The 166,068-nt window shown below is 72.1% G+C and carries 133 protein-coding genes, 4 pseudogenes and 1 riboswitch; of the genes and pseudogenes, 79 read left to right on the top strand and 58 right to left on the bottom strand.

The annotated features are described in order from the left end of the window. From AB0B01_RS01145 to AB0B01_RS01095, 11 genes and pseudogenes are all read right to left on the bottom strand, one after another. A pseudogene (locus AB0B01_RS01145) lies at window positions 1-185 on the bottom strand (sulfate ABC transporter substrate-binding protein); the annotation flags it as partial. A 210-nt stretch (window positions 186-395) separates the two neighbouring features. Beyond that, a complete protein-coding gene (locus tag AB0B01_RS01140; RefSeq protein WP_361711721.1) occupies window positions 396-1,745 on the bottom strand; it encodes a GTP-binding protein in 1,350 nt (449 codons plus the stop codon). A gap of 2 nt (window positions 1,746-1,747) precedes the next feature. After that, window positions 1,748-2,689, bottom strand: coding sequence for a sulfate adenylyltransferase subunit CysD (gene cysD, locus AB0B01_RS01135; RefSeq protein WP_361711719.1), 942 nt, complete (start codon window positions 2,687-2,689; stop codon window positions 1,748-1,750). Continuing rightward, window positions 2,686-3,231, bottom strand: coding sequence for an adenylyl-sulfate kinase (cysC, locus tag AB0B01_RS01130; protein ID WP_361711717.1), 546 nt, complete (start codon window positions 3,229-3,231; stop codon window positions 2,686-2,688). The genes cysD and cysC overlap by 4 nt, the downstream gene beginning before the upstream one ends. A 44-nt stretch (window positions 3,232-3,275) precedes the next feature. After that, the gene (locus AB0B01_RS01125; RefSeq protein WP_361711716.1) at window positions 3,276-3,983 is read right to left on the bottom strand and encodes a phosphoadenylyl-sulfate reductase; all 708 of its coding nucleotides are present in this window, start codon (window positions 3,981-3,983) and stop codon (window positions 3,276-3,278) included. Further along, window positions 3,980-4,159, bottom strand: a complete 180-nt coding sequence (locus AB0B01_RS01120; protein WP_361711715.1) for a hypothetical protein — start codon at window positions 4,157-4,159, stop codon at window positions 3,980-3,982. Before AB0B01_RS01120 ends, AB0B01_RS01125 begins: the two co-directional genes overlap by 4 nt. Further along, window positions 4,156-5,847 (bottom strand): nitrite/sulfite reductase, encoded by a 1,692-nt coding sequence (locus AB0B01_RS01115; RefSeq protein WP_361711714.1) that lies wholly within the window; start codon window positions 5,845-5,847, stop codon window positions 4,156-4,158. The genes AB0B01_RS01120 and AB0B01_RS01115 overlap by 4 nt, the downstream gene beginning before the upstream one ends. Window positions 5,848-6,073: 226 nt before the next feature. Continuing rightward, on the bottom strand, window positions 6,074-6,157 hold the full coding sequence (locus tag AB0B01_RS01110; protein ID WP_351782709.1) for a putative leader peptide: 84 nt from the start codon (window positions 6,155-6,157) through the stop codon (window positions 6,074-6,076). 221 nt (window positions 6,158-6,378) lie between these two features. Further along, window positions 6,379-6,942 (bottom strand): GNAT family N-acetyltransferase, encoded by a 564-nt coding sequence (locus tag AB0B01_RS01105; RefSeq protein WP_361711712.1) that lies wholly within the window; start codon window positions 6,940-6,942, stop codon window positions 6,379-6,381. Window positions 6,943-6,947: 5 nt separating this feature from the next. Continuing rightward, entirely contained in the window at window positions 6,948-8,213 is a 1,266-nt protein-coding gene (locus AB0B01_RS01100) for a GAF domain-containing protein (RefSeq protein WP_361711747.1), read from the bottom strand. A 276-nt stretch (window positions 8,214-8,489) separates the two neighbouring features. Further along, window positions 8,490-10,157, bottom strand: a complete 1,668-nt coding sequence (locus AB0B01_RS01095; protein WP_361711710.1) for an acyl-CoA dehydrogenase family protein — start codon at window positions 10,155-10,157, stop codon at window positions 8,490-8,492. A gap of 17 nt (window positions 10,158-10,174) precedes the next feature. Between AB0B01_RS01095 and AB0B01_RS01090 the strand changes: the two genes are divergently transcribed. Further along, window positions 10,175-11,296, top strand: a complete 1,122-nt coding sequence (locus tag AB0B01_RS01090; RefSeq protein ID WP_361711708.1) for a YihY/virulence factor BrkB family protein — start codon at window positions 10,175-10,177, stop codon at window positions 11,294-11,296. Between the two features lie 124 nt (window positions 11,297-11,420). Beyond that, window positions 11,421-12,154 (top strand): annotated as a pseudogene (locus AB0B01_RS01085) (helix-turn-helix transcriptional regulator). Here the strand turns inward: AB0B01_RS01085 and AB0B01_RS01080 are convergent. Then, on the bottom strand, window positions 12,085-12,486 hold the full coding sequence (locus tag AB0B01_RS01080) for a VOC family protein (RefSeq protein ID WP_361711706.1): 402 nt from the start codon (window positions 12,484-12,486) through the stop codon (window positions 12,085-12,087). The pseudogene AB0B01_RS01085 and the gene AB0B01_RS01080 overlap by 70 nt on opposite strands. Window positions 12,487-12,785: 299 nt before the next feature. Between AB0B01_RS01080 and rsgA the strand changes: the two genes are divergently transcribed. Next, on the top strand, window positions 12,786-13,898 hold the full coding sequence (rsgA, locus tag AB0B01_RS01075) for a ribosome small subunit-dependent GTPase A (RefSeq protein ID WP_361711704.1): 1,113 nt from the start codon (window positions 12,786-12,788) through the stop codon (window positions 13,896-13,898). A 96-nt stretch (window positions 13,899-13,994) separates the two neighbouring features. On the opposite strand, the gene AB0B01_RS01070 is transcribed toward rsgA, so the two are convergent. The 3 genes from AB0B01_RS01070 to AB0B01_RS01060 form a co-directional block, all read right to left on the bottom strand. Continuing rightward, window positions 13,995-14,375 (bottom strand): PPOX class F420-dependent oxidoreductase, encoded by a 381-nt coding sequence (locus AB0B01_RS01070; RefSeq protein WP_361711702.1) that lies wholly within the window; start codon window positions 14,373-14,375, stop codon window positions 13,995-13,997. A gap of 116 nt (window positions 14,376-14,491) precedes the next feature. Then, on the bottom strand, window positions 14,492-14,974 hold the full coding sequence (locus tag AB0B01_RS01065) for a DUF456 domain-containing protein (RefSeq protein WP_361711700.1): 483 nt from the start codon (window positions 14,972-14,974) through the stop codon (window positions 14,492-14,494). A gap of 24 nt (window positions 14,975-14,998) precedes the next feature. Continuing rightward, window positions 14,999-15,976, bottom strand: a complete 978-nt coding sequence (locus tag AB0B01_RS01060) for a helix-turn-helix domain-containing protein (RefSeq protein WP_361711745.1) — start codon at window positions 15,974-15,976, stop codon at window positions 14,999-15,001. Window positions 15,977-16,275: 299 nt separating this feature from the next. Here AB0B01_RS01060 and AB0B01_RS01055 point away from each other — a divergent pair, with 299 nt between their 5' ends. The 3 genes from AB0B01_RS01055 to AB0B01_RS01045 all read left to right on the top strand — a co-directional run bounded on the left by AB0B01_RS01055 (window position 16,276) and on the right by AB0B01_RS01045 (window position 20,336). Beyond that, window positions 16,276-17,934, top strand: a complete 1,659-nt coding sequence (locus AB0B01_RS01055) for a protein phosphatase 2C domain-containing protein (RefSeq protein ID WP_361711699.1) — start codon at window positions 16,276-16,278, stop codon at window positions 17,932-17,934. 77 nt (window positions 17,935-18,011) lie between these two features. Then, window positions 18,012-19,754, top strand: coding sequence for a pyruvate dehydrogenase (locus AB0B01_RS01050; protein ID WP_361711697.1), 1,743 nt, complete (start codon window positions 18,012-18,014; stop codon window positions 19,752-19,754). 168 nt (window positions 19,755-19,922) lie between these two features. Beyond that, entirely contained in the window at window positions 19,923-20,336 is a 414-nt protein-coding gene (locus AB0B01_RS01045) for an ATP-binding protein (protein ID WP_361711695.1), read from the top strand. A 75-nt stretch (window positions 20,337-20,411) separates the two neighbouring features. Here the strand turns inward: AB0B01_RS01045 and AB0B01_RS01040 are convergent, their stop codons facing one another. After that, on the bottom strand, window positions 20,412-21,473 hold the full coding sequence (locus AB0B01_RS01040) for a DUF2637 domain-containing protein (RefSeq protein ID WP_361711694.1): 1,062 nt from the start codon (window positions 21,471-21,473) through the stop codon (window positions 20,412-20,414). Between the two features lie 470 nt (window positions 21,474-21,943). On the opposite strand from AB0B01_RS01040, the gene AB0B01_RS01035 reads away from it, so the two are divergent. Further along, the gene (locus AB0B01_RS01035) at window positions 21,944-22,615 is read left to right on the top strand and encodes a GntR family transcriptional regulator (protein ID WP_361711692.1); all 672 of its coding nucleotides are present in this window, start codon (window positions 21,944-21,946) and stop codon (window positions 22,613-22,615) included. A gap of 95 nt (window positions 22,616-22,710) precedes the next feature. Here AB0B01_RS01035 and AB0B01_RS01030 read toward each other — a convergent pair whose 3' ends face one another. Both AB0B01_RS01030 and AB0B01_RS01025 read right to left on the bottom strand, forming a co-directional pair. Next, window positions 22,711-23,472, bottom strand: a complete 762-nt coding sequence (locus AB0B01_RS01030) for a hypothetical protein (RefSeq protein WP_361711743.1) — start codon at window positions 23,470-23,472, stop codon at window positions 22,711-22,713. A gap of 180 nt (window positions 23,473-23,652) precedes the next feature. Next, complete coding sequence (locus AB0B01_RS01025) at window positions 23,653-25,332, bottom strand: PucR family transcriptional regulator ligand-binding domain-containing protein (protein ID WP_361711690.1); 1,680 nt, start codon at window positions 25,330-25,332, stop codon at window positions 23,653-23,655. Between the two features lie 255 nt (window positions 25,333-25,587). On the opposite strand from AB0B01_RS01025, the gene AB0B01_RS01020 reads away from it, so the two are divergent. The 7 genes from AB0B01_RS01020 (at window position 25,588) to AB0B01_RS00990 (ending at window position 35,225) form a co-directional block, all read left to right on the top strand. Next, window positions 25,588-26,481, top strand: coding sequence for an FAD binding domain-containing protein (locus AB0B01_RS01020; protein WP_361711688.1), 894 nt, complete (start codon window positions 25,588-25,590; stop codon window positions 26,479-26,481). Between the two features lie 2 nt (window positions 26,482-26,483). Then, complete coding sequence (locus AB0B01_RS01015) at window positions 26,484-27,083, top strand: (2Fe-2S)-binding protein (protein ID WP_361711686.1); 600 nt, start codon at window positions 26,484-26,486, stop codon at window positions 27,081-27,083. A 2-nt stretch (window positions 27,084-27,085) separates the two neighbouring features. Next, on the top strand, window positions 27,086-29,488 hold the full coding sequence (pucD, locus tag AB0B01_RS01010; protein ID WP_361711684.1) for a xanthine dehydrogenase subunit D: 2,403 nt from the start codon (window positions 27,086-27,088) through the stop codon (window positions 29,486-29,488). Between the two features lie 289 nt (window positions 29,489-29,777). Next, on the top strand, window positions 29,778-31,241 hold the full coding sequence (locus tag AB0B01_RS01005) for an NCS2 family permease (protein ID WP_361711682.1): 1,464 nt from the start codon (window positions 29,778-29,780) through the stop codon (window positions 31,239-31,241). 69 nt (window positions 31,242-31,310) lie between these two features. Next, window positions 31,311-32,474 carry an XdhC/CoxI family protein gene (locus AB0B01_RS01000; protein WP_361711680.1) on the top strand — a complete coding sequence of 388 codons (1,164 nt, stop codon included), beginning with the start codon at window positions 31,311-31,313 and terminating at the stop codon, window positions 32,472-32,474. A 101-nt stretch (window positions 32,475-32,575) separates the two neighbouring features. Beyond that, window positions 32,576-33,892: a YncE family protein gene (locus AB0B01_RS00995; protein ID WP_361711678.1), complete on the top strand. Its 1,317-nt coding sequence runs from the start codon at window positions 32,576-32,578 to the stop codon at window positions 33,890-33,892. Window positions 33,893-33,992: 100 nt separating this feature from the next. Next, window positions 33,993-35,225 carry a GNAT family N-acetyltransferase gene (locus AB0B01_RS00990; RefSeq protein WP_361711676.1) on the top strand — a complete coding sequence of 411 codons (1,233 nt, stop codon included), beginning with the start codon at window positions 33,993-33,995 and terminating at the stop codon, window positions 35,223-35,225. 94 nt (window positions 35,226-35,319) lie between these two features. On the opposite strand, the gene AB0B01_RS00985 is transcribed toward AB0B01_RS00990, so the two are convergent. Together AB0B01_RS00985 and AB0B01_RS00980 are read right to left on the bottom strand one after the other, a co-directional pair. Continuing rightward, entirely contained in the window at window positions 35,320-37,536 is a 2,217-nt protein-coding gene (locus AB0B01_RS00985) for a germacradienol/geosmin synthase (protein WP_361711674.1), read from the bottom strand. A 297-nt stretch (window positions 37,537-37,833) separates the two neighbouring features. After that, complete coding sequence (locus AB0B01_RS00980; RefSeq protein ID WP_361711672.1) at window positions 37,834-41,859, bottom strand: FG-GAP-like repeat-containing protein; 4,026 nt, start codon at window positions 41,857-41,859, stop codon at window positions 37,834-37,836. 372 nt (window positions 41,860-42,231) lie between these two features. Between AB0B01_RS00980 and AB0B01_RS00975 the strand changes: the two genes are divergently transcribed. Together AB0B01_RS00975 and AB0B01_RS00970 are read left to right on the top strand one after the other, a co-directional pair. After that, entirely contained in the window at window positions 42,232-48,528 is a 6,297-nt protein-coding gene (locus AB0B01_RS00975; RefSeq protein WP_361711670.1) for an RHS repeat-associated core domain-containing protein, read from the top strand. After that, window positions 48,525-48,770, top strand: coding sequence for a hypothetical protein (locus AB0B01_RS00970; protein WP_361711668.1), 246 nt, complete (start codon window positions 48,525-48,527; stop codon window positions 48,768-48,770). Before AB0B01_RS00975 ends, AB0B01_RS00970 begins: the two co-directional genes overlap by 4 nt. Before the next feature lie 123 nt (window positions 48,771-48,893). On the opposite strand, the gene cobN is transcribed toward AB0B01_RS00970, so the two are convergent. Then, window positions 48,894-52,505: a cobaltochelatase subunit CobN gene (gene cobN / locus AB0B01_RS00965; RefSeq protein WP_361711666.1), complete on the bottom strand. Its 3,612-nt coding sequence runs from the start codon at window positions 52,503-52,505 to the stop codon at window positions 48,894-48,896. Between the two features lie 53 nt (window positions 52,506-52,558). Continuing rightward, window positions 52,559-52,637, bottom strand: a riboswitch (cobalamin riboswitch). Between the two features lie 231 nt (window positions 52,638-52,868). Here cobN and AB0B01_RS00960 point away from each other — a divergent pair. From AB0B01_RS00960 to AB0B01_RS00950, 3 genes are read left to right on the top strand one after another with little or no spacing between them, the layout of a single operon-like run. Continuing rightward, the gene (locus tag AB0B01_RS00960; protein ID WP_361711664.1) at window positions 52,869-54,230 is read left to right on the top strand and encodes a cobalamin biosynthesis protein CobG; all 1,362 of its coding nucleotides are present in this window, start codon (window positions 52,869-52,871) and stop codon (window positions 54,228-54,230) included. Then, window positions 54,227-54,874 carry a precorrin-8X methylmutase gene (locus tag AB0B01_RS00955; RefSeq protein WP_361711662.1) on the top strand — a complete coding sequence of 216 codons (648 nt, stop codon included), beginning with the start codon at window positions 54,227-54,229 and terminating at the stop codon, window positions 54,872-54,874. Before AB0B01_RS00960 ends, AB0B01_RS00955 begins: the two co-directional genes overlap by 4 nt. Beyond that, the gene (locus AB0B01_RS00950; protein WP_361711660.1) at window positions 54,871-56,367 is read left to right on the top strand and encodes a precorrin-2 C(20)-methyltransferase; all 1,497 of its coding nucleotides are present in this window, start codon (window positions 54,871-54,873) and stop codon (window positions 56,365-56,367) included. Before AB0B01_RS00955 ends, AB0B01_RS00950 begins: the two co-directional genes overlap by 4 nt. Window positions 56,368-56,458: 91 nt before the next feature. Here AB0B01_RS00950 and AB0B01_RS00945 read toward each other — a convergent pair whose 3' ends face one another. From AB0B01_RS00945 to cbiE, 3 genes are read right to left on the bottom strand one after another with little or no spacing between them, the layout of a single operon-like run. Further along, a complete protein-coding gene (locus AB0B01_RS00945; RefSeq protein WP_361711658.1) occupies window positions 56,459-57,262 on the bottom strand; it encodes a cobalt-precorrin-6A reductase in 804 nt (267 codons plus the stop codon). After that, the gene (cobM, locus tag AB0B01_RS00940; protein ID WP_361711656.1) at window positions 57,252-58,001 is read right to left on the bottom strand and encodes a precorrin-4 C(11)-methyltransferase; all 750 of its coding nucleotides are present in this window, start codon (window positions 57,999-58,001) and stop codon (window positions 57,252-57,254) included. Before cobM ends, AB0B01_RS00945 begins: the two co-directional genes overlap by 11 nt. Then, window positions 57,998-59,293, bottom strand: a complete 1,296-nt coding sequence (cbiE, locus tag AB0B01_RS00935) for a precorrin-6y C5,15-methyltransferase (decarboxylating) subunit CbiE (protein WP_361711654.1) — start codon at window positions 59,291-59,293, stop codon at window positions 57,998-58,000. Before cbiE ends, cobM begins: the two co-directional genes overlap by 4 nt. Window positions 59,294-59,432: 139 nt before the next feature. Here cbiE and AB0B01_RS00930 point away from each other — a divergent pair. Both AB0B01_RS00930 and AB0B01_RS00925 read left to right on the top strand, forming a co-directional pair. After that, window positions 59,433-59,591 (top strand): annotated as a pseudogene (locus tag AB0B01_RS00930) (SDR family NAD(P)-dependent oxidoreductase); the annotation flags it as partial. A gap of 299 nt (window positions 59,592-59,890) precedes the next feature. Continuing rightward, window positions 59,891-61,288: an FAD-dependent monooxygenase gene (locus tag AB0B01_RS00925; protein WP_361711652.1), complete on the top strand. Its 1,398-nt coding sequence runs from the start codon at window positions 59,891-59,893 to the stop codon at window positions 61,286-61,288. Window positions 61,289-61,303: 15 nt separating this feature from the next. On the opposite strand, the gene AB0B01_RS00920 is transcribed toward AB0B01_RS00925, so the two are convergent. Then, the gene (locus tag AB0B01_RS00920; RefSeq protein ID WP_361711650.1) at window positions 61,304-62,254 is read right to left on the bottom strand and encodes a trypsin-like peptidase domain-containing protein; all 951 of its coding nucleotides are present in this window, start codon (window positions 62,252-62,254) and stop codon (window positions 61,304-61,306) included. 296 nt (window positions 62,255-62,550) lie between these two features. On the opposite strand from AB0B01_RS00920, the gene AB0B01_RS00915 reads away from it, so the two are divergent. After that, window positions 62,551-63,390, top strand: a complete 840-nt coding sequence (locus AB0B01_RS00915; protein WP_361711648.1) for a serine protease — start codon at window positions 62,551-62,553, stop codon at window positions 63,388-63,390. A gap of 531 nt (window positions 63,391-63,921) precedes the next feature. On the opposite strand, the gene AB0B01_RS00910 is transcribed toward AB0B01_RS00915, so the two are convergent. Continuing rightward, window positions 63,922-64,812 (bottom strand): (2Fe-2S)-binding protein, encoded by an 891-nt coding sequence (locus AB0B01_RS00910; protein WP_361711647.1) that lies wholly within the window; start codon window positions 64,810-64,812, stop codon window positions 63,922-63,924. 141 nt (window positions 64,813-64,953) lie between these two features. Here AB0B01_RS00910 and AB0B01_RS00905 point away from each other — a divergent pair, with 141 nt between their 5' ends. The 10 genes from AB0B01_RS00905 (at window position 64,954) to AB0B01_RS00860 (ending at window position 78,226) form a co-directional block, all read left to right on the top strand. After that, entirely contained in the window at window positions 64,954-65,988 is a 1,035-nt protein-coding gene (locus tag AB0B01_RS00905; RefSeq protein WP_361711646.1) for an iron ABC transporter permease, read from the top strand. Next, entirely contained in the window at window positions 65,985-67,049 is a 1,065-nt protein-coding gene (locus tag AB0B01_RS00900) for an iron ABC transporter permease (protein WP_361711645.1), read from the top strand. The genes AB0B01_RS00905 and AB0B01_RS00900 overlap by 4 nt, the downstream gene beginning before the upstream one ends. Beyond that, window positions 67,046-67,870, top strand: a complete 825-nt coding sequence (locus AB0B01_RS00895) for an ABC transporter ATP-binding protein (protein ID WP_361711643.1) — start codon at window positions 67,046-67,048, stop codon at window positions 67,868-67,870. Before AB0B01_RS00900 ends, AB0B01_RS00895 begins: the two co-directional genes overlap by 4 nt. A gap of 92 nt (window positions 67,871-67,962) precedes the next feature. Then, window positions 67,963-68,970 carry an iron-siderophore ABC transporter substrate-binding protein gene (locus AB0B01_RS00890; protein WP_361711642.1) on the top strand — a complete coding sequence of 336 codons (1,008 nt, stop codon included), beginning with the start codon at window positions 67,963-67,965 and terminating at the stop codon, window positions 68,968-68,970. Between the two features lie 75 nt (window positions 68,971-69,045). Then, entirely contained in the window at window positions 69,046-70,251 is a 1,206-nt protein-coding gene (locus AB0B01_RS00885; protein ID WP_361711640.1) for an ATP-grasp domain-containing protein, read from the top strand. Then, window positions 70,248-71,975 (top strand): IucA/IucC family protein, encoded by a 1,728-nt coding sequence (locus AB0B01_RS00880; RefSeq protein ID WP_361711638.1) that lies wholly within the window; start codon window positions 70,248-70,250, stop codon window positions 71,973-71,975. Before AB0B01_RS00885 ends, AB0B01_RS00880 begins: the two co-directional genes overlap by 4 nt. After that, window positions 71,972-73,186 carry an MFS transporter gene (locus AB0B01_RS00875; protein WP_361711636.1) on the top strand — a complete coding sequence of 405 codons (1,215 nt, stop codon included), beginning with the start codon at window positions 71,972-71,974 and terminating at the stop codon, window positions 73,184-73,186. The genes AB0B01_RS00880 and AB0B01_RS00875 overlap by 4 nt, the downstream gene beginning before the upstream one ends. Then, entirely contained in the window at window positions 73,186-74,907 is a 1,722-nt protein-coding gene (locus AB0B01_RS00870) for an IucA/IucC family protein (RefSeq protein WP_361711635.1), read from the top strand. The genes AB0B01_RS00875 and AB0B01_RS00870 overlap by 1 nt, the downstream gene beginning before the upstream one ends. Then, window positions 74,904-76,112: a type III PLP-dependent enzyme gene (locus AB0B01_RS00865; protein ID WP_361711633.1), complete on the top strand. Its 1,209-nt coding sequence runs from the start codon at window positions 74,904-74,906 to the stop codon at window positions 76,110-76,112. The genes AB0B01_RS00870 and AB0B01_RS00865 overlap by 4 nt, the downstream gene beginning before the upstream one ends. 698 nt (window positions 76,113-76,810) lie before the next feature. Then, entirely contained in the window at window positions 76,811-78,226 is a 1,416-nt protein-coding gene (locus AB0B01_RS00860; RefSeq protein ID WP_361711631.1) for a family 1 glycosylhydrolase, read from the top strand. Window positions 78,227-78,270: 44 nt separating this feature from the next. Here AB0B01_RS00860 and AB0B01_RS00855 read toward each other — a convergent pair whose 3' ends face one another. Genes AB0B01_RS00855 through AB0B01_RS00820 form a run of 8 tightly spaced genes read right to left on the bottom strand, consistent with a single transcriptional unit; the run spans window position 78,271 to window position 86,832 of the window. Next, window positions 78,271-80,487 (bottom strand): FAD/NAD(P)-binding protein, encoded by a 2,217-nt coding sequence (locus tag AB0B01_RS00855; RefSeq protein WP_361711629.1) that lies wholly within the window; start codon window positions 80,485-80,487, stop codon window positions 78,271-78,273. Further along, window positions 80,484-81,659, bottom strand: a complete 1,176-nt coding sequence (locus tag AB0B01_RS00850; protein ID WP_361711627.1) for a 2-aminoethylphosphonate aminotransferase — start codon at window positions 81,657-81,659, stop codon at window positions 80,484-80,486. The genes AB0B01_RS00855 and AB0B01_RS00850 overlap by 4 nt, the downstream gene beginning before the upstream one ends. Further along, on the bottom strand, window positions 81,649-82,842 hold the full coding sequence (aepY, locus tag AB0B01_RS00845) for a phosphonopyruvate decarboxylase (RefSeq protein ID WP_361711625.1): 1,194 nt from the start codon (window positions 82,840-82,842) through the stop codon (window positions 81,649-81,651). The genes AB0B01_RS00850 and aepY overlap by 11 nt, the downstream gene beginning before the upstream one ends. Continuing rightward, complete coding sequence (gene aepX / locus AB0B01_RS00840) at window positions 82,839-83,807, bottom strand: phosphoenolpyruvate mutase (protein WP_361711623.1); 969 nt, start codon at window positions 83,805-83,807, stop codon at window positions 82,839-82,841. Before aepX ends, aepY begins: the two co-directional genes overlap by 4 nt. Window positions 83,808-83,822: 15 nt before the next feature. Beyond that, the gene (locus AB0B01_RS00835) at window positions 83,823-84,743 is read right to left on the bottom strand and encodes a sterol desaturase family protein (protein ID WP_361711621.1); all 921 of its coding nucleotides are present in this window, start codon (window positions 84,741-84,743) and stop codon (window positions 83,823-83,825) included. A gap of 17 nt (window positions 84,744-84,760) precedes the next feature. Beyond that, window positions 84,761-85,444 (bottom strand): lysophospholipid acyltransferase family protein, encoded by a 684-nt coding sequence (locus AB0B01_RS00830; protein ID WP_361711619.1) that lies wholly within the window; start codon window positions 85,442-85,444, stop codon window positions 84,761-84,763. 54 nt (window positions 85,445-85,498) lie between these two features. Next, the gene (locus tag AB0B01_RS00825; protein ID WP_361711617.1) at window positions 85,499-86,263 is read right to left on the bottom strand and encodes an SDR family oxidoreductase; all 765 of its coding nucleotides are present in this window, start codon (window positions 86,261-86,263) and stop codon (window positions 85,499-85,501) included. Beyond that, entirely contained in the window at window positions 86,260-86,832 is a 573-nt protein-coding gene (locus tag AB0B01_RS00820) for a nuclear transport factor 2 family protein (RefSeq protein WP_361711615.1), read from the bottom strand. Before AB0B01_RS00820 ends, AB0B01_RS00825 begins: the two co-directional genes overlap by 4 nt. A 90-nt stretch (window positions 86,833-86,922) precedes the next feature. Between AB0B01_RS00820 and AB0B01_RS00815 the strand changes: the two genes are divergently transcribed. Next, window positions 86,923-88,227 carry a phenylacetate--CoA ligase family protein gene (locus AB0B01_RS00815; RefSeq protein ID WP_361711613.1) on the top strand — a complete coding sequence of 435 codons (1,305 nt, stop codon included), beginning with the start codon at window positions 86,923-86,925 and terminating at the stop codon, window positions 88,225-88,227. Next, window positions 88,224-88,940, top strand: coding sequence for a hypothetical protein (locus tag AB0B01_RS00810; protein ID WP_361711611.1), 717 nt, complete (start codon window positions 88,224-88,226; stop codon window positions 88,938-88,940). The genes AB0B01_RS00815 and AB0B01_RS00810 overlap by 4 nt, the downstream gene beginning before the upstream one ends. Before the next feature lie 152 nt (window positions 88,941-89,092). On the opposite strand, the gene AB0B01_RS00805 is transcribed toward AB0B01_RS00810, so the two are convergent. The 8 genes from AB0B01_RS00805 to AB0B01_RS00770 form a co-directional block, all read right to left on the bottom strand. Next, on the bottom strand, window positions 89,093-89,491 hold the full coding sequence (locus tag AB0B01_RS00805) for an OB-fold domain-containing protein (RefSeq protein WP_361711610.1): 399 nt from the start codon (window positions 89,489-89,491) through the stop codon (window positions 89,093-89,095). Continuing rightward, complete coding sequence (locus tag AB0B01_RS00800; RefSeq protein ID WP_361711608.1) at window positions 89,491-90,648, bottom strand: thiolase family protein; 1,158 nt, start codon at window positions 90,646-90,648, stop codon at window positions 89,491-89,493. The genes AB0B01_RS00805 and AB0B01_RS00800 overlap by 1 nt, the downstream gene beginning before the upstream one ends. A 1-nt stretch (window position 90,649) precedes the next feature. Continuing rightward, entirely contained in the window at window positions 90,650-92,218 is a 1,569-nt protein-coding gene (locus tag AB0B01_RS00795) for an AMP-binding protein (protein WP_361711606.1), read from the bottom strand. A 30-nt stretch (window positions 92,219-92,248) separates the two neighbouring features. After that, window positions 92,249-93,319, bottom strand: a complete 1,071-nt coding sequence (locus AB0B01_RS00790; RefSeq protein WP_361711604.1) for an amidohydrolase family protein — start codon at window positions 93,317-93,319, stop codon at window positions 92,249-92,251. Window positions 93,320-93,387: 68 nt separating this feature from the next. Continuing rightward, complete coding sequence (locus AB0B01_RS00785) at window positions 93,388-94,239, bottom strand: MaoC/PaaZ C-terminal domain-containing protein (RefSeq protein WP_361711603.1); 852 nt, start codon at window positions 94,237-94,239, stop codon at window positions 93,388-93,390. A 25-nt stretch (window positions 94,240-94,264) separates the two neighbouring features. After that, the gene (locus AB0B01_RS00780; protein WP_361711601.1) at window positions 94,265-95,191 is read right to left on the bottom strand and encodes a UbiA family prenyltransferase; all 927 of its coding nucleotides are present in this window, start codon (window positions 95,189-95,191) and stop codon (window positions 94,265-94,267) included. Next, window positions 95,188-96,480, bottom strand: coding sequence for a cytochrome P450 (locus AB0B01_RS00775; protein WP_361711600.1), 1,293 nt, complete (start codon window positions 96,478-96,480; stop codon window positions 95,188-95,190). The genes AB0B01_RS00780 and AB0B01_RS00775 overlap by 4 nt, the downstream gene beginning before the upstream one ends. Next, complete coding sequence (locus tag AB0B01_RS00770) at window positions 96,477-98,057, bottom strand: prenyltransferase/squalene oxidase repeat-containing protein (RefSeq protein WP_361711598.1); 1,581 nt, start codon at window positions 98,055-98,057, stop codon at window positions 96,477-96,479. Before AB0B01_RS00770 ends, AB0B01_RS00775 begins: the two co-directional genes overlap by 4 nt. 122 nt (window positions 98,058-98,179) lie before the next feature. On the opposite strand from AB0B01_RS00770, the gene AB0B01_RS00765 reads away from it, so the two are divergent. The 11 genes from AB0B01_RS00765 (at window position 98,180) to AB0B01_RS00715 (ending at window position 110,687) form a co-directional block, all read left to right on the top strand. Further along, window positions 98,180-99,049 (top strand): TauD/TfdA family dioxygenase, encoded by an 870-nt coding sequence (locus AB0B01_RS00765; protein ID WP_361711596.1) that lies wholly within the window; start codon window positions 98,180-98,182, stop codon window positions 99,047-99,049. Then, window positions 99,046-100,185: an acyl-CoA dehydrogenase family protein gene (locus AB0B01_RS00760; RefSeq protein ID WP_361711594.1), complete on the top strand. Its 1,140-nt coding sequence runs from the start codon at window positions 99,046-99,048 to the stop codon at window positions 100,183-100,185. Before AB0B01_RS00765 ends, AB0B01_RS00760 begins: the two co-directional genes overlap by 4 nt. A 111-nt stretch (window positions 100,186-100,296) precedes the next feature. Further along, a complete protein-coding gene (locus AB0B01_RS00755; protein ID WP_361711592.1) occupies window positions 100,297-101,145 on the top strand; it encodes a TauD/TfdA family dioxygenase in 849 nt (282 codons plus the stop codon). A 74-nt stretch (window positions 101,146-101,219) separates the two neighbouring features. After that, window positions 101,220-102,266 carry a polyprenyl synthetase family protein gene (locus tag AB0B01_RS00750; protein WP_361711590.1) on the top strand — a complete coding sequence of 349 codons (1,047 nt, stop codon included), beginning with the start codon at window positions 101,220-101,222 and terminating at the stop codon, window positions 102,264-102,266. Continuing rightward, complete coding sequence (gene ispH, locus AB0B01_RS00745; protein ID WP_361711588.1) at window positions 102,266-103,603, top strand: 4-hydroxy-3-methylbut-2-enyl diphosphate reductase; 1,338 nt, start codon at window positions 102,266-102,268, stop codon at window positions 103,601-103,603. Before AB0B01_RS00750 ends, ispH begins: the two co-directional genes overlap by 1 nt. Next, window positions 103,590-104,711, top strand: a complete 1,122-nt coding sequence (gene ispG / locus AB0B01_RS00740) for a flavodoxin-dependent (E)-4-hydroxy-3-methylbut-2-enyl-diphosphate synthase (protein ID WP_361711586.1) — start codon at window positions 103,590-103,592, stop codon at window positions 104,709-104,711. Before ispH ends, ispG begins: the two co-directional genes overlap by 14 nt. Then, a complete protein-coding gene (locus AB0B01_RS00735) occupies window positions 104,698-106,485 on the top strand; it encodes a 1-deoxy-D-xylulose-5-phosphate synthase (protein WP_361711584.1) in 1,788 nt (595 codons plus the stop codon). Before ispG ends, AB0B01_RS00735 begins: the two co-directional genes overlap by 14 nt. A gap of 74 nt (window positions 106,486-106,559) precedes the next feature. After that, window positions 106,560-107,396 carry a 2-amino-3,7-dideoxy-D-threo-hept-6-ulosonate synthase gene (locus AB0B01_RS00730; protein ID WP_361711582.1) on the top strand — a complete coding sequence of 279 codons (837 nt, stop codon included), beginning with the start codon at window positions 106,560-106,562 and terminating at the stop codon, window positions 107,394-107,396. Between the two features lie 74 nt (window positions 107,397-107,470). Next, window positions 107,471-108,577, top strand: coding sequence for a 3-dehydroquinate synthase II (locus AB0B01_RS00725; RefSeq protein WP_361711580.1), 1,107 nt, complete (start codon window positions 107,471-107,473; stop codon window positions 108,575-108,577). A 6-nt stretch (window positions 108,578-108,583) separates the two neighbouring features. After that, window positions 108,584-109,834 carry an FAD-dependent monooxygenase gene (locus AB0B01_RS00720; RefSeq protein ID WP_361711578.1) on the top strand — a complete coding sequence of 417 codons (1,251 nt, stop codon included), beginning with the start codon at window positions 108,584-108,586 and terminating at the stop codon, window positions 109,832-109,834. Then, window positions 109,815-110,687 (top strand): arylamine N-acetyltransferase, encoded by an 873-nt coding sequence (locus AB0B01_RS00715; protein WP_361711576.1) that lies wholly within the window; start codon window positions 109,815-109,817, stop codon window positions 110,685-110,687. Before AB0B01_RS00720 ends, AB0B01_RS00715 begins: the two co-directional genes overlap by 20 nt. A 101-nt stretch (window positions 110,688-110,788) precedes the next feature. Here AB0B01_RS00715 and AB0B01_RS00710 read toward each other — a convergent pair whose 3' ends face one another. Then, the gene (locus AB0B01_RS00710) at window positions 110,789-112,213 is read right to left on the bottom strand and encodes an OB-fold domain-containing protein (RefSeq protein ID WP_361711574.1); all 1,425 of its coding nucleotides are present in this window, start codon (window positions 112,211-112,213) and stop codon (window positions 110,789-110,791) included. A gap of 62 nt (window positions 112,214-112,275) precedes the next feature. Between AB0B01_RS00710 and AB0B01_RS00705 the strand changes: the two genes are divergently transcribed. Further along, window positions 112,276-113,478, top strand: a complete 1,203-nt coding sequence (locus AB0B01_RS00705) for an acetyl-CoA acetyltransferase (RefSeq protein WP_361711573.1) — start codon at window positions 112,276-112,278, stop codon at window positions 113,476-113,478. A gap of 38 nt (window positions 113,479-113,516) precedes the next feature. After that, a complete protein-coding gene (locus AB0B01_RS00700) occupies window positions 113,517-114,422 on the top strand; it encodes an SDR family oxidoreductase (protein ID WP_361711571.1) in 906 nt (301 codons plus the stop codon). Between the two features lie 28 nt (window positions 114,423-114,450). Here the strand turns inward: AB0B01_RS00700 and AB0B01_RS00695 are convergent, their stop codons facing one another. Further along, on the bottom strand, window positions 114,451-114,957 hold the full coding sequence (locus AB0B01_RS00695) for an FCD domain-containing protein (protein ID WP_361711741.1): 507 nt from the start codon (window positions 114,955-114,957) through the stop codon (window positions 114,451-114,453). A 27-nt stretch (window positions 114,958-114,984) separates the two neighbouring features. After that, window positions 114,985-115,212: pseudogene (locus AB0B01_RS00690) on the bottom strand (GntR family transcriptional regulator); the annotation flags it as partial. A gap of 270 nt (window positions 115,213-115,482) precedes the next feature. On the opposite strand from AB0B01_RS00690, the gene AB0B01_RS00685 reads away from it, so the two are divergent. The 18 genes from AB0B01_RS00685 to AB0B01_RS00600 all read left to right on the top strand — a co-directional run bounded on the left by AB0B01_RS00685 (window position 115,483) and on the right by AB0B01_RS00600 (window position 136,232). Next, the gene (locus AB0B01_RS00685) at window positions 115,483-116,277 is read left to right on the top strand and encodes a glucose 1-dehydrogenase (RefSeq protein WP_361711569.1); all 795 of its coding nucleotides are present in this window, start codon (window positions 115,483-115,485) and stop codon (window positions 116,275-116,277) included. Then, entirely contained in the window at window positions 116,271-118,046 is a 1,776-nt protein-coding gene (locus AB0B01_RS00680; RefSeq protein WP_361711567.1) for a CoA transferase, read from the top strand. Before AB0B01_RS00685 ends, AB0B01_RS00680 begins: the two co-directional genes overlap by 7 nt. Next, window positions 118,043-119,671, top strand: a complete 1,629-nt coding sequence (locus tag AB0B01_RS00675; RefSeq protein ID WP_361711565.1) for a class I adenylate-forming enzyme family protein — start codon at window positions 118,043-118,045, stop codon at window positions 119,669-119,671. The genes AB0B01_RS00680 and AB0B01_RS00675 overlap by 4 nt, the downstream gene beginning before the upstream one ends. A 164-nt stretch (window positions 119,672-119,835) precedes the next feature. Then, window positions 119,836-121,050, top strand: coding sequence for a beta-ketoacyl-[acyl-carrier-protein] synthase family protein (locus AB0B01_RS00670; protein WP_361711563.1), 1,215 nt, complete (start codon window positions 119,836-119,838; stop codon window positions 121,048-121,050). A gap of 67 nt (window positions 121,051-121,117) precedes the next feature. Beyond that, window positions 121,118-122,680 carry a DHA2 family efflux MFS transporter permease subunit gene (locus AB0B01_RS00665; protein WP_361711561.1) on the top strand — a complete coding sequence of 521 codons (1,563 nt, stop codon included), beginning with the start codon at window positions 121,118-121,120 and terminating at the stop codon, window positions 122,678-122,680. A 543-nt stretch (window positions 122,681-123,223) separates the two neighbouring features. After that, on the top strand, window positions 123,224-124,267 hold the full coding sequence (locus AB0B01_RS00660; protein ID WP_361711559.1) for a lytic transglycosylase domain-containing protein: 1,044 nt from the start codon (window positions 123,224-123,226) through the stop codon (window positions 124,265-124,267). Between the two features lie 60 nt (window positions 124,268-124,327). Further along, on the top strand, window positions 124,328-125,374 hold the full coding sequence (locus tag AB0B01_RS00655) for a sigma-70 family RNA polymerase sigma factor (protein ID WP_361711558.1): 1,047 nt from the start codon (window positions 124,328-124,330) through the stop codon (window positions 125,372-125,374). An 85-nt stretch (window positions 125,375-125,459) separates the two neighbouring features. Further along, the gene (locus tag AB0B01_RS00650; protein WP_361711556.1) at window positions 125,460-126,500 is read left to right on the top strand and encodes an ABC transporter ATP-binding protein; all 1,041 of its coding nucleotides are present in this window, start codon (window positions 125,460-125,462) and stop codon (window positions 126,498-126,500) included. Continuing rightward, a complete protein-coding gene (locus tag AB0B01_RS00645) occupies window positions 126,497-127,267 on the top strand; it encodes an ABC transporter permease (RefSeq protein WP_361711554.1) in 771 nt (256 codons plus the stop codon). Before AB0B01_RS00650 ends, AB0B01_RS00645 begins: the two co-directional genes overlap by 4 nt. A 2-nt stretch (window positions 127,268-127,269) precedes the next feature. After that, window positions 127,270-128,103 carry an ABC transporter permease gene (locus AB0B01_RS00640; RefSeq protein WP_361711552.1) on the top strand — a complete coding sequence of 278 codons (834 nt, stop codon included), beginning with the start codon at window positions 127,270-127,272 and terminating at the stop codon, window positions 128,101-128,103. A gap of 4 nt (window positions 128,104-128,107) precedes the next feature. Then, the gene (locus tag AB0B01_RS00635; protein WP_361711551.1) at window positions 128,108-129,367 is read left to right on the top strand and encodes an MCE family protein; all 1,260 of its coding nucleotides are present in this window, start codon (window positions 128,108-128,110) and stop codon (window positions 129,365-129,367) included. A 32-nt stretch (window positions 129,368-129,399) separates the two neighbouring features. Beyond that, complete coding sequence (locus AB0B01_RS00630; protein ID WP_361711550.1) at window positions 129,400-130,419, top strand: MlaD family protein; 1,020 nt, start codon at window positions 129,400-129,402, stop codon at window positions 130,417-130,419. Continuing rightward, window positions 130,416-131,399, top strand: coding sequence for an MCE family protein (locus AB0B01_RS00625; RefSeq protein ID WP_361711549.1), 984 nt, complete (start codon window positions 130,416-130,418; stop codon window positions 131,397-131,399). The genes AB0B01_RS00630 and AB0B01_RS00625 overlap by 4 nt, the downstream gene beginning before the upstream one ends. A gap of 8 nt (window positions 131,400-131,407) precedes the next feature. Further along, complete coding sequence (locus AB0B01_RS00620; RefSeq protein WP_361711547.1) at window positions 131,408-132,595, top strand: MCE family protein; 1,188 nt, start codon at window positions 131,408-131,410, stop codon at window positions 132,593-132,595. A 5-nt stretch (window positions 132,596-132,600) separates the two neighbouring features. After that, window positions 132,601-133,920, top strand: a complete 1,320-nt coding sequence (locus AB0B01_RS00615) for an MCE family protein (protein ID WP_361711739.1) — start codon at window positions 132,601-132,603, stop codon at window positions 133,918-133,920. After that, window positions 133,917-135,104, top strand: coding sequence for an MlaD family protein (locus AB0B01_RS00610; protein WP_361711545.1), 1,188 nt, complete (start codon window positions 133,917-133,919; stop codon window positions 135,102-135,104). The genes AB0B01_RS00615 and AB0B01_RS00610 overlap by 4 nt, the downstream gene beginning before the upstream one ends. After that, window positions 135,101-135,565, top strand: coding sequence for a hypothetical protein (locus AB0B01_RS00605; RefSeq protein ID WP_361711543.1), 465 nt, complete (start codon window positions 135,101-135,103; stop codon window positions 135,563-135,565). The genes AB0B01_RS00610 and AB0B01_RS00605 overlap by 4 nt, the downstream gene beginning before the upstream one ends. A gap of 13 nt (window positions 135,566-135,578) precedes the next feature. Beyond that, window positions 135,579-136,232 (top strand): hypothetical protein, encoded by a 654-nt coding sequence (locus tag AB0B01_RS00600; RefSeq protein WP_361711541.1) that lies wholly within the window; start codon window positions 135,579-135,581, stop codon window positions 136,230-136,232. Window positions 136,233-136,380: 148 nt separating this feature from the next. Here the strand turns inward: AB0B01_RS00600 and AB0B01_RS00595 are convergent, their stop codons facing one another. After that, window positions 136,381-137,547, bottom strand: coding sequence for a magnesium and cobalt transport protein CorA (locus AB0B01_RS00595; protein WP_361711540.1), 1,167 nt, complete (start codon window positions 137,545-137,547; stop codon window positions 136,381-136,383). Window positions 137,548-137,691: 144 nt separating this feature from the next. Between AB0B01_RS00595 and AB0B01_RS00590 the strand changes: the two genes are divergently transcribed. From AB0B01_RS00590 to AB0B01_RS00575, 4 genes are read left to right on the top strand one after another with little or no spacing between them, the layout of a single operon-like run. Further along, on the top strand, window positions 137,692-138,843 hold the full coding sequence (locus AB0B01_RS00590) for a winged helix DNA-binding domain-containing protein (protein ID WP_361711538.1): 1,152 nt from the start codon (window positions 137,692-137,694) through the stop codon (window positions 138,841-138,843). A gap of 36 nt (window positions 138,844-138,879) precedes the next feature. Next, on the top strand, window positions 138,880-140,610 hold the full coding sequence (locus AB0B01_RS00585) for an AMP-binding protein (RefSeq protein ID WP_361711537.1): 1,731 nt from the start codon (window positions 138,880-138,882) through the stop codon (window positions 140,608-140,610). A gap of 22 nt (window positions 140,611-140,632) precedes the next feature. Then, complete coding sequence (locus tag AB0B01_RS00580; protein ID WP_361711535.1) at window positions 140,633-141,379, top strand: hypothetical protein; 747 nt, start codon at window positions 140,633-140,635, stop codon at window positions 141,377-141,379. After that, window positions 141,322-143,343 (top strand): tetratricopeptide repeat protein, encoded by a 2,022-nt coding sequence (locus AB0B01_RS00575; RefSeq protein ID WP_361711737.1) that lies wholly within the window; start codon window positions 141,322-141,324, stop codon window positions 143,341-143,343. Before AB0B01_RS00580 ends, AB0B01_RS00575 begins: the two co-directional genes overlap by 58 nt. A 39-nt stretch (window positions 143,344-143,382) precedes the next feature. On the opposite strand, the gene AB0B01_RS00570 is transcribed toward AB0B01_RS00575, so the two are convergent. Both AB0B01_RS00570 and AB0B01_RS00565 read right to left on the bottom strand, forming a co-directional pair. Beyond that, complete coding sequence (locus AB0B01_RS00570; RefSeq protein WP_361711533.1) at window positions 143,383-143,871, bottom strand: glutathione peroxidase; 489 nt, start codon at window positions 143,869-143,871, stop codon at window positions 143,383-143,385. A gap of 83 nt (window positions 143,872-143,954) precedes the next feature. Then, window positions 143,955-144,767, bottom strand: a complete 813-nt coding sequence (locus AB0B01_RS00565) for a hypothetical protein (RefSeq protein ID WP_361711532.1) — start codon at window positions 144,765-144,767, stop codon at window positions 143,955-143,957. 278 nt (window positions 144,768-145,045) lie between these two features. Between AB0B01_RS00565 and gcl the strand changes: the two genes are divergently transcribed. Continuing rightward, a complete protein-coding gene (gene gcl, locus AB0B01_RS00560; protein ID WP_361711530.1) occupies window positions 145,046-146,833 on the top strand; it encodes a glyoxylate carboligase in 1,788 nt (595 codons plus the stop codon). A 110-nt stretch (window positions 146,834-146,943) separates the two neighbouring features. Here gcl and AB0B01_RS00555 read toward each other — a convergent pair whose 3' ends face one another. Beyond that, on the bottom strand, window positions 146,944-147,657 hold the full coding sequence (locus AB0B01_RS00555; RefSeq protein ID WP_361711528.1) for a TetR/AcrR family transcriptional regulator: 714 nt from the start codon (window positions 147,655-147,657) through the stop codon (window positions 146,944-146,946). Between the two features lie 130 nt (window positions 147,658-147,787). On the opposite strand from AB0B01_RS00555, the gene AB0B01_RS00550 reads away from it, so the two are divergent. Then, the gene (locus tag AB0B01_RS00550; RefSeq protein WP_361711527.1) at window positions 147,788-149,233 is read left to right on the top strand and encodes an MFS transporter; all 1,446 of its coding nucleotides are present in this window, start codon (window positions 147,788-147,790) and stop codon (window positions 149,231-149,233) included. Window positions 149,234-149,602: 369 nt separating this feature from the next. Here AB0B01_RS00550 and AB0B01_RS00545 read toward each other — a convergent pair whose 3' ends face one another. The 3 genes from AB0B01_RS00545 to AB0B01_RS00535 all read right to left on the bottom strand — a co-directional run bounded on the left by AB0B01_RS00545 (window position 149,603) and on the right by AB0B01_RS00535 (window position 153,119). Next, a complete protein-coding gene (locus AB0B01_RS00545) occupies window positions 149,603-151,060 on the bottom strand; it encodes a catalase (protein WP_361711735.1) in 1,458 nt (485 codons plus the stop codon). 259 nt (window positions 151,061-151,319) lie between these two features. After that, window positions 151,320-152,210, bottom strand: a complete 891-nt coding sequence (locus tag AB0B01_RS00540; RefSeq protein WP_361711525.1) for a 2-hydroxy-3-oxopropionate reductase — start codon at window positions 152,208-152,210, stop codon at window positions 151,320-151,322. Between the two features lie 75 nt (window positions 152,211-152,285). Then, window positions 152,286-153,119 carry a TIM barrel protein gene (locus tag AB0B01_RS00535; protein ID WP_361711523.1) on the bottom strand — a complete coding sequence of 278 codons (834 nt, stop codon included), beginning with the start codon at window positions 153,117-153,119 and terminating at the stop codon, window positions 152,286-152,288. A gap of 126 nt (window positions 153,120-153,245) precedes the next feature. Between AB0B01_RS00535 and AB0B01_RS00530 the strand changes: the two genes are divergently transcribed. The 7 genes from AB0B01_RS00530 (at window position 153,246) to AB0B01_RS00500 (ending at window position 159,205) form a co-directional block, all read left to right on the top strand. Beyond that, window positions 153,246-153,497, top strand: coding sequence for a hypothetical protein (locus AB0B01_RS00530; protein WP_361711522.1), 252 nt, complete (start codon window positions 153,246-153,248; stop codon window positions 153,495-153,497). Further along, window positions 153,494-153,892 carry a helix-turn-helix domain-containing protein gene (locus tag AB0B01_RS00525; protein ID WP_361711520.1) on the top strand — a complete coding sequence of 133 codons (399 nt, stop codon included), beginning with the start codon at window positions 153,494-153,496 and terminating at the stop codon, window positions 153,890-153,892. The genes AB0B01_RS00530 and AB0B01_RS00525 overlap by 4 nt, the downstream gene beginning before the upstream one ends. A 151-nt stretch (window positions 153,893-154,043) precedes the next feature. After that, window positions 154,044-154,550, top strand: coding sequence for a 2-oxo-4-hydroxy-4-carboxy-5-ureidoimidazoline decarboxylase (gene uraD, locus AB0B01_RS00520; protein ID WP_361711518.1), 507 nt, complete (start codon window positions 154,044-154,046; stop codon window positions 154,548-154,550). Between the two features lie 6 nt (window positions 154,551-154,556). After that, the gene (uraH, locus tag AB0B01_RS00515) at window positions 154,557-154,949 is read left to right on the top strand and encodes a hydroxyisourate hydrolase (protein WP_361711517.1); all 393 of its coding nucleotides are present in this window, start codon (window positions 154,557-154,559) and stop codon (window positions 154,947-154,949) included. Between the two features lie 5 nt (window positions 154,950-154,954). Further along, the gene (gene pucL / locus AB0B01_RS00510; protein ID WP_356850729.1) at window positions 154,955-155,878 is read left to right on the top strand and encodes a factor-independent urate hydroxylase; all 924 of its coding nucleotides are present in this window, start codon (window positions 154,955-154,957) and stop codon (window positions 155,876-155,878) included. A gap of 204 nt (window positions 155,879-156,082) precedes the next feature. Then, entirely contained in the window at window positions 156,083-157,486 is a 1,404-nt protein-coding gene (locus tag AB0B01_RS00505; RefSeq protein ID WP_361711515.1) for an 8-oxoguanine deaminase, read from the top strand. Window positions 157,487-157,765: 279 nt separating this feature from the next. Beyond that, on the top strand, window positions 157,766-159,205 hold the full coding sequence (locus tag AB0B01_RS00500) for a nucleobase:cation symporter-2 family protein (RefSeq protein ID WP_361711513.1): 1,440 nt from the start codon (window positions 157,766-157,768) through the stop codon (window positions 159,203-159,205). A 99-nt stretch (window positions 159,206-159,304) separates the two neighbouring features. Here the strand turns inward: AB0B01_RS00500 and AB0B01_RS00495 are convergent, their stop codons facing one another. The 6 genes from AB0B01_RS00495 to AB0B01_RS00470 form a co-directional block, all read right to left on the bottom strand. Next, complete coding sequence (locus AB0B01_RS00495; protein ID WP_361711512.1) at window positions 159,305-159,838, bottom strand: hypothetical protein; 534 nt, start codon at window positions 159,836-159,838, stop codon at window positions 159,305-159,307. Window positions 159,839-159,870: 32 nt separating this feature from the next. Next, complete coding sequence (locus AB0B01_RS00490) at window positions 159,871-160,074, bottom strand: hypothetical protein (protein WP_361711511.1); 204 nt, start codon at window positions 160,072-160,074, stop codon at window positions 159,871-159,873. Window positions 160,075-160,286: 212 nt separating this feature from the next. Then, on the bottom strand, window positions 160,287-161,564 hold the full coding sequence (locus tag AB0B01_RS00485; RefSeq protein WP_361711733.1) for a GDSL-type esterase/lipase family protein: 1,278 nt from the start codon (window positions 161,562-161,564) through the stop codon (window positions 160,287-160,289). 190 nt (window positions 161,565-161,754) lie between these two features. Then, window positions 161,755-163,374, bottom strand: coding sequence for a malate synthase A (gene aceB, locus AB0B01_RS00480; protein WP_361711509.1), 1,620 nt, complete (start codon window positions 163,372-163,374; stop codon window positions 161,755-161,757). Between the two features lie 274 nt (window positions 163,375-163,648). Continuing rightward, on the bottom strand, window positions 163,649-164,227 hold the full coding sequence (locus AB0B01_RS00475) for a nucleotidyltransferase family protein (protein ID WP_361711731.1): 579 nt from the start codon (window positions 164,225-164,227) through the stop codon (window positions 163,649-163,651). Beyond that, a complete protein-coding gene (locus tag AB0B01_RS00470) occupies window positions 164,227-164,457 on the bottom strand; it encodes a hypothetical protein (RefSeq protein ID WP_361711507.1) in 231 nt (76 codons plus the stop codon). The genes AB0B01_RS00475 and AB0B01_RS00470 overlap by 1 nt, the downstream gene beginning before the upstream one ends. 87 nt (window positions 164,458-164,544) lie before the next feature. Between AB0B01_RS00470 and AB0B01_RS00465 the strand changes: the two genes are divergently transcribed. Further along, on the top strand, window positions 164,545-166,032 hold the full coding sequence (locus AB0B01_RS00465) for a PLP-dependent aminotransferase family protein (RefSeq protein ID WP_361711506.1): 1,488 nt from the start codon (window positions 164,545-164,547) through the stop codon (window positions 166,030-166,032). Window positions 166,033-166,068 lie beyond the last annotated feature (36 nt).

The following is a 166,068-nucleotide window of genomic DNA, read 5'->3' as shown; positions in this document are numbered from 1 at the left end:
ATACGGACCTCGGAGGCGGAGAGCTTCCTGCCCTCGGCGGCGGGAACGGCGGACGCCTTCGAGTCGTCCTTCACGGCCTCGGAACCGTAGCCGCACGAGGCGAGCGCACCGATCAGGAGCGGCAGGGCGGCAGCGGCGGAGACACCGCGGCGCAGGGTCTTGCGGGTGTGGCGGGTGGCAGGCACGAGGGCTTCCTCTCGTGGCGTCAACTCATGACGCACGTCTTCGTTTACGGAGCAACTGCGGGTACGGCTCGTGGGGGGTGAGGGCGCGCGAGCGGTGCGCGTACGTCATCGCGCACATCGCGCCACCCCTCCCTGGCCGCTGCCGAGGCGGCCGCTGCCCACGCGCCCGCCCTCCTTGGCGAAGGTGGCGTAGAGGTCGGCATGCATGATCTAGAAGTCCCAGCCTTCCTCGTCCGCCTGAACGGTGGTCGCGGCCTGGGAGGCGAAGGACTCGCCGGCCATGCCCGCCGCCAGGGTGGTGCCGTCGGCCGGGTCGATCAGCAGGAAGGACCCGGTGCGGCGCGAGTCGGCGTACGCGTCGAGCGCGAGCGGCTCGGCGGTGCGCACGACGACCCGGCCGATGTCATTGGCCACCAGCTGCCCCGGGTTCGGGTGCTGGGACAGGTCGTCCAGGGTCAGCCGCGAGGGGATCTCCTTGACGATCGCCTTGACCGTGCGCGTGGTGTGCTTGAGCAGCACCCGTGCGCCGACGGCCAGCGGCTGGTCCGCCACGTGGCAGACCGTCGCGACGACGTCCTGCGTGGTGGCGGGGGCGCTCGCGGTGGGCGCGATCAGGTCACCCCGCGAGATGTCGATGTCGTCCGTCAGCCGCAGCGTCACCGACTGCGGCGCCCAGGCGATGTCCACGCTCTGCCCGAGCGCGTCGATGCCCTCGATGACCGAGGTGCGGCCCGACGGCAGGACGGTGACCGGCTCGCCGACCCGCAGCACGCCGGAGGCGATCTGGCCCGCGTAGCCCCGGTAGTCCGGGTGCTCCACGCTCTGCGGACGGATCACGTACTGCACCGGGAAACGCGCCGGGCAGGCCGTCAGGTCGTGGCTGACCGGGACGGTCTCCAGGTGCTCCAGCACCGTCGGGCCGCCGTACCAGTCCATGTGCGCGGAGGGCTCCACCACGTTGTCACCGGCCAGCGCGGAGATCGGTATCGCGGTGATCTCCGGGACGCCCAGGTCCGAGGCGTACGCGGTGAACTCCTCGGCGATCTTCGCGAAGACCGCCTCCTCGTAGCCCACCAGGTCCATCTTGTTCACGGCGAGGACCACGTGCGGCACCCGCAGCAGGGCGGCGACGGCCGCGTGCCGGCGGGTCTGCTCGATCACGCCGTTGCGGGCGTCGACGAGGACCACGGCCAGGTCGGCGGTGGAGGCGCCGGTGACCATGTTCCGGGTGTACTGCACGTGCCCCGGGGTGTCCGCGAGGATGAACCGGCGGCGCGCGGTCGCGAAGTAGCGGTACGCCACGTCGATGGTGATGCCCTGCTCCCGCTCGGCCCGCAGGCCGTCGGTCAGCAGCGCGAGGTCGGGGGCGTCCTGCCCGCGCTGCGCGGAGACGGCCTCGACGGCCTCCAGCTGGTCGGTCAGGACCGACTTGGAGTCGTGCAGCAGGCGCCCGACCAGGGTGGACTTGCCGTCGTCGACGGAGCCGGCGGTCGCGAAGCGCAGCAGCGTGGTCGCCGCGACGTCAGCGAAGTCGGCGAACTGCTCGGTGGTGGAGGTCATGGCTAGAAGTACCCTTCGCGCTTGCGGTCTTCCATCGCCGCCTCGGACATCTTGTCGTCGGCGCGGGTCGCCCCCCGCTCGGTGAGACGGGAAGCGGCGATCTCGGTGATCACGGCGTCCAGCGTGGTGGCGTCGGAGTCGACGGCACCGGTGCAGGACATGTCACCGACGGTGCGGTAGCGGATGAGACGCTTCTCGGGCGTCTCGCCCTCCTTCGGGCCGCCCCACTCGCCGGCCGTCAGCCACATGCCGTTCCGCTTGAACACCTCGCGCTCGTGGGCGAAGTAGATCTCCGGGAGCTCGATGCCCTCGCGGGCGATGTACTGCCACACGTCCAGCTCGGTCCAGTTGGACAGCGGGAACACGCGCACGTGCTCGCCGGGCGCGTGGCGGCCGTTGTAAAGCTGCCACAGCTCGGGGCGCTGGCGGCGGGGATCCCACTGGGAGAACTCGTCGCGCAGCGAGAACACCCGCTCCTTGGCGCGGGCCTTCTCCTCGTCGCGGCGGCCGCCGCCGAAGACGGCGTCGAACTTCAGCTGCTGGATCGCCTCGGTCAGCGGGACGGTCTGCAGCGGGTTGCGGGTGCCGTCGGGGCGCTCGCGCAGCTTTCCGGCGTCGATGTATTCCTGCACGGACGCGACGTGCAGGCGCAGTCCGTGCCGGGCCACCGTGCGGTCGCGGTACTCAAGGACCTCGGGGAAGTTGTGCCCCGTGTCCACGTGCAGCAGCGTGAACGGCACCGGGGCCGGCGCGAACGCCTTCAGCGCCAGGTGCAGCATGACGATGGAGTCCTTGCCGCCGGAGAAGAGGATCACCGGCTTCTCGAACTCGCCCGCCACCTCGCGGAAGATGTGCACGGCCTCCGATTCGAGGGCGTCCAGGTGCGTCAGCGCGTACGGCGCGTCCGCATCCGGCTCGGCGTGCAGGTGCGCGGCGGTGGTCATGCCAGACCCCTCTCGGTGAGCAGCGCGTACAGGGCCGAAGCCGACTCCTGCACGCTCTGGGTGTGCGACTCGATACGGAGGTCCGGGGACTCCGGCGCCTCGTACGGGTCGTCGACCCCGGTCAGACCGGAGATCTCGCCCGCGGCCTGCTTGGCGTACAGGCCCTTCACGTCCCGCTCCGAGCAGACCTCGACCGGGGTGGCCACGTGGACCTCCAGGTACGCGGTGCCCTCGGCGGAGTGCCGCTTGCGGACGGCCTCACGGCTGTCCGCGAACGGCGCGATCACCGGTACGAGCGCCTTGACGCCGTTGCTCGCGAGGAGTTCGGCGACGAAGCCGATCCGCTGCACGTTGGTGTGGCGGTCCTCCCGGGTGAAGCCCAGACCGGCGGAGAGGAACTCGCGGATCTCGTCTCCGTCGAGGACCTCCACGCGGTGGCCCTCGGCACGCAGCCGCTCGGCCAGCGCGTAGGCGATGGTGGTCTTGCCCGCGCTCGGCAGCCCGGTCAGCCACACGGTGGCGCCCTGGTCGCTCACGCTCATCGTTTTCGTCTCCGTCGGTTCGTTCACTGCTTCGGGATCGGTCATCAGCCGTGCAGTCCGCACTCGGTCTTCGCCCGGCCGGCCCAGCGGCCGGCCCGCGCGTCCTCGCCCTCCGCCACGCGGCGGGTGCAGGGGGCGCAGCCGACGGAGGCGTAACCGTCCATCAGCAGCGGGTTGGTGAGCACGCCGTGCTCCGCGACGTACGCGTCCACGTCGTCCTGCGTCCAGCGGGCGATCGGCGAGACCTTGACCTTCTGCCGCTTCGCGTCCCAGCCGACCACCGGGGTGTTCGCCCGGGTCGGGGACTCGTCGCGGCGCAGGCCCGTCGCCCAGGCCTCGTACGCGGTCAGGCCCTCTTCCAGCGGCTTGACCTTGCGCAGCGCGCAGCACAGGTCCGGGTCGCGGTCGTGGAGCTTGGGGCCGTACTCGGCGTCCTGCTCGGCGACCGTCTGGCGCGGGGTGAGGGTGATGACGTTGACGTCCATCACGGCCTCGACCGCGTCCCGGGTGCCGATGGTCTCCTCGAAGTGGTAGCCCGTGTCGAGGAAGACCACGTCCACGCCGGGGAAGGCGCGGGACGCCAGGTGCGCGACCACCGCGTCCTCCATGGAGGAGGTCACGGCGAACTTCCCGCCGAAGGTCTCGGCGGCCCAGGTCAGGATCTCCAGTGCGGAGGCGTCCTCCAGGTCCCGGCCCGCCTGCTCGGCCAGCGCCTTGAGTTCGTCCGCGCGCGTCTCGTGAGCGGTGGTCATCCCTCTTCCCCTCCAGTGGTGTCGCTGCGAAGTCCGCGGGCCAGCAGCCCGAGGTACTTCAGCTGGAAGGCTCGGTTGCAGGCCCTGCATTCCCAGGCGCCGTGGCCCTGTTCATGGGGGAACAGGTCCTCGTCGCCGCAGTACGGGCAGTAGAACGGTGCGGCGCGCTCGCTCACGAGAGGTCCTCGTCCTTGGCCCGGGTGACCCAGGCGGCGAAGCGCTCGCCGTCCTCGCGCTGCTCCTGGAAGCGGGTGACGACCCGCTCGACGTAGTCTGGCAGACCCGCCGAAGTGACCTTGAGGCCGCGGACCTTGCGGCCGAAGCCGGCCTCCAGGCCGAGCGCGCCGCCCAGGTGCACCTGGTAGCCCTCGACCTGCTCGCCGTTCTCGTCCAGGACCAGCTGGCCCTTGAGGCCGATGTCCGCCACCTGGATACGGGCGCACGCGTTGGGGCAGCCGTTGATGTTGATGGTGAGGGGCTCGGCGAAGTCCGGCAGGCGCCGCTCCAGCTCGTCGATCAGCGAGGCGCCGCGCGCCTTCGTCTCGACGATGGCGAGCTTGCAGAACTCGATGCCGGTGCAGGCCATGGTGCCGCGGCGGAACGGGGAGGGCTTGACCTGCAGGTCCAGCGCCTCCAGGGCCGCCACGACCGAGTCGACCTGCGCCTCCTCGACGTCGAGCACGATCATCTTCTGCTCGGCGGTGGTGCGCAGGCGGCCGGAGCCGTGCGTCTCGGCCACCTCCGCGATCTTGGTCAGGGTGGCGCCGTCGACGCGGCCGACCCGGGGCGCGAAGCCGACGTAGAAGCGGCCGTCCTGCTGCCGGTGGACGCCCACGTGGTCGCGCCACTGGCCGGTCGGCTGCGCGGGCGCCGGCCCGTCGGTCAGCTTCCGCTTCAGGTACTCGTCCTCCAGGACCTGGCGGAACTTCTCGGCGCCCCAGTCGGCGACGAGGAACTTCAGCCGGGCGCGGGTGCGCAGGCGGCGGTAGCCGTAGTCACGGAAGATCGAGATGACGCCCTCGTACACGTCCGGGACCTCGTCGAGCGAGACCCAGGTGCCCAGGCGCACGCCGAGCTTCGGGTTGGTCGAGAGGCCGCCGCCGACCCAGACGTCGAAACCGGGGCCGTGCTCGGGGTGGTCCACGCCGACGAAGGCGACGTCGTTGATCTCGTGGGCCACGTCGAGCAGCGGCGAGCCGGAGACCGCGGACTTGAACTTGCGGGGCAGGTTGGAGAAGGCCGGGTTGCCGACGATGCGGCGCTGGATCTCCTCGATGGCGGGCGTGCCGTCGATGATCTCGTCCTCGGCGATGCCGGCGACGGGCGAGCCGAGGATGACGCGGGGCGTGTCACCGCACGCCTCGGTGGTCGAGAGGCCGACGGCCTCCAGACGGCGCCAGATCTCCGGGACGTCCTCGATGCGGATCCAGTGGTACTGCACGTTCTGGCGGTCGGTGAGGTCGGCCGTCCCGCGGGCGAACTCCTCGGAGATCTCGCCGATCACGCGGAGCTGCTCGGTGGTCAGCCGGCCGCCGTCGATGCGGACGCGCAACATGAAGTACTTGTCGTCCAGCTCCTCCGGCTCCAGGATCGCGGTCTTGCCGCCGTCGATCCCGGGCTTGCGCTGGGTGTAGAGGCCCCACCAGCGCATGCGGCCGCGCAGGTCGTTGGGGTCGATCGAGTCGAAGCCGGTCTTCGAGTAGATCGTCTCAATGCGCGTCCGCACATTGAGACCGTCATCGTCCTTCTTGAACTGCTCGTTGCCGTTGAGAGGGGTGTGGTGTCCAACGGCCCACTGACCCTCACCGCGGTGACGGCCGGACTTGCGGCGCGCGGCGGCGGGCGTTTCGGGGGTGGAGGCCATGACGGTACGTCCTTCTTCGGCGGCTCAAGGCAAGGGCAGGGGAGAGTGGTGGCGTGACCCCTGTGGCACGGGTGCCGCTGAGCAGGTGTGGCTGATTGCCGCCGTTTTCCGGTTGTGCCGGTGGTCAGGGCGGTCTTCGGCCGTCAGGGGACTGGCTGGTTCCGGCGCGCGCCGCGACGACGCTGGGCGGGCGCTGTGCCGGTGCTGTGCGGCGGGGCTGGTTCCGTCAGCGCGCCGAACAGATGGCGCTGGACATGCGGCCGAGATCGACGTGCCGTCGACTCACCAAGGCAATTCCAGCTCCATTCATGGCGGAAGCGTGTCATGTGCCGATTGGAGGAGTCCACTACTGTCCACGATGCGGACGATGTCGTCCCGCATCGTGGTACGACGTGACGGCGGTCACCCTGGGGGACGCCGGATGGCGGGATCCGTGCGGTCCGGCGGAGACCGGCCCCGCGCGCCCGCGGGGGAGCGGCCCGGGCCGAGCCGCGGGCCCGGGCGGGAGCCGCTCCTGCACCGCTCGGAGGGTTACGCGCCGGGCCAGGGGCCCGGGGTGGGGGTGTCCTGCTTCTCTTCCGTTTCCGTCTTGAAGAGCTTGAAGCCGCGCCGCAGGTAGTTGTCCAGCGCCGTCGGGCCGTCCTGGCTGCACGTGTGGACCCAGACCCGCCGGGTGGGCTCCCGCTGCGGCCACCGGTCGGCCAGGGACCACGCGGCGGCCACCCCCACCGACAGCAGGTGCCCGCCGATGCGCCGGCCCCGGAAGTCCGGCAGCAGGCCGAAGTACATGATCTCCACCACACCCTCGGGCTGCGGATCCAGTTCCACGTATCCGGCCGGGGTCCCGCGGTCGTACGCCACCCACGTCTCCACCCCGGGCCGCGCCAGGTACTCCACCCACTGCGCACGGGTCAGCGACAACCGGTCCGTCCAGTGGATGTCGCCGCCCACCGAGGCGTACAGGAAGCGGCTGAACTCCGGCGAGGGGACCTCCGCCCTGCGGACGGTGATCTCAGGACCCGGGACGGCCGACGGGACCAGATCGTCCGGGGAGGTCATTTCCAGGGACCACGTGGTCAGGGTGATGCTGCTCATGCAGGTCAGGGAATCATGCCCGGCCCCGGATGGCCCAGGCGGGCCCTGACCACCGCCGGGGCCGTGGAGTGCGGCAGCAGCGCCGACGGCTCCTCCGGGCGGATCAGCTCGACCTCCACGTCGTCCGCGAAGCGGTACGGCCGGTGGGTGAGCACCCCCGCCAGGCGCCGGCGCACCCGGGAGAGCTCCGCGCGGACCGTCACCGTACGGGTCGGGTCCCCGAACAGCTCCTGCGACAGCTCCGCCGCCGACCGCCCCCGCGGGCTGTCCGCCAGCAGGAACAGCAGCTCCGCGTGGCGCGGGCTGAGCTCCTGCGACCAGCTCCCGGCCGCCCCGTACACCGTCGCCGACCAGGTGCGGGGACGGCTCAGGTCCAGGACGACCCGGCTCGCCGCCGCCCCCGCGCTCCGGGTCTCCTCGACGCGCAGCAGCCAGCCGCCCGGCAGCGGCTCCACCACGCAGTCCCCGAGCTGCGGTACCCATACCGGGCCCGGCCCGAAGCCCTTCGGCAGCGCGATGCGGTCCGCCGGGGCCAGGCCGGTCACCGCCGCCGTCCAGCCTTGTGGGTCGACGGCGAGGGCCCGGCCGGGCAGCCGGGCCAGCAGGGGCGCCGCCACGGCACGCAGCCGCTCCAGCGACTCCAGGTGCCGCACGCGCAGCTCCCGCTCGGCGAGCCGGGCCACCGAGCTCACCCAGGCCAGGGTCGCCGGGTGCATGGTGGCCAGCGGCCCGCTGACGTCCACCACGCCCAGCAGCCGCCCGTCCCGCGGATCCCGTACCGGGGCCCCCGCACAGGTCCAGTCGTGATGGCTGGAGACGAAGTGCTCGGCCGAGAACACCTGCACCGGCCGGCGGGCCACCAGCGCGGTCCCCACGCCGTTGGTGCCGACCACCGCCTCGTCCCAGTCGGCGCCGACCCCGAAGCCGAGCCGGTCCGCCTTGCGCAGGATCGAGGAGGCGCCCTCCCGCCACAGCAGCCGCCCGTCCGCGTCGGCGACGACCATGATGTGCAAGGCCGTGTCCAGCGTCGGCAGCAGCCCCTCGCGCAGGACCGGAAGGATCTCCCGCAGCGGCGAGACCTGCCGCCGCTCCTCCGTCTCGGCGGCCGACAGCATCCGCGAGCGCGCGTCCCGGTCCGGATGCACCCCGCCCGCCAGCATCCGCCGCCAGGACTCGGCGATCTCCGGGCGCGGCGCCGCCGGCAGTCGGTCCCCGGCCAGCACGGCCGCGCGCACCCCCTTCAGCAGACGCGCCGCCTCCCGCGCGTCCATGGCCGAGATGCGCGCCACATCGACCGTGCTGCCTGCGGTGTCGGCCAACGGAACCTCCCCGTGTGGAACAGGACGTACGAGACTCAGAGGGTTGCAACGGTATGCAACTCTCGCCAACTCCCGGTCGCCCGACCGAAACTGTCCGGACGTCGCCCAGCGGCGTGACAGCTCCTCCTCGGGGCTCTCGGATCAGGGGTGGTGCCGAGTCGGCGCGGCGCCACTCCTGATCCCGGTCAACGGGCCCGGATCCCGGCTCGGAACGGTTTGGGGACCTCCCTAGCCCGCGATCCGCGCCCGTTCCACGACCGCGGCGAGATCCAGGCTGTGCGGCAGCGTGCCGAAGGCCGCGCCCCCGTCCCCGCCGAGCCGCGAGGCGCAGAACGCGTCCGCCACCGCGGGCGGAGCCCAGCGCACCAGCAGCGACCCCTGCAACACCAGGGCCATGCGCTCCACGACGCGTCGGGCCCGCGCCTCGATGCCCTCCAGATCGGCGAGCTCCGTCAGCAGGCCCTTGATGGCCGAATCCAGCCGGTGGTCGGCGCCGCGGGCCTGCCCGACCTCCCGCAGGAAGGCGTTCAGCGCCTGCGGCTCCCGCTGGAGGGCGCGCAGCACGTCCAGGGCCTGGACGTTGCCGGAGCCCTCCCAGATGGAGTTCAGGGGGGACTCGCGCAGCAGCCGCGGCAGCCCGGAGTCCTCCACGTAGCCGTTGCCGCCCAGGCACTCCAGCGCCTCGGCCACCATCGGGGTGCAGCGCTTGGTCACCCAGTACTTCGCCGTGGGCACCGCGATGCGCAGGAAGGCCCGCTCCTCCTGCGCACCCGAATCCTGGACCGCGTCGTACGCCGCGGCGAGCCGCAGCGCCAAGGTGGTGGCGGCCTCCGACTCCAGGGCGAGATCGGCCAGCACGTTGCGCATCAGCGGCTGCTCGATGAGCCGTGCTCCGAAAGCAGAGCGGTGCTCCGCATGGTGCACCGCCTGCGTGAGTGCCTGCCGCATCTGCGCGGCCGCGCCGACGACGCAGTCCAGCCGGGTCGCCGCGACCATCTCGATGATGGTCCGCACCCCCCGCCCCTCCTCACCGACCCGCCGCGCCCACGTCCCGTCGAACTCCACCTCCGCCGACGCGTTCGACCGGTTGCCCAGCTTGTCCTTCAGCCGCTGCAGCGCGAACACGTTGCGCGTGCCGTCCGGCAGCACCCGCGGCACCAGGAAACAGGTCAGACCGTCCCTCCCCACGGGACCCGCCTGCGCCAGCACCAGGAAGCCGTCCGACATCGGCGCCGAGCAGAACCACTTGTGCCCGGTCAGCAGGTACTCGCCCGGCGCGTCCAGCGGCGCGGCCGCCGTCGTGTTCGCCCGTACGTCGCTGCCGCCCTGCTTCTCCGTCATCGCCATGCCGAACAGCGCACCGGCCTTCTGACCGGCCGGCCGCAGCCCCTCCTCGTACACGTGCGAGGTCAGCCGCGGCTCCCACTCGGCGGCCAGTTCCGGATCCGCCCGCAGCGCCGGCACCGCCGCATGGGTCATCGACACCGGGCAGCCGTGCCCCGCCTCCGCCTGCGACGACACGAAGAACCCCGCCGCGCGGCGCAGGTGCCCCGCCGGCCGCCCCCAGGCGTCGGTGAGCCCCGCACCCACCGCGCTCCCGAGCAGCCGGTGCCAGGCCGGGTGGAACTCCACCTCGTCGATCCGGTTTCCGTACCGGTCGTGCGTGCGCAGCCTCGGCGGGTTCTCGTTCGCCTGCCGGCCCCACTCCTGGGCCTGCGCGGAGCCCGCTGCGCGGCCGAGTCCGCCGAGCTCCTCCCGTACCTCGTCGCGCAGTTCGGCGTCCGCCCCGGCGAGGTGCCGCTCCACGCCCTCCGTGAGGGCCCGGTCGCTTCCGTAGACGTCGTAGCCCACCAGGGGCGGAGCCTGGTTCGTGACGGTGTGGGTGGTGGCTGCCATGCGGATACCGTAAGGACGTGCAGCCAGCAAAAGAAACACCCGAGTGGGTCCCAGGGCGGCTCCACCGGGCCCGTGCCCTCTACCGCAACGTGTCCAAGCGCAAGATGGCGTGGCTGCTGCTGAAGGACACCGTCAATTCGTGCATCGAGTACCGGATCCTCGGTCTGGCGGCCGAGGCGGCGTTCTTCACGCTGTTGTCGCTGCCCCCGCTGTTCCTGGGCCTGCTGGGCGTACTCGGGTACGTGGACGGCTGGACGGGCGGCACCTTCGTCGCGAGCATCGAGGAGAACATCCTGCGGGCGGTCGGCACCGTGCTGTCCGACCGTGGCGTCAACGAGATCGCGAAACCGATGCTGGACGACGTCACGAGCCGCGGCCGCCCCGACCTGATCTCGCTCGGCTTCGCCTTCGCCCTGTGGTCGGGGTCGCGGGCCGTCAACGTCTTCATCGACACCATCACCGTCATGTACGGCCTCGACGGCCAGCGCGGCATCGTCAAGACCCGGCTGCTGGCCTTCCTGCTGTACGTGATCGCCCTGGTGATCGGCGCGGTCGTACTGCCGCTGATGGTGGCCGGACCGGATGCCGTGGTGCAGTGGCTGCCGTGGAGCACCGAGGTGATCGCGGTGCTCTACTGGCCGACGGTCACCCTGCTGTCCATCGCCTTCCTGACCACCCTGTACCACGTGTCCGTGCCGGTGCGCTCGCCGTGGATCGAGGACGTGCCGGGCGCGCTGGTGGCCCTGGCCATGTGGGTGCTGGGCTCGTTCCTGCTGCGGATCTACCTCACGAACACCGTGGAGGGCCCGACGATCTACGGCTCGCTGGCCGCGCCCGTCGCGGTGCTGCTGTGGATCGGCGTCTCGGCCTTCGCGGTCCTGGTCGGCGCAGCCGTCAACGCCGCCATCGACCGGGTCTGGCCCTCCCTGGCGACGGCCGCCGCCCGGGAGGCCAACGAGCGGGTCCGGGAGGCGGAGGCCGCCCAGCTCATCGCGCGGGCCGCCGCCTGGCGGGCCCTGGCCGAGGGCGAGTCGGAGGACGACGAGGACGGCGACGCCGTGATGCCCTCGGAGTTCCCGGAGCGGTGGTCGAAATTCCTCCCCCCGGAGGACTACTCCTCCCGCCTGCGCAAGCACTGACGGGAAGGACGGGTGGCTGCTGGCCGCGCCCGCTGGCGGTGCCCGCCACCCGCCCACCCGCCCGCGCCGGAGAGCCCGCGCCGAGACCGGGCGGGACGGTGCGGACACGCCCCAGCCTGGGACCGTGTATGAGGAACGGCGGTCCCCGGCGGTCCCCGGGGCGGTCCTCTGGCGGGCCTCCGGACCGGGCCGCGTCGTCCTGCCCGACGGGTGCATGGACCTGCTGTGGGTCGACGGGAACCTGCTGGTGGCCGGCCCCGACACCGGGCCGCACCCCGCCGGAGAAGTGCCGGGCGGGGCGTTCGTCGGGCTGCGCTTCGCCCCGGGCACCGCGCCCGCCCTGCTCGGCGTACCGGCGTACGAGCTGCGCGACCGGCGCGTCGAACTGGCCGACCTGTGGTCCGGGCCGCAGGTACGCCGCCTCACGGAGCGCATCGGTGCCGCCCCGACCCCGGTGAGGGCCTGGAGTGGCTGGCCCGCACCCGCGCGGCCGGGGCCGGACCGCCCGACCCCCTCGCCGAACGGGTGGCTGCCGGGCTCCGGGCCGGGGAACCGGTGGCCGCCGTCGCCGAGGCCGTCGGCCTCGGGCCGCGCCAGCTGCACCGGCGTTCGCTCGACGCGTTCGGTTACGGGCCCCGCACCCTGGCGCGGGTGCTGCGGCTCCAGCGGGCGCTGGCCCTGGCCCGGCGCGGGCTGCCCCTGGCCGAGGTGGCCCAGCGGGCCGGCTACGCGGACCAGCCGCACCTGGCCCGCGAGGTGCGGGCGCTGGCGGGGACGACCCCGAAGGCCTACGCGGCGGGCGCCGCGGCGGCGAACAGGGACACGCCGCAGCCGTCCGGATCCAGTACGACGGCGTAGCGCTGGCCCCAGAAGGCGTCCCAGGGCTTCAGATGGCCCGTGTGCCCGGCCTCCGTCAGCTCCGCGTACGAGGCGTCCACTTCGCCGGGGGAGTCGCACAGGAACGCCAGGTCGCGCCGGCTGTCCCCGGAGGGGCGGGACCAGGACGGGTCGAAGGAGCGGACGACGTCCTCCGTGTCGAAGCCGATCCGGATCCCGCCGGGGAGGACGGCCTCCACGTGCGGTTCGCCGTCCGCCTCGGCCGGGATGTCCAGCCCCAGGCGGCGGTAGAAGGCGAGCGAGGCGGCCATGTCGGAGACGACCAGGCCGATCATGTCGAGTCGGGGAGTCATACGGCCAGGCTAGGAGCGCCCGCGCCCGCCGTCTTGAACGAATCGGTCATCAGCCACCGGAAAAAGAAATGGCGCCGGGCCACGGCTGGTTGCTACGGTGGGCCCGTTCCCGCCGATCGGCGCGGAACGTCGGCAAGTGGCATGACCCGGAGGTGAGTTCATTGATGACTGTCGTTGCGCAGGGCGCTGCCCGCACTCAGAAGACCATCAATGTCACTTCTGTGGCCACCGGCTGATCCCACACCTCTTCGCGCACCACCGGGCGCGCGCTGCCGGGGCCACCCTGTGAAGGGTTCCCCTTGTCTTTCTCTTCTGCTTCGCTCTCCTCCTCGTCGCTCCCGCACGCCCTCAGCCCCCTCGGCTGGGACGAGGCGTGGGAGGCCGAGTTCGCCCCGTACGCCGAACAGGGCCTGCTCCCCGGCCGCGTGGTACGGGTGGACCGGGGCCAGTGCGACGTCATGACCGCGGACGGGATCGTCCGCGCCGACACCGCCTTCGTCACCCCGCACGACCCGCTCCACGTCATCTGCACGGGTGACTGGGCAGCGGTCGAGGCCGCCGGCAACCCGCGCTACGTGAAGGCGTACCTGCCGCGCCGGACCGCCTTCGTCCGGTCCACTTCCTCACAGCGCTCCGAGGGCCAGATCCTCGCCGCCAACGTCGACCACGCCATCATCGCCGTCTCCCTGGCCGTGGAGCTCGACCTGGGGCGCATCGAGCGCTTCCTGGCCCTGGCGTGGGAGTCGGGCGCACAGCCGCTGGTCGTCCTGACCAAGGCCGACCTGGTACCGGACCCGGTGACGCTGTCCCACCTCGTCCAGGACGTGGAGACCTCGGCGCCGGGCGTCCAGGTGCTCACCGTCTCCTCCCTCACCGGGGAGGGCACGGACATCCTGGCGGCCGTCGTCGCGGGCGGTACGAGCGTGCTGCTCGGCATCTCCGGCGCCGGGAAGTCCACCCTCGCCAACGCGCTGCTCGGGGCCGAGGTGATGAAGGTCCAGGCCAGCCGCGAGGTGGACGGCAAGGGCCGCCACACCACCACGACCCGCAACCTCCTGGCGCTGCCGGGCGGGGGCGTGCTCATCGACACCCCGGGACTGCGCGGGGTCGGCCTGTGGGACGCCGAGGCAGGCGTCGGGCAGGTCTTCTCGGAGATCGAGGAGTACGCGGCCCGGTGCCGGTTCCACGACTGCGCGCACCAGACGGAGCCGGGGTGCGCCGTGCTGGAGGCGGTCGCGTCCGGGGCCCTGCCGGAGCGCCGGCTGGAGAGCTACCGCAAGCTGCTGCGGGAGAACCAGCGGATCGTGGCCAAGACGGACGCCCGGCTGCGCGCCGACATCCGCCGGGACTGGCGGATGAAGTCGGCGGTGGGCCGGGCCAATTACGCGGCCAAGCACAACGGCCGCTTCTGACCGGCGGACTGCGGGGGCGGGGCGCGGCGGGCGCGGGGGTACGGAGCCGCCCGCGCCCCCGCGCCCCGTGTCCGCGCCACCACCACTCCGGGCGCCTCAGTCCTCCAGGCGCCCCCAGGTGAACACCCGCTCCGGGTGGATCCGGATCACCTCCGGGCTGAAATGCGGGCCCAGGTCGTGCTCCCCCACCTCCAGCGTGGCGCGTCCGCGGATCTCGATGCCGCGCACGCGCCACGGGCGGGTGCTCACCAGGTCGTCGACCACCAGGGCGAGCCTCGGATTCGCCTGCAGGTTGCGCCATTTCTTCGTCGTGCCCATGGCCGCCCCGCCCACCAGGATCGTGCCGTCCGGCTGCGGGAAGAACCCCACCGGGTTGGCCTGCGGCTGCCCCTGCGCGTCCACCGTCGCCAGCCTGCCCAGCCGCTGCGACCGCAGGTATGCCAGTTCCGCCTCGCTGAAACCCTCGAACCGCGTCATACGGCCCAGCCTCTCAGCCTCCCCCGGCCCCCGCATCGGACCCGAGACCGAACGGACGCCCGCCCGGACCCGGGTCTCCGGTCCTCGGTCCCCGGGCCTCGTTCCCGGACCACACGTCAACTCACCAGCACCGCGCCGACCCATGCGCCCATCACCATCAGGCAGGCCAGCAGCTCCACGAGCACGCTCGTGCCCACCGCCCGCATCACCGCCCGCACCGATGCCAAGGCCTCGCCGTGCGTGCCGAGCCGCAGCCGCTCGCACAGGTAGACGCCGCCCACGAACCCCGGTACGGCCCCCAGCACCGGCACGAGGACGAAACCCAGGACGGCACCGCACCCCGCGTACACCGCCATCCGGCGGGTGACCCCCACGCCCCGCAGCCGCCGAGGCGGCAGCTGCCACTCGATCACCTGCACCACCAGCAGCAGCGCCGTCACCGACACCAGCAGGGACCAGGCCAGCGCCGACCGCTCGTGCAGCGCCCACCACAGCACCCCGGCCCAGACCAGCCAGGACCCCGGGACACCGGGAACCAGCACCCCGAGCACCCCGAGCAGGAGCACCAGCCCCACCAGGAGCAGCTGAGGCACGTCCATCTGCTCAGCGTGCCCGACCAGGGGCTACCGAGCCACCCAGCCCCGTTCGCACGCGTACCAGCCGAGCTGGAGCCGGGTCGTGACCCCGGCGACGTCCATCAGGTTCTTGACCCGCCGCTGCACCGTCCGCAGGCCCAGCTCCAGGTGTTTGGCCACGCTGGAGTCCGTCATCCCCGCGAGCAGCAGCGTCAGGATCTCGATGTCGGTGGAATCCGGCACGCCACCCGACTCCTGCGGTGCCCCCGAGGCGCCCAGCCGCAGCGGCAGCGCCTCCCGCCACACCGCCTCGAACAGCCCCGTCAGGGACTCCATCAGGCCCGACGCGTGCACCACCAGCGCCGCCGGCTCCGCCCCGGGCCCGGTCAGCGGCACCAGCGCCAGCGACCGGTCCGCGATCACCAGCCGCGTCGGGACCTGCCCCGTGACCCGGACCTGCTCGCCCCGGGCCAGCGCCGTCGACGCCTCGCGGATCCCGGTCGGCAGGGACAACACCTCCCGTTCGATCACCACCCGGTACGCCACGCCCCGTACGGCGGCCTGCTCCTCCGCCTCGTTCTCCATCCCCGTCACCACCTGCGGCCGGCTGCTGACCAGCGCACACACCTCCTCGGCCGCGCCCAACTGGAGCTGGTGGAAGCGGTGCGCGACCGCGCTCGCGCCCGTCACCACCTCCACCAGGTCGTGCACCGCCGGCTCGGTGACCTCCGCCCGGTACTCCTGGGCCAGCAGTGCCGCAGCCAGCTCCGCCTGCTCCAGCTCGTGCCGCTGCTGCGTCAGCAGGGCGCCCAGCGCCACCGTCGGCGGGGCCGCCACCCAGCGCCCAGGCCGGGCCGTGGACTGGGCCGCCAGGCCGTGGCGCTCCAGGTGCCGCAGGGCCCGCTCCGTCTGCGGTACCGGCAGCGCCAGCCGGTGTGCGAGATCCGGCACCTCCGCCGCCCCCATCGCCACCAGCGCGCGGTACGCCGCCTCCTGGCCCTCGTCCAGGCCTATCGCACCCAGCAACCCGTCCACCCGTCCTCTCCGACCGGCCCTGGCGGGAAGCGGCCACGGCGCAAACCCGCCGCGCACATCATCGCCGCACCCCCCGGCCCTCTGACAAGGTGTGACCGGCCGGCCGCCCTCGCGCGGGCCGGGCCGGCCGGCGCGAACGGCGCCGCCGTCACCCGGACGGCCCGTGCGGACGTACGGCAGCCGTCAGGTCGTACGAGAGATACGGAAGGGGTCCACCGGGCGGCGGCCCGGTGGGCTCCTTTTCGCGCATTCGGCGTTTTCTGCCGCTCCGGGGGGCCGAGAATGGGCGCATGAGTCAGCAGGGCGCGGACGACTGGTGGCAGAAGCTGTACGAGGACCCCGACGCGGGGCCGGGGCCGGACCCGGGGGACACGCTGGAGAGCCGGTTCCACTCGGCGTCGGTCCTCACGACCCCACCGGGCGCCCCGTCGCCCCCCACGGCCCCACCGGGCGCCCCGTCGCCCCCCACGGCCCCACCGGGCCTCCCGCCGTCCGCCGCGGCCCCGCCCGGGCGGCCGGAGCAGGCCCCGCCGCCGCACGCCGTACTCCCGGGCCCCCGCCGCGAGCCGGAGCCTCCCGCCCCCGGCCTCCCGCCCACGGCTGCGCCGCCCGGTGCCGAGGGGGCCCGCCCGGGCCCCGCCGCGCCGCCACCAGTCGACGTGCCGGGCCCCGCCGCGCCGCCACCGGCCGACCGACCGGGTGCGGTCGCGCCGTCTCCGGTCGGGCTCCCGCCCGCCGCCGCGCCGCCCGGGCCCGCCGCCGCGCCGCCCGGGCCCGCCGCCGCGCCGCCCGCGCCCACGGCGCGGCCCGGCGCGGCGCCTCCGGCCGACGTGCCGGGTCCCGCGGCTCCGCCCCAGGGTGCGCCACCCCCGGTGGTTCCGCCGCCGCCGGCCGGGCCGCCGCCGGCGCTGTCCGCCGACCCGCGGGAGGCCGGCAGCACCGGGTACGGGCTGGGGCATGTGACCGTGCCGCCCGCGGCGGACGGGCGGCGGACCGCCGGCCCGCCGCCGTCGGCCGCACCGGTGCAGGACCCCGCCGCCGGAGCCCCGGCCGGGCCCGCCGCGGCGGAGGTCCGCCGGGAGCCGGCCGCGCCCCGCGGCGAGGCGCGGCCCGAGGTCCACCACCTCGGGGACCGGGCGCCCACCTACGCTGCCGAGCCCGGCGCGCTGCCCCTCGCCGACCCCGGCGGGCTCGACGCCCTGGTCCCGGACACCGTCCTGGAGGGGGCCCGCCACGGCTCGTACACCCTGCGGGCCGCCTCCGTACGCGGGGACTCCGCCCGGTTCCGCGGCGAGACCCGCCGGGACTTCCTCCTGACCGCCCGCTTCGGCACCGGCGACGACGCCCTGGTCGTGGTGGCCCTCGCGGGCGGCGACCGGGCCGCCGCCGGGGCCGCGGAGGCCGCCGCCGACGTGTGCCGCTGGATCGCGGCGGCGATCGGGCGCAGCCAGGAGCGGCTGGCCGGGGACATCCGCGCCGGACGGCGCGACGCCCTGCGCTCGGGGCTCCAGCGCCTCACCGACCGCGGTTACGGCCGGCTGCGGGCCCGCGCCGCGGAGCTCGGCCTTGAGGAGGAGGCGTACACCGCCGGGCTGCGCGGAGTGCTGCTGCCCGTCGACCCCGAGTGCCGGACCCGGGTCTGCTTCGGAGCGGGCGCGGGCGGGCTGTTCCGCCTGAGGGCGGGCCGGTGGGAGGACCTGGAGGCCGGCGAGTCGCCGCACGAGGGCTTCCGCTTCCGCGCGGCCGTGGCCCGCCCCGGCGACACCCTGCTGCTCTGCTCCCGCGGCCTCGCCGACCCGCTGCGCGAGGAGGAACTGCTTCCGGCCGAACTCGCGGCCCGCTGGTCGGACGCGGAACCGCCCGGCCTGGCGGCCTTCCTCGCCGACACCCAGCTCCGCCTCAAGGGCTACGCCGACGACCGGACGGCCGCCGCGGTCTGGGAGGCGTAACCGCGCGGAACGTGCATGGATGGAAGGCGCACACCCCAAGGCAAGCAGAGCCGACCCACGGGAAGGGGCGCCCCTCCATGGCCAAGCAGAACGTGGCGGAGCAGTTCGTCGACATCCTCGTCCGGGCAGGCGTACGCCGCATGTACGGAGTCGTCGGCGACAGCCTGAACCCCATCGTCGACGCCATCCGCCGAACGGGTGCGATCGAGTGGATCCAGGTCCGGCACGAGGAGACGGCCGCCTTCGCGGCCGGGGCCGAGGCCCAGATCACCGGCCGGCTCGCCGCCTGCGCGGGCTCCTGCGGCCCCGGCAACCTGCACCTGATCAACGGCCTGTACGACGCCCACCGCTCGATGGCCCCGGTCCTCGCCCTCGCCTCGCACATCCCCTCCAGCGAGATCGGGCTCGCCTACTTCCAGGAGACCCACCCCGACCAGCTGTTCCGCGAGTGCAGCCATTACAGCGAGCTGATCTCCAATCCGAAGCAGATGCCCAGACTGCTCCAGACCGCCGTCCAGCACGCCGTCGGCCGCAGCGGGGTCAGCGTCGTCGCGCTGCCCGGGGACATCGCCTCCCAGCCCGCCCCCGAGAAGGCGGTGGAGCACGCCCTGGTCACCTCCCGGCCGACGGTACGGCCCGGCGACACGGAGATCGAGAAACTGGTCCGGCTCGTCGACGAGGCGGACCGGGTCACGCTGTTCTGCGGCAGTGGCACCGCCGGGGCGCACGCCGAGGTCATGGAGTTCGCGGAACGGGTCAAGGCGCCGGTCGGGCACGCCCTGCGCGGCAAGGAATGGATCCAGTACGACAATCCGTACGACGTCGGGATGAGCGGGCTGCTCGGCTACGGCGCCGCCTACGAGGCCACCCACGAGTGCGACCTGCTGATCCTGCTCGGCACCGACTTCCCGTACAACGCCTTCCTGCCCGACGACGTGAAGATCGTCCAGGTGGACATCCGGCCCGAACACCTGGGCCGTCGCTCACAGTTGGACCTCGCCGTCTGGGGGGACGTACGGGAGACCCTGCGCGCCCTGAACAGCCGGGTGCGCACCAAGACGGACCGGCGCTTCCTGGACCGGATGCTCAAGAAGCACGCCGACGCGCTGGAGGGGGTGGTGAAGGCCTACACCCGCAAGGTGGAGAAGCACACGCCGATCCACCCCGAGTACGTGGCCTCCGTCCTCGACGAACTCGCCGACGAGGACGCCGTGTTCACTGTGGACACCGGCATGTGCAACGTGTGGGCGGCGCGCTATCTTTCGCCGAACGGCAAACGGCGCATCATCGGCTCCTTCAGCCACGGCTCCATGGCCAACGCCCTGCCGCAGGCCATCGGCGCACAGTTCACCGACCGGCGCCGTCAAGTGGTGTCCATGTCGGGTGATGGCGGTTTCTCCATGCTGATGGGAGATTTCCTCACCCTGGTGCAGTACGACCTCCCCGTCAAAGTGGTCCTGTTCAACAACTCGTCCTTGGGAATGGTCGAGTTGGAAATGCTGGTTTCCGGCCTGCCCTCGTACGGAACCACGAACCGGAACCCGGATTTCTCGGCCATCGCCCGCGCGGCGGGGGCGTACGGAGTCAGGGTGGAGAAGCCCAAGCAGCTCACGGGGGCTTTGAAGGACGCATTCCGGCACAAGGGGCCTGCTTTGGTCGATGTGGTGACCGACCCCAATGCGTTGTCGATTCCGCCCAGGATCAGGGCCGAGATGGTGACCGGTTTCGCACTGTCCGCCAGCAAGATCGTGCTGGACGGCGGGGTGGGCCGCATGATCCAGATGGCTCGATCCAATCTCCGCAACGTGCCCCGCCCCTGAGTCCGCAGGAGTGCGGATTCCCTCGGCGGGCATGCATCCCGTAGACCAGTTCGAGATCAGGCAACACGGGGGAGGTACGTCGCCGTGCCGGTGGGGGCGAGGACCGGGAAGCAGTGGAGGCGAGGACGGCCCGTAGCGCGTGAACCGTCCGTCGAGGACGGGGGAGCGGTGGACGCGCTGGAGATCACCCGCAGCCTGCGCCGGGCGGATCTGAAGGGAGTGGGCGAGGTCCGCCGGGCGCTGAGGGAGTTGATGCGCCACCGTTGCAGGGCCGATACCGCCGAGGTGGCGGAGTTGCTGACCACCGAGCTCGTCACCAACGCGCTCGTCCACACCGACCAGGGTGCGGAGGTGTCCGCGCGGCTCGAACCGACCCGCCTGCGGGTGGAGGTCCGGGACCACGCATCGCGCCGGCCCCGCCCGTACGTACCGACCGCCGACGACGGTACGCACGGCCGGGGGCTGGTGCTGGTGCAGGCGCTGGCCGACGCCTGGGGGGTGGACGCGGCCGCCCAGGCCGGGGGCAAGGTGGTGTGGTTCGAACTGGGCGGTGCCTTCGACCCGTTCCACGACGAGGCGTAGGGAAACACCGCCCCGTACTGCCGGAGGGGCCCGCCCGGCCCGGGCGGGCCCCTCCACCCGGGGCGTCAGCAGCGATCAGCCGAACTGTTGCTCAAGATCCTTGAGTTTGCGCTCCAGGGAGTCGAGCCGGGGGATCGTCTGGGTGTCGTCCTCGGCGGTGAGGTCCACCGTCCGGGGGCCGGTCCCCTCGGCGGCCTCCGCCGTGGCCACGGCCTGCAGGGAGGGCCGGCGGCGCGGTGCGGGCAGCTGTTCCGGCTCCGCTATGGCCGGCTCCGCGCCGACCGGCGCGGAGCCCGTCCCGGGGGCGAGGCCCGGCATGTCGACCTGGCGGGCGCGGGGACGGCCGAAGGCCCGGTGCTGCCGGCCCAGCGCCTTGATGTGGGCGCGGTCCAGGCGGTGCTGCTCGCGCCGGCGGTGGCGGTCCTGCTCCTTCTCCCTCTTGTCCTCCCGTACCTCGTCGACGGCCTCGTCGAGGGTGCGGACCCCCTCCAGCAGCATGAGCGACCATGCGCCGAAGGTCTCCCGGGGCGCCCGCAGCCAGCGGACCATCCGGATCTGTGGCAGCGGCCTGGGGATCAGACCCTGTTCGCGCAGGGCGGCCCGGCGGGTCTGCTTGAGGGCCCGGTCGAAGAGGACCGCCGCAGACAGCGACATCCCGGCGAAGAACTGGGGGGCGCCGTCGTGGCCCATGCCGCGCGGGGCGTGCACCCAGTTGAACCAGGCGGCCGCACCGGCGAACAGCCAGACCAGCATGCGGGAGCCGAGGGCCGCGTCACCGTGGCTGGCCTCGCGGACGGCGAGTACGGAGCAGAACATCGCGGCGCCGTCGAGGCCGAAGGGAACCAGGTACTCCCAGCCGCCGGAGAGGTTCAGGTTCTGCCGGCCGAAGCCGACCAGTCCGTGGAAGGAGAGCGCGGCGGCCACCGCCGCGCAGCAGAACAGCAGGACGTAGGAGGCGGTTCCGTACACGGCTTCCTTGCGCCGCCGCCGCTCCTCGCTGCGCTCCCAGGTGTCGTCCGCGGCCGCCTTGTCGCCCTCGCGCTTGCCCCGGGCCAGTACCGCAACTGCCGCAAGTACGCCCAGGATCAACAGGCTGCCGGGCAGCAGCCAGTCCAGCGATATGTCGGTCAGTCTCATGCGGATGTCCCTTGCCTCTGCCTCGCGTATGCGGCCTTCCGGGTGCCATGGTGGCGCAGTGGATCGGCCCGGCACGCGGGTTTCGGGGCAAGTGGACGCCTTCGAGGGGTCCGGCCCGCCGGATAGGGTGTTGTGCCTCGAACTACCGTGCGCACGGCTGGAGTTGCGTTCGATTACGGTCAGCCTGAAGGGTGGGTTCAGATGACCGCGGCCGTGAGACGGGCGAGGTGGTCCGCACGGCGGGTGTGCGGGACGGGTGACACCGGTGCTCCCGGGACGGAGGGCGCGGAAGGGGCGGCAGGCGGCGGGCGTCGCGGTCCCGGGTGGCGTGGCCGCAGGCCGTCGGGCAGGGCGGGACGGCCACGGCGGCCCCTACCCCAAGGCGCCGTGCGACGAGACACAGGCCACGGCCCCGGGTGGGTGGGGGGCGGCTATCCTCGGCAGGTCGAACCCACCCACAGGAGGACCGAGTGCGCGAAGCGGCCCCAGCCGGGGTGCCGGCGCTGATCCCGACCCAGAAAGTGCTGCGCCATTCGGTGCGCCGGCAGGTCCTCGACGCGCTGCGCGCCGCTCTCGTCGACGGGGAGCTCGTCCCGGGCGAGATCTACTCCGGCCCTGCGCTGGGCGAGCGCTTCGGGGTCTCCGCGACGCCCGTGCGCGAGGCCATGCAGCAGCTGGCGCTGGAGGGGGCGGTGGAATGCCTCCCGAACCGGGGCTTCCGCGTCCTGGCCCGGACCCCGCGGTCCCTGGCGGAGCTGGCCGAGGTACGGGCGCTGCTGGAGGTCCCCGTGATGCTGCGGCTGGCCCGTACGCTCCCGCCGCAGGCCTGGTCGGCGCTGCGCCCGGCGGCCGCGGCCACGGCCGAGGCGGCGGCAGCCGGGGACGTCCCCGGCTATGCGGACGCTGACCGCGCCTTCCACCGTGAGGTGCTGGCCCTGGCCGGGAACGAGCAGCTGGTCCAGGTGGCCGAGGAACTCCACCGTCGCGCCCAGTGGCCCCTGCCGGGGGCGCCCCGGGTCCGCCGGGCCGATCTGGTCGCCGACGCGGCGGAGCACTCGGCGCTGCTGGAGGCGCTGATCGCCGGTGACCTGCCGGTGGTCGAGTCCCTGGTCCGCGAACACTTCACCGGCGCCACGGCCTGACCCGGGACACCCCCGGCGAGGCCCCGGGAGGTCCCGGGACCGGGTGCGGCCCGCCCGGGCACCGCACCCGTGGCCCGGCCGGAGCCGGCTCCCGGTCAGGTGGCCGGGGCGGGGTGGAGCTGGTCGGCCAGCCAGGTGGGGATGCCGCCCAGGAGGTGGAACAGGCGTCGGGCCTCGGCGCGCAGGCGAGAGGCCTCCGGCTCCGGTTCCGTCTCGGCCAGGGCCGCCAGCGCCGGCGCCGTCCCGATGAGGAAGCCCAGCTCCTCCCGGATGCGCAGGGACTCCGCGAAGCCCTTGCGGGCCTCCGCCACCTCGCCGTCGCGCAGGGCCAGCGCCGCCAGGTGCCGCCAGGTGGAGGACAGCAGCAGGGTGTCCCCGTGGGCCGCGGCTCCGGCGTGGGCGCGCCGGTAGGCCGGGCGGGCCGACTGCGGCGCGTCCGCCAGGTGCTCCGCCACCAGGCCCCGGCGGAAGTCCAGCAGGGGGCGGGTGGGCGAGCCGGGGGAGAGCAGGGCGGCCGCCCGGCCGAGCGCCGAGCGGGCCTCGTCCGCGCGGTCCCGTACGCCGAGCACGGTGGCGGCGTAGGCCAGCTGGCCCCGCTCGCAGGCGGCGGCTCCCCGCTCGTCGTCCTCGACGGCCACCGCCTCCGCGATCCGCAGGGCGTCCTCCGCCTCCGCCCAGCCCTGGCCGGTGAACAAGCAGCGCTCGACCAGGAGGGCGGTCCGCTGCACGGCCGCGCCGGCCTCGTCCGCGTGCGGCGTCAGCAGGGCCGCCGCGTCGGTCCAACAGCCGCGCGAGCGCAGCCGCCATATCGCCCGCTGGAGGGGGTCGTCTCCCCCGCTCGTTCCGGCACCGGACATGGCGGTGTCCGCCACATTGCCCTCCCCAAAGCAGCCAAGCAGCACGTCGTCGAGCCCTGGGGCGAAATGAGAGCACGGATCGGATGCTCCGGCCAAGGGGTCGGGTGAACTCTTTCACAAAGTCCGGATGCCGCGTCAGGCGACCCTGGGCCGCCCCCGCTGCCCTCTGGCCGGATCTGCTCAGCTCATGCGCAGTGCCAGGAAGAAGTCCAGCTTGTCCTCCAGCCGGGACAGGTCACGCCCCGTCAACTGCTCGATTCGCCCGACCCGGTAGCGCAGCGTGTTGACGTGCAGGTGCAGCCGGGTGGCGCACCGCGTCCACGAGCCGTCGCAGTCCAGGAACGCTTCGAGGGTGGGGATCAGTTCCGCCCGGTGGCGCCGGTCGTAGTCCCGCAGCGGGTCCAGCAGCCGCGCCGTGAAGGCCCGGCGCACGTCGTCGGGCACGAACGGCAGCAGCAGCACGTGCGAGGCCAGCTCGTGGTGGCCGGCGGCGCAGACCCGGCCCGGGCGGGCCGCGGCGACCCGGCGGGCGTGCCGGGCCTCCTCCAGCGCCCCGCGCAGCCCCTCGGCGGAGTGCACGGCCGCGCTGACCCCCAGGGTGAGCCGGCCGTCGCCGTCCAGGCCCGCCTGGAGCGGGTCCCGTACGGAGGTGAGCAGCTCGTCGGCGTGCAGGGCGGACTCCGGCCCCTTCTCGTCCCCGGCGTCCGAGGGGGCCACGGGCAGCGGCACCAGTGCGATGGCCTCGTCACCCGCATGGGCCACCGCGATCCGGTCGGAGGGCTCGGGGCCCGAGACCGACGGGTCGACCAGGATCTCCTCCAGCAGCGACTGGGCCACCGGGCCGCCCGGGATGTCCCCGCCTTCCCAGTCCACCCGCGCCACGACGACCTGCCAGTGCGGGGCGGTGCCCAGCCCGGGCACCAGCACCGGGGCGGCCACCCGCAGGCGGGCGGCGATCTCGGCCGGGGCCGCGCCCGTCTGGACCAGCTCCAGCACCTCCTGGGCCAGGCGGCGGCGCACCGTGCGGGCCGCGTCGCGCCGGTCCCGCTCGACCGCGATCAGCTGGGTCACGCCCTGCAGCAGGTCGAGCCGCTCGGCGGGCCAGTCCCCGGCGTCCGCTTCCACGGCGAGCAGCCAGTCGGAGAGCACGCTCTCGCGCACGTCACGGGTCCCCGGAGCGCCCGGGCCACGCCCCGCGGCCCTGATCGGGAACAGGGAGTAGGTAATACCCTGGATGGAGATCCGGTGCGGGCCCCTGCGCCCGGTGCGGACCGCCGCCAGGTGTTCCCCGGCCAGGGCCGCGCAGACGCCCGGCGCCAGCGGTTCGCCCGCCCCGGCGATCTGCCGCCCCGTGGGGGACAGCACCCAAGCGCGCAGATCGAGGTCGGTGGTGAGGAGATCGAGCACCACGTCCGGCCCACCGCCCGCGGGACCCGAGGTCATCAGCCGGCGGTGGCGGTCCACGACGGCGGCGAGATCGCCCGCGCGCTCGCCGGAAACCTGCCGCACCACGTACTCCGTGATCGTGGCGAATGCAACGTCTTCGTTCACGGCGAACAGCGGCAGCCGGTTGCGCCGACAGGCCGAGACCAGATCGTCGGGGATGTCCCCCAGCTCGGCCTCGCCCGCCGCGAGCCCCGCCACGCCCGCGCTCGCGAGGATTCGTACGAACGGCTCGGAGTCGGCTGAATTTCTTCGCCAGGCCAGGCCGGTAAGGACGAGTTCACCTCCGGTGAGGTATCGGCTGGGATCCCTCAGGTCGGTCGTCATGACGCCGCGGACCGTCCGGTCGAGTTCTTCCTCGCCGCCCAGCAGCCGCAGCCCCAGCGCCTCGGTTTCCAGCAGTGCGCGCAGCCGCATGGTGTCGCCGCCGATCTGTCTCGAATGTTGCCGTTGGAAATCGGGCAGGTCGTCGCATCCTGCCTTTCATACGAATCTACAAGACGAGGGAGGCCGTCAGCCAACTCCTTCATGGTTTCGGTGACTGCACCGCGGGGACGCGCGGCTTGTGTACTGACTCCACACCGCGTTAACAGCACGTGAACGACCAGTCGAGGGCCCCCGAGGCCTCCTGGCTTGAAGTGAACGACACGATGAAGAAGAAGAGAGCCGCAGATGGACTTCCTTCGCCCCGCCAGCTGGGAGGAGGCGCTCGCCGCTAAGGCCGAGTACCCCACAGCTGTGCCGATTGCGGGTGGCACCGACATCATGGTCGAGATCAACTTCGACCACCGCCGTCCGGAGTACCTCCTCGACCTCAACCGCATCGAGCTGCTGCGGGAGTGGGAGGTAGGCGAGGAGGTCACCAAGCTCGGCGCCTCCGTCCCGTACACCCAGATCATGGAGAACCTGCGCGGTACGCTGCCGGGTCTCGCGCTCGCCTCGCACACGGTCGCGTCCCCGCAGATCCGCAACCGCGGCGGTGTCGGCGGCAACCTCGGTTGCGCCTCGCCCGCCGGTGACTCCCACCCCGCCCTCCTCGCCGCCGGCTGCGAGGTCGAGGTCGAGTCCGTACGCGGCTCCCGGCTCATCCCGATCGACGAGTTCTACACCGGCGTGAAGCGCAACGCGCTCGCCGCCGACGAGCTCATCAAGACGGTCCACATCAAGAACGCCACGGGCCCTCAGCAGTACTCGAAGGTCGGCACCCGCAACGCGATGGTCATCGCCGTCTGCGGCTTCGGTCTCGCCCTGCACCCCGACACCCGCACCGTGCGTACGGGTATCGCCTCGGCCGCCCCGACCCCGATCCGGGCGAAGGCCGCCGAGGAGTTCCTGAACGCCGCGCTCGAAGAGGGCGGCTTCTGGGACAACGGCAAGGTCATCACCCCGTCGATCGCCAAGCAGTTCGGTGAGCTCGCCTCCGGCGCGTGCAACCCGATCGACGACGTCCGTGGCACGGCGAAGTACCGCCGTCACGCGGTTGGCATCTTGGCTCGCCGCCAGCTCGTCTGGACGTGGGAGCAGTACCGCGGCACCAACGGCCGCTCGCTTGAAGGGGCTGCGTAACCATGCGCGTCAATTTCACTGTCAACGGTCGTCCGCAGGAAGCCGATGACGTCTGGGAGGGCGAGTCCCTTCTCTACGTCCTGCGTGAGCGCCTGGGCCTGCCGGGTTCGAAGAACGCCTGTGAGCAGGGGGAGTGCGGTTCCTGCACCGTCCGCCTCGACGGCGTGCCCGTCTGTTCCTGCCTGGTCGCGGCCGGTCAGGTCGAGGGCCGCGACGTCGTGACCGTCGAGGGCCTGGCCGACTTCGCCAAGCAGCGCGAGGAGCACGGCCACTCCTGCGGCACCGGCGCGTGCGGCGGCGGCAAGGGCGTGTCCACCGACGAGGCCAAGCAGTGGTCCGCCAAGGGCACCGACTCCCAGACCGGTGAGGGCGTCGAGCTCTCCAACATCCAGCAGGCGTTCATCGACGCCGGCGCCGTCCAGTGCGGTTTCTGCACCCCGGGTCTGCTGGTCCAGGCCGACGCCCTGCTGGAGCGCAACGCCGACCCGTCCGACCAGGACATCCGTGAGGCCCTGTCCGGCAACCTGTGCCGCTGCACGGGCTACGAGAAGATCCTCGACGCGGTCCGCCTGGCGGCCGCCCGTCAGGGAGAGGCGGTCTGATCATGGCTCAGAACACCCGCACCGTGCCCGCCGGTACGCCGACCAACGTCACCCAGAAGCACAACAAGGGCGGCATCGGCGAGTCCACGCTCCGCCCGGACGGCACCCTCAAGGTCACCGGTGAGTTCGCGTACTCCTCGGACATGTGGCACGAGGACATGCTGTGGGGCCAGACCCTGCGCAGCACCGTCGCCCACGCCGAGATCGCCTCCATCGACATCTCCGAGGCCCTGGCCATGCCGGGCGTCTACTCGGTGCTGACGTACGACGACCTGCCGGCCGAGATGAAGAACTACGGCCTGGAGATCCAGGACACCCCGGTTCTCGCCAACGGCCGGGTACGCCACCACGGTGAGCCGGTCGCCCTCGTGGCCGCCGACCACCCGGAGACCGCCCGCCGCGCGGCCGCCAAGATCAAGATCGACTACCGGGAGCTGCCGCTCGTCACGGACGAGGCCTCCGCCCTCGCCGCCGACGCGCCGCTGATCCACGAGGGCCGTGACGACCACCACGCCGGTCACGTCCCGCACCCGAACATCGTGCACCGCCAGCCGATCATCCGCGGCAACGTGGAGGAGGCCCGCAAGCGCGCCGACGTGATCGTCGAGGGCGAGTACACCTTCGGCATGCAGGACCAGGCCTTCCTCGGCCCGGAGTCCGGCCTCGCCGTACCCTCCGAGGACGGCGGCGTCGACCTCTACGTCGCCACCCAGTGGCTGCACTCGGACCTCAAGCAGATCGCCCCCGTCCTCGGCCTGCCCGAGGAGAAGGTGCGCATGACGCTCTCCGGCGTCGGCGGTGCCTTCGGCGGTCGCGAGGACATCTCGATGCAGATCCACGCCTGCCTCCTGGCCCTGGCCACGAACAAGCCGGTCAAGATCGTCTACAACCGGTTCGAGTCCTTCTTCGGCCACGTGCACCGCCACCCGGCGAAGCTCTACTACGAGCACGGCGCCACCAAGGACGGCAAGATCACGCACATGAAGTGCAAGATCGTCCTGGACGGCGGCGCCTACGCCTCGGCCTCCCCGGCCGTCGTGGGCAACGCGTCCTCCCTCTCCGTCGGCCCGTACGTCATCGACGACGTCGACATCGAGGCGATCGCGCTCTACACGAACAACCCGCCCTGCGGCGCCATGCGCGGTTTCGGCGCCGTCCAGGCCTGCTTCGCCTACGAGGCCCAGATGGACAAGCTCGCGGCGAAGCTGGGCATGGACCCGGTCGAGTTCCGCCAGCTGAACGCCATGGAGCAGGGCACGATCATGCCCACCGGCCAGGTCGTGGACTCCCCGGCCCCGGTCGCCGAGCTGCTGCGCCGGGTCAAGGCCCGCCCGCTGCCGCCGGAGCGCCAGTGGGAGACCGCCGGCGAGGGCGCGGACGTCCGCGCGCTGCCGGGCGGCCTCTCCAACACCACCCACGGCGAGGGCGTCGTCCGCGGTGTCGGCTACGCCGTCGGCATCAAGAACGTCGGCTTCTCCGAGGGCTTCGACGACTACTCCACCGCCCGCGTGCGCCTGGAGGTCATCAACGGCGAGCCCGTCGCGATGGTGCACACGGCCATGGCGGAGGTCGGCCAGGGCGGTGTCACCGTCCACGCGCAGATCGCCCGTACCGAGCTGGGCGTCACGCAGGTGACCATCCACCCGGCCGACACCCAGGTCGGCTCCGCCGGTTCCACGTCCGCCTCGCGGCAGACGTACATGACCGGTGGCGCGGTGAAGAACACCTGTGAGCACGTCCGTGAGGCGCTGCTGGAGATGGGCCGCCGCAAGAACGGCTCGTACCACCCGGCGTGGGCCAACGCGGAGCTGCTCCTGGAGGGCGGCAAGGTCGTCACCGACGGCGGCGAGGTCCTCGCGGACATCGCCGACATCCTTGAGGGCGAGGCCATCGACCTCGAACTTGAGTTCCGCCACCGGCCGACCGTCCCGTTCGACCTGGTCACGGGCCAGGGCGACGGCCACGTGCAGTACACCTTCGCCGCGCACCGCGCGGTCGTGGAGGTGGACACCGAGCTCGGCCTGGTCAAGGTCGTCGAGCTGGCGACCGCCCAGGACGTCGGCAAGGCCCTGAACATGCTCTCCGTGGTCGGCCAGATCCAGGGTGGTACCACCCAGGGTCTCGGCGTGGCGGTCATGGAGGAGATCATCGTGGACCCGAACACCGCGAAGGTGCGCAACCCCTCCTTCACGGACTACCTGATCCCCACCATCCTCGACACCCCGACCATCCCGGTCGACGTCCTGGAGCTCGCCGACCCGAACGCGCCGTACGGCCTGCGCGGTCTCGGCGAGGCCCCGACCCTGTCGTCCACCCCGGCCGTCCTCGCGGCGATCCGGCAGGCGACCGGTCTGGAGCTCAACAAGACGCCGATCCGTCCGGAAGCCCTCACCGGCACCCTCTAGGACGGCGCGGTCCGGGGGCCGCGAGGCCCCCGGACCCCCCTGAGACTCTCCGGGCGGTGTGACACGGGAACGTCACACTTCCAGTCCCACCGCCCGGAGTACGAAGTACCGCACCGCTCGCGGTCCGCTTCAACTGCAGTACACCCCCCCCGCAGTACCCGTACACGCAGTAACCATTCGCGTCGCCTCGGGCCGTCACCCCGGGTCGTGCAGCCAAACGCACCATCCCAAATCCCGCGATCTCCAATCCCCATGCGGGTGCCCCTTTGAACCTTGGGAGTTAGGCACCATGACCCAGTCGTCTGTGGAGCCCAAGACCACCGCGGAAGAGGCCGGCGACGGCTCTCGCAACCCCGCCGGACGGTCTTGGCTCGACCGGTACTTTCACATCACCCACAGAGGATCCAACCTCGGCAATGAGATTCGTGGCGGCGTCACGACCTTCATGGCGATGGCGTACATCCTCCTGCTCAACCCGCTGATCCTCTCCGGCAAGGACGTCGCCGGGGACACCATGAGCCAGAAGGCCCTCATCACGGCCACCGCCTTCGCCGCCGCCCTGACCACCCTGCTCATGGGCTTCGTCGGCAAGGTCCCGCTCGCGCTGGCCGCCGGCCTCTCCGTCTCCGGCGTGCTCTCCTCGCAGGTCGCCCCGCAGATGACCTGGCCGCAGGCCATGGGCATGTGCGTGATGTACGGCGTCGTGATCTGTCTCCTGGTCGTCACCGGCCTCCGCGAGATGATCATGAATGCGATCCCCCTCGCACTCAAGCACGCGATCACCATGGGCATCGGCATGTTCGTCGCCCTGATCGGTCTCGTGAAGGCCGGCTTCGTCGGCAAGGGCTCCGAGTTCGGTCCGCCGGTCCAGCTCGGTTCCGTCGGCGAGCTCGCCGGCTGGCCCGTCCTCATCTTCTGCGTCACCCTGCTCACCATCTTCATGCTGCAGGCCCGCAAGGTTCCCGGCGCGATCCTGATCGGCATCGTCGGCGGAACCGTCCTCGCGGCCATCCTCAACGCCGTGGCCGACATCGACCCGAAGGCCTGGAAGAACGGCGCGCCGGTGCTTGAGGGCTCCGCCCTCTCGATGCCCGACTTCTCGCTGTTCGGCAAGGTCGAGTTCGGCGGCTGGGGTGACGTCGGTGTCATGACGGTCGGCATGATCGTCTTCACCCTCGTCCTCGCCGGCTTCTTCGACGCGATGGCCACCATCATCGGCGTCGGCACGGAGGCCAAGCTCGCCGACGACAAGGGCCGCATGCCGGGCCTGTCCAAGGCGCTGTTCATCGACGGTGCCGGTGGCGCCATCGGTGGCCTGACGGGCGGCTCCGGCCAGACCGTGTTCGTCGAGTCCGCCACCGGCGTCGGCGAGGGAGCCCGCACAGGCCTCGCCTCCGTCGTCACCGGCCTCTTCTTCGCCCTCTGCCTCTTCTTCACCCCGATCACGCAGATCGTCCCGGGTGAGGTGGCCTCCGCGGCCCTGGTCGTCATCGGCGCGATGATGATGCAGAACGCCCGCCACGTGGACTGGGCCGACAGCGCGACCGCCATCCCGGTCTTCCTGACCGTGGTGATCATGCCCTTCACCTACTCGATCACGCCCGGTGTCGCCGCCGGTGTGCTCTCCTACGTGGCCATCAAGGTCGCGCAGGGCAAGGCCCGCGAGATCGGCGCCTTCATGTGGGTCCTGACGGGCGTCTTCCTGGTCTTCTTCGCCCTCCACCCCATCGAGGCGTGGCTCGGCGTCAAGTAAGTCAGGTCCGCCCCACCCGACCCTCCACGCATCCGATACTGGAAACCGACCCTCTCCGAGGAGGCCGCAATGCTGGACATCGCCGAAGAACTGAACCGGTGGGTCGAGCAGGGACGTGACTTCGCCGTCGCCACCGTGGTGGCGGTCGGCGGGAGCGCACCGCGGCAGCCCGGGGCCGCACTCGCCGTGGACGGCGAGGGCACGGCCATCGGCTCGGTCTCCGGCGGATGCGTGGAGGGCGCGGTGTACGAGCTGTGCCGGCAGGCGCTGGAGGACGGCGAGCCCGTCCTGGAGCGCTTCGGCTACAGCGACGAAGACGCCTTCGCCGTGGGCCTGACCTGCGGCGGGATCATCGACATCCTCGTCACCCCGGTCCCCGTGGGCGCTCCCGTCAGGGAGGTGTTCGCGGCCGCGCTGGCCGCCGCCGCCCGCGGGGAGGCGGCGGCGGTCGCCCGGATCGCCGAGGGCCCGGCCGAGCTCAAGGGCCGCGCCGTGCTCGTACGGGGCGAAGGCGGCCACGAGGGCGGCTTCGGCGGCCACCCCGAGCTGGACCGCACCATCGCCGAGGAGGCGCGCGCCCTGCTGGACGCGGGCCGGACCGGCGTACTGGAGATCGGTGCCGACGGGCGGCTCTGCGGAGAGCCGCTCAAGGTCCTGGTCGAGTCCAGCGTCCCGCCGCCGCGGATGCTGGTCTTCGGGGCCATCGACTTCGCCTCCGCCCTGGTGCGGATCGGCAAGTTCCTCGGGTACCACGTCACGCTGTGTGACGCGCGGCCCGTTTTCGCGACGAAGAACCGTTTCCCCGAGGCGGACGAGATCGTCGTCGACTGGCCCCACCGCTACCTGGAGGCGCAGTCGCATCAGGGCCTCCTGGACGGCCGGACCGTCCTGTGCGTGCTCACCCACGACGCCAAGTTCGACGTCCCGCTGCTCGAACTGGCCCTTCGGCTCCCCGTCGCGTACGTCGGCGCCATGGGCTCCCGCCGCACGCACGAGGACCGCAACAAGCGACTGCGCGAGGTCGGCGTGACCGAGCTGGAGCTGGCCCGGCTGCGCTCCCCGATCGGCCTGGACCTCGGCGCCCGCTCCCCGGAGGAGACCGCCCTGTCCATCGCCGCCGAGATCGTGGCGAACCGGCGCGGCGGCTCCGGTGCGGCGCTGACCGGGGCGCACATCCCGATCCACCCGGACACCTCGAAGTCGGTGATCGACAGGATCGGCTCCGTCGCCTGAGGCGCGGGAAGAGGGCGCGACCCCGCGGGGGTTGCGCCCTCTTCCCATTGCCTCTATTTTACCCGCCGGTAACAGCGCTTTCCTATGAGGGAGTTGAGCGGATGTCCCGGCCCGAACGCACCGCCCGCAGGTCCGTACGCACGCTCCTGGCCGGCGCTCTCCTGGCCGCCGCCTCCCTCGCGGCCGCCCCGGCCGCCGTGTCCGCCGCCCCGGCCGCAGGGCCCGCGACCCCCGCGGCGCCCGCCGCCCCCGCGGCCCCGCCTGCCACAGGGCTGCGCGAGGTGCTGTTCGTCGGGAACAACTGGGAGGGCACCGCCGATGTGCTCGCCTCCACCGGGGACCTCGCCAGGATCGGCCGGATCAACGTGATCCCCGACAAGGAGGAGCGGCTGCGGGAGATCTACCTCAACCCCGTGAAGCTCGGCTTCTTCCTCGGGATCCGCAACACCGCCGGCGAGGGCCACGACCAGTTCGTCGACGACATGTACACCACCCCGGACGGTTCCGCCGTCGTCGTCTCCCGACCCAGCTTCGCCGATGTCGTCTCCGTCGACCTGGGCACCGGACGGATCAACTGGCGCTTCCCGGTGGCCGGTTTCCGCTCCGACCACATGGCCGTGTCCCCCGACGGCACCCGCGTGGCCGTCTCCGCCTCCACCGCCAACACCGTGCACGTCCTCGACATCGCCACGGGCCGGCAGATCGGCTCCTTCTCCACCGGCGACAAACCGCACGAGAACACCTTCACCCGCGACGGCCGCTACCTGTGGAACAGCTCCATCGGCGACGTGACTTCCGCGCTCGACGCCCCCTGGCTCGACTGGACGAAGGGCGACCGGAAGATCACCGTCGTCGACACGCAGACCTTTCGCACGGTCCGCGTGATCGACATGCGGGAGCGGCTGGACGCCTTCGGGCGCAGGGACCTCTCCGACGCGGTCCGGCCGATGTCCTTCAGCCCCGACGAGTCGAAGCTGTACTTCCAGGTGTCCTTCTTCAGCGGCGTGGTGGAGTACGACATCGCCACCGACCGGATCACCCGCGTCAAGGAACTCCCGCCGAACCCCGCCACCAGCACCGACCGCACCACCTGGGTCAACGACTCCCGCCACCACGGCATGTCCATGAGCCCGGACGGCGCCCGGCTCTGCATTGCGGGCACCATGGACGACTACGCCACCGTCCTGGACCGCGCCACGCTCACCCCGGGGCCCCTGGTGCCCGCCGCCAAACCGTACTGGGCCACCGTCGACGGCGACGGCACCGCCTGCGTGATCTCCGAGAGCGGGGCCGACCGCGTCACCGCCATCGACTTCGCCACCGGCGCCAAGCGGGTCTCCGTACCCGTCGGCGACCACCCCCAGCGCGTCCGCCTCGCCCACGTGCCGAACGGCTGGACCGGACCCGGGCCGCAGTAGGGGGCCCGGTCGCACCCCCGGGCAGGTGGGAACCGGCCAGACTCGCAGATCCGGCCTTTATGGGGTGACCGGTCCGCGATGACCGATTAGTCTCCGGATCATGGTGGACATCCGCGAGGTAACCGAGTCCGACATCGACCGCGCGCTGGAACTCGCCTACCTGGTCTTCCACGACCGCCCCGCGAAGGAGGGGCGCGCACGCCACCACGCCCTCCTGCGCCAGTGCGCCCGGCTCGGCGCCTACGAAGGGAACACCCTGGTCGGATTCATGGCCGCGCACGACTTCCGGCTCTCGGTGCCCGGCGCCGATCTGCCCTGCCCCGGGCTCACCTTCGTCTCCGTCGCCCCCACCCACCGCCGCCGCGGCGTCCTCACCGCTCTGATGGGGGAGCAGCTGCGGCGCACCCGGACCGCGGGATGCCCGATCGCCGCCCTGTGGGCCTCCGAATCCGCCATCTACGGACGCTTCGGCTACGGCGCGGCCACCCAGGGGGCCACCGTCGAGATCGACTCCACCCGGCCGCTGGCCCTGCGCATCGAACCCGACCGGCGTCCGCTGCGGCTGGTCGACCCCGCGGACGCCCTGCAGGTGATCGGGCCGTACCACGAAGCGGCCCGCGCGGTCCGGGCCGGACGCCCGACCAGCAGCCCGCAGCGCTGGAACGAGGGCCGGCTGTGCGAACAGGACGAGGAGGACGAGGAGTTGAGCCCGCCCCGGATCATCGTCCTCGGCGAGCCGGGCGAACCGATCGCCGGGTACGTCCTGTTCCGCACCAAGCCGGAGGGCGACGGCGGGGCCGTGCGCAGCCCGGGCCTGGTCCGCGTGGACGAGCTGGAGGCCGACACCCCGGCCGTCGCCGCCGCCCTGTGGGAGTGCCTGGCAGCCCTCGACCTCACCGGCCGGGTCCGGGCGTGGGGCCGGCCGCCCGACGACCCGCTGCTGCACTTCGCCTCCGACCGGGACCAGGTCCGGGTCACCGCCCAGTTCCCGGCGCTGTGGCTGCGCCTGGTCGACGTACGGGCGGCGCTGACGGCGCGGTCCTGGGCCGCCCCGGTGGAACTGGTGCTGGACGTGGCCGACGCACGGCTGCCCGCGAACGCCGGGCGGTTCCGGCTGAAGGCTGCCCCGGGCGGGGCGGCGTACGAGAGCACCGACGCGGCCCCGGACCTGGAACTGGAGGTACGGGACCTGGCGGCGTGCTACCTGAGCGGGACACGGATCACCGAACTGGTGGCCGCCGGGCTGGTGGTGGAGCACACGCCCGGCGCGGCGGCGGCACTGGACACGGCCCTGCGCACGGAGCTGCTGCCGCACACCGCCGACGCGTTCTGACCCGGGCCCGGCGGGCCGCCTGCCGGCCGGCCGGGGAACCGGGTACGGCGGCGGGGGCGGGCGAGCGGACCGTCCCCGCCGCCGGGCTCATCGGTCAGGCGGGCAGCGAGACCCGGGCCGCCGCCATGCCGAAGGAGGAACTCCGGATCGCGGAGGACAGCCCGTCGGGTGCCCGGCTCAGGTCCTCCTCACGATAACGCCGCACCTGGACATGCCAGTTGAGGACACCCGCGATCCAGTCCCGGAGCTCCCCGACGTAGGCCTCCATCCCCGCCCTGGCCGCGGGGTCCAGCTCCCAGTCGTCGTAGAGCAGCGGCAGCTGGTTCACGACGATGTGCTCGAACTCCTCGATGCGCTGCGTCATCAGCGCATGGCAGATGTGCAGGGCCTGCGGATAGCCGATGTCGAAGAAGTTCCGTGTGACCACGAGGTGGTTGTGCACCTCGCCCTCGAACTCCACCTCCTTCTGGTAGGAGAAGACGTCGTTGATCAGGCAGGCCGTGTCGGCGGCGGCGTTCTCCAGGGACCGGATGGTCCCCGAGGCGTAGACCCCGTCGGGGATGCCCCGGCCCGCTTGGCCCAGCCGGCACAGGTACATCGTCAAGGACGAGCCGAAGGTGCGGCGGCGCATCTCGGCGTAGTCCACGGGGTCCGGGATGCGGTGGTGGACCTGGTTCTCCACTTCCCACAGCCAGCTCTCCAGCATGTCGACCAGCGTGCCCCGGAACTCGGCCCGGTTCCGGGGGGCCATGCCCCGGCTGGTGCGCACCCACAGGTCCGCGAGCGCGCGCTCCATCGCGGTCACCGGCTGCGCCTGCTCGGCGTGGTCGACCGGGACCAGGGCGATCAGTCGGGCCGTGGCCGCCTTGGCGGCGGCCAGGTCCCTCGACCGGGCGAAGACCACCGGGTAGTAGTCGTCGGCGTACGTGCCCCAGGTCAGCCAGCATGCGTTGAGGAGCAGCTCCTGGGGCGTGGCGTCGGGGTCCAGGCCCGCCGAACACAGCGCGAAGTCGAAGCCTCGCAGCTTCTCCTCGGACCAGATGACGGAGCCGGGGTCGCCGGGCTGGGGATGGAGCAGCCCCATCTCCCGGGCCCAGGCGACCGAGCCCTCCCGGGCGTACGCGTGGTGCGGGCTGAGGGAGAGCGCGAACGGCAGGCGGATGTCCGGGATCACGGACGGCCCGGTGCGCTCGAAGGGGATGTGCGTGAAGGACCGGCGGCGCAGGTCCGTCGCGCGGGGCGCCAGGATCGAGCGGAGGTCGAGGGCGGCGGTGCCGAGGCCCTTGGGAAGGAACGGCAGGGACAGCGGGGCGGTGGTCCGGGCCTCCTCGTTCATGTAGCGGCTGGAGACCATGTGCCACTCGTGGCCGCCGGACTGCCAGTCCTGCAGTCCCTTGGCGTAGGCGAGGACGGCGGCGATCTCGGCCGGGGTCATCGCGTGGTCGGCGAACAGGTGGGGCAGTTCGACGAGCGCGGTCTGCTCGAACTGCTGGAGGCGGGAGGTCAGCAGGTCGTTGGAGGCCTCGGCGGCCTCCTGGGTGGTGCAGCCGAGGAAGGTCTCCAGTACCAGGACGGCATTGGACAGTTCACCCTCGTCGGCGACCTCCCGCTGGTAGGAGAAGAGGTCGTTCCTGATGTGCACGGCGTCGGAGAAGGCGTCGCGCAGCACACCGAGCGGCCGTGTGTGCGCGACCCGGGCCGGGACCTCGGCGGAGACGTACTCGACCAGTCCGGCCGACCAGGGGGCGCCGCCCACCTTGCGGCGCATCTCGATGTATTCGAGCGGGTTGGGGACCCGTCCGATGTCGATGTTGGCGAGCTCCCACATCGACTCGTTGAGCAGGTTCGCGGTGCTGGCGGAGAATCGTTCCCGCCAGTCCGCCGACATGGCAGGGACGGTCCGCAGCCAGAGGTCCCTCAGCCCGGCCTCCACCGGGTTCGTCGGCTCGGGGAAGCCGTCGGCCAGGTCCATCGGCATGAAGGCGGCGAGCCGGTCGAGATAGGCCTTGGCGCCGGCGCGGTCCTGGGAGCGCTTGTACGTCTCCAGGAAGTGGTCGTCGAAGAAGAACACCCACACGTACCAGTCGGTGACCAGGTTCAGCGCGTCGCCGTCGCAGTCGGGGTGGGTGTAGGCGCACAGCAGGGCGTAGTCGTGCGCGTCGAGGTCCTCCTCCTCCCAGACACCGGACCCCTCCAGCATCCCGAAGTCGCGGGCCCACTGCCTGCTGTGCGTTCTCGCGGCCTCCAGGTGGGGGTTCCGTCGCGCCGGATAGGGCAGATAGAAATCCGGCAGGTGGAACGGCTGCGTCACGGCGGAGAAACCTTTCGGTCCGAGAGTGCGGCGCCCCGGCATCGCGGCCCCGCACGAGTTCAGCCGTGCCCTACCCCTGCTCGCGCCGGGCCAAGGGCGATTTCACCGCTTCAGGTGACGCAGCCGCCGTTCCCACGCCGCCGCGGCCTGCCGGGGGATAGGGGCGCTCCTTGCCCGAGAGCCGGAGCGGGGGGCCGGGGCCCGGGCCCGCGGGACTTCCTGCGACTTCATGTGACTGAGGGGCGGGGCCCCGTACGGGACCCCACCCCTCATCGGACAGGTCGATCAGGCGTCAGGTCAGAGGATGACGTCGAAGCCGTTCCAGCCGGTGCCGATCAGCGTGCGGCCCGTGCTCTGGAAGTCGAACAGCTCACCGTTGTTGGTCGTGCCGACGATTTCTGCCGAGCCGTCGCTGTTGAGGTCGCTGGCGTAGGGATTCCAGCCCCCGTCCCAGAAGCCGTTCCCGAGGAAGCCGGGGGTGCCGAAGGTGATGGGTCCGCCGTCGGCGAGGGTCTTGCCGGTGGTGTTCGGGTAGAGGTAGACCTCGCCGCCGTTGTGGTTGCGGCCCAGGATGTCGGTCTTGTGGTCGCCGTTGAGGTCCGCGAACCGGATGGTGGTCCAGCCGTCGGGCCACCAGCCGTTGCCGATGAAGACCCGGCCGCCGAGCGTGCCGGTGCCGGTGCCGCCGGTGTGCGGATAGACCCACAGGTCGCCGCCGCCGTCCCGGGCGATGAGGTCGGTACGGCCGTCACCGTCGATGTCGCCGAAGCCCAGGTCGAGCGAGTTCCAGCCGATGCCGATCAGGTACCGGCCGCTGAACGAGTCGGTTCCGGTCCTGCCCGTGCCCGGGAAGAGGTAGAGGTCGCCCTCCTTGGTACGCGCGACGATGTCCGTGTGGCCGTCGTTGTTGAGGTCGGCGGTGTAGACGTGCGTCCAGTAGTCCCGCCAGAACCCGTTGCCGACGAAGTAGCGGGCGCCGAGCATGCCGGTACCCGCACCGCCGGTGCCCTGGTACACCCACATGTCGCCGTTGGTGTCGCGGGCGAGGACGTCGGTGTATCCGTCGGCGTTGTAGTCGGGCCGGCTCTGCGAACCGCTGCTCCACTGGCTCTGGCCGGAGGCGTTGTAGACGACCAGGACGCCGCGGCTGTGGAGCACGGCGTACGAGTACGGAGTGCTGGTCTTGGTGCTCCACAGCGCGGTGGTGCCGTTCGCTTCGTAGACGACGAGGTTGCCGTCGTTCTGCATCCGGGCCAGGGCGCCCTTGTGGCCGTTGGTGTTGGTGGCCCAGACGGGCTTGTTGTCCTTGGTGTACAGGACGAGGTTGCCGTCGGTCTGCATGACGAGCTTGGAGTTGCCGGAGGCGAACTCCTCGCCGGAGGCGAGGGTGGTGCCCGCGGGGATCTTGGCGCCGGGCACGCCGTCGATCTGGTAGCTCGCGGAGAAGCCGGTGACGGTGCCGCCGGAGGCGGTTCCGTTCCAGCCGAGGACCGTGTTGTCCGCCTGGCGCGCCCACAGGTCGCTCACGCCGTCACCGGAGACGTCGCCCGACGAGCCGATCTGCGGGAAGGCGGCCTGGGTGACACCGCTGCCGATCTTGGTGCGGGTCTGGGTGCCCCAGGTGGCGAGGTCGACGCCCGGCCCGTCCTTGGCCTTCTTGCCGTAGGTGCGCAGGACGTCGCCGGTGGCGTTGTCGCGGAGCCAGAGATCGGGGACCTTGTCCCCGTTGAGGTCGCCGGGGAGGACGACGGTGTACTTGTCCCAGTCGGTGTTGCCGACGAGTACGGGCTCACCGTTGGAGTCGAGGGTGCCGAAGCTGCTGCCGTAGTAGGCCCAGAGCTGCTTGCCCTGCTTGACCAGCAGGTCGGGGGAGCCGTCGCCGTTGAGGTCGCCGGCAGCGATGACCTGCTCCGCGTTGTACCAGTGGTCGTCGCCGTTCCAGTCGGGACCGTAGTCACATCCGGCGCCGGGATTCTTGACGGGGCACGCCACCGTCATCTCGACGGGGTTGTCGGTGGCGCCTTGGCCGTTGTTGGAGTAGGCGAAGAGCTTCTTGCCGGTCGCCCCGGCCGGCTGTTCGAGGGAGACGAGGTCGTTGTACCCGTCGTCGTTCCAGTCGCCGAGGGTGGCGATCTGGGCGCCGTTGAAGTTCTTGCCCGCGCGGGTGGCGGCGGTGAACTTGGCGTTGCCCTGGCCGGCGTAGGTCAGGAGGTTGCCGAAGGAGTCGTTGCTCCAGATGTCGCGGTTGCCGTCGCCGTTGAGGTCTCCGGGGATGTCCCTGGTGGCGGAGCGGGAGGCGTAGAAGAGGTAGGCGGTGGTGTCGGAGCGGTTGCCCGCCGCGTCCTGGCTCAGGGCGTACACGAAGTGCGGTCCGGCGCCGGGCGGGGTGAGCGTGACGTCGATCTGACCGCCGGGGGCCACGGTGGCGCTCTTCACCTCGGGGTCCCAGTCGGTGTAGTAGCCGAGCCAGGTCACGTCCGTCACGCCGTTGGCGCTGATGGTGAACGGGCCGGGGGTACGGGCCTTGCCGGTGCCCGTCGCGGGCCAGCCGTTCTTGCCGTCGGGGAAGACGGTCGAGCTGATCTTCGGGGCCTTCGTCGGCCGCTTGCGGTCCACGGAGAACTTGCACGTCTGGGACCAGCCGGAGGTGGCCTTGTCCTGGTCGGTGGCGCGGACCTTCCAGGTGTAGCTGCCGTCGGGCAGGCTGGTGTCAGGGACGTTCCAGGTGGCGACCTTGCCGTTGTTGGCGGGGATCGTCTGCGTGGCGACCGGCGTGCTCTGGCCGGCCTTGAAGACCTGGTACTCGGCGCTCAGGTTCCCGGCGTCGGGGTCGGAGATCGTCGCGTAGAGGCCGACCGTGGCGTTGCCGATCGTGCCGCCCTGTTCACAGGGGACCCAGGGCGAGGTTCCCGGGTCGGACGGGGTACGGGGCGGGTTGTTGTACTCCGTCTCCAGGGTGATGGTCTTGGGGTCGAAGCGCTTCCACTGGTAGACGTCGCCCTCGTTGGAGGCGTACAGGCCCAGGGTCAGGCTGGACCAGCCCTTGGTGGCGGATTCCCTGGCGGCGGCGGTGGCGTCGAACTCCAGGTTGCCGGCGCCGCAGTCGGGGCGGCCCTTGGCGGCGGAGACGGTCGCGAGCTTGGTGCCCTTGCCGGGCTGGTTGTTCCAGGTGGTGGCGGGTGAGATGGGGGTGGTGGTCCACAGCTCGACGGGTGTGGGGGTGCAGGACCAGGCCCACGTCTCCTTGACGCGGAAGGTCGACTTGCTGACCTGGGCGCCCTTGATGTTGGACGTGTCGAGCTGGAAGAAGGAGCGCGAAAGGCCGCCCGTCTCGCTCTCGTAGCCGACGCGGACGTCCTGCTTGGTGTTCCAGTACGAGTTGTTCGGCCAGCTCCGGTAGGCCCAGGCCCAGTTCTGGCGCTCGCCCCAGGCCACGGACGGGTCGATGAAGACAGGGTACTTGGTGGCTGCACCGGTCAGGAGGGCCTGGTCGGGCTTGATCTCCAGGGTGCCGGCCGTGATGGTCGTCGGCATCTGGGCGTCCTTGGCGCCGGAGGGCGCAACGAACGCGTCGGCGGGCGCGGCGGGCTCGGCCCCGTCGGCAGCGGCGGCGAGGGTCCGGGCCGCGGTCTTGGCCTGGGGGGCCGCGGTGGCGCCGGTGGTCGTGGAGTCCCACATCATGGGCGCGGAGGCCGTGAAGACGTCCTGACCGGCGGGGTTGGCCGCGCGCAGCAGGCCGGTCGTGGCATCGCGGGAGACGTTCAGGCCGACGGTGTCGAGCTTGAACTTCAGCGTGGCCAGGTCGGGGTGCTGGGCGGCTGCCGGCGTCTTGACTACGAGCAGCTCGGAGAAGCCCTCGACGTCGGCCTTGAGCTGGAGGTCCACGTCGGGCAGTACGTTCGCGTACGTGGCCACGTTCGCGGCGAGCGTCGGCTTGGGCAGCGCCTTGGGCCAGGTCATCGACAGCGTCCGGCCGTCCTTGACCCCGGTCAGCAGCGGCCCGGTGCCGCCGCCGGAGAAGGCGATCGACACGGCCGACGCCTTCGGGGCCACCGTGCCGTCCGTGGCGAACTGCAGCGTCGGGTCGGTCGCGACCCATGCGCCGGCCCGCCGCACCCGCACGGTGGTCCCGTAGCGCTTGACCTGCCACTTGCCCGTCGGGAGCGCCCAGGTGTCCGAGGTCTCGGTCCGTGCAGTGGTCAACTCGTAGGGCTGGCCGGTTTCCTTGGCCTTGGCGAGCGCGAAGTCCGCCGCGCTCATCGAACCCTCGGCGACCGGGTCGGTGGCGGCGGCAGCAGTCGCCGACGGCTGTATTACCGTCAAACCGGTAGCAGTAATTCCGGTTATGAGGGCCAAGGAAATGACCCGCAAAACCCCCCGCCCACCCGGCGCACCGGAGAGGGCCTCATTTCTTCTCACACAAACTCCCACTGTCGGATATGCGTGGTGACTCTACTGTGCGCGCGCCCCTGCAGGCACGCTGACCTGTGCTTTTTATAACCACTTTACGCGCGCTGCCCTATTTGGTCCGCTAGATCCGCTTGGTCGCATCCGCGTAGGTGACGGTGTGTGAGATCGGTGAATTCGCCCTGTTAGTCTGCGCCGGTAATTCTGCTGAGAAACATGGGGTGGGGTGTGAGAAGATTTCGCATACGAGGGCTTTCTGCGGCATTGGCCGCAGCGGTCCTCGCAGGCATGCTGCCCGGCGCAGTCGCCGTAGCGGACAGCAAACCACGGGCTTCGCTGCCGGAGCTCAAGCAGCCGAAGGCGGTACCGGTCAAGCCGGTCCGTGCGGGTGGCGCGAAGAAGGCCGACGACGCGGCGACGCCGTGGAAGGCCCCGAAGGTCTCCTGGCCCCCAGCCGGTTCGGCGGAGGTGAACCTCTCCTCGTCCGGCCCGGTATCGAAGTCGTTCCTCTCCGGCTCGGCGCAGGCACCGGCCACCGGCATCGGCTCGCAGCAGGCGGGCAAGCTCCCGGTCGCGGTGTACGTGGCTCCGGGCAAGGCGGCCGAGGCGCCGTCCAAGGTGAAGGTCTCCCTCGCAGCCAAGGACGCGGCCCGCAAGGCCGGCGTCGACGGCGTCCTGCTGACGGTGGGCCGCTCCGACGGCTCCGCGCAGGCCGGCGCAGCCAAGGTCGAGGTGGACTACAACGCGTTCCGCGGCGCCTACGGCGGTGACTACGCCTCCCGCCTGCACCTGGTGGAACTCCCGGCCTGCGCACTGACGACCCCGCAACGCGCCGAATGCCGCACGCAGAAGCCGCTGCAGACCCACAACGACACACGCGCGGGCAAACTGACCGCCCAGGTCACCACGCCGGGCGCCGCGCCGTCTTCGGCGAAGTCGGGCCAGTCGGCGATGTCGGCCGCCTCCGCGGCCTCCGGCGCGACGATCCTCGCCGCCACGGCGGGCGACGCGGGCCCGACCGGCGACTACAAGGCCACGTCGTTGCAGCCCTCGGGTTCGTGGAGTGCCGGCGGTTCGACCGGTGCCTTCTCCTGGTCGTACGGCATCACTGTGCCCGCCGTCCCCGGTGGGCAGGCGCCGCAGATCGGGCTGGGCTACAGCTCGCAGTCGGTCGACGGCCGGATGGGTGCCTCGAACAGCCAGGCCTCGTGGATCGGTGACGGCTGGAACTGGGAGCCCGGCTTCATCGAGCGCAGGTACAAGGCCTGCAACGACGACAAGACCGGCGGCACCAACACCACCAAGGTGGGTGACCAGTGCTGGTTCAACGACAACGCCACCCTCTCCCTGGGCGGCAAGAACACCGAACTCGTCTACGAGGCCGGCAAGGGCTGGCATCCGGCGTCCGACTCGGGTGAGAAGGTCGAGAAGCTCACCGGTGCCTCCAACGGGGACAACGACGGTGAGCACTGGAAGATCACCACGACCGACGGCATGCAGTACTTCTTCGGTCTGAACCGGCTGCCGGGCTGGAAGGACGCGTCCACGCCGACGACGAACTCCGCCTGGACCGTCCCCGTCTTCGGAAACCAGGCCGGCGAGCCCTGCTACAACGCCTCGTTCGCGAGCGCCTGGTGCCAGCAGGCCTGGCGCTGGCAGCTCGACTACGTCGTCGCCCCCGGCGGCAGCGCCATCGCGTACTACTGGAAGACCGAGACCAACAACTACGGCCGCAACGTCTCGGAGACCACCGGCAAGGCCACGGTCACCCCGTACATCCGCGGCGGCTGGCTCGACCACATCGACTACGGCCTGCGCTCCGACAGCGTCTACACCGCGAAGGCGATGGGCCAGGTCACCTTCGACGTCTCCGAACGCTGCCTGAGCACCTGCGGCACCTTCGACGAGACCAACGCCAAGAACTGGCCCGACTCCCCCTACGACCTGTTCTGCAAGGACGGGTCCACCGAATGCAAGGACCAGTACTCGCCTACGTTCTGGTCGCGCAAACGCCTGACCGGCATCAACACCAAGATCCTCACCGGTGGCACCTACCAGGACGTCGACTCCTGGATCCTCGACCAGAACTTCCCGCCGGCAGGCGACGGCATTTCCACCCCGCTGTGGCTGAAGTCCATCGTCCACACCGCGAAGTCGGGTGCCGCCGCCGACATCACGCTTCCGCCGGTCACCTTCACCGGCGAGCAGCGGCCGAACCGCGTCGACGCGCTCGGTGACGGCCTCGCGCCGTACATCCGGCTGCGCATGTCCCAGGTGAACACGGAGACCGGCGGCACCATCGGTGTCACCTACTCCCAGCCCGACTGCACCGCCACCACGCTCCCCAAACCGGACGAGACGAACACGACGCGCTGCTACCCGGTCAAGTGGGCCTGGGAAGGCGACACATCGAAGGTCGACTGGTTCAACAGCTACGTCGCCACCCAGATCGTCGAGGGCGACAACCTCGCCTCCACCCCGGACAAGGTGACCTCGTACACGTACCTGGGCGGAGCGGCCTGGGCCAAGGACACGAGCGAGTTCACCAAGGCCGAAGACCGCGTCCACTCCGTGGGGCGCGGCTACGAACTCGTCCAGACCCGCACCGGCGCCGCGTCCGACCCGAAGACGCTCTCCGAGACCCGCTACTTCCGCGGTCTGGACGGTAAGGACGTCAAGGACTCCACCGGCGCTGCCGTCACCGACCGCGAGCAGTTCGCCGGCGTCCCGCGCGAGACAGCTCTGTACAACGGCGATGACACCTCCAAACTGGTATCCGCCACTTCTTACACCCCTTGGCGCTCGGATGCGCTCGCCACGCGAACCCGCTCCGGCCTTCCGGACCTGGTCTCGTACAAGACGGGAACGGAGAAGGAGTCCACCCGTACGACGGTCACCGGTGGCACCCGCACGGTCGAGTCGACCAGTCACTTCGACGACTACGGCATGGTCGACTGGGAGTCCTCGACGGGCGACACCTCCAAGACGGGTGACGAGACCTGCACCACGACCACGTACGCGCGTAACACGGACAGCTGGATCCTGGACAAGCACAGCCGGGTCGAGACCGTCGCCGTTCCGTGCGGTTCGCCCGCCAGCCGTCCGTCCGACGTCATCAGCGACATCCGTACCTACTTCGACAACGGCGCCCTCGGCACCGTGCCGGGTGCGGGCCTGGTGACCAAGACCGAGAAGATCAACGGCAAGGGTGACGGTTACGACCTGGAAAGCTCTGTGCCGTCCACGTGCGGAGCGGCGAAGAACCAGCTCTGCTACGACATCCACGGCCGGGCCCTGGCCGGCACGGATGCGTACAACAAGGTCAGCACGACCGCCTACACGCCTGCCACGGGCGAGGCACCGACCTCGACCACGGTGACCAACTCGTTGGGCCACGTCATCACCACGGAACTCGATCCGCTGCGTGGGCAGCCGACGAAGACCACCGACGCGAACGGCAAGGTCACCACCACGGCGTACGACGCCCTCGGCCGCACGACCAAGGTCTGGGCCCCGAACTGGACGGCCGTCGACAACCCGAACACCCCGAGCCGTGTCTTCGACTACACGGTCCGCAACGACGGCCCGAACGTCGTCACCTCGAAGTCGCTGACACACGACTACAAGTACTCCACCGTCTACTCCATCCAGGACGGTCTGCTGCGCGAACGCCAGACGCAGACGCAGTCGCCCGACCTGGCGGGACGTCTCATCACCGAGACGTTCTACGACACCCGAGGCCTGGCCTGGCGCAACTCCGGCACCTACTACGCCGACGGTGCGCCCTCGCCGGACCTGGTGACCGGTCAGGAGCTCAACTACCCGGCCTCCACCGACACCGTCTTCGACGGTGCCGGACGGCCGACCGCAGTGATCTCCAAGAAGTTCGGCACCGAGACCAAGCGCGCCACCACCAGCTACACCGGTGACACCACGACGGTGATCCCGCCCCAGGGCGGAACGGTGACCACCACGGTCGTCGACGCTCAGGGCCGCACCACCGAACTCAAGCAGTACACCAACGCCGACCGCACGAGCTCGCAGTCGACGCTGTACGGCTACGACAAGCTGGGCCGGCTGGCTCAGGTCACCGACCCGGGCAACGCGAAGTGGACGTACGCCTACGACGTCCGCGGCCGTCAGGTCGAGGTGAACGACCCGGACAAGGGCATCACCAAGACCGTCTACGACGCCGGCGACCGGACGACCGACGTCACCGACGCCCGTGGCATCACCCTGCACACCGACTACGACGACCTCGGCCGTCCGGTCGCGACCAAGCAGGGCACAACCGTGCTGACCGCTGTGGTCTACGACACGGTTGCCAAGGGCCAGCCGACGAAGACGGTCCGCTACGTCGACGGCCAGGGCTACGAGTCCGAGATTCTCGCCTACAACAACCTCTACCAGCCGCTCGCCACGAAGGTGACCATCCCGTCCGCCCCGGACACGGGGGCGTTGGCCGGCACCTACCAGTGGACGAACACCTACAACATCACCGGCCAGCTCCTGACCACCAAGCACCCGGCCATGGGCGACCTGCCCGCGGAAACGGTCGGCAGCACCTACAAGTCGGTCTCCGGCCTGCTCAACAGCATGGCCGCCGGCAGCAGCCGCCTCGTCTCGGCGATGACCTACGACCACTACGGCCGTAGCACCCGCCAGGAGCTCGGAGCCCTCGGCCAGCGCCTCTACGGATCCACCGAGTACGACGAGCACACCGGCGCCGTGAGCCGCGCCTACATCGACCGTGATCTCGCTCCCCAGCGGATCGAGGACACCAAGTACACCAACGACCCTGCCGGCAACCTGACCTCCATCGCCACGGCTTACGGCCAGGACGCCGCCCGCACCACGGACACCCAGTGCGTCAACCTCGACGCGCTGCGCCGCATCACCGAGGCCTGGACCAACAAGGGCGAGACCTGCGCCGCCTCCCCGTCGACCACGGTCATCGGCGGCGAGGACCCGTACTGGACTACCTACACCTACGACGCGGTCGGCAACCGCAAGACCGAGACCAAGCACAAGACGGCCTCGGGCCCGACCGCGGACACCATCCGCACCTACACTCCGCCGACCTCAGGGAAGCACGACCTCACCAAGGTCACCCAGACCGGCACCGACCCCCACGACGAATCCTTCACCTACGACGAGATTGGCAGCACCAAGACCCGCAAGAGCGGCACTGGTGAAACCCAGTACCTCGACTGGGACGTCGAAGGGCATCTGAAAACCCTCAACCAGGGCACAACGAGCAACTCCTTCCTCTACGACACCGCCGGCCAGCGACTGCTCCGTAAGGACACCAAGAGCACCACGCTCTACCTCCCCGGCGGCAACGAACTGCACCTGAACAAAGCCGGGGCGGTCACGGGGACCCGCTACTACGCGGGTGTGGCGATGCGCGAAGGCGGCAAGCTCACCTTCACCCTCGCCGACCACCACGGCACCGGCACCACCCAGGTCACGGCGGATGCCACGCAGGCGGTGACCCGCCGAAAGACCGGCCTGTTCGGCGAGACCCGCGGCACCCAGCCGTCCGGCTGGGCGGGCGACAAGACCTTCGTCGGCGGGACCAAGGACACCGACAGCGGACTCACCCACATCGGCGCACGCGAATACGACCCCCTGACCGGGCGGTTCATATCCGTCGATCCCGTGATGGACCTCATGGACTCGCAGCAGCTCCATGGCTACGCCTACTCGAACCAGAACCCGTTCACGTTCTGGGACCCCACGGGCCTGGCTCTCGAAGAGTGCGCCAGCGGCATGTACAAGTGCCACAACGGCAACGACCCGTACGACTACGGCAACCGCTACGAGACCATCGTGAACTCCGTCGGGGGCACCCTCGCCCCCGAATACGTCGAGCGCAAGCGCCGGCAGCAGCAGGCCTACCAGCGTGCCTGCAGCCACGACCCCGATTGCCGCGGGACTCAAGGCCGCCAGGGCGGCGGCACGGGTGGCCAGGCCCCTCCGAAGCCGAAGGTGGTCTATGTGCAGACGGCCTCCGGCTACCCTGCCCAGGGCGTTCCGCAGGGCAGTGTCCAGGACCCCAACCGCAACCAAGTGCAGAAGCCGAGCATCGAAGAGATGAAGCGGATGTACTGCTCGGCGGACGAAAGCGAAAGCAAGTGCAACTTCCGGGTCAGCTACATGCTGAGCGGCCCGCTGATCGAATCGATTTCCGGTTCGTTCGCCGCCGCCGCGATGGGCAAGGGCGCGGGCGGTAGCTCCAGTGCGGCCGAATCGGATGGCGCCGTCGTCCCCTACAATCGCGGATTTGCCAACCGTCAAGACCTTGGGATGCACATACCCACACTCGTTACACCTGGCGGGCGTACTCTGAGTATGCATGCTGCTGAACGAGTTGCGGGTAGTGGGCCGGGCCGCCCCCCGACGACCTTGAACGTGATCGATCACATCCTGGAAACCGGAACGAAGGTGAAGTATGACCCGGCCAGGGACACCATTCGTATTCAGGCGCCACAGCTTCCCGGAAAACCCTTTGTTGTCGTGAGTGGCAGCAATCCGAACTATGTCGTGACAGTCATGATCCCGAAGGAGGTCAAGTTGCCGTGACGCGCGAAAGGTTCATCGAACTGGCGGAGTCCTTCATCTCCGGCGAGGATCGCTCAATGGAGGCAGTTCGGAAGATGGAAGACATTCTTGTCCGCGACTTCATGGACACGGATCTGTTTGAATCAACCATCGAGTCCATCTCGCTTTATCGCCCCTGGGAGGGTTCTCCATATGTCGGAGAAGAGGAGATGGCAGACGTTCTGAGGGACGCCCTGGCTGGTATGGCTTCGCAGGAAACGTGAGCCCGCGACACGCGCGCGCCCGCTCTGCACGGTGCAGAGCGGGCGCGTACTCCTGACGGTCGAAACGGCGCTTGGCTCACCGAGAGGGTGGGCCGGGCGCCGTTCTGTGTGCTGGGGCGGGGACTACTCCGCCTCGCCCTCCAGGTTGCCCTCCGTGTCCAGGTAGACCTGGCGGAGGGCTTCGAGGGTCTGGGGGTCCGGCTTTTCCCACATGCCGCGGGACTCGGCCTCCAGGAGGCGTTCCGCGATGCCGTGCAGGGCCCAGGGGTTCGCCTCCTCCAGGAAGGCTCGGTTCTCCGGGTCCAGGACGTACGTCTGCGTCAGCTTGTCGTACATCCAGTCCGCGACCACGCCCGTCGTGGCGTCGTAGCCGAAGAGGTAGTCCACCGTCGCCGCCAGTTCGAAGGCGCCCTTGTAGCCGTGGCGGCGCATCGCCTCGATCCACTTGGGGTTGACCACCCGGGCGCGGAAGACGCGCGAGGTCTCCTCGACCAGGGTGCGGGTCTTGACCGTCTCCGGGCGGGTGGAGTCGCCGATGTACGCCTCCGGGGCCGTGCCGCGCAGGGCGCGGACCGTGGCCACCATGCCGCCGTGGTACTGGAAGTAGTCGTCCGAGTCGGCGATGTCGTGCTCGCGGGTGTCCGTGTTCTTCGCGGCCACCGTGATCCGCTTGTACGCCGATTCCATCTCGGCGCGGGCCGGGCGGCCCTCCAGGCCGCGGCCGTACGCGTAGCCGCCCCACACCGTGTAGACCTCCGCGAGGTCGGCGTCCGTACGCCAGTCGCGGGAGTCGATCAGCTGGAGGATGCCGGCGCCGTACGTGCCCGGGCGGGAGCCGAAGATGCGGGTGGTGGCCCGGCGCTCGTCGCCGTGCTCGGCCAGGTCGGCCTGGGCGTGGGCCCGGACGAAGTTCTGGTCCGCGGGCTCGTCGAGCGAGGCTGCCAGCCGTACCGCGTCGTCCAGCAGGCCGATCACGTGCGGGAACGCGTCGCGGAAGAAGCCCGAGATGCGCAGGGTGACGTCGATCCGGGGGCGGGCCAGCTCGTCGAGCGGGATCGCTTCGAGGCCCGTCACCCGGCGCGAGGCCTCGTCCCAGACCGGGCGGATGCCCAGCAGGGCGAGGGCTTCGGCCACGTCGTCGCCCGCCGTGCGCATCGCGCTCGTGCCCCACAGGGACAGGCCGACGGAGGCCGGCCACTCGCCGTTGTCCGTGCGGTAGCGGGTCAGGAGGGACTCGGCGAGCGCCTGGCCCGTCTCCCACGCGAGACGCGACGGGACCGCCTTCGGGTCCACCGAGTAGAAGTTGCGGCCCGTCGGCAGGACGTTGACCAGGCCGCGCAGCGGGGAGCCGGAGGGGCCGGCCGGGATGAACCGGCCGTCCAGGGCGGCCACCACGTGCGCGATCTCGTCCGTCGTGCCCGCCAGGCGGGGAACCACCTCGCGCGCCGCGAAGTCCAGTACGGCCGCCACGTCCTCCCCGTGACCCGCCGCGACCGAAGCCACTGCCTGCGGGGCCCAGTCCGCGTCCTCCATCGCCTGGACCAGGGCCCGGGCCTGCTCCTCCACCGCATCGGCCGAGGTGCGGGTGGCCGCGGACTCGTCCAGGCCCAGCGCCTCGCGCAGGCCGGGCAGGGCCGTCGTACCGCCCCAGATCTGGCGGGCGCGCAGGATCGCGAGGACCAGGTTCACCCGGGCCTCGCCCGTCGGGGCGCCGCCCAGGACGTGCAGGCCGTCGCGGATCTGGGCGTCCTTGACCTCGCACAGCCAGCCGTCGACGTGCAGCAGGAAGTCGTCGAAGCCGTCGTCGTCCGGGCGCTCTTCGAGGCCCAGGTCGTGGTCGAGCTTCGCGGCCTGGATCAGGGTCCAGATCTGCGCGCGGATCGCCGGGAGCTTCGCCGGGTCCATGGCGCTGATCTGCGCGTACTCGTCCAGGTGCTGTTCGAGGCGGGCGATGTCGCCGTACGACTCCGCGCGCGCCATCGGCGGGACCAGGTGGTCGACGAGGGTCGCGTGCACACGGCGCTTGGCCTGGGTGCCCTCGCCCGGGTCGTTGACGAGGAAGGGGTAGACCAGGGGCAGGTCGCCGAGCGCGGCGTCCGGGGCGCAGGCCGCGGACAGGCCGGCGTTCTTGCCCGGCAGCCACTCCAGGTTGCCGTGCTTGCCCAGGTGGATCATCGCGTCGGCGCCGAAACCGCCGTCCTCCGCGCGCGCCTGGATCCAGCGGTACGCGGCCAGGTAGTGGTGCGAGGGCGGCAGGTCCGGGTCGTGGTAGATCGCGATCGGGTTCTCGCCGAAACCGCGCGGCGGCTGGATCAGGATGAGGAGGTTCCCGCGGCGCAGGGCCGCGAGGACGATGTCCCCCTCGGGGTTGGCGGAGCGGTCGACGAACATGTTGCCCGGGGCCTCGCCCCAGTGCCGCTCGACGCTCTCGCGCAGCTCGGCCGGGAGTTCGGCGAACCACCGCTTGTAGTCGGCGGCCGGGATCCGGACCGGGTTGCGGGCCAGCTGCTCCTCGGTCAGCCAGTCCTGGTCGTGGCCGCCGGCCTCGATCAGGGCGCGGATCAGCTCGTCGCCGTCGCCGGAGACCACGCCCGGGATGTCCTCGACGGGGCCGAAGTCGTAACCGCCCGCGATGAGCGTGCGCAGCAGCTCCACCGCGCTGGCCGGGGTGTCGAGGCCGACCGCGTTGCCGATGCGGGAGTGCTTGGTCGGGTACGCCGACAGCACGAGCGCGATCTTCTTGTCACGGCGCTCGATGTGCCGCAGCCGGGCGTGCCGTACGGCGATCCCCGCGACCCGGGCGGCCCGCTCGGGGTCGGCCACGTACGCGGGCAGGCCGTCCTCGTCGAACTCCTTGAAGGAGAACGGGACGGTGATGAGCCGGCCGTCGAACTCGGGCACGGCGACCTGGGTCGCGGCGTCGAGCGGCGACAGGCCCTCGTCGTTCTCCTCCCAGGCGCTGCGCGAACCGGTCAGGCACAGGGCCTGGAGGATCGGCACGCCGAGCGCGGCGAGCGCGCCCGCGTCCCAGGACTCGTCGTCGCCGCCCGCGGAGGCGGTCGCCGGGCGGGTGCCGCCGGCCGCGAGCACGGTGGTGATGATCGCGTCCGCGGACTCCAGCTCGGCCAGCAGCTCCGGTTCCGGGGTGCGCAGGGAGGAGACGTACAGGGGCGCGGGCGTGCCGCCGCTCTCGACGATCGCGTCGCACAGGGCGTGCACGAAGGCGGTGTTGCCGCTCATCTGGTGGGCGCGGTAGTAGAGGACGGCGATGCGCGGGCCGTACGGGCGTACGGGCGTGCGCTCCAGGTGTCCCCAGGTGGGCGCCGCGGCGGGCGGCTCGAAGCCATGGCCGGTGAGCAGCACGGTGTCGGAGAGGAACCGGGCCAGCTGGTCGAGGTTGGCCGGACCGCCGTGCGCGAGGTAGGCGTGGGCCTCGGCCGCGATGCCGATCGGGACCGTGGAGGCCTCCATCAGCTGTGCGTCCGGGGCCTGTTCGCCGGTCAGGACCACGACGGGGCGGTGCTGGCCCGGGGCGAGGAGCAAGTCGAGCCCGTCCTGCCAGGCGCGCAGGCCGCCGAGGAGGCGGACGACGACCAGGTCGACGCCGTCGAGCAGGCCGGGCAGGTCGTCGAGGGGAAGGCGGGAGGGGTTCGCGAAGCGGTACGGGACGGGGCCGTCCGCGGCGGCGCGGGCGCTGAGCAGATCGGTGTCGGACGTCGACAGCAGCAGGATCATGCGGCGGCAGGCCTTCCTCGGGGTTTCCGCGCCCCGGGCAGTGAGGACAGCGGGAGTTCCTGACTCACCCGGCGGATGGCTCTGCCGGGTTCACAGTGGCGGGACCGCGCCGGATTCGCACCGGGCTTCCTCCCATGTCGCCGTCCTCGGCGATGACGGGCCAGGTGGCTCCGCCGGTGGTCATCTTAGGTGGCCGGGCCACCGGCCGGGAGCGGGGGTCACCGGGGCGCACCCGGGGCGCCCGGAAGCGCAGGCGTGCGCCCGGGGTGGGACCCGGGGTGGGATTCGGGCAGGTGGGGGCGGAAGGGGTGGGTGGCGACGGCCACAGGTCGGGGTGCGGCAATCGTGGGTATGCTCGCCGCCATGCCGCCCCAGCCCCCCTCCGCCGCATCGCGGGACGAACCCGTCATACGCGACCGCGGCGACGCCTGCCCCGGCGCGCTGCGGCTGCACGCCGCGGACGACGGGTTCCTGGCCCGCATCCGGATACCGGCCGGCCTGCTCACCGCCGACCAGGCGTCCCGGCTCGCCCTCGCCGCCGACCGGTTCGGCGACGGGCACCTGGAGCTCACCTCCCGCGGCAACGTCCAGCTGCGCGGGCTGGCCGACCAATGCGGCGCCGGGCTGGCGGCGTTGCTGGACGCCGCCGGTCTGCTGCCCGCACCCGGCCACGAGCGGATCCGCAACATCGTGGCCACCCCCCTGTCCGGACTGGACGGATCCGGCCGGCCCGACGTACTGCCCTGGGCCGGGGAACTGGACCGGCTGCTGTGCGCGAGCGCACGGGCCACCGCCCTGTCCGGGCGGTTCCTGTTCGCCTTCGACGACGGCCGCGGGGACGTCGCCGCGCTGGGCCCCGACATCACCGTGCTCGCCCGGCCCGGCGGCCGGGCCCTGCTCCGCCTCGGCCGCGCCGCTGACGCGGTGGAACTGGCCGCGGCCGACGCACCCCGGGCGGCGCTGCTCGCCGCCCTCCACTTCCTCGACACCGCCGAAGCGGCCGGCAACCGCGCCTGGCGGGTCTCCGAGCTGCCCCCCGAACACGCCCTGCGTGCTGACGCGTTCGTACTGCGGCTCGCCGCCGCCGGTATCGGGGCGAGCCGTACGGCCGACCCCGTCTGGCCGTACGCCGCCCCGCCCCGCCCCGGGCGGACCGGCGCCGGCGACCGGGCCGCGCTGTGCGTTCTGCCCCCGCTCGGGCGTCTGACCACCGCTCAGTGGCGGGAGCTGGTCCAGGTCGCCGACCGGGGCGGACGCAGCCTGCGGATCACCCCCTGGCGCAGCATCGTCCTGCCCGACGCCCTGCCCGGCGCCTCGCCCGACGTCCTCCCCGGCGCCCCGCTCGAAGGGCCCCCGGACGGGCCCGGCTCCGCCCGGTCGCTGCTGGAGAGCGCCGGCCTGGTGGTGAGCCCCGGCAGCCCCTGGGAGACCGTCACCGCCTGTACCGGAAGGCCCGGTTGCGCCAAGTCCCTCGCCGACGTCCGCGCCGACGCGCGGAGCGTGGTGGAGCAGACCCGCGGTACCCGCCCCGTCCACTGGTCCGGCTGCGAACGGCGCTGCGGACATCCCCGCGGGACCGCCTGGGTCGACGTGGTCGCCACCCCCTCCGGGTACGACGTGGCCACCGAGGACAGCGCCCCGCAGCACGGCGTCCACCTCTCCGCACTTCCCGCGGCCCTCGCGGCCGCACGCCGCACCACCTCCCACGACGCAGCGAAGAAATGAGCGAGTACACAGTGTTCGAGTACGAGAAGGACGGCGCGGCCATCTACCGCCAGTCCTTTGCCACGATCCGCGCCGAGGCGGACCTCTCCGGGCTGCCCGCCTCCGTCGCCCAGGTCGCGGTGCGCATGATTCACGCCTGCGGAATGACCGACCTGCCCCAGGACCTCGGCTACACCCCGGACGTCGTGCTGCGGGCACGCGCCGCGCTGCACGCCGGCGCACCGATCCTCTGCGACGTGCAGATGGTCGCCAGCGGGGTGACCCGCAAGCGGCTGCCCGCCGACAACGAGGTGATCTGCACCCTCTCCGACCCGGCCGTCCCCGCGCTCGCCGCCAAGATGGGCACCACGCGCAGCGCCGCCGCCCTCGAAGTGTGGCGTGACCGGGGCCTGCTGGAGGGCTCCGTGATCGCCGTCGGCAATGCGCCGACCGCGCTGTTCCGGCTGCTGGAGATGATCGAGGAGGGCGCCCCGCGCCCGGCCGCCGTCATCGGCGTGCCCGTCGGCTTCATCGGCGCCGCCGAGTCCAAGGACGCGCTCGCCGAACACCCCTCCGCCCTCGACCACTTGATCGTACGGGGCCGGCGCGGCGGCAGCGCCATCGCGGCCGCCGCCGTCAACGCGATTGCGAGCGAGGAAGAATGAGCTACACCACCCCGGGCCGCCTGTACGGGGTCGGGCTCGGTCCCGGCGACCCGAACCTGATGACGCTGCGCGCGGTCCAGGTGATCGCCGAGGCGGACGTCATCGCCTACCACAGTGCCCGCCACGGCCGTTCGATCGCCCGTTCCATCGCCGCCCGGCACCTGCGCGCCGACCACGTCGAGGAACCGCTGGTCTACCCGGTCACCACCGAGACCACCGACCACCCCGGCGGCTACCAGGGCGCGATGGAGGAGTTCTACGAGGCCTCCGCGGCCCGTCTCGCCGCGCACCTGGACGCCGGGCGCACCGTCGCGGTGCTCGCCGAGGGCGACCCCCTCTTCTACGGCTCGTACATGCACATGCACAAGCGGCTCGCCGACCGGTACGAGGCCGAGGTGATCCCCGGCGTGACCTCGGTCAGCGCCGCCGCGGCCCGGCTCGGCACCCCTCTCGTGGAGGGCGAGGAGGTGCTGACGATCCTGCCCGGCACCCTGCCGGAAGAGGAGCTCACCGCCCGGCTCGCCGCCACCGACTCGGCGGTCGTGATGAAGCTCGGCCGCACCTTCCCCGCGGTGCGGCGGGCGATGGAGGGCAGCGGCCGGCTCGCCGAGGCCCGCTACGTCGAGCGCGCGACCATGGAGGGGGAGCGGACCGGCGTCCTCGCGGACACCGACCCGGACACCGTTCCGTACTTCGCCGTCGCCGTCGTGCCCAGCCGGATCGGCAACCCCGGCAGCGTGCCGTCCGGGCCCGGCGAGGTCGCCGTGGTCGGCACCGGACCGGCCGGGCCGCTGTGGCTCACCCCCGAGACCCGGCGGGCCCTCGCCGACGCGGAGGTCCTCGTCGGCTACACCACCTACCTCGACCGCGTCCCCGCGAAGCCGGGCCAGATCCGGCACGGCTCCGACAACAAGGTGGAGTCGGAGCGCGCCGAGTTCGCCCTCGACCTCGCCCGCCGCGGCAAGCGGGTGGCCGTGGTCTCCGGCGGCGACCCGGGCGTCTTCGCCATGGCCACCGCCGTCCTGGAGGTCGCCGGGCAGCCCGAGTACAAGGACGTGCCCGTACGGGTCCTGCCGGGCGTGACCGCCGCCAACGCGGCGGCCGCCGCAGCCGGAGCCCCCCTCGGCCACGACTACGCCACCATCTCCCTGTCGGACCGGCTCAAGCCGTGGGAGGTCATCGCGCAGCGGCTGCGCGCCGCGGCGGCGGCGGACCTGGTCCTCGCCCTCTACAACCCCGGCTCGCGCAGCCGGACCTGGCAGGTCGCCCAGGCCCGCGAACTCCTGCTGGAGCTGCGCGCCCCGCACACCCCGGTGGTCGTCGCACGGGACGTGGGCGGGCCGGAACAGTCGGTGCGCATCGTCACGCTCGCCGAACTGGAGCCGTCCGAGGTGGACATGCGCACGATCCTGCTGATCGGGTCCTCGCAGACCCAGGTCACGCAGCGGCCCGACGGGTCGAGGGTGACCTGGACCCCGCGCCGTTACCCCTGACCGGCCGGTGTGGACGTGGGGGCCCGGGGCGGTGATCCGCCCCGGGCCCTTGCCGTACCGCCCAGGGACCCGTTGCCGTACCGCCCCGGCCTCAGTGCCGGGCCGGGCCGCCCAGCCACCGGAGCACGGCCGACGGCGTTGCCGCCTCGGGTACGCCCTGCGGTACCGCCGGACGGCGTACGACGAGCACCGGGATCCCGGCCTCGCGGGCGGCGGTGAGCTTCGGCGCGGTCGCCGAGCCGCCGCTGTCCTTGGTGACCAGCACGTCGATCCGGTGGCGTGCGAGCAGCGCCCGCTCGTCCTCCAGGGTGAACGGGCCTCGGGCGAGCAGGACTTCCAGGCGCGGCGGCACCTGCCCGTCCGGCGGGTCCACCGAACGCACCAGGAACCAGGTGTCGGTGAGGTGCGCGAAGGTGTGCAGCCCCATCCGGCCGGTGGTCAGGAAAGCCCGGCCGCCGAGGCCGGGCAGCAGCTCGGCGGCCTGCGCGAGGGAGTCCGCGAAGGTCCAGGAGTCGCCCGGGCCCGGCGTCCAGCCGGGGCGGCGCAGCGCGAGCAGCGGGACTCCCGAAAGGGCCGCCGCCTCGGCCGCGTTGAAACTCATCCGCTCCGCGAACGGGTGCGTGGCGTCGACGACGTGCGTGACGCCGTGGGCGAGGAGCCAGCCGGCCAGCCCGGCCGGCCCGCCGAAGCCGCCGATGCGGGTCTCGCCCGGCGGGAGCACGGGCGCGCTGACCCGTCCCGCGAGCGAGGTCGTCACCCGGTACGAGGAGTCCTGCGCCAGCGCCTCCGCCAGGCGCCGGGCCTCCGTCGTACCGCCCAGGATCAGGACGTGCGGCCCCGATCCCGGTTCAGCGGACGTGCCCGGTTCGGCGGACCTGCCCGGTTCAGCAGACATGCCGGTCGCGCTCGGGCGAGTACAGGTGGCTGTCGCGGAACTGCTCGGCGCCGAGGGTGCGGCCCACCACGATCACCGCCGTGCGCACCAGGCCCGCCGCCTTCACCTGGGCGGCGATGTCCGCCAGCGTGCCGCGCAGGATCAGCTCGTCGGGGCGGCTGGCCATCGCCACCACCGCCACCGGGCACTCGGCCCCGTAGCGCGGCAGCAGTTCGTCGACGACCCGGTCCACGTACCGGGTGGCCAGGTGCAGCACGAGCAGCGCGCCGCTGCGGCCCAGGGTGGCCAGGTCCTCGCCGGGCGGCATGGGGGTGGCCTGCTGGGCGATCCGGGTCAGGATCACGGTCTGGCCGACGGTGGGGACCGTGAGTTCCCGCTTCAGCGCGGCCGCCGCCGCCGCGAACGCCGGGACGCCGGGCACCACCTCGTACGGGATGCCGGCCGCGTCGAGCCGCCGCATCTGCTCCGCGACCGCGCTGAAGATCGACGGGTCGCCCGAGTGGAGGCGCGCCACGTCCTCGCCCGCCGCGTGGGCCCGTACGCACTCGGCGATGATCTCGTCGAGGTTGAGCTGCGAGGTGTCGACCAGGCGGGCGTCCGGCGGGCACTCGGCCAGCAGTTCGCGCGGGACCAGGCTGCCCGCGTACAGGCAGACCGGGGCGGCGGCCAGCGTCCGGGCACCGCGCACCGTGATCAGGTCGGCGGCGCCGGGGCCCGCACCGATGAAGTACACGGTCATGTCGTCTGGTCCTTTTCGTTCTCTGCGGTCGCTTCGGTGAAGTCCTGTGTCCGCGGCCCGGGCTTGGTCACGGACCACTGCGTGACGGGCATCGCCTGCCGCCAGCCCGTGAAGCCGCCGACCGGCACCGCGTGCGCGACGGCGAGCTTGACCAGTTCACCGCCGTGGCGCCGGTAGCGGTCGGCGAGGACGGCCTCCGACTCCAGGGTCACGGTGTTGACCACCAGCCGCCCGCCCGGGGCCAGGGCCGCCCATGCCGCGTCCAGCAGGCCCGGGGCGGTCAGTCCGCCGCCGATGAACACGGCGTCGGGGGCGGGGAGTCCGGCGAGGGCCTCGGGTGCTGCGCCGGTGACCACCGTGAGGCCGGGTACGCCGAGCGCGGCCGCGTTACGGGCGATGCGCGCCGCCCGCCCCGGGACGCGCTCCACCGCCACCGCCCGGCAGGTGGGGTGGGTGCGCATCCACTCGATGCCGATGGAGCCGGAGCCGCCGCCGATGTCCCACAGGAGTTCCCCGGGGGCGGGGGCCAGGGCGCACAGGGTCGTGGCGCGGACATGACGCTTGGTGAGCTGGCCGTCGTGCTCGTAGGCGGTGTCGGGCAGGCCGGGCGTCGCGCCGAGCCGCGGCAGGGGGGTGGCGGGGTCGCGGCGGCAGTCCACGGCCACCACGTTGAGGGGGTCGCCGGGGGCGTGGTCCCAGCGGTCGGCCCGGCCCTCGTACGCGTCCTCGCGCTCGGAGCCGAGCTGTTCGAGCACCCGCATCCGGCTCGGCCCGAAGCCCCGCTCTCGGAGCAGAGCAGCGATCTCGTTCGGGGTCGCTGCTCCAGCACTGAGCACCAGCACCCGGCGCCCCTCGTACAGCGCGGCCACGAGCCGGGCCACCGGGCGCCCGACCACCGTGACCACCTCGGTCTCCTCCACCGGCCAGCCCAGCCGGGCGCAGGCGTACGACACCGACGAGGGGTGCGGGAGGACCAGCAGGGCGTCCGGGCCGAGCTCCTGCGCGAGGGCGCGCCCGATCCCGTAGAACATGGGGTCGCCGCTGGCCAGGACCGCGATCCGGCGCCCCGCATGCTCCGCCATCAGCTTGGGTACGGCCGGCCGCAGCGGGCTCGGCCACGCCACCCGCTCACCGGCGCAGTCCCCGGCGGGCAGCAGGTCCAGCTGCCGGGGCCCGCCGATCAGCACCTCGGCCGAGGCCAGCGCGGTCCGCGCGGCGGTGGTGAGCCCGGCCCAGCCGTCAGCGCCGAGGCCGACGACCGTCACAGGCGGGGAGGGCGGTGCGGAGCTCACTGGGCGGTACCTCGGGAACGGGGAAGGGGCGGCTGAAGCGGGCGGACCCGCAGCCTACTGGCCGGTGAACCAGACCGCGGCTCCACCCCCGGACAGCGGTGGCCTACCCTCGGTAACCCGCCGACGCGAGGGAGCTGTCATGCCGGGCTGGAACGCCGGGAACATCCCCGATCTGAGCGGCCGCGCCGTCGTCGTCACCGGCGCCAACAGCGGCATCGGCTTCGTGACCGCCCGGGAGCTCGCCCGGCACGGGGCGGACGTGGTGCCGGCCTGCCGCAGCGCCGCCCGCGGCCGGGCCACCGCGCCCGGGGTCCGGCCCGACGCGTTCTTCGGTCCGCGGCTCGGCTGGCGCGGCGCACCCGCCCGCTCGTGGCGGGCGAAGTGGACCCTGGACGACGTGTCCGGCGAACGCCTCTGGGGGCCTCCGAGAAGCTCACCTCCGTCCCGTACCCACTGCTTTCGCGCTGATCGGCGAAGAACCGCCGCTTCGCCGGCCGCGCCGGGCGCCCTGCCGTGAACCCGTCCGCCCCCGGGTGCCCCAAGGCGCCCCGGCGGGCACCTGAACTGCGCCGCGGCGGCCCCGGGACACTCGCTGCCATGGACGACGACATGGACAACCACCCAGCAGGCCACGATCACGCGGTGGTCCTCGGCGCCGGCCTGGCCGGGCTGCTGGCCGCCCGGGTGCTCGCGCAGCGGTTCGCCCGCGTGACCGTGGTGGAACGGGACGAACTCCCCGCCGCCGGGCCCGCCTTCCGGCCCGGTGTTCCGCAGTCGCGGCACGCCCACGTGCTGTGGTCGCGCGGCCTGGACGTGATGGAGGCGCTGCTGCCCGGCATCACCCGCGCGTTACTGGCGGGCGGTGCCGCCCTGCTCGAATCCCCGCGGGACTTCCTCTGGCTGAGCACGGCGGACTGGTTCGGGCCGGTGCCGGGGGCGCGCATCCTGCTGGCCGGCCGCGAGCTGCTCGACTGGACGGTACGCCAGGAAGTGCTGCGCGACGGCCGCATCGAGGTCCGCTCCGGCTGCGCGGCCACCGGACTGCGCGCCGGACCGGACGGCCGTACGGTGACCGGCGTGGAGCTGCGCGACGGCGGCCCGCTGGCCGCGAGCCTCGTGGTCGACGCGACGGGGCGCACCTCCCGGGCCCCGGCCTGGCTCGCGGCCCTCGGCCACCCGGCCCCCGCGGTCACGCGCTACGACTCCCACCTCGGCTACTCCAGCCGCTTCTACGAGATCCCGCCGGACCCCGCCCGCCGCTGGCAGGGGATGTACGTACAGGGCCGGCCGGACAGCCCCCGCGGGGGAGTGCTGGTCCCCCTGGAGGGCGGCCGCTGGCTGGTCACCCTCATCGGCAACGGGGAGCACGCCCCGCCCACCGGGGACGAGGATTTCCTCGACTTCGCGCGCAGCCTGCGCAGCCCCGCCCTGTACGACGCCATCCGCGACGCCAAGCCGCTGTCCGCGCCCACCGGCTTCCGCAGCACCGCCAACGAATGGCGCCACTACGAGCGGCTGGAACGCTGGCCGACCGGATTCGTCGTCCTCGGTGACGCCGCATGCCGCTTCAACCCGGTGTACGGGCACGGGATGACGGTGGCCGCCCTCGCGGCGGACGCCCTCGACCGGGCGATGGGTACGCTCTCCGCCCGGGACCTCCCCGGGGCCGCGCGCCGGATCCAGCGCAGTACCGCCGCCGTGGCCGCCGTGCCCTGGCAGATCGCCACCAGCGAGGACATGCGGTACCCGGAGACGGAGGGGCCGCCGCCCGACCGGGTGGCCAGGGCGCTGCAGGCCTACATGTCCCGGGTGATCGTGGGTGCCAATGCAGATCCGGCGATCTCCCGCCGGTTCTTCGGGGTGCTGTCGCTGTCGACGTCCCCGAACACCCTGCTGAGTCCGGGCACGGTGGTCCGGGTCCTGTCCAAGTGGCGGCTCCCGACCAGCCCGGCGACCACCGACTACCCCGCCCACCACGTGCCGCCCGCGGGCTAGCGCACCGCCGGCAGGTCAGGGGGCCGTCGGCGGGCCGTCCGCGGCCCGTTCGTACAGGCCGCGGACGGCGTCACCGAAGCGGCTGCTGTACGAGGTCCGTTCGTCACCGCCGCCGTCGCGACCGCCGATCACCCCGATCAGGGTGTGCCCGCCGGTCAGCACAGGACCACCGCTCGTGCCGTCGGGTACGTCCGCGCAATCCAGCCGCAGCTGCGTGGGCCCCGCGGCGCGGGCGGTGTTGGAGCAGTCCACCGGATACTCGGCGGTGTTCGGGTAGCCCACGACCCGCGCGGGCGCCGGGAGCCCGGTCCCGAAGCGGATCGTCTGCGCCCCGGTGGTGTCCTCCAGGCGCTCGCCGGGGTGGCCGGGACGGCGCATCCGGAGGAAGGCCACGTCCAGGTCCGGGTCCTGGTCCTCGCTCCACCGGGGGTGCACGTCGATCCGGGTGGGCACCCAGATGCCGTACGGGGCCGTACCGTCCCGGTAGCCCGGCGCGAAGGCCAGGTTGGTGCGGAACCCGAGCCCGCGCCGGTACACGCAGTGGGCGGCGGTGGCGATGAGGTCGCCGCCGGGGGAGTGGACCACGCTCGCCGAGCAGTGGTGGTCGGGGTCCCCGTCGTCGCCGGGGGAGAACAGCGCCCCGATCGCGGGCTCGGCGGGCGCGGGCCGGGCCACCAGCGGCTCGGAGGGCCGCCAGGGGGTGCCGTCCGGCGCCGCGGGCGCCGTGCGCACCGCCCCTTCGCCTGCCGCCCCTTCGGGTACCGCCGCGTCCAGGACGGCCGAGGCGGTACGGTCGGCGAGGCCCGGGTCCTGGACGTAGCTCCCCTCCGCCCGGTTCCCGCCGTCCGTGTACGCCGCGAGGGCGCGCAGCTCCCACAGGCATGCGGAGCCCCCGATCAGCAGGGCGCAGCCGAGGGCGGCGAGTACGGCGATGCGTACGGTCCGCCGGTGGACCTTGGTGACCATGTGCCGCTCCTGCCTGTGTGCTGCCCGTTCGACAACGGGGCGGGCGGGGCCGCCGGTTCCGGAGTCGGAATGTGTCCGTGCTCACAGCCGGTCCGCCGGTCATCCGCCGCCCTTCCGGCGACCGGCGCCGACCGGCGCCGGCCGCGCCGGCCGGGGTCCGTGTGGAGCGGACGATGGCCGGATTGCGCCGTACATCAACTTACTTGTCACCCTTGCCAGTTGAGGCCGGGATCCCAACAATGCGCATGACAACCGGAGGATCTTCGGTTGCATCGTCATCAGAGGGGAACCCCCACATGAAGAAGCCTCTCGTCGGCGCCTTGCTGTCGCTGTTCCTGATGGGAGCGGCGGCGGCCCCGGCCGTGGCCTCGGCGCCGCCCTCGGACAAGGCTGCGGCAGCCGTCACCGTCAACTTCGCCGGGACGGTCGCGCTGAGCAACTGCTCCGGCTCCGTCGTCCGCACCCCCACCTCCCAGCCGAGCGACCCGGCGCTCGTCCTCTCCAACGGGCACTGCCTGGAGACGGGCTTCCCGGGACCCGGCGAGGTGGTCAAGGACCGGGCGTCCTCGCGCTCCTTCACGCTGCTGAACGCGGCGGGCTCGCGGGTCGCCACGCTGCGGGCGAGCAAGATCGCGTACGCGACGATGACGGACACGGACATCTCCGTCTACCAGCTGACCAAGACGTACGCTCAGATCCAGAGCCAGTACGGCATCGGCGCGCTCACCCTGAACGACGCCCACCCCGTACAGGGCACCGCCATCAAGGTCGTGTCCGGATACTGGAAGCGGATCTACAGCTGCAACATCGACGGCTTCGCCTACCGCCTCAAGGAGGGCGACTGGACCTGGAAGGACTCGGTCCGCTACACCTCCTCCTGCAACACCATCGGCGGTACCTCGGGCTCGCCGGTGATCGACACCACGACCGGCAAGGTCGTCGCCGTGAACAACACGGGAAATGAGGACGGCCAGCGCTGCACGGAGAACAACCCGTGCGAGGTGGACGCGAACGGCAACGTGACCGTCCGCCAGGGCATCAACTACGCCCAGGAGACGTACACCATCGTGGCCTGCATCGGCGCCGGCAACGTCTTCGACCTGAACCGCCCCGGCTGCACCCTCCCCAAGCCGTAACCCGTCCGCCGCCCGCGGGCGCACCGTACGGGGCGGGCAACCCGCCCGCCCCGGCCGGTGCACGGCGGCGGCGCCCCGTACGGCCGTCCGGGTGGTGGCAGGAGCCCGACCCGGCGGGGCCGGGCCGCGCCGCAGCACGCCTGCCGGCGGCACGGCCGGGGCCCGGGGCGCCGGGTACCTCCTTCGGCCGTCATCCGGCCGGGCGCGCCGGGGATGTCTTCCGGGGCGCGGCTCGCCAGTCTGCGAGTGACGACCCGGTCGAGGTCACGTACTCGAACACGCCCGTCCAGGGCTGCCACAGGATCGGACTGCCGCGGGGTGCGGCCCACGTGGAGAACCACACGCTGGTGGACGTCACCTGTACCGGACGCCGGACTGCAGGAAGTTCGACCGGGCCGACGGGGTGTACATCCCCACCAACTCCTCGAACGCGACGGCTCCGGACAGCCTGCCCCGGCGCAGTTTCAGCGTCGTCCACTGAACCGCCCCGGGACCGGTCCGGGAGCCGGCCGGGTACGGGCGGGGCGGCGGTCAGGCGGCAGCCGAGGGGGCGGCCGGCGCCTGCTGCTCCTCCAGCCGCCGGACGCGTTCGGCGTCCGAGGTGCGGGGGCAGGTGAGGCAGGCGTTGCCGGGGCGGACGGTGTAGTACAGGCAGCATCCGAGCCGGGTGCGGGTCGGGTGGCTGCGGCCATCGGTGCCCGGCAGGCTGCGGAAGGCGGCGGCGCCGGGGAACGGCGGGGTGTCGCCGGGCAGCACCCGGTCGGCCGCCCGGACGGCGCGCTCCTCCTCGCCGAGCATGCGGCCCAGGTACCAGAGGCCGGAGGCCAGTTCGTCGGTGACCATGCCCCACAAGGCGCGCGGGCCGCGCCGCAGCGCGCTCCCGAGGGCATCGAGGACCGGGGTGGCGTGTGCGGCGACGACGGCCCGCAGCTCGGCCCGCAGCTCGTCCTCCCCGGCGAGGACCCGGGCGCCGGGCAGGCCGGCCGTCGGGTCGCCGGGCAGGCCGGCCGCCGGGTCGCCGGGCAGGCAGGCGAAGTCGCCGGGGTGCAGGGCCAGGTCGCCCGTCCGCGCGTCCATCCAGATGTCCTCGGGCCGGATCCGGGGCACTCTGCGGTCCAGGTACCAGGGTCCGCTGACCAGGAGGCAGACCGACCACAGGTAGTGGTGCAGCAGTCGGGCGGCCGCCACGTGTCCGCGGGGGACGCAGTCGTACCCGGCCTGAATGCGGGCCGACTCTCCGGCGATCAGCTGCTCCTGGTGGCGGTCGAAGGCGGCCGCACTGATCCAGTCACGCCCGTCCGCCGGTGGCCGTGCCGAGGGGGTCAGCTCGAAGCGCAGGCTCGGGGACCCGCTTGCGAGACGCCGGTAGGTCCAGCCCAGCACATCGACGGTGCGGGGCCGGACCGGCTGCGTCTCGGACATGGAGGCTCCCCACTTCGGCAGACAACATCGACTAAGGTGAGGCTCACCTTATAACCACTGTAGGGTGATCCTGCACGCCGACTTGCCGATGTGGCGTGGGACTTGACGAATTTAGGTAAGCCTACCCTAATATTGCGTCTTGTGTTGAAACTCGATCTGCCGGCTTCCGCAGCCCCTGGGGCGCAGCGGTCCCCGGCGGTACGGCGGCTGCTGCTGCTGGCCGCGGGGACGGGTGCGCTGGTGCTGTGCGCAGCCATGAGCCTCGCCCTCGGAACGCGTCCGATCCCGCTGCCCACGGTGCTCGACGCACTGCTCGGCGACGGGCACGGCGGCGACGCCGACGTGGTGACGGGGCTTCGGGTTCCGCGCACGCTCATCGGCCTGGTGGTCGGCGGGGCCCTCGGGGTGGCCGGAGCCGTCGCCCAGGGCGTCACCCGCAACCCCCTCGCCTCGCCCGTCACGCTCGGCATCAATGCCGGAGCCGGCTTCGCCGTGGTCACCGCCATCTTCACGCTGGGGCTCGACCGGCCGATCGAGTACCTCTGGTTCGCCTTCGCCGGAGCGGCGGCCGCCGCCGTCGCCGCGTTCGCGATGTCCCGCCGGGGCGGTGATCTCGACCCGGTCCGCCTCGCCCTGAGCGGCACCGTCCTGACCGTGGTGCTGACCTCCTGGACCTCGGCGCTGATGCTCGCCAGCCACCGCACGCTGGACGAGGCGCGGTTCTGGCTGGCCGGTTCGATCGGCGGGCGGAACCTGGAGGTCCTCACTCCGGTACTGCCCTTCGTGGCGCTGGGCCTGCTGGCCTCCTTCGCCATCTCCCCGGCTCTCAACACGCTTGCCCTCGGCGACGAGACGGCCCAGTCGCTCGGTGTGCCGGTGTCCCGGATCCGGCTGACCGGCACCGTCGCCGTGGTGCTGCTGGCCGGCTGCGCCGTGGCGGTTGCCGGTCCGGTCGCCTTCATCGGCCTGGCCGCCCCGCACCTGGTCCGCCCCCTGCTCGGCGGCGACCACCGCTGGCTGGTTCCCGGCTGCCTGATCGCCGGTCCCGTCCTGCTGCTCGCCGCCGATGTGCTCGGGCGGGTGGCCGCCCGCCCCTCCGAGATCGAGGTCGGCATCGTGACGGCCTTCCTCGGCGCGCCGCTGCTCGCCGTACTGGCCCGGAAGGTCGCCCGATGACCGTCGCCCTCACCGCCCCCGAGGCGGCGCCGGCCCCCGCCCGCCGCAGTGCCCGGACCCGGGCCCGGGTCCGTACGCTGGCCTGGTGCGCGGTCTCGGCCGCACTGCTGCTGTGGCTGACCGGCATCGCGCTGGGAACCGGCCAGGTGAAGATGTCCGTCGGGGAGGCGCTGCGTGCGCTGGCCGGCCTGGGGGACTCCGGCAACGTGCTGGTCGTACGCCAGTTCCGCGCGCCCCGGGTGGTCTCCGCACTGATCGCCGGCGCCGGTCTCGCCGTGGCGGGCTCGATGCTGCAGCGGCTGTTCCGCAACCCGCTGGCCTCCCCGGACACCATCGGCGTCACCGGCGGCGCCTCCTTCGGCGCGACCCTGATGCTGGCCACCGGGGCCTCGCAGACGATGATCCCCCTCGCCGCGCTGGGCGGCGGGCTGCTCGCCGCGATCCTGCTCGGCGGCTTCGCCTGGCGCTCCCGGATGGCAGTGACCCGGCTGGTCCTGGTCGGCCTGGCGGTGCAGCAGGGCCTGGCCGCGGCGGTCAACCTGATGATCGTGCGCTTCCCCGCCGAACTCGCCACCTCCGCGATGCAGTGGACCACCGGCTCGCTGTACGGACGCAGCTGGCCCGAGGTCTGGGCGGCCGGCGGCGCGATCGCGCTGACCGCAACGGGCGCCTTCCTGATGAACCGCCGGGTCTCCGTACTCGACCTCGGCGACGACTCCGCCGGAGGTCTCGGCCTGCGCCCGAACCGGGACAGGCTCTGGCTGCTCCTGCTCACCATCGCCCTCGCCTCGCTGGCCGCCGCGCTCACCGGCCCGGTCGCCTTCGTCGCACTCGCCGTACCGCACCTGGTACGCCTGCTGGCCGGCCCGCCCACCGTGGCGACCCTGGCGCTGACCGCGCTGGTCGGCTCCGTCCTGCTGCTCTCCTCCGACCTCCTCGTCCTGCACGTACTGCCCGTCCACGGCCTGCCGGTCGGCTCCGTCACCGCGACCCTCGGCGCGCCGTGGCTGCTGTGGCTGATGATCCGACAGGGCCGGCTTCCCCAGAGGAACGACTCATGACCGCCAACCAGCTGGCCACCCAGAACCTGACCTTGCGTTACGGCAGCCGGGAGATCATCGGCGGCCTCGACCTGACCCTCCCCGCCAACGCGGTGACGGCGATCGTCGGCCCGAACGCGTGCGGCAAGTCCACCCTGCTGCGCGGCCTGGTCCGGCTCCTCGACCCCGCCTCCGGTACGGTCACCCTGGACGGGGCCGACGTCCACCGCATGCCCGCCCGGGCCCTGGCCCGCCGGATGGGACTGCTGCCCCAGCAGCCCGTCACCCCCGAGGCCATCACCGTCGAATCGCTGGTCAGACTCGGCCGCTTTCCCCACCAGCGGATGCTGACCCCCTGGTCGAAGGCCGACCAGGCTGCGGTCGAGGAGGCGTTGGAGCGCACCGGCACCGCCGCACTGCGCGACCAGCCGGTCGACCAGCTGTCCGGCGGCCAGCGCCAACGCGCCTGGATCGCCCTCGCGCTGGCCCAGGACACCGAACTGCTGCTGCTCGACGAGCCGACCACCTTCCTGGACCTGCGCCACCAACTCGACGTCCTGAACCTGGTCTCCGACCTGCACGCCGAAGCCGGCCGCACGGTGGTGATGGTGCTGCACGACCTGGGCCAGGCCGCCCGGTACGCCGACCACGTCGTGGTGCTGCACGCGGGCAGACTCGCCGCCGCCGGCCCGCCGACGGAGGTGCTGACCGCGGAACTGGTCGAATCCGTGTTCCAGGTGCCCTGCCAGGTGGTGCCCGATCCCGAGACCGGCACCCCGCTGGTCATCCCGCGCGCCCGCATCCCGGCCGAAGCCCGCAGCGCGCGGACCGCCACCGTCTGACCCGCCGCTTCCCGCTCCCACACCCTCCGGGCCCCACTCGACATCGGGGTCCCGGTGCCCCGCCCTGCCCGGAAACACAGAAAAGGAACCCCATGGCCCGCACCGCTCGTCCCCGCAGACTGCCCGTCGCCGTCCTCTCCCTCGCGCTCTCCAGCGCCCTGCTCACCGCCTGCGGCGGCAAGGACGGCGGCGACGGCGCGGAGCCCGCCGCCGGACAGAGCGCCGCCCCGGCGGCCGCCGGCTTCCCGCGCAGCGTCAAGCACGCTGCCGGCACGGCCGAGATCAAGACCCAGCCCAAGCGCGTGGTGGTCCTCGACAGCGGCGAGCTGGACGACGTCACCCTGCTCGGCATCACCCCGGTCGGCGCGGTCTCCCCGCACATGAAGACCGAGGGCGGCTTCCCGAACTACCTCAAGGACAAGATCAAGGACACCAAGGACGTCGGCCCGATGACGGAGCCGAACCTGGAGCTGATCGCCTCCCTGAAGCCGGACGTCATCCTCTCCTCGAAGGTCCGCCACGGGAAGGTCTTCGACAAGCTCAACGCCATCGCCCCGACCGTCCTCGCCGAGACCACCGGCCTGCCCTGGAAGGAGAACCTGGCCCTGTACGCCCAGGCCCTGGGCAAGGAGACCGAGGCGAAGAAGGCCCTGGACGACTACCAGGCCCGCGCCGCCAAGCTCGGCCAGGCCATCAAGGAGAAGAACTCCGGCACCGTCCCGACCGCTTCGGTCGTGCGCTTCGTGGCCGGTCCGACCCGCCTGTACCAGAAGGCCTCCTTCAGCGGCACCGTGCTCAAGGACGTCGGCCTCGCCCGTCCCGCCTCGCAGGACGTCGACGCGGCGATGCTCGACGTCAGCGCCGAGGAGATCAACAAGGCCGACGCCGACCTGGTCTTCGTGACCGTCGCCGACGACCCGACCAAGACCAAGCAGAGCGAGGTCCAGAGCACCGCGGTGTGGCAGGGCCTGAACGCCGTCAAGAACGGCAAGGTCTTCAACGTCCCGGACGAGACCTGGATGTCCGGCATCGGGGTCCAGGCCGCCGACCAGATGCTGATCGACATCGCCAAGGCCGCCGGCGTCGACGCCCCCAAGTAGCCCGACAGGGGGGCGGGCCGACGGAGCCCGCCCCCGCCGCACCACCGCCACCACCACAGGAGAGGACCGTCCCCCATGCGGCTGTACCTGCTCGCCCTCAACCCCACGGACTCCGTCACGGAGGGCTTCCTGCCGGCCGCCGCACAATTGGGCCTCGACGTCACCGTCCTCTCCGACGCGGCCGAACCCCACCGCCTCGCCTACGCCGGACTGCCCTGCGCGCCCGAGGTGCTGGAGTGCGACGTGCGGGACTTCCGCGAGGTCATCGGCCTCATCTCCCGCCACCACGCACCGGACGCCGTCTTCACCAACAGCGACCACCTCCAGACCCAGGCCGCCCTGGCCGCCGGGTACTTCGGGCTGCCCGCCAAGGACTGGAAGGCCGCGCTGCGTACCAAGAACAAGGCCGAGCTGCGCCGCCACCTGGCGGCCGCCGGGCTGGACGCGGTCTGGTCGGCCGAACTGGCCCCCGGCCAGGACCCGGCCGAGCTGGACGGGGCGGCCCTCCCCTTCCCCTGCATCGTCAAGCCCCGGGAGGGCGTGGCCAGCGAGGACGTGGCGCTGGCCGAGGACATGGGCGAACTGGTGCAGCTGTGCAAGGAGATCCGGCACCGCCGCGCCGACGCGGCCCTGGTGGTCGAGGAATACCTGGCCGGCGAGCTGTGCACGCTGGAAACCCTCGGCGACGGCAGCCGGCGCCACGTGCTCGGCGGCTTCCGGACCCGGCTCTCCGCCCCGCCCGGCTTCATCGAGGAGGTGATGGAATTCGCCCACGCGCACCCCCGGCCCGTGGTCGACCAGGTGCTCGCCCAGCTGGACGCACTCGGGGTCGGCTTCGGAGCCTGCCACACCGAGTTCACCGTCCAGGCCGACGGCCGGGCCCGCATCATCGAGGTGAACTACCGTGCCATAGGCGACCGGACCGACCTGGCGATGGCCCGGATCCTGGACATCCCCTACTTCGAGCACGTCCTGCGCACCCACCTCGGCGAGCCGCTCCCCGCCGACCTCGGCTCCCGGACCGACGTCCAGGCCCACAACCTGGCCGTCTGCGCCGACCGGGCCGGCACCCTGAGCGCCGCCCCCGAGGCGTGCGACCTGGTGATCGACGGCGTCGAACTCTCCTACCGCCCCCTGCGGGCCCTCGGCGAGCACCACCCGCACTACCGCACCAACCGCGACTACCTCGGCATGATCTGGGCCCTCGGACCCGACCTCGACGAACTGCGCCGCGTCACCGCCGAGTTCGCCGCCGGCCACCAGTGGGTGATCACCCCGTGAGCGCCGAACAGCAGCTGACCCTGAGGGTGCTGTCCGCGCTGCTGCGCGAGGACGTGCTCGGGCTGCGCACCCGCAGCGTCCCCGTACACCGGCCGGACGGTCTGTGGCTGCGCCTCGGTCCGGACGGCAGCGCGCTGCTGCTGCCCGTCGCCGAGGAGGGCTTCCAGTGCGAGTACGCCGCGCGGCTGCCGCTGCTGGACGTGGACGGCGCCGTAATCAACACGCTGGACGGGGTCCTGGCCGCCGTGCGCGAGCGGGCCGAACCCCAGGACCGGGGCGGCCACGACGCCTTCGCCGAGGAATGCCGGCAGACCCTGGCCACCATGGAGCTGCACGACACGGCGCAGCCCGGGGTGCTGGCCGGCCTCGCGGCCCGCTACGGCAGCGACCCCGCCCACTGGGCCGGCCCGGGCGCCTCGCTCGCCCAGGACACCCTGGCCGCGTACCTGGACCACCCGGTGTACCCGACCGCGCGCGGTCGCTCGGGGCTCACGGCCGACGAACTCGCCCGCTACGCACCGGAGTTCCACCCGTCGTTCCGGCTCCACTGGTTCGCCGTCCCCCAGGGCGTACTGGACCTGCACGCCCTGGAGCCGCTGCCCGACTGGTGGCCCGGCCCCGAACTGATCGGCCTGCGCGAGCTGGCCGACAGCCATGTCACCGTACCCGTCCACCCGCTCACTGCCGAGGGTCCGCTGCGGGAGGTCCTGCGCGAAGCCGGCCTGGAGGGCACGGCCGTACCGGGCCCCACGCCCTACCTGGACGTCGTGCCCACGCTGTCGATGCGGACCGTGGCCGTCGCCCGGGACCCGCGCTGCCACCTGAAGCTGCCGCTGGCCACCGCCACCCTCGGCCTGCGCAACCGCCGCACCATCAAGGCGGGCGTCCTCCCCGACGGCGCCGCCGGCCAGCGCCTGCTGGAAACGGTCATCGGCCTGGAGCCGCGGTTCGCAGAGACGATTCTGCACGCTGACGAGCAGAGCTACGCCGAAGGCGGCCACGAACTGCTGGCCGTCCTGCTGCGCCGCTACCCCGAGGGCCTGGAGCATGCGGTGACCGTGCCACTGGCCTCGCTCGCGGCCGTCGCGCCCGGCGGGCGACTGGTCGTGGACCACCTCGCCGAGCGCTTCTACGACGGTGACCCGCTCGCCCTCTACGACGCGTTCCTGAGTCTGCTCCTCGACTGGCAGACCACCCTCTTCCGCTACGGCATCGCCCTGGAGTCGCACCAGCAGAACACCTCCCTGGTGCTCGACCGGGCCGGCGGCGCCACCCGGCTCCGGCTCCTCTACAAGGACAACGACGGCCTGCGGATCAACGGATCCCGCCTGGACGCCGCCCTGGGCGAGCTCGCTCCGCCGCCCAAGGAGTTCGACGACGCCCGGATCTTCTGCGACGGCGACCGCCCGCTCACCGACCTGTTCACCACCATCACCGGCCACCTGTGCGCGGCCTCGCTCGCCTTCGCCCTGTCCGACCGGGGCCGGATCCGGCTGGAGAGCTCCCTCGGCCTGCTGCGCGAGCGGCTGACCCGGGCCGTCGACGGCCTGGGCCCGGACGGCGCCGCGCTGCGCACCGACCTGCTGGACGCCGAGCGGCTCCCCGTCAAGGCCATGGTCACCGCGGGCACCCTGCTCAGCAAGGAGAGGTCCGGCGCGGCCGACATCAACAAGCACTACACCAGCGGTCCCAACTACCTGAAGAGGACGGGGGTTCCGGAATGACCACCGACACCCTGGCAGGCCCCGCGGTAACCCCGCGGCGCTCGGACGGCCTGGACCGCAGACAGGTGCACGCCATCGCCGCGTGCTACTTCGTCGCCTCCTTCGCCGCCCTCGGCCTGCCGCCCTACCTCACCGCGATCCTGCCCGCCCTCGGCGACCCGACGGGCAGCTGGGCCGGCGTGCTCTACATCGTGCCCACGGTGTTCAGCGCGCTGGGCGCACCGCTGTGGGGCCGGCTGGCCGACCGGTTCGGCCGCAAGCGGCTGCTGCTCCGCGCCCAACTCGGCCTCACCGTGTCGTTCCTGCTGGCGGGCGCCGCCCAGAGCCTGCCCGCCTTCACGGTCGCCCTCGTCCTGCAGGGCTTCCTCGGCGGCACCTTCGCCGCCACCAACTGCTACCTCGCCGCCGCCCTCGACGGACCCCGGCTGTCGAAGGCCCTCACCCTGATGCAGGGCAGTGCCCGGGCCTCACTGGTCGCCGCGCCGATCCTGGTCGGGGCGCTGACCCCGTGGATCTCCCCGCACCGCCAGTACCTGGTGATGGCGGTGCTCCCGCTGGCAGCCGCCGCACTGCTGGCCCTGCTGCCCGAGCCGGGCCGCCCCACGGCGCCCGTCGAGGCCGGTGACGCGCAGGCGCCCGCGCCGGCGGCGGGGCCGCTGCGCCTGCTCTACGCCTTCGAGTTCGTGTTCGTCTTCTCCACCATCATCTCCTTCCCGTATCTGATAGCCCTGGTCGAGGAACGGCTGCCCGGCATCTCCGGATTCGTCTCCGGACTCCTGTTCGCCCTGCCGCACCTGTGCTACCTGGTGTTCGCCGCCCGCGTGCACACCGCGTTCCTCGACCGCCCCCGGGCCGGCATCGCGCTGGGCTTCGCCTTCGTCGCCCTCGGCCTGGCCGGCCATGCCGTCGCCCACTCGCTGACCGCCTTCGTCCTGGTGCGCCTGCTGCTCGGAGCCGGGCTCACCCTCGGCCTGGTCTGCCTCTCGGTGCTCGCCGCCGAAGCCGCCAACGGCCGTGCGCCCGGACGGATGTTCGGCACCCTCGAATTCGTCTCCAAGGGCGGTGCGGTGGCCGCCGGCGCCGTCGCGGCCCTCGCCAACAGCACGCTCGGCTCCTCCGCGCCCGTGCTGATCGGCACCGCCGCCGCGCTGGCCACCGCACTCGGCGCCGCCGCGCTCGCCCTCTTCCCCCGTAGCCGTTGGAGTCATTGATGCCTCTGCCCGTACAGCCGCTGACCTCCCCCGCCGTCGGCCTGCCCGCCGCCGACCACGCCGTGGCGCACACGCTGCTCAACTGCCTGCTGCGCGAGGTGTCCGGCCCCGAGCACCAGAGCGCCGTCGTCGACGGCCGGCTGCTGATCCGCCTTCCCCGGCGCGGCGTGCTGCTCCGGGTCGCCCTGCGCCGCACCTCGCTGATCGGCGCGCACCGCTTCACCGGGCCGGTCTTCGAGGAACGCCCCGACGGCTGGGCCGAGTTGACCTGGCGGCGGCTGGCCGAGTACCTCGGTCAGGAGCTGACCCTGCGCAGCGGAGTCGGCAACGAGGAGTTCATCGAGCAGGTGGCCTCAAGCCACGAGGGCGTCGCCGGCGCCCTGTCCGGTCGCGGCGAGTCCGGTGCCGACCGCTACCTGGAGTCCGAGCAGGCCCTCCTGTTCGGGCACCGCTTCCACCCCGCCCCCAAGTCCCGCTCCGAAGACCGCACCGCGTGGGCCGCGTACGCGCCGGAGGCCCGCGCCTCCTTCCGGCTGCGCCACCTGGCGGTGCGCGCCGAACTGCTCGCCGAGGAGAGCCTCGACCCGGCCGTGACCGCGATGGTCGACGGTCTGCGCGAGGTCCCCGAGGGGTACCGGCTGCTGCCCGCACACCCCTGGCAGTACGAGCTGCTGCGCGACAACCCCGCCCTCCGGGCGGCCGTCGAGCGGGGCGACGTACTGGACCTGGGCCCCGGCGGCGACCCGTTCACCGCGACCGCCTCGGTACGCACCCTGTACGGCGCCGGCGCGTTCCTGAAGTTCAGCCTCAACGTCCGGATCACCAACTGCCTGCGCAAGAACGCCGCGTACGAGCTGACCGGGGCGGTCGCCCTGACCCGGCTGCTGGCACCGGCACTGGGCGAGCTGGCCCGGAGGTTCCCGGACGCGGCGATGCTGCGCGAGCCGGCCTTCCGCACGCTGGCCCTGCCCGGCCCCGACGGCAGCGCCGACCTCGCCCTGTTCGAAGGCTTCGGGCTGATCGTCCGCGACGGCCTGGCCGGCATCCTGCGGCCGGGCGTCACCCCGCTGCTGGCGGCGGCCGTGGCCGACGAGTACCCGACCAGCTCGGCCCACATCTCCCGGCTGCTCGACGGCGCCGAACCGCAGGAGGCCCTGCGCTGGTGGGCGGCCTACCTGCGGCTGCTGCTGCCGCCCGTGCTCGCCGCGTACTTCGACCACGGCGTGGTCCTGGAGCCGCACCTGCAGAACGTACTGATCGGCGTGGACGGCGACGGGCACCCGGCCCAGGTCCTCTTCCGCGACCTGGAGGGCACCAAGATCGTTCCGGAGCAGAACGCGGCGCTGCTGGCGCAGCTGCCCCCCGAGGTCGCCGGGCCGATGGCCTACGACCCGCAGCGCGGCTGGGACCGGGTGGTCTACTGCCTCCTCGTCAACCACGTCTCCGAGCTGCTCGCGGCGCTGGCCGACCAGTACCCGGAGCTGGAGGGCGCCCTCTGGGAGGGCGTCCGCTCCGCCCTGCAGTCCTATGCCGACGAGCACGGCTGCCCGCCCCGGCTGAGCGCCCTGCTCGCCGGCGTGCCGCTCCCCGCCAAGGCCAACCTGCTGACCCGCTGGGAACGCAAGGCCGACCGTGCGGCCGACTACGTGCGCCTGCCGTCCCCGATCGCCGAGTCCGTGCTGGCCGAAGCCGCCCGCCCCTCCGTCTGGAGCACCCGATGACCGTCACCCCCCTGGTGCGCGACCACGTGGCCGCGCTCGCACCGGACGCCCTGCCGGCGTACGTCTACGACCTGGACGTGCTGCGCACGCACGCGGCGGCCGTCCGCGCGGCGCTGCCCGACCGCGTCGAGCTGTACTACGCGGCCAAGGCCAATCCGGAGCCGGCGGTGCTGGCCGCGCTGCGCGGGTCGGTCGACGGCTACGAGGTCTCCAGCGGAGGAGAGCTGGCGCACGTCCGCCGGGCCGTGCCCGACGCGCCGCTGGCCTTCGGCGGCCCGGGCAAGACCCCGGCCGAGATCGCGGAGGCCGTCAGCCTCGGGGTGCACCGCTGGCACGTGGAAGGCGTACAGGAACTGCACCGGCTGGCCGAGGTGCTGGCGACCACACCGCAGGCTCCGGTCGACGTCATGCTGCGGGTCAACCTGCCGGTCGCCTCGGGCCAACTGGACACGGTCGCCCTCGCGATGGGCGGCCGGCCCACCCCGTTCGGCATGGATCCGGACGGCGCCGAGGAATGCCTGCACCTGCTGACGGGCCCGCTCGGCCGCCGGCTGCGGCTGCGCGGCATCCACGCGCACCTGGCCAGCGGCCTGGACGCCGACGCCCAGTTGGCGGTGGCGGAGCAGATCACCCACTGGTCCGCGGAGCTCGCCGACCGCCACGCCCTCACCTTCGACGAGGTCAACATCGGCGGCGGCATGGCCGTCGACTACGCGGACCCGGCCGCCCGCTTCGACTGGACGGCGTTCGGGACCGGCCTGGAGAAGCTGCTCGACCGCCACCCGGGCCTGACGCTGCGCATCGAACCCGGCCGGGCCCTCACCGCGTACTGCGGCTGGTACGCCACCGAGGTGCTCGACGTGAAGCAGAGCCACGGCGAGGACTTCGCGGTGGTCCGCGGCGGCACCCACCACCTGCGCACCCCCGCCACCCGCGGCCACGACCAGCCCTTCACGGTGCTGCCCGTCGCCCCGTGGCCGCACCCCTGGCCCCGCCCCGCCACCACCACGGGCCGCGCCACCCTGGCCGGACAGCTGTGCACCCCGAAGGACGTCCTCGCCCACCGGCAACCGGTGGAAACCCTGCGCGCCGCCGACCGGGTGGTCTTCGCCCTCGCCGGCGCCTACGCCTGGAACATCTCCCACCACGAGTTCCTGATGCACCCCCGCCCGGGCTTCCACTTCCTCACAACCGAAACCCCCTGACGCCCACGGACCCGCCCGCCGGCCGCTCGGCGCCGCCCCTGCGCGAGCCGCCTGCGAACCCCTGGGATCCGCCGCCCCAGGATGCGGCAGCCGGCCGCGGGGTGCTACCGGCCTGCGGGGGACCGGGCACGGACTGCTCGGCGAGCGGGTCCGTCCTGTCGGCCGGTGTCCTGTGCGGTCTGCGACGTCGTCAGCGGTGGCGCTCGCCGCGGCCGCCGGGGAAGCCGCCGAGAGCGCTCGGCTCGCGCCCGCCCCGGGACCGTCGCCGCCGACCGGAAGCCGACGCGGCCGGCCGCCCCCCTTCGCCCGCGCCCGCCGGTGACGCACGGCCGTACCCGCGGGCCGACGCCCTCGCCGTCCCACCGGCCACCTTCCCCACCGGTCGACACTGGCCCCGGCTTCCCGGACAAGCGCGCAGCGCGGGCCTCCGGGGGCCCCATTCGCCGTCAGGGAGAACGTATTGCTGCAGGACGAGAATTGTCCTGCGTTCAACAACGGAAGTTGGGCCAGGCTCAGATGTAGCTCAAAACTTGACGCGATTCCGACTGGCTACGATGATCTTCGACCAGGACGGGGGAATCAATGGGCGTTGCATAGGTGGTGCGCATCGTGGATCCGCGGTGGGCGACGGGGGATCAACACTTCACAACGGCCAGGGCGCCGCTGTCCGGCGCCCGAAGGAACAACGGGGTGGTTTCATGACGGGCGCAGATGACCGCAGTCAACTGGCAGGACTGGAATGGGGCGGGGCCACGCAGTACCGAAGCTCCGGCCCGGAGCGTCCGGACTTCGCCGTCGCGGGACCGCCGCGCTTCCAGCGGTGGGCCCGGGACGTGGGCCATGTGGTGGGTGTCACGCCGACCGCCCGGCGCCTGTCGATCGGCTGGTCGGCCGTGCAGCCCCACGGTGCGCGGGAGTGGGACCGGGAAGCGCTGGGCCGCTGTGACCGGACCCTGGACCTGCTGCTCGAAGAGGGGCTGGCGCCCTGCCTCAACCTCGTCCACATGGACCTGCCCCGCTGGGCCGACGAGCCCGGCGGATGGCTGGTCAGGGACACGGCGGAACGATTCGCCGAGTACGCGGCCGAGATGGGCCGCCGGTTCGGCGACCGGGTCGCCCGCTGGGTCACCGTGAGCGACATCGCCGCCCCCACCCTCGCCGACCGGGTGGCGGGCATGTTCGGCGGTGACCGCGGCAAGGGCCCGGCCGGAGTGGCGGCCGTCCACCACGCCCTGCTGGGACACGGCCTGGCGCTGCGGGCGCTGCGCGGGGCGGGCGCCACCGGTCCGGCCGGACTGACCACCTCGCTCATCGCCGCCTATCCCGCAACGGACGACCCCTGGGACCGGCTGGCGGCCGAGCGGATGGAGTTCTGGGGAAACCGGCTCTTTCTCGATCCCCTGCTGTCCGGCCGGCACCTGGTCGGCGAGGACGGGAAATCCCCGGTCGGCGATTGCGGTGCCGTACGCCCCGGGGATATGGACGTCATCGCGACACCGCAGGATTTCCTGGGCGTCTCCTGGCACGCCCCGCACTGCGTCACGGCGCCGGAGAATCTCCCGCACCTGCGGGACCGGCTGAATTCCTTCCGCGAGCTGATGGACGTCAACCGGATTCTGGCCCAACTCGATTTCGCGCTGGTGCCGTTCTCCGACGTGGAGACCACCTCCTACGGGTGGTCGATATTCCCCGAGTCGCTCGCCGACGGAATCGCGGGACTGCACGACATCTACGGCGACCAGCTGCCGCCGCTCCACGTGACCGACCACGGCCTCCAGGACAACGAGATCCTCGACGCCCACGGGCATCCCGACCACGGCAGGCGCCGCGCCCTCCTCGAAGCGAAGCTGCTCTGGCTCCAGCGCATCATGCAGAGCGGCGTCGAGGTCCGCGGCTACGAGTACTGGTCCGTCTTCGACAACGCGTATTGGAAGCAGCGCTACGCCCGCCTCTATTCGGGCGCGGTCGGCGGCGGAGCCCTCAGCTTCACCAAGCCGACCATCCCGCAGCAGTGGGTGCCTCGGTTCACCGGCGCCCTGCCCGAACCGGCCCGCGAACCGGCCGCACCGGCCCGCGGCGAACGGCGCGAGGACCCGGTCGGCTCCCGCTGCTGAAACCGCCCCGTGCCGGGGCCGCCACCGGCGGCCCCGGCACGGGATCACCGCGCGCCGCGGCGGGCGGCGAACGCCGTCCGGAACCCGTTGAACCAGGTGACGATGTCACGCATGACGTAATGGTCGCGGTGCGGCCGCAGCGCCGAGAGCAGGAAGGACTGCCTGCCCTCCGCCGCCGGACCCAGGACCGTGATCCGGGACTCGGCCCGGCCGTCGGCGCGGACCGGATGGAAGTCCGCGGTCAGGTCCAGCCCGCCCGGCTCGAACACCTCGTCGTCCGCGGACCCGTTGCGCCACAGCCGCACCAGGCCGCGCTCCAGCAGCCGGCGGAACAGCGGCGCGGCGTCCAGCCGCGGGTCGAAGGGGTGTATCCGGGCGTCGACCAGGGTGTCCACCACCCGGTCCGCGCCCGTCACCGGCCCCCGCACCCGGAACCGGGCCGCCGCCTCGTCCTGCACCACCGAGGCCCCGGGTCCGGCGGACACGTCCAGCACCCCCTGCCGGGCCAGTGCCTCGATCCGCGTCATCACCTCGACCGCGGCACCGTTCGCCAGCCGGTTGTGGTGGCGGGCGTGCCGGCCGAGGAACTCCCGGTGGGACGCGGCCGTCAGGCCGCCCCCGTCCACCGCGTACGAGATGACCGCCCGGAGGTCGCGCCACACCCCGTCGGCCGCCGCCTTGTGCGGGTTGTCGACGTTGCCGTGCAGCGCCCACACCCGGTCCCGGCCCATCCAGCGCAGCAGGGCGGCCCGGAAGTGCTCGGGCGTGGAGGAGGCGGACGCGGGGATCGGGGTGATCGTGCGCTGCCAGCAGAACCGGTTGCCGGTCGGCGTCTCGTCCAACTCCCAGGGGGAGACCAGGCCGGCGGCATCCCGGACGGCCGCCGGGCCCTCGCCCCCGGCCTCCCGCAGCCGGGCCACCGCCGACGGGCCGAAGACCACCCCGGTCCAGTGTTCGAGGGTCTGCGCCACCGGCCAGGCGCCGGTACCGGCCGCCGAAGCCGCCACCTTGCCGGCGAGGACCTCCTCCAGCACCTCCCCGATCCCGGCCGCCGCCGCGGCCAGCGGGCCGGTCAGCAACTCGGGGCCGTGGTCCGCGCCCGGCGCGTGCAGACGCCCGGCGAGGAACTCCCGCCACAGCGGTGTGACGCTCTCGCGCAGGAAGTCGGCGGCGGGGCCGAAGAGCGTGGCGTAGTGCAGCCAGGCCATCTCCAGCACGACCAGCGGCAGGACGTCGCGGTCGAAGTCCAACTGGGCGCGCCCGGCGCCGCCGTGCCGCCCCGGGGTCCCCACGGCCTCCCTGAGCCGGTCGACGGCCTCGGGGGTGAGGAAGACACCCTCGTGCTCCGCGGCCCGCGGCCCGGACTCCTTGGCGTTGCGCGGGCGGGCGAAGGTGAACTGCCCCGCCCGGCTGAAGGCCACGATCGAGGCCGGCTCCCGCCCGCTGGGCAGGTAGCGCAGCCCGTGCTCCGCATCCGGTACGAACCGCCCGCCGCGGCCCTCGGTGAGGTGCAGGATCACGTCGATGGCCGTCAGCCCCATCCCCGCGCAGCCGACCACCGTGCCGGGACCCGTCAGCGCGGGGTCCAGCGAGTCGCCCAGCGGATAGGCGGACGGCAGGTACGCGGAACCGCCGCGCGCGGCGAAGGCGGCACGGACCCGCCCCACCGGGTCCCGCGCGGGGTCGTGCGGCCCGTGGCCGGTGACCAGCAGGACGTGGTCGGCGGGATGGCTCCGGCCGGCCGCGGTGCGGACCAGGAACCCGTCACCCTGCGGCTCCAGGTCCACGACCTCGTCGCGGCACAGGTCGACGGTGGCACCCGGGTGGGCGCGCAGCTCGCGCACGTACGCGTCGAACCTGTCCCGGAGGGCGAGCCCGTGCACGTAGCGCTTGGGCCAGTCCGCCGGCCCCAGGTCGAAATCGGAATCACCGGTCCGGGCGAACTCCCGCCGACACCACTCGTGCAGGGTGGGCCGCTCCGACGCCGGCCGCAGCGGGCCGGCCCCCGGCATCGCCTCGTCCGCCGCGAAGCCGACCTGGCTGCCGGTCCGGTTGAGGAAGCTGGTCCTCGGCTGGGAGGGGCTGTGCGCCTGCCCGGCGCCGAACTCCCCGGTCCGCTCGAAGACCCTGACCTCCAGCCGGCCGTCGCCGATCAGCTCGGCGGCCCGGGCGGACAGCCGCTCCAGGGCGTACGTCGCCCGGGGACCGCCGCCGACCACGGCCAGCCGGAAGGGCTCCGGGCGCGGCCCGCCGCCGCTCATCGCAGCACCCCCGCCGGTTCCGGCGCGGACCCGCGGCCCGGCGCGGGTCCGCGATCCCGCGCGGCCACGGCGGTCGGCCCGGGCAGCAGGCGCGCCAGGGCGGCGAGGAAGCGCTCGACGTCCGCCGCGGTGATCCGGCCCATGGTGGAGAGCCGGAAGAAGCCCTCGGCGAGCTGCTCCTGGGCGGCGTAGATCACGAAGCCCTCGGCGCGCAGCGCGGTTTCCAGGGCCGGGTACCCGACGCCCTCGGGCAGCCGGATCGCGGTCAGCCCGACCGCCCGCTGCTCCGGCGGCAGCAGCAGGTCCAGCCCCAGCGCGGCCAGTCCCTCGCGGAGCTGCCCGGCCAAGCGCCCGTAGCGGGCCCGCCGGGCCCCGACCCCTTCCGTCAGCGCCAGGTCGAGGGCGGCTTCGAAGGAGCGGAACACGTGCACGGCAGGGGTGAACGCGGGCGCACCGGCCTGCTCCTGCGCGCGGAAGTGCCGGTACAGGTCCAGGTAGTACGAGCGTCGGGGACCGGAGCCGAGCGAGGCGAAGGCGTCCTTGCGCGCACAGACGAAGGACAGCCCCGGCGTGCCCTCCAGGCACTTGTTGGCCGAGCCGGCCAGCCAGTCGACCTCGTCCTCGCACAGGTTCAGGGACTCGGCCCCGATGCTGCTCACCGCGTCGAGGACCACCTCCCGGCCGTACCGGTGCGCGAGGGCGCACAGCCCCCGTACGTCGTTCAGCATGCCGGTGCTGGTCTCGTGGTGGACCAGGCCCACGTGGGTGAGGCCTGGGTCGGCGGCGAGCTCCCGCTCCACCGCGCCGAGCTCCACCGGGGTGCCCCAGCCGAGTTCGAGCCGGCGCACCCGGATCCCGTACGTCTGGGCGATCTCGGCCATGCGGTGGCCGTAGTGGCCGTTGTCGACGACCAGCAGGCCGCCGCCGGCGGGTACCGCGGAGAGGATCGCCGCCTCCACGGCGGCGGTGCCCGAGGCGGTCAGCACCACCGAGGTGTGGCGGTCGTCGCCGCCCGCGATACGGGTCACCTTGGCCCGCACCGAGGTCATCAGCCGCGTGAAGTCCCGGTCGCGGTGGCACAGGTCGGGACCGGTCAGCGCGGCGCGGACCCGCTCGTCGGTGACCACGGGGCCGGGGTTCATCAGCACCAGCTGCGGAGCGTCACTGGTCACAGGAGACCGCCTTCTGGAATCGGGCAGCGGACAGGGGAGGGCTCAGGGCCGGGCGGCCCAGCCGCGGGTCGGAGCCCGGCGCGATGCGGACCCGGATCAGCCACGGGCCCTCGGCACCGGACAGCGAACCGTCCAGCGCCGCACGCAGACCGTCGGAGTCCGACACGTCGGCGGTGCGGGGGTAGCCACAGGCCGCGGCGACCCCGGCGAAGTCCACCGAGGCCGATCCGGTGGGCTGCGCACCGGTGGACTCGTACGCCGCGTTGTCGAAGAGGACATGGACCAGGCGCGGCGGCTGCAGGCGGCCGATGGCGGCCATCGCCTCCAGCCGCATCAGCGCGGCCCCGTCGCCGTCCAGCACCACCACGTGCTCGCGCGGCCGCTCCAGCGCGACGCCGAGGGCCACGCTGGAGGCGCAGCCCATGGAGCCGACCACGTACAGGTTCTCCGGGCGGTCCCAGTCGCGTTCGAGCTCCCGGGCGGTCTTGCCGGTGGTGGCCACCACCGGGACGGGCCGGCCACCCACCGTCCGCATCACCTCGCCGATCGCTTCGGCGCGCAGCATCGGGGCGGCCGGCGCAGACGCCGCGGCGGGCCCGGCGGCCGTGGGCTCCGGGCGGTACGGGGCCACGGCTCCCTTGGAGACGACGAACGCGTACGGCAGGCCGGTGGCGGTCATGTGGTCCACGGCGACGGCCAGCCGTTCGGCCAGCCGGGTCTCGTCCGGCGGCAGCGGCTCGTGCCGGATGTCCATGGCGGTGAGCAGGTCCGGGGTGATGCGGCCCATCAGCTCGTGCTGCGGCTCGTCCGGACGGCCCGGCTCGCCGCGCCAGGTGACCAGCAGCAGCAACGGGAGGCGGAGCGTGTGGCACAGCGAGGTCAGTGGGTTGACCGCGTTGCCCAGCCCGGAGTTCTGCAGGACGACCACGGGCAGCCGCCCCGCCAGCCGGGCGCCGGCGGCCACCGCCACTGCCTCGCCCTCGTTGGCGGCGATGAGGTAGTCCTCGGGGTGCTCCCGCTGGAGGCAGCTGATCACCGGCCCGAGAAAGGAGCACGGGACCCCGCCGAAGGGCCCGAGCCCCGCCGCCCGGAACGTCCGTACCAGGGCGGCCGGGTCGATGGCGGACGCCGCGACGGCCACCGGGGCCGCCACCGGTGCTGCCGGGGCGGCGGCCGCGCTCACGACGCGGTGCCCGCGGCCTGCGCGGCCACCGGGCGCTCCGGCGCGGCGGTGCGGACGAAGCGCTTCTCGTCGCGCTTGTACGCGTCCATGCCCTGGAGGTCGAACACGGTGCCCAGCGTGGCGATCCGGTCCTCGACCTCGGTGGTGCGGCCCGACTTGAGGATCGTCTCGAAGGTCTCGCGGACCGCCTGCACCCCGGCGCGCAGCCCGTGGTTGGCGTAGATGACCATCTTCGCGCCCGCTGCCTCCAGTTCGTCCGCCGAGACCGTGTGGTAGGTGGTGGGTACGACCACCACGGGCTGGGGCAGCTCCCAGCGGCGCAGGAATTCCAGCACCGGTCCGGGGGAGGCCGACTTGGCGTGGATGAGGACGGCGTCGGCGCCGGCCTGCGCGTAGGCCGTGCCGCGGCGCAGCGCCTCGTCCAGGTCCCAGCCGGCGATCAGGGCCTCGATCCGGGCGATGACCATGAGGGCGGGATCGCGCTGGGCGTCCTTGGCGGCTTCGATCTTCCCGCAGAACTCCGGTACCGAGGCGAGTTCCTGACGGCCCGGCACGAAGCTGTTCACCTTGGGGAAGCACTTGTCCTCGATGGTGACGGCCGCGATGCCGGCCGCTTCGTAGCGGCGCACCATGTGGGAGACGTTGTTGGCGTTGCCGTAGCCGGCGTCGCAGTCGGCCACTACCGGGACGCGCACGGCGGAGGCCATCGAGGAGGCCACGCCGAGCAGTTCGGACATGGTCAGGATGTCGGCGTCGGGCACGCCCTGCGACGCGGATATCTCCAGGCCGCTCGACCAGACGCCGTCGAAGCCGGCCTGCTCCGCCAAGCGGGCGCCCAGCGGGTTGTGGGCCCCGATGATGCGGACGAGCCCGGGAGTCTCGAAGAGGGAGCGCAGCCGGGCGGCGCCGCCGGTGTGCCCGGCGGGGGCCGACGGCCCGGTGTGGTGCATGGGGTGGTTCTGCACGGGATCTTCCTCAGGTCAGTACTGGGCCGACATCGGCTGCGGGGCGGCGGGCGGCTGGGGTGCGGCGGGCGGCCGCGGGACGTCGGCGGCGGGCTGCCAGCCGGGCCGTCCGAAGACGTAGCCCAGACGGTGCCGCCAGCTCGCCGCCCCCCGCACGTCGCGCACCATCGAGGCGAACTCGTGCGCCTGGATCCTCCAGATGCTGTACGTGCCGATCTGCTTGGTCAGGCCGTAGGTGGGCCGCTGTACCTCGGGCTGGAACGTGCCGAACATCCGGTCCCAGATGATGAGGATGCTGCCGAAGTTCTTGTCGAGGTACTCGGGGTCGGAGCCGTGGTGCACCCGGTGGTGCGAGGGCGTGACGAAGACGAACTCGATCCAGCGCGGCAGCTTGCCGACCTTCTCGGTGTGGGCGAACAGCCCGTAGATCAGGTGGCACGAGTGCATGGTGAATACCAGCGCCGGGGGGATGCCCATCAGCGGCAGCGGCAGCCAGACCAACTTCTCGAACCACTGCGCCCACTTGCGGCGCAGCGCGGTCGAGGTGTTGAAGTATTCGCTGGAGTGGTGCACCTGGTGCCCGGCCCAGATGAGCCGGACGACATGGGCGGCCCGGTGGTACCAGTACAGCAGGAACTCCACACCGAAGAACAGGAAGACCCAGGTCCACCAGGCGTCCGGCGGGAAGTGGAAGGGCGCCAGGTACGCGTAGGCGAAGGCGTACAGGGCGAGCGCTGCGGCCCGCAGCAGGGTGGACACGACGAGGGCGCCCAGGCCGGTGAGCACGCTGGCCCGGGTGTCGCGGGGGTCGAAGCCCTTGGCGTCCTCGTCGTCGCCGAAGCGCAGCGCCAGCATTTCGACGGCGATGAGCAGGGCGATGGCGGGCAGGGCGAAGACGATGGGGTCGCGGAGGCGGTCGAGGATGTGCTGCAGCATGGCTGGCTCTGCGGTCCCTACCGGTCGGCGGAGGCGAGGGTCTTCGCCTTCGTGGCGTACATGTCGACGTATTCCTGGTGCGAGAGGGCGGCGATCGCCTGCATGACCTCGTCCGTGACCTGCCGGCGCAGCCTCGCCTCGCCGGAGCGGCCCTGGAGGCCGGAGAAGTCCAGCGGGGCGCCGAAGCGGAGGGTGAAGCGGTGCGGCCGCAGCATCAGGCTGCCGGGCGGCTGCACCTTCTCCGTGCCGACGAGCCCGCAGGCGACCACGGGCGCCCCGGTGTGCAGGGCCAGGTAGCCCACGCCGGTACGGCCGCGGTAGAGCCGCCCGTCGTGGGAGCGGGTGCCCTCCGGGTGGATGCCGAAGATCAGGCCGTCGCCCAGCACCTGCTCGGCGAGCTGGAGGGCGGCCACGCCGCCGTGCCCGCCGTCGCGCTCGACCGGGACCATGCCGATCGCGCGGAAGAACGCGGCGGTCAGCCGCCCCTTGAGGCCCTTGCCGGTCAGCCGCTCCGCCTTGCCGATGAAGTACACCGGGCGCTTGACGGCCAGGGAGATGAAGACGTGGTCGGAGAAGGACAGATGGTTCGCCGCGATGATGCACGGCCCGGTCGCCGGGACGTTCTCCGCGCCCTCGATGTGGGGCCGGAAGGCGACGCGCATCAGGAGGGCGAGGGTGGTCCTGAGTGCTGTGCGAAGCACCGGGGACTCCAATCTGGTGGGGTGTTGCGGGGTGGGCGGGAGGGCGGGGCCGGCTCAGCCGACGATCGTGCGGCCGCCTTCGAGCACGAGGGTCGCGCCGGTGAGGTAGCGCATGCCGTCGTCGGCGAGGGAGACGACCGCGCGGCCGATGTCCGTCTCGGCGTCGCCGAGCCGGCCGAGCGGGATCTCGGAGAGCACCTTGGCGTGGGCCTCCGGGTGCGCCTCGAAGTAGGCGGCGGCGCCCGGACTCAGGGACACCGGGCAGATGACGTTGACCCGGATGTCGTACGGGCCCCACTCGCGGGCGGCGACCCGGGTCAGGCCGCGGATCGCCTCCTTGGCCATGGCGTAGGAGGCGAAGCCCTCCTGCCCGACGAGGGCGGCCGAGGAGGCGAGGTTGACGATGCTGCCGCCGCGCCGCTTGAGGTGCGGCAGGGCCGCCCGCATGGCGTGGAAGGTGCCCAGCGGGCCGCTGCGGTAGGCGAGTTCCACGTCCTCGACCGTGGTGTCGGCCAGCGGGCGCTGCACCAGGGACTGGGCGTTGTTCACCAGGATGTCCAGCCCGCCGAAGGCCTCGGCGGTCTCCTGGACCATCCGCTCGACGTCTTCCGGGCGGCCGACGTCGCCGACGACGGCGAGGCCGCGGGCGCCCCGCTCCTCGATCTCGCGGACCACGCCCTCCAGGGTGCCCGCCGTACGTCCGGCGATCGCGACCCGGGCGCCTTCGGCGGCCAGCGCCAGGGCGATGCCCCGGCCGATGCCCTGTCCGCCGCCGGTGACCAGGGCGGTCCGGTCGGCCAGGCGCTGTGCAGAGGTCATGGGGTTCCGTTCTCCTTCTCGTTCGGTGGGTCCACTGCGGCGGGGGAGGCGGCGCCGTCTCCCCAGAAGGCCCCCCAGGTGGGGAAGGCCTCGGGCAGGGCCGGCCGGCCGGCCGGTGCCCAGTCCGCGAAGTCCACGGCCTGGGGCCGGTCGGCGACGTCGGCGGCGTACCAGTGCCGCTCCCGGCGCCGGGAGAGGAACCACTCGCCGTCGAGGCGGACGTACTCGTCGGCGTAGCAGATCGCCATCACGATCCAGCGGTCGTCGACCTCGTGCTCGGCACGGCAGTAGACCGTCCCGGTGGCCTCCGCGTCCCCCCGCAGCTCGATGCGGTGCCCCGTGACGTGGTGCACCGACCGGCCGAAGGTGCGCAGCAGCGGCTCGATGTGCCGCTTCAGCGCGTCCCGCCCGGCGCCGGCCCGGCCGAGGTCGACGTCGGGCCGGAAGCAGTCGGCCCAGGCGTCCAGGTCACGGGAGTCCACGGCGATCGCGTAACGGAACGCCAGTTGTTGGATTGCGAGTTGGGCTTCGACGGCGGCCAGGCGCCGTTCGGTCTCCGGACTGGTCAACGGTGCTCCGACTCTCTCACAGTAGAACTCAAAGAGCTATATTGTCTAACTAATATAGCTGCTTCGCCTCCAGAGGTATGAGGGAGAGCAATGCCCGTAAGAGAGTTCCTCGATCCCGTGGCCGAGGCCCTGAGCAGGGAACGGCTACGAGCCCTCCAGGAGGAGCGGATCCTGGAGTTGGTCCCGTACGCCTACGAACGCTCGGCCTTCTACCGGGAGTGGTGGGACGCCCACGGGGTCCACCCGCGCCACGTGCGTTCACTCGACGACTTCACCCGGCGCATCCCGCCCATGACCAAGGACCTGGTCCGGGAGTTCCGGGAGCGCACCGGCGACCCCTTCGGCGGACTGCTGTGCACGGACCCGGCCGCGCTGACGTCCGTCTCCTCCAGCTCCGGCACCACCGGCCGGCCCACCTTCTTCGCCGAGAAGTGGGACCTGTGCCCGCCGCTCCCCGCTGCCATGCTGCGCGACCTGTGGGGACTGGGCCTGCGGCCAGGGGACCGGGTGCTGAGCCAGCCGGGCACCATCCGCAACCTGCTCGACTACGCCTTCCACGCGCTGGGCGCCACCGTCGTCTGCGTGGAGTCGGGCCCCGGCCGGATGGCCGAGGTGGTCGAGGCGGCCCTGCGCTACCGGCCCGCCTTCCTCCAGCTCACCTACGCCCAGGTCGTCGAACTCACCCGGCTCGCCGGCACGTACGACCTGCGCGAGGCCTTCTCCTCCCTCAAGGCCGCGGCCTTCGCCGGGGTCCCGATCAGCCGCCGGCTGCGCCAGACCGTGCGCGAGGAGTGGGGCGTCGAGCTGTACGAGTACACCAGCGCGGCGGACACCGGCATGGCCTGGGAGTGCGGCCGGCACGACGGCTTCCACCTCTGGGAGGACACCGTCCTCGCCGAATGCCTCGAACCCGGCGGCTCGGCCGGGGTCGCCGACGGGCAACTCGGCGAGCTCGTGGCCACCGACCTCGACAACGACACGGCGCCGCTCATCCGCTACCGCAGCGACGACCTGGTCCGGCTGAACCGGGCCGCCTGCGGCTGCGGGCGCACCCACAGCCGCATGTGGGTGATGGGCCGGTGCGGCGACGAGACGCTGGTCGGTGGGCAACCGGTCACCCTGCGGGACGTCGGGCTCGCCGTCGAGGAGCAGCCCGAGTGCGCGGGCGGCGTCTTCCAGATCGTCCGTCCGCAGCGCGAACTGGACGCGCTCACCGTCCGGGTGGGCCATCTCGGCGCCGACGGCGCCGCCCCGCCCGCCGATCTCGCGGAGCGGCTGCGCACGGCGGTCCGGGCACGCACCGGCGTCACACCGGTGATCGAACTCCACACGGAGCAGGGGCTGCTGGCCGGCTCCAGCGGTGTGGGCAAGCTGACACGAGTGGTGAGGTCATGATGGTACGAGCACAATCCCTGGCACTGGCACGCGCCAAGACCCTGGACCACCGGCCCGAGGTCGCCTACGTCGCCCGGTTCACCACCGGCGAGGTGTCCCACGAGTTCAAGGTCACGTGGTCCGACATCGGCCGGGACACCGAATGGCTGCGCGGCCGGCTGGGCGCGTGGGGGATCGGGCAGGGCAAACAGGTGCTGCTCTCCGCCTCCGGCCACGAAGGCGCCTGGTTCCTGCCCGTGATCAACGCGCTGAAGGAGCTCGGCGCCACGTACGCGATAGCCGAGGCGATGGCCTGGGACTGGCAGCGGTCGCTGGTGTTCCGTGAGGATCTGGAGCTCTACGCGGTGCTCGGGCTGTCCGGCGAGACGCTCGCCGCGCAGGTGGAGCACCGCTCGGCGCGGGAGATCTACGAGGACGTACCGGTGGTGCTCGCCCGGCCGGCCGCCGTCGCGGGCCTGGCCGCCGCCGGGGTCGGTGCCGGAGTGCTGACCCCGCTCGGGCCCGCGCTGGCGGTGCAGTGCCCCGAGTCCCCGGGCGCCCACGTGGACGCGGCGCGGTGGTGGGTCGCCGAGCGCCGGGGCCGGGTCCACCTCTCCTCCCGGTCCGCCGGGCGGGCCGCCGACGTGCCCGAGACCGGGCTCGGAATCGACGCCGAGGTGCTGACCGGGCGGTGCGGATGCGGGAGCACGGACCCGCGCGTCCTGCTGGGCTGACCGGGCGGGTGGACGCAACAGCGATACGACGGCTGCGCGTCCCGGCGGAGACCGGGACGCGCAGCCGTCGTGCCGGGCTGCGCAGCCGTGGTACGGGCGTCGTACGGAGCTGCGGAGCCGGCGTACGCGGGAGCCGGCGTGCCCGGGAGGTCTCAGTCGGCCTCCGGCACGAAGTACGGCAGCCGCATCCCCTCCGCGACGATCCGGAAGTCGACGGCCACCCGCATGCCGATGACCACCTCGTCGGGAGGCACGCCCAGGACGTGCGTCAGCATGGCCGCACCCTCGTCCAGGTCGACCACGGCCAGCGCGAACGGCACGTCGAAGTCCGGGCCGGGCGCCCGGTGGACCACGGTGACCGAATAGACCCTGCCGCGGCCGGAGCAGGGCTGCCACGTCCAGTCCGCGGACCAGCAGCCCGGGCAGACCGGCTCCGGCGTGAAGAACCGCAGCCCGCAGGCCCGGCACGCGGGCACCACCAGCCGGCCGTCCCGCGCGGCCTGCCAGAACGGCCGGGTCAGCTCGCTCGGCACGGGTACGGATCGGGTCATCACCTGCTCCTTCCGAGCACGCACATCTCGTAGTGCTGCGCCCCGGAACCGGCGTTGGCGACCAGCGCCACCTCGGCCCCGGCCAGCTGGTGCACCGCGGTCCCGCGCAGCTGCCGTACGGCCTCCACCACGCGCAGGGTCATCTGCTGGGTGCCGTTCCACGCGTAGGACAGGCAGCCCCCGTCCGGGTTGACCGGGTGCCTGCCGTCCCGGGCGATCGCCCCGGCGGCCACCAGCGGACCGCCCTCGCCCTCCCCGCACAGGCCCAGCACCTCCACCTGGCGGATGATCTCGAAGGAGTTCGGGTCGTAGAGCGAGAACACGTCGACCTCCTGCGGCCCCACCCCTGCCCGGGCGTAGCAGCGGGCCGCGGCCCCGGCGCCGATCCGCCCCACCTCGCGGTGCAGCGCGGGATTCACGTACGCCGCGTGGTGGTACTCCATGGCGCCCGACAGCACCGCCACCGCGGGCCGCGGCAGGTCACGCGCCCGCTCGGCCGTGGTCACGACGAACGCGGCCCCGCCCTCGCCGACGATGCAGCAGTCCAGCAGCCGCAGCGGGCTGGCGATCGGCCGGGAGGCCAGTACGTCCGCGGGGGTGTACGGGCCGCGGCCGTACATCATGGCCTCCGGGTTGGCGGCGCCGTTGTTGCGGAGGGTGGCGGCCACCACGGCCAGCTGCTCCGGCGTGGTGCCGTACTCGTACATGTGCCGGGCCGCCACGAGGGCGAACTGCGGCACCACGTACGCCCCCCACACATCGGTGAACTCCAGAGCCCGGCCGGCCCCCACGGGCGCGTTGTCCACGCCCCGGGAGACGAGCCGGCAGCCGCCCACCACGACCGTGTCGGCATACCCGGCCCGCACCGCGGCGGCCGCCTTCAACAGCCCCCTGACCCCGGCGTTGTCCATGAAGGAGTCGCTGGTCCAGTGCAGCGCGCCACCGAACAGGGGGGCCCAGGAAGCACCGTCGTCCGGCGCCCCGCCCGGCCCCGGCCAGTCCAGCTGCGCCCCGTCGACCTCGGACGGCTCCAGCCCGGCGTCGGCGAGCGCCCCGCGGGCCGCCTCCAACGCGAGGTCCATCGCGGTGCGGTGCGGCAGGGACAGCGCCTGCTCGGTCGCGTACACCCCGGCGATGACGGGCTGCCGGTCCGCCACGTCAGCGGCCCGGGCCGAGCGTCGCCGAGCCGGGGTAGCCCCCGCCCCCGTACGCCTCGTCCAGCGCGTCGTAGTCCGTCGTGCCGGCCGCGGTGCGCGGCAGTGCGGCGGTGAACTCCACCGTCCGGGGCTTCTTGTACGAGGCGATCAGCGTGCGGCAGTGCTCGATGATCTCCTGCTCGGTCACCGCGCAGCCGTCTCGGACGGCCACGACCGCCTTGACCTCTTGGGCCCAGCGCTCGTTGGGCACGCCGATGACGGCGACCTCGCGGACGGACGGGTGCTGCGCGATGCAGTTCTCCACCTCGGCGGGGAAGATGTTCTCCGCCGCCGACTTGAGCATCCGGGTGGTGGTGCCGAGGAAGGTGAGGGAGCCGTCCGCCTCCCGGCGGCCGAGGTCGGTGGTGTGCCACCAGCCGGACCGGAAGCGGTGCGCGTTGGTCTCCGGCCGGTTCCAGTAGCCCCGGTGCACCAGCGCGCCGCGGGCGCAGATCTCCCCCGCCTCGCCGACGGCGCACTCGCGCCCCTCGGCGTCCAGGATCCGAACCGACAGGAAGGGGCCGGGCCGGCCCGCGTTGCCCAGGGCCGGGCCCCCGAACGCGGCGGTGACGGAGAAGCCGGACAGCTCGGTCTGGCCGTACCCGCGCCCGGCCGCGCCGCCGCTGCGCGTGAAGCGGCTGGTGTCGGGGGCCGCCATGCCCTCCCAGAGGTGGGGCGCCACCGTGACGCGCAGGCGGGACAGGTCGAGGCCGGCCTCCCGGTTGCGGGCCACCACCTCGGTGACCGTGGGCGGCATCAGGAAGGCGTGCGTGCACTCCTCGGCGGCCAGCAGGCCGAGCACCTCGTCGGCGTCCACCCGGCGCACGATGACGTTCTTGCCGCCCATCAGCAGCGTCGGCATGCCCCAGAACTGGTAGTTGCCGATATGGAACATCGGGCCCGAGTTGAGGAAGACCGCCCTCTCGTCGATGTCGCCCAGCCACGCCGCCGTGGCGGCCATGCCGAGCAGGTTCGCGTGGGAGAGCATCGAGCCGCACTGCTTCCCGCTCATGGCGGCCGTGTACAGCACGAGGACGGGGGAATCGGGGTCGACGTCCTGCCCGGGGTCGGCCGGGTCGCCGGCCGCCAAGAAGGCCTCGTAGCCGTCCGGGTCCTCGGGCCCGCCGTCGTGGCGCAGCCAGCGCGCCGTGTCCGCGTCACCGAGCGCGGCGCGGGTGGCGGCCACGGCCGCGTGGATCTCCTGGTGCTGCCAGACCACCACGCTGGGGCTGAAGTCCCGGAGCGCGAACTCCATCTCCGGGGGTGACCAGCGCCAGTAGCCCACGCACACCATCGCGCCGATCTTGCCGGCCGCGGCGATCAGTTCGTAGACGCGGAACGAGTTCTGTCCGAGCCACATGATCCGGTCGCCGCGGCCGACCCCCGCGGCCGCCAGGGAGCCGGCCAGCCGGTTCACCCGGTCGTCCAGCTCCGGCCAGGTGAGCCGGACCGGCCCGTCGACCAGGGCCGTGCGCCCGGGGTGCGACCTGCGGTGCTCCCGCAGGACGTCACCGATGGTCGTGTGCTGCATGGTGTACTCCTCGGCGCTCGGGGCGGGGGCTCAGCGGTCGGCCGGCATGGCCGGCACGGTGAACAGGTCGGTGAAGTTGCGCCGGGTGATCAGCTCGCGCACCTCGGGGTCCACGCCGGCGAACAGCTCCGTCACCACCTTCTGGGTATTCGGGAACGTCCCCTCCAAGTGGGGGTAGTCGCTGCCCCACAGCACGTTGGTGTAGTTCATCGCCGTGACCGCGCCGACGGCCGTCTCGTCGTGCTGGAAGGACGCGTACACCTGGCGGCGCACCAGCTCTCCCGGCAGCATCGACAGCTTGGGGCGGACGAACATGCCGTGCTGGCGGTACGCCTCGTCCATCCGGTCGGCCAGGGCCGGCACCCACGCGCAGCCCGCCTCGGCGATCAGCACCCGCAGCCCGGGGTGGCGGTCCAGCACCCCCGAGGCGACCAGCTGCGTCACCGCGCGCTGGGCGGGGAAGAGGGTCTCGACGTAGTTGATGACGGCCCCGCCGGGACCCCGGGCCACCACCGTGTCCGCACCGGTGCCGATGTGGATGCTGACGGTGATCCCGGCCTCGGCCGCGGCCGCCCACAGGGGTTCCCACACCTCGTTGTTGAACTCCCGGCCGGGCGGCGGGCTGGCGGCCAGGAAGACCGTCTGGTAGCCCATGGCCGCGGCGCGCCGCAGCTCGGCGACCGCGTCGTCGGTGTCGAGCATGGACACCATCGCGGCGCCGACCAGCCGCGGGGACAGGGACAGGAAGTCCGACCTCAGCCAGTCGTTGTAGACCTTGATGCACTCCCGGGCCAGCACCGGGTCGGTCATCACGGCCGTCCACAATCCGCGGGAGGGGAAGACCACCTCGCCCCAGATGCCCTGGTCGTCGAGGTCCTGCAGGCGGATGCGGTGGTCCAGGGCGCCCGGCGGGCGCATCGCGTCGGCGAAGTCCAGCGGGTCGCGCCGGACCACCTGGCCGTCCACGTACACCGTCTCGCGCCCGTCCTTGCGCTCGGTGCGCGGCGCCCGGGGCCGCAGCGCGGCGGGCAGGGCCCGCTCCCAGAGGTCGTCGGGCTCCAGGACGTGCGAGTCGGCCGAGTTGAGCCAGAGCTTTTCCACGTGGTTCTCCAGAGTTGAATCGGTCGGCGGCCCGGGACGGCGGGCCGGACCCCGGCCCGGAGCCGGAGTCATCGGACGAGATGGGCGTCCGTCAGTACGGGCGCGTCGGCGCGCTCCTCGGCGGTGGCCAGGATCCGGATCTCGGACCCCTCGTCCCACATGCGGACGCGCAGCGTCTCGCCGGGGTGGAAGACGCCGGCGAACCGCGCCGCGTACCCGGTCACCCGGGCGGGGTCACCGTCCAGGCAGGTGTCGGTCACCGCCTTGAGCGCCATGCCGTAGGTGCACAGACCGTGCAGGATCGGGCGGTCGAAGCCGGCGGCGCGGGCGGCGGCCGGGTCGGCGTGCAGGGGGTTGAAGTCGCCGCTCAGCCGGTACAGCAGCGCCTGGTCCTCGCGGGTCGCCACGCGTACCTCGTGGTCGGCGGCCCGGTCCGGCAGCGGCCGCCCGCGGCCGGGGCCCGGGTCGCCGCCGAAGCCGCCCTCGCCGATCAGGTGGGCATCGCCCTCCGCCGTCCAGAGGGGGCCCCGGGCGTCGGCCACCGTGGAGCGCAGGACCACCACCGCGGCGCTCCCGCGGTCCAGTACCCGGGCCACGCCGGTGGTCTGGACGGCCTCGCCGCGGGGCGGCAGCGGGCGGTGCACGGTGATCCGCTGCCCGCTGTGCAGCAACCGGGCGGTGCTCAGGTCGACTCCGGGCAGCGCGAAGCCGCCGCCGGCCGCCTGCCCGCCGCCCGCGACGGTCGCGAAGGAGGGCAGGACCCGCAGGCCGCTCTCCAAGGTGTAGCGGAGCTCGGCCGGGTCGGTGGCGGGCCGGCCGGCGCCGATCCCCAGGTGGTAGAGGAGTACGTCGCGGTGGTCCCAGGTCAGCGGGACCACCACCGGCTCGGCCGCCAGGGCGGCCGGGACGTCGAGGGGCATGGCAGGGCCTCCGGTCGGGGCTGCGCTACAGCGCGAGCAGCGGGATGGCGCAGAGCAGCAGGTCGCCGGCCATGGCCAGCGAGAGGCTGTGCTTGCGCATCGTGGACTCGTGCGGGAGGTTCTCCCGCGAGATGTTCCGGATCTGGGTGATCTTGTCGACGAGGAAGGCGGCCGCGGCCGCCACGCCGAACAGCGCCCAGCCCGGGCCGAGCGGCCAGAGTCCCGCCCCGACGAAGACCAGCCCCACGGCCGTCCACAGACAGGCCACCACGAGCGCGTGCCGGGGCCCGTGCTGCACGGCCGGCGTGCGGTCGCCCGCCTTGGCGTCGCCGATGAGGTCGGGGATGCACCACCACAGGGAGCGGCCGAAGAGCAGGATGCCCAGCCCGGTGAGGAACAGCCAGGCCGGGAGCGGCACGTCCGGGCGTACGGCGGCGTACGTGGACAGGGACGGCAGGAAGGCGAACGTGGCGCCGAAGTAGGCGGGGTTGGCGTAGCCCCGCCGCTTGAGCCGGATCGGCTCCAGGTTGTAGGCGAGGTGGAGCAGGACGGACAGGGCCACGCCCACGGCCACCAGCGGGCGCCCCAGCCAGACGGCGACCCACAGGGAAAGGCCCATGGCCAGGGTCTTTTCCAACCCGGCGCACAGAAAGGCGGTGCGCACGCTCAGGTGCCGGGTGGCCCGCGCGATGCTCTCCTTGCCCAGCGTGTGGGTGTCGGCCAGGATGTCCAGGCCGGCGTTGAGCGGGTTCTGCGAGACGATCGCGACGATGTTGGCGAACAGCGTGATCAGCACGGGCGCGTCGAGCAGGTCGCCCGGAGCCGATGCCGCCAGGCAGGCGCCCCACAGCACGTGGCAGAGGTAGATGATCGGGAAGGGGTACTCCAGCCGGTGGATGCGGATGATGCTCCGCAGCCGTCCGTTGGCCTGGGTGGGCAGTTCAGTCGTCACGCCGGACACGCAGTCACCATCATTCTCAGGGATTCGCCGGGGCCCATGGCGGGACCGCGCAGCTGCGGCACCCCGGCCTCCGGATTCACACACGTGATCTCGCGCTGGCGCAGGACGGCCGCCACGACCATCCGCATCTCCAGCATCGCCAGATTGGCCCCCAGGCAGCGCCGGGTGCCGCCGCCGAACGGCAGGTACTCCTGAGCGGACTTGCGCCGGCCCAGGAAGCGGTGCGGGTCGAAGCGCCCGGGGTCGGGGTAGAGGTCCGGCTGCTGGTGGGCCAGGTAGATGCAGGGGGTCAACCGGGTGCCGGCCGGCAGGTTCTCCCCGCCGATCTCCCGGTCCTCCGCCAGCACCCGGTTGCCGGCCACCACGGCCGGCGGCGAGATGCGCAGGGCCTCGCGGCAGGCGGCGTCGAGCAGCGGCACGGCCTCCGCGCTCGCCCCGCTGGCGGAGGTGGCCGCCAGCTCGTCGACGATCTCCCGCCGGACCTCCTCGTGCTGCGCCAGCCAGAAGAGCGTCCAGGCGATGGAGGACGCTGTGGTTTCGTGCCCGGCGAACAGCAACGACACGATCTGGTCGCGCAGTTCCCCCTCGCCGAGCGGCCCGAGCGGCGCCTCGCCGCTGCTCAGCAGCGCGACGAGGGTGTCCGCACGCTCTGCGTCACCGGACGGGGCCGTCCGCCCGGTGACGGGGCAGACCAGCTCCTTGTCGAGGCTCTCGCGGCGGCGTACGAACGTGCCCCACGGGGAGGGCACCGGCGGGGGGAGCCGCAGGTACCGGTAGGCGAGGGTGCGGCCCCGGGAGCCCAGAACGCCCTCGATCCACGTGGTGAACCGGTGCAGCAGGGCGTCGTCCACCGGGCCCAGGATGATCTGGCTGACGATGTCGAGGGTCAGCCGGCGGGTCCACTCGGCCACCTCGAACACGGTGCCCGGCGGCAGCCGGTCGATGGCCTCCTGGGTGGCCCGCGCGATCAGCCCCTCGTACTCGCGCAGCCGGCGGCCGCGCAGCCGCGGGCCGATGACCTGCCGGTACGCCGCGTGCCGTGGGCCGTTGGCGAACAGCAGGGAGGTCTCGCCCACCAGCGGGCCGAGGGTGTCGCTGCCCTCCAGCGTCATGTCCTTGTCGCCGCGGAAGATCTGGCCGATCAGCTCCGGCTTCCACACGAGCATGGCCCGCTTGGGTGCGGCACCGAGCTCGGCCACTCCGCTGCGGTTGTCCTTGTGGCCGTCCAGGAACGACAGCGTGCGGAAGGCGAACCGGTACTTGCCGCCGCGCGTGGTCACCGGGCACCGCCGGACGCGGCCCTGCCGAGCGCGAGAGCTGCGAGCCGGGCCGCCCGGATCACCGTCACCGGGGCGTAGATGTCCTTGTCGTGCCACAGGCCCGGGTAGCCGGCCGGGTCGTCGTACTCCGTGAGCCAGGCGCAGCCGCGCTCGGCGGCGGCCACCGCGGTGGTCCGGTCCTGCGGCGCGGCGGCGCGCAGCACCAGCTGGACCATGTAGGAGGTCTCCTCGGTCGTGCCCTGCCAGCGGCCCCACGAGCCGTCCGGGCGCTGCGTCTCCAGCGCCCACCGCACGGCGCGTGCGGCGGCCTCGCGTGCGGCGGGGCCGGTGCCGTACTCGGCCAGGGCCAGCGCGCAGCAGGCGGTGGCGTAGTACGCCGAGGCGTGCCACTTGTCGGTCCAGCTGCCGTCGGCCAGCTGGTTCGCCAGCAGCCATGTGGTGATCATGGCTATGTCCGCGGCGTAGTCGTCGGCCTCCTGCGGGCGGATCGCCGCGTAGTGGCCCAGCGCCTCCAGGATGTGCGCGTTGGTGCTGGTGGAGGGGGTGCGCTCGACGCCGAAGCAGGAGAAGTAGCCGTCCCGGCGGAAGTGCACCAGGCTGTCGGGCCGGTGCGGCCTGCCGTGCTGGGCCAGGGCGAAGAGGACCGCGGCGGTGTCGTCGGAGTCGGTCGGCAGGCCCGGCGCCGCCGGGACGCCCGTCTCGGTGAGACCGGCCTCCAGGCTGTCGCGGAGCTCGGCCGGGACCTGGTAGTCCAGCCCGGATGCGGCCAGGGAGTTGAGCACCCAGGCGCGCTCGAAGTACACGATCGGGGTGATGGACGGCACCGGCCCACCGAACCGTGCCTGGACGGCGTCGAGGTACGCGGCGGCCTCGGTGTCCCGCTCGGGTGCGCCGCCCAGCCAGGCGGCGGTGGCGGCGGGGGAGCATCCGACCGAGCCCGCGTGCGGGCGGGCCCCGCAGGCGCCGTCACGGGTGAAGGCCTCCAGGGAGTGCCAGAGCTTCTCGGGCAGCGCGTCCTGCCCGGCCAGGGTGCGTACGTGGGCCAGCAGGGCCCCGTCGAGGTCGGGCGCCGCCGAGCTCAGGGCGGCGCCCGACCAGGGGCCGAGCTTGTCCGTCGCGCCGGGCGGCAGGGCGGCCAGGTGGGCGTTGATGTCCGCGAGCAGCGCGGGGCCCACGAACTCCACGCCGATGGTGTCCGGCACTTCGCCGTCCAGCAGGCTGCCCTGGAGTGCGTCGAGGCCGGCGGCGCAGGCGGCCGCGGTCTCCTCGCGCCTCTTGGGCGCCGAGGCGGCGCCGGTCCGGGCCAGTTCGCGCAGCAGGGCCTCCACCGCGCTCAGCGTGGGGACCAGGCCGTAGCCGTCGGGGGCGCCCCAGCTGCCGTCCTCGTTCTGCTCGTTGAGCAGGTAGGCCACGCGCTGCTCGTGGCCGCCCAGCCGGGGGGCGAGGGAGACGAGCCGCGCGGTGTCGTACACCGAGGGGGCCACCAGGCCCCAGGGGTCCCCGGCGGTGGCGGCCAGCAGGGCGGCCGCGTCGGTGTCGTGGGCGGCGGACATGGGCTGGGTGGGGGCTTCGGGCACGGCTGCTCCCTCTCGTCGGGCGGCTTGTCAGACGACGCATGATCGGCTGAATCATTTATATAATCCAACTTAGGCTGTTAGTGTCGCAAGCTCGTTTCCGGAGTCTGAAGTCGGGGGTTGTTGTGGCGGGTCTGGTGTGGGAGCCGACGTCGGCGGGTTGGGGTGCGCGGGTCGAGTGGGATCTGCGGGAGCCGTTGGATGCGGTGCGTGCGGGGGAGTTCGTGGAGTTGTTCCGTGCGCGGCATCTGCTGGTGTTCTCGGGTCAGGGTTTCTCGATGGAGGAGCAGATCCGGTTCATGGGGCATTTGGGTCCGGTGTTGCGTGAGGAGGGTTCGGGGCTGGGTTATGTCTCGAACGTGAAGGAGGGGGCGGCGCTGGGTTCGAGTGAGTTGTCGTTCCATTCGGACACGGGTCACTGTGCGGTTCCGTTGCAGGCGGTGTCGTTGTTCGCGGAGGACGTGGAGGGGTCGGTGACGGGGACGCGGTTCGCGAACATGGCTGCTGCGTATGGCCGGTTGTCGGCTGGTTTGCGGTCGCGGGTGGCGGGGTTGGTGTGTGAGAACGCGATGCCGATGTCGCTGGACGGTCGGAACGTGGGTCTTGAGGTGGCTGCGGGGATGCCGCGGGCGGAGCATCCGGTGGTGTGGCGTCATCCGGTGTCGGGTGAGCCGGCGTTGATGGTGAATGCGAATCAGACGACGCGGATCGTGGGTCTGGAGGAGGCGGAGAGCCGGGCTCTGCTGGAGGAGTTGTTCGAGGTCATGTACGCCGATGAGGGTGTGTATGAGCACGAGTGGCGTCAGGGTGATGTGGTGGTGTGGCACAACCTGGCGGTCCAGCACGCGCGGGGTGATCTGGGTGGTGACGGGCGGCGGACGCTGCGGCGGGTCGCGCTGGGTGAGAAGGGGTTCTGGGAGCAGTGCCCGACCCTGCGCTACGCCGACTTCGAAAACCACCGCAACACGGCCGAGGGCGAGGCGTCGGCTGCATGAGGCGCACGCTGTTCACGCCCGAGCACGAACAGTTCCGGCAGACCGCTCGCGCCTATTACCTGCGTGAATGCGTCCCGTACGCGCAGGAGTGGGAGCGCGCCGGGATGGTGAGCCGCGAGGCGTGGCGGGCGGCCGGCGCGGCCGGGCTGCTCGGCTGGCAGTACCCCGAGGAGTACGGCGGCCAGGGCATCGACGACTTCCGCTACAACGTCATCATGGCCGAGGAGATGGCCGCCACCGGCGCGGTCGGCATCGGCCTGGGGCTCCAGAACGACGTACTCCCCTCCTACCTGGCGCACCTCACCCCCGAACAGCGCAGCCGCTGGCTGCCGGGGATCGTCTCCGGCGAGACCGTGTGCGCACTGGCCCTCTCCGAGCCCGAGGCCGGCTCGGACCTGAAGGGGATGCGCACCACCGCCCGGCGCGAGGGCGCCCACTACGTGCTGAACGGCCAGAAGACGTTCATCACCAACGGGATCCTGGCCGACTTCGTGATCGTCGCGTGCAAGACCGACCCGGCCGCCGGACGCCAGGGCATCAGCCTGATCGTCGTGGAGCGCGGGACGCCCGGCTTCGAGCGGGGCCGCCGCCTGGACAAGGTCGGGCTGAAGTCCCAGGACACCGCCGAACTGCACTTCGACGAGGTGCGCGTGCCGGTGGACAACCTCCTGGGCGAGGAGGGCGCGGGCTTCGGCTACATGATGCGGAACCTGCCCAACGAGCGGATCGCCATCGCCGTCAGTGCGCTCTCCGGCGCCAACCGCGCCTTCGCGCTGGCGCTCGACTACGCCCGTACCCGCACCGCGTTCGGCCAGGCCATCGGAACCTTCCAGGCCAACCGGTTCGCCCTGGCCGACATGCGGGCCCGGCTGGATGCGGCGCAGGCCTACGTGGACACCTGCACCATGGCGCTGGTCGAGGGGAGCCTCACGGCCGTCGACGCCGCCGCGGCCAAGTACTGGACCACCGAGACCGCCTGGCAGGTCATCGACCGCTGCGTCCAGCTCTTCGGCGGCTACGGGTTCGTCAACGAGTACGAGATCGCCCGCATCTGGCGCGACAACCGGGTCCAGCGGATCTTCGGGGGGACCTCGGAAATCATGCAGGAGATCGTCGGCCGCTCCCTCGGGCTCTGAGCGTCCCTGCATCGCATCCGGACGCCAACAAACAGATAAATCAGTTAAATAATCCAACTAGTGATGCTAGGCTCTCAGGCGTAGCTGTCACGCGTGGAGTTGGGGGTTGTTGTGGCGGGTCTGGTGTGGGAGCCGACGTCGGCGGGTTGGGGTGCGCGGGTCGAGTGGGATCTGCGGGAGCCGTTGGATGCGGTGCGTGCGGGGGAGTTCGTGGAGTTGTTCCGTGCGCGGCATCTGCTGGTGTTCTCGGGTCAGGGTTTCTCGATGGAGGAGCAGATCCGGTTCATGGGGCATTTGGGTCCGGTGTTGCGTGAGGAGGGTTCGGGGCTGGGTTATGTCTCGAACGTGAAGGAGGGGGCGGCGCTGGGTTCGAGTGAGTTGTCGTTCCATTCGGACACGGGTCACTGTGCGGTTCCGTTGCAGGCGGTGTCGTTGTTCGCGGAGGACGTGGAGGGGTCGGTGACGGGGACGCGGTTCGCGAACATGGCTGCTGCGTATGGCCGGTTGTCGGCTGGTTTGCGGTCGCGGGTGGCGGGGTTGGTGTGTGAGAACGCGATGCCGATGTCGCTGGACGGTCGGAACGTGGGTCTTGAGGTGGCTGCGGGGATGCCGCGGGCGGAGCATCCGGTGGTGTGGCGTCATCCGGTGTCGGGTGAGCCGGCGTTGATGGTGAATGCGAATCAGACGACGCGGATCGTGGGTCTGGAGGAGGCGGAGAGCCGGGCTCTGCTGGAGGAGTTGTTCGAGGTCATGTACGCCGATGAGGGTGTGTATGAGCACGAGTGGCGTCAGGGTGATGTGGTGGTGTGGCACAACCTGGCGGTCCAGCACGCGCGGGGTGATCTGGGTGGTGACGGGCGGCGGACGCTGCGGCGGGTCGCGCTGGGTGAGAAGGGGTTCTGGGAGCAGTGCCCGACCCTGCGCTACGCCGACTTCGAAAACCACCGCAAGTCCGCTTGACCCCCCGCACGCAACGCCGCGCCGCCAGCCGGCGCGCCCAGTGTCCGACCGAACACCCCGAGGGGAAGAGACCCGTGCACGCTGACACAGTCCACCGACCCGTGAACACCGCCGAGCTCGGCCACCGGAGCACATCGGCGGTCGCCGCTCTCGTCATGCCCGCGCTGCGGGAGACCGTGGACACGATCGACAACCGCCTGCGACCCATCGTCGCCTACCACTTCGGCTGGATGGACACCGCCGGCCGCCCGGTGGCCAAGAGCAGCGGCAAGATGGTCCGCGCCGCGCTCGCCGTGCTGTCCGCCCAAGCCGTCGGCGGCGACCCGGAGCAGGCCGTGGTCGGCGCGGTCGCCGTCGAGTTGGTGCACAACTTCTCCCTCCTGCACGACGACGTGATGGACCGCGACCTCGAACGCCGCGGCCGGCCCACCGTCTGGTCCAAGTTCGGCATCCCGGCCGCCATCCTGGCGGGCGACATCCTGCTTGCCCGGGCCTGCGGCATGTTCGAGGGCCGCGACGGCGACCAGGGCTGGGCCACCAAGACCCTGATCGACGCGATCGCCGAACTGGCCGAGGGGCAGATGGCCGACCTCTCCCTCGAACGCCGCTCCTCGTCGACCCTGCGCGAGGCGCTGACCGTCTCCGAGCAGAAGACCGCCGCGCTGCTGCGCTGCGCCTGCGAACTGGGCGCCGGCCTCGCCGGCGCCACGGCGGAGCAGCGCGAGCGCCTCGGCTCCTTCGGCACCCACCTGGGCATGTCCTTCCAGCTGGTCGACGACGTCCTCGGCATCTGGGGCGACCCGGCGGTCACCGGCAAGCCGGTCCGCTCCGACCTGCACAACCGCAAGAAGAGCATCCCCGTCGTCGCCGCCCTCAACAGCGGCACCGAGGCCTCCCGGGAACTCGCCGCGCTCTACGCCGCCCCCGAGCCGCTCACGGAAGAGCAGGCGCGCCGCGCCGCCGAGCTGGTCGAGCTCGCCGGCGGCCGCGCATGGACCGAGGCCGAGATCGAACGGCACCGCTCCCTGGCCGTGGCCGAGTTGGCCGCCGCCGGGCTGACGGAGGAGCAGCAGGCCCCGCTGCTGGCCCTCGCCGACTACATAGCGTTCAGGAACCACTGATGACCGTCCCCGTCGTGCGGGTCGCCGCACGCCCGCTCTCGCCCGCCCTACGGCCGGGGGACATCCTCCTCGCCGACGCGCTCCACCGGCCCTCCGGGACGCAGCACACCCGGGCGTACGGGCTGCTCGCCGGCGCGCTGCGCGCCCGGGGCCGTACGGTCGTCACGGGCCCGGCCGCGGTGGCCGGGGCCCGGGCGCCCGAGGGGCGGGAGCCGGCTCTGGTGGAACTCCTGCCCGGTCAGGAGCTGCCCCACCCGGACGCACCGGCCGCCGTGCTGTGCGTCATACAGGACCCGGCGGACCCGGCCGGCGCCGACGAGGCCCGCGCGGCCGCGGACCGGGTGCTCGCCGACTGGAAGCGGGCCCGGGGCGACCGCCGGATCCGGCTGGCCGCGCCGCGTTCCTTCTGCGCCGGCGTGGAGCGCGCCGTCGACATCGTGGACCGCGCCCTCGACCAGTACGGCGCACCCGTCTACGTCCGCAAGCAGATCGTGCACAACCGGCACGTGGTGGACCGGCTCGCTGCCCGGGGCGCCGTCTTCGTCGACGAGCTCGACGAGGTCCCCGAGCACGAGCTGGTCGTCTTCTCCGCCCACGGGGTCGCCCCCGCCGTGCGCGACGCGGCCGCCGACCGCGGCCTGCGGGTGATCGACGCCACCTGCCCGCTGGTCACCAAGGTGCACGCCGAGGCCCGGCGGTTCGCGAGCCAGGGCAAGACCGTGGTCCTCATCGGGCACGCCGGCCACGAGGAGGTCGAGGGCACGATGGGCGAGGCCCCCGACCGCACGGTGCTGGTGCAGACCCCCGAGGAGGCCGCGGCCCTGGAGGTGCCCGACCCCGGGTCGGTCTCGTACCTCATGCAGACGACGCTGGCCATGTCCGAGGCCTCTGCCGTCGCCGAGGCGCTCGCCGACCGCTTCCCGGCCATCGCCGCGCCCCAGTCCGACGACATCTGCTACGCCTCGACCAACCGCCAGAACGCCGTCGAGGAGATCGCCGGAGAGGTGGACCTCCTCCTGGTGGTCGGCTCCGCCAACTCCTCCAACTCGGTGCGGCTGACGGAGCTCGCCGAACGCATGGGCACCACCGGCCACCTGGTCGACGACGTCTCGCACGTCGAACTCGGCTGGCTGCACGGCGGGGTCCGGCGGATCGGGCTCACGGCCGGCGCGTCGGCCCCGGACGAGCTGGTCCAGGAGATCATCGCGAACCTCGCGGCGCTCGGGGCGATCGAGGTCACCGAACACCCGGTGGCCACGGAGAACATCACCTTCCAGCTTCCGAAGGTGCTCAGGAGGGGCCGGAGCGACATGGAGACCACCGTTGACCGCCATTGATCTCGCCCTGCCGACGAAGCCGCTGCGCCGCACCACCCGGCAGCTCATGGTCGGCGCCGTGGGCGTCGGCAGCGAGCACCCCGTCTCGGTGCAGTCGATGACGACCACGGTCACCGCGGACGTCGAGGCCACCCTGCGCCAGATCGCCGAACTGACCGCCGCCGGCTGCGACATCGTCAGGGTGGCCTGTCCCAGCCGGGACGACGCGGAGGCGCTCCCGGAGATCGCCCGCAAGTCCAAGATCCCGGTCATCGCCGACATCCACTTCCAGCCGCGCTACGTCTTCGCCGCCATCGAGGCGGGCTGCGCCGGCGTCCGGGTCAACCCGGGCAACATCAAGGAGTTCGACGACCAGATCAAGGAGATCGCCCAGGCCGCGGCCGAGACCGGTACCCCGATCCGGATCGGGGTCAACGCCGGCTCGCTCGACCCGCGCCTCCTCGCCAAGTACGGCAAGGCCACGCCGGAGGCGCTGGCCGAGTCGGCCATGCGGGAGGCGGAGCTCTTCGCCGAGCACGACTTCCACGACTTCAAGATCTCGGTCAAGCACCACGACCCGATGGTGATGATCCGGGCGTACGAACTGCTGGCCGCCCAGACCGACTACCCGCTGCACCTCGGCGTCACGGAGGCCGGTCCGGCCTTCCAGGGCACCGTGAAGTCGGCCGTGGCCTTCGGCGCCCTGCTGCGCCAGGGCATCGGCGACACCATCCGCGTCTCGCTCTCGGCACCGCCCGTCGAGGAGGTGAAGGTGGGCCTGCAGATCCTCCAGTCCCTGGGGTTGCGGCCGCGGAAGCTGGAGATCGTCTCCTGTCCCTCCTGCGGGCGCGCGCAGGTCGACGTCTACCGGCTCGCCGAAGAGGTGAGCGCCGGCCTGGAGGGGCTGCCCGTGCCACTGCGCGTCGCGGTCATGGGCTGCGTGGTCAACGGTCCCGGCGAGGCCCGCGAGGCCGACCTGGGCGTCGCCTCCGGCAACGGCAAGGGCCAGATCTTCGTCAAGGGCGAGGTGGTCAAGACCGTACCCGAGTCGAAGATCGTGGAGACGCTGATCGAAGAAGCGCTGCGCCTCGCGGAGCAGAAGGGAGCGGACGCCGATGCGACTGGCTGACCTGACCGGGCCCGACGACCTCGGACCGCTCACCGACACCGAACTCGACGCGCTGGCCGCGGACATCCGGACCTTCCTCGTGGAGTCCGTCGCCAAGGTCGGCGGCCACCTGGGCCCCAACCTCGGGGTCGTCGAACTCACCATGGCGCTGCACCGGGTGTTCGAATCGCCCAAGGACGTGCTCCTCTTCGACACCGGCCACCAGGCGTACGTGCACAAGCTGCTGACCGGCCGCATGAAGGGGTTCGCCACCCTGCGCCAGGCCGGAGGGCTCTCGGGCTATCCGGACCGCGGCGAGTCCGAGCACGACGTCATCGAGAACTCCCACGCCTCCACGGCCCTTTCGTACGCCGACGGGATCGCCAAGGGCTTCGCGCTGGCCGGCTCGGCGCACCGCCGGGTCGTCGCAGTGGTCGGGGACGGCTCCCTCACCGGCGGTATGACCTGGGAGGCCCTGAACAACATCGGCGGCGCACCCGGCCGGCCCGTGATCATCGTGCTGAACGACAACGGCCGCTCGTACGCCCCCACCACCGGCTCCCTCGCCGACCACCTGCGCGCCCTGCGCGAGGGCGGCCCCGGCGACGGCACCCCCGGAGAGCCCGCCAACCTCTTCGAGACACTGGGCATCGGGTACATCGGTCCGGTCGACGGCCACGACCGCCCCGCGGTCGAGGCCGCGCTGCGCGAAGCCGCCGCGGCCGGCCGCCCGGTCGTCGTGCACTGCGTGACCACGAAGGGGCACGGCTACGCCCCTGCGGCCGAGGACCCCCACGACTGCTGGCACGCCATCGGCACCTTCGATCCCGCCACCGGCGGCCCGACCCCGACCGCCGGCCGCTCCTGGACCGCCGTCTTCGGCGAGGAGCTCGCCGAGGTCGGCGCCGCACGCCCCGACGTGGTCGCGATCACCGCCGCGATGCTGCAGCCGGTGGGACTGGAGCCGTTCGCCCGCCGCTTCCCGGACCGGACCTTCGACGTCGGCATCAGCGAGCAGCACGCGGTGGTCTCCGCGGCGGGCCTCGCGCACACCGGGCTGCACCCGGTGGTCGCCGTGTACTCCACGTTCCTCAACCGTGCCTTCGACCAAGTGCTGATGGACGTGGCCCTGCACCGTCTGCCGGTCACCTTCGTCCTCGACCGGGCGGGCGTCACCGGACCCGACGGGGCCAGCCACCACGGCATCTGGGACGCCTCCTGGCTGTCCCTGGTCCCGGGGCTGCGGATGGCCGCGCCGCGCGACGCCGAGGAGCTCAAGTCCGTGCTGTGGGAGGCGGTCGCCCACGAGGACGGGCCGACGGTCGTCCGGTTCCCCAAGGCGCAGGCCGGCGCCGGCATCCCGGCGCTCCGCCGGGATGCGGCCGTGGACGTGCTGTACGAAGCCCCGGCTGCGCGCGTCCTGCTCGTACCGGTGGGCCCCGTCGCGGCGGACTGCCTGCTCGCCGCGGAGGAGCTGGCCGGGCTGGGCATCGCCGCGACCGTGGCGGACCCGCGCTGGAGCGTGCCCGTACCCGACGGGCTGGCGGAACTCGCCGCCCGGCACGAGCTGGTGGTCACCGTCGAGGACAACCTGGCCGGCGGCGGCCTGGGCGCCCGCCTCACGCAGCAGCTCGCCGAGCGGGGCACGGCCACCGCCGTCCGCTCCGCCGCCCTCCCGACCGCTTTCCTGCCGCACGGCGACCGCGCGGCCATCCTGCGCCGGCAAGGCATCGCCCCGGACGCCCTCGTCCAACGGATCACCGCCTGGCTGCGGCCACAAGCCGCCACGCGCTGACCGCGGCGGCCGGGCGACCGTCCCGCGGCCGCCGTGACCCATGGCTTCACACCAGCCTGTAAGGAGTCGTTCCCATGCCCTCGCACCTCCCCTTCGCCCGCCAGCTCCGGCTGCGCAGGCTCTACCGGCACGGTGACCAGCGGCTCGTGGTGGTCCCCCTCGACCACTCGATCACCGACGGGCCCATCACCGGGGGCCGCCGCGTCGGGCAGCTCGTCCGGAGCCTGGCGCACAGCGGAGTGGACGCGACCATCGTCCACAAAGGGACGCTGCGCTGCATCGACCCGGCGTGGTTCGCGCACATGTCGCTGATCGTGCACCTGAGCGCCAGCACCGTGCACGCCCCCGACCCGAACGCCAAGTACCTCGTCGCCACGGTCGAGGAGGCGGTGCGGCACGGCGCCGACGCGGTCAGCGTGCACGTCAACATCGGCTCCGACGAGGAGAAGCAGCAGATCGCCGACCTGGCCCGGGTGGCCGAGGCCTGCGACCGCTGGAACATGCCGCTGCTGGCCATGATGTACCCGCGCGGGCCGCGGGTCGACAATCCCCGGGACCCCGAGCTGATCTTGCACGCGGCCTCGCTCGCGGCCGACCTCGGCGCCGACATCGTCAAGACGCTGTACACCGGCTCGCCGGAGACGATGGCGCAGGTCACCGACACCTGCCCGCTGCCGATCCTGGTCGTCGGCGGTCCCCGGCGCGATGTGCTCGACGACACGCTGGCGTACGTGGAGGAGACGCTGGGCGCGGGCGCGGCGGGCGTGGCCATGGGGCGCAACGTCTTCCAGGCCCCGGATCCGGGCAAGGCGGCCCGGGCCCTCGTGGACCTGGTCCACGGCGGCCCCGCGGGTCTGCGCCCGATCGACCTCGGCATCACGGCCCGCGAGCTGTCCCGGCCGATGAGCTGAACCCCGCCCCCGCCCCCGGCGACGTACGACGCGTCGGACGCCGTCCGATTTCCCGCACTGATGGAGAGAGAGAAATGAAGCTGAGCTGGTTGGATGTCCGCACCGTCGGGGATGCGAAGGAGGCCGTCCTCCAGGAGGCTCTGCACCACCGCATCGAGGGCGTCGTGTCGAACACCGCGGCGGACCTGGAGGGGCTGCCCCCGACGGTCACCAAGGTCCTGCTCCCGGACCCGGGCGCCCTGCCGGACGAGTTCGGCGCCGCCGACGTGGTGGTGGTCGACCCCGCCACCCACGGGATCACCCCCGCGGAGCTGCGCATCCTCTTCCCGTCGGTGGAGTTCGGCCGCTTCGTCGAGATCGTGGACGCCGACACGTTGGAGCTGGCGTGCGAGTCGGCCCGCACCGAGCCCTACAGCGTCCTGCTGTTCCGCGACCCCACCAAGATTCCCCTGGAGATCGTGATCGCCGCGGCGGCCAAGGCCACCGGCAGCCTGATCACGGTGGCCCAGGACGTCGAGGAGGCCGAGATCATCTTCGGTGTCCTGGAGCACGGCTCCGACGGCGTGATGATGGCCCCGCAGGCCGTCGGTGACGCGACGCGCCTCAAGGAATGCGCCCGCCTGGACACCCCCGCCCTCGACCTGGTCGAGCTGGAGATCACCGGCACCGCGCACGTGGGCATGGGCGAGCGGGCCTGCGTCGACACCTGCAGCCACTTCCGCGAGGACGAGGGCATCCTGGTCGGCTCCCACTCCAAGGGCATGATCCTGTGCGTCAGCGAGACCCACCCGCTGCCGTACATGCCGACCCGCCCCTTCCGGGTCAACGCCGGCGCCATCCACTCGTACACCCTGTCGAAGGACGAGCGGACCAACTACCTCAGCGAGCTGAAGTCGGGCAGCAAGGTGCTGGCCGTGGACGTCAAGGGCCAGACCCGCCTGGTCACCGTGGGCCGGGTCAAGATCGAGTCCCGTCCGCTGATCTCCATCGACGCGGTTGCCCCGAACGGGCAGACCGTCAACCTGATCCTCCAGGACGACTGGCACGTGCGCGTGCTCGGCCCCGGCGGCGCGGTCCTCAACAGCACGGAGCTGAAGCCCGGCGACAAGGTGCTCGGCTACCTGCCCAGCGCCGACCGGCACGTCGGCTACCCGATCGACGAGTTCTGCCTGGAGAAGTGAGCCGGCATGAGTGAGAGCCACCCCCGGATCGCGGTGGTCGGTGGCGGCATCGCCGGGCTGACGGCGGCCGCCTCGCTGCTGCGCGCCGGCGTCCCGTGCACGGTGTACGAGCGGGCCACCGCCTTCGCGGACGCCGGGGCCGGCATCCAGTTGGCTCCCAACTCGGTACGCCTCCTGCACGAGCTGGGCCTGGCCGCGGTCCTGGACCGGCGGGCGACCCGCGCGCGGGCGATCGAGACCCGGCGGTGGGACGACGGCCGCCTCCTCGCGCGCACCTCCCTGGGTGAGGCGTGCGAGAGCCGCCACGGAGCCCCGTACCACCTCATCCAGCGCGCCGACCTGCATCGGAGCCTGCTGGAGCTGCTGCCGCCCGGCACCGTACGGCACAGCTCGGCCTGCACCTCCTTCGAGGAACACCCGGACGGCGTGACGCTGCACTTCGCGGACGGCTCCGCGGAGCGGGCCGATGCCGTCGTCGCGGCGGACGGCATCCACTCCGGCTTCCGCAACGCCCTGGTGGGCGACCGGCCCACGTTCACCGGGCTCACCGTCTACCGGGGCCTGGTGCCCGCGGACCGGCTGCCGGAGTTCTCCGCCGTGCCGCAGGTGTACTTCTGGCTCGGGCCCGGGGGCCATGTGACGGCCTATCCGATCACGGGCCACGGCCTGATCCACTTCAGCGCCGTGACCACGTCGCCGGACTGGGACCCGGACACCTGGTCCGCCCCCGGCACCCCGGAAGAGGTCGCGGCCGCCTTCACGGGCTGGAACTCCGAGGTCGGCGCACTGGCCGCGGCGGCCGAAGAGGTCCACCACTGGGCGCTGTTCGACCGCGACTGCGTGGGCGGCTGGTGCACCGGCCGGGTGGCGCTGGCCGGCGACGCCGCCCACCCGATGGTCCCGTTCCTCTCCCAGGGCGCCAACCAGGCCATCGAGGACGCCGCCGTGCTCGCCGCCCTGCTCCGGGACTGTGATCCGGACCAGGTTCCCGCGGCGCTGCGGCGCTACGAGGAGGTGCGGCTGCCGCGGGCGGCCGCCGTGCACCGGCGCTCCCGCGAGCGCGGCGGCGAGTTCCACCTGCCGGACGGCCCGGAGCAGCGGGCGCGGGACGCGGCCATGCCCGGGGCGGAGCGGCTGGACGCGTACGCCTGGCTCTACGGGTACGAGGCGCTGCCGCAGGGCGTGCGCCGTTGGGGCGGACCGGGCGCAGACCGCAAGGACATCGGAGGGAACAAGGTTGGATTCCGGCACACGTGACAGTTATCTCGACCGCCTCGGCGTCGGGTTCCCGGCCCGGGCGGACGCCGGGTACCTGAGGGTGCTCCAGGAACGCCACCTCATGAAGGTGCCGTTCGAGAACATGCACATCCGGTCGGGCCGCCCCACCGCGCTCGGCTACGCCGCGGTCGACAAGATCGCCCGCGGGGGGCGCGGCGGCACCTGCATCGAGCTGGCGAGCTCCTTCGAGCAACTGCTGCGTGCCGTGGGCTACTCGGCCGTCTCGGTGCTCGGCGGCCGGATATTCCACGGCGGACGCTTCATGGCCCCCGTGGTCCACTTCGTCCTGAAGGTGGAGACGCCCGAGCCCTGGCTGGTGGACGTGGGCTTCATGCGCGGCAGCCGCTTCCCGCTGCGGTTCGGCGAACGCGAGCCCCAGCAGGACCCGGAGGGCGAGTTCCAGCTGGTGGACCGGGAGGGCGGCCTGGAACTGCTCCGGGACGGCGTACCGCAGTACCGGCTGGACCTGACGCCGCTGCGGTTCGAGGACATCCCGCCGACCTGGTGGGCGTGGACGCTGCCCGAACTGCCGATGTCGCACCTGCTCATGGCCTCGGTCCTGGACCGGTCCGGGCGCACCACCATGGTCGACCAGCGGCGGCTGATCCGGTTCGTCGACGGCACGACCGTCGAGCAGCTGCTGGAGAGCCCCGAAGAGGTGCTGGAGGCGTACCGGACCCGGTTCGGCATCGAGCTGGACCGGGTGCCCGAGCCGGGGCCCGGCCCGACGGAGGACGACCCGCTGGTGCTTGAGCAGTACCGCGCCTGGTTCGTGGCGCAGTACGGGGACCCGGCGGTGACCCCCGTCGCCGGCGGCTTCCCGCTGCGCTGAGGACCGAAGACCCACCGGGGCGGAGGGCGTTCGGCCGGAACCGTGAGTTCCGGCAGGGCGCCCTTCCGTATGCCCGCGCCCGGGCCCCGGTTCCGGGGCGGTCAGCGCACCGGACGGGCCTTCCAGAAGTAGTTGTGCACCCCGTCCGAGGTCAGCATGCGCCGGAAGGTCATGGCCACCCGCATGCCGCTGCGGACCTCCTCGGCCCGCGCGTCGGTGAGCTCGCACCGGAACCGGCCGCCCCCGTCGAATTCGACGACGGCGAGGATCAGCGGCGGGTGCGGGGAGTGGGCCAGGTGGTCGACGGTGTGGGTGACGACGGTCGCTTGCACGCCGGCGAGCCGCTCCTCGGCCATCCGGTCCACGCTCCGGCAGCCGCTGCAGAGCCGGGCCGGCGGGAGCGCGCGCGTGCCGCAGTCGGTGCACCGGCCGGCCACGAGGCCGAACTTCCAGTCCACCTGCCGCCAGGCCGGCGGCGCGGCGGGCGCCGCCGGCACCGGCCGGGCCTGCGGCTGCCGGAACAGGAACCCCCTCCAGGTCAGGTAATCGCCGTAGGAGAGCGTGTCGTCCCCGGCGGCAGCCCGGTCGGCGACCGGAACGGCGGGCCGGCCGGCGGCCAGCCCCTCGCCGGCCTCCAGCAGCAGCACCCACGCGCCGTCGCCGAGGACCACCAGCGCGATCCGCTCACCCGGCCGCGCGCGGTCGAGTGCGTCCGCGAGCAGCAGCCCCGGCTGGGCCGTGCCGGGGTTGCCGACGGTCCCCGCCAGGACGCCGGCGCTCTTGGCGGGGGCCCGGCCGGTCCGCACGCCCAGTCGGGCGGCCACGGACTTCAGGGCGCGCTGGTGGAGTCCGGCGACGGCCACGTGGTCGATGTCTCCTCCCTCCAGCCCGGCCTGCCGCAGCGCCTCGTCGAAGGCCGCCTCGGCGGCCGGGACGTGGATCTGCTCGGTGAAGCGTTCCTCCGAGGCCGAGGCGGCCGAAGCGCCGGGCGCCCGCCAGCGGTCCATCACCTCGTGGGTGACCGAGGCCCTCGCGAGGACCTCGGCGAGCGCGGGCCGCCGGCTGCCGTCGCCGAAGAGGAAGGCCGCGGCGGCGTCCCCGCCGGCCCGCTCGTCCGGGCTGCCCGGCGCCCCGGTGCGGACGTCCGACAGGACCACCAGCGTGTCCTCGTCCGCCCGGGCGGCCAGGTGCAGGGCCCCGGCGCCGGAGCGGACCGCACCCGCCATGTCCACCGCGAGGGCCTGAGCGGGCAGCCCCAGCGCGGCATGGACCGCCGCCGCGTTGGTTTTGTCCGCGTACGGCGGGGTGGCCGTGGCGAACAAGAGGCTCCGCACGTGCGGCAGGGCGTCCGGGCAGCCCTCCAGCGCGGCGAGCGCGGCGGCCGTCCCCAGCGTGGTGCTGTCCTCGTCGTACGAGGCGACCGCGCGCGTGCCGCCTCCCGCGGCGGTCCCGAGAAGGTCCCCGATGGCGCTGCGCCGGAGGCGGTAGTGGGGCACGTAGGTGCCGTAGGCGACGAGTGACGTCACGTCTCGCTCCTCTTGATGAGTAAGATCAGTAGTATTATCTAACTGTATGGAGGTGAGGTGTCGTGCCGTCACGCGGTATACGGGACAAGGTCGCCGTCGTGGGCATGGGGTGCACGAGGTTCGGAGAGCACTGGAACGCCTCGGCGGACGACCTGATGCTGGAGGCGGCCCTGGCCGCCTGCACCTCGGCCGGGATGGCTGCCGACGCGGTGGACGCCCACTGGCTGAGCACCCTCGCCTCCGGCTCCTCGGGGCTGATGCTCTCGCGCGCACTGCGCCTGCCATACCGGCCCGTCACCCGCGTCGAGAACTACTGCGCCGGGGGCTCGGACGCCCTGCGCAACGCCTGCTACGCCGTGGCCAGCGGCGCCTACGACACGGCGCTCGCCGTGGGGGTCGAGAAGCTGAAGGACTCCGGCACCTCCGGCCTGGCGGCCGCCGAGGTGCCCGGCGACGGCACGCGGCCCGACCTCACCGCACCGGCCGCCTTCAGCCTGGTCGCGCAGGCGTACGGGGAGAGGTACCGGCCGCCGAGCGGCGCGCTGCGCGAGGCGCTGGACCGGATCGCCTGGAAGAACCACGCCAACGGCGCACTCAACCCGCGAGCGCACTTTCGGCGGGCCGTGCCGCTGGACACCATCCGGGCCGCTCCCCGGGTGGCGGGCGAACTCGGGCTCTTCGACTGCTCGGGCGTCAGCGACGGGGCGGCGGCCGCCCTGGTCGTGCGCGCCGAGGACGCGTACCGCTATACGGACAAACCGCTCTTCGTGAAGGCGCTGGCGCTCGCCGCGGGACCGGCCGCCGGCCCGGCGGATCCGGGGTACGACTTCACCTCCTTCCCCGAAGTCCGGCATTCCGCCGCGGACGCCTACCGGCAGGCCGGAATTTCCGATCCCCGAACCGAACTGGCGCTGGCAGAAGTGCACGACTGCTTCACCATCACCGAACTGGTGCTGATGGAGGACCTCGGATTTGCCGAGCCCGGCACCGCCTGGCGATCCGTCCTGGCCGGTGAATTCGACCGGGACGGCGTACTGCCGGTGAATACCGACGGCGGGCTGAAGGCATTCGGCCATCCGATCGGCGCCTCGGGGCTGCGAATGCTCTTCGAATGCTGGCTGCAATTGCGCGGGGAAACACCGGAAGGCGCCGCGCTGACCGGAAATACGGCGCACCGGAAACTCGCCCTCACCCACAATCTCGGTGGTGGCCCGGGGGAGTGCCTCTCCTTCGTCTCCATCGTCGGATCCGAACCCTCGGAATGAGGAACGCGCCTCCGGCGCAGAGAGAAAAGGAGGAACACATGGCGGAAACGTGTGAGGGCCGGGTCGTGGTCGTCACGGGCGCCGGCAACGGCATCGGGCGGGCGCACGCCCTGGCCTTCGCCCGGGCCGGCGCCCGGGTCGTGGTCAACGACCTCGGCGTGGCCCGGGACGGCTCGGGCGATTCGACCCGCCCCGCCGAGGCGGTGGCCGAGGAGGTGGCGGCCCTCGGCGGCAGGGCCGTGGTCAACTTCGACGACGTCTCGGATTGGGCGGGGGCGCAGCGCCTGGTCGAGCAGGCGGTGGCCGAGTTCGGCCGAGTGGACACCGTGGTCAACAACGCCGGGATCCTGCGGGACCGGGCGCTGGTCAACATGACCGAGGAGGACTGGGACGCGGTGACCGCCGTCCACCTCAAGGGCACCTTCGCCGTGCTGCACCATGCCGCCCGCCACTGGCGGGAGCGGGCCAAGGCGGGCGAGGCGGTGGCGGGCCGGGTGGTCAACACCACCTCGACGTCGGGCCTCTACGGCAACCCCGGGCAGTCGAACTACGCGGCGGCCAAGGCCGGCATCGCCGCCCTCACGGTCGGGGCGGCCCAGGAGCTGGCCCGGTACGGGGTGACGGTGAACGCGGTCGCGCCGGCCGCGCTGACCCGGATGACCGAGGACCTGGGCGTCATGCCCGCCCTGGCCGAACAGCACGACCTGCGGCCGGAGAGCGTCTCACCAGTCGTTGTCTGGCTCGGCGGCCCCGGATCGGGACATGTCACCGGCCGGGTCGTCACCGTCTTCGGCAGCCGGATCTCGGTCGCGGAGGGATGGGTCGACGGCCCCTCGGCGAGCGCCCCCGACGGCTGGCGCCCGGAGACGGTCGGCGAGGCCCTGACCGCACTGGTGGAGCGGGCCGCCCCCAATTCCGACGCGTTCGGGCGGCGTCCTGTCTGATACTGCGCGGGCTGGCCGGGCGCGGCCGTCAGTCCAGGAGCTCCAGGCGCGTGTTGGCGCCGCTCGCGCTGATTTCCTTCTCCATGGCGGCGATGTGGGCGAGCCAGTGGGCCTCGGCCTCGTCCGCCTTGCCGGCCTGGACCAGCTCGACGAGCTTGGCGTGGACGTCCTGGTCGGCGCGGGTGCGCCCCTTGCGGGCGGTTGCCACGTGCGGGCTGCCGGCGTCGTAGAAGACGCACTGGAGGGTTTCGCTCAGCGCGGTCACCGCCCGGTTGCCGCTCAGCTCGACCAGGGTGGCGTGGAAGGAGGCCTCGGCCTCGGCCAGCGCCCGGGCGTCGCCCTTCGCCGCGGCCTCGGTCGCCAGGGCCTCGTGCAGACGCCCGATGTCACCGGGGGTGTGCCGGGTGGCGAGCTGCCGGGCGCACGGCGCTTCGATCGCGCCGAGCAGCTGGAACATCTCGCCGAGCCTGGTCTGGCGGTATTCCAGGATGAGCCCCAGGTAGCGGGCGGCGACACGGGGATCGGGCGCATTCACGCGGGCGCCGCCGTGCACACCGCGGCGGACGCTGATCAGTTCTTCTGATTCCAGAACGCGAATTGCCTCACGCAGCGTGGGCCGGGAAATGCCGAACTGTTCCATGAGCGCCGATTCGGAGGGCAGTGCGTCACCGGGAGCGACTTCGCCCCGGATAATGACGCGTCGCAGCGCGGCCGCCACCAGTTCCGCGGTCTTGGGGACGCGGACGCGAAGTCCGGCTGCTTTCCGGCCGTTTGGCGTGGCCTTCGGCATTCCGCCTGCGTCGGTCAAGGCGTTCCTCCTGGTGTCGTGCTTCACGATGCGATGTGCGTGGTTTCGGTAGGCACTTCTGCACACCGGCAGGGGGGCGATTGTTCTAAATCATCAGCTCAACGTTACTCAGTATAGCAAGGTTGAATATTTGATGGTCAGGTGTGTGAACGTCCGCCCCCTCCGCCTCACCTGCCGGTCGGGCGGGTGGCTGCGGCGTCGGGTGGGATGGTACCGTTAAATTAGTTTACTAAGTAATCCTTGGGGGCTGCTATGGGGAGACTTGAAGGCAAGGTCGTCATCGTCACCGGCGCCGCGTCCGGCATCGGTGCCGTCACCGCCGCCCGGCTGGCCGAAGAGGGCGCTCGCGCGGCCGTTGCGGATGTGGACGAAGCGGGGGCGCACCGTGTCGCGGAGGCGATCCGGGCCGCGGGGGGCGAGGCGGTCGGCGTCGGCGTCGACCTGGCCGACACCGGCTCGGTGCGCGCCATGGTCGAGCGGGCCGTCCAGGAGTTCGGCGGGCTGGACGTCCTCCACAACAACGCCGCGGCCACCGTGCTGGCCGCCTCCCGTGACCTGCCGGTCGCCGACGCGGACCCCGACGTCTGGGACGAGACCATGAGGGTCAACGTGCGCGGCACCATGGTCGCCATCCAGGCCGCGCTGCCGCACCTGGTGGCCCGCGGCGGCGGATCGGTCATCAACACCTCCTCCGCCGCCGGCCTGTCAGGAGACCTGGGCCACCCGGCTTATGCCGCGTCCAAGGCGGCGATCGTGAACCTCACCCGCTACGTGGCCACCCAGGCCGGCAAGAGCGGTGTGCGCTGCAACGCCATCGCCCCCGGCCTGATCATCACCAGCCCTGAGCGGGAGGCGGCCTACGGGTCGATGCTCCGCCACCACCTCACGCCCCGGCTGGGCCGCCCCGAGGACGTGGCCGCGCTCGCGGTCTTCCTCGCCTCCGACGAGTCCGCGTTCATCACCGGACAGACACTCGTCGTCGACGGCGGGCTCCTCGCACACCAGCCGTATTACGCCGATCTGGCCCGCCGGAGTTCCGCATGCTGACGCCGACGCCCGAACTCGCCCTGCGCACCCTGGAGATGCGGCTGGGCGACCGCCGTGGACCGGGCGCCGCGCCGTCGGAGCCCGTGGCCGCAGGCCCCGGCGGCCAGGTGGAGACCCGTCTGACCTGGTACGGCGGCGCGGCCGTCGACCCGTTCCGCCCCGGCGGCGAGGCCGCCGTACAGGCGCTGTCCGGGCTGATGCACGTCCACGGGCAGGAAGCGGGCGCACCCCGTCGGCTCGGGCTGCCGGCCGCCTCCGTCGCCGCGGGCATCCTCGCGGGGCACGGCGTGCTCGCCGCCCGGATCGCCCGGGCCCGCGGGGCCGCCGTCCACACGGTGGAGACCTCCGTGCTCCGCGCCGCCACCCTGCTGGCCGGGCACTACGTGGCCGAGGCCACCGCCCCCGATCCCTGGGGCCCCGCCGTCAAGGGAACCGGTACGCCCCCGCCCTTCCGCAGCGCCGACGGGCCCGCCTTCGAGGTGGAGACCTTCGACCCGGGCGCCTGGCGGCACTTCTGGCAGGCCCTGGGTGCGGACGCCGCGGCCCTCGGCCGCTCCTGGACCGCCTTCCAGTACCGCTACGTCAAGGGCTACTGCTTCCTGCCCGACGAACTGCACGCGGTGGCGGCCCGGACCCCCTGGTCCCGGATCACTGCGACCGCGGCCGAGTTCGGACTCAGCCTGGCGGCCCTGCGCGGCTACCGGGAGGTGCTGGCCGAACCCGGCCGGAGCGAGGACCGAGCCCTGCTCACCCCGCTGACCGCCGCGGACGGCGGCGCCGCCCGGCCGCCGCACCCGGGCGGCTTGCCGCTCGCCGGACTGCGCGTGGTCGAGGCGACCAGCCGCGTCCAGGGCCCGCTGACCGGCCTGCTGCTGAGCCGGCTCGGTGCCGAGGTGACCTGGATCGAGCCCCCGCAGGGCGACCCCAGCGGCATGGGCGCCCTGTTCCACCAGGGCAAGCGGCGGGTCGGGATCGACTTGGGCGGTCCGGCCGGGCGCGCCGGGCTCCGCGAACTCGCCTCCACCGCCGATGTGTTCCTGCACAACTGGCGGCCGGGCAAGGCGGAGGAATGGGGTTTCGGCCCAGCGGACCTGGCCCGCGTCAACCCGCGCCTGGTGCACGCGGCAGCGTCGGGATGGGGCTCCCGCGCCGACCGGGACGCCGTGCTGGGCACCGAGTTCATGGTGCAGGCGTACGCCGGCGTCACCGAGGGCAACACCCCGGCCCACCGGAGCCCCGCCACGACCCGGGTGCTGCTGTGCGACATGTTCGGCGCGCTGGTCACCTGTGAAGGCGTCCTCCAGGGGCTCCTGCGGCGGGAGCGGGAGGGCCGCGCCTGGCAGGTCGAGGCCTCCCTGCTCGGCGGGGCCATGGCGCTCCAGTCGGAGCTGCTCCTGGGGCTGGCGGCCGGCGACGAGAGCGGCCGGCGGGCCGGCCGGCCGCTGTGGCTGCCGGTGGACGAGCCCCTGCCCACCGCGGACGGCCACCTCGTGCTCGGCGCGGACGACGACGCGGCCCGGCGCACGGTCTGCGACCTCCTCGGCGTCCGCGCCGGGGCCCGCGGACAGGCTGCCGGGCAGGTGCGGGAACGTCTGCGGGACGAGCCCGCCGAGCACTGGGAGAAGCGGCTCACCGACGCCGGCCTCCCGGCGGCGGTGGTCTCCGACGATCTTGAGGCGCTGCCCGCGGACCCCCGGCTCGCCCCCCTCTTCACCACTCTCGGCGACGGCACCCGGGTGCCGGCCTCGCCGTGGGTCTTCCACTCATGACGAACAAGAGCGCCCCGGCGCACGGAGAAGGCGACATGGAAGCCGCGAGCCGACTGGTCACTGCGCTGCACGAAGCCGCCCTGCGCTGGCCCGAACGGCCGGCCATCACCTTCCAGGGGCGCACCCTCAGCTACTTGGAGTTCTGGGCTCGGGCGGGGGCGCTGGCCGCCGCCTGCCGCTCGATGGGCGTGACGGCGGGGGACAGGATCGTGTGCCAGCTTCCCAACTCGCCCGAGTACCTGGTGGCGGTGGCCGCCGCCTGGCGGTGCGGGGCCGTGCTGGTGGGCGCCGACCACGACCTGACCGGCCCGGAACTGGTCTCGCTGCTCGGGCGGACCGGGGCCGTCGCCCTGGTGTACCGGCCGCGCCGCGCGGCCGAGGTGCCCGTCGAACCCCTGGACGACGTACGCCGGGAGTGCCCGGGCGTCCGGCTGATCGTCCACGACGACGAGCGACCGCGGCCCCGGGAGTTCCGGCTGGCGGACCTGACGGACCTGACGGGCCGGCCGGGGGACCCCGTACCGGCCGAGGCGCCCGCGCCCGGGGTGGACGACTCCGGCACGGCCCTGCTGCTGCTCACCTCGGGCACCACGGGACAGCCGAAGTGCGTGGTGGAGACCTTCGACGCACTGTCGGCCAAGCTGGACTGCTTCAGCTCGGCCTACCGGCCCGGGGAGTCGGACGTCCACCTGGTGTACCTGCCGCTCGCCCATGCGCTGGGGCTCAAGATGTCCATGATCGCGCTGACCCGGGGCAGCCGGCTGGTGCTCATGGAGCGCTTCTCGCCCGCGGGCGCGCTCCGGCTGATCACCGACGAGGGGGTCACCGTGGTGCCCGGCACTCCGGCGCACTTCCAGCTGATGCTCGACACGCTGGACCCGGCGGTGCACGACCTGAGCACCCTGCGCTGGGCGGTCGCCGGCGCGGCCTCCTTCCCCGGCGCGCTGCTCACCGCGCTCTACACCACCTTCGGTGTCCGGCTGTTCTACGTGTACGGGTGCAGCGAGGGCTTCCTGTGCCACACCGTCGACCGCACGGAGATCGAGGCGGGCTCGGTGGGGCGCACGGTGTTCCAGGGACCGCCGGGGACCGCGCCCAACGGTCGCGTGGCGATCTTCGCCCGGGACGGCTCGGGCCCCGTCGGCCCGGGTGAGGTGGGCGAGATCGTCTTCGGGGCGGACCGGCCCGTGCGCTACTGGGGACAGGACCCGGTGGCGGCCGACGGCTGGTACCACACTGGAGACCTCGGGCTGGTCGACGAGGAGGGCCGGCTCCATGTGAAGGGCCGGATGAAGGAACTGGTGAACCGCGGCGGGCTGAAGGTCTCGTGCGCGGAGGTCGAGTCCGCCGTCACCGCCCTGCCGGGCGTCGTCGACTGCGGGATCTTCCCGGTCCCGGACCGGGTGCTGGGCGAGGCCATCGGTGCGTATGTGGTACTCGCCCCCGGCGAACCGGAGTTCAGGGTCGAGGAACTGCGGGCCCGGCTGGGCCGGTCACTGGCCCGGCACAAGATGCCGGACGCCCTGTGGATCGTGGACCGGGTGCCCCGTACCAAGATCGGCAAGGTGGACCGGGCGGCCCTGCGGCTGGTGCCCGATGCCGCGGCCGCCGGTGCCGCCGGCTAGTGGTGCCGGAGGTGCGGGAGGCCGTGGTGACTATGGGAAACCTACAAAGCCTGCCCGGTCGAATCGGTCGACTTCTTCCCTGACTGACGAGGTTTCGGCTGACATGATCTTCATGAGATCGGCAAGCGTCTTGTGAAATCCCTACTACGTTGAGGAGACAGAGAATGGCTGGAAACGGTCAGGTCGTGGTCACGGGCATGGGTGCCCTCACCCCGGTGGGCGCCGACGCGCCGTCGTCGTGGTCGGCTCTGCTGGCCGGAAAGTCCGGGGTGCGCTTCCTGGACGAGGAGTGGGCCGCGGACCTGCCCGTGCACGTCGCGGCCGGCCTGCCCTCGGACCCGGCCGCGCTGCTGCCCCGAGTGGAAGCCCGGAAGCTGGACCGCGGCGAGCAACTGGCCATCCTCAGCGCCCGGGAGGCCTGGCAGGACGCCGGTGCTCCCCAGGTCGCCCCGGAGCGGCTGGCCGTGGTCATCGGCACCGGCACCGGCGGCGTCCTGACCACCCTCGGCCAGGACGACCTCTTCGAGCGCTCGGGCGCCCGCCGGCTGTCGCCGTTCGCCGTTCCGATGCTCATGCCCAACGGCCCGGCGGCCTGGGTCAGCATGGACCTCGGTGCCAAGGGCGGCGCGCGGACGCCGGTGAGCGCCTGCGCCTCCGGGGCCGAGGCCCTCGCCATGGCCCAGGACCTGATCCGCGCCGGGCGGGCCGACGTGGTCGTCGCCGGCGGTGTCGAGGCGTGTCTGCACCCCTTCACCATCGCCGCCTTCGCCCAGATGAAGGCGCTGTCCACCGAGTCCGAGAACCCGGAGGCGGTCTCCCGCCCGTTCGACGCCGCCCGGTCCGGTTTCGTCATGGGCGAGGGCGCGGGGATCATGGTGCTGGAGAGCGCCGAGTTCGCCCGTGCCCGCGGCGTGCGCACGTACGGCTCGCTGGCCGGCAGCGCGGTGAGCTCCAGCGCCCACCACATCACCGCCTCCGACGCCGACGGCCAGGTCTTCGCGATGGAACACGCCATGCGCGACGCGGGCGTCGACCCGCAGGACATCGGAGTGGTGCACGCGCACGCCACCTCCACCGAGTCCGGTGACGTGGCCGAGGCCGAGGCGATCCGCAGGGCCGTCGGCCGGCACGCCGCGGTGACGGCCACGAAGTCGATGACCGGTCACATGCTGGGGGCCTCCGGCGCGGTGGGCGCGATGGTCGCGCTGCTCGCCCTCAAGGAGGGCAACGTCCCCGCCACGCTCAACCTGGACCGGCTCGACCCGCGGGTCGACCTGGACGTGGTGTGCGGCGAGAACCGCACCGGCCAGTGGTCGGCGGCCCTGGCCAACTCGTTCGGGTTCGGCGGGCACAACGTCAGCCTGGTGTTCACCAAGTAGTCCGCAGGACAGGGGGAAGCAAAAAGATGAGCGCTTACGACACCCGGACCGTCGAGGACGTCCGGGCATGACGGAGACGGCCTCCCGGCGCACCGGCCGCAACACGCGCCGCCCAACGGGCGCGCCCGACACCCGGGACACCCCGGGCGGCCGGGGTGCGGCCCTGCGCGGCCGCCCCTGGCTGACCGCTATCACCCTGTCCCTCGCCGCGATGATGGTGTCGCTCGACAGCACCATCGTCGCCGTGGCCCAGCCGGTCATGCAGGCCCGCCTCGGCGCCTCGCTGGCCGAGATGCAGTGGGTGACCAACGGCTACCTGCTCGCGGTGGCGGTCCTGCTGATCGTCGCGGGCCGGATGGGCGACCTCTTCGGCCACCGCAGGGTGTTCGTGGTGGGCACGGTCGGCTTCACCCTCGCCTCGGCAGCCATCGGCTTCTCCCAGGGCATCGGGTCGGTGATCGCCTTCCGGGTCCTCCAGGGCGTCTTCGGCGCGCTCATGCAGCCGGCCACCCTGGCGCTGATCATGAAGGCCTTCCCGGAGGAGCGGATCAACGCCGCCCTGGCGGCCCGCAGCAGTGTGATCGCCGTCTCCATGGCTCTGGGCCCCATCGCCGGCGGCCTGATCGTGCACTACGCGAGCTGGCAGCTGGCCTTCCTGATCAACGTCCCGCTGGGCGCGCTCACCCTCCTCCTGGCCTTCCTCGTACTCCGTGAAGTCCGCGAGGCCGGGGCCGCGCGGTCCTGGGACCTGCCGGGAGTGGGACTGCTCAGCACCGCGCTGTGCGCCCTGATCTGGGGGCTCACCGCAGTCTCGGACGCGGGCTGGACGGATTCGGGGGTGCTGGTGCCGCTCGGCCTCGCGCTCGCCTCCGGCGGCTGCTTCGTGGCGTGGGAGCGCCGGGCGCCCCACCCGGTCGTACCGATGGAGCTGTTCCGGTCCCGGCTGCTGTCCGTCGGCGTGCTGCTGCTGGTGGTGAACGCGTTCAGCCTGTTCGGCGCGACGTTCTTCCTCTCCTTCTCCCTCCAGCACGTACGCGGCCTGACCGCGGTCGAGAGCGGGCTCCAGGTCCTCCCGCTGACCGTGACGATGGTGCTGGGCGCCCCCTTCGCGGCCATGGCCATCTCCCGGGTCGGCCCGCGGATCCCGGCGGCGCTGGGGATGCTGGTCAACGCCGTGGCGCTGTACGGGATCTCCCGCGCGGGCGCCGACGGCGGGGGAGCCCTGGGGGTGTGGCTCTTCGTCATGGGGCTGGGCTTCAGCCCGATCATGGTCGGTGCGACCAAACTGGTCATGCACAGCGCGCCGGAGGGCTCCTCCGGCGTGGCCGGCGGGATCCAGCAGACGGCCATGCAAGTCGGCGGAAGCCTGGGCACCGCCGCCCTGGGGGCCCTGATGGGCTCGTGCGTACGGGACGTACTGAGCCGTGACGGGCACTGGTCGGGGGCCGCGTTGGACCGCGCCGTCCAGTCGGTGTCCGTCGGCCTCCCCGCCCCGGGCGGCCCGGCGTCTGTCGCCCGTACCGCCTTCGAGGCGGGAATGAGCACCGCCCTCACCGTCACGGCCTTGGTGGCACTGTGCGCGGGCGCACTCGCCCTGACCGCCGGCCGCGGAGCCGGCCGGAAGGCCTGACGTGGTACCAGGCGAAAGCAACGCCCTCGGAGCGGCAGCCCCTCCCCGCTGCGGCCTGCTGGCTACAGCCAGTCGCGCTTCTTGAAGATGGCGTACAGGCTCGTGCACACCACCGCCATCAGCAGGATTGCGAAGGGGTAGCCGCCCGCCCACCCCGGACGCTCCCCAACGGGGCTTCATTCTCCCCAGGTTCTCCCCAGGCGAGGATGCCTTCGAAGGCGATTCACCGCTGGTCGGCGGGGCGGCCTGGGCGGGTGGGACGAGCTACGCAGCGTATTGGAGTAGGGCGCCTGCCTGCCGCCGGTGGTTGAAGTCGTGGACGGCTGCGGCGTACGGGGACGAAGGAGGGCAGGGCGGCCATGAAGGTGATGAGCTGCCAGGGTCCACGCTCTCCAGCGACGTGACGGCCCTGGAGAAATCTCCGCGACTCGCGCGACGGACTCGCCCCCTGGCCCCGTAGAGCAGGTGAAGAAGCTGAGGAAGTGCGATGAGGGAGGGGTCCGACGTATGGCGGGTCGGCTGCCGGTACGGATGTGTAAAGGCGTGCGGGGCACGGCGGTCGCGGCGGTGGCCATGGCGGCGCTGACCGGCTCACAGGCGCCCGGCCTCGCGGCGTCGGCCTCCTCCCCCGTGGAGGCCACCATGTCACCGAATCAGGGCACTTCGGGCGATGCCTACTACTTTCGCGAGCTGCCCCCACTCGCGTCGCACGGCCCGTCCGCACAGCAGCCGTCCTCGGCCGGTGCCGTCTTCGTGGCCGGCCGTGCGGCGCTGCCCGCCACCGTCCTCGCCGCGTACCGGAACGCGGAGTCGACGCTCGTGCGGAGCACCCCGCGCTGCGGTCTGCGCTGGCAGCTGCTTGCGGCGATCGGTCAGGTCGAGTCCGGCCAGGCGCGGGGTGGGAGGGTGGACGCGGACGGTACGACGTACGCCCCCATCATCGGCCCGCGGCTGAACGGCCAGGGGTTCGCCCTGATCCGGGACACCGACGGCGGCGCGTACGACGGCGACCCGTCCTACGACCACGCGGTCGGCCCGATGCAGTTCATCCCGTCCACCTGGGCCAGATGGGGCGCCGACGGCAACGGCGACGGCAGGGCCGACCCCCATAACGTCCACGACGCGGCGCTCGCTGCGGGCCGCTACCTGTGCGCGGGCGGACACGACCTCTCCCGGCCGCAGGACCTCGACCGCTCGATCCTCTCCTACAACCATTCCCGGGAGTACCTGAGCGTCGTCCTGTCCTGGTACGCCTACTTCAGGGACGGCCACCGGGTGGTTCCGGACCAGGGCGGCGCGGGTTCCGGTACGGAGGTCGACCCGCCCGGCACCGGGCGGACCGAGCCTGCCGGCCCGGAGCCGGCAACCGAGACCCCGCCCGCCTCCCCGCCGCCCCCGCCCCCGCCCCCGCCCGCGCCGAAGCCCGCGCCGAAGCCCGCCCCGTCACCGACCGCCGCCCCGCCCGACGACGGCGCGAAGCCCGGGCCGCCCCTGGTCACGGCCCCGGGTCCCGCTCCCGGCACCGGTATCGACGTGCCCGGTCACGGTGTCCTTCCGGACACCGGCAAGGTCCCCGGCAACGGTTAGGACTCACTCGCGCATCACCCCCTCCACAACACCGTGTACCCGGCGGTAACCTCCCGGGTCATGGCGACGGACAGGCATCCTCCGCACCCGGCCGAACCGGGTGACGACTCGGCCCACCTGCGGTGGCAGCGCATGTGGAGCCATCGCGAGCAGCTGCTCAAGGTGGCGCGCCGCAGGTCCATGAGCGCCGAGGACGCCGAGGACGCGGTGCAGGAGGCGATGCTGCGCGGGGCGCAGCACACACACCTCGACGAGGCACGGCTCGGCGCATGGCTGACGACGGTGACCATGCGCCTGTGCGTCGACCGGTACCGGCAGGTTCACCGCGAGGCCCAGCTGAGCGGTACGCCCAAGCTCACCGCCCCCGGCCCGGTCCCCGTCGATGAGGCGGTGTGCGACCGGGCGGAGGCCAGGTGGCTGGCCTTCCGGAGCAGGGAGCTGCCCGCCCGCCAGGCGGAGGCCCTCCGCCTGAAGTCGCAGGAGCGGGACGTCGGACAGATCGCCCGCGAGATGGGGCTGAGCTACGAGGCGGTCGAGTCCCTGCTGGCCAGGGCCCGGCGTACGCTGCGCAACTCGCTGGCCGGGACGCTGGCGCTCGGCCTGTGGCTGATCGGGCGCGGCCGGGACCAGGCGGGTCAGGCGGGTGCGCATGCCCCCGCCCTGGCCGCGGCCTCGGCGGCAGCGACGCTGGCCATGGTGGGACTGGCCCTGTCCTTCGCGTACGAGCCGAGCGCGCCGGTGCCGCCTCCGCGGAAGATGGCGGTGGTGGGGAAGGAGCCCGGCGCGGCTGGTGACCGAATACCGGCGGCCTCGCCCGTACGACCGGACGCGACCGCCTCCCTGCGCCCGACCGGAACGGCGTCTCCCACGGCCCTCCCCGGCGCCCTCCCGGCGGTGCTGCCCGAGCTGCCCGAGCTGCCGGAGGCGGCGGCGACCCTGCCCGCCGCACCGGACCTGCCCACCCCGGCCCTGACCGTCCCTGCCCTTCCCGCCCCGGTCCTCCCCGCGCCCGCCGTGTCCGCGCCGCCGCTGCCGTCCACGCCACCGCTCCCGGACAGCCCGACCGTGCCGGACCTCCCCGGTGCCCCCTCCACCCGCCTGCCGTAAAAAATCTTGGCCTCGACGCGACGGACCCGCCGCCCTTCCCCGTAGAGCAGATGTCGGAGCTGCTCCCCGCTGAAGGGTGAACCGGATGGGCGTCGAGATCTGCGTGGAAGGGTTGACCAAATCCTTCGGCCATCAGGTCATCTGGCAGGACGTGTCGCTGACGCTGCCCGCCGGGGAGGTGTCCGTCATGCTCGGCCCCTCGGGTACGGGCAAGTCGGTGTTCCTCAAGACACTCGTGGGCCTGCTCAAGCCGGACCGGGGATCCATCCGGATCGCCGGTACGGACATCACCAAGCTCCGCGAGCACGACCTGTACGAGGTGCGCAAGCTCTTCGGCGTGCTGTTCCAGGACGGCGCCCTGTTCGGGTCGATGAACCTGTACGACAACATCGCCTTCCCGCTGCGCGAGCACACGCGTAAGCCGGAGAGCGAGATCAGACGGATCGTCCTGGAGAAGATGGACATGGTCGGTCTGATCGGTGCCGAGGAGAAACTGCCCGGCGAGATATCCGGCGGGATGCGCAAGCGGGCGGGCCTGGCGCGGGCGCTGGTGCTCGACCCGGAGATCATCCTGTTCGACGAGCCGGACTCGGGGCTCGACCCGGTGCGGGTGGCCTATCTCAATCAGTTGATCGTGGACCTGAACGCGCAGATCGACGCGACCTTCCTGATCGTCACCCACGACATCGCCTCGGCCCGCCAGGTCCCGGACAACATCGGGCTGCTGTTCCGGCGCGAACTGGTGATGTTCGGCCCCCGCGAGGAGCTGCTGACCAGCGACGAGCCGGTCGTACGGCAGTTCCTCAACGGCCGTATGCAGGGGCCGATCGGCATGGCGGAGGAGAAGGACGCCGCCCAGGTCGAGCAGGAACTGGCAGGCCTCGCCGGCGGGGACGACGCCATTCCCGAAATGACCCCGCGCCTGCTGCCCAGCCCCGGGGTCAGCCGGCCGCCCCGCTGGCAGGCGATCGCCGACCGCGAGGCGGAGCTGCACCGCCGGGAAACCTCCGGGGAGGCTGACCTGGCCCAGGCCCAGGCCCCGGCCATGGCGGCAGAGCCGCGCCCAGGGGCTGACCCGGACCGGAAGGCGGCGGAGCCGAGCCCGGCACAGGGGGCAGACGGATGAGCTTCTCACCCAGCGGAGCGCTCCGGCATTCCGGCAGCCTCTTCGCCATGGCCCTGGACGTCCTCCGGACCCTGCCTCGACGTCCCTTTCAGGTACGGGAGTTCATCCAGCAGGCGTGGTTCATCGCGAGCGTCACCATCCTGCCCACGGCCCTGGTCTCCATCCCCTTCGGAGCGGTCATCGCGCTCCAGATCGGCAGCCTGACCCGGCAGCTCGGCGCCCAGTCGTTCTCCGGCGCCGCCTCCGTCCTGGCGGTACTTCGGGAGGCGTCCCCCATCGTCACGGCGCTGCTCATCGCCGGCGCCGGCGGCACCGCGATCTGCGCGGACCTCGGGGCACGCAAGATCCGGGAGGAGATCGACGCCATGCAGGTGCTCGGTATCGACCCGATCCACCGGCTGGTCGTGCCCCGCGTGCTGGCCACCATGCTCGTGGCGGTCTTGCTCAACGGCCTGGTCTCCGTTGTCGGGGTGGCCGGTGGCTATTTCTTCAACGTGGTCATGCAGAACGGCACTCCCGGTGCCTACCTGGCCTCCTTCACCACCCTCGCCCAGCTGTCCGATCTCTGGGCGGCCGAACTGAAGGCCCTGGTCTTCGGCGCCATCGCCGCGATCGTCGCCTCGCACAAGGGCCTGACCGCCAAGGGCGGGCCCAAGGGTGTCGGTGACGCCGTGAACCAGTCCGTGGTCATCACCTTCATGTTGCTGTTCGTGACGAACTTCGTGCTGACCGCCGTCTACTTCCAAATCGTTCCGCAGAGGGGATGACGATGACCCTGCTGAATCCGCTGAGCGTGCTCAAACGGGCCGGGCGCTCCCTGGAGGAGCTGGGCGCGCAACTGGTCTTCCACGGCCGCTCCCTCGCCTGGACCGGCCGCACCCTGCGCCGCTACAAGAAGGAAGTCCTGCGCCTGCTTGCCGAGGTGAGCTTCGGCCGCGGCGCGCTGGCGGTCGTCGGCGGCACGGTCGGCGTCATCGCCTTCCTGTCCTTCTTCACCGGCACCGAGGTCGGACTCCAGGGCTACGCGGCGCTCAACCAGCTGGGCACGTCCAACTTCGTGGCGTTCCTGTCCGCGTACTTCAACACCCGCGAGATCGCCCCGCTGGTGGCCGGGCTCGCGCTGTCGGCGACGGTCGGCGCGGGCTTCACCGCCCAGCTCGGCGCGATGCGGATCAGCGAGGAGACCGACGCGCTTGAGGTGATGGGTATCCCGTCGCTGCCGTTCCTGGTCACCACCCGGATGATCGCCGGCTTCGTGGCGGTGATCCCGCTGTACGTGATAGGGCTGCTGTCCTCCTACTTCGCCGCCCGCACCATCACCACCGGTTACTACGGGCAGTCCACCGGCACGTACGACCACTACTTCCAGCAGTACCTGCCACCGGTCGACGTGCTGTGGTCCTTCGGCAAGGTGATTGTCTTCGCCGTCGTGATCATCCTGGTGCACTGCTACTACGGCTACTACGCGAGCGGCGGCCCGGCCGGTGTCGGTGTCGCGGTCGGCCGCGGCGTACGGACGTCCATCGTGGCCATCAACGTCCTCGACTTCTTCCTCAGCCTCGCCATCTGGGGCGCCAACACGACCGTACGGATTGCGGGGTAGGCGGATGCGCATACGAATACCGGCCCCGGCGCTCACGCGGCCCACCCAACTGCGGCTGTACGGCATCGTCTTCATCGCCGTGATCGCGTTGCTGCTGTCCCTGACGCTCGCCGTCTACCAGCAGGTGTTCACCTCCGTCGTCCGGATCACCCTGGAGGCGGACACCCTCGGCAACCAGCTGGAGCCGCGCGCGGACGTCAAGCTGCGCGGCCTGCTGGTCGGTGAGGTACGCGAGGTCGAGGCCGACGGCGAGAAGGCGACCCTCTCCCTCGCGCTGAGGCCGGAGCATGTCCCCCTCATCCCGGCCGACGTCCATGCCCGGCTGCTGCCCAAGACCCTGTTCGGCGAGAAATACGTCGACCTGGTCGCCCCCCAGAAGTCGTCGGTACGGCATATCCGTGCCGGTGACGTCATCACCCAGGACCGCACCACGGTCGGCATCGAGCTTCAGCGGCTGATGAACGACCTGCTGCCGCTGCTGCGCACGGTGAAGCCCGGAGAGCTGAACGCCACCCTGTCCGCCTTCGCGGGCGCCCTCGAAGGGCGCGGCGACCGGATCGGCGACAACCTCACCCGCCTCGACGACTACCTGCGCCGGCTCAACCCGCATATGCCCTCCCTCAAGGAGGACATCGCCCGGTTCGCCGATGTGGCCGAGGTGTACCGCGACGCCGCCCCGGACCTGATGCGGATCCTGGACAACACCCTCACCACCAGCCGGACGCTGGTCGAGCGGAAGGACCAGCTCGCGTCGGTCCTCGCTGATACCGCCACTGCCGCGAACACCACGAAAGGCGTACTCGACGAGAACTCCGACCGGTTGATCACCCTGGGCCGCGTCTCCCGTCCCACCCTCGCCCTGTTCGCCCGCTACTCGCCGGAGTACCCGTGCCTGCTGGCCGGGCTGGTGCGCCAGGAGGCGGCGTCCGAAGAGGCGTTCAAGGGCGGAAGGATGCGCATCACCCTCGAATTCGTCCACCCACGTCCCCCCTACCGTCCCGGCGAGGAACCGCGCTATGCCGACCGCTCAGGACCCGACTGCAGAGGTCTGCCCCACCCTCACGTACCGGCACCGCCGATCAAGCTCAACGACGGTACGTCGGCGAGCAGTCCGGGCCGCACCGTGTCCGGAACCCCGGCCGAACAGCACGCCGTCGCCTCACTCGTGTCCCCGGTCATGGGCGTGCCCGCCGACGAGGTGCCGGCGGTCACGACCCTCCTCTTCGGACCGATGGCACGGGGAACGGCGGTGAGTGTCGTATGAGCACGACGAGTCGAATCCGTCGTACGAACGCGATGGCGACAGCCCCCCAGCTGATCAAACTCGGCATCTTCGCGGTGGTGACCGTGGCGGCGACCGCCGTGCTCGCGGCCACCATCGTCAACCTCTCCTTCACCCCCAAGGAGACCTACACCGCCGTGTTCAGCGATGTCACCAGCCTGGAAGAGGGCGACGACATCCGGATCGCGGGGGTGCGGGTCGGCGAGGTCGAGAGCATCGACATCACGGACCGGACGCTGGCCAAGGTCACTTTCACCGTCTCCCGCGACCGGCCGCTGCTCACCAGCACCCGGGCCGTCATCCGCTACCGGAGCCTGGTCGGGCAGCGGTACATCGCGCTGACGGAAGGCGTGGGGGAGGGGAAGCGGCTGCGGCCCGGCGGGCGGATCCCGCTCGACCGTACCGAGCCCGCACTCGATCTCAACGCCCTGCTCAACGGATTCAAGCCGCTGTTCGCCGCACTGAGCCCGAAGGACGTCAACCAGCTCGCCACCGAGATCATCAAGACCCTGCAGGGCGAGGGCGGTACCGTCCGCAGCCTGCTCGCGCACACTGCCTCGCTCACCACGACGCTCGCCGAACGCGACAAGCTGATCGGTTCGGTGATCGACAACCTCAACACCGTGCTGAGCACCGTGGACAAGCGCAGCACCCGCTTCTCCGACCTGATCACGCAGTTGCAACGGCTGATCTCGGGGCTGTCGGCCGACCGTAAGCCCATCGGGGAATCACTGGCGGGCATCAACGGCCTCGCGGAGGCCACCTCCGGCCTCCTGGGCGACGCCCGACCGCCGCTGAAGACGGATATCGCCGAGCTGGCCAAGCTCACGGAAACGCTGAACGGCCACGAGAAGACCGTGGAAGGCGTCCTGCAGCGGCTGCCCAACAAGCTCAACGAGCTGACCGGCACCGCCTCGTACGGCTCCTGGTTCAACTTCTACCTCTGCGACTTCGACGGCCGGATCGTGCTGCCGAAGCCCAACGAGGTCATCACCCCCGAACTCCAAGTCGCCCGGGCGAGGTGCAGCCGTTGATCCCCTTCCGTGAACGCAATCCAGTGGTGATCGGCGCCACCGGCCTCACCACGATCGCGCTGCTGATCGCCGCCGCGTTCAACGCCGAGAGCCTTCCACTGATCGGCGGTGGCGAGACGTACAGCGCCGCGTTCTCCGAGGCCGGCGGGCTGCGCTCCGGCGACGAGGTGCGGATCGCCGGCGTGAAGTCCGGCAAGGTCGACGAGGTCGAGCTCGCCGGCGACCACGTGAAGGTGACCTTCCGGATCAAGGGAGACCCGGAGCTCGGGGCCCGTACCGGTGCGTCGATCCGCATCAAGACGATCCTGGGCGCCAAGTACCTCGCGCTGGAGCCGAAGGGCTCCGGCCGGCTGAAGCCGGGCAGCGAGATCCCACTGAGCCGCACGGTCCCGGCGTACGACGTGGTGGCGGCCTTCAGCGACCTCACCACAACCACCGAACAGATCGACAAGCAGCGGCTGGCCGCCTCCCTGGACACCATCTCCACCACCTTCGAGGACGCCCCCGAGGAGGTCAAAGCCTCCATCCAGGGGCTCTCGAAGATCTCCCGGACCGTGGCCTCCCGCGACGAGGCGCTACGCGAACTCCTCGACCACGCCAACGGGGTCACCGGAGTGCTCGCCGAGCGGAAGGACGAGTTCGGCAAGCTGGTCAAGGACGGCGACGAGCTGTTCAAGGAGATCCACGCGCGGCGCCAGGCCATCCACGCGCTGCTCAAGAGCTCCGTCGCCCTCAGCGTCCAGCTCTCCGGCCTGGTGAGGGACAACCAAGCGGAGATCGGGCCGGCGCTCAGCCGCCTGAACACCGTGGTGCGGATGCTGGAACGCAACCAGGCGAGCCTCGACCGCAGCATCCAGCTCATGGCGCCCTTCGTGAGGGTCTTCACCAACACCCTCGGCAACGGCCGATGGTTCGACAGCTACATCCAGAACCTGGTCGCGCCCACACCGGTGGTTCCACGGACGGAAGGGTCGCGATGAGGATTCCGATGGGGCTTGCGCTGAAGCTCCCGAAGCCGCCGGCGAGGCTCGCGCTGAACCGGCGTCTCGTCCGCCGCCTCGCGTTCGCCACCGTGCTGGTGGTGGCCGCCGCCCTGGCCGTCGTACAGCTCTCCGAGTCACCGAAGGTCCGGGTGACCGCGTACTTCCCGCGTACCGTCGGCATCTACCCCGGCTCCGACGTCCGCGTGCTCGGCATCCCGATCGGCGAGGTCAAGAAGATCACGCCGCAGGGTGAGCGAGTGCGCGTGGAGCTGGAGTACGACGCCCAGTACAAGGTCCCCGAGGACGCCAAGGCGGCCATCATCAACTCCTCGGTGGTCAGCGACCGTTACATCCAGCTGCTGCCCGTCCACCGCGGCGGCCCGGTGCTGAGGAGCGGCGCGGTCATCCCCGAGGAGCGCACGGCCGTACCGGTCGAGCTGGACCGGGTCTTCGACAGCCTCCGTATGACGGCGGACGCGCTCGGCCCCCAGGGCGCCAACAAGGACGGCTCGCTCTCCCGGCTGCTCGCCGTCGGCGCGGACAACCTCCAGGGCCAGGGGGCGCAGCTGCACCAGACGGTCGAGGACCTCTCGCAGGCCGTCACCACCCTGTCCGACGGCCGGCAGGACCTGTTCGGGACCGTACGGAATCTGCAGGTGTTCACCGCCGCGTTGGCGGCCGACGACACCGACGTCCGGTCGTTCAACGACAGCCTGGCCAAGGTGGCCGAGCAACTGGCCGGGGAACGCCAGGACCTCGCCGCGGCGATCAAGCATCTCGCGGCGGCGCTCGCCGATGTGTCCGAGTTCGTGAAGCAGAACAAGAAGGACCTGACCGCCGATGTGAAGGGCCTGGCCAATGTGACCAACGTGCTGGTCACGCAGCGCGCCGCCCTCCAGGAGCTGCTCGAAGTCGCCCCCGCCGGGCTGTCCAATCTGCAGAACGCCTACAACCCCTCCTCCGGCACGCTCGACACCCGCAGCAACCCCGAACAGCTCCACGACCCGGCCGAGCTGCTGTGCTCCCTGCTGAAGACGGCCGGGGAGAAGACCGACTGCCGGGATCTGAAGACCCTGTTCGACTCCCTGCCCAAGCTGCCCGCGGCTGACCCGCTCACCGGTGCGGCACTTCCCGTGGCCGGAGCGGGCTCGATGGACAAGACGCTCGGGGGAATCCTGGAGGCCCGTACATGACGTACATGAGAGCTCCGTTCAAGGCAGCCTTGTGGACGGCCGCCGGTTCGCTGCTGCTGACCGGCTGCGAGTTCAAGGGCCTGTACGACGTCCCCCTGCCCGGGGGCGCGGCCACGGACGGGCCCAGCTACCGGGTCACGGTCGAGTTCCAGGACGTCCTCGATCTCGTCCCGCAGTCCACGGTAAAGGTCAACAACGTGACCGTCGGAGCCGTCGAGAAGGTGGAACTGGACGGGTGGCACGCTCGGGTGCGGCTGCGGATCTCCGACTCGGTCAAGCTCCCCGGCAACGCGGTCGCCGAGCTGCGCCAGACCAGCATGCTCGGTGAGAAGTACGTGGCGCTGTCGGCTCCGGCGGACACCGGGCCGGTGGGCAGGCTCACCGACGGCGCGCGGATCCCGCTCTCCCGCAGCGGCCGCAACCCCGAGATCGAAGAGGTGCTGTCTGCGCTGTCCGCCCTGCTGGGCGGCGGTGGAGTCGCACAGCTCCACACCATCACCACGGAGCTGAACAAGGCCCTGGAGGGTCGCGAGGACCGGGTCAAGTCCCTGCTCTCCGAGCTGGACACCTTCATCGGTGGCCTCGACGCTCAGAAGAAGGAGATCATTCGCGCGCTGGAGGGCATCGACACATTGGCCGCCACCCTCGCCAAGGAGAAGAAGACGATCGACCAGGCCCTCACCACCTTGCCGCCCGCGCTGAAGGTGCTGGCCGACGAGCGGGCCAAGCTGACCACCATGCTCACTTCGCTGTCGGCGCTGGGCGAGACGGGCACGAAGGTGATCAACGCGTCGCGCGACGATGTGATCGCGAATCTGCGCGCGCTCCAGCCGATCCTGCAGCAGTTGAACAAGGCCGGCGCCGATCTGCCGAACGCGCTCGAGCTGCTGACGACCTATCCCTTCCCGCGCAATGTGGTGGACGCGATCAAGGGCGACTACGTCAACCTCAAGGTCACCGCCGATCTCGACCTGCGCAGCGTCTACGGAAACCTGGCCGGTCAGCCTCCGAAGCCCGGCACGCCCGGTACGCCCGTGCCTCCTGGGCTGCCAGGCGTCCCCACTCCCGGGCTGCCCCAAGTCCCCGCGCTCCCGGGCCTCCCCGAAACCCCCGCCCTTCCGCATGTTCCCCAGGCTCCGAAGCCGCCTGGGACGCCAGAACTGCCCGGCGGTTCGGGTGGCGTCGAGCTGGACTGCCTGCCGCTCTGCCCGTCGGCCAACCAGGCCTTGTACACCGCTCACAGCGGAGGCGACGGCAACGGTGGCCTTCCGCCGGGTGTCGACCTCGCGCTCGCCGAGCTGCTGATGAAGGGACTGGTGCCGTGATCACCCGTACGGTCAAGACCCAGCTGCTCGCCTTCACGCTCATCACCGTGATCGGGGTGTCCTACGTCGGCGCCGAGTACACCGGACTGGCCGACCGCGTCCTGGACCGCGGATACACCGTACGGGCCGACTTCGCCGACTCGGGAGGCATCTACCCCGGGGCCGAGGTCACGTACCGAGGGGTGCCCGTGGGCCGCGTGGGCGATCTGCGGCTGACCGGCTCCGGCGGAGTCTCGGTGGGGCTGCTTCTGGAGGACTCCCCGAGGATCCCGGCGGACAGCCTGGCCGTGGTGGCGAACCGCTCGGCCGTCGGCGAGCAGTACGTGGACCTGCAGCCGCGCTCCGGAAGCGGCCCGTATCTGCGGGACGGCAGCTCCATCCCCCGCCATGACACCCGGGTGCCGATGCCCACGACGGACCTGATCCTGAGCCTGGACCGGCTGGTCAACTCGGTGGACAAGCAGGACCTGCGGATCACGGTCGACGAACTGGGCAAGGCGTTCTCCGGCACCGGCCCCCACCTGACGCGGTTGGTGGACTCGGGCAACGCCCTGGTCGAGTCGGCCTCCGATTCCCTTCCCCAGACCATCGCGCTGATCGAGGACTCCCGGAAGGTCCTGAAGACGCAGGCCGATCAAGGTTCGGCGATCACGTCCTTCTCCCGGGATCTGGCGGCGCTCACTGCGCAGTTGAGGGCGAGCGACGGTGATGTCCGCGCCCTGATGGCCAACGGCTCCTCCGCCGCCCAGCAGGTGGATTCCCTCATGAGGGACACCCGTCCCCACCTACCGGTTCTGTTGGGCAACCTGATCAGCGGAGGTCAGATCACCCTTGCCCGGCTGCCCGGTGTGGAACAGATGCTGGTCACCTTCCCCGTGGTCGTCTCGGGCAGCTACACAGTGCTTCCCGGAGACGGCACAACCCACTTCGGAATGGTCGTCAACGCCGACGACCCGCCTCCCTGCCGTGCGGGGTACGGAACCCAGCGCCGAGACCCCGCCGACACCACCGACCGCCCGGCCAACACCGGCGCCCGCTGCACGGCCCCGCGCGGCGGCGACACGTCCGTCCGCGGTGCCCAGAACGCACCGGGAAGCCACGTTCAGATCGGCTCGACGGGCGGAGCACAGACCGTATTCGGAAAGGACTCCTGGCAATGGCTGCTCGTGGGCCCCATGGCATGACCCCCATACTCGCCGTCCTGGCTGCCGTACTGGTGGCTTCCTCCGGCTGGCTGGGCTTCCAGCTGTACGAGCGCCATGAGGAGGACCGGCGGCACCAGGACATCCTGGCCGCCGCCCGCCAGTCGGCGCTGAACTTCACCTCGCTCGACTACCGGCAATACGAGCGGGACAGCAAGACCGTCCTGAACGGTGCGACCGGGGAGTTCAAGAAGCAGTTCTCGGCCCAGACCGCGGAGCTGACGAAGATTGTGGCCGACAACAAGTCCGTCTCGGAGGGGCACATCCTCGACGCGGGCATCGCCCGGGCCGACGACCGCTCGGCCCGCGTCCTGGTGGTGGCCGACAGCAAGGTCACCAACGTCGCCGCCCCCGAGGGCACGTCCCGTAACTACCGCCTTCAGCTCGACCTCGTCTTCCAGGACGGGCAGTGGCTGACGTCCAACGTCGAATTCGTCGGCTGACAGGAGAACTACCATGGCGAACCCGACCGTTCGAGTCCGCCGGCGCTCCGTGGCGGCTGCCGCGCGCGCGGCAGCCAAACGCGCCGAGCAGACAAACCGCCGGCAGGAGACCGACCGGGAGCCGGCCGCTCCGGAGCCGGCGGACACGACGCCCGCCAAGCCGGCTCGCAGCCGACCCCGTCGACTCACCGCGCTACTCAGCATTGTGGTCCTACTGGCCCTGGCCGCAACGACAACGCTCGCCTGGAAGTACCGAGAGGCCGAGCGCACGACCGAGGCCCGCGCAGCGGCCCTGACGGCGGCCCGCACGGCCGCCCCGGTGATCCTCTCGTACGACTACCGACACCTCGACCGCGACTTCGCCGCGGCCCGCGGCCACCTCACAGGCCCTTTCCGCGACCAGTACAGCAAGACCACGGAGACCGTGGTGGCGCCCACTGCCAAGACCTATAGCGGAGTGGTGAAAGCCGCCATCGCGACCGGCGACGCCGCCCCGGCGGCATCGGTGATCTCGGCATCCCCGAACAAGGCCGTCGTCCTGCTCTTCATGAACCAGCTCACCACCAGCACCCAGATCGCCACTCCCCGTCTCGACCTCAACCGCGTCCGCATGACCCTCGTCCGCACTCCACAAGGCTGGAAGGTCAGCGCTGTGGACGCGCTGTGACCGGGGCCCGGGAGCGGTTACTCGCCGGTGCACTCGTTGTGCGGGTGGCCGCCCCATCGGTTGCCGGTCTTCCGCTCCCCAGGGCCTCGAATCAGTCCTTCGTTGATGATTGCCGTGGCGAACTCGATCGCTGATTCTCGATCCCCGGCTACAGCCAGTCGCGCTTCTTGAAGATGACGTACAGGCTCGTGCAGACGACCGCCATCAGCAGGATTGCGAAGGGATAGCCAGCGGCCCAGTGGAGTTCGGGCATGGTCTCGAAGTTCATGCCGTAGATCGTTCCCACCAGCGTGGGGGCGAAGAGGATGGCGGCCCAGGAGGAGATCTTCTTGATCTCCTCGTTCTGTTCGAAGCCAGCTTCGGCCAGGGCGCGCATTTCGGCGTTCTGTTGTTGGGAGACCAGGGTGGCGTTGACCGTGAGGATTTCCGACAGGGCCTGGCGGAAGCCGTCCACGCGTTCGCTGGTGTGGGTGACGTGGTCGGCCACGTCGCGGAGGTAGCGCTGGAGTTCCTCGTCGGTGCCGTACTTCGCGAAGCCTGCCATCAGGCCGTGCAGCATGCCGACCAGGGGGCGGGTGGCGCGCTGGAACTCGACCATTTCGCGCGAGAGTTCGTAGATGCGTCGGGAGACCTCGGGGTCGCCGCGGAAGACCTCGGTCTCGATCTCGTCCATGTCGTTCTGGACGCCCTCGACGACGGGGGCGTAGCCGTCGACCACCGCGTCCAGGATGGCGTACAGCGCGGCTTCCGGGCCGAGGGACAGGAGTTCGGGCGTTTCCTCCATGCGGCGGCGGACCGCGGAGAGGTCGGGGGCGGCGCCGTGGCGGACCGTGATCAGGAAGTCCGGGCCGACGAAGATGTGGAGCTCGCCGAAGTCGACCTCCTCCGGGGCGTCCAGGTAGCGGGCGGCGCGCAGGACGACGAAGAGGGTGTCGCCGTAGCGCTCCAGCTTGGGGCGCTGGTGGGCCTCCAGGGCGTCTTCGACGGCGAGCTCGTGGAGGTTGAACTCGGCGGCCAGCGAATGCAGTTCGGCTTCGCTGGGGCGGTGCAGGCCGATCCAGGCCATGCCGTCCGGCTCCTCGTGCAGCTGCCGGAAAGTGTCCGCGAGGGTGGCGGGGGAGGCGACGCGGCGGCCGTCGCGGTAGACGGCGGAGTCGATGACGCTGCGGTGGTCGGGCGGTGCGGCCTCGGTCGGCGACGGCTGTCCGGCGGGCGGCGGGGAGGCGGGCGGCGGCGTCGCGGGCGGGGGCGTGGAGCGGCGCCAGGGCGGGCGCTTGGGGGACGGCGGGGGGCGGCGGTCTGGACGCTCCGACATCGCAGGTCAGCTCCCGGTCGAACGTGTGTTTAAGGGCAAGGGGCAGGATATATGGGTGAAAGGGATTCTCCATGTGAAGGGAGAATGCCGCTCGCCGTGTGCTTGCGGACAGGAGGTGTCCGCAAGCGGGGATAGCTTGCCGTCATGGCTTCCAGGACGACGACGCATCCCGTACTCGGCACCCGGGCGCTCAACCGCGCCACCCTCGCCCGCCAGCTGCTCCTCGGCCGCGCCGAGATGTCCGCGCAGGACGCGGTCGCGCACCTGCTCGGGTTGCAGGCGCAGAACGTCAAGCCGCCCTACTTCTCCCTGCACGCCCGGCTCGCGCACTTCCGGCCCGCCGAGCTCGCCGGGCTCATGGAGACCCGGCAGGTGGTCCGGATGGTGACCATGCGGTCCACCATCCACACCCACACCGCCCACGACGCGCTCACCCTGCGGCCGCTCGTCCAGGGCGCCCGGGACCGGGAGCTCGGGAACTTCCGCAAGGGTCTGGCCGGCGTGGACCTGGACCGGCTCGCCGAGCGTGCCCGTGCCTACGTCGAGGCCGAGCCCCGCACCATGGCGGAGATCCGGGGGGAACTGCTGGGGGAGTGGCTGGGTGCCGACCCGCAGGCGCTGTCCGTCGCCGCCCGCTGCCGGCTGCCGCTCGTGCAGGTCACCCCGCGCGGGGTGTGGGGGCGCAGCGGGCAGGTGCGGCTCACCACCCTGGAACACTGGCTCGGAGCCGTCCCCGGGCAGCCCCCGTCACTGGACGGTGTCGTGCTGCGCTACCTCGGCGCGTTCGGCCCGGCCTCCGTCAAGGACATGCAGGTCTGGGCCGGGCTGACCCGGCTCCGGGAGGCCTTCGAGCGGCTGCGGCCGCGCCTGCTCGTCTTCCGGGACGAGAACGGGGTCGAACTCTTCGACCTGCCCGACGCGCCCCGCCCGGACCCGGACGCCCCGGCCCCGCCCCGCTTCCTCCCCGAGTTCGACAACCTGCTGCTCTCCCACGCCGACCGCACCCGGGTCGTCCCCGCCGAGCTGAAGGGCCGCAGCTGGGCGGGGAACCAGGCCTACCGCACGCTCCTCGTGGACGGTTTCCTCGCCGGGCTGTGGAAGCCGGAGGCCGGCGGTCTCACCGTAGAGCTCTTCGACCGGGTCCCGCCCGGGCAGAAGGACGAGATCGCCGCCGAGGGCGAGCGGCTGATCGGTGAGATGACGGAGGAGAGCGCAGAGACCGAGGTGAGCGGGGAGGCCGAGGTGAGCGGCGCGAGCGCGGGCGGCCGCGTCCGCTTCGGGTCAATCCACGGCTGACGCAGCTCTGGTGGGGCACCCGGACGGCACGGCACGATGCCCCCCATGACGCACAACATCGCCGAGAACAGCAGCGCCACCGCCGAGTTCCTGGCCGCGCGGGACTTCCTGCTGGAGCGCCGCGGGGACTACGCAGCCGCCTACGCCGGATTCACCTGGCCGCGGCCCGAGCGCTTCAACTGGGCCCTGGACTGGTTCGACCACATCGCCGCGGACACCGCCGACACCGACGCCCTGCGCATCGTCGAGGAGGACGGCACCAGCCGCTCCCTCACCTTCGCGCAGCTGTCCGCCCGTTCCGGCTCCGCCGCCACCTGGCTGCGCGAGCAGGGCGTCGCCGCCGGCGACCGGGTGCTGGTCATGCTCGGCAACCAGCAGGAGCTGTGGGAGGTCATGCTCGGCGCGATGAAGCTGCGCGCCGTCGTCATCCCCGCCACGCCGCTGCTGGGCCCGGCCGACCTGATCGACCGGATCGAACGCGGTCACGTCCGCCACGTCGTCGTGCGCGCCGAGGACACCGCCAAGTTCGACGCCATCCCGGGGAACTACACCCGGATCGCCGCGGGGTCGCAGGTACCCACCGGCTGGCGGCGCCTGGAGGACATGTACGCGGCCGACTCCGCCTTCGTCCCGGACGGCCCGACCCTCGCCTCCGACCCGCTGATGCTGTACTTCACCTCGGGCACCACGGCCCGACCCAAGCTGGTGGAGCACACGCACGCCTCGTACCCCATCGGGCACCTCTCCACCATGTACTGGCTCGGGCTGCGCCCCGGCGACGTGCACCTCAACATCGCCTCGCCCGGCTGGGCCAAGCACGCCTGGTCCAACTTCTTCGCCCCGTGGAACGCCGGCGCCACCGTCTTCGTGCACAACTACACCCGCTTCGACGCCGAGCGGTTGATGGCCGAGATGGACCGGCACGGGGTGACCACCTTCTGCGCCCCGCCCACCGTATGGCGGATGCTGATCCAGTCCGACCTCACCCGCCTGCGTACGCCCCCGCGCGAGGCCGTCGCCGCGGGCGAGCCGCTCAACCCGGAGGTCATCGAGCAGGTCCGCCAGGCCTGGGGGCTCACCATCCGCGACGGCTTCGGCCAGACCGAGACCACCCTCCAGATCGGCAACTTCCCCGGGGCGCCCGTCAAGCCCGGCTCCATGGGGCGCCCGGCGCCCGGCTACGAGATCGTCCTCCTCGACCCGCTCACCGGCAAGGAGTCCCCCGACGAGGGGGAGGTCTGCGTCGACCTGCGCCCGCGGCCCGCCGGCGTGATGACCGGCTACCGCGACGACCCGGAACGCACCACGGAGGCCATGGCGGACGGCCTCTACCGCACCGGCGACATCGCCTCGCGCGACGGGGACGGGTACCTCACCTACGTGGGGCGCAGCGACGACGTCTTCAAGGCCTCCGACTACAAGATCAGCCCGTTCGAGCTGGAGAGCGCCCTGCTGGAACACGAGGCCGTGGCCGAGGCCGCGGTCGTACCGGCCCCCGACCCGCTGCGGCTGGCGGTGCCGAAGGCATACATCGCGCTCGCCGCCGGCTGGGAGCCCGGACCCGAGACGGCCCGGGCGCTCTTCGCGCACTCCCGGGCCGTGCTCGCCCCGTACAAGCGGATCCGCCGGATCGAGTTCGCGGAGCTCCCGAAGACCGTGTCCGGCAAGATCCGCCGGGTCGAGCTGCGCGACCTCACGGCGGCCGGCTCCGCCGCGGAGTACGACGAGGCGGACCTGGGCCGACCCGACCTGCCATCATCCAAGTAGGCATTTCTCGAAGGAGGTTGGCTTGGCTCCCGAGCAGTACGGCGCCCACCGGAACAGGTTGCTCATCCCCGGCGCCGTCGCGGTGGCGGCCGCGGCGGGCATGGCCGGAGACCTGGTCTTCGGAGTCCTCCACGGCAAGTGGGCCGTCGCGGGCTGGACGGCGTCCGCACTGCTGGCCGGGGGGCTGGCCTTCGCGGTGCAGCGGCACGGTACGCGGGAGGGGGAGCGGTCGGCGCCGGAGGCTCGTTCGGCCGCTCACCAGCTCCCGGCCCGGCGTGACGTCATCGGGCGTACGGTGCTCAGTCAGGCGCTGCAGCAGGAGTTGGCCCAGGTGCAGCAGCCCCGGGGGTCGCTCCACCCCGCCCGGTCCGTGCAAGGGCGGGCCACCGTGGTCGTCGTGCACGGGGCGGCCGGTATCGGGAAGACCACGCTCGCCCTGCACACCGCCCACGAGGTCGCGGCGAGCTACCCCGACGCCCAGCTGTACATCGACCTGCGCGGCGACGGTGACACGCCGAGGACCAGTTCGCAGGCCCTGGAGTGGTTCCTGCGCAGTCTCGGGGTGGCCTCCGCCGAGATTCCCCGCAGCGTGGGAGACCGGGCCGCACTCTTCCGCAGCCGGACCAATGCGCTGCGCATCTCGTGTTCCTGGACAACGCGCACTCGGCAGAGCAGATCCTGCCGCTCATCCCGGCAGGCCCCGGCTGCGCCGTGCTCGTCACCAGCCGGCGGGCCCTGTCGGTCGGCAACTCCGCCCGCGGCCGCATGATCCGGGTGAAACTCCCCGAAGAGGACGAGGCACTGGCCGTCCTCACCCACTACGCGAGCGAGCAGCGCATCCAGGAGGACCCGGCCGCCGCCCTGGAGATCGTGCAGTTCTGCGGGCGGTTGCCGATCGCCCTGCGCATCGTCGGGGCCCGGCTGCGGTCGCGCCCGGACCTGACGCTCCGCCGCATGTGCGCCCGGCTGAAGAGCGAGAGGTCACGGCTGCGGGAGCTCAACGACGACCTGGAGAGCCTGCAGGCCTGCCTGCTGCTGAGCTACCGGGACCTCTCCGGCGAGTGCAGGCGCACCCTGGGCCTGCTCGCCCGTCTGCCGGCCGGCCGGCTGACCGACTGGCACCTCGCCCGTGCGGGACTGGCCGAGGAGACGGCCGTGGCCGTCGCCGATGAACTGGTGGAGACCTGCATGATGGAGCCGGCAGGCGGTGACGACGCCGGACCGCGCTACTGGATCCACGATCTGATCCGGGTCTTCGCGGCCCACCAGTACGAGGAGCTCCCGCCCGAGGAGCGTCGCCGTGCCGAGCGTGCCCTCGTCGAGGCCTACACGGCCACCGTGGTGCGCCTGGCCGCGGCCCGTGCCCCCGAGCTCGCCGCCGCCGAGTCGGTTTCCCCGGCCGCCGACGTGGACGGCATGCGGGCCGCGGAGTGGATCGCCGCCGAGGCCGAGCGGCTGCTGTCCTTGACGACATTGGCCCGGGACCTGGGCATGGCACGGGAAGCCTCGCTCATCGCCGAGTCCGCCTCCTACTTCCTGGAGGACCTCGGTCTCGCACCGGAGTCCGCGGGCTCCCTGTGGGAAGGCAGTCCGTCCGACGGGGCGCGCACCGCGCACGCGCTCGCCTTGGCACGGGCCGCGCTGCTGCTGGCCACCCACGACTCCGACGGCGCCCTGTCCGCCCTCTCGGGCCTGTCCTCCCCGCCGCCCGGGGCCGCGGGCGACGACGCGTACGCGACCGGCCGCCGGGAGGCCCTGGCCGCACGGATCCACACCGAGAAGAGGCACTACCCGACGGCCTCGGGCCACATGTCCAGGGCGGTCGCCGCCTTCCGCTCGCTCGGCGACGACTGGCACCTGCTGGTCTCCCTGGAGAAGCTCGGTGAGATCCTGCGGGCGCAGGGCAGGCCGGAGGAAGCGGAAGCCTGCCAGCGCGAAGCGCTCGCTCTCGCGGAACGCTTCGACGACCTGCGGGCCCGGGCCCGGCTGCGGCGGACGCTCGCCGAGACCCTGGGTTACTTGCGCGAGCTGGCCGAGGCGGCCGAACTCCTGGACGCCGCGGTCACCGACTTCCGGAAGCTGGGCGACCGCGTCTGGGAAGCCGCGACGCTCTACGCCCTGGGCCGGATCCGCCGGCTGCTCGGCCGGCGCGCCGAGGCCCTCGCGTGTTACGACAAGGCGCTGGACATCTTCGAGCCGATGGGGGAACGGCACTGGGTGGGGCGGGTCCGCAACGCCCGCGTCCGGGTCCTCGCGGGCATGGGCCGGATGGCGCAGGCCCAGGCGGAGGCCCAGGAGGGTCTTGCGATCTTCGAGGAGCTCGCGGACGCGCTCTGGCACGCCCACACGCTCAGGGAATCGGGTTGGCTGTACCTGAGGGCGGGGCGGCCCGCGGAGGCGGTGCCCCTGCTGGAGAGCGCCGCCGAGACATCGGAACGCGCGGGCGACGCCCACGCGGAGGCCGCGGCACGGCACCTGCTGGGCGTGGCCTACCGGAACACCGGCCGGGGGACGGACGCCCTCCGGGAGCTGCGGACGGCGTGGGGGATCTACCGGCGCGGCGGGTACGCCTGGCAGGAGGCGGCCTGTACGCACGATCTCGTACGGGCGCTGCGCGGCGAAGGCATGCCGGAGGAAGCCGAGCGGGTCGAGTCGGCCGCGCGGCAGAGCGGCCCGCTCTACGCCCGGATGGCCGGACGGGACGGAGCCACGGCCGTTCCGGACGAGGAGTGAACCCCTCGTCCGCGGCCGGGCCCCGGCCGAAGGGTCCGGTTACGCCGGGAGCTGGGCCTCGATCGCGGCGATGACCTCGGGGGCCTCGGGCTCGGTGCGCGGGCGGAAGCGGGCCACGACCTCGCCGGCGGGGGAGATCAGGAACTTCTCGAAGTTCCACTGGATGTCCCCCGCCTCGCCGTCCGCGTCCGGGGTCTTCACCAGCTCCTGGTACAGCGGGTGCCGGTTCTCGCCGTTGACCTCGGACTTCTCCAACATGGGGAAGGTCACGCCGAAGCCGGCCGCGCAGAACGTCTGGATGTCCTCGGCGGTGCCGGGCTCCTGCCCGCCGAACTGGTTGCAGGGGACTCCGATGACGGTGAAGCCCTTCTCCTGGTACGCGAACTGCAGTCGGGCCAGCCCGGAGTACTGCGGGGTGAGCCCGCACTGCGAGGCCGTGTTCACCAGCAGGATCGCCTTGCCCTTGTAGGCCGCCAGGCTGGTGGGCTCGTCGGACAGGGTGGTCAGCGGGATGTCGTACAGGCTCATCGGGCACTCCTTGGCAGGGAAGGGCAACGCCTCCGAGCCTAAAGCCTGACCGGAAACACACCCCCGGCCGCCTGCCCTCTTCCTCAGGTCCCCGTGCCGATCAAGGCGTCCGCAGGATCGTTGACCGGCTGCGGCATGCCCGTGAGGTCCATGACGAACAGCGGTATCCCCAGGTCGTCCGCGCGGCTGCGGGCGTCCTGCGTGTATCCGGCGAGAGAGAAGTAGACGCTGGTGGCGGAGGCGGTCAGCCCGTTCAGCCAGACGCACTCCACCGCCCGCAGTCCGGCCGGCGCGGTCGTTGGGTCCACCTGGGCGACCAGTCCGGGCGCGCGGAGGTCCACGGCCGCCGACGGGATGGGCCGCCCGTCGGGCTGCCGTACGTCCTGGAAGCCGAGCCAGCGCAGGTACAGCGCGGCCGTGGCCACCGCGTCCCGGGCCGTACGGATGGTCACCGGCCGGAAGGCTGGCCGCCCGCCCTGAGCGGCACGCCCGCCGCCCGCCGTCCTCGCAGGCCCCTCACCGCGCACGGCGGGCGGGAGGGGTACGTCGACGAGGCCGGTCGCCGGCGGCTGCGTCCCCTCTCCGGCTCCGGGCCCCACGGGCTGCGCCGGCTCGACGGGGTCCGCCGGGTCCACCGGGTGCACCGCGATCCGCACCACCGTCCCGCACGAGGAGCACCCCAGCTCCGGATGCGGCCACTCGCTCACCCGTGCGCAGGCCGTGCACCGCACCGCCACCCACGTGTCCGACCAGGTGCGGTGCGTCAGCGGGAGGGGTGGCGCCGCCAGGTCCAGCGGGGGGACGACCGGGGTTCCACAGGCGCACGGGAACACCGGCGTCACGTAGCCGTTCTCGCGCAGGCACGCCGGGCAGCGCACCGGTACCGCTTCCGCCATGAGAGCCGAACCCCCTCCGTCGCTGTGCGTGTGCCCATGGTCCACCACCTGCCACCGCCGACGCGAGTCCGTCCTCCACATTGCGCCGGCAATCGGCCGCGGACCGGTCGTTCGTACAACTCGACCCCGCGAGAAGCGGCTTTTGGTGGGTTCCGGGGTGACCCGACGCCTTGACGTGCGGGGACTGGCCGCTTAGCTTGTTCCGTATAGCAGAACAAAACTTCCGGATTGTGGAAACAGTCGGAAACAGCCTGACCGCCAGACCGCAGGAGAACTCGATGCCTCGTATGACAGCCGCCGCCGCTGCAGTGGAGATCCTCAAGCGCGAGGGTGTCGATCAAGCGTTCGGCGTGCCCGGCGCTGCGATCAACCCGTTCTACCGCGAGCTCAAGAACGTGGGGGGCATCAAGCACACCCTCGCCCGCCACGTCGAGGGCGCCTCGCACATGGCGGAGGGGTACACCCGCACGGCTCCCGGCAACATCGGCGTCTGCATCGGCACCTCCGGCCCGGCCGGCACCGACATGATCACCGGCCTGTACTCGGCGATCGCCGACTCGATCCCGATCCTGTGCATCACCGGCCAGGCGCCGGTCTCCAAGCTGCACAAGGAAGACTTCCAGGCCGTCGACATCGCCTCGATCGCCAAGCCGGTCACCAAGAAGGCCACCACCGTCCTGGAGGCCGCGCAGGTCCCGGGCGTGTTCCAGGAGGCCTTCTACCTGATGCGCTCCGGCCGTCCCGGCCCGGTCCTCATCGACCTGCCGATCGACGTCCAGCTGACCGAGATCGAGTTCGACCCCGACCTGTACGAGCCGCTGCCCGTGCACAAGCCGGCCGCCACCCGCAAGCAGGCCGAGAAGGCCATCGAGCTCCTGCTGGCCTCCGAGCGCCCGCTGATCGTCGCCGGCGGCGGCATCATCAACGCCGACGCCTCCGACCTGCTGGTCGAGTTCGCCGAGCTGGTCGGCGTCCCGGTCATCTCCACCCTGATGGGCTGGGGCGTCATCCCCGACGACCACGAGCTCGCCGCCGGCATGGTCGGTGTCCAGACCTCGCACCGCTACGGCAACGCGACCTTCCTGGAGTCGGACTTCGTCCTGGGCATCGGCAACCGCTGGGCCAACCGCCACACCGGTTACAACCTGGACGCCTACCTCGGCGACCGCAAGTTCGTCCACGTCGACATCGAGCCCACCCAGATCGGCAAGATCTTCGCCCCGGACCTCGGCATCGTCTCCGACGCCAAGGCCGCCCTGACGATCTTCATCGAGGTCGCCAAGGAGCTCAAGGCCGAGGGCAAGCTGCCGGACTACAGCGCCTGGGTCGCCTCGCACCTGGAGCGCAAGGGCTCGCTGCAGCGCCGTACACACTTCGACGACATCCCGATGAAGCCGCAGCGCGTCTACGAGGAGATGAACAAGGCCTTCGGCCCCGAGACGCGCTATGTCACCACCATCGGCCTGTCCCAGATCGCCGGCGCCCAGATGCTGCACGTCTTCAAGCCGCGCCACTGGATCAACTGCGGCCAGGCCGGCCCGCTCGGCTGGACCATCCCGGCCGCGATCGGTGTCGCCACCGCCGACCCGGAGAACCCGGTCGTCGCCCTCTCCGGCGACTACGACTTCCAGTTCATGCTGGAGGAGCTGGCGGTCGGTGCGCAGCACAAGGTCCCGTACGTCCACGTCCTCGTCAACAACGCGTACCTCGGCCTGATCCGCCAGGCGCAGGGCGGCCTCGGCATCAACTTCGAGGTCAACCTGGAGTTCGAGAACATCAACACCCCGGAGATCGGCGTCTACGGCGTCGACCACGTGAAGGTCGTCGAGGGCCTCGGCTGCAAGGCGATCCGCGTGACCGACCCGGACGAGCTGGGCGCCGCCTTCGAGGAGGCCAAGAAGCTGGCCGCCGAGTACAGCGTCCCGGTCGTCGTCGAGGCGATCCTGGAGCGCGTCACCAACATCTCGATGAGCAAGACGGTCGACATGAGCGACGTCACCGAGTTCGAGGAGCTCGCGACCGAGCCGGGCCACGCCCCGACCGCGATCCGTCCGATCTCGGCCTGATCGCCGTCTGGTCCCGGCCCGTCTCGGCCTGATCCCCGAGCCGGCCGGCCAACGACGAACGGCCCCCGTCCCTCCGCGAGGAGGGGCGGGGGCCTTCGTGCTGCGCGGGCTCAGCCCCGGGTCAGGCCGCCGATCAGCACCTCGATGCCGAGGGCGAGCCGGGCCGCCGCCGGACCGCCGGCCAACTCGGCGGTGCTCGCCGCCAGATGCGGGTAGCGGGCCGGGTCCAGCCCGGCCAGCCGCTCCTCGATGGAGACGGCGGCGTGACGGTGCTCCAGGGCGGCCTGCAGGGCGTCGGGGCCGCCGCTCGCCGGGGGAGCGGCGACGGAGACCTCGTAGGTGACCGCGCCGATGTACAGGGCGATCAGATCGCATCCCCAGGCGGCCCGTTGGCGCTCCACGCCACCGGCGAGCAGCAGGCCGAGGATGCGGTCGAAGAGGCCGAGCCAGGCGGGGGTGGCGGGGATGGTGCCGAGGGAGACCCGCCCGATGCCGGGGTAGGCGTTGAGGGCGTGGACCACGTCGGTGACGAGCGCGGCCAGCCGGGAACGCCAGTCCCCGGGAGGCTCGGCGGGCAGCTCCGGCAGCGGCACGGTCGCGATCACCGCGTCGTGCATCAGGCGCAGCAGCTCCTCGCGTTGTGAGACGTAGACGTACAGGGACGCGGGGCCGGTGTCGAGTTCGGCGGCCACCTTGCGCATGGTGACCGCGTCCAGGCCCTCGCGTCGCAGTACGCGCAAGCCGGCTTCGACCACGGCCCGTTCGCTGAGCGGGGGCTTGGCGGGGCGGGCGCGGGTGCTCTTGCGCCGGGGCGGTGTCTCCATGGCGACAGGCTAGCAGTTGACAGCGAACGCCGTTCGTTGCGAACGTTGTTCGTGACGAACAGCGTTCGTCCGCCTGCCGATGTCCCTGTTCCGACCGCTTTCCGTCCTGCCCACGCCTCGGGAGTCAGCCATGTCCGTCCTGCCACCGCCACCCCAGCAGCGCCCACAGCCGCACGCGCAGCATCCGTATCCGCGTCCGCATCGCCATCCGCCGTCCTCCCGGTGGGCGGTGCTCTGCGTCGTGCTCCTCGCGGAGGTCATGGACCTCCTGGACGCCACCATCACGGGTGTCGCCGCCCCCGCCATCGCCGCCGACCTCGGCGGCGGCCGGGAGGTGACCCAATGGCTGCAGGCCGGCTACACCCTGCCCTTCGCCGCCCTGCTGATCACCGCCGGACGGCTGGGGGACCGGTTCGGGCGGCGGCGGCTCTTCCTCGTCGGCGCAGCCGGATTCACCGCGGCCTCGGCGCTGTGCGCCCTGGCCGGCGGTCCGGGCGCGCTGATCGCTGCAAGGGCGCTCCAGGGCGCCTTCGGCGCGTTGCTGCTGCCCCAGGGCTTCGGCATCATCAAGGAGACCTTCCCCGAAGCGGAACTGGGCAGGGCCTTCGGCCTGTTCGGCCCTGTCATGGGGCTGTGCGCGGTCGGCGGGCCGGTGCTGGGCGGGCTGCTGGCCGGCGCCGACCTGTTCGGCACCGGCTGGCGCCTGGTGTTCCTGGTGAACCTGCCCCTCGGCCTGGCCGCGGTGGCCGGTGCCGCCCGCTGGATCCCGCGCGGGAAGCCCGATCCCGGGCTGCGGCTCGACGTACCGAGCATGCTGCTGGCGGGTGCGGCCTCCGCGGCCGTGGTGTTCCCGCTCGTGCAGGGGCCGGAACTGGGCTGGCCCGTCTGGTCGCTCGTCCTGGCGGCCGCGGGGCCCGCCGGGTTCGTGCTCTTCGGGCGGCTCCAGCGGCGGCGCCCCTCCCCGCTGGTGGAGCCGAGCCTGCTGGCCAACCGGGCCTACACCGGCGGCATGTGGGTGGCCCTGGTCTTCTACGCCTCGTTCACCGGGCTGATGCTGGTGCTCTCCCTCTTCCTGCAGGGCCCGCTCGGGCTCTCGCCGCAGGGAGCGGGCTACTCCGTCGCCCCCATGGCCCTCGGCATCGCCCTGTCGGCCGGCCCGGCCGGTTCGCTCGCCCGGCGGCACGGTCGGGTGGTGATCCAGAGCGGGATCGTCCTGACCGCCCTCGGCCTCGTGCTGCTCGCCGCCTCGGCCGACGCTGCGGTGGACGGCCGGCGGCTGGTGCCGGGCACCCTCGTCACCGGTCTCGGCATGGGCCTGGTCATCCCGCCGCTGTTCGACGTCATCCTGGCGGGGGTCGCAGAAGCGGAGGTGGGCTCGGCCTCCGGAGTCCTGGACGCCGTGCAGCAGCTGGCCGGCGCCCTGGGGGTGGCCCTGCTGGTCACCGTCTGGACGGCCTTCGCCGACCACGGCGCCACGGCCGCCACCGCCCTGTCCGCCACGGCCCTGACGACCCTGGTCCTCCTGGCCGCCGCCCTCGCCCTCTCCGTACGCCTTCCGCGCCACGCCCGCGCATGACAAAGCGCCGAGTCACGGGACCGTCCGCGACTCGGCGCTTTGGGTGTGACCGCCCGACGGTGCGAGGCTGGCGCGACAGGACGTTCGCACCGCCGGGCGGAGTCGTGTGCCTCTCGTGCAGGGGACTCTGTGCGTGGCCCCGGTACGAGAGGAGTGGCTGGGACCGTGGCGGGCGGCGACGAGAACCCCGGCATCGTCTCCCTCAGGTCAAGAGACGGGTCGGAGAACCCAATACCACCGCACTGGCTCGACGCCCACCACGGTCCTCGTCCCGCCCCCACCGCGAACCACCCCTCATCCGGGTCCGCAGTAGGGGCTGAGCACCCGGAGCCTGACCTCCCGCCAGGCTCCCGGCGCAGCTTGTGCGGCTCAGCCCTCGCGCAGGGCGCGGACGGCCTCCTCGACGCGCTTGCCGTAGTCGGCGTCCGCGGCGTGGAAGTGAGCCAGGTTCTTCTCGATGACGCCTTCGAGGGTGACCTGCGAGAGGCCGCCCGCGATGTTCGCCACCAGGCGCTGCTTCTCGGCCTCCGACATCAGGCGGTAGAGCTCACCGGCCTGGAAGAAGTCGTCGTCCTTGGTGTGCGCCGGGGCCGCGTGGGTGCCCGTGTAGCCGGAGACGGCCTTCGGGGCGCCCAGCGCCAGGCCGGTCTCGGCCGGGCCCTGGTACGAGTTGGGCTCGTAGTTCTTGTCGTGGCGCGAGCCGTTGCGCAGCGCCATGACACCGTCGCGGCCGTAGTTGTCGGCCTTCGTCGCCTTCGGGGCGTTGACCGGCAGCTGGGTGTGGTTCACACCGAGGCGGTAGCGCTGGGCGTCGGCGTACGCGAACAGGCGGCCCTGGAGCATCTTGTCCGGCGAGGCGGTGATGCCCGGGACGAAGTTGTTCGGGGAGAAGGCGGACTGCTCGACCTCGGCGAAGACGTTGTCCGGGTTGCGGTCGAGGACCAGGCGGCCCACGCGCTGCAGCGGGTAGTCGGCGTGCGGCCACACCTTGGTGAGGTCGAACGGGTTGAAGCGGTAGTCCGCGGCCTCGGCGGCCGGCATGATCTGGACGTAGAGGGTCCAGCTCGGGTTCACGCCGCGCTCGATCGCCTGGAGCAGGTCGGTCTGGTGCGAGTTGGCGTCCTTGCCGACCAGCTCTGCGGCCTGCTCGGAGGACAGGCAGCGGATGCCCTGGTTCGTCTTGAAGTGGTACTTGACGAAGAAGGCCTCGCCCTGCTCGTTGGTCCACTGGTAGGTGTGGGAGCCGTAGCCGTTCATGTGGCGGTACGACGCCGGGATGCCGCGGTCGCCCATCAGCCAGGTGATCTGGTGCGTCGCCTCGGGGGCGTGCGCCCAGAAGTCCCAGACGTTGTCCGGCTCCTGCTTGCCCGTGAACGGGTCGCGCTTCTGGGAGTGGATGAAGTCGGGGAACTTGATCGGGTCCTTGATGAAGAACACCGGGGTGTTGTTGCCGACGAGGTCGTAGTTGCCCTCTTCGGTGTAGAACTTCAGCGCGAAGCCGCGCGGGTCGCGGACCGCGTCCGCGCCGCCCAGCGAGTCGGCGACGGTGGAGAAGCGCAGGAAGGTCTCGGTCTTCTTGCCGACCGTGTTCAGGAAGGCGGCGCTGGTGTACGCGGTGACGTCGTCGGTCACCTCGAAGTAGCCGTACGCGGCCGAACCGCGGGCGTGCACCACACGCTCCGGGATGCGCTCACGGTTGAAGCGGGCAAGCTTCTCCAGGAGCTGCTGGTCCTGGATCAGGAGCGGGCCACCGACGCCGGCGGTGGCGGAGTTCTGATTGTCGGCGACCGGGGCGCCGGACTCGGTCGTCAGCGTGCGCTTCGACATGGTGACCTTCCGTACGGGTAACTGCCGACGGAAAGTGTCTTCCGTCATGCGGAACAACCTAGTTCGAGGCTGAACTCAACGTCAACAGTTTGTTGAAGAAAGATGGAGAGAGGGTAATCCGGACGGCGCCGGCGCTTGGGCGCGACAGGACAGGTGTCAGCACCGGCGCCATCCGGAAACTCAAGTCCCCTTGCGGGGAGTTCCCCTGGCGGGAACAGGTCCCCTCAGTGAGGAGGGGACGGGAGGGGCGGACCCGGGATCAGATCTGGGCGCCGGACAGGCGCTCGACCGCGCGCAGCAGGGCCGAGTGGTCCAGGCCGCCGTCACCCTGGGCGCGCAGCGAGGCGACCAGCTGGGCGACGACCGCGCCGACCGGGAGGGCCGCACCGACGTTGCGGGCGGCGTCGGTGACGATGCCCATGTCCTTGTGGTGCAGGTCGATCCGGAAACCGGGCTTGAAGTCGCGGTTCAGGAAGTTGTCCTTCTTGCGGGTCAGGACCGTGGAGCCGGCCAGACCGCCGTTGAGGACGTCCAGGGCGGCCTGGAGGTTCACGCCGGACTTCTCAAGGAAGACCACGGCCTCGGCGCACGCCTGGATGTTCACCGCGACGATCAGCTGGTTGGCGGCCTTCACCGTCTGGCCCGAGCCGTGCGGACCGCACAGGACGATGGTCTTGCCGAGCGTCTCAAGGATCGGGAGGGCCGCGTCGAAGTCGGCCTGCTCGCCACCCACCATGATCGACAGGACGGCCTCGATGGCGCCGGCCTCGCCGCCGGACACCGGGGCGTCGATGACGCGGATGCCCTTCTCGGCGGCGTTCTTCGCCAGGTCGATCGAGGTCTGCGGGGTGATCGACGACATGTCGATGATCAGCGCGCCGGACTTCGCGTTCTCAAGGATGCCCTCGGGACCGTAGTTGATGGCCTCGACCTGCGGGGAGGCGGGCACCATCGTGATGACGACGTCGGCGTCCTTGACGGCCTCGGCGATCGAGCCGGCGGCGGTGCCGCCGGCGGCGGCCAGGCGGTCCAGCTTGTCCTGCTCCAGGGTGAAGCCGGTGACGGGGTAGCCGGCCTTGATGAGGTTCTCGGACATGGGGGAGCCCATGATTCCGAGGCCGATCCAGGCGATCTTGGGGAGGGTGCTCATGATGAGGGTCCTTCTCTTAATGCTTTGTACGAAAAGTGCGGGGGGTGCCTGGCTGATCGCCTGGACTTGGTCCGCCTATCGGGCGGCGCGGGCCTCGGCCGGCAGCCATTCGAAGGACGCGGCGGCGTCGGCCGCCTTGTACTCCAGGCCTACGTAGCCCTGGTATCCGGCCTTCTTCAGCTGGTCGAGCAGGTCCTCAAGGGGCAGCTCACCGGTGCCGGGGGCACCGCGTCCCGGCTTGTCCGCGATCTGGACGTGGCCGGTCTTGGCGGCGTACTTTTCGATGACCTCGGAGAGGTCCTCATCGTTCATCGCCAGGTGGTACAGGTCGAGCAGGAACTTGGCGTTGCCGAGGCCGGTGGCCTCGTTCACCTTGTCCACGACCTCGATGCCGGCCGGGGCGCTCACCAGCGGGTAGAGCGGCGACTCGGGCTTGTTGAGGGTCTCGATCAGGAGGATCGCGCCGACGCGGTCCGCCGCCCGGGCGGCCACGACCAGGTTCTTGAGCGCGAGCTCGTCCTGGACGGCGGGGTCCACACCCTCGACGCGGTTGCCGTAGAGGGCGTTCAGCGCCTTGCAGCCGACCGAGGCCGCGAAATCGGCGGCCACGTTGATGTTGGCGTTGAAGCGCTCCGACTCCTCACCGGGAACCGACACCGCACCGCGGTCCGGGCCCGGCAGTTGGCCGGCGTAGAAGTTCAGGCCCACCAGCTGGGTGCCGGCGTCCTCAAGAGCCTTCTTGAGGGCGTCGAGCTCCTCCTGGGCGGGGGTGGGGGTCTCGATCCAGGGCCACCACAGCTCGACCGCGGTGAAGCCCGCCGCGGCGGCGGCCGCGGGACGCTCCAGAAGCGGGAGTTCCGTGAAGAGGATCGAAAGGTTCACATCGAAGCGCTGGTCCGTGTATCCCATGAGGGGTGTGCGCTCCTTCCGTATTGCGGAAGTTTGTTTCTGCCTGATGGAAGACTGCAAGCAGGGTGACGCTCTTGTCAAGTACGGACTGCCGAAAAATCGTGACCGGGAGGTAGCTTGACCAGCGTGCGATTGAGAGTGGAGTTCACGACCGAGCCCTTCGATCTCGAAGAGGCCCCTGCCCATGCCGTGGCCGCTCGCGAGGTCATCCAGAAGGCGCAGCTGGACGCCGTGGATGTCGGCCCGTTCGGCAACACCGCCGAAGGGGACGCCGGCGAGGTGCTCGGCGCGGTGTCCGCGCTGCTGCGCGACGCGCTGGATGCCGGAGCCACGCGGGTTTCGCTGCAGGTCAACGTGATCCGGGAGGACACCCCATGACCGAGCCCCGTGATCACCCGTTCGTCGCTGCGGTCAAGCCGCTGGTGGACGCGATGGGCGGCCTGCTGTTGGATCCCGCCCTCGCGCAGCCCGACGACGTCGTGCTCGCCTGGGAGGGGCAGGACCTGCTGGCGGTCCGCCTGCCCCAGCTCTCCGACTCGCTGGACCACATCCTGGCGGCCCTGGAGCGCAAGCACGGCGTACCGTTGTCGCAGCTGGACCGGAAGTCCAAGCAGGACGTGGTGCGGATACTGGAGGCGCGGGGCGCCTTCTCCGTACGACACGGCGTGGAGACGGTGGCGAGCGCACTGGGCGTAAGCCGTTTCACGGTCTACAACTACTTGAACCGGGACTCAAACACTCCCAAAGGACCCCCCAAGAACCACCAAGCGTGATGCGGTCTGACCCACAGTGACGAGCCGCCGCCCCATTCATCCGGGCGGCGGCTTTTGTGTACGGGAAGTTTCAACAAAGTGTTGACGCCGTGTTGTCGAGGGCGTTAGCTATGCCCAGCCCGTCAAAGCAACAAGGCCACGGAGGCCTACCGTGACTTCGAGTCCGACCCCGGGTCTCACCCGGTTCAACACCTTGGACGACAGTGCGGCCACGGCCGAGCTGCACGAGGTGTGCGCCAGTTCGGCGTGGGGGAGCAAGCTGCTCGCCCAGCGCCCCTTCACCACCGCCGACGCCCTGTTCGCCGCCAGCGACGCCGCCATGGCCGAGCTGACCGCGGCCGACCTGGAAGAGGCGATGGCGGGCCACCCGCCGATCGGCCGGCCGAAGCCCGGCGACCCGACTTCCGCCCGCGAGCAGCGCGGCATGGCCGGGGCCTCCGAGGAGCTCAAGGCTGAACTGCTCGAACTGAACCTGGCGTACCAGGAGAAGTTCGGCCACGTCTTCCTGATCTGCGCCACCGGTGCGACCGGTGAGCAGATGCGGGACGCGGTCAAGGTCCGGATCGAGAACGATGCCGAGGTCGAGCGGGAGATCGCCCGCGGAGAGCTCGTCAAGATCAACCGGATCCGACTGACCCGACTCGTCGAAGGAGAGTGAACAACCATGAGCACTGAGACCACCGCCTCGGTGTCCACGCACATCCTGGACACCAGCATCGGCCGCCCCGCCGAGGGCGTCGCCATCTCGCTGTCGGCCCGCTCGGGCTTCGACGCCGAGTGGAAGGCGCTCGGCGGCTCCGCGACCGACGCCGACGGGCGTTGCAAGGACCTCCCGGCCCTGCCGGAGGGCACCACCCACGTACGCCTCGACTTCGAGACCGAGGCGTACTTCTCCAAGAAGCAAGCCGCCGAGGCGCAGCAGGACGCCCCCCGCGTAAGGGACAGCGGTGCGTTCTTCCCCGAGGTCACGATCACCTTCGCGGTGAACCCGGGCGAGCACTACCACGTACCGCTGCTGCTCAACCCGTTCGGCTACTCCGTTTACCGAGGGAGCTAGCAGACATGCCCACGATTCTCGGCCAGAACCAGTACGGCAAAGCAGAGAACCGCGTCGTCAAGATCACGCGGGACGGCGACACCCACCACATCAAGGACCTGAACGTCTCGGTCGCCCTCTCCGGCGACATGGACGACGTCCACTACTCCGGGTCGAACGCCAACGTCCTGCCGACGGACACCACCAAGAACACGGTGTACGCCTTCGCCAAGGAATACGGCATCGAGTCCGCCGAGCAGTTCGGCATCCACCTGGCGCGCTGGTTCGTCACCAGCCAGGAGCCGATCAAGCGGGCGCGCATCCGGATCGAGGAGTACGCCTGGGACCGGATCGCCACCTCGGACGCCAACTCCAAGTTCATCGGCTCCGACGAGGTGAACCACTCCTTCGTCCGCAAGGGCATGGAGACCCGCGTCACCCAGATCACGTACGACGGTGAGAAGTGGGAGGTCATCTCCGGCCTCAAGGACCTCATCGTCATGAACTCCACGAACTCCGAGTTCTGGGGTTACGTGAAGGACAAGTACACGACCCTGCAGGAGGCGTACGACCGCATCCTGGCCACCCAGGTGTCGGGCCGCTGGCGCTTCAACTGGTCGGACGACGAGCAGCGGATGCCCAACTGGGAGAAGTCCTACGCCGAGACCAAGAAGCACATGCTCCAGGCCTTCGCGGAGACCTACTCCCTCTCGCTGCAGCAGACCCTCTACCAGATGGGTTCGCGCATCATCAACCACCGTTCGGAGATCGACGAGGTCCGCTTCTCGCTCCCGAACAAGCACCACTTCCTCGTCGACCTGGAGCCCTTCGGCCTCAAGAACGACAACGAGGTCTACTTCGCCGCGGACCGCCCGTACGGTCTGATCGAGGCCACGGTCCTGCGGGACGGCGTTGACGCCCGCATCCCCGTGGACATGACCAACCTCTGATGCGGCAGGCTCGTCCCGGGGCTCCGCAGTGGCCCCGGGACGGCGCACGCCCCCCACGCGACACACTTTCAACTTCGTGAATCGGCACCCGGACGCAACATACGGGGCGGCAGTACTGTCAGCTGTCCAGGCCCCCGGCTCCGGCACTCAAATCCCCTGGGTTTTGCCGTGCCCGCACCGCCACTGAAAGCACGAGGAAGTCCCATGGCAGCATCGGCAGCCCATGACAGCGCCGTGGAGCGCATCGTCATCGAAAACTGTGCGATTGCGACCGTCGACGCGAACGACACCGAGTACGCCTCGGGCCACGTGGTCGTCGCCGGCAACAAGATCGAGTCGATCGGCGCGGGCAAGGCCCCCGAGAACCTCGACAATGTGGTCCGCCGCATCGACGGCACGGGTCACCTCGTCACCCCGGGTCTGGTCAACACCCACCACCACTTCTACCAGTGGATCACGCGTGGTCTGGCCACCGACCACAACCTCTTCAACTGGCTCGTCGCGCTGTACCCGACGTGGGCGCGGATCGACGAGCAGATGGCGTACACGGCCGCCCAGGGCTCCCTGGCGATGATGGCCAAGGGCGGCGTCACCACCGCCATGGACCACCACTACGTCTTCCCCAAGGGCTCCGGCGACCTCTCCGGCGCGATCATCCGCGCCGCGTCCGAGATGGGCGTCCGCTTCACCCTCGCCCGCGGCTCCATGGACCGCAGCGTGAAGGACGGCGGCCTGCCGCCGGACCACGCCGTCGAGACCCTGGAAGGCGCGCTCGCCGACACCGAGGCGACCGTCAAGAAGCACCACGACTCCTCGTTCGACGCGATGACCCAGGTCGCCGTCGCCCCGTGCTCCCCCTTCTCGGTCTCCACCGAGCTGCTGAAGCAGGGCGCCGAGCTGGCCCGCCGGCTGGGTGTGCGCATGCACACGCACGGCTCGGAGACGGTCGAGGAAGAACAGTTCTGCAAGGAGCTGTTCGGCATGGGCCCGACCGACTACTTCGAGTCGACCGGCTGGCTCGGCGAGGACGTGTGGATGGCGCACAGCGTCCACATGAACGACTCCGACATCGCCGCGTTCGCCCGGACCAAGACCGGTGTCGCGCACTGCCCGTCCTCCAACGCCCGTCTGGCCGCCGGCATCGCCCGCGTCCCGGACATGCTCGCCGCCGGTGTCCCGGTCGGCCTCGGCGTGGACGGCACCGCCTCCAACGAGTCCGGTGAGCTGCACACCGAGCTGCGCAACGCACTGCTGATCAACCGCCTCAACCCGGTGCACCGCGAGCGCGCCCTCAACGCGCGCCAGGCCCTGCGGCTGGGCACGTACGGCGGCGCCCAGGTGCTCGGCCGCGCCTCGCAGATCGGCTCCCTGGAGGTCGGCAAGCTCGCCGACCTGGTGATGTGGAACCTGGGCACGCTGGCCCACTCCTCCATCGCCGACCCGGTGACCGCGCTGGTCTTCGGTGCGGCCGCCCCGGTGACCCTGTCGCTGGTCAACGGCAAGCAGATCGTCGAGAACAACCGACTGCTCTTCGCCGACGAGGACGCCATCGCGGTGTCCACGCGGGAAGAGGCCCAGCGCCTCGCGCGCATCACCGCGCAGGGCTGATCTCCCCAGGCTGCGGCCGGGGGGTTCTGACAGATGTCCGGCCGGGGGGGACGGCCCCCGGCCGGAGGCCGCGGACCCGAGCGGGGTCCGCGGCAGCCGTTCCCGGGAAGCGCCTGAGGGACTTCCGAGGGCGCCCCCGGGGCGGTGACTCGTGCCACTGCTCTCCCCTGGCGGAACACGACTCGGGCGAATCGTTTCCGCATGCCCTGAACCCTCGTAACCCCCGCACCACCCACAACTGAACACCGTCTCGACTCGCAGAGCTTTCGCACCACCTCCATGACACCCACGTCCCCTGCCGACGTGTTTAACCGACCGGAGGAAGCCGTGGCACCCACGCCCAGGTTTCGCAAAGACGCAGTCGCAGTACCGGAGGAGAAGCACCCGGTCGACGAGACCCTGCCTCCGCTGAAAATGTTCACGAGCGGGCTCCAGCACGTGGCCGCCATGTACGCGGGTGTCGTGGCCCCGCCCATGATCGTCGGCCCTGCCGTCGGACTCTCCGCCACCGAGACCGCCTTCCTGATGGGCGCCTCCCTCTTCACCGCAGGGCTCGCCACCCTCCTCCAGACCCTCGGCTTCTGGAAGATCGGCGCCAAACTCCCCTTCGTCAACGGCGTCTCGTTCGCCGGCGTGACCCCGATGATCGCCATCGGCAAGGGCCAGGGGGACCACGCCGTCCCCGTCATCTTCGGCGCCATCATCGTGGCCGGGGTGATCGGCTTCTTCGCGGCCCCCTACTTCGGCAAACTGGTCCGCTTCTTCCCGCCCGTCGTCACCGGTACGGTCATCACCCTGATCGGCGTCTCCCTGCTGCCGGTGGCCTTCAACTGGTCCCAGGGCGGCAACCGCACCGCCACCGACTACGGTTCGATGAAGAACATCGGCATGGCCGCCGCCACCCTCGTGATCGTCCTGCTGATGCGCAAGTTCCTGCGCGGCTTCCTCCAGCAGATCGCCATTCTGCTCGGCCTGGTCGCCGGCACGCTGCTGGCGATACCGCTCGGCATGACCAGCTTCGACGCCGTCAAGAACGCCTCCGTGGTGGGCTTCCCGACCCCCTTCCACTTCGGCGCCCCGCAGTTCCAGGTCGCCGCCATCCTCTCGATGTGCATCGTCATGCTGGTCTGCATGACGGAGTCCACCGCCGACATCCTGGCCCTCGGCAAGATCGTCGGCCGCCCGGCGGACGCCCGCACCATCGAGGGCGGCCTGCGCGCCGACACCCTCGGCAGCGCGCTCAGCCCGCTGTTCAACGGGTTCATGTGCAGCGCCTTCGCGCAGAACATCGGCCTGGTGGCGATGACCAAGGTGCGCAGCCGGTTCGTCGTGGCCGCGGGCGGGGTCATCCTGATCGTGCTGGGCCTGTGCCCGATGGCGGCCTCGGTCATCGGAGTGGTCCCGCTGCCGGTTCTCGGCGGCGCCGGGATCGTGCTGTTCGGCTCGGTGGCGGCCAGCGGGATCCAGACCCTGGCCGGCGCGGCCATGGAGAAGGGCGAGAACGCCCTGATCGTGGCCGCCTCCGTGGGCATCGGCCTGATCCCGATCGCCGCGCCCGACTTCTACCACGCCTTCCCCAAGGACCTGCTGGTCGTCCTGGACTCGGGCATCAGCACCGGCTGCGTGGTGGCCATCGTGCTGAACCTGGCCTTCAACCACCTGGGTGCCAGGCGTTCCGCGAACGCCGAGCCCGTCCCGGAACCGCTGCCGGTGCACTAGCGCCGTACGGCCGTACGGTACGGCGGTGCGTACGCCACCCACTGCGGGCGTGGCGTGCGCACCGCAGTGCCGGCGTACCGGCGTACCGGCGTACCGGCGTCAGCGGTAGTCGTCGGGGTGGCCCTGCATCCAGGCGTTGATCTTGTCGCGGGTGCCGATCAGCGAAGTCTGGTGCTTCTTGAGGTTCTCGAAGGACCGGTCGCCGCCGAGCTCCCCGTCGAGCTTCTCGATCAGTTCGATCGGCTCGGGGAAGTGGCCGGGCCCCTTCGGGTCCGCCTTCATGGCACGGTCCATGCGGTGGAGTTCGTCGTAGACCCGCCCGAGGAAGTACGCACAGTTGCCCGGGGTGCACGATTCGCCCAGGGTCGCCTGGAGCCCGGCGAAGGCGTCGCGCACCTTCTCGGCCGGTCTCGAAGCGGACGCCGAGGGCGGTACGGAGACGGCGGAGCCCTCGCCGGCCGCCGAGGGCGGAGCGAGCGTGCCCGCCGACGAGCCGGCCCCGCCGGTGGCCCCCGCCGCACCTCCGGCCGGCGCGCCGGCTTTCGGGGCCGTGCTGGTCGCGCTGCAGGAGACGCTGAGCGCGGCCAAGGCCACGGCCACCACGGCCGCGCCCCGTACTGAAGACCTGAACATGGCACTCCCCGTGATCGTCGAATCAGCCGACCCTACAGGCCGGAACGGACCGGATCGGAACGGGAGTTCCAGGGCCGGGGCGGTTGCCACAGCATGAGGTTGCTCATCAGCTCGGCCTGTTCGACGGCGTCGTCGAGGGCGTGGTGGGTGTGGGGGCGGCGGGAGAGGAGCTCCCTCGGCATCCGGCCCTTGACCGCGGAGAACGTCCAGTCGAAGGAGGCGGGGTACCCGCACATCACCGGCTGCGCCCGGGCCGCCGCCGGCACCTCCGCGACCCACGCGCGGCCGCCGGGCCGGTGCCCCCGCGGCGGAGGCGTTCCCGGTCCAGTCCGCCGACCGCGAGCGCCTCCGGCACGTACTGGTAGAGGCTCGGGCGTGCGGTACGGGCTGTCATGCACCGGAGCATGCCGGCCCGCACCGCGTCGATCACCTGGTTACAAGCGGGGGCTCACGAGGCGGGGGAGAGGTACATCCCGCTCTGGTCCGCTCCCGCCGTGTTCTTGCAACCGACGTTGGCGGTGGCGGGCTGGGCCACCGCCAGGGCCAGGCAGCGGCCGGCGGCGAGCTGGCCGAAGTAGTTCGGGTGCATGGACTCCTGGACGAGGCCCTGCGTCTCGCTGCTGTCGATCCAGCGCGCCCACTCGCTCGTCTTCGCCGAGGCCGGGACCGCGGAGGTCACCTGCTTGCTCGCGGTGGCGCACACCTCGCGACCCTGGAGCATGTCCCGCAGGTCCAGGAACTGCACCCCCTTGGCGGCGGCCACCGCCTTGAGGCGGTTCGCGAGTTGCGGGACGAGCGAGTCCCGCGCCCAGTCGGAGTCCTTGTTCCAGAAGGGGCATCCGCCGGTGTTGAGCCGGCTCCAGTCGCTCTGGGTGTAGCGGTTCTCGGCGCCGCGGGGTATGGGCGAGGGGTAGGACTGCAGGACGATCCGGTACGAGGAGTCGGCGTACCCGGCGCCCTGCATCACGGCCCGGATCTCGTCGACGGACTTGCCGACACCGGCCATGACCCCGTCGATCTTCTGGTCGACGCCGTACTGCTGGTCGTCGTAACAGTAGGAGTTCCAGAGCACGAAGTCGTACGCGCACTCCTTGATGATGTCGGCGAAGCCGAGGTCGTTCCCGCCGATGGACAGGGCGATGACCTTGACGTTGTCGGCGGCGGCCACGGCGGCGAGCTGATCGGCCTGCGGGGCCTCGCCCTTGAAGGCCACGCCGCCGTTGGAGGCGCGGAACACGTTCGCGGAGACCGCCCCGGAGCAGGCCAGGTTCACAGCGACGTCGGCGATCGCCCCGGCGCTCTTGACCTCGGCGGAGTCGGACCGGTGGCAGCCGCCCGCGGTGCTGCCGTACACCTTGGCGGGATCGTAGGTGCTCCCGCTGACCCAGGCCCGGTCGGTGCCGTTCCTGCTGCCCGTGTTGGTGAGGCTGTTGCCCTTCCAGCGGCCGGCCTCGCCGGAGATGTAGCTGTCGCCCATGGACACCACGGCGGTGGGCCCGGTGCCGGGCCCGGCCACGGCGGTCCCGGCGCCGCCGATCAGCGCGCTGACGGCGAGCGGCACGACCATCCCGACTCCGGCGAGTCGTCGCACACGACGGGCGGCCCGGTTCTTGCTGGCGTTGCGGAATCCGATCACGACGGAACTCCTGCGTTCGGCCATGCCGAAAATCCGGACAAGTCCGGTACATGGCTGGGTAAGTGGGGGAGAACCGCCGGCCGGTGGCACCGGAAAGGTGACACGGCGCATGTTGTTACCGCTAGGTAGCCGCAGATTACGATGACGTAACGCCCGACCGTTCGTTCGGGAGTTGTGGTGCGCGCACAGCTCCGCCCCCGTGCCGGAGGGCAGCGGGGGCGGAGCCGTGGTGAGGGGTTTTCGGCTGCTGTGCGAGGTCAGCCGAAAGCGGGGCGGGGTGTCAGCCGACGAGCTGGTCGTAGGCCGGGAGCGTCAGGAAGTCCGCGTAGTCCGCGTCCAGGGAGACCTGGAGGAAGAGGTCGTGGGCCTGCTGCCACTTGCCGGCGGTGAAGGCCTCCTCGCCGATCTCGGCGCGGATCGCGGCCAGTTCCTCCGCCGCGATCGTGCGGGTCAGCTCGGCGGTGGCCCGCTCGCCGTTCTCGAAGACGACACCGGCGTTGATCCACTGCCAGACCTGCGAACGGGAGATCTCGGCCGTGGCCGCGTCCTCCATCAGGCCGAAGATGCCGACGGCGCCCAGGCCGCGCAGCCAGGCCTCGATGTAGCGGATGCCGACCTGGACCGCGTTGCGCAGGCCCTCGTACGTGGGCCTGGCGTCCAGCGAGTCGATCGCGATCAGCTCGCCGGGAGCCACCGAGACGTCCTCGCGCAGGCGGTCCTTCTGGTTCGGCTTGTCGCCGAGGACCGCGTCGAAGGAGGCCATCGCGATCGGGACCAGGTCGGGGTGCGCGACCCAGGAGCCGTCGAAGCCGTCACCGGCCTCGCGGTCCTTGTCGGCCCGGACCTTCTCGAACGCGATCCGGTTGACCTCGGCGTCCTTGCGGGACGGGATGAAGGCCGCCATGCCGCCGATGGCGTGGGCGCCGCGCTTGTGGCAGGTGCGGACCAGGAGTTCGGTGTACGCCCGCATGAACGGGGCCGTCATCGTCACCGCGTTGCGGTCCGGGAGGACGAACTTCTCCCCGCCGTCGCGGAAGTTCTTCACGATGGAGAAGAGGTAGTCCCAGCGGCCCGCGTTCAGGCCCGCCGCGTGGTCGCGCAGCTCGTAGAGGATCTCCTCCATCTCGTACGCCGCCGTGATCGTCTCGATCAGGACGGTCGCGCGGACCGTGCCCTGCGGGATGCCGACGTAGTCCTGGGCGAAGACGAAGATCTCGTTCCAGAGGCGGGCCTCCAGGTGCGACTCCGTCTTCGGCAGGTAGAAGTACGGGCCCTTGCCGAGGTCGATCAGGCGCTTGGCGTTGTGGAAGAAGTACAGGCCGAAGTCCACCAGGGCGCCCGGCACCGCGCGGCCGTCCACCTGCAGGTGGCGCTCCTCCAGGTGCCAGCCGCGGGGCCGCATGACCACGGTCGCGAGCTGCTCGGCGGGCCTCAGGGCGTACGTCTTGCCCGTGCGCTCGTCGGTGAAGTCGATGCGGCGCTCGTAGGCGTCGATCAGGTTGAGCTGGCCGAGGACGACGTTCTCCCAGGTGGGGGCCGAGGCGTCCTCGAAGTCGGCGAGCCAGACCTTGGCGCCCGAGTTCAGGGCGTTGATGGTCATCTTGCGGTCCGTCGGGCCGGTGATCTCCACACGGCGGTCGTTCAGCGCGGCCGGGGCCGGCGCGACCTTCCAGTCGCCCTCGCGGACCTGTGCGGTGTCCGGGAGGAAGTCGAGGTGGGAGGTGCGGGCGATCTCGGCGCGGCGCTCGGCGCGGCGGGCGAGGAGCTCGTCGCGGCGGGGGGTGAACCGGCGGTGGAGCTCGGCCACGAAGGCGAGAGCCGCTTCGGTAAGGACCTCGTCCTGGCGTGGCAGGGGTTCGGCGTCGACGATGGCCAGCGATGACGGCGCTGGTGCGGACATATCTGTCACTCCTTCAGCGGCGGTGCCTGGCGGCCGCGGGGGAATGCTCGCGCGAGACGGCACGCAGTGCCGTCGGGTGTGGAGAGTTCCGGAAAACGGTCGCGGGCGCCGTCTGGGGGTTCAGGGCGCTTCTGACCAGTGGATAGTAATTTCCTTATGGTGGAAGTTCAATGGTTTGTTGATGTCGAGATTCTCTGAGTCGACAGATTCCGGATCACCGTGGCCCTCAGTGCCATGGCGGTCACAGGCCGCTCAGGCCCCGCGCCACCGGGACTCAAGCCAGTCGTGCCAGGTCGGGCGGCGTGTCGATGTCGAAGGCCTCGGCGACGTCCCCGCACTCCACCAGCCTGAGCTCGTCGGCGTGATGTGTCAGGTGGACCCGCGCGCCCTTGTCGCCCTCCGCCGTCGCCGCGATGTCCGCCCACCGGTCCGCGCCGAACAGCACCGGATGGCCCCGCTCCCCGTCGTACGCGGCCGCCACCAGGCTCGTGGGGGAGCGGTACGCCTCCAGCACCCGGGCCACCGCCGCGGTCCCGATGCCCGGCTGGTCCACCAGCGAGACGAGCGCCGCGCCGGCTCCCGTGCCGGCCAGCGAGGCGAGGCCGACCCGCAGGGAGGAGCCCATGCCCTGCGCCCAGTCCGGGTTGTCCACGAGCACGCAGTCGGCCAGCTCCGCCTGCTCGCGGACCTCCGCGGCCGCGGCGCCGAGGACCACGTGGACGGGGTCGCAGCCCGCCTCGCGCAGCACCCGGACCGCGTTCTCGACCAGGGGGCGGCCGCGGTAGGGGAGCAGGGCCTTGGGGCGGCCGCCGAGGCGCCGGCCGCCGCCGGCCGCGAGGAGCAGGCCCGCGATCACGGGGCGAGCGGAGTGGTCTGCGCCGCGGTCTGCGCCGTGGTCCGCGCTGTGGTCTGTGGTGGCTGGCATGACAGCGATTCTCGCCCCTGCGCCGCGCTGCGGGGCCTGCGCGCCAGAACCCGCCGGACGGCGGTCAGCGCGGCCCCGATCGGCAGCGGCTGGGCGATCCGGTTCTCGGCGGCGGCCACCAGGGCTCGTTCGTCTCGGTCGGTCAGCGGGGTCGACATCGCGGAACTCCTTGCCAATCAGGGGCCAATACCGCGAGTCTGGTCCCCGATTGGCCTGATCGGCAGAGCCAATCAGGGGAGGTTGGCATGGCAAACGGGCGAGTGGTCCAGACGGCGGACAGGACGATCGGGAGCCGCCAGCTCGCGGCGCTGCTGCCCGCCGACGTGCTGGCCCGACCCGGCTACCGGGCCCTGGCCGAGGCCGTCCGGACCCTGATCCTCGACGGCCGGATCGCCCTGCACGTACGCCTGCCCGCCGAACGCGAGCTCGCCGAGGCGGTCGGTGCCAGCCGGGCCACCGTCACCGGGGCCTACGACCTGCTGCGCGAGAGCGGCTACGTCCGCAGCCGGCGCGGCTCCGGCACCTGGACCGAACTCCCCGACGGCCACGGCCCGGTCGGCGCCCACCTGCTGGTGGGCTCCGGCGGCTACCGGGCCGACGGAGACCCGGGCATCGACCTCGCGATCGCCGCCATGGGAGCCCCGGACCAGGCCCTGACCGAAGCCCTCGCCTGGGCGGCGCCCCGGCTGCCCGGCCTCGCCCACAGCCCCGGCTACCACCCCTTCGGCCTGCCCGACCTGCGCACCGCCATAGCCGAGCGGTTCAGCCGGCGCGGGCTCGCGACCCGGCCCGAGCAGATCCTCGTCACCGCCGGGGCCCAGCAGGCCTTCGCCCTGGTGGTGAGCCTGCTCTGCGGCGCCGGGGACCGGGTGGTCACCGAGAACCCCACGTACGCCAACGCCCTGGACGCCCTGCGGCACGCACGGCTGCGCACCGGCTCGATCGCGGTGTCCGAGGCGGGCTGGGACATGGAGATCGCCGAGAGCACCCTGCGCCAGACCGTGCCGAGGCTGGCGTACGTGATCCCGGACTTCCACAACCCGACCGGGGCGCTGATGCCCGAGGAGCAGCGGCTGCGGCTGCTGTCGGCGACGCGCCGCACCGGAACCTGGCTGGTGGTCGACGAGACGATCGCCGACATCGCCCTGGACGTACCGGCTCCGGCGCCGCTGGCCTCGCTGGCCCCCCGGGGCGGGGCGGACCACGTGATCACCATCGGCTCGCTGAGCAAGACGCACTGGGGCGGCCTGCGGGTGGGTTGGGTCCGGGCCACCGCGAAGATGATCAACGAGCTGACGGCGGTCCGGGTCTCCTCGGACATGACCGGCTCGGTCCTCGACCAGTTGGTCGCCCTGCCCCTGCTGGACGGGCTGGAGCGGACGCTGCCCGCCCGGCTCGCGCAGCTGCGGATCCGGCGGGAGGCGCTGGTGCGCTCGCTCCAGCGGCACACCCCGGAATGGTCCTGGCAGCTCCCGCCGGGCGGGCTCTCGCTCTGGGTGGACCTCGGGGAGCCGGTCAGCTCCGCCCTCGCCGAACGGGCCGGCGCCTGCGGCGTGCACATCGGGCGGGGGGCCCGCTTCGGGGTGGACGCGGGCACCTTCGAGCACCGCATCCGGATCCCGTACACCCTGCCGCCGCAGGACCTGGACGACGGCATACGCCGCCTCGCGGCCGCCTTCCACGACGGGGTCCCGCTGACCCCGGCGGTGGAGCGCCCGCACTGGGTGGCCTGAGCGGCGGTCCGCGCCGCCCCGACCGCTACCGCCCCG

The sequence above is a fragment of the Streptomyces sp. NPDC044571 genome, assembly GCF_040647115.1.
Taxonomy (GTDB): Bacteria; Actinomycetota; Actinomycetes; order Streptomycetales; family Streptomycetaceae; genus Streptomyces.
The sequence above is the reverse complement of the archived record's forward strand: the minus strand, read 5'-3'. Positions and strand labels throughout refer to the sequence as shown.

What these genes read in the sequence shown, in the direction of transcription:
- AB0B01_RS00900 (WP_361711645.1), top strand. Translation starts at nt 65,985, where the DNA reads ATGACCGTCGCCCTCACCGCCCCCGAGGCGGCGCCGGCCCCCGCCCGC.
- AB0B01_RS00885 (WP_361711640.1), top strand. Translation starts at nt 69,046, where the DNA reads ATGCGGCTGTACCTGCTCGCCCTCAACCCCACGGACTCCGTCACGGAG.
- pucL (WP_356850729.1), top strand. Translation starts at nt 154,955, where the DNA reads ATGCCCACGATTCTCGGCCAGAACCAGTACGGCAAAGCAGAGAACCGC.
- cysD (WP_361711719.1), bottom strand. Translation starts at nt 2,689, where the DNA reads ATGACCACCGCCGCGCACCTGCACGCCGAGCCGGATGCGGACGCGCCG.
- pucD (WP_361711684.1), top strand. Translation starts at nt 27,086, where the DNA reads ATGGCTCAGAACACCCGCACCGTGCCCGCCGGTACGCCGACCAACGTC.
- AB0B01_RS00680 (WP_361711567.1), top strand. Translation starts at nt 116,271, where the DNA reads ATGCTGACGCCGACGCCCGAACTCGCCCTGCGCACCCTGGAGATGCGG.
- AB0B01_RS00620 (WP_361711547.1), top strand. Translation starts at nt 131,408, where the DNA reads ATGGGGCTTGCGCTGAAGCTCCCGAAGCCGCCGGCGAGGCTCGCGCTG.
- AB0B01_RS00670 (WP_361711563.1), top strand. Translation starts at nt 119,836, where the DNA reads ATGGCTGGAAACGGTCAGGTCGTGGTCACGGGCATGGGTGCCCTCACC.
- gcl (WP_361711530.1), top strand. Translation starts at nt 145,046, where the DNA reads ATGCCTCGTATGACAGCCGCCGCCGCTGCAGTGGAGATCCTCAAGCGC.
- AB0B01_RS01000 (WP_361711680.1), top strand. Translation starts at nt 31,311, where the DNA reads ATGCTGGACATCGCCGAAGAACTGAACCGGTGGGTCGAGCAGGGACGT.
- ispH (WP_361711588.1), top strand. Translation starts at nt 102,266, where the DNA reads ATGACCGTCCCCGTCGTGCGGGTCGCCGCACGCCCGCTCTCGCCCGCC.
- AB0B01_RS00865 (WP_361711633.1), top strand. Translation starts at nt 74,904, where the DNA reads ATGACCGTCACCCCCCTGGTGCGCGACCACGTGGCCGCGCTCGCACCG.
- AB0B01_RS00650 (WP_361711556.1), top strand. Translation starts at nt 125,460, where the DNA reads ATGGGCGTCGAGATCTGCGTGGAAGGGTTGACCAAATCCTTCGGCCAT.
- AB0B01_RS00675 (WP_361711565.1), top strand. Translation starts at nt 118,043, where the DNA reads ATGACGAACAAGAGCGCCCCGGCGCACGGAGAAGGCGACATGGAAGCC.
- cobN (WP_361711666.1), bottom strand. Translation starts at nt 52,505, where the DNA reads ATGATCCTGCTGCTGTCGACGTCCGACACCGATCTGCTCAGCGCCCGC.
- AB0B01_RS01125 (WP_361711716.1), bottom strand. Translation starts at nt 3,983, where the DNA reads ATGACCACCGCTCACGAGACGCGCGCGGACGAACTCAAGGCGCTGGCC.
- AB0B01_RS00920 (WP_361711650.1), bottom strand. Translation starts at nt 62,254, where the DNA reads ATGGTCACCAAGGTCCACCGGCGGACCGTACGCATCGCCGTACTCGCC.
- AB0B01_RS00615 (WP_361711739.1), top strand. Translation starts at nt 132,601, where the DNA reads ATGAGAGCTCCGTTCAAGGCAGCCTTGTGGACGGCCGCCGGTTCGCTG.
- AB0B01_RS00890 (WP_361711642.1), top strand. Translation starts at nt 67,963, where the DNA reads ATGGCCCGCACCGCTCGTCCCCGCAGACTGCCCGTCGCCGTCCTCTCC.
- AB0B01_RS00955 (WP_361711662.1), top strand. Translation starts at nt 54,227, where the DNA reads ATGAGCGAGTACACAGTGTTCGAGTACGAGAAGGACGGCGCGGCCATC.
- AB0B01_RS00915 (WP_361711648.1), top strand. Translation starts at nt 62,551, where the DNA reads ATGAAGAAGCCTCTCGTCGGCGCCTTGCTGTCGCTGTTCCTGATGGGA.
- AB0B01_RS00825 (WP_361711617.1), bottom strand. Translation starts at nt 86,263, where the DNA reads ATGACCTCTGCACAGCGCCTGGCCGACCGGACCGCCCTGGTCACCGGC.
- AB0B01_RS00605 (WP_361711543.1), top strand. Translation starts at nt 135,101, where the DNA reads ATGACCCCCATACTCGCCGTCCTGGCTGCCGTACTGGTGGCTTCCTCC.
- AB0B01_RS00470 (WP_361711507.1), bottom strand. Translation starts at nt 164,457, where the DNA reads ATGTCGACCCCGCTGACCGACCGAGACGAACGAGCCCTGGTGGCCGCC.
- AB0B01_RS01005 (WP_361711682.1), top strand. Translation starts at nt 29,778, where the DNA reads ATGACCCAGTCGTCTGTGGAGCCCAAGACCACCGCGGAAGAGGCCGGC.
- AB0B01_RS01020 (WP_361711688.1), top strand. Translation starts at nt 25,588, where the DNA reads ATGGACTTCCTTCGCCCCGCCAGCTGGGAGGAGGCGCTCGCCGCTAAG.
- AB0B01_RS00585 (WP_361711537.1), top strand. Translation starts at nt 138,880, where the DNA reads ATGCCCCCCATGACGCACAACATCGCCGAGAACAGCAGCGCCACCGCC.
- AB0B01_RS01115 (WP_361711714.1), bottom strand. Translation starts at nt 5,847, where the DNA reads ATGGCCTCCACCCCCGAAACGCCCGCCGCCGCGCGCCGCAAGTCCGGC.
- uraH (WP_361711517.1), top strand. Translation starts at nt 154,557, where the DNA reads ATGAGCACTGAGACCACCGCCTCGGTGTCCACGCACATCCTGGACACC.
- AB0B01_RS00895 (WP_361711643.1), top strand. Translation starts at nt 67,046, where the DNA reads ATGACCGCCAACCAGCTGGCCACCCAGAACCTGACCTTGCGTTACGGC.
- AB0B01_RS01100 (WP_361711747.1), bottom strand. Translation starts at nt 8,213, where the DNA reads ATGGACGCGCGGGAGGCGGCGCGTCTGCTGAAGGGGGTGCGCGCGGCC.
- AB0B01_RS00975 (WP_361711670.1), top strand. Translation starts at nt 42,232, where the DNA reads ATGCTGCCCGGCGCAGTCGCCGTAGCGGACAGCAAACCACGGGCTTCG.
- AB0B01_RS01110 (WP_351782709.1), bottom strand. Translation starts at nt 6,157, where the DNA reads ATGAATGGAGCTGGAATTGCCTTGGTGAGTCGACGGCACGTCGATCTC.
- AB0B01_RS00555 (WP_361711528.1), bottom strand. Translation starts at nt 147,657, where the DNA reads ATGGAGACACCGCCCCGGCGCAAGAGCACCCGCGCCCGCCCCGCCAAG.
- AB0B01_RS00540 (WP_361711525.1), bottom strand. Translation starts at nt 152,210, where the DNA reads ATGAGCACCCTCCCCAAGATCGCCTGGATCGGCCTCGGAATCATGGGC.
- AB0B01_RS00810 (WP_361711611.1), top strand. Translation starts at nt 88,224, where the DNA reads ATGATGGTACGAGCACAATCCCTGGCACTGGCACGCGCCAAGACCCTG.
- AB0B01_RS00700 (WP_361711571.1), top strand. Translation starts at nt 113,517, where the DNA reads ATGGCGGAAACGTGTGAGGGCCGGGTCGTGGTCGTCACGGGCGCCGGC.
- AB0B01_RS00635 (WP_361711551.1), top strand. Translation starts at nt 128,108, where the DNA reads ATGCGCATACGAATACCGGCCCCGGCGCTCACGCGGCCCACCCAACTG.
- cobM (WP_361711656.1), bottom strand. Translation starts at nt 58,001, where the DNA reads ATGACCGTGTACTTCATCGGTGCGGGCCCCGGCGCCGCCGACCTGATC.
- AB0B01_RS00855 (WP_361711629.1), bottom strand. Translation starts at nt 80,487, where the DNA reads ATGAGCGGCGGCGGGCCGCGCCCGGAGCCCTTCCGGCTGGCCGTGGTC.
- AB0B01_RS00630 (WP_361711550.1), top strand. Translation starts at nt 129,400, where the DNA reads ATGGCGACAGCCCCCCAGCTGATCAAACTCGGCATCTTCGCGGTGGTG.
- AB0B01_RS00565 (WP_361711532.1), bottom strand. Translation starts at nt 144,767, where the DNA reads ATGGCGGAAGCGGTACCGGTGCGCTGCCCGGCGTGCCTGCGCGAGAAC.
- AB0B01_RS00570 (WP_361711533.1), bottom strand. Translation starts at nt 143,871, where the DNA reads ATGAGCCTGTACGACATCCCGCTGACCACCCTGTCCGACGAGCCCACC.
- AB0B01_RS00760 (WP_361711594.1), top strand. Translation starts at nt 99,046, where the DNA reads ATGAGGCGCACGCTGTTCACGCCCGAGCACGAACAGTTCCGGCAGACC.
- AB0B01_RS01050 (WP_361711697.1), top strand. Translation starts at nt 18,012, where the DNA reads ATGGCCAAGCAGAACGTGGCGGAGCAGTTCGTCGACATCCTCGTCCGG.
- AB0B01_RS00495 (WP_361711512.1), bottom strand. Translation starts at nt 159,838, where the DNA reads ATGTTCAGGTCTTCAGTACGGGGCGCGGCCGTGGTGGCCGTGGCCTTG.
- AB0B01_RS01030 (WP_361711743.1), bottom strand. Translation starts at nt 23,472, where the DNA reads ATGTCCGGTGCCGGAACGAGCGGGGGAGACGACCCCCTCCAGCGGGCG.
- AB0B01_RS00835 (WP_361711621.1), bottom strand. Translation starts at nt 84,743, where the DNA reads ATGCTGCAGCACATCCTCGACCGCCTCCGCGACCCCATCGTCTTCGCC.
- AB0B01_RS00645 (WP_361711554.1), top strand. Translation starts at nt 126,497, where the DNA reads ATGAGCTTCTCACCCAGCGGAGCGCTCCGGCATTCCGGCAGCCTCTTC.
- AB0B01_RS00875 (WP_361711636.1), top strand. Translation starts at nt 71,972, where the DNA reads ATGACCACCGACACCCTGGCAGGCCCCGCGGTAACCCCGCGGCGCTCG.
- AB0B01_RS00535 (WP_361711523.1), bottom strand. Translation starts at nt 153,119, where the DNA reads ATGGGATACACGGACCAGCGCTTCGATGTGAACCTTTCGATCCTCTTC.
- AB0B01_RS00550 (WP_361711527.1), top strand. Translation starts at nt 147,788, where the DNA reads ATGTCCGTCCTGCCACCGCCACCCCAGCAGCGCCCACAGCCGCACGCG.
- AB0B01_RS01095 (WP_361711710.1), bottom strand. Translation starts at nt 10,157, where the DNA reads ATGGCAGCCACCACCCACACCGTCACGAACCAGGCTCCGCCCCTGGTG.
- AB0B01_RS00590 (WP_361711538.1), top strand. Translation starts at nt 137,692, where the DNA reads ATGGCTTCCAGGACGACGACGCATCCCGTACTCGGCACCCGGGCGCTC.
- AB0B01_RS00595 (WP_361711540.1), bottom strand. Translation starts at nt 137,547, where the DNA reads ATGTCGGAGCGTCCAGACCGCCGCCCCCCGCCGTCCCCCAAGCGCCCG.
- aceB (WP_361711509.1), bottom strand. Translation starts at nt 163,374, where the DNA reads ATGTCCGCACCAGCGCCGTCATCGCTGGCCATCGTCGACGCCGAACCC.
- AB0B01_RS00665 (WP_361711561.1), top strand. Translation starts at nt 121,118, where the DNA reads ATGACGGAGACGGCCTCCCGGCGCACCGGCCGCAACACGCGCCGCCCA.
- cysC (WP_361711717.1), bottom strand. Translation starts at nt 3,231, where the DNA reads ATGAGCGTGAGCGACCAGGGCGCCACCGTGTGGCTGACCGGGCTGCCG.
- AB0B01_RS00545 (WP_361711735.1), bottom strand. Translation starts at nt 151,060, where the DNA reads ATGTCGAAGCGCACGCTGACGACCGAGTCCGGCGCCCCGGTCGCCGAC.
- AB0B01_RS00795 (WP_361711606.1), bottom strand. Translation starts at nt 92,218, where the DNA reads ATGCAGCACACGACCATCGGTGACGTCCTGCGGGAGCACCGCAGGTCG.
- AB0B01_RS00685 (WP_361711569.1), top strand. Translation starts at nt 115,483, where the DNA reads ATGGGGAGACTTGAAGGCAAGGTCGTCATCGTCACCGGCGCCGCGTCC.
- AB0B01_RS00990 (WP_361711676.1), top strand. Translation starts at nt 33,993, where the DNA reads ATGGTGGACATCCGCGAGGTAACCGAGTCCGACATCGACCGCGCGCTG.
- AB0B01_RS00500 (WP_361711513.1), top strand. Translation starts at nt 157,766, where the DNA reads ATGACACCCACGTCCCCTGCCGACGTGTTTAACCGACCGGAGGAAGCC.
- AB0B01_RS01070 (WP_361711702.1), bottom strand. Translation starts at nt 14,375, where the DNA reads ATGACGCGGTTCGAGGGTTTCAGCGAGGCGGAACTGGCATACCTGCGG.
- AB0B01_RS00730 (WP_361711582.1), top strand. Translation starts at nt 106,560, where the DNA reads ATGCCCTCGCACCTCCCCTTCGCCCGCCAGCTCCGGCTGCGCAGGCTC.
- AB0B01_RS00725 (WP_361711580.1), top strand. Translation starts at nt 107,471, where the DNA reads ATGAAGCTGAGCTGGTTGGATGTCCGCACCGTCGGGGATGCGAAGGAG.
- AB0B01_RS00860 (WP_361711631.1), top strand. Translation starts at nt 76,811, where the DNA reads ATGACGGGCGCAGATGACCGCAGTCAACTGGCAGGACTGGAATGGGGC.
- AB0B01_RS00870 (WP_361711635.1), top strand. Translation starts at nt 73,186, where the DNA reads ATGCCTCTGCCCGTACAGCCGCTGACCTCCCCCGCCGTCGGCCTGCCC.
- AB0B01_RS01140 (WP_361711721.1), bottom strand. Translation starts at nt 1,745, where the DNA reads ATGACCTCCACCACCGAGCAGTTCGCCGACTTCGCTGACGTCGCGGCG.
- AB0B01_RS01055 (WP_361711699.1), top strand. Translation starts at nt 16,276, where the DNA reads ATGAGTCAGCAGGGCGCGGACGACTGGTGGCAGAAGCTGTACGAGGAC.
- AB0B01_RS00465 (WP_361711506.1), top strand. Translation starts at nt 164,545, where the DNA reads ATGGCAAACGGGCGAGTGGTCCAGACGGCGGACAGGACGATCGGGAGC.
- AB0B01_RS00960 (WP_361711664.1), top strand. Translation starts at nt 52,869, where the DNA reads ATGCCGCCCCAGCCCCCCTCCGCCGCATCGCGGGACGAACCCGTCATA.
- AB0B01_RS00525 (WP_361711520.1), top strand. Translation starts at nt 153,494, where the DNA reads ATGACCGAGCCCCGTGATCACCCGTTCGTCGCTGCGGTCAAGCCGCTG.
- AB0B01_RS00910 (WP_361711647.1), bottom strand. Translation starts at nt 64,812, where the DNA reads ATGTCCGAGACGCAGCCGGTCCGGCCCCGCACCGTCGATGTGCTGGGC.
- AB0B01_RS01065 (WP_361711700.1), bottom strand. Translation starts at nt 14,974, where the DNA reads ATGGACGTGCCTCAGCTGCTCCTGGTGGGGCTGGTGCTCCTGCTCGGG.
- AB0B01_RS00735 (WP_361711584.1), top strand. Translation starts at nt 104,698, where the DNA reads ATGCGACTGGCTGACCTGACCGGGCCCGACGACCTCGGACCGCTCACC.
- AB0B01_RS00720 (WP_361711578.1), top strand. Translation starts at nt 108,584, where the DNA reads ATGAGTGAGAGCCACCCCCGGATCGCGGTGGTCGGTGGCGGCATCGCC.
- AB0B01_RS01080 (WP_361711706.1), bottom strand. Translation starts at nt 12,486, where the DNA reads ATGACTCCCCGACTCGACATGATCGGCCTGGTCGTCTCCGACATGGCC.
- AB0B01_RS00600 (WP_361711541.1), top strand. Translation starts at nt 135,579, where the DNA reads ATGGCGAACCCGACCGTTCGAGTCCGCCGGCGCTCCGTGGCGGCTGCC.
- AB0B01_RS01025 (WP_361711690.1), bottom strand. Translation starts at nt 25,332, where the DNA reads ATGCGGCTGCGCGCACTGCTGGAAACCGAGGCGCTGGGGCTGCGGCTG.
- AB0B01_RS00785 (WP_361711603.1), bottom strand. Translation starts at nt 94,239, where the DNA reads ATGCCCCTCGACGTCCCGGCCGCCCTGGCGGCCGAGCCGGTGGTGGTC.
- AB0B01_RS00995 (WP_361711678.1), top strand. Translation starts at nt 32,576, where the DNA reads ATGTCCCGGCCCGAACGCACCGCCCGCAGGTCCGTACGCACGCTCCTG.
- AB0B01_RS01105 (WP_361711712.1), bottom strand. Translation starts at nt 6,942, where the DNA reads ATGAGCAGCATCACCCTGACCACGTGGTCCCTGGAAATGACCTCCCCG.
- AB0B01_RS01015 (WP_361711686.1), top strand. Translation starts at nt 26,484, where the DNA reads ATGCGCGTCAATTTCACTGTCAACGGTCGTCCGCAGGAAGCCGATGAC.
- AB0B01_RS00805 (WP_361711610.1), bottom strand. Translation starts at nt 89,491, where the DNA reads ATGACCCGATCCGTACCCGTGCCGAGCGAGCTGACCCGGCCGTTCTGG.
- AB0B01_RS00925 (WP_361711652.1), top strand. Translation starts at nt 59,891, where the DNA reads ATGGACGACGACATGGACAACCACCCAGCAGGCCACGATCACGCGGTG.
- AB0B01_RS00815 (WP_361711613.1), top strand. Translation starts at nt 86,923, where the DNA reads ATGCCCGTAAGAGAGTTCCTCGATCCCGTGGCCGAGGCCCTGAGCAGG.
- AB0B01_RS00505 (WP_361711515.1), top strand. Translation starts at nt 156,083, where the DNA reads ATGGCAGCATCGGCAGCCCATGACAGCGCCGTGGAGCGCATCGTCATC.
- AB0B01_RS00490 (WP_361711511.1), bottom strand. Translation starts at nt 160,074, where the DNA reads ATGTGCGGGTACCCCGCCTCCTTCGACTGGACGTTCTCCGCGGTCAAG.
- AB0B01_RS00945 (WP_361711658.1), bottom strand. Translation starts at nt 57,262, where the DNA reads ATGTCTGCTGAACCGGGCAGGTCCGCCGAACCGGGCACGTCCGCTGAA.
- AB0B01_RS00640 (WP_361711552.1), top strand. Translation starts at nt 127,270, where the DNA reads ATGACCCTGCTGAATCCGCTGAGCGTGCTCAAACGGGCCGGGCGCTCC.
- AB0B01_RS01040 (WP_361711694.1), bottom strand. Translation starts at nt 21,473, where the DNA reads ATGAGACTGACCGACATATCGCTGGACTGGCTGCTGCCCGGCAGCCTG.
- AB0B01_RS00950 (WP_361711660.1), top strand. Translation starts at nt 54,871, where the DNA reads ATGAGCTACACCACCCCGGGCCGCCTGTACGGGGTCGGGCTCGGTCCC.
- AB0B01_RS00655 (WP_361711558.1), top strand. Translation starts at nt 124,328, where the DNA reads ATGGCGACGGACAGGCATCCTCCGCACCCGGCCGAACCGGGTGACGAC.